The organism is Streptomyces sp. NPDC001852, from assembly GCF_042891825.1.
Lineage (GTDB): Bacteria > Actinomycetota > Actinomycetes > Streptomycetales > Streptomycetaceae > Streptomyces.
In genome coordinates this window covers 1-193,013 of the sequence record NZ_JBIATN010000017.1, presented here as the reverse complement: position 1 = coordinate 193,013, position 193,013 = coordinate 1, and the positions used below count along the sequence as shown (strand labels likewise).

The following is a 193,013-nucleotide window of genomic DNA, read 5'->3' as shown; positions in this document are numbered from 1 at the left end:
CCCTGAAGCGATCTCCGCCTCAACACGAACGACTCGGTGACCGGCCTTCGCCGCCCACGCCGACAGCCGAGCGACCTGGCGTTCCAGATCGGTCTCTTGATCGTGCGAGGACACGCGGGCATACAGACCCAGACCTCCGATCGCCTGGGGCGTGGTATTCGCGTCGATGTTCACCAGGATCGTGCGTGGCCCGACCCACTGAGCCGGTACCGGCAACGTCCCCTCACGGAACCAGCGATACGCGGTCTGCGGATGCACGCCCTGCGTCTTCGCCCATTCCGTCAGATTCACGCTCTGACAACGACACTCACTCATACACGGATACGCACACTTGTCCAACTTCGAGGACCAGCAGGTGGAGACCCCTGGTCCAGGTCTCCGGCATCAGGCGGACCCAGTCGTCGGTGACCACCTTGGTGGTGGTGTTGGCGGGTTCGGCGAAGGTGCGGGTCGGGCCCTTGAGGGTGGCGGTGCGGGCGCCGTCCGTGAAGGTGGCGATGACCGCGCCCTTGCCGTCGCGCAGCACCGAGCGCGCCGGGTCGTTCAGCCGTTCCCAGGTCTGCTTGCCGGTCGCCCCGCCCGAGTTGTGCAGGTTCTCGGTGATGGTCTGGGCGGGCGGGAGCTTCGCCTGCTCGTCCTTGCGCAGTGCGTAGGTGAAGTAGGCGCTGCCCGCGAGCAGCGCCAGGACCGTCACCGTGTGGACGACGGGGCGGTTGCGCTTCGGCATGGTGGGGGCTCCAGGAATGCGTCGAATGCGGGCGGGTTCAGGCGGACGGCCAGCCACGGCTTGTCCTTCGGGAGTGTGTGCGGCTCGTTGAAGCCGTAGGCGAAGGAGATCTGCGCGACCTTGACGCCCTTGACGTCCATGACCAGCGGGGTGTTCGCCTCCTTCGCGGTGCGGGCGGAACCGGTGTGCTTCAGGCCCGCGGCGTCCAGGGCGTCGAGGGTGCGCTTCACGCCGTCGTAGCCGTGGTCGAGGCTGTGGTTGGAGGCGGTGGAACCGGTGTCGTAACCGAGGTCCTTGATGGTCCCCGCCTCCTGCGGCGGCACCTGGAAGTCCGGGAAGCCCTCGAACGGCCCCCGCGCCGGGCCCATCACCGGCTCGAAGTGACAGATCGCCAGGTCGGCCTTGCTGATCAGCGGCTTGATGCCGGCCGTCATCGGCCCGAAGTCCATGCCGTCCACGCCCTTGCCCGTGCGCTCGGCATCCTTGCGCGCCTGGTCGACCAGTTCGGGGTGCATGAGGATGTCCCCGGCGGCCGCGACGGTGAAGGAGCGCCCGCCGCCCTGGGCTCCGGCGTCGTCCGAGAGGAGTCCGCAGCCGGAGACGGTGGCGAGGAGGGAGAGCGGGGTCAGCACGGACAGCAGGGACAGCAGGGTCCGGCTGCGGCGTCTGTTCACCGGGATATCTTGATACGACCATGAGAGCCCATCGCTCACGCTTCATCACGATTGCGACGCTGCTGCTGGTCGTCGCCGGTCTCGCGGCCGGTCTCACCGTCCTGCTGCGCACCCCGGGCGGCGCCGCGCACGACGGCCGCGGGCCCGCGCCGGAGGGGGCCGAGCAGATCGACCTGGCCCGCGAGGTGGCGGACTACACGAGCCGGTTCGCTCCTGGCCGGGGCTATCTGCCGCCCGGCCGGGCCGACCGCGAGGACATCGCCGCGGCCATCGGTCTGCTGCTCGACGGCCACCGCGCTCAAGCCGAACAGCGGCTGTCCCAGCGGGACTTCACCGTGCGCACGGTCGTCGACCGGCCCTCCGGCCACCGCTATACCGAGGTCGCCGACCGCACCGACTCCGCCGCGACCCCGCGCGGCTGGGGCCGGGTCTACCTCGATCTGGACCACCGTCCGAGCTGGTCGGTGCAGGTCCCGCATCCCGGCTTCGACCTCGGCACCGAGCAGCTGGGCGTGCGGGTGCTGCGCGGCTCACCCGGCGGGATCCTCGTGATCGCGGGAGCACACCGCAAAGCCGGGGTCGGCAACGCGGCGGACGTGGCACACCGCGAGGACACCGTTTTCCACGCCATCTGCGCCGAGCTGGCCCGCCGCGGGATGCCCGGGATCCAGGTGCACGGCTTCGCCGCCTCCGCCGTGCCCGGCTACGACGTGGTCGCCTCCACCGGGGCGGGGTCGGCCGGCCGGAGCGACGGCCGGGAGCTGGCCGACGCCCTGCGCGGTCACGGCTTCCGGGTGTGCCGGGCCTGGGTGCGGTCCTGTCCGCTGGAGGGTCTGACGAACGTGCAGGGCCAGGTGGCCGACGCCGACCATGTGCCGTTCCTGCACGTCGAGTTCTCCCCCGGGGTGCGTGCGGGCGGGCCTCCCGCAGAGCGCGCGGCCGCCGCGATCGCCGCGATCACGGGCCGCTGGGCCGCGACACACCCGACACCCGTGACACACTGACTCTGCTACGCAGGCGACACCACAGGGCTGTTCCGGAACATGACGAACACCAAGGGCGGGACGGACGTGACGGACGGGCCCCTCCCCCTGATCGTCGTCGACGGCGCGAACGTCGTCGGGTCGGTGCCCGACGGCTGGTGGCGCGACCGCCGCGGCGCCGCCGAGCGCCTGCGCGACCGGCTGGCGCCCTTGGCCCGGTCCGGTGTGGCCGGCCTGCCCGGTCCGCTGGAGCTGGTCCTGGTGGTGGAGGGCGCGGCCCGGGGCGTGGAGTCGGTGCCCGGGGTGCGGGTCGAGGACGCGCCCGGCAGCGGCGACGACCGCATCGTGGACCTCGCGGCGGCGGCCGGCGAGCGCCCGTGCCTGGTCGTCACGGCCGACCGCGAACTGCGGCGCCGGGTCCGGGAACACGGCGCACAGGTCACCGGCCCCCGCACGGTACTGGGCTGATCCCGGGGTCCACACGGTACCGGGCCCGGAACCCGGCGCCCGCACGGGAACGGGCCGAGAACACGGCGCGCCCCGCCCATACAGCCCGCGCAGGCTGCCCCACCGGCGCCGGCTCTCCGAGGGGCCGCCCGGTGAGGACCGCTACGGAGTGTTCCCGGCGGGCGGCCGCCTGGGCTCTCCGGTGGCGGTCTGCCGGCCCGGGGCCAGCCGGCTGTGGGTGCGGCCGTAGAGGAAGTAGACGGCGAAACCGATCACCATCCAGATCACGAACCGCAGCCAGGTCTCGGCCGGCAGGTTGAGCATCAGCCACAGCGAGGCGCACACCGACAGCACCGGGATGACCGGGACCCACGGGGTGCGGAAGGCGCGCGGCAGGTCCGGGCGGGTCCGGCGCAGGATGACCACGCTGATCGCGACGACGACGAACGCGAAGAGCGTGCCGATGTTCACCAGTTCGGCCAGCTCGCTCAGGCTGGTGAAACCGGCGACGATCGCGATGATCACGCCGAGCAGGATGGTCGGCCGGTGCGGGGTCCGGAAACGCGGGTGGACACGGGAGAAGAAGCGCGGCAGCAGTCCGTCGCGGCTCATCGCGAAGAACACCCGGGTCTGGCCGAGCAGCAGGATCATGCACACGGTGGTCAGGCCGACGGCGGCGCCGAAGCTGATCACACCCGCGTACCAGGGGTGCCCGATGGCCTTGAAGGCGTCGGCGAGCGGGGCCTCCACGGACAGCCTGGAGTACTTCTCCATGCCGGTGACGACGATGGAGACGGCCACGTACAGCAGGGTGCAGATGAACAGGGAGCCGAGGATGCCGCGCGGCATGTCCCGCTGCGGGTTGCGGGTCTCCTCGGCGGCCGTCGCGACGATGTCGAAGCCGATGAAGGCGAAGAACACGACCGAGGCGGCCGTGAAGATGCCCATCACACCGAAGTTCGCGGGCGCCCAGCCGAAGATCAGCTGGATCAGCGGGGCTTTCAGGTTGCCGCCGGCCGGCACAGGCTGAGGGTGCGGAATGAACGGCGAGTAGTTGCCGGCCCTGACGAAGAAGGCACCGGCGACGATCACGATGAGGACGACGACCACCTTGATGGCGACGACGAGCGAGGTGATCCGGGCCGACAGTTTCATGCCGAGGACGAGGATGGCGGTGAGCACCAGCACCAGGGCGGCGGCGAGGATGTCGAAGCCGAACCCGGTCGCGGTGTCCCGGCCGGCCAGGTAGTCCGGCAGATGCCAGCCGGCGTTGTCCAGCAGCGAGCGGATGTACCCGGACCAGCCGACGGCCACCACCGCCGTGCCGAGCGCGAACTCCAGGACCAGGTCCCAGCCGATGATCCAGGCGGGCAGCTCGCCCAGGGAGGAGTAGCTGAACGTGTACGCCGAGCCCGCCACCGGGACCGTGGACGCGAACTCGGCGTAGCAGAGGGCGGCGAGCGCGCAGACCACGCCGGCCACCACGAAGGCCAGCGACACCGCCGGGCCGGCGTTGTTCTTGGCGACCTGCCCGGTGAGGACGAAGATGCCCGTGCCGATGATGACACCGACGCCGAAGACGGTCAGGTCGAGCGCGGAGAGGGACTTCTTGAGCGAATGCTCCGGCTCCTCGGTGTCCTGGATGGACTGCTCGACGTTCTTCGTCCTGAACAGCGCGCTGCTCACGTCCTGCCTCCCACGCTTGGGGACCTCGCCGATGGCCCGTCATGATCGAGAGGGTCGGGATGCGTATGCCCCGGCACAGGCAGGTTCACGCAAGCGGGCCGGTTCCGCCACCGCAAGGAGTGGCGTCACCGGCCCGTCGCGGGGCGCTCGCCGTCAGTCGCGCGCGGGCTCCACCGAGTCGACCTCGGCGGCCGTACGGTCGAACCGGCCGTCCAGCTTGGCGACCAGCCCGGTGACCTGGCGGGCGATGTCCGGGGCGGTCAGGCCGATCTCGGCGAGGACCTCGCCGCGGGAGGCGTGGTCGAGGAAGCGCGGCGGGATGCCGAAGTCGCGCAGCGGCACGTCCACGCCGGCGTCGCGCAGGGCCTGGGCGACCGCGGAGCCGACACCGCCGACCCGGCTGTTGTCCTCCACGGTGACGACGACCCGGTGCCGCTCGGCGAGCGGGGCCATGGCCTCGTCGACGGGCTTGACCCAGCGCGGGTCGACCACCGTGGTGGAGATGCCCTGCTTGTCGAGCAGGCCGGCGATCTCCAGGCACATCGGGGCGAGGGCGCCCACGGAGACGAGCAGCACGTCCGGCCGGTCGGTGCCGGGCTCGCGGAGCACGTCCATGCCGCCGATGCGGCCCACGGCGGGTACGGCGGGGCCGACGGCGCCCTTGGAGAAGCGGACGACGGTCGGCGCGTCGTCCACCGCGACGGCCTCCCGCAGCTGGGCCCGCACCTGCTCGGCGTCCCGCGGGGCCGCCAGCCTGAGGCCCGGCACGACCTGCAGGATCGACATGTCCCACATGCCGTTGTGCGAGGCGCCGTCCGTTCCGGTGACACCGGCCCGGTCGAGCACGAACGTCACCCCGCACCGGTGCAGGGCCACGTCCATGAGGACCTGGTCGAAGGCGCGGTTGAGGAAGGTGGCGTAGACGGCGAAGACGGGGTGCAGCCCGGCATGTGCCAGGCCGGCCGCCGAGACGGCGCCGTGCTGCTCGGCGATGCCGACGTCGTAGATCCGGTCGGGGAAGGTGTCCGCGAACTTCTTCAGGCCGACCGGCTGGAGCATGGCCGCCGTGATCGCCACGATGTCGTCGCGCTCCTTGCCGAGCTCGACCATCTCGTCACCGAAGACGGAGGTCCAGTCGGCACCGGAGGCCTTGATCGGCAGGCCGGTGTCGGGGTGGATGGGGCCGATGCCGTGGAAGCGGTCCGCCTCGTCCTGCAGGGCGGGCTGGTAGCCGCGGCCCTTCTCGGTGAGGCAGTGCACGATGACCGGGCCGCCGAACCGCTTGGCCCGGGCCAGGGCGGACTCCAGGGCCTCGATGTCGTGGCCGTCGATCGGGCCGACGTACTTCAGGCCCAGGTCCTCGAACATGCCCTGCGGTGCGATGAAGTCCTTGAACCCCTTCTTCGCCCCGTGCAGGGTCTCGTACAGCGGCCTGCCGACGACCGGGGTGCGCTCCAGGAGTTCCTTCGTCCGGGCGAGGAAGCGCTCGTACCCGTCCGTCGTGCGCAGGGTCGCCAGGTGGTTGGCGAGGCCGCCGATGGTCGGGGCGTACGACCGCTCGTTGTCGTTGACGACGATGACCAGCGGGCGGTCCTTGGCGTCGGCGATGTTGTTCAGCGCCTCCCAGGCCATTCCGCCGGTGAGCGCCCCGTCGCCGATGACCGCCACGACATGGCTGTCGCGTTTCTTCAGCTCGTTGGCCTTGGCGATGCCGTCGGCCCAGCCGAGGACCGTGGAGGCGTGGCTGTTCTCGATGACGTCGTGCTCGGACTCGGCCTGCGAGGGGTAGCCCGACAGGCCGCCCTTCATCTTCAGCTTGGAGAAGTCCTGCCGGCCGGTGAGCAGCTTGTGCACGTAGGACTGGTGGCCGGTGTCCCACAGCACCTTGTCCTTCGGCGAGTCGAAGACGCGGTGCAGGGCGATGGTCAGCTCCACCACGCCGAGGTTGGGGCCGAGGTGGCCGCCGGTCTTGGAGACGGCGTCGACGAGGAAGGTGCGGATCTCCTGTGCCAGCTGGTTCAGCTCCTCCAGGCTGAGCCGGTCCAGATCGCGCGGTCCCGTGATGCGGGTCAGCAGCGGCACCCGTGCCTCCTTGCAGTAGAGCTGATCGAGCTTTCGCCGGGCTCGCCCGAGTCTAATGTTCATGCTTTGCACGACACGACAGCGCCCGGCACGTTTCGGGTGCCGGGCGCTGTGCCGTGCCGGGGGATCAGGCGTTACGCCCGACCGGCGGTCTTCTGGGTCTTGCGCGTCACCGCGTCGATGACGACGGTCGCCAGCAGGACACCACCGGTGATCATGTACTGGACCGGAGAGGCGATGCCCTGCAGGGCGAGGCCGTACTGGATCGAGACGATGACCAGCACGCCGAGCAGCGCGTTCCAGGTGCGGCCCCGGCCGCCGAAGAGGGACGTACCGCCGATCACGGCCGCCGCGATCGCGTTCATCAGCAGGTCACCGCCGCCGGCGCCCTGGTTGGCGGACGCGATCTTGGAGGCGATGAACAGACCGCCGATCGCCGCGAAGGTACCGGAGATGGCGAACACCGAGATCCGGACCATGTCCACGTTGATACCGGCACGACGGGAGGCCTCGACGCTGCCGCCGAGCGCGAAGACCTTGCGGCCGTAGCCGGTGCGGCGCAGCACGAAGTCCGTGATGAACAGCACGGCGATGAAGACCACCACGGCCAGCGGCAGGCCCTTGTACTGGTTGAAGACGACCGCGGCGGCGAAGGCGACGACGCCCAGCAGCACGGTGCGCAGGATGGTCTCGCTCAGCGGGCGGGACGGCACGCCGGCGGCCTCGCGGCGCTTGTTGCCGAAGTAGGAGCTGACGAAGAACAGCACCGTCACCGCGATGGCCAGGCCGTAGGCGGCGGCCACGTCGGAGAAGTAGTAGCTGGTCAGCTTGGCGACCAGACCGTTGTCGTTCAGGTTGATCGTGCCGTTGTCGCCCAGGATCTTGAGCATGAGGCCGTTCCAGAACAGCAGACCGGCCAGGGTGACCGCGAAGGCGGGTACGCCGATCTTCGCGAAGAAGAAGCCCTGCAGCGCGCCCGCGACCGTGCCGGTGAGGATCGACAGCACCAGGGCCAGGATCTCGTTCATGCCGTGGGTGACGTTGAGCACCGCGAAGGTGGCGCCCGCGACACCGGAGAGCGAACCGACCGACAGGTCGATCTCGCCGAGCAGCAGGACGAACACGATGCCGACGGCGATCATGCCCGTGCCGACCATGGCGACGGAGATGTCGGACAGGTTGCCGGCCGTGAGGAAGTTGGAGTTCAGGCTCTGGAAGATGATCCAGATGATCGCCAGACCGAGGACGACCGGGATGGAGCCGAGGTCACCGGCCTTCATCTTCCGCTTGAACTCGGTGACGTAGCCCGCGAGGCCCTGCTCGCGCACCAGCAGACGGGGGTCGACCGCGACGTCGGCGCCGCGTGCCGCCTCGGGGTTCTCCACCGCGTGGTCCTCGGGGGGCGTGGAGGTCTTGTCGATGCTCACTTCTTGATCTCCCCATTGGAGCGCGCCGCACGACGGGTCACGGCGTTGTCCGTGGCGCCGGTGATGGCGGAGATGATCTCTTCCTGCGAGGTCGACTTGACCTCGAAGACGCCGTTGTTACGGCCCAGGCGCAGGACGGCCACCTTGTCGGCGACGGCCTTCACATCGGCCATGTTGTGGCTGATGAGGATCACGGCGTGACCACGCTCCCGCAGCCGTTCCACCAGGTCGAGGACCTGCGCGGTCTGCTCGACGCCGAGGGCGGCGGTGGGCTCGTCGAGGATGACCAGCTTGGGCTCGCCGAGCATGGAGCGGGCGATGGCCACGGTCTGGCGCTGACCGCCGGAGAGCGACGCGATCGGGATGCGGACGCTCGGGATGCGGATCGACAGCGTGGTGAGCAGCTCGCGGGAGCGGCGCTCCATCTCGACCTCGTCCAGGACACCGCGGCGGCGGATCTCCCGGCCCAGGTAGAGGTTGCCGACCACGTCGATGTTGTCGCACAGCGCGAGGTCCTGGTAGACGGTCGCGATGCCCAGGTTCTGGGCGTCGTGCGGCTTGCTGATCTGGACGGCCTTGCCTTCCCATTCGATGACGCCCTCATCGATGGGGTGAACGCCGGCGATCGTCTTGACCAGCGTGGACTTTCCGGCACCGTTGTCGCCGACCAGGGCGACCACCTCACCGGCGTGGACCTCAAGCTCTACGTCGGTGAGCGCCTGAACGGCACCGAACCGCTTGGAGACCCCGCGCAACGCCAGCACGGGCGTAGCGGACACGTGAACCATCTCCTTCGCCGCCTGACCCGGCGGGAGGTTGTGCAGAAGTTTGGGGGGTGTTCCGTCCGGCGCCCCGCAAACGAGCTTGCGGGGCTGTCTGATGCGCGGGGCGCCGGCGGAGCTGTGGAGGCCTTTCCCGCTAAGGGAATTCAAGAGTGGATTCCCTTGGGTGGAAAGGCGCGTGGGACTGCTACTTCAGGCCGATCTTGTCGCAGGCCGCCTTGTACTGCGAGGTGCAGATGTCGGCGACCGTGTAGATGCCGTCCTTGATGACGGTGTCCTTGATGTTGTCCTTGGTCAGCGCGGTGACCGGCACCAGGACGGAGGGCACCTGCTTGGTGGTCGGGCTGTCGACCTTGTCCTTGGCGACGGAGTCGAGCGACTTGCCCTGGGCGAGGTCCACGGCCATCTCGGCGGCGGCGGCGGCCTCGGGAGCGTACGGCTTGTAGACGCTCATGTACTGCTCACCGGCGACGATGCGCTGGACACCCGCGAGCTCCGCGTCCTGGCCGGTGACCGGGATGTTGGAGATGCCGGCGGCCTTGAGGGCGGTGATGATACCGCCGGCCATGCCGTCGTTGGCGGAGTAGACGCCGATGATGTTCTGCTTGCCCAGAGCGGAGATGGCGCCCTCCATGTTGGAGTTGGCGTTCTCCGGCTTCCACTCCTTGGTGTCGTACTCCTTGCCGACGTTCACCTTGCCGTCGAGCACCTCGTGGGCGCCCTTCTTGAACTGCGCGGCGTTCGGGTCGGTGGAGGAGCCGTTCATCATGACGATCTTGCCGGACTTGGCCTTGGAGCCCAGGGCCTTCAGCAGGGCCTCGCCCTGGGTCTTGCCGACCGTCTCGTTGTCGAACGAGGTGTACGCGTCGATCGGGCCCTGCGCCAGGCGGTCGTAGGCGACGACCGGGATGCCGGCCTGCTTGGCCTTGTCCACGGAGTTCTTGATCGCCGCGGCGTCCACCGCGTCCACGATCAGCACGTCCACCTTGTTGGTGATCATGGTGTCGACCTGCTGGTTCTGCAGCGTCGCGTCCTGCTTGGCGTTGGCGTAGACGATCTGGCCCTTGCCGTTGGTGAGCTCCTTGACCTTCTTCTCGATCAAGGGGCGGTCGAACTTCTCGTAACGGGCGGTCTGGTTCTCCGGCAGGAGCAGACCGACCTTGATGGCGTCGCCCTTCTTGGGGCCGGAGGACTTGGCGGAGCCACCACCGGACTCCTTGGCGCTGCCACAGGCGGCGAGAGAGACGGCCATGGCACCAGCAGCAACGGCGAAGGCCGCACGACGCATACGCGTGTTCACTTCAGAAACCTCCCTGACGAGGCCGCGTCGTTGCGGCCGAGGTGGCTGGAAGTCAACTCGGCCACACGTGCGACGTCAAGAAGTAAATCCTTAACGAGATGGCAACGGTGCCATCCGTTCTCTAAGTGAAGGCAGGGGCCGCCATGGACAACGACCCTTCCAAAAGGGTCGAATCGCCCATCTCGCTGAGGGCGAGGGCGAGCGCTCCGAGCACCTCGGCACGGCCGCCAAGCGCCCCCGGGAGAACGGACAGTTGGCGCGCCGCGCTGGGGATGGCATAGCGGCCGACGGACTCCCTGATGGGCCCGAGCACCAGCTCACCGGCCTCGGCGAGATCACCGCCGAGGACCACCCGGCTCGGGTTCAGCAGATTGCAGAGATTGGCCACTCCACTGCCGATGTGGCGGCCGACGTCGGCGATCACCCGACGGCAGCCCGGGTCTCCGTCCCTGGCCAGCCGTACGACGCCTTCCATGGTCAGGTCGGGGCCGTGGCTGGGCTGGAGCAGCGGGAGCACATAGCGCGCGGCCGCGAACGTCTCCAGGCAACCGCGGTTCCCGCAACGGCAGACCGGGCCGGATTCGTCGAGTGTAATATGACCGATTTCTCCGGCGGTGCCACCAGGGCCGCGGTAGATCTTCCCGTCGATCACCAGACCGGCGCCGACACCGCTCGCGACCTTGATGTACGCCAGGTCCCGGACGCCCTTCCCGCTGCCCCAGACCAGTTCGCCGAGCGCACCGAGGTTGGCGTCGTTGTCCACGTGCACGGGCACGCCGAGCCGCTCGCGCAGCTCCTCGGCGGGCTTGGTGCCGCCCCAGCCCGGCAGGATCGCGGTGGACCCCAGGGTCCCCGACTCCACGTCGATCGGGCCCGGCACGCCGAGCCCGACGCCGGCCACCTTGGACCGGTTCACGCCCGTGGCCGCGATCAGGCGGCTGACCAGCTCCTCCGCCCGGTCGAAGCCCTGTGCGGCGGAGGCGTCGACGTCCAGCGGTTCGGCCTCCTCGGCCAGCACCTGGTGGGCGAGGTTCCCGATCGCGACGCGCAGATGGGTGTGCCCGAAGTCGACGCCGATCACGATCCCGGCGTCCCCGCTGAGAGAGACGCTGCGGGCCCGCCGCCCGCCCGCCGACGTGGGTGTGACCTCGACGGTTCCGCCGTCCTTCAGCTCCCGCACGATGTTGGAGACGGTCGCGGCGGACAGACCGGTCGTCCGCGCGATCTCCGCCTGTGTGAGGGATCCGGCAAGGCGCACGGCCCGTACGACCCGCTCCAGGTTGGCTCGGTGCAGCGACGACTGCGACCCTGGAGTCTCCACGACGACCTCCTGAGCGCGGGGCCGCTTCGGCGAGGCCCCGCGTATGTCCAACTAGTGAACTCTAAGCTGAGCCGTTCGGGGTGACTCCCGTCAAGAGGTTGAACCCTCGCATGCGCCTCACCGGCCCACAAGCGTGTGCCGGCCACCGAGCGCTGTCGGCCCGGGCGTCGGGCGGGCGGACGGGGCAGGTCGCGGGAACAGACGGACTCCGAAAAAGCCACCGCGTTCTTTCCTGACTACTTTCCGAGCCTGTTCCAATCATTTCCTTGACAGCGTCGACAATCTGCTTGGAGAATCTCCACACGAATCGTTGAGCGGCCGACCGAGGGAGCACAATGTATGCCATCCCCCTGACCGCCGAACAGGACAGCATGCTGTTCCTTGACGCAATTTTCGGGCCCGGAATCTTTCACAACATCAGCTTCGGTCTCCCGGTTCCGGACGGCGTGGACGACGACGCCGTCGCGGCGGCGGCAGGGCAGCTGGTGGCGCGGCACGATTCCCTGCGCAGCTCGCTGATCGGTACGTCAGCCCTGGTACGAGATCTGGGCTGCGAGGCACCCGTACTGCACCGGACACCGGCCGGGCCATCGGACACCGCGGCCGCCGTGATCAGCCGCAGAAACGCCCTCCGGGACGTGAAGACGGCCCCGGGCCCGGTGCACCTCGAACTCGTCGGGGAACCGGGCGGCCGTTCCCGCCACCTTCTCGGAATGGTCGACCATTTTGCGTCGGACGGTTATTCCACTCGTATTTTGCATGCCGACCTGAAGACTTTGCTGGGCGGCCGGGAACCAGCTCCCGCTGTCTCCTTCTGGGAACTACAGCGGCAGCGGCGCGCAAAATCCGGAAGGGCGGAGCGGGAAATCGCCCACTGGAAGGAGGCGCTGGGCGGCGTCACCGGACTGAACGGTTTCATGCCGCGCACGCCCGACCGCTCGGACTACGTCTGTTCCCAGATCGACCGGGACATCGCCGGTGACGGCCCCGATCGTGCGGTACGTCACCTGGTGGAGGTCGGCGGGGGCACTCCGTTCACCGTGATCGCCGTCCTGCTGGCCGTGGCACTGTGGCGCCGGACCGGGCGCACGGGCATCCTGCTCAACACCCCCGTGTCGACCCGGAAGGGTGCGGCCGACTGGGAGACCGTGGGCAATTTCGCCATCGACCGGCCGATCCCGTGCCGGATCGACCCCGACCAGCCTGTCGCCGCGCTGATCCACCGCGTCCAGCTCGACACCCTTCAGGCGATGCGGCACTGCCGGGTCAGCGTGCCCGAGCTGGCCGGCGAGGTGCCCGAGTACGCCGCATCCCTGCTCGCGCCCGGCGCGGACTACCTCCAGCTCCATGTCGACGTGGACGTGGACCCCGCTGTGTCCCCGAGTTCGGCTTGCTCCACCGAGCCCGTCCGGCTGTGTCCCTTCCGGCCCGCCCACGACCTGACGGTCACCACCCTTCGCTTCGAGATCAGCCGGGCCGGGCTCGCCACCCGTAGCTTCTTCGGCGGACCGCCGGACGGGCTGGAACGTGCGGCCGAACTGCTCACCGACGTACTCGCCCTGCTGGAGACGGTGGGCGACGGCAGGGGTACGGCCGGAGCCCTCGCCGACACCCTGGACGTCCCGGGCGACCGCGCCGGCCGCCCACCGGTGTCCCTGAGGACCGGTGGCCACTGAGCCGGCCGGGGTGACCGGGCGGTCGGAGCCCGGCCCCGGCCGCCCGCTCACCCGACGCACCGGACGGGACGGCTCACCGCGAGGTCCCACGGGACGCTCCGGCCTTCCGGGAGAACAGAGGCTTCAGGGCCCGGTCCCGGTCCCAGGCCGCCGCGAGACTGCCTGCGACCACGCAGTACATGACACCGCCGCTGCCGTCGAAGGCGTTGGTGAGGACCACGCCCGTGCGGGTGGCCGGGTCATAGGCGACGCCGGCGTCCGTGAGGGCGCGGTGCGCGGCGGTGAAGGACGGCGTCGTCCAGCCCTCGGGCCAGACCCGCTCGAGGATGACGCGATCCTTGCCGAAGCTCCCGCCCACGACCCGATGGCCGATGCGGCCGTAGATGTGGGTGGACCCGGTGACCCGCCCGTTGTACTCGGTGAACAGCACCTCACGGTCCGGGGTGACGATCGCGTCCGGGCTGAGGACGCCCCGGTAGCCGATCGCGCGCAGGGCGTGGGCGAGTCGGCGACCGCCGGCGACGATCTTCTCCATGACGTTCGGCTCCAGCCCCTGGCTCGGCATGATCTGCCCGACCGCGTACGGGGCCGACAGCAGCTCGCCGTCCCCCAGGAGTTCCACGCCGTCGTCCCCCAGCAGGAACTCCGCGAAGAACGCGGAGCTGTCGCGGGCGTACCGTTCGACGATGGGACGGCCCTTCCCGCCGGCCGTCAGCCACGCCCACCGCTCGCGCACGTACGACCGCACGTCCGCGCGGCCGGACACCCTGACCACGCGCCGGGCGCCGATGGCCCGGAAGGACTCCCCCGACGTCAGGACCTCGTTGCCGCGGCCGCCGGAGAGGAAGTCGTGCTTGACGACCACCGGGCCGCCCGGCAGGAGCTCGGTGATGGCCTGCTCGGCCACCTCCGGTCCTGTGCACACCGCCCCCTCGGGCACCGGCAGGCCGATGCCGCCGGCGATGGTCCGGAACGCCGACTTGCTGTTGACCATCACGCCACCGGCCTGGTCGACGAAGCCGTGGCCGGGCATGGCTGACTGCACGCCGAGGGCCCGGGCCAGCCGGGCGACGGCGACGTCCGGCCACAGCGCCGAGAAGTGGGTCACCTCCCGGCCGCCCACCGCCTCCTCGAGCGCCTCCACGAACTCCGGGTCGGCGAGCCGGGACGGCGACAGCGTGCCCTGGCTGCCGTCGTGGGCCGGCGGCACCACGACGCGCAGGCTCTCCCGGGGCACCCTCGTCAGCGAGGTCACGTACTCCAGGAAGGCCTCCTCGGGGTGCACCGGCAGGACGAGGATGTCGCCGGGGCGGGCGAACCAGGCGATGCGCTGCACCCACCAGCCGGTCCAGCCGCGGTCGTCCCGCACGTCCTCGCTGAAGTCGTTGCCGATCAGGACCCGTGTCGTATGCCCGGTGTCCTGCTCCGGCCACTCGCTGTCGGCGCCCGTGTACGGCAGGGTCAGCATCGCGTCTCCTGTTCGATCAGATCGGCCATGGTGGCGACGGTGGGTGCGGCGAGGAACTCCATGAGGGGTACGTCCACGTCGAACTCCTCCTCGATCGCGGCGACCATCTCCAGCAGGCGGATCGAATCTCCTCCGCCTGCCATGAAGTTGCCGTGCAGGGCAACCTCGGAGACGCCCAGAACCCTGCCCCAGATCCGGGCCACCGCCCGCTGCACCGGCGTGTGCGGGACGTCGTCCGTCGGGGCCGTCGTGGTCTCGGGCCGCGGGAGCCGGGCGCGGTCGAGCTTGCCGGTCGGTCCGAGCGGCAGCCGGTCGAGGGCGACGATCCGCTGCGGGACGGCGTGGTCGGGCAGGGTGCGCGTGAGGTAGCCGTGCAACTCCTCGGTGTCGGGCGGGAATCCGGTGGCCGGCGTGACGTAGCCGATCAGCCGCGGTGCCGGGGCCTCGCCGTCGAGGACGACGACGGCTTCCGCCACCGTGGGATGGCCGCGCAGCACCGCTTCGATCTCGCCGGGTTCGACGCGGTACCCCCGGATCTTGATCTGCCGGTCCTTGCGCCCGTGGAAGACCAGGGCTCCGTCCGCCCTGCGCCGCAGCAGATCGCCGGTGCGGTACGAGACGTAGGCGTCCGCGGTGCCGCCGAACGCGACGGTCGTCGTCTCCGGACTGTTCCAGTAACCGCGTGCCACACGGGGGCTGAGGACCTCCAACTCGCCCATGATCTCAGTCGGTCGGGCGTCTTCGTCGAGCAGGCGGATGCGCACGCCCTCGACGGGGTGTCCCACGGGCAGGGCCGTCCCGGCGAGGTCCGCGGGATCTGCCAGGTACTGGAGGACGACGGTGCACTCGGTCGGCCCCAGGCCGTTGACGAGCCGGCTGCCCGGCGGGAAGAGGGCGCGGAACCGCGCGAGGTCGCGGGGCACCGCTTCCTCGCCGCCGAGCACCACGACCCGGATCTTGGCCAGTGTCTGCTCGGGGCGCGTCGCGTCCTCGGGGAGATCGCCGACCAGGTGCCGGAACAGCGTCGGTGTGCAGTGCAGTACGGAGCACCCGGTCTCCGCCAGCCGCCGGCGCAGTTCGGGTGCGGGCAGCAGGGGGTCCACGACGTGCACGGCTGCGCCGGTCAGCAGCGCGCCGTAGACATCCATCACGTTCGCGTCGAAGGTGTAGCGGGCCAGCAAGGGTATCCGGTCGCCGGGGCCGAGGCGGACCCGCGCGGCGTAGACGAGCGCATGGGCCAGCACGTTGCCCTGGGTCTGCACCACTGCCTTGGGCGCTCCCGTGGAACCGGAGGTGTGCAGCAGGTAGGCGGGCGCCTCGGGATCGAGTCGCGGCGGCTCGGTGGCGGGCCCGGCGGAGTCCTCCGGCCGGCCGAGCGGGATCACGCGCGTCCCGTGCGCCAACGCCTGTGCCCTGCCGGTGAGTCGGGTGTCGCAGAGGATCGCGGTGACGTCGGCGTCGGCGAGCAGTCTGGTCAGGCGTCCGTCCGGCTGCCGCGGGTCCAACGGCACGTAGGCGGCGCCTGTCCGCAGCACGGACCAGACGGCGACGACCGCGCCGATGTCGTGCTCGCACAGCAGTGCGACCCGCTGGCCGGATCCGGCGAACCGGCCGAGCCGGGCCGCGACCGCGGCGGACGCCCGGTCCAGTCCGGCATAGGTGAGGGACCCGGAGGCGCCGATCACCGCCGGACGGTCCGGGTGCATCGCCGTGGTGCGGCGGAAGCGGTCCACGAGTGTCTCGCCCGGTCGTACCGGCTCCGGTGGCACGTGCCCCTCGGGCACCGGCAGCCCCCACGCCGCGACAGGCGGCTCGTCCTGCACCCGCACCTCCCGCAGGGGGCGCGCGGGTGCGGCGAGTACACCGGACAGCAGGGTCGCCACATGTCCGAGCAGCCATGCCGCCGTGCTCTCGGTGAACAGCCCGGTGTGGTGACGGAGGACCAGGTCGGTGGCGGTATCGCGCGCGTGCACGGCGAGTGCCGTCTCGGCGGCGGGTGCGGGGTCGTACGGGCCGGGATCGCGGACGTACCGCTGACCGAACACGGCTGCGAGGTCGGCTGTGTGGCCCGGCAATCCGGCGCCGCCGACGAGATGTGCGGCGCGGGTGACGGCGGTACGGACGTGGGTGAGCAGGTCGGTGAAAGGGGCCGCCGGGTCAACGGTCAGGCCGACCGGGGCGACGCCGGTGGGCAGGTCCGCCACGCCGACGACCTCGGCGAGCACGGCTGTGTCCACGCCCACCAACAGCCCACGCTGTCCGGTGTGCCGGTGCAGGACCGCGGCCCACGCGGCGAGGACGGACAGCGCCGCGGGAACACCGGCGGTCAGGCTCAGCTCGTGCAGCCTTGTGGTGTCCACGGCGGCGAGCCGCCGCTCCACCGTGCCGATACCGTGCCGGCCGGTCGCATGGCGAGGCCGGTCGGTGGTGAGTCGCACCGGGGCCACGTCCGCGAGGTACGCCGGCCAGGGGTCGGTTTCAGTCAACTTGGTGCTTTTCATCCTCTCCCCTTGCATCTATGCGTGGTGGTCGCCGTCGATCCCTCCCGCGCGGTGGCCGCCGGCCGCGGCGGCGGTGTCGGCGGCATCGCCGTGCCAGGCGTGCCACAGCCGGGCGTACGCACCCTGTCGTGCCACGAGTTCGTGATGGCTTCCCGCCTCCGTGATCCGCCCGTCCTCCAGGACGACGACACGGTCCGCGTCGTGCGCGGTGTGCAGCCGGTGGGCGATCGCCACGACCGTGCGCCCCTCCAGCACGGCGGCCAGGGCCCGTTCGAGGCGCCGTGCCGCGCGTGGGTCGAGCAGCGAGGTCGCCTCGTCCAGGACGACCGCCCGCGGGTCGGCCAGGACCAGCCGAGCGAGCGCGAGTTGCTGCGCCTGCGCCGGCGTGAGCGGCGCGGCACCCGATCCGATCTCCGTGTCCAGGCCGACCCCCTGGGCCCAGTCCCAGGCGTCGACGGTCTTGAGCGCGTGTTCCAGGTCCGGGTCCGGCGCGTCGGGGCGGGCGAGGCGCAGGTTGTCCCGCAGGGTGCCTCGGAAGACGTGATGTTCCTGGGTGACGAGGGTGATCTGGCGGCGCAGCCTCGCCGGGGACAGCTCGGCCACCGGGGTACCGCCGAGGGTGATCGAGCCGGCGCCGGGCGGGTGGATCCCGGCGAGGAGCCTGCCGAGCGTGCTCTTGCCGGAGCCCGACGGACCGACGACCGCGAGGCGTTCGCCAGGTCTGATCGTCAGATCGATGCCGTGCAGGACATCCTGTCCCGCCCGGTAGGCGTGACGTACACCCTTGAGAACGATGTCGCCGTCCCCCGGCTCCGCGTCTGTCTCGCCGACCGGCCGGCGGGCGTCGTCCGCCGCGTGGGACACGCCCAGGATCCGGGCGAAGGACGCGCCGCCGACCTGGAGCTCGTCCATCCAGAACAGCATCTGGTCGACGGGGGCGATGATCTGTTGCACGTACAGGGTCGCGGCGGTGACGGCCGCGAGCGACACCTGGCCGTGGAGGTACAGCAGGCCGCCGATCAGCAAGGTCGCGGCCACGGGCAGCACGTAACCGGTGTCCGCGATCGGAAGATAGACGCTGCGCAGGTGCAGGGTGCGCCGTTCGGCGGCGTAGGATTCGTCGATGTCCCGGCGCGCGCGCTCGTCACGGTGGCCGCCGAGCCGCAGAGCGTCGACCGTGCGGGCGCCCTCGACGGTCTCGCCGAGACCGCCGGTCAGCCGCGCCCACGCCGCGTTGGCCCGCAGATAGCCGGCTCGGGCGCGGCGCAGGTACCAGCGGGTGGACAGCCACAGAACCGGCACCGCGACCAGGCAGGGCAGCACCAGGAGCGGGTCGGTGAGCACGATGGCGCCGAGGGTCAGGGCGACGGTCGCAGCAGCGGTGAGGGTCTCGGGCACCGCACGCTGGACGGTCGTGGCGAGGACGTCGATGTCCCGGGTGGTCCGGGTGATCAGTTCCCCGGGTCCGGCCCGCTCCACAACGGCCGGCGGCAGCGCGAGAACCCGCTCCACGAACTCCTCGCGGAGCCGGGCCAGCACCTTCTCGCCCAGCCGGATGGAGGTGAACTGGGCGAAGCGGGTGAGGCAGGCCTGGGCGGCTACAGCGGCCAAGATGATCAGAGCGAAGGTGGCCGTACGGTCCACGCCGTGGTCCGCGTCCTGCACCAGCCTGCCGAGCAGTTGCGGTGCGACGAGCCCGGCGACCGTGGCGCCGGCGTGGAGGAGCAGCGAGGCGGCCAGTTCCCGGGGGTGGCCGAGGACGAGGCGCCTGGCGCGGGCGCGGACCTCGCGGCCGTCGGCGACGGGCAGCAGCGTGCGGGGGGCGGGCGGGGTGCTCATGCGGTCGCCACCTCCCGGGTGACGACGGCACGATAGCGGGCGTCCCGGAGCAGCGAGCGGTGGCTGCCCTCCGCGGCGGCGCGGCCGTTCTCCACGTAGACGACGTGGTCCGTGTGGTCCAGTACGAGTGGGCTGGTGGTGAAGACGACGGTGGTCCTGCCGGCGCGGTGTGCGGCCAGCCGACTCGCGACACGTCCCTCGGTATGCGCGTCCAGCGCACTGGTGGGTTCCACCAGGATCAGCGTCTCGGGGTCGGCGACCAGCGCGCGGACGAGGGCAAGCCGTTGCCGCTGTCCGCCGGAGAACTCCCGGTCGCCGGTGATCTCCTGGTCGGGACCGCCGGGCAGGGCGTCGACGATGTCACGGGCACAGGCGATGTCCAGGGCTTGGCTCAGCCGCTGTGCGTCACCGGGCAGGTCGAAGGGGGCGAGTTCGCGGACGAGCGTGCCGGAGAACAGCCGTGCCTGGTGGTCGACGAGGAGGATGCGGCGGCGTACCTCGTCCAGTGGCATCTCGGTCAGCGGAACATCCGCGTACCGCGCGCGCGAGGCGGTGTACCGGCCGAGGCGGTCGGCCAGGTGGTGTGCGTCGGCCGGATCGGCGCAGGCCACGCCGACCAGTCGGCCGGCCGGGACGGTCAGGCCCGCGTCCGGGTCGTGCAGGGTGCCACCGGAGTCGGCGGCGGCCGGCCGCTGCGTGCCGGTGGGCAGCTCACGGGTGAGGGAGAGGAACGAGACGACGTGTCCGGCGCCGACCAGCCCACGGGTCAGCTGGTCCACCATGGTGGTCGCCCTACGCAGTTGCTCGGCGAGGAACACCGCGTAGCCGTAGAAGGCGACCAGAGCGCCGGGGCGGAGCTGCCCGGTGCCGACGAGGTGGGCGCCGAGCCAGACGATGGCCGTGACGAGCAGGCCGGGCAGCAGGATGCGGGCGGCGGCGACGTTGGCCTCCGCGGCCCCCAGCCGGACGGCCTCCCGGCGCACCCGCTGCGAGCGTTCGCGGTAGCGCGCGGAGAACACCGCCTCCCCGCCGATGCCGCGCAGCACCCGCAGACCGTCGATGATGTCGACGGCCAGGTCGGCGAGGGCTCCCTGCTCCTCGCGCAGGCCGCGCTGGCGGGCGTGCAGGCGGCGCATGAGCCCGGCGACGGCCCAGGCGATGAGCGGGACGCCGGCGAGGGCGAGCAGTCCGAGCTGCCAGGAGGCTCCCAGCATGAGGGCCGCGACGACGGCGATGGAGACCACGGCACCGCCTCCGCGGGCGGTGCTCTCCAGCGCCGCGCCGATCCGGGTCACATCGGTGGCGCCGACGCTGACGACGGAGCCGGCGGAGACCCGGTGCGGAAGTTCCGCCCCGAGCCGTGCGGCCTGACGGGTGACCAGCTGAACGGTCCGGTACGCGGTGCCGAACCGGTTGGTGAGCGACCAGCGGTCGCGGAGCATGCCGCTGATCGCCTGGATGACACCGAGTCCGAGGACGGCGGCGCTCCAGCGCACCAGGGCCTGCTGGTCCCGGGCGAGGAGCCCGGCATCGATGCCCCGCCCGATCGCGGCCGGGATCAGAGCCTGCGCCAGAGTGCAGATCACGCCGTTGAGCACGGAGAGTACGACCGACGCACGGTAGGCGCCGGCGACCCAGAGCAGGTAGCCGCGTGCGGAGTCCAGACGGGGTGTTCCGGGATCGGGTTCGGGAAATCGGCTCATGGTGTCCCAGAGGCGGTCGGTCCGGCAGGCGATGCGACCGGATACGCGGTGGCGGGGGCGGAGGCCGGCTTTCCGGCGCAGGCGTCGGCGGCGGCCCGGCACATTCCGGCCGTAGACGGATTGTTTTCGGCCTGATTGGCTAGGACTTGACTCCGGTGGTGAGTCCGTGTTCATAGGGAAGACCGCGCACGGTGGTCACGTCCGCGAATCCGGTCTGGCGCAGCCATTTCTCGTAGTCGGCAGCCGGGTAAGCCATCCCCTGGCCACTCGCCAGGACATTGAAGTAAATGCCGAGACGGGCCGAGAAAAGTCCGCTGGTCTCATCATCGGAAACATTGTATCCGTAGACGAATACCCGTCCGCCGACTGGCAGCGCCTGGTGCGCCTTTTTCAGCATGGCCAGAATCTGATCCTCGGCGAAAATCTCGAGGACATGACTGAAAAGCACACCGTCGGCCCCTGCCGGGAAGGGGTCGGCGAAGATGTCGCCGGCGTGCAGCGTCACCCGGTCGGGGAACGTCCGCTGCCGGGCCAGCCGTGACACGCTCGGCATGTCGAAGACGGTCAGCTGCAGGTGCGGGTGGCGTGCCGCGAGCCGTGCGGAGGTCGTGCCGTCACCGCCGCCCACGTCGAGGAGGTGCCGCACATCGGCGAATTCCGGCCGGTCCGCCAGCGCGTCCACGGAACGGAGCGTGAAGGCGCTCATCGCCCGGTGGAACACCGACTCCAGCTCAGGATTATGAGAAAGCCGCTGGTAGAGGGTGGCTTCGTCACCGGGGTGGTCGGCGAGGGCGACGTTCGTGCCGGCCCGCACCGCCGCCGTCAGATGCCGGAAGGCCGGATAGTAGACCTCCTTCCAGCCCACCAGGATGTGGCTCCAGCTGTCCTCACCTTCCGCGGCGAGCAGGTCCGCGGCGACTCCGGAGTTCGCATAGCGGCCCGCTTCTCGCTCCAGCAGCCCGGTGGCGCAGACCGCCTGGAGCAGCACCCTGAGCTGGTGGGCCGGGACGCCGGTGGCCTCCCGGAGCTGCTCGAAGGACGCCGGTCCGGACGCGGCCAGGAACCGGAACACGCCTAATTCCACCGCGGTCGTCACCGCGTTGAACAAGGCGGGTGCGTTCACCAGAAAGAGGAAGCGTTCGTAAACCGGGTCACCTTCATGTTCGACACTCACGGGCATTCCCCCGTCATCGCAGGTGATGGCTGCCGCGGCAGTACAGCACAGCAGCAAAGGTGCGGTCAACATTTACGCAGGAATCTTTCACATGCCTGTATGCCCCATTTTCGACACTATGTCCGCAGGCGAAATACCGGGGCACTATTGAGATTGAAGCCTGCACAGCTATCATCCACAGGCGCCGCCCTCTCATCCTTGGTTCCGTTCCGATAGAAGCGACAGGGAGAGTCAGCGATGAATTTGAACAGCTTCGACGAATGGTCTCCGCTCAAAGAAGTCGTCGTGGGTTCGGCGGAAAATTACACGTCCCACGAACGCGAGCTGTCGTTCGACCTGTTCTTCCACGACAACATCACGCAGGACAACGTGGGCCGCTCGGAGTGGTACTACCCGCGCCTCACCAGCACCGCCGGGCGTTCCGGCGCCGACCGGCAGCCGATCAAACAGCGCTACGTCGACGAGCTCAACGAGGATCTGGAACTGCTGGCCAAGACGCTGGAGGGGCTCGGGGTGACGGTGCACCGGCCGATGCCCCTGGATGCCGCCACCGCACAGGTGCGCACCCCGGCCTGGGAGGCATCGGTGGTGCCGCCGCTGAACGTCCGCGACAACACGCTCATCCTGGGCGACGAGATCATCGAGACCCCGCCGATGATCAGGTCGCGTTACTTCGAGACACAGTTCCTCACCCCGGTCTTCGCCCGCTACTTCGAGGCCGGCGCGCGCTGGACGGTCATGCCGAGGCCGCTGATGACCGACGCGTCCTTCGACCTCTCCTATGCCCGGACCGCCACCGCCGGCGGGCCGACGGAGCCGATCGAGAACCCCCGGCCGTCGCCCTACGACGTGGGGCTGGAGATGATGTTCGACGGCGCCCAGTGCCTGCGGCTGGGCCGTGACCTCGTCGTCAACATCTCCACGGCCAACCACGCGCTGGCGTGCGACTGGCTGGAACGGCACCTGGCAGGCCGCTTCCGGATCCACCGGGTGCACCGGCTCAGCGACAGTCACATCGACAGCATGGTCCTCGCCCTGCGCCCGGGCACGCTGCTCGTGCGCTCCACGGCCGTGCTCGACAAGCTGCCCGAGGCGCTGCGCTCCTGGGACGCGATCGTCCCACCGGCTCCCCGGGCGAACAACTTCCCGCAGTACGACGACGACGACCTGATCCTCACCAGCCCGTTCATCGACCTCAACGTGCTGTCGGTGTCCCCGGACACCGTGCTCGTCAACGAGGCCTGTCCCGAACTGGCGCACGAGCTGGAACGGCACGGGTTCACCGCGGTTCCCGTAAGGCACCGCCACCGCCGGCTGTTCGGCGGCGGCTTCCACTGCTTCACCCTCGACACCGTGCGTGAGGGCGGCGCCGAGGACTACCTCGCATGACGGTCCTGGACCGAGCACCGGACCAGTCGGCTCCGCGCGCCGTGTTCCGGCCGGGCGCCCATCCGAGAATCCGGGGCGTCGGCACCGCCGTGCCCCCCACGTCCTACACACAGCAGGAACTGCTCGAGGAGTTCCGCATCACCGATCGGCGCATCCGGTCGGTCTTCCGCAACAGCGCCATCGAGCGAAGGAGCCTGACGCTGCCGCCGTGCGGTCCGGACGGCACCCGAGTCCCCGAGAGCCAGGGCGAGCTGCTCGCCAAGCACCTGTCCGGCGGAATGTCCCTGGCGCGCGATGCCGTCGAGGCCTGCCTGCGGGACTGCGGCGCCGACCCCGCGGACGTCGCCCACCTGTGCTGCGTCACCTCAACGGGGTTCCTCACGCCCGGCTTCTCGGCACTGCTCATCAAGAAGTTGGGCCTCAGCAGGCACTGCTCACGGCTGGACGTCGTGGGCATGGGCTGCAACGCGGGCCTGAACGCGCTCGCGTCCGTCGCAGGCTGGGCACACGCCCACCCCGGGCGACTGGCCCTGATGGTGTGCGTCGAGGTCTGCTCGGCGGCCTATGTCTTCGACGGGACGATGCGCACCTCGGTGGTCAACAGCCTGTTCGGGGACGGGGCCGCGGCGGTGGCCGTGACCGGCGGCGGCGGTGACGGCCGGTCCCCTGGGAGTGGTCCGGCACTGCTGCGGTTCTCGAGCTGTCTGATCCCGGAGGCGATCGACGCGATGCGCTACGACTGGGACGAGGACCACGGCAAGTTCAGTTTCGCTCTCGACCCGGAGGTGCCGTATGTGGTCGGGGCCCACGCGGAGACGGCCCTGGCCCGGCTGCTCGACGGGACGGGGCTGCGCACGTCGGACGTGGCGCACTGGGTGATCCACTCCGGTGGCAAGAAGGTCGTCGACTCGGTGCGTGCCAACCTCGGCCTGACCCGCCGGGACGTACGGCACACGACCGGCGTGCTGCGCGACCACGGCAACCTCTCGAGCGGCTCCTTCCTGTTCTCGTACCAACGGCTCGCCGCCGAGGCGTGCGCCCGGGTGGGCGATCGGGGCGTGTTCATGACCATGGGCCCGGGTTCGACGATCGAAATGGCGTTGGTGGGCTGGTGAGTGGAAGGACAGTGCGGTCGTGACGAACGCGATCAAGGACCTGGAAAGGCTGCCCGACGGGCTCGGTGTGTCGGCCGGCATCGACGGCAGGCGCCCGCTGCCCGAGCTGACCGCGGCACTCACCGCGGCATGCGACGGTGTGGAGGACCGCACTGACGAGCGGTCCGTCGTAGTCCTCCGTATCCACGCCACGCGGGACACGGACCGGGCCTGGCCCGGCCCGGTCTCGGTGCGGGACGTGGGCCGGTGGGAGCGTGCGGTACGGCGGCTGGAGCGGCTGCCGGCGATGACCATAGCGGTGGCCGAAGGCACCAGTCGTGGCCCGGCGCTCGACCTGCTGCTGGCGTCGGACTTCCGGATCGGCACGCCCGACCTGGTGCTCGTGCCACCGGTGAACGACGGGCACTTCTGGCCCGGCATGTCGGTCTTCCGCCTGGTGCAGCACCTCGGGGCGGCACGGGCCCGGCAGATCGTCCTGTGGGGCGACGACATCGAGGTCCGCCGGGCCTGCGCTCTCGGCCTCGTGGACCAGGTCAGCGACGACATCCCGGAGGCGATCCGCACCGCGGCCGTCCTCATGGGCCGGATCTCCGACCGGGAGCTGCAGGTGCGCCGCCAGCTCCTGCTGGAAGCGGGCGCCGTGGAGTACGAGGAGGCGCTGGGCATGCACCTGGCCGCCTGCGACCGGGAACTCAGGCGCCTGCGCGCCGCCTCCACCGGTACCCCGCCGGACGGCTCCGGTCCACCCCGACCGGACGGCACCGGCGCCCCGGGCTCCGACGCGCGCTGCGAAGGGGGGCACCGATGACCAAGGCCCCGCCGCGGCACCGCGCTCCCCTGCAAAGCCCTGGCTTCAGCGGCTTCCTGGCCGACGACGCGGCGGTGCTGGCGGAGTTCGCCGGCGCCCAGGAGCGGCTGCTCGCGTCCCTCGCCCCCAAACCGCAACGCGACCCGGCACAGACGTCGGTCGCCGAGGAGGTGTTCGCGCGGACCAGGGCGGCACGCCGGGAGTTCCTCGCGCTGCACACCGACGACGTGTACGACGTGTTGACCGAGCACCGCACGCGTCACCTCCGGCTGCCCGATCTCGTCCGCGCGGCGGCCCGGCGCTTCCCCGGGCTGGTCCCGGACGAGGAGATGATGGCCGCGGAATCCGCTGTGGTGCAGGCCCACAAGGAGGGCCGGGAGATCGACCAGGGCATCTTCTGCGCGGCGGTGCTCGGTTCGCCCGTCGCCGGCCCGCATCTCGTGGACGCGATGCTGCTGCCCGTGGCACGCTCCTTGGACCTGGCCGACAGGTTCCGCGCGATCGGACGCGTGGAGCTGGACTCGGTGCTGGTCGAGCTGCGGGGGGCGGCCGCGCATGTCACCTTCCGCAACGGGCACGCCCTGAACGCGGAGGACAACCGGCTGATCGCCGACCTGGAGACTGCGGTCGACCTGGTCCTGCTGGACGACCGGGTCCGGGTCGGTGTACTGCGCGGTGGCCCCGTCGACCACCCCCGCTACCGCGACCGCAGGGTCTTCAGCGCGGGAATCAATCTCAAGGAGTTGCGCAACGGCCACATATCCTTCGTGGACTTCCTCCTCGGCCGCGAACTGGGCTACCTCCACAAGATGCAGCGCGGGCTGCTCACCGCGCCGGAGCACCGGACCTGGAGCGACCGTACCGTGCAGAAGCCGTGGATCGGTGCGGTGGAGACATTCGCCATCGGCGGCGGCATGCAGCTGCTGCTGGTGCTCGACCGGGTGATCGCCGAGTCCGGTGCGTTCTTGAGCCTGCCGGCCGCCGAGGAGGGCATCGTGCCCGGACTCGGCAACCTGCGGCTGACCCGGGCGACCGGCGCCCGGCTGGCCCGGCGGATCATCCTCGACGGCCACCGGGTGACGGTTCCCTCCTCCGAGGCGGACACCCTGGTCGACGAGGTGGTGCCGTCCGGAGAGATGGACGCGGCGATCGACCGTGCCGTGGACCGGCTGAGCGCGCCCGCCGTGGCCGCCAACCGCCGCATGCTGACGCTCGCCGAGGAACCGCCGGACGCGTTCCGCACCTATCTGGCCGAGTTCGCCGTGACGCAGGTGGTGCGTGCCTACAGCCCGGACGTCCTCGAGAAGGTCGAACGGCGCTGGCAGCGTTCGCGTGAGGCCCATGCGGAGCAGCGGCGATGAGGCCGACCGTCACCCGCCTGGACCGCGCCTCGCTGCACGGATCGCTGCACGACCCCGTGCTGGGGTCCATCGGGTTCCTCAACGAGGTGATGCAACGCCATCCCGGCACCATCTCCTTCGCCCCCGGCGCCCCGCACCCGGACCTGCTCCCGGACACCGGTCTGCAGCGGTACGTCGACCGCTTCGTGGACCACCTGGTCGACGACAGGGGCCTCACCCCGGAGCGGGCCCGCCGGCTGCTGCGCGAGTACGGCCCGAGCCGCGGACTCATCAACGAGCTCGTCGCCGAAGCACTCGCCCGTGACTACGGCATCGCCGCCGGGCCGGGCGCTGTGGTCATCACGGTCGGCGCCCAGGAGGCCATGCTGCTGGTGCTGCGCACCCTGTTCGGCTCCCCGGATGACCTGCTCGCGGTGGCGAACCCCTGCTTCGTGGGCATCACGGGCGCCGCCCGGCTCCTCGACATCGACGTGGTCGGCGTCCGGGAGACCGCCGACGGCATCGATCCGGACTGCCTGGCCGGCCTGTGCGCCGCCGCGCGCGGCGCCGGCCGCCGCGTCCGCGCCTGTTATGTCGCTCCGGACTTCTCCAACCCGGGTGGCGGCCGCATGTCGCTCGCCTGCCGTCAGGAGCTGCTGCGGCTGGCCGAACGCGAGGACTTCCTGGTCCTCGAGGACAACGCCTACGGGTTCACCGCCCCGTCCGGCTGCGAACTGCCCATGCTGAAATCGCTGGACTCGACGGGACGCGTGGTGCACATCGGCACCTTCGCCAAGATCGCCTTTCCCGGCGCCCGGGTCGGCTATGTGGTCGCCGACCAGACCGTGACCGGGCCATGCGGCGGCACGCGGCTGCTCGCGGACGAACTGGCCGTCGTCAAGGGCATGGTGACAGTGAACACTTCACCGCTGTCGCAGGCGGTGGTCGCGGGCATGCTGCTGGATCACGGCGGCTCGCTGATCGCCCTGAGCCGGGACAAGTCCCGGCTCTACCGGCGCAACCTGGAGTGCCTCATCGCGGCACTGGACCGGCACCTGACCGGCGCGGCCCCGGGCGTGCGGTGGAACCGGCCGGACGGCGGTTTCTTCGTCCGCCTGCGGCTGCCCGTCCCCGTCACCACCGGCCTCCTCGAACGGTGCGCCACCGAGTACGGCGTCCTGTGGACGCCCATGGCTCCCTTCTACACGGACGCATCCGGCGACCACGAACTTCGCTTGTCATGCAGTTACCTGTCGCCGGACCAGATCGAGACGGGCGTACGGCGCCTGGCCCGATTCCTGCGGACGGAGGTGCGACCATGACAACCGGCGCAACGGAACGGCACGGTGAGGTCGTCGTGCTCTCCACCCGGCGGACCGGCCCCTTCGAGCCGCCGGGGGGACAGGCCGGACCGGGCGCGGCGGCCCCGGTGCGCAGGCTCCGCTATCCCGACGGGCACACCGGCTGGCTGGTGACCAGTCACGCGCTGGCCCGGCGACTGCTGGCGGATCCGCGGCTGAGCGCCCGGTCGGAGCTGAAGCGGGCACCGGTGGCCCGGCCCGGAGCGGACCCCTTCTACGGGGCTCCGGCGCTGCCCGGCTGGCTCGTCGACATGGATCCCCCGGACCACACACGGATCCGCCGCTGCCTCGCAGGCTGGTTCACCGCCCGAAGGACGAAGGTGCTGCGGCCGCAGATCGAGCAGCTGGTGGCCGGGCACCTCGACGCGATGGAGCGCGCGGGCGCGCCGGCCGATCTCGTCGAGGCCCTCGCCCTGCCCGTGCCCTCCCTCACCATCTGCGAGCTGCTCGGCGTGCCCTACGGGCTCCGCGACGCCTTCCAGCGCGACAGCGCGACCCTCTTCCGGCTGGATGCCACCGCCGAGGAGGCCACCGAGGCCATGGAGCGCCTGGACGGACTCCTGCGCGACCTCGCCGGCCACAAACGGCGCCGGCCCGCCGACGATCTGCTCAGCGCGCTGGTCACCGACGGCAGGCTGAGCATGGCCGAGATCGTGGGCGCCGGGGTGCTGCTGCTCACCGCCGGCCACGAGACAACGGCGGGCTCGCTGAGCCTGGGCGTTTTCGCCCTGCTCTGCCACCCGGATCAGCTCGCCGTGCTGCGAGCCGACTGGAGCCTGGTCGACAACGCGGTGGAGGAACTGCTGCGCTACCTGACGATCTTCCACTTCGGGGTGCCGAGGACGCCGCTGGCCGACATCGAGGTCGACGGGGTGGTGCTGCGGGCCGGCGAGTCGGTGACCGTGTCGCTCCCGGCAGCGAACCGGGACCCGGAGCGGTTCGCCGAACCGGACCGGCTGGACGTCCGACGGCGTGCCACCGGGCACCTGGCCTTCGGCCACGGGATCCACCAGTGCCTCGGCCAGAACCTGGCCCGGGCCGAGATGCGGGCCGTCTTCCCGGCCCTGTTCCAGCGGTTCCCCGGCCTCCGGCTCGCGGTCCCCCGCGAGAAGGTGCCGCTCGCGGCCGACAGGGGCTTCTACGGCGTCCACCACCTGCCCGTGGGCTGGTGACGTGCGCAGCTCCACGCCCCGCTCGACCGACCTGTCCTGACGAAAAGGAGAAATCGCGTGCACCTGTACTCGGTGACGCCCGAATCGGTGAGCGAGCACACGACGTTCGACCGGGACTTCCGTACCCGGGTGACGCAGGCGGCGCGAGCCTGCGAGGAGGCCGGCTGGTCCGGCATCCTCGTGCCACAGAACCTGCACGAGGTGGACCCCTGGGTCGTCGCCGCGCACCTCGGCTCCGTCACCGAGTCCCTCACACCGCTGATCGCCGTACAACCCGCGGCGGCGGCCCCCCACACCGTCGCGTCGATGGCGGCGGCGTACGCGATGCTCTACGGCCGGCCGGTGCATTTCAACCTGGTGGCCGGCGCGCGGGACGACGAGCTTCGGCGTACCGGTGATCCCCTCGACCACGACCAACGGTACGAGCGGATGCGGGAGTTCGGCCATGTCCTGCGGGCGCTGCTGCGCGGCGAGGAGGTCGACGTGACCGGCCGCCACTACACCTACCACGGTCACCGGCTGCAGCCCCGGCCCGCCGTACTCGAGCGATGCCTGGTATTCGTCGCCGGGTCCTCCCCCGCAGGGCTGGACGTGGCGCGGGACATCGCCGACGTCGTGGTCACCCACCCGGCGCCCTACCCCGACTGGCGGCGGAACTTCCTGGAGCCGCTGCGCGCCTCGGGCTACACCGGGCAGCTGGGCATCCGGATCGGTATCGTCGCCGGCGAGGAGCGGGCGGACGCCTGGCGCCGGGCGCGGGCCCGCTTCCCGCAGACCCGCCGGGGCCGGCACGAGACGGTACTGAAGACCAGGTCGCAGAACACCTGGTCACGGGAGTTGGCGGCGCGCGCGGTGGCCGAGGACGGGCAGTCGCCCGACCCGTACTGGCTCGGCGCCTTCCGCAGCGGCCACGCCAGCGCCCCGTTCCTCGTGGGTACCCATGAGGAGGTCGGGGCGAGGCTGGCGGAGTACACCCGGGCCGGGGTGAGCCATGTCCTGCTGAACGGCAGCTACGAGGACGACCACACGGACATCAACCGGGCGGTCCGGGCGGCCACTACTTCAGCGCCCCCGCCGTCAGCCCCTGCACCACCTGCCGCTGGAAGATGATGTACGCGGCCAGCACCGGCAGCATGGCCATCACCAGGCCGGCGAAGAGACCGGACCAGTCGCCCTTGTAGCCCTGGCTCACCGCCAGCTGGACCAGGCCCTGGGTGAGCACCTTCTTGTCGGGGTCCGTGTTGAGGACCGTGGGCAGCATGTACTGGTTCCACTGGCCCAGGAAGTTGAAGATGCCCACGCTGATCAGGCCCGGCTTGGCCATCGGAAGCATGATCTGGAAGAACGTACGCGTGTGCGAAGCGCCATCCACGAACGCCGCCTCCGCCACCGAGGTGGGCAGAGTGCGGAAGAAGGCCGTGAGGAAGAACACCGTGAACGGCAGCGAGTACGCGATGTAGACCAGGATCAGGCCGTGGATCGTGTTGAGCAGCCCCATGTTGTTGACGACGTAGAACAGCGGGACCAGCGCGAGCATGATCGGGAAGCTCATGCCGCCGACGAACAGGTAGTAGATGAAGCGGTTGCCCGGGAAGTCGAAACGGGCGAGGACGTAGGCCGCCATCGAGCCGAGCACCAGGGTGCCGATGAGCGAGCCGCCGACCACCAGGACGGTGTTGAGGAAGTAGTCGCTCATGTTGGCCTGGGTCCAGGCCCGCGACCAGTTGCCGAAATGGAGGCTGTCCGGCAGCGACCAGGGCGAGCCAAAGATCGAGCTGTCCGACTTGAAGGACGTCATCACCGCCCACAGCAGTGGCAGGACCACCATGATCGCCCAGATGATCAGCACGCCGTGGGAGAAGACGTTGAGGACACCGCCCTCCTTCCTCCGTCGTGCGGACTCCGGGGCGGGTACGTCGACCTTGGAGACGGTGGCGCCGGACTCGGCCGGCAGCGGTGCGGGGGTCTCGGTCGTCTTCATCGGTTCAGAACTCCAGCCGCTCGCGACGGCCCAGCCGCATCACGATCGCCGCGAAGGCGAGGGTGACGACGAGCAGGGCGACGCCGATGGTGGTGGCGTAGGCGGCCTGACCGTCCCGGAACGCCTTCTGGTACACGTACAGAACCATCACCGTGGTCGAGTAGTCCGGCCCGCCCGGTCCGGTCGTCATGATCTGTACGACCGCGAACGACTCGGCACCGAGTGCGAGGATGCCCATGTAGACCCAGCCGGACTGCACGGTGTCCCACAGCAGCGGCAGAGTGAGGCGGAAGAACGTGGTGAAGCGGCTGGCGCCGTCGAGCAGGGCCGCCTCGTACAGTTCGGCCGGGATCGAGGCCATGCCCGCCGAGAACAGGACCACGAAGAAGCCGACCGTGGACCACACCAGCACCGCCATCACGCACCACAGCGCGAGGCTCGGGTCGCCCAGCCACAGCGGCTGGACGCTGTCCAGGCCGATGCCGCGCAGCAGGGAGTTGATCGCGCCGCTGTCCGGGTTGTACGCGAAAGCGAACAGCAGCGAGACGATCGCGATGGACAGCACCTGCGGAAAGAAGTAAACGATCTTGTAGAAGGACGAGCCCCGGACCCCGGAGATCACGGGGCCGCCCTTCCTCCGCCGTCCGCCCACATTGATCATGAAGGCGAAGAACAGCGCCAGACTGATCGTCACCAGCGGGAGCACCAGGGCGAACAGCAGACTGTGCTCCAGCGACTTCCAGAAGATGTCGTCGTGGAACATCCTCTGGTAGTTGTCGAAGCCGACCATCTTGAATTCGGGGCTCAGGCCGGTCCAGTCCGTGAACGAGTAATAGATGGACTGGATGAACGGCCACACCACGAAGAGCGCGTACAGTCCGAGGGGCAGTGCCAGAAACCCCACAATGAACCGGTACTTGCCGTGCTGCATCGCCACTCCGGTGCTGATAGGGGTGCTGGTTACTGGTGCTTGTAGTGCTTGATGGACGTGTCCTTGGCCGCCTCGTCGGCGAATCCCTGGATCTTCTTGATGGCCTCGGCGGGGGTGAGCCGGCCGGCCATCATCTCCCCGAGACCGGCCACACCGATCTTCTCCTTCTGCAGCTGCACATACCAGTCCTGAAGGCGCGGATTCACCACGTTGGATCCGGCCAGTTTGAGCGCGGCCACGCCGGAGTTCAGCCCCGGCGTCAGGGTGATGCCGGAGGTGCCGCCGTTGTAGGCGGTCAGCGACTTCACCTTGGCGGTGAAGTTCTTCGAGGACGCCTCGGAGAGCATGATGCGCAGCTGCTCCATGCCACCCTCGGGGTTCGCGGCCTTGGCCGGGACGATGAAGGGCTCACCTCCGGAGGCCCAGATGGTGCCGAAGGGCATCTTGTCGGACGAGTCGATGCCGGACGGCGCGGAGACGGCGAGGTTGAAGTCCTTCGGGATGACGTTGGCAGACTCGTTCTCCACCCAGGAGCCGTTCGGGATGAACAGCGCCTCGCCCTTGGCCCAAGCGGTCTGGGACTGGATGTGGTCGAGGCCCGGGGTCCCCTTGAGGATGTAGCCCTTCTTGTACAGCTCGTAGTACGCCTCGAAACAGGCCTTGACCGCCGGGTGCTTCCAGGCGTTCGGCTCCAGGTTGTCGATGGCGTCGAGCACCTCGCGCCCGCCGACCTTGCCGATCATCGGATAGAGGGAGAAGGGGATGTAGTACGGGTACTTGCCCGCGTACGTCCAGCCCGCCATGCCCTTCTTCTTGGCCTTCTCACAGACCTTGAGCATCTCGTCCCACGTCTCCGGGTACTTCTCGCCGAGCGAATCCAGGGCCTTCTGCGAGTACCAGACCCCGTACACCGTGTAGGCGTAGTACATGATCCAGACCGGGTTGCCGTCGAACTGGCCCATCTCCACGATGCCGGGACGCAGGGTGTCGCGGACCTTCTTGTTCGGGTCGTCGTACGAAGGCGCGTCCAGCAGCGGGGTGAGGTCGGCGAGCTGGTTCTTGCCGACCAGGACGCCCATGTCCATCTGCTCGGCGCCGGAGTTGTCGATCAGGTCCGGTGGGGTGCCCTGGTTGAAGCGGGGCTGGAGAGTGGACTGGATCTTCTGGGTGGCGGAGAACTTCACCGTGGCCTTGGGGAAGTCCTTCTGGTAGATCTTCACCGCGTCCTGGGCGTACTCCTTGCCGAAGCCGCCGTCGAAGAGGACGAATTCCATCTTGGCGGTCTCGTTGACCCCGAGCGGGTTCTTGGCGGTCTTCTTCCCCGCCTTGTCCTTCTTCTGACCGCCCCCGCCACTGCTCGCACAGGCGGAGAGCAGGCTCATTCCGGGTGCCGCCACAAGGCTCAGTGCGGCCGAACGCTTGATCAGATCGCGGCGGCCGACGCCTTCGGAACCGGTGTTCTCGGCGGAAGTGAATTCCATCAGATTCCTTTCAAGGGGACGACCGGCCGCAGCCGGTAGGGGTACCGCATCGTCAGCCGCGCCATGGACTGATGCAGTGCGAGGCAGACGACAGTTACGCAACGTATGCGAGCGGACACGCATCGCCCATACAGTGCCGGTGTGGTGGTCGGCAGGAAGCGCCGCTGACCCACTGCCGGCACGGCCGACCTCGGGCGACACGCCGTGTGCTGCTCGAACCGTCGCGCCGTCCTCGACGGCCGGCTCGAAGGCCGACCACGTGAGCTCATCGAACGGCAGGCCGAAGAACGGGGGTGGCAGTTCATGACGGTCCCAGGACCCGCTGTCCCCGACCTTGCGGAGGCGATACCGTGATCCGCGCGTACAAGTTTCGGCTTCGCCCCACCACCCGGCAGGCCCAGGCATTGACGGAAATGCTGAGGGACCATTGCGCGCTGTACAACGGCGCTTTGCAGGAGCGGCGGGATGCCTATCAGCGCCGAATCAAGAACGGCAAGAAGCCCGGATACCCGCGGTTCAAGGGTCTCGGGCATTTCGACACCGTGGTGTTCCCGAAGGACGGAGATGGATGCCGCTGGGACTCCACCCCGCATGACCGCCAGACCCGTGTGCGCTTCCAAGGCGTGGGACATGTGCGTGTGCACCAGCACTGTCCTGTGAAGGGGCGAGTGAAGACAGTCTCGTTCCTCCGAGCCGCTGCCCAGGCCTTGGCGGAAGCCCAGCGTCACTTGGACACCTTTCCCAAGCGAACCCGCGAGCGGTCCAAGAAACACCGGGCAGCCGCCCGGAAAGTCGCCAGGCTGCACGCCAAGATCCGGCGTCAGCGGCTCGACCACCACCACAAGGCCGCGAACGCGCTGATCCGCGACAACGACGCGATCGCGCACGAGCGCCTGAACATCGCGGGCATGACCCGCACCCCGAAGCCCAAGCCCGACCAGGTCAACGAGAGTGCGTTCCGTCCGAACGGGGCCACCGCCAAGGCCGGCCTCAACCGCAACATCCTGGACGCGGGTTGGGGGCAGTTCCTGAGGATCCTTGCGAACAAGGCTGAGAGTGCCGGTCGTCTCGTGATCCCTGTGGACGCCCGCAACACCTCCCGCACATGCCCCATATGCGGGTGCATCGCGAAGGAGAACCCCGTCACCCAATCGAGATTCGAGTGCGTGTCCTGTGGCTTGACAGCGAACGCGGCCCACGTCGGCGCACTCAACATCCGCAACAGGGCCGGGCCGGCCCTCTGCGACGCTGATCCGTCGGCGGCGTAGGAAGCCCGCGCGTTGACGCGTGGGTGGAGTCACGCTCAAGTCCTCGCCTTCCAGGACTCAGGCGGTGAACCGGATCCTCCCCGGCACCGCTGTCGGGTCTGGCTGGGTGGTGCAGGAAGTACTCGTTCGCGTCGTGCCCCCGATGCGCATCGCACCGTGGCGCCGACAGGTATAGTCCACTTCCCGCCAGCGGAGCAAGATCGAATGCAAGGTTCGCGATGGGTCTTTTCCGAGTTGAGACCTCGCGGAAATAAGAGACCCCTGTGAAGGGCCTGGCGGAAAAACTCGCGACATAAGTGCCTGAATGCCACACCCAACACCCTTGACATCACCGGTCACTTGACGCACTACTGGTTCCTGCGCACCGAAGTTGACAACGTTGTCCAGAGCGGTCGCAGGAGGGGAATCCGTAGATGCAGCGGAGAACTCGGCACAGATGGGGCCCGGCGGTCGTCCTCACGGCCGCCTTTGTCATGGCTGTCGGCGCACAGGGCGCGGCGGTCGCCCTGCCGGCCAAGGCTCCGGGCGCCGACCGGGAGTTCGCGTCCTCGTTCGAGCCGGGTGATCCGGCTCCGGACTGGCTCAATACCGTCGACACCGCGCCGGACGGCACCAAGCGCGCCTCGGGGGTCGACGGCGGCTACAGCACCGGCATACCGGGCAATGTGAACGACCATGTCACCGATGTCCGGGCGAGCGGCGAGAACACGGGCGCGGGCGAGGTGAAGGAGAACCTGGTCGACGGCGAGCCCGGCACCAAGTGGCTGACCTTCCAGCCCACCGGCTGGGCCGAGTTCGACCTCGACAAACCCGTCAAGCTGGTGACGTACGCGCTGACCTCGGCCAACGACTACGCCGAGCGCGACCCGAGGGACTGGACGCTGCTCGGCTCCGCCGACGGCAAGGACTGGAAGACGGTCGACAGCCGGTCGGACGAGACCTTCTCCGAGCGCTTCCAGACGAAGTCCTACGACCTGGCCGAGCCCGCCGAGTACCAGCACTTCCGGCTGGAGGTCACGAAGAACAACGGTGCCTCGGGCATCCTCCAGCTCGCCGATGTGCAGTTCTCCACCGGCGGCGGGGGCGGCCCGGTGCCGCAGGACATGCTGACGCTGGTCGACAAGGGCCCGACCGCCTCTCCGACGGCCAAGGCCCGGGTCGGGTTCACCGGAAAGAGGGCGCTGCGCTACGCCGGACGGCACACGGCGGCCGGCCGGGCGTACTCGTACAACAAGGTCTTCGACGTGAACGTGAAGGTCGGCGGGGACACCCAGCTGTCGTACCGGATCTTTCCGCAGATGGCCGACGGCGACCGGGACTACGACGCCACGAACGTCTCCCTCGACCTGGCCTTCACCGACGGCACCTATCTGAGCGGCCTGGGTGCGCTGGACCAGCACGGGTTCCCGCTGTCGCCGCGCGGGCAGGGCGAGTCGAAGTCGCTGTACGTCAACCAGTGGAACAACGTGGTCGCGCGGATCGGTGCGGTGGCGGCCGGCAAGACGGTCGACCGGATCCTGGTGGGGTACGACTCCCCCGCCGGGCCGGCGAAGTTCCGGGGCTGGATCGACGACGTGGCGCTGGGACCCGTACCGCCGGAGAAGCCGAAGGCCCATCTGTCGGACTACGCGCTGACCACGCGCGGCACCAACTCCAGCGGCAGCTTCTCGCGCGGCAACGACTTCCCGGCGACGGCCCTGCCGCACGGTTTCAACTTCTGGACGCCGGTGACCAACGCATCGTCGCTGAGCTGGCTGTACGAGTACGCACGTGCGAACAACGACGACAACCTGCCCACGATCCAGGCGTTCAGCGCGAGCCATGAGCCGAGCCCGTGGATGGGCGACCGGCAGACCTTCCAGGTGATGCCGTCCGCCGCGGCGGGCACCCCGGACACCGGGCGTGCGGCGCGCGCGCTGCCGTTCCGGCACGAGAACGAGACCGCGCGGCCGTATTACTACGGGGTCCGTTTCGAGAACGGTCTCACCGCCGAGATGACCCCGACCGACCACGCGGCGATGCTGCGCTTCACCTACCCCGGCGACGACGCGAGCGTGCTGTTCGACAACGTCACCGAGCAGGCGGGGCTGACCCTCGACAGGGAGCACGGGATCGTCACCGGGTTCTCGGACGTGAAGTCGGGCCTGTCGACGGGCGCCACCCGGCTGTTCGTGTACGGCGAGTTCGACCGGCCGGTGACCGACAGCGCATCGAGCGGGGTGAAGGGGTACCTGCGCTTCGACGCGGGCGCGGACCGCACCGTCACGCTGCGCCTGGCGACCTCGCTGATCAGCATCGACCAGGCGAAGGACAACCTGCGCCAGGAGATCCCGGACGGCACCTCCTTCGACACGGTGAAGGCACGGGCGCAGCGCACCTGGGACGACCTGCTCGGCAGGGTCGAGGTGGAGGGCGCGACCCCGGACCAGCTGACCACGCTGTACTCCAGCATGTACCGGCTGTACCTCTACCCGAACTCGGGCTTCGAGAAGGTCGGGGACACGTACCAGTACGCCTCCCCCTTCTCCCCGATGCCGAGCCAGGACACCCCGACCCACACCGGCGCGAAGATCGTGGACGGCAAGGTGTACGTCAACAACGGCTTCTGGGACACCTACCGGACCACGTGGCCGGCGTACTCGTTCCTGACGCCTTCTCAGGCGGGCGAAATGGTCGACGGGTTCGTGCAGCAGTACAAGGACGGCGGCTGGACCTCTCGCTGGTCCTCGCCGGGGTACGCCGACCTGATGACCGGCACCTCCTCGGACGTGGCGTTCGCCGACGCGTACGTCAAGGGCGTGAAGTTCGACGCGAAGGCGGCCTACGACGCGGCCCTGAAGAACGCGACCGTCGTTCCGCCGATGTCGGGCGTGGGCCGCAAGGGCATGAGCACCTCGCCGTTCCTCGGCTACACCAGCACCGCCACCGACGAGGGCCTGTCCTGGGCGATGGAGGGGTACGTCAACGACTACGGCATCGCGAAGATGGGCGAGGCCCTGTACAGGAGGACGGGCGAGAGGCACTACCAGGAGGAGTCCGCCTACTTCCTCAACCGCGCCCGGGGCTATGTGAACCTGTTCGACTCCAAGGCGGGCTTCTTCCAGGGCCGCGACGGAAACGGGAACTGGCGGCTGGACTCCTCGAAGTACGACCCGCGTGTCTGGGGGTACGACTACACGGAGACGAACGGCTGGGGCATGGCCTTCACCGTCCCGCAGGACAGCCGGGGCCTGGCCAACCTGTACGGCGGCCGGCAGGCCCTCGCCGAGAAGCTGGACGAGTTCTTCTCCACCCCGGAGACCGCGTCCCCGGACTTCGTCGGCTCCTACGGCGGTGTCATCCACGAGATGACCGAGGCCCGGGACGTGCGGATGGGCATGCTCGGTCAGTCCAACCAGCCCGCGCACCACATCCCGTACATGTACGACGCGGCCGGCCAGCCCTGGAAGACGCAGGCGGCGGTCCGCGAGATCCTCTCCCGGCTCTACGCCGGCAGCGAGATCGGGCAGGGCTACCACGGCGACGAGGACAACGGCGAACAGTCGGGCTGGTACCTGTTCTCCGCGCTCGGCTTCTATCCGCTGGTGATGGGCAGCGGCGAGTACACCATCGGCTCCCCGCTGTTCAAGAAGGTCACCGTGCACCTGGAGAACGGCCACGACCTGGTGGTCAGGGCGCCCGGCAACAGCGCCAGGAACGTCTACGTCCAGGGCGTGACGTTCAACGGCCGCCCCTGGACCTCGACTTCGCTCCCCCACTCGCTGCTGTCCCAGGGCGGGGTGCTGCAGTTCTCCATGGGCGCCGAGCCGTCGACATGGGGCACGGGCAAGAACGCGGCCCCGGTCTCCATCACCCGGGACGACAAGGTGCCGGCGCCCCGCTCGGACGTCCTGAAGGGGGACGGCCCGCTCTTCGACAACACCTCGGCGACGGACGCCACGGTCACCTCGGTGGACCTGCCGGTGGACGGGGCGGTGAAGCCCGTCCAGTACACGCTGACCTCGTCGACGGACCACACCAGGGCGCCGACCGGCTGGACCCTCCAGGGTTCCACGGACGGCACCACCTGGCAGACCCTGGACCACCGCTCCGGCGAATCGTTCACCTGGGACCGCCAGACCCGGGCGTTCACCATCGCCACGCCGGGCACGTACACGAAGTACCGGCTGGTCCTGGACGGTGAGTCCACCCTGGCGGAGGTGGAACTGCTGGCCTGATCCGGGCAGGGCGGGGTCGCGCACCATCAGTCGCAGGAGCCGCAGGGACCCAATGGGTCCCAGCCCTGACACAGAAGGTCGCCCCCGCCCTCGCAGCCCGCGCCGGGATCACCCGGTCGGGCCATCCGAAGTGGGTTGACATCGTTGTCGGTTGACCCGGTAGAGTCATGTACGGTCCGAGACAACGTTGTCGTACATATGTGGCCTACATCACACTCCACATCACCCGGACGGGTTCCGACACCCCCTCACCCGCCCGGCTCGCGGACCCGGTGCACAGGAACACCGGGTCCGCCCAGAGCGGTTCGGGGCGCCTGCGGCGACGGATTTCCGCACCGATCTCCGCACCCGTCCACACGCTTGCGACCAGGGGCGATTCACCCCAGCCGGAGCAAAGCACGCGTCCGGCTCGTGGACGGGCCATAGCCACCCCGGCAAAGCCAGTGCTACAAATGCGGCATGTCGGACATGGCAGACCGACTCAGGCGTCTCCGCTGGCGATCTGTGATCGGCAAGAGCCCCAGGAGCGTCGCCGGGCAGGTCTTCGTCCTGCAGGCGGCGCTGGTCGTGGCGCTCGTACTGTGCGGGGTCATCGGTCTGGTCCTGCAGTCGCAACGGGACACCAGCACCGAGGCCAGGCGACGGTCCATCGCCGTCGCCCAGACCTTCGCGCACGCCCCCGGCATCCTGCAGGCGCTGCGCACGCCCCACCCGTCCAAGATCCTCCAGCCGCTCACCGAGGCGGCGCGCAGGTCCGCCGGCGTGGACTTCATCGTCGTCATGGACACCCACGGCATCCGCTACACCCACCCGATCCCCAGCAAGATCGGCAAACGCTTCGTGGGCCGGATCGGGCCGTCGCTGGCCGGCAAGGTGTACACGGAGAGCGTGCACGGCCCGCTCGGCCACGAGGAGCAGGCGACCGTGCCGATCGACGACAACCACGGCAAGGTGGTCGCCCTCGTCTCCGCCGGGCTGAAGGTCAAGAACGTCACCAACGAGGTGAACCGGCAGCTGCCGATCATCCTGGCCACCGGTGCCGCGGCGCTCGTGGTGTCGACCGGGGGCACGGCTCTGGTGGGCAGGCGGCTGCGGAGGCAGACCCACAGCCTGGCCCCGGACGAGATGAGCCGCATGTACGAGCACCACGACACGGTGCTGCACTCGGTGCGGGAAGGTGTGCTGATCGTCGGCGCCGACGGGCGGCTGCTGCTGGTCAACGACGAGGCCAGGCGGCTGCTCGACCTGCCCGCCGAGGCCGAGGGACGGCACGTCTCCGGGCTCCCGGGCCTCGACCCGGACATCGTGGAGCTGCTCGTGTCCGGGCGGGAGGCCACCGATGAGGTGCTGTTCGCCGGGGAACGGCTGCTGGCGGTCAACCAGCGGCCCGCGGACCGGGCCGGATGCCCCGGAGCGACGGTGGTGACCCTCCGGGACTCCACCGAGCTCCAGGCGCTGTCCGGACGGGCGCAGGTCGCCAGGGAGCGGCTCAAGCTGCTCTACGACGCCGGTCTGGGCATCGGCAGCAGCCTTGACGTGGCCCGCACGGCGGAGGAGATGGCGCGGGTCGCCGTGCCCCGCTTCGCCGACTTCGTCACCGTGGACCTGGCCGACGCCGTGCTGCACGGCGGGGAGCCGGCCGCCACCGCGACGGACATGCGGCGCATCGCCGTGCACGGCGTGCGGGACGACCATCCGTTCTACGAGAAGGACCGGCTGATCGACTTCCTGCCGTCCACCCCCCAGGCGCGGGGCTACGACACCGGCCGCTCGGAGCTGGTGACCGACCTGCTCGCCGTTCAGGACTGGCAGACACAGGATCCGCGGCGCGCCAGGGAGATCCTCGACTACGGCATCCAGTCGCTCATCGTCGCCCCGATCCGGGCCCGGGGTGCCGTGCTGGGCACGGCGACCTTCTGGCGCGCGAAAAGGGACGCCTTCGACGAGGAGGACCTGTCGCTGGCGGAGGAGCTGGTGGCCCGCGCCGCGGTCAGCATCGACAACGCCCGCCGGTACGCACGCGAGCACGCGCTGGCGGTCACCCTGCAGCGCAGTCTGCTGCCGCGGGCGCTGCCCGAGCAGAGCGCCCTCGACGTCGGTTACCGCTATCTTCCCGCGCAGTCGGGGGTGAGCGGGGACTGGTTCGACGTGATCCCGCTGCCGGGGGGCCGTGTGGCGCTGGTCGTCGGTGACGTGGTGGGCCACGGCCTGCACGCGGCCGCCACCATGGGACGGCTGCGCACCGCGGTGCACAACTTCTCCACCCTCGACCTGCCGCCCGACGAACTGCTCAGTCACCTGGACGACCTGGTCGGCCGCATCGACCAGGACGAGGCCTGCGCGGAGGCGGCCGGGGAGATCGCCGGTGCGACCTGTCTGTACGCGATCTACGACCCGGCGACGCGCCGCTGCACCATGGCGCGGGCGGGGCACCTGGCACCGGCGCTGGTCCACCCCGACGGCAGCGTGACCTTCGCCGACCTGCCGGCCGGCCCTCCGCTCGGCATCGGGGGCCTGCCCTTCCAGACGGCGGAGCTGCAGCTGGCCGAGGGCACCGAGCTCGTGCTGTACACCGACGGTCTCATCGAGGACCGCTCCCGCGACCTGGACGTGGGCATGGAGCTGTTGCGGCAGGCCCTGGCGGACCATCCCGGCCGGGCGCCGGACGACAGCTGCCAGGCGGTGCTGGACGAGCTGCTGCCCGGACGGCCCACGGACGACGTCGCGCTGCTCGTCGCGCGCACCCGGGCGCTGACGCCCGACCAGGTCGCCGAGTGGGACGTGCCCCCGGATCCGGCGGCCGTGGCGGACATGCGCCTGGCCGTGTCCGGGACCCTGGACGAGTGGGGCCTCGCCGAGCTGGGCTTCGCCACGGAACTCGTGCTCAGCGAGTTGATCACCAACGCCATCCGCTACGGCGGCGAGCCGATCCGGGTGCGGCTGATCCGGGACCGCACGCTGATCTGCGAGGTGGCCGACGGCAGCAACACCTCGCCGCATCTGCGGTACGCCGCGACCACCGACGAGGGCGGCCGGGGACTGTTCCTGGTGTCGCAGATGACGGAGCGCTGGGGCGTTCGGTACAGCCCTCAGGGCAAGGTGATCTGGGCGGAGCAGGCACTGCCGTAGGGCAGGGCCACCGCCGGAGGAAGGAGAGGGCGGCGGGTCGTTCGGCACGCCGCGCGGCCCCGGTCGGCAGCAGACGGACGCGAAGGGGGCGCGGACTACGGCGAAGGGCCGCACCCCCGGCACCGGGGATGCGGCCCTGAACCGCCGGACCTGCCGCTTACTTGCGGATCAGGTTGCGCAGCACGTACTGCATGATGCCGCCGTTGCGGTAGTAGTCGGCCTCACCGGGGGTGTCGATGCGGACGACCGCGTCGAACTCGACACCGGTGTCGGTGGTGACCTTGACCGTGCGCGGCGTGGTGCCCTCGTTCAGCTCGGTCACGCCGGAGATGGAGAAGGTCTCCTCACCGGTCAGGCCGAGGGACTGGGCCGAGGCGCCCTCCGGGAACTGGAGCGGCAGCACGCCCATGCCGATGAGGTTCGAGCGGTGGATGCGCTCGTACGACTCGGCGATGACGGCCTTGACGCCGAGGAGGGCCGTGCCCTTGGCCGCCCAGTCGCGGGACGAACCGGAGCCGTACTCCTTGCCGGCCAGGACGACCAGCGGGATGCCCTGCTCGATGTAGTTGCGCGAGGCGTCGTAGATGAAGGAGACCGGGCCGCCGTCCTGCGTGAAGTCACGCGTGTAGCCGCCCTCGGTGCCCGGCGCGATCTGGTTGCGCAGGCGGATGTTGGCGAACGTACCGCGGATCATGACCTCGTGGTTGCCGCGGCGGGAGCCGTAGCTGTTGAAGTCGCGGCGCTCGACGCCGTGCTCCGTGAGGTACTGGCCGGCCGGGGTGTCGGCCTTGATCGCACCGGCCGGGGAGATGTGGTCGGTGGTGACCGAGTCGCCGAGCTTGGCGAGCACGCGGGCGCCGGCGATGTCCTCGACCGGGGCCGGCTCCATGCCCATGCCCTCGAAGTACGGGGGCTTGCGGACGTAGGTGGACTCGGCGTCCCACTCGAAGGTGTTGCCGGTCGGGACCGGGAGGGACTGCCACTGGGCGTCGCCCGCGAAGACGTCCTGGTAGGACTTGGAGAACATGTCCTCGCCGATGGCGCTCGCGACGACGTCGTTGACCTCGGCCTCGCTCGGCCAGATGTCCTTCAGGTAGACCGGGTTGCCGTCCTGGTCGGTGCCCAGGGCGTCACGGGTGATGTCCACCTTCATGGAGCCCGCGATGGCGTACGCGACGACCAGCGGCGGGGAGGCCAGGTAGTTCATCTTGACGTCGGGGTTGATACGGCCCTCGAAGTTCCGGTTGCCGGAGAGGACCGAGGTGACCGCGAGGTCGTGGTCGTTGACGGCCTTGGAGACCTCCTCCGGCAGCGGGCCGGAGTTGCCGATGCAGGTGGTGCAGCCGTAACCGACGAGGTTGAAGCCCAGCTTGTCCAGGTACGGGGTGAGACCGGCCTTCTCGAAGTAGTCGGTGACGACCTTCGAGCCCGGGGCGAGCGTGGACTTGACCCACGGCTTGCGGGTCAGGCCCTTCTCGACCGCCTTCTTGGCGACCAGGGCGGCGCCGATCATGACGTACGGGTTGGAGGTGTTGGTGCAGGAGGTGATGGCCGCGACCGTCACCGCACCGTGGTCCAGCTCGTAGGTCGTGCCGTCGGGGGCGGTGACCGGAACCGGGTTGGTCGGGAAGCCGTTGGGGTGGACGGCCGGGGCGTCGGAGGCCGGGAAGGACTCCTTGCCCGCCTCGTCGGCGTCGTCGACGTAGTTGCGGACGTCCAGCTTGAACTGCTCGGCGGCGTTGGCGAGGACGATGCGGTCCTGCGGGCGCTTGGGGCCGGCGATGGACGGGACGACCGTGGACAGGTCCAGCTCGAGCTTCTCGGAGAAGTCCGGCTCGGCCTTCGGGTCCAGCCACAGGCCCTGCTGCTTGGCGTAGGCCTCGACCAGGGCGACCTGCTGCTCGCTGCGGCCGGTCAGGCGCAGGTAGTTCAGGGTCTCGTCGTCGATCGGGAAGATCGCGGCGGTGGAGCCGAACTCCGGGGACATGTTGCCGATGGTGGCGCGGTTGGCGAGGCTCGTGGCCGCCACACCCTCGCCGTAGAACTCGACGAACTTGCCGACCACACCGTGCTTGCGGAGCATCTCGGTGATGGTGAGCACGAGGTCGGTGGCGGTGGTGCCGGGCTGCAGCTCACCGGTGAGCTTGAAGCCGACGACGCGCGGGATGAGCATGGAGACCGGCTGGCCGAGCATGGCGGCCTCGGCCTCGATGCCGCCGACGCCCCAGCCGAGGACGCCGAGGCCGTTGACCATCGTGGTGTGCGAGTCGGTGCCGACCAGGGTGTCCGGGTAGGCCTTGCCGTCGCGGACCATCACGACACGGGCCAGGTGCTCGATGTTGACCTGGTGGACGATGCCGGTGCCCGGGGGGACGACCTTGAACTCGTCGAAGGCGGTCTGGCCCCAGCGCAGGAACTGGTAGCGCTCCTTGTTGCGGCCGTACTCCAGCTCGACGTTCTGCTTGAAGGCGTCGTTGGTGCCGAACTTGTCGGCGATGACGGAGTGGTCGATGACCAGCTCGGCCGGGGCCAGCGGGTTGATCTTGGCAGGGTCGCCGCCGAGCTCCTTCACGGCCTCACGCATGGTCGCGAGGTCCACGACACAGGGCACTCCGGTGAAGTCCTGCATGATCACGCGGGCCGGCGTGAACTGGATCTCCTGGCTGGGCTGGGCCTGGGAGTCCCAGCTGCCGAGGGCGCGGATGTGGTCGGCGGTGATGTTCGCGCCGTCCTCCGTGCGGAGCAGGTTCTCCAGCAGGACCTTGAGGCTGTACGGCAGGCGGGCCGAGCCCTCCACCTTGTCCAGCCGGAAGATCTCGTACGACTCGTCGCCCACCTGCAGCGTGCTGCGGGCGTCGAAGCTGTTCGCCGACACGACAGTCTCCTTCATTGATGTGCGCGTACCACCGTCAATCGTGCCGCCACGCCGACTTGGCCGAACCAGTAAGGTATGGCTAAGTTAGGTATGCCTTACTGGTGTGGCGGCTACGGTGCGCCTCGGCAGATATCTCGATGTCGAGATAACACTAGTACATGGGCGCGGCCCGGTCATGCCCAACCCGGTCCGGCACGCGCTCCGTGCCGCGCCGGGCGGCGGCTACCAGCTCCGCTCGGTGTTCATCTTGGCGGGCGCCAGGACCTCCACGTGCCCCCGGTCGCCGTACACGGACTGCCGCCAGCGTGCGAAGACCGCGGCGGCGCGCTCCAGCTTGTCGTCGTCCCAGACGCCGTAGTCGACCCACACATCGGCCTCCGTGCGACCGTCGCTCCCGGGCATGCGGACACAGACCCGGTCGACATGGGCCGCGATGGCCGCGTCCGCACTGGAGGCGCTCGCCGTCAGATAGGCGCGGAATTCGCGGGCCATCGGGAACCAGCGGTGCGGGCCGGCCTGCGGCACGCCCGAGCCGTCCTCGCTGGTGTCATCCACGGCGGGCCCCTGGTCGTCACTGGTGGTGCCCGGGAGCCCCTGGTCGTCGCTGGTGGTGTCCGGGAGCCCCTGGTCGTCGGACGTCGCGTCCGGAAGCTCCTGGTCGTCGGACGTCGTGTCCGGAAGCCCTTGGTCGTCGTCCGTGGTGTCCGGAGCCCCCTCCTCGATGTCGCACGTCCTGTCGGCCGCGGACGACCGCGGTGCCGGCGAGTCGCCCTGCGCGACGCCCGCGCGCTGCGTACCGCAGGAGACGAGCGCGCAACAGCCGACGAGCAGCGCGGCGACGAGGCGCCGGCGCGTCTTGGTCCTCATGTGCATCCCCCTTCGAAGACAGAGAGGGACACGCATGGACGGGGGTTGCCCGGGTAACCGAGTGTCATACGACATCGGTGGATTTGCCCGGATCCTTCCGGGCGTCGTCACGCCGTTGCGCCAGGGCGCACTGACGGACCGTCACGGACGTCACCCGAACGGACCCCCCGAACGGGCGCCATCTCATATCTGAGATAACCTCAACCTCATGGCAGACGACTACCTCGTACGCATCGGCAAGCTCATCCGTGACGCCCGGCAACACCGAGGCTGGACACAGACGCAGCTCGCGGAGGCGCTCGGCACCAGTCAGAGCGCGGTCAACCGCATCGAGCGCGGGAACCAGAACATCAGCCTTGAGATGATCGCCCGCATCGGTGAGGCCCTGGACAGCGAGATCGTGTCGCTGGGCTACGCGGGCCCGATGCATCTGCGCGTGGTCGGCGGTCGCCGTCTGTCCGGCGCCATCGACGTGAAGACGAGCAAGAACGCCTGTGTCGCCCTGCTGTGCGCCTCGCTGCTCAACAAGGGGCGCACGGTGCTGCGCCGGGTCGCGCGGATCGAGGAGGTGTACCGCCTGCTGGAGGTGCTCAACTCCATCGGCGTGCGCACCCGCTGGATCAACGACGGCGTCGACCTCGAACTGGTGCCGCCGGCCGAGCTGGAGATGGCGGCGATCGACGCGGAGGCCGCCGTACGCACCCGCTCGATCATCATGTTCTTCGGCCCGCTGCTGCACCGTATGGACCACTTCAAGTTGCCGTACGCCGGCGGCTGTGACCTCGGCACGCGGACCATCGAGCCGCACATGATCGCGCTGCGCCGGTTCGGCCTGGACATCGCGGCCACCGAGGGCCAGTACCACGCGCAGGTCGACCGCACGGTCCGCCCCGACCGGCCGATCGTGCTGACCGAGCGCGGCGACACCGTGACCGAGAACGCGCTGCTGGCCGCCGCCCGGCACGACGGCGTGACGGTCATCCGCAACGCCTCCTCCAACTACATGGTCCAGGACCTGTGCTTCTTCCTGGAGGCCCTCGGCGTCCGGGTCGAGGGCATCGGCACCACCACGCTGACCGTGCACGGCGTGCCGAACATCGACGTCGACGTGGACTACTCCCCCTCCGAGGACCCGGTCGAGGCGATGAGCCTGCTGGCCGCCGCGGTGGTGACGGAGTCCGAACTGACCGTGCGCCGCGTCCCCATCGAGTTCCTGGAGATCGAGCTGGCGGTCCTGGAGGAGATGGGCCTCGACCACGACCGGTCGCCCGAGTACTTCGCGGACAACGGCCGCACCCGCCTGGTCGACCTGACCGTCCGCCCCTCCAAGCTCGAAGCACCGATCGACAAGATCCACCCCATGCCCTTCCCGGGCCTGAACATCGACAACGTCCCGTTCTTCGCGGCGATCGCGGCCGTCGCGCAGGGCAAGACGCTCATCCACGACTGGGTCTACGACAACCGGGCGATCTACCTCACGGACCTCAACCGCCTCGGCGGCCGCCTCCAGCTCCTCGACCCGCACCGGGTCCTGGTCGAGGGCCCGACCCGCTGGCGCGCCGCCGAGATGATGTGCCCGCCGGCCCTGCGCCCCGCCGTGGTCGTCCTGCTCGCGATGATGGCGGCCGAGGGCACGTCCGTGCTGCGGAACGTGTACGTCATCAACCGCGGTTACGAGGATCTCGCCGAGCGCCTGAACTCCATCGGGGCACAGATCGAGATCTTCCGGGACATCTGACCGGCGATGCTGCGAGGTACGCGAGTTCGGCGAGGGCTTCGTCGGCGCCTCGGTCGTCGCCCCTTCGGCAACGTCCTCGGCATCATGGAGAACCGGCACTGTCCGGAGGTCCTCGCGGCCCGCTGAACCCGCTCGGGTGGGGCGCGTCCCACGACAGGGTCTCCGGTGCCGGGTGGTTGTGCTTCCATGGAGACCAGCGTGAGCCGGGGCGGTTGTGAAGGGCGGGGATGCGCTGGATGCAGGACGACGCCTTGCTCTTGCTGGCCGAGGAGGCCGCAGCCGCCCTGGTCGGGGCCGCGGGTGGCGAGACGTGGCCGGCAGTGCGCGCCTGGACGGCGCGCCTGCTCGGCGACGGCGACCCGCAGTGCGCGGAGGCCCAACTGGAGCGGCTGGACCGCACCCTGGCCGCGCTCCGCGGGGCGCCGGACGACGAACGGCTGCGCACCAGGGCGGAGGTGGCCTGGCAGACACGCTTCGAGGACCTGCTGGAGGACGCCGAGCGGTGCGGCCGGCAGGGGCAACTGGCGGAGCGGTTACGTCGGTTGGTGTCGCTCGCCGCGCGCACCTCCGTCCTGGCGCAGCCGCCCGGTGCGCCACCGGCGCGGCTCACGGAACCGGGGCTGTCCGTCGCGCCGCCCCCGGCCGGCCTGGCGCCGCCCGCCGTGCCCCTGCCCCCGCCCGGCCCGCCGTCCGCCGCCCCGCCCGCGCCGCCCGTCCCGCCGCTCATCCTCGTCGGCAGCGCCCCGTCCGTGACGCACCCCTTCCAGTCACGGCCCGAGACCGACGCCCTCGGTGCCCTGTTCGACGCACCGCCCGCCCCCTGGGCGCTCGTCGGTGGCACGGGCGTCGGCAAGACGCAGCTGGCCGCGCACCTCGTACGGCGCGTCCAGCAGGAGAGGTCCGCCGACCTGCTGGTGTGGGTGACCGCCGCCTCCCGCAACGCGGTCGTCTGCGACTTCGCGGCGGCCGGCGTGGCGGTCGCCGGAGCCGACCCCGGACAGCCGGAGCACGCCGCGCAGACGTTCCTGGCCTGGCTGCGCGCGACCGAACGGCGCTGGCTGGTGGTGCTCGACGGGCTGGCCGACCCGTCCGATCTGCACGGTCTGTGGCCACCGGAGCGGCCGGGCGGCCGGACGCTGGTCACCGCCAGGCCCGGGGTCCCGCTCCCGCTCGGCAGCATCCGCATCCCCGTCGGGCCGTTCACACGCGATGCGGCGATGCTGTGGCTGGCCCATGACCTCGCTCTGCGGGACCGATACGTCCAGCTCACGGAGGTCGACGCCGTCGCCACCGGCCTGGGGTACCTGCCGCTCGCCCTGTCCCGGGCGGCCGCCTGGATGGTGGAGTCCGGGCTGGGCTGCGCCGACTACCGCGAACGGCTCGCGGAGCGGGCCGGAAGCGGTGGCGATCCCCTCACCGCCTGCTGGTGGCTGTCCATCGAGGAGGCCGACCGCCGCTGCGGCGGACTGGCCCGGCCGATGCTCGAACTCGCCGCCCTGCTCGACCCCTACGGCGTCCCGGTCGCCGCGCTCACCAGCCGGCCGGCCCTCGCCCAGCTGGCCCGGCGGCGCACCCCGGGAGCCGCCTCGGGGGCGGAGCCGGCCGGTGTCCCGGACGCCGTGGACACCCTGGACGCGCTGCGCCGGCTGCGCCTGGTGGAGTGCGAGGGCGAGGCGCCGTACACGACCGTGCGGGTGAGCGGTGCGCTGCAGGACGTCGTGCGTGCGGCCGTACCGCCCGAGGAGTACGGCACTCTGGTCGCCGCGGCGGCCGACGCGCTGGGGGCCGCGTGGCGGACGACGTCGGCGGCCCAGCCGGGCTCCGCGCTGTGCCGGGCACTGCGGGCGGGCACCGCTGCCCTCGCCGAGCTCGGCGGGGAGGCACTGTGGCGCGACCAGTGCCACCCCGTGTTCTTCCAGGCGGGCCGGAATCTGCTCGCCGCCGGGTTCGTGCATGCCGCCAAGGCGTTCTGGGAACGGCTGCACGCCACGCTGAACAGCCGGTTCGGCGCGGGGCACCCCGACACCCTGGCCGCCCGGGGCCGGCTCGCCGCGGCGTACGGCGCCTCGGGGGACGCGGCCGGGGCGGTGACCGTCTACCGGGAGCTGCTGTCGGACCTGGTACGGGAGTTCGGCGCCGACCATCTCTCCGTGCTCACCGTCCGTGACAACCTGGCCCGCTGGCAGGGCGAGGCGGGCGACCGGGCCGGGGCGGCGGCCTCGTACGCGGCCCTGCTGGAGGACAGGCTGCGGGTGCTCGGACCCGGCCACCACGACACCCTGCTCACCCGGCACAACGTCGCCCTGTGGCGGGGACTGGCCGGGGACGCGGCCGGTGCCGCCGACGCCTACGGGGACCTTCTCGACGACATGGTGCGGGTGTGGGGCCCCGACAGCCCGGCGGTGCTCGGCACCCGGGACCAACTGGCCCAGTGGCGCAGCCGCGCGGCCGAGGCGACGGTCGCCGGGGGCAGCTGGCCGCTGCCCCCGGAAGCCGTACCGCCGGCTCCGGCCGCCGCTCCGGCGGACCGGGGGGAGGGCACCGGCGCCCCGCACCGCATCGCCCCGGCCGACGACGCGGGTCTCAGCTCGGCGCGGCTCGTCCGTGAACTGCCGTGGCTCAGACGTCTGTTGCGCCGGGCCGTCGGCAAGGGGCGGCCCGCCACGGCGCGGGCGCGGGCCGCGGACGACCTGCTGCGCGCCCCGGTCACCGGCTGCCACCGGATCGCGGTGATCAGCCTGAAGGGCGGCACCGGCAAGACCACCACGGCGGCCGTGCTCGGCGCCACGCTGGCCGGGGTGCGCGGGGGCGGGGTCGTCGCGCTCGGCGCGGCCCCGGACGGCGGCACGCTCGGCACGCGGGTACGACGGGAGCCCGGGGCGGAGCAGGACCGCGGTCCGACGGTCCGCGACCTGCTCGCCGCCCTGCCGTCGCTCCGACACCCCGGGGACGTGCGCCGGTTCACCTCGCCCGGCCCGAACGGACTGGACATCCTCGCGGGCGCCGCCGGACCGGTGCTCACCACGCCCTTCGGGCCGGAGCGGTACCGGCAGGTCGTGGCGGCGCTGTGCCGGACGTACCCGATCGTGGTCACCGATGCGGGCACCGGGCTGCTGCACGACGTCATGCGGGGGGTGCTGGACCTCGCCGACCAACTGGTCGTCGTCACCACGCCGACCGTCGAGGGTGCCGACGTCGCCGACCGGACCCTGGAGTGGCTCGCCGACCACGGGCATGCGAAGGCCGCGCGGCGGGCCGTCGTCGTGCTGTCCGGGGTGCAGGACGCCTCACGGGTCCGGCGCGACCGCATCGTCAGCCACTTCGCGCACCGCTGCCGGGGCGTGGTCCAGGTTCCCTTCGACGAGCATCTGGCCACCGGTGCCGAACTCGACCTGGCGAGCCTGCACCCGCAGACCCGGCGGGCGTACGACGACCTGGCACTCCTGGTGGCGGCGGGCTTCGCCCGCGAGCCCCGCCCCGCGGCCCCCGCCGGGCCGCGCCCGGCGCTGCGGCCCCGTGTCACCGTGCCGGACGACGTGCCGCGGGTGGGGACGCCCACCGCCGTCGAGTTCCGGCTGGAGCCCGTCGGGCCGGCCGCGGCCGCCGTGGCCCTGGACGTCCGGGTGGTCGCGGCGCCCCGTTCGGCGGCGGTCCTCGAACCGCCGGTCCTCGACCACACGGCCGGGTCCGCGCCCGCCGTGTTCTCGTTCACCGCGCACCGGCCCGGCGAACACCGGCTGCGCTTCACGGTGTACGACGCCTTCCACGGCAAGGTGCTGCAGACCCTGGAAGCCGGTCTGACGGTGCCGGCGCCCGAGCCCGCCGGGAGGCGGTGAGCCATGCCCCGGGACGCCGACATCGAGATCACGCACAACCCCTCCCACGACTACACGGAGCTCCCCGGCGACCACGGCGGTGAGCCGCTGGACCTGACGGTCACCCTGTGGGTGGTGAACGACAAGGTGATCGTCTTCGCGGCCCCGGCCGGGCGACGCACCCCGCACACGCGCACCCACCACGCCGTGCTCAGCGCTTCGCCGGACGAGATCGGCGAGTTGGCCGCCTGGCTTCGCGGCGAATGGCAGTCACGGATCGTCGGCCGCTGGGACCCGGGCAGCTGCAGCTACCCGCTCGCCGACGCCACGGACCTGCGGATGCACGCGACCACGGTGGACCACGAGATCGCCCAGCTCGCCCGGTCCGGCCGCCACGCCCTGGACACCGTCTTCGCCGGGAACGACCCCGACCTGGTGAGCTTCCGCGAGTTCCTGTTCGGCGAGCTGGCCCGGGACGGGCTGCGCGTCAGTTTCGACTCCCAGCTCTTCCTGCCCTGGCCGCTGTTCGCGGTACGCACCGACGGCTCCCCCTGGACCTCCTTCCTGGGCCACCGGCACCAGATCGAGCAGACCGGGGCGTCCTACCCCAGTCCCCAGCAGCGGCGCCCCGCCCGGCCGCGGCCGGTCACCAGCCTCAACCACGACAAGGCCCTCGACGGCGTCGGCCGCGCCGCGGACGTCCACCAGCTGCTGGCGGCCGAGTCCGAGCTCGTGGTGCGCAGCAGCTCCGAGGAACTGCTCGCGGCGCTCGACCGGCCGGACTTCGGCGAGGACCTCATGTACTTCTGGTGCCACGGCGCGTTCGAGGGCCATGACCCGTCCCGGCCGAGCCTGGTGATCCGACTGTCCGACTCGCTGCCCATCAGCGCGCACACGGTCCACCTCGCCCGCGGCGAACACCGGGGCCGCGACCGGCTGGAGTTCCGCCCCTTCGTCCTGCTCAACGCCTGCCACTCGGGGCAGGCCGCGGACTCCCCGGGCCGGGAGTACCTGGGCAGGGCCCTCATCGAGCACGGCGCGCACGGGGTGCTCGGCCCGCAGATCGCTATCCCGCAGCTGTTCGCCGCCGAGTACGCGCACGCGTTCCTCGGCCGGTACCTGCGGGGCCGGGAGACCGCCGGGGAGATCGCCCGGTCCCTCGTCCACCACTTCCACGACACCCTGCACAATCCGCTCGCCCTGACGTACTCGCTGCACTGCGGCATCGACAGCCGTCTGGAGACACCACCGTGCACCTCACCACCGTTGACCTCGACGAGCAGGGAAGGCTCCGGGCGCCCGGCAGCGGTCATACCGTCCCAGGCGACCGGATCGCGGAGCACCTCGCACGACACCTCCGCGTCCCGGCCGAGGTGACGGACCTCTACGTGTACGTGCACGGCTGGCAGACCGCGCCGCCCGCCGCCGTGCGCCGCGCCTCGGCCCTGCTGGGCCTGGCCCGCGAACTGCACGCCGCGCGGCCCGGGTCGTACCCCGGGCTGGAGAAGGGCTACCGGCCGTGGGCGGTGGTGGTGCGCTGGCCGTCCTCCAGCCTGCCCTCGCTGGGCGGCTACCGCCGCATCCGCGACCGGGCCCATGCGATGAGCGCGCCGGGCCGGGGGCACGCACCCCATGTGCTCGCCCATCTGCTGGGCTATCTCGACGCGGCCCGCCCGGATCCCGCCTCACCGGCCGTGCTCGCCAACCGCAACGGGCAGTACCTGCACCTCGTCGGGCACTCCTTCGGGGGCCGATTCCTGTGCGAGGCGGTGCAGTGGGCGGCGTCTCCCAGCGGGCCGCGGGTCCTCGGCTGGAGCTCGCCGCGGGTGCCCGGCCGGCCCTTCACCGCCGACAGCATGCTGGTCTTCCAGATGGCAGCGCCGCGCGACGCCTTCGACCGCCTGTTCCCCTCGCTGTTCCCCTCCGCCGACCGGGCGGGCGCCCCGCTGCGCGGTCCCCTGGTGCTCACCCACTCCCGCTGGGACCGGGCGACGGGGTTCTGGCACTTGCGCGCCGAGGGAACGGCGGGCATCGGCCACTCCGGGGTGGGTGTGGCCCCGGTCCCCCAGTTCCACGCCCGGCTGCTCGACGTGGACCAGCGGTACCCGGCGGTCGCCCTGGACCACCGTCTGGTCAACGTGGACGCCAGCCGCCTGTTCCGCGGCGGTGCCCGCACCCGGATGGCCCCGGCCGGCGCCCACTCCGACTTCGCCCGCCCGGAGTCCGCGCACCTCATGCTGAGTCTGGCCGCGATGTCCAGGTGACTGCCTGGGCATTCTCACGGTCCGGAAGCGGAGCCCCGGCCGCGGGTGCCGGTGTGCGGTCGGTCCAGGGGATGCGGAACGCGGTCAGCGTCACGGTGAGGGCCGACGCGGCGACGGTCGCCATGCCGAGGGTGAGGCTCGTGGTGCTCGCGACGAAGCCGATCAGGGCCGGTCCGGCCAGCAGGCCCGTGGTGCCCATCGCGGCGACCAGGGCCAGCGCGTCGGAGCCGTGGCCGGCGGCCGCGACGTAGACGCACGGGGTGACGGCGGCCGCGCCGAGGCCGACGCAGGCGAAGCCGAGGAGAGCCGGGAGCAGCCCGCCGGTGAGCAGGGCGAGGGCCAGGCCGGCGGCGGCCACCGCGCTGCCGGCCCGCACCACCCGGCCGTCGCCCCAGCGACTGCGCCAGCGGTCCGCGCAGAGACGGGCCAGCAGCATCATCACGGAGACGACCGCGATGCCCAGCGGCGCCACGGACGCCGAGGCGTCGACGACGTCCTTCAGGTAGAGCGTCGACCAGTCGTTCATCGCGCCCTCGGTGATCGTGCCGAAGGCCATGGCGCAGCCCAGCAGCAGGGTCGTCCAGGAGGGCCGGGTCCAGCGGCGGTTCGGCTTCGGCTCGCCCGGCGCCTCCGGATCCGTGCGGGTCAGCAGCCCGGAGCGGGCGCCGGCGAGCAGGAGCAGCAACAGGGCTCCGGCCACGGCGAAGTGCGCCGGCACCGACGCGGTCAGCGTGGTCACGCCCGAGGTCAGCAGGGCGGCGGCAAGCAGACCTGCGCTGAAGGTGGCGTGCAACCGGGACATGGCGGTGCGGTCGTACGCCTTCTCCAGCGCGGCCCCCTGGGCGTTCATGGCGACGTTGAGGCAGCCGACCGCGACCCCGTCGGCGCAGACGGCCAGCAGGGCGAGCGGATAGTTCGGTACGGCGGACAGCGCGGCCAGTACGGCCACCAGGCACAGGGCGGAGGCCAGGGACAGCCGCCGGGAGCCGAGGCGGCGCATCAGGACGGCGACCAGCGGGAAGGAGGCCGCCGCGCCCGCCCCGCAGACCATCAGCAGCAGGCCCACCTCCCCCGCGCCCAGGTCCAGCCGGGCCTTGAGCGCGGGAAGTCGGGAGACCCAGGTGCCGTACTGGAAGCCCAGGAAGCAGAACAGCGCCGCGATCGACCACTTGGCGCGCGGGAAGGACGGTGCGGGCATCAGCTCGCCTTCCGTACGGCGACGAGCCGCGCCGACATGTACACCGCGCGGGGGCCGTAGGCGGCGGGGAGGCGCGCCTCGGGGTGGGCGCGGTAGCCGTTGGCCCGCCAGAAGGGTTCCCTGCCGGCGACCGCGATCAGGGACATGGTCCGGAAGCCGCGGGTGCGGGCCGTGTCCGTCAGGTGGCGGGCCATACGGCTGCCGAGCCCTCTGCGCCGCAGGGGCGCGGTGACGACCAGGTCGTGCAGGTGGAGGTTGGCGGAGCAGTGGGGGGTCGTCTCGGGCCGCGTCAGGTCGGGGTAGCGGAACCTCGGGTAGGGCAGGGCCAGTGCATAGCCCGCGATCCGGCCGTCGAGGTCCAGGACGAGGCAGGTGCCCGCCGAGGCACGGGAGCGCAGCGCGGCCTCCCCCTCCACGAGCGCGGTGTCCGCGTACGCCTCCGCCTCCAGGGCCACGACCTCCGGCCAGTCGGCCTCGGTGACGGCGCGTATCAGATGTGTCATGTCAGTGGTGTCCTTCCTGGCCCCGGACGCACACGCAGGGCAGTGGGCGGATGCCGTTGAACCCCTGGGTCATGTAACTGGCGGCGTAGGCGCCGGCGGAGAGGATCCAGACCGGGTCGCCGGAGGTGACGGACGCCGGCACGCGCACCGGGTACCGCCCCTCCCCGTAGGCGTCGTCGCTGTCGCAGGTGGGCCCGGCGACGATCGCCGGGACGTACTCCTGTGCCCCGAGGTGGTCCGGGAACACCATCCGGTGCGTCAACTGGTCCATTTCATAGAGGCCGTTGAACTTTCCGCAGCTCAGGTAGAGCCAGTGGGCGTCGGTTCCGTCCGGCTGCCGGCGGCGGGTCAGCCGGGAGACGTGGGCGCGCACGGCACCGTGGTCGGCGACCAGGTGGCGGCCCGGTTCCAGGACGAAGGAGAGCGGGGAGGAGGTGAGCTCGCGCAGCCGGTCCATGCCCTCGCGGAGCACGGTGAAGATCTTGTCCAGGGGCGGGTCGAGGGGATTGCCGTGGCGGTCCTGGTAGCCGAGCGCGGGCAGGCCGCCGCCGAGGTTGACGTGGTCGGGTACGATCCCCCGCCCGGCCAGTGCCGTCAGGGTCCCGGCGAGGGTGTCGAGGGCCTGCTGCCAGGCCTCGCCGGTCATCTGCTGCGAGCCGACGTGCACGGAGAGGCCGGCCGGGGTGAGTCCCGCCTCCCGAGCCGTGGCCAGCACGCGGACGGCGTCGTCTGGGGCGCAGCCGAACTTGCGGTTCAGGCCCCACAGGGCGCCGGTACCTGCGGTGGCCAGGCGGCAGAACACCCGTGCCTCCGGGGCGTGTTCGGCGATGGCGGTGACGTCCTCGATGCTGTCGGTGGCGAACGTGCGGACACCCAGGCGGTGGGCTTCGGCGATGTCCCGGTCGGACTTGATGGTGTTGCCGTAGTGGATGCGGTGTGTCTGCGCGCCGGCGTTGAGGGCTTGGGTGATTTCGGCGGGGCCGGCGGTGTCGAATCCGGCACCGCGGGCGGCCAGGCAGCGGAGGACTTCGTCGATTGGGCAGGCCTTGAGTGCGAAGCGGATGTCGATTCCGGGCAACTCGCCCAGCAGCGCGGCGTATTGGTGCTCGATGCCGGTGAGGTCGTAGATGACGCAGTCGGATTCGGCTGCGGCGAGTTGGGGGGCGAGAGGATCGTCGAGTGGTCTGGTGCGGGTCCATCGTGGTTGATCGCGCAGTTCCCCGCGCCCCTTCGGGGCGCTCATGCTCGGGCCGTCTCGATCAGTGCGGGCCAGACTTCGACCAGGTACGCGTAGTCCTCGATGTCCGATGCCGCCTCGTCCAGTAACCGGTCCCGCTCCGCGGCGAGTCGGTCGGCGAACGTCGCGTACCGGCCACCCAGCTTGCGGTACGCCGTGTCCACCCGGTCCAGGCGCCAGACGTTCTCCGTGCGGTCCAGGGCGGTGCTCTCGCGCAGGAACTCCACGATCCGGTCGGCCCGCGCCTGATGCCGAGCGTCCAGCAACCCGGCGCCTTCGGCGGCCATCCGGTCGTAGACGTGGTGGAAGTGGAGCATCGACAGCAGGAACTTCACGAACCGTCGCTGGTAGGCGGGGAAGCCTGTGTCGGTGCGGCGTTCTGGGGTGTGGAAGTTCTCGATGTGGCGGTTGTGCAGGATGCCGGGCAGGGCGGCGTCGTGGATCAGGTGGAGGAGGAAGTAGTCGCTGCCGATGGTGTCGGTGGCGGGTGGGAGGGGGATCCGTTCGTAGACCGCGCGGTCGAGGGCGACGTTGCACATGTCGACGCGCATGGGATCGACCACGGTGAGGGTCGCCCGGTCGCCGGTGAAGCGTGCCGTGCCCGCGCCGGTGAAGGACTCCTCGACCAGGTGCCGTTTGCGTTCCTCGGACCAGTCGCCGGGCGCCCAGAGGCTGACGACGTCGTGGTACACGCCTTCGTCCAGGCGCCGTACCTCTGCGATGTCGACGGAGAGTTCGCCGATGAAGGAGGCGCCCGCCAGGGACACCGGGCGGGCCGACAGCGCCGTGTCGAGGTCGGTGTGCAGGCCGTCGGCCATGGCTTCGGCGGCGGGGCGGCCCAGCCAGGGCAGCTCGTGGTGGACGGGGAACACCGGCTGTCCGGCGTGGAGTTGGTAGGCGCTGTCGGAGTCCCGGCGGTGCAGCGAGCGGCAGCCGAGGGCGGCGGCCAGCAGGAAGGCGCGGTTGGTGCAGGCGCCGTAGGAGACGGCGGGCGGGAGCATGAGGCGGAGCAGGCGGTCGGGGGCGGACAGACCGGCCCGGCCGATGGTCCGGCGCAGGAAGGCGCGCTGGGCCGCCTCGTCGAGGTGGTGGACGGTCACGCCGGGTACCGGGTGGAGTCCGGCGGCGACCCGGGCGTGTTCGGCGCGGGTGCGGGCGTCGGAGGAGTCGAGGATCAGGAGCTGGACGTCGGCGCCGAAGTGGCCCGCGGCGTAGGCGGCCTCGGCGTGGAGGGCGGTGAGGGTGGCGGAGCAGGGACGGTTGGTGGGCAGGCAGAGGCAGATGCGCTGGTTCACTCGGCCTCTTCCGCGGGGGTGGTCCAGGAGTCCAGTCCGAGCAGTTTTCTGCCGAGCGGGTTGAGGGTGGCGGGGCCGTAGCGGTGGGCCTCGGGCTCGCGGGCGTCGCCGAGGAGGGTGGCGTTCCAGTCGGGGGTCGCGAGCGTGCGCCAGGAGTGGACGCGGGAGTCGCGCAGGGCGGTCGCCTCCTCCAGGGCGGGCATCATCGACAGGTACTGGACGGCTCGGACAGCGTTGTCGCAGAGGTTCGGTGCCACGCCGTGCGCCAGCAGCCCGTTGAAGATCAGCAGGTCACCCGCCTGCAGGTCGGGGCGGATCACCGGGAACTCGGCGCGGTCGGTGCCGGGCCGGACCGGGTCGCGGCCGGGCGGCTGCGCCACGCGCCACTCCTCGAAGCGGCGGAAGAGCTCGGGGGCGCACTGGAAGCCGCCGAGTTCGGGACGGGTGTCGGTGAGGGCGACGATGCCCTGGACGCGCTGCGGGAGGACGGCGAGGGTGGTGTCGACGTCCCAGTGCAGCTCGATGTCGAAGCCCTCGTCGGAGGGTTCGATCAGGGAGCGGGAACGGGTGCGGGTGTTGGGCGGGTTGAGGTTCAGCCGGTCCAGGGTGACCCACAGCTGAGAGCAGTCCCAGACGTCAGCGAACGCGTCGTACACGCGCTGCGTCTGGCGGCTGTCCCAGAGGAGCTGGTGGTGGTAGGCCTCGACGAAGCCGTAGATGAACAGGTGCCGGTCGAGTTCGGAACGGAACTCCGGTTCCGTGTACCAGGTGTCGGGGCGGTCGGGGTCGAGCCCCTGGAACTGCCAGGCGAAGTCGAGGAGTTGCTTGGCCTCGCCGGGGGTGACGGCCTCGCGGACGACGACGTATCCGTAGGTCTGCCAGAAGGCGAAGTCCGCTTCGGACAGCACTCTGAGGGGCTGGGACTTCTCGAGGTGGTGCAGCGGGGTCGGGGTCAGGTAGGTCTCGCCGTCCGCGCTGAAGTAGGGGCGCGTGGAGGCGGCTCGATGGAGGTGGGGGTGGGGCGTCTGCATGCGATTCCTCTGGAACACAAGGTGCGGTTGGGATCCGGGAAGACAGCAAGATCGAGTGGGCCGCCCGCTTCTGCGGGCGGCCGGTGAAAAGGGGTGGGTCAGTCCGCCAGGACGGCCTCCGCCGCCGCCACACCGCAGACCCGGGCGGCGCCGTAGGTGGCGATGTGCAGGGCGCCGCGCGGGGTGGCCTGCGGCAGGCCCATCTCCACGACGACGGTGTCGGGGCGGGCGGCGAGCACGGTGTCGAGGGCGGAGCCCATCCAGTCGTGCCGGTGTTCGTCGCGGACCACCGCGACGATCCGCCGGCCGCCGGCCGCGGCGAGGGCCGCCGCACCGGCGCCCTCACCGGTGAAGGAGCCGGAGGCGGTGCCGGGCAGCAGTCGCCCCAGATCGGCGGCGACGCCCCACGGGGTCTGGTCGCCGACGGCGATGTTGCGGGCGGGCTCGAACTGGGCGACGTAGACGGGGGTGTTGACCGGTGCGGCGTTGCCGGTGCGGGTAACGCGCAGCGCGCGCCGGGCCGCGACCAGGCCGATCTCCGGCTGGGGCTCGGTCTCCGGCCCGCCGCGTGCCCGGGCGGTCCAGGCGGCCAGGTCCCGCACCCGGGCGGCCGCGTCCGCGAGCCGTTCCTCGGCCAGTTCCCCGGAGCGTACGGCGGCCACGAGCGCGTCCCTGAGCTTCAGCACGGTGCCCTCGTCGCACAGCCCGCCGCCCACGCAGATGGCGTCGGCGCCGGCCGCGATGGCCAGGACCACGCCGTGCTCCAGGCCGTAGGTGCCGGAGATCGCGCGCATCTCCATGCCGTCGGTGACGATCAGGCCCTGGTAGCCGAGTTCGCCGCGCAGCAGTTCGGTGAGGATGCGGCGGGAGAGGGTGCCGGGGCGGTCCGGATCGAGGGCGGGCACGAGGATGTGCGCGCTCATGACGGCCCGGGTGCCGGCGGCGATGGCCGCGCGGAACGGGGGCAGTTCGCGCTCGTAGAGGGTGTCGGCGTCGACGTCGATGCGGGGTACGGCGTGGTGGGAGTCGACGTTGGTGTCACCGTGGCCGGGGAAGTGCTTGGTGCAGGCGGCGACGCCGGTGGACTGCAGGCCCTCGACCCAGGCGGCGGTGTGCCGGGCGACCAGGTCGGTGCTCGCGCCGAAGGAGCGCACCCCGATGACGGGATTGTCGGCGTTGGCGTTGACGTCGGCGGAGGGCGCCCAGTCGAAGGTGACGCCGCAGGCGGCCAGGCGCCGGCCCAGTTCGCGGGAGACGGCCCGGGTGAGGTCGGGGTCGTCGACGGCGCCGAGGGCGTGGTTGCCCGGGAAGGAGGAGCCGGTGCGCACGTCCAGGCGGGTGACGTCGCCGCTCTCCTCGTCGATGGCGACGAGCAGGTCGTCCCGTTCGGCCCGCAACTGGGCGGTGAGTGCGGTGACCTGCTCCTCGGTGACGACGTTGCGGCCGAACAGGGCGACGGAGGCGAGGCCCTCGCCGAGGCGGCGGCGGACCCAGTCGGGCGCGGTGGTGCCGTCGAACCCCGGCTGCAGCACCGCGAGGGCGTCCCGGGTGAGGGTGTCACCCGCGGCGGAGCCGCTGTCAGACCCTGTGGTGGCGAGTGTGGTCATCGGCGGGGTCATCCCTTCACGGCGCCGTCGGTCAGGCCGCTGACGGCCTTGCGTTGCAGGAAGATGAAGAGGATCAGGATGGGCAGCGCGAACAGGGTCGAGGCGGCCATCGTGGCGCCCCAGTCGTCGCCGAAGGCGGTCTGGAACTGCGACAGCCACAGCGGCAGGGTCTGCTTCTCGATGTCCTTGTTGAGGATCAGGACCAGCGGGAACTCGTTCCAGGCGGTGATGAACCCGAACAGCGAGGTGGCCATGAGGCCGGGTGCGAGGAGCGGGAAGATCACCTTGCGGAAGGCCTGCATCCGGGTGCAGCCGTCGACCATCGCCGACTCCTCCAGCTCCTTCGGCACGGCGGCGATGTAGCCGCGCAGCGTCAGAACGGTGAGGGGCAGCACCATCATCGTGTAGAAGACGGTGAGGGGGACGAGGCTGTCCAGCATGTCGTTGTCCCGGACGATCATGTAGATGGCGATGATCATGACCTCCCAGGGGGCCATCTGCGCCAGCATGAACGTGACGACGAGACCGCGCCGCCCCTTGAACCGCATCCGTGCCAGGGCGAACGCGGCGAACAGGGCGATGACGAGCGAGAGCAGCACGGAACAGACCGTGACGGTGACGGAGTTGCCGACCAGGGTCCAGAAGTGGTCGGCGTCGACCGCCTTCTTGAAGTGGCCGAGGGTGATGTGGGTCGGGAACCACACCGGGGTGTCGGCGATGATGTCGCCGGTGGGCTTGAAGGCCGTGGCGAACATCCAGTAGACGGGGAACACGAAGCCGACGAAGAGGACGACGGCGGTCGCGTTGGGCCAGATACGGCCGAAGAGCGAGCGCTTCACAGCTCGTCCTCCTCTTGCTTGAGCACCATGCGCAGGTAGTACGAGGTCATGACGAGCAGCACCAGGATGGTCAGGAAGGAGATCGCCGCGCCGACCCCGAAGTGCTGGTTGCCGACGCCCTCGACGTAGGCGTAGACCGGCAGGGTCTCGGTGAGGCGGTCGGGGCCGCCCGCGTTCATGGCGAAGACCTGCGCGAACGCCTTGAAGACCCAGATGACCTCGAGGAAGGTCGTGGAGTACAGGAACGGCCGCAGGAACGGCAGGGTCACGGAGGTGAAGCTCTGCCAGGCGCCGGCGCCGTCCAGGGACGCGGCCTCGTACAGCTCCTTGGGGATGGTGGTGGTGGCGGCGTAGAGGTTGATCGCCACGAAGGGGATCGACATCCAGACGATGAGCAGGGTGATCACGGCGAACGTGGAGAACTGGGTGGCCAGCCAGTTGTGGTCGGCCATGGAGTGCCAGCCGAGCTTGTCCAGGACCCAGTTGACGACGCCGTAACGCTGGGCGAACAGCCACTGGTAGACGGTGGTGGCCGCGATGACGGGCATGGCCCAGGCGAGGACGAGGCCGATCAGGAGCGTCAGCCGCATCTTCTTGCCCAGGCGGGCCAGCAGCAGCCCGATCAGGGTGCCGAACACCATGATCAGGACGACGTTGGCCGCGGTGAACAGCAGCGAGCGCTCGACGACCTTCCAGAAGTCCGAACCGGCCAGGACCTCCTTGTAGTTGTCGACGCCGTTCCATTCGGTGAGGTGCTGGATGAGCTGCCGGGGGTTGAGGTTCTGGAACGACAGCATGCCGTTCTTGACCAGGGGCCAGCCGAGCAGGATCAGTGTGGCCAGCAGCGCCGGCAGCAGGAGCAGGTAGGGGGCGGCGACGGCGCGGCGGCCGGCCGGTGACCCGGAGGTGCGGTCCTCACCTCGCGGCGGCGCCGGAACCCGGGCCTTGCGGACAGCGGGCTCCCCGGCCGTGTCCGTGCCTTCGGTCTGCACTGACATGAGTCGTCATCTCTTCCATGGCCGAACCGGCCGTACGAACGACTGAGCCGGGGGCGCTCGTGGGCGCCCCCGGCGCGGGTCATCAGTTCTTCTGGGCCAGGCGCTTGTCGATCTCGCCCTCGACGTCCTTGGCGGCCGCCGCGGGAGCCTTTCCGTTCAGCACCGCGGTCATGTAGGACTTGATCGGGTTCGGGGTGTTCTCCACCGCGGCCCACTCCGGGATCAGCGGCGTGGTGCCGCCGGCCGCGGCGGCGGGTGCGGCGGCCTCGGCGGCGCCGTTGCCCTTGAGGTTGGACTGCAGGGACGTCTTGTTCGGGATGACGCCGTTGAGCTTGGCCAGTTCGCCCTCGTACTGGTCGGACAGGGCGATCTTCAGGAACTCCTTGGCGAGGGACTGCTTCTTGCTGTTCTGGGCGACGGCGAGGTTGGAGCCGCCGAGGAAGACGCCCTCGGGCTTGTCGGCGGTGGCGCCCGGGATGGTGAAGTAGCCGAGGTCCTTCTCGATGGCCTTGTTGGCCTGGATCGCGGTGCCGGCCTCCCAGCCCATGCCGATGAACGCGCCGGTCTTGCCCTTGGCGAAGATCGTGGCCTGCTGCGGGGTGGCCTCGTCCTTGTCCTTGGGGGCCTTGGAGTAGGAGGCGTACTTCTTGTAGAGCTCCATGGCCGCGGCGACCTTCGGGTCGGCGAGGTTGGAGACGTAGGTGCCGCCCTGCTTCTTCACGAGGTCGGCGCCCTGGCCGATGGTCAGGCCGTCGAAGAAGTACCAGTTCTGGCCGGGCAGGTAGAGCGGCTCGGCGTCGGTCTTCTTGCCGATGGTGTCCAGGTCCTTGAAGAACTCGTCGCGGGTCTTCGGGGTGGACTTGATGCCGGCCTTCGCCCAGATCGCCTTGTTGTAGATGACGACGCGGTTGGCGAAGTACCAGGGGGCGGCGTACTGCTTGCCGTCGTAGACGGAGGACTGGGAGACGGAGGGGGTCCAGTCGGCGCCGACGGCCTGCTTGACGTCGCTCAGGTCGGCCAGGCCGCCGGTGGCCGCGTAGGCCGGGGTCTGGGTGTTGCCGACCTCCAGGACGTCCGGCGGGTTGTCCTCGGAGAGGGCGGTGGTGATCTTCTGCTGGATCCCGTCCCACTTCTGGATCTCGAACTTCAGCTTCGCGCCGGTCTTCTTCTCGAACGCGGCCTGGACGTCCTTGCTCCACTGCGGCGGCGCGGAGCCGTCCATGGTCCAGACGGTCAGCGTCTGGCCCTTCCAACTGCTCGGTCCCGCGTCCTTGGAGCTGTCCTTGCCGTTTCCGCCACACGCCGCAACGGAGACCATCATGCCCGCGATCACGATCGCGGCAGCGAGCTTGCGCTTCACGCCACCCTCCTCAGGGATGCCTCTAACCCCCCACGCCCTCGGCGGTGACCTGCGTACGACGCTGTTGCACGTAGGGCTCGGGACCTGGCCACTAATGGTGTAGACCAGTACGGTGGAGCTTGGCCTAGACCTTTCGGGGTGTCAAGGGTGGTCCACGAAGCCGATTCCGGCCGTTACGAGAACGTCACCGGAGCGCGTCCGTCCGGATCCGCCCCTTTCGCCCGGCGCCTGGCCTGGACCATGGCGGCGGCGCGAGTTGGACTAGACCATAGGGCAGTTGGTCGCTATAACGGGAGACCGTCGGCACGGCCGGGAAGGCAGGCATGACCATCGACGTCAGCGGCGCGCGCGTGCCGAAGTACTACCGGATCAAGCAACAGCTCCTCGCCATGACCGAGGCGCTGCAGCCCGGTTCGGCCATGCCGGCCGAGCGGCTGCTCGCCGTCCGGTTCGACACCTCACGGACGACGGTCCGGCAGGCGCTCCAGGAGCTGGTCGGCGAGGGCCGGCTCGACCGGATCCAGGGCAAGGGGACCTTCGTCTCCCAGCCCAAGCTGTACCGCACGCTCCAGCTGACGTCGCACACCGAGGACATGCGAGCCCAGGGCCTGACGCCCTCCTCTCAGATGCTGGACATCGGGGAGGTCCCGGCCGACCAGCGGCTGTCGGAGCTGCTCGGCATCGGCATCGGCGAGCGCGTGCTGCGCATCGAGCGGCTGCGGCTGGCCGGCGGCGACCCGATGGCGATCGAGACGACCCACCTGTCCGCACACCGCTTCCCCGGCCTGCGCGCCTCGCTGACGACCCACCCCTCGCTGTACACGGCGCTCGCCGAGGTGTACGGCGTCCATCTCGCCGAGGCCGACGAGACCATCGAGACCTCGCTGTCCACGCCGCGCGAGGCCCACCTGCTCGCCACCGACGTGGGACTGCCGATGCTGCTGCTGTCCCGGCACTCGCGGGACGCGGAGGGCCGGCCCGTGGAGTGGGTGCGCTCGGTGTACCGGGGCTCCCGGTACAAGTTCGTGGCCGCGCTGCGCCGTCCGGCGGGGGGAGCGGCGGTACGGCGGCCACGCGGCGGAGCGGCATGCTGACAGCGCCACGCGCCCCCAGGACCTGGGACGACGGCCGTTCGGTCAGTCCAGGAACGCCGTCTCGATCCAGCGGCGTACCGCTCGTGGGCGCATCCGGTGCAGCCGGTCCACCGTGTCGGCGACCTCCTGTGCCCCGCCCAGCGACAGGAACTTCTCCCGCACCAGTTCGGCATGGCCCGCCCGGGTCTCCGGCCCGGCCGCCCCGACCGGGATCAGCCGGGTGCGCGAGACCGTACGGCCGTCCGTCAGTCGTACGGTGACCCGGGCGCCGGTGGCCTTGGTGGACCGGGAGAAGTCCCGGTCGTCGGCCGCGAGCACCCCGACCAGGTCCACCAGTTCGTCACCGCCGAAGCCGCGCAGCCACGGCACCGCCCGCTCCCCCGCCTCGCGCACCGCCTCGCCGAACGGCGCGTCGGACAGGAAGAGTTCACGGGTCATCTCGGTGTCGTGCTCCAGCCGTATCCGCTTGGCCAGCGCCCACCGGTCGGGGTCGTCCAGATGCGGCGGGGAGAAGTCGTCCACGCCGAAGTGACCGGTGAGCAGCGTGGTCGCCACCGGGTAGGGCACGTCCAGGACCAGCGCGCCCAGCGGGGAGCCGGGGCCGGTGACATAGCGGGCGGCCCGCTCCCCCGCGAACAGCGTGTACAGGGAGGCCTCGACGACGACCTCGGCCACGTCCCGGGGCCTGACCGCGCCGATCTCCTTGTGGATCTCGGCCGCGCAGTCCACCGCCGCGTCGATGCCGGGGCCGCCGGGGTGCATCTTGAACGACAGGGTGTCCGTGTGCCACCGCCGTCCCAGCCCCTTGGCCACCGCCTGCGGCAGCGGCACGGTGGCGAAGCGGGCCAGGAAGCCGTCACTGTGCTCCATGATGTCCGGCGCCCCGCGCAGCCCGGCGTAGGCGGCGTCACAGGCGTCCATCGCGGTGCGCACCGGCGTGAAGGTGTTGAACAGGCGGGCGTCGCTGGCGAGGAAGGCCCGCATCAAGGGCCAGTTGGGCATCGCGAAGGCCAGTCCGAAGGCGTTCTCGAACAGGCTCGCCGGGGCCCGGTCGCAGTGCAGCCGGCCGGCCACCGCGCCGGCCAGATGGGTGTGTACGGCGCTCTGGCCGCGCAGGGGCCCGAGCGTCGCGGAGGCGGTGATCCGGGCCGCGCACTCGTTGGCCGCGACCACCGCGGTGAGCAGCGAGAGCCCGTCCAGCTGCCGGGCGTAGGCGAAGGCGAGCGGGACGGCGACCGTGGAGTTCGACAGGTGTCCGGCGTACGCGGTGTCGTCCAGGTTCAGCCAGGAGCCGAGCGCGGCGAAGACGCCGGCCGCCTGGCGCGGATCGCGCTGCATGGGATGCCCGAAAGCGGCCACCAGCTTTCTGCCGAGGGGATGCTGCAGACCCGCGCGGATCGAGGCGATCTGCGACAGCACCTGGCTCGCGGCGAGCTTCAGCACCCGGCAGGGGACCTGCTGGGGGCGCAACGTCGCGGCCCAGTGGGAGAGTTCGCGCAGCGGGGTGTCGGCGGGGGTGCGGCCGCGGGCGGGCCGCGGCAGGGTGCGGGCCTGCTCGGCCCAGTCGGCGCACAGCGCCCGGGCGACGCTCTCCGCGAGGACGGCGGTCATGCGGGTACACCTTCCGTGCGTGCGTCAACGTGCGTGCGCTGGGACGTCCGGGGGGAACACGGCTGCGGGAGCACCGTCGCCCGGTGCTCCCGCAGTGCATCGGTGGTGTTACGCGGCCGGGACCTTGTCCAGGAAGCCGTAGACGGCCTTGATCCGGCCCGCCTCGTCGGTGACGAGCACGTCGAAGCCGATGGCGATCGGCTCGGCGCCCGGCTCGGTCACCAGGCCCCACTGGAAGCGGGCCTGGTTGTGGTGGGCGTCGACGGTGCCGTGCAGTTCGAAGGTGAGGCCCTTGAACTGGTCGCGGGCACCGGCCACCACGGCCCCGAAGCCCTCGGGTCCCTCGACCGCGGCGAGCGGGTCGATGTACGGGGCGTCGGCGGTGAACAGCTCGGCGATGGCCGCGGCGCGCTTCTCGGCGTCCGCCTCGTTCCAGATGTCGAGGTAGCGGGTGACGGTGGTGGTCAGGTCGCTCATGCGGGCGATCTCCTTACGTGGCGTGCTTCTCTGGTTCTTCGGACAGGTGGTTCAGGGGGTGGCCGGCGCCCAGACCGGGAGGGCTCCGGGGAGCACCTCGAAGGTGGCCGTGGCGCCGATGCCGTGCTGGTACTCGCCGTCGTGTTCCAGCGGGAGCCGGCGGCCGTCGGTGCGCTCGACGGTGATCGTGCGCCCGCGGGCATACACGGTCGCCGGATGGTCCATGTGCCGTGCGTCGCGGGTCAGTTCGGGCACCTCGTCCGCGGGGACATCGCCGCCGATCACACAGACGTCGAGCAGTCCGTCGTCGAGCAGCGAGCCGGGCAGGACCAGGAACCGGCCGCCGCGGTAGCGGCCGCCGCCCACGTTGGCGAGGACCGTGGGGCCCTCGTGCACGACCCGGCCGTCCACGGTGACCCGGCCGGGGTAGGGCCGGTAGCCGGCGGCCGTGTCGGCGAAGGCGCGGGCGTAGCGCTCCCGCCCGGTCAGCGGCAGTTCCCGGGCGGTGATCAGCGCGTCGGCGATCACCCCCGAACAGGCACCCAGATACACATGGTTGCGGGTCTCGGCCAGGCGGGCCAGGTCGAGCCGGCGCAGCCGGGCGCTGCCGCCGATGCCGTGGTCGGTCAGGATCGCCTTCAGGGACTCGCTCCAGGGGCGGTCGCCCCACAGCATCTTGTAGCCGGAGTTGCCGGTGCCGCCGGGCACCACCGCGAGGGCGGCGTTCCCGGTCGCGGGCACGAGTCCCTGGACGGCCTCGCGGACGGTGCCGTCCCCGCCGATGACGACGATCAGGTCGGGCGCCCCCGGCGATGCCGTGGCGGACCGCTGCAGGGCGCGGCGCACCGCGAGCGTGGCGTCACCGGGGCCGGTGGTGAGGTGCAGCTCGATGTGCTCCAGGCAGGAGGCGCACAACTGCCGTACCTCTTCGACCAGTTCGGGCGAGTGGCTGCCGGAGGCGGGGTTGCCCAGGACGAGGGCCCGGGTGGGAGCCGGGGCTGCGGTGTCTGCCATGGCGGGCGTACTCCTTCTCGTCGGACGGCAGCGGGCCGGCCAGGCCGCGTGGTGCCGCCCCGGTGCCGCTGCGTTCCCACTGTGCCGGGGGGCGCTGACACGGGGCTGACGCCGGTTGCGGGGCAGCGCGGGCATCACCAGGTGACCGGCAGTTCCTCCAGTCCGTACACGATCGTGTTCCGGCGGAAGCGGACCTGCTCCGGCGGCACGGCCAGGCGCAGCGTGGGGAAGCGGGCGAAGAGGGCGCTCAGGCACACCTCCAGCTCCATGCGGGCCAGCGAGGCACCCGGGCACAGGTGGGCGCCGTAGCCGAAGGCGAGATGGCCGGCGGCGTTGCGGTGGAGGTCGAGGCGGCCGGGGTCGGGGTAGACCGACTCGTCGTGGTTGGCGGCGGGAATCGCGACGATCACTCCCTCCCCCTTGCGAATCCGCGCCCCGCTCAGCTCGACGTCGGCCACGGCGGCGCGCACCTGGTTGTCCTGCGAGATGGACCAGTAGCGCAGGAGCTCCTCGACCGCCGGCCGGTACAGGGACGGATCGGCGCGGAGCTCGGCCTGCTGGGCCGGGTCGCGCAGCAGACTCAGGACGCTCAGGCTGATCTGGTGGGCGGTGGTCTCGTGCCCGGCGACGAGGAAGAAGCGGGCCATGGCGACGAGTTCCTCGTGGGTCAGCTCGCCGGCGGCGACATAGCGGGTGGCCAGCCGGCTGATCAGGTCGTCCCGGGGTTCGGCGGTGCGCTGCGCGGCGAGCCGGTCCAGGAACCTCGACATCTCGACGAAGGCCGCGTACGTCTCCTCGGGGCCGGCCTCCTGGGAGAGGATGACCTGGCTCTGCTCGGTGAAGTCCGCCTCGTCCTCCTCCGGGACGCCGAGCATCCGGGCGATCACCAGCGACGGCAGCGGGACCGCGAAGTTCCGCACCAGGTCGACGGGGTGGGGGCCCGCCGCCAGCCGGTCCAGCAGCTGCTCGACGAGGAGTTCGACCTCCGGGCGCAGGGCGCGGGTGCGGCGGGCGGTGAACTCGGTCATGGCCATGCGGCGCAGCCGGCCGTGCTCCGGGTCGTCCATGCGGTTGAACGACATCACGCCGGGCTCGGGCGGCAGCTGGATCCGGATCGGGAAGCCGGGCTGCTGGTCGTCGGCGCTGAAGCGGTCGTCGTTGAGCACCTGGCGTACGTCCGCGTGGCGGGTGACGAGCCAGGCCTCACCGCCGCGGATCCGCACCTTCAGCGGGGGTTCCCGGCGCAGCTCGGCGTAGGCGTCCGGGGGCGCGTAGGGGCAGGAGCGGGGCATGGGCCAGGCGGGGAGCGGGTCAGGGGTGTCGGACACGGAGGTCCTCCGTCGGGTCGGCCGAATTCCGGTGGGTTGTTTCGGCCAGCGTGGAGGAGGCGGCTGACGGAGTTCTGACGCAGCACTGACGGGCGCACGGAGTGAAGTCCCGTGCGCCCGTCGGGCGTCGGCCGCGAGGTCCGTGGCGTCAGGACGCCTGCGCCCTCCGCGGCAGCAACTGCACCAGCAGCGCCACGGCCACGCAGATGGCCGCCTGGACCAGCAAGCCCGCGCCGAAGGCGTGGGCGTAGGAGTGGGCGGTGACCTTGTGGCCGGCGACGCCGAAGAAGACGACGCCGATGACCGCGATGCCGACGGCGTTGCCCATCTCCTGGGCTGTGGAGAAGACACCGGAGGCCGCGGCCGCGTGGTGCGGGGCGACGCCCTCCAGGACCAGGGAGGCGAGCGGGGCGACGACGAAGCCCATGCCGAAACCGGCGAGCACCATGGCCGGGATGCACCAGCCGACGGAGCCGCTGCCGCCCAGCTCCCAGGCGGTGGCGGCGAGCGCGAGGTTGCCGACCGCCTGGAGCACCGCGCCGATGGTCAGGACCTGCTTGCCGAGTTTGGCCGCGGCCTTCGGCGACTGTGCGGAGCCGATGAAGAAGCCGAGGCCGAGCGGGATGAACAGCAGACCCGACCGGAGCGCGGACAGGCCGCGGCCCTCCTGCAGGTACAGCGCGAGGACCAGGAAGAAGGAGGCCATCGCGGCGAAGAACACCAGCAGCGAGACGACGCCCACGCCGAACGCCCGGTCCTCGAACAGGCTCGGGTGGACCAGCGGCGACCCGTCGCGGGCGGCCTTGCGGCGCTGGGTCCACCAGAACGCGGCCAGCAGCGGCACGGCCGCCACCAGGCACTCCCACGTCCAGGTCGGCCAGCCCTGGTCACGGCCCTGGACCAGGGGCAGCACGATGGCCGTGAGGCCGGCGGTCACCAGGATCACACCGGTCCAGTCGAGGCCGGTGCGGCCCTCGGCCCGGGACTCGGGCACCACCTTCGGCGTGAGCAGCAGGACCACGGCGCCGATCGGGGCGTTGATCAGGAAGATGGTCCGCCAGTCCCAGCCGAAGACGTCGGCCTTGATCAGCAGTCCGCCGATCAGCTGGCCGAACACGGCCGAGGCGCCCAGCGTGATGCCGTAGGCGTTGAACGCGGCGACCCGGGCCTTGCCCGCGTAGGCCGTGGTCAGGATGCCGAGGACCTGCGGGATGACGAGGGCGGCCGCGGCGCCCTGCACCGCGCGCGCCACGATCAGCTCGGCCATGTTCGGGGCGATGCCGCAGGCCACCGAGGCGAGCGTGAACAGGGCCAGGCCGATGGAGAAGACCTTCCGGCGGCCGTAGAGGTCGCCGAGCCGGCCGCCGGTGATCAGCATGGCGGACAGGCCGATGTTGAAGGTCGCGGCGACCAGCTGGATCTCGGCGCTGGTCGCGTGCATGTTCCGCTGGAGTGAGGGGATGGCGACGTTGACGATGAAGAAGTCGACGTTGGTGATGAACAGGCCGGCCAGCACGACCCAGAGCGCACCCCAGGCGGGCTTGCCCGCGGCCTCCTCGATGTCCGGTGGCGGGGCGGCCGAGGCCGCGCTGCCGGTCAGTTCCGCTTCGGTGGTCATGGACGACCCTCCTAGGTCGTTTCGTGCTGGTGGGGGGCGTGCCGAAGGTGTCCGGGGCGCACGTGAGGGGCACGGGACGGTCCTCGGTACGACAGTCCTCCGAGCACTGTCCCGCGCCCCGCTGACACGGCGCTGACACGGACCCTCGGCGGTCAGCGCGCCGAGGCCGCGGCCAGCCGCTGGAGCCGGTGCGCGAAGTGCGCGGTGACGGCCTGGGCGTGGGTGTCGATGTAGAAGTGGCCGCCCTCGTACTCGTTGTGGCCGAGGTAGGAGGGGGTGCGGCCGGCCCAGTGGGTCATGGCGTCCGGGGCCTCCTGGAGCGGGTCGCTGCGGCCGCCGTAGGAGGCGAGCGGGCAGGTGACGCCCCTGCCGTCGTCCTCGTACTGGGCGGCGACACGCAGATCGGCGCGGAGCGCGGGCACGACCAGGGCGAGCATCTCGGGGTTGTCGTAGATCTCCGCCGGGAAGGACCCCAACTTCTTGATCCACTCGACGAGTTCGGGCTCCGGCATCCGGCTCTGCTCCTCCGTGGGCTGGAAGAAGCCCTCGGGTGACCAGCCGGACATGCCGACCATGACCGGCGCCGGTCCGCCCTCCTCCTGCATCCGGATGGCCAGCCGGAACGCCAGCTGGGCGCCGAGGCAGTGCCCGAAGAGGGCGAACGGCCGCTCGTCCAGGTCGTTCAGCACGGCCTCGTGCAGGGCGTCGAGCAGCGGCCAGAACTCCTCGTACGTCGGCTCCTCCCGGCGGTTGTGACGGCCGGGCAGGGTGACGGCCTGGGGGGCGATGTCCGGGGGCAGCAGGCGTTCCCAGTCGCGGTAGATGATGGCGCCGCTGCCCGCGTGGGGCAGCAGGAACAGCCGGATCGAGGCGTCGGGCGAGGGCTCCACGGGGTGGAACCAGTGCCCCTCGCTGGACATCTGGCTGCCTATGGTGCCGATGGCGGTGGTCACGACGGCGTACTCCCAACGGTGGTGGACGGGCCGAGGGCGCGTACCGCGGGCAGCAGCACCTCGGCGATCTCCTTCAACTGCGGCTCGGGGTCCAGGGACCCGATCCGTACGACCAGGTGCCGGGCGCCGGCCCGGACGTACCCGCCGAGCCACTCGGCGCACTTCTCGGCGCTGCCCCAGGCATAGGCCTGGATGCTGCTCATCTGCTCCAGGGAGCGGCCGTAGTAGTGGCTGATGTAGTGCTCGAGTTCGGCCCTGGCGGCGGACTCGCTGCTGTTCACGGTGACCGTGGCGTACAGCGCCGGGGTGACCGTGCGGCCGGCCTCGTCGGCGAGTTCGGCGATACGGCGGCGGGCGCGGGCGTAGGCGTCGACGTCCGGGAGGAAGGGCAGCCAGCCGTCGTAGCGGGTCGCGGCGCGGGCGAGGACCTTGGGGGTGTCACTGCCGGCGAGCCAGAGGGGCGGGCCGCCGGGGACGGCGGGCGAGGGCAGCCGGTCCAGGTGGTCCGCCTGCCAGAACCGGCCGTCGAACTCCGTGGGTTCGCCGTCCTCTCCGGAGCGCCAGGCGGTGCGCCACAGCGCGGTGATCTCGTCCAGGCGGCCGACCCGGCCCTGGAAGGAGGCGCCGACGGAGGCGAACTCCTCCTCGGTCTCGGGCATCGGGAAGCCCGAACCGAGCCCGAGGACCAGTCGGCCGGCGGCGACATGGCTGAGGCTCGCGACCATGTTGGCGCCGACGAGGGGGTGGCGCAGGGCGGGGGTGAGGGCGGCGGTGCCGACGGTGATGCGCGTGGTGGCCGCCGCCGCGGCCGACAGCACGACGAGGGGATCGAGGCGGGGGCGGGCGGTCAGTGAGTCCCCGGCCCACAGGGAGTCGAACCCGAGCGCTTCCGCCTGGCGGGCGAAGTCGAGCAAGGGGGCGGCGGCGTAGGTGCCGTTGATGGCCTGCTCGCGGGTGGGCAGGAGGATGCCGATCCGTGGTGAAGTCACACTGTGCTCCCGAGTACGTCCCTGGCCGGTGCTGTCAGCTGCTCCCGCACCGCGCGGCGCAGGATCTTCCCCGAGGGGTTGCGCGGGAGGGAGTCCACGAAGTGGTACCTGCCCGGGATCTTGTAGTCGGCGATGCGGCCCCGCAGGGACAGCAGGAGTTCCCGGGGTGTCGCGGTCGCGCCGGGCCTGAGTACGACCACCGCGTGCACGCTCTCGCCCCAGCGGTCGTCCGGCAGGCCGACCACCGCCGCGTCGGCCACCGCGGGGTGCGCGGCGAGGGCCTTCTCGACCTCCGCCGGGTAGATGTTCTGCCCGGCGACGATGATCGTGTCGTTGATGCGGTCGCACAGGTGGAGGTAGCCGTCCTCGTCGAGGTAACCGGCGTCGCCCATGTGCAGCCACTCCCCCACCAGGGTGCGGGCCGTGGCCTCGGGCAGGTTCCAGTAGCCGAGCATCCGGGAGGGGGTGCGGACGCAGATCTGGCCGACGGCGCCGGGCGGCAGGGTCTCGCCGTCGGGGCCGATGACCTTGATCCCGGTGCCGGGGCAGGGCCGGCCCACCGAGGTCAGCCTGGTGCTGCCGGGGTGGTGGGCGTCCGGCGGGAGGCACACCGCCACGCTGCCGGTCTCGGTGCTGGCGTAGATCTGGGCGAACTCGCAGCGGTAGGTCTCCAGGCAATGCTTGAGCAGGGTCTCGGACATGGGGGCGGCGCCGTACGCGATCTTGCGGAGTGAGCCGAACGCCTCGGGCCCGGCCTCGCGTTCGGCGGCCATCGCCTGGAGCATCGCCGGTGCGGCGAAGGTGGTGGTCACGCGGTGGGTGCGGATGAGGCGTACGGCCTCCTGCGGGTCGAACTGCGGCATGATCACGTTGGTGCCACCCGCGTTGAAGGTGTGCAGGAACCAGCCGATGCCGGCCACGCCGAAGCCCGGCAGCGAGATCAGCGCCACGTCCTCGGGCCGCCAGTCGATCCAGTCGACGCCCTCGGCGCGGCTCGCGTGCGGCAGCGTGAAGAAGCTGCGGTGGGCGAGGACGGCCCCCTTGGGCAGGCCGGTGGTGCCGCTGGTGTAGATCTGGATCACCGGGTCGTCCGGGCCGGTACCGGGCGTGGGATCGGTCTCGGGCTGGTCGGCCGCCCAGGCGAGCACGCCGGCGCCGCGCGCGGGTTCGCCGTCGGCGTCGGTGCCGTCGACGCGGATCACCCGGCGCAGTCCGCGCAGTTGGTGGCGGACGGTGGCGACGGTGTCCCAGAACTCGTCGTCCACGAAGATCAGTGCGGCGCCGGAGTCGCGCAGGATGTGGTCGACCTCGTTGGGGGTGAGCCGCCAGTTGACCGGGACGAGGACCGCGCCGGCCTTGGCGCAGGCGATCATCACGAGGTAGTAGTTCGCGGACTCGCGGCCCAGGTAGGCGACCCGGTCGCCGCGCCGCACGCCGCTCGTGTGCAGGGCGTGCGCGGCCCGGTTGCTGTCCCGGTGGAGCTTGTCGTAGGTGGTGACGCGGCCCTCGCAGACGATCGCCGGGTGGTCCGGGCGGCTGCCGGCGTGGGCACGGGCGGAGTGGTGGAGCGTCCAGCGCTCCCTGGGTATGTCGGTCATCTCGTCTTCCCGTCCCTTGCTTTCACGCTGCCTCAGGCGAGCTGCCCGTCGACGAACCGGGCCAGCGCGCGGACCGTGGGGTGGTCGTGGGTGAGAGAGGCCGGCAGGGGCAGCCGGAACGCCTGCTCCAGCGCGGCCTTGACCTGCTGGGCCATCAGGGAGTCCAGGCCCAGGGAGACGAACTCGGCGGTCGCGTCGAGTTCGTCGCCCTCCTCCAGGTGCAGGACGGCGGCGACCTTCTCGCGGACCACGGAGGTGACGGCGGCGAGCCGTTCGGCCTCCGGCAGCGCGGTGAGTGCGCGGAGGTCGAGGCCGGTGCCCTCCTCGTCCGTGGTCCGCCGGGCGAGCCGGTCGTAGAACAGGTCGCCGGTGACGCTGCCGGAGACATAGCGGTCCCAGTCGAACTCGCCGACGATCCGCTGGGTGCGGGGGCGGCCCCAGAGCCGGGCGAGGGTGTCCAGGGCGCGGGTCGGGGAGAAGAAGCGGACACCGCTGCGTTCGATCTCCTGGCTGAGGTGCTCCTCCAGCCGGGCGGACATGCCGACCCGGGCCCAGGCGCCCCAGTTCACCGACAGGCCCGGCACCCCGCGCCGGCCGCGCCACTCGGCGAGGGCGTCGAGGGCGGCGCTGGCGGCGGCGTAGTGGCCCTGGGTGGCGCCGCCGAGGACGGAGGCGATGGAGGAGTAGGTGACGAAGAACTCCAGCTCCGGGAAGGACTCCTCGGCGGCCTCGTGCAGCAGCCAGCCGCCGTAGGCCTTGGCGGCGAGCTGGGCGTCGATGGACTCCCAGGTCAGCTCGGAGATGAGTTTCTTGTCGTAGAAGCCGGCCGCGTGCACGATCCCGCCGACGGGGTACGGGCCGGCCGCGAGCTGCCGGACCAGCCGTCGCACGTCCTGCGGGCGGGAGATGTCGGCGCGTACGACGTCGATCTCGGCGTCGGCGGCGAGGTCGGCGAGCAGCGCCGAGGCCTCGTCGGTGGCCCGGCCGCTGCGGCTGACCAGGGTCAGGTGCCGGGCGCCGAGGGCGGCCAGCTTGCGGGCGGTGACCAGGCCGAGTCCGCCGAGACCGCCGGTGACCAGATAGGTCCGGTCGGCGCGAAGCCCGGCGGGGCCCTCCTCGACCGCGCACCGCCGCGGCTCGGCCCGACCCTCCGGCGGGATCACCGCGTCCGGCTGCGAACCGGTCCGTCCCTCCGGCAGGAGCCCCCCGTCCGGTTGCTGCTCGGCCGGGTCCTCCGGCAGGGTCACCCAGGCCCGGCCGGCCGGGTCGGCGAGGGCGGTGCGCAGGGCCTCGCCGGTCTCGTCGAGCCGGAAGCGGGGGGCGGTGTCGTCGGAGCCGGTGGCGTGGACCACGGCCGGGACCGGCACGGTGAGCGTGGAACGGAAGGTGCCGCCGTGCCGTACGAGCACCTCGTCGCCCGGCGCGAATCCGGTGCCGTCAGCGGCCGCAAGGACGCTGCCGCGCGCCAACTGGCCGAGTACCGGCGGCGGTTCCTCCTCCGAGGCCTCCTCGGCGCGCTCGGCCCGGCCGGTGTCCAGGGCGGTGCGGGCATCCTCGGCGGTGAGGCCGACGGTGTGCACGCGGACCTGGACCTCGCCGGCTCCCGGCGACCGGTCGGCGGCCGGGGCGAGGGCCAGGTCGGAGAGGTCGCCGGAGTCGGGGGCGCGCAGTTCGAAGCCTCCGCTCCAGGTGAGCGTCGTGTCACCGGCGAGCAGCCGGCGGACGTAGCGGCGGCCGGGCCGGTGGGCGACCTGGTACTCGCCGGGCGGCTCGGCCCGCCACTCCTCGGCGAGCGGGGCGAGGCCGCTGCCGGGGGCGAGGTCGACCAGGGTGGCCCGGTACTGCGGGTACTCGGTGAGCAGCACCCGGCCGAAGCCCCACAGGGTGGCGGCGCCGAGGTGGCCGCCGTCGCCGGCCGGGTCGCCGGGCAGCCACTGGGCGCCCTCGGTGACCAGCCACAGCCGGGGCGGCCGGGCGGCGTTCTCCAACGCACCGACGAGCGAGAGGAGTTCGCGGTAGTTGTCCTCGCACTCGGCGCGCAGCCGCTCGGCGGACATCGGCTCGGGGCGCTGCCGCCACAGCCGGCAGACGTCGGTGACGGTGGGGTCCTCCAGGGCGGCCTTGAGGTCGGTGAGGTCGGTCAGCCAGGTGACCTTCAGACCGGGCTCGGCGGCGAGGTCGGCGGCGCGCGCGGCGGACGGGTCGAGCAGGACCACATGCCGGGCCGTGGTGCGCTCCTCGGCCGGCAGGGCGCGGCGCACCCAGTCGGGCCGGTGCAGGAACTGGCGGCGCCCGGCGCGGCCCTCGGGCCGGGCCATGCGCACGCCGAGCAGTTCGGCGACCGGTTCGCCGTTCTCCAGCAGCAGCACATCGGCCAGCCGCCGGTCCTGTTCGCCGCGCACCCGGGCGAGGACCCGCAGGTTCTCCCCGCGCGGCTTGCGGAAGTGCCGTACGGCGGCGATCTCGCGCGGCACGAACACCGGGCCCTCGGGGTCGAGGACGACCAGCGCGTGGACGGCGGCCTCCAGCAGCTCGGCCGGGACGTGCTCGACGGCGGTGGCGTCGCGGCCGGTGAGCTCGCCGGTGACCAGCCCGTCGCCGTGCCGGGCGGCGCGCAGCAGCAGGCGCATGCGGGAGCCCTGGGGGCGGCCGACGGAGGCGAGGTCGGTGTAGATGTCCTCGTCGTCGATGTGCTGGGCGGCCGGGGCGAGGGTCGCGTCCAGTTCCGCCAGCTCCGAGGACGGCACGAGGGGTTCGGGTTCGGCGGCGACGACGGCGGTGGCGTGCAGGTTCTCCTCGCCGCCGACGACCGTGAACACCTCCACCTCGGCGCCTCCGCCGTGCCGGGGCCGCCAGCGCGTGGTCAGCGCGGTCACGGTCTCGGCGGGCAGCTCCAGCGGGGCGAGCAGCCTCAGGTCGCGGACGGCGGAGCGGGCATGGCCCTGCACCGCGTCCTGCACGGCGAGCAGCAGGTCGACGTAGGCGCCGGCGGGCAGCACGGTACGGCCGCCGTCGGCGAGGTCGGCGAGCGCGCCCAGTTCCTCGGCGGTGAACTCCGCGGTGAACTCCCGCACCCCGCTGGCGAAGCGCTCCTCGACGCCGAGCAGCGGATGCCGTGCGCTGACGTTCGTGGCGGAGCGGCGCAGGGTGACGGTGGGCAGCCAGTAGCGCTTGCGCTGGAAGGCGTACGTGGGCAGGTCCACGCGGGCGGGCGCGGGGTGCCCGGCGTGGTAGCCGGTCCAGGAGACGGTGAGCCCGGCCGTGTAGTAGTCGGCGAGCGCGGTGAGGGTGGTCGCGGTCGTGGTGTCACGGCGGCGCAGGCTCGCGAGCCACAGGTGGTCCTCGACCGTGACGCTCCGCCGGGCCAGCGCGGTCAGGCCGGCCTGCGGGCCGATCTCGACCATCGCGTGCCGGCCGCGCTTGGCGACGGCCCGGATGCCGTCGAGGAAGCGGACGGGTTCGCCGATGTGGCGCACCCAGTAGTCGGCGTTGCCGATCTCGCGGAGGCGGGCGAGGCGGCCGGTGACGTTGGAGACGATGCTGATCTTCGGCTCGTGGAAGGTGATGCCGTCGAGGGCGGCGCGGAAGTCGTCGTAGACCTCGGCCATCAGCGGGGAGTGGAAGGCGTGGGAGACCTTGAGGCGCTCGACGCGCACGCCCTGCCCGGTGAGGATGCCGGTGACCTCGTCGAGGGCTGCCGTGGCGCCGGAGATCACCGTCTGATCGGGGGCGTTGATCCCCGCCAGCGCCAGGTCCGCGCGGCCTTCCAGCAGGGGCGCCACCTCCTCGGCCGCGGCGGTGACGGCGGCCATCCCGCCCTCGGTGCGGACGGCCTGCATCAGCCGGGCTCGGGCGGCGACCAGCCGGACCGCGTCGGGCAGCTCGAACAGCCCGGCGACGGCGGCGGCGACGACCTCGCCGATGCTGTGCCCGATGAGCACGTTCGGCCGGGCGCCCCAGGCCATCCACTGCTGGGCGAGGGCGTACTCCAGGGTGAACAGGGCGGGCTGGGTGTACTCGGTGCGGTCGACCGCCTCGGGGTCCGCGGCCGTGCCGAGCAGCAACTCGCGTACGGAACGCCCGAGATGGGCGGCGAAGAGCTCGTCGCACTCGTCCACGTGGGCGCGGAAGACCGGGAAGGCCCCGTAGAGGGCGGCGCCCATGCCGGCGTACTGGGAACCCTGGCCGGTGAACAGGAACGCGGTCTTGCGGATGCCGGCCGGGCCCTCGTGCTCGGACCCGGCGGTGCGGTCCAGGAGCCCGGCGAGCGCGGCGCGGTCGGCGACCGGGGCGGCGACCCGGTACGGGTGGTGGGCGCGTGTGGTGTTGGCGCTGTGGCAGAGCGCGGGGACGGAGATCTCGGGCCTGTCCTCCAGTAACTTCCTGTACTCGGCGGCCAGTTCGCGCAGGGCGGCGGAGTTCTTCGCCGACAGGGTGAACAGCGGTGCGCCTCCCCCGGCCTCCTCGCCGGCCGTCCGCGGCTCGGGCGCCTGCTCCAGCACCACCGCGCCGATGGTGCCGGCGAACCCGAAGCTGTTGACGACCGCCCGCCGGACCCCGGCGTCCCACGGCTCGCAGGCGGTGGGCACCCGCAGCGGGTAGAGGTCCCAGGGGATGCGTCCGGAGGGCGTCTCCAGGTTGAGGTGCGGGTAGATCGTGCCGGAGCGCAGCTGGAGCACGGTCTTGATGACGCCGACGATGCCGGAGGCCGGTTCCATGTGGCCGAGGTTGGTCTTCACCGAACCGACCAGCACCGGGCGGTCCTTGGTGTGGGAGTCCACGAAGACGTCCCCGATGGCGCCGAACTCGATGGGGTCGCCGAGCGGGGTGCCGGTGCCGTGCGCCTCGACGTACTGGATGTCCTCGGGGCCCAGGCGGGCGGCGGTGAGCGCGCTGCGGATGACCTTCTCCTGGGCGGGCCCGTTGGGCACGGTGAGCCCGGCGCTGTCGCCGTCCTGGCCGACCGCCGTGCCGCGCACCAGCGCGAGGATCCGGTCGCCGTCGCGCTCGGCGTCGGAGAGCAGCTTGAGGACGACGATGCCGCAGCCCTCGGCGCGCGCGTAGCCGTCGGCGGACTCGTCGAAGGTCTTGCACCGCCCGTCCGGGGCGAGCATCTGGGCGTTGGAGAACATCACCGGGATGCGCGGGTGGTGCAGGGCGTTGACGCCGCCGCACAGCGCGATGTCGGTCTCGCCCGCGCGCAGCGCCTGCACGGCGAGGTGCAGGGCGACCAGGGAGGAGGAGCAGGCGGTGTCGACGCTCATGCTCGGGCCGCGCCAGCCCAGGAAGTACGACAGCCGGCCCGACAGCGGGAACATGGTGATGCCGGAGGCCAGATGGCCGTCCAGCTCCTCGTACGGCAGTGAGTCCAGCTCCAGGGCATAGTCGATGGAGCTGGCGCCGATGTAGACGCCTCCGTTGCCGCGGCGCAGCGGGGCCGGGTCGATGCCCGCGTGCTCCAGGGCCTGCCAGGCGGTCTCCAGCAGCAGCCGCTGCTGGGGGTCCATGTACCGGGCTTCCTTCGGGGAGATGTTGAAGAAGCCCGCGTCGAACAGGTCGATGCGGTCCAGGAACCCGCCGGCCGAGGCGATGATCTTGCCCTTGTCGTCGGGGCCCTCGGGGGTGAACGCCTCGACGTCCCAGCGGTCCCGGGGGATCGGGCCGATCCCGCTCCTGCCCTCCCGCAGGAAGGCGTCGAACTCGCCGGGCGAGCCGCTGCCGCCGGGGAACCGCAGACCGATTCCGACGATCGCGACCGGCTCGGGCGCCTGCTCTGTCTCCGTACGCGGCATGGGAGCGACTCCTCAAGCTTCCTTGATGGCCTGGGTCAGGTGGTCCACGAGATGGGCGATCGTCGGCTCGTTGAAGAGCACGCTGACGTTGATCGACAGGTCCAGGAGCTGTTCCAGGCTCTGCCGTATCTCGGTCAGCCGCAGCGAGGTGAGGCCGAGATCGAAATAGCTGACGTCGAGCGGGAGGTCCTCGGAATCGTCCATGAGCAGAACGGCTTTGAATTTCCCGAGGACGATTGACTCGATTTCTTCAGCGAGTTCGCTGCGCGGCAGCTCGCGCAGGCGCCGGCTCGTGCTGTCGACAGGTGGCATGCAGCTCATGCAAGCAGCGCCGCCTGACACCCCACTGACGGCTTCCCACGCGGCAGTTGGCCGGATCGGGCCGGTCAGTCGGGCGTCAGCGCGGGGTCAGATTCCGCTGCCAGGCTCGCCTTGCTTCAAGAAATCCACACGCCATATCCGAAAGGCTGAAGATGCTTCGCGAAGCCGCGCAGGAGGAGAGTGCTGAGGCACCTTCCGGATTGAAGAGCTACGACCTCTACATCGCGGGCAAGGACGTGGCCGGCGACGGCTGGGTCTACACCGTCAGCGGGCGCTCCCTGCTGGAAGACGTGTTCACCAGCGTGAGCCTGAAGCGCTCCCTCGAACAGGACCCGGAGTCCGAGGCGGCGCGGCACCCCTATGTCGTCGGCCGCTGCGCGATCGCCGACGACTCCGCCATCGACCTGGCCACCCAGGCCGCCGCCGCTGCCGCGCCCGACTGGGCGGCCGTACCGCTGGAGCGGCGGATGCGGCTGGGCACCCGCTTCCGCGAGGAACTGATCAAGCACCAGGACGAGTTCCTGCGCATGCTGGTCGCCGAGTCCCACCCGGTGAAGCTCGCCCGCTGGGAGCTGAGCTGCCTGCTGCAGATCTACGCTCCCGGCTCCCTGCGCTGGTACCTGAAGCAGATGCGGGTGGAGAAGGAGTACAACGGCCGCAAGCTGATCCTGCACCGCCAGCCGGACGGCGTCGTCGCCTTCAACCCGCCGCAGAACGCCCCGCTGCCGAGCGCCGCCCTGTGCGTGCTGGCGCTGATGGCCGGCAACGCGGTAGTGGTGCGGGCGCCGCGCAGCATCGCGCTGTCCACGATGTGGCTGCTGCGGGACGTCGTCGCCCCGCTGCTGGAGGAGGCCGACGCGCCGGCCGGGGTGCTCAACGCGGTCTGCTCCAATCCGAAGCAGACCATGGACCGCTGGATCGCCGACCCGCTGATCAACGACATCTTCTACATCGGCGGCAGCCAGGAGGGCCTGCGCTTCGAGCAGAGCTGCGTGGCGCACGGCAAGAAGCCCATCCTCGAGCTCGCCGGCAATGACGGCATCGTGGTGTGGAAGGACGCCGACGTGAAGTGGGCGGCCGAGGCGATCACGGAGGCCTTCTACGGCTCCGGGCAGATCTGCATGGTGCCCAACTACGTCCTCGTCCACCCCGATGTCGCCGAGGCGCTGATCGCCGAGGTGAAGGAGCAGGTCAAGGGCATCCGGCCGGGCCTGCCCGAGGAGGAGGACGTACTGCTGTCGCCGGTCCGGCGCAGCGAGCGGTTCTTCCGGCTGCTGCGGCAGGCCCTGGACAACGGCGCCGAGCTGGTGACCGGCGGGCACCGCACCGAGCTGGACGGCACGGTCTCGGAGACGGGCGTGTTCCTGCAGCCGACGGTGGTGCGGGTGGAGGGACTGGACCGGGCGCGGACGTACGACGTGGTCCGCGAGGAGACCTTCTTCCCGCTGATCCCGATCGTGGTCGCCGAACGCGACAACGACGACGCCCTTCTGGAAGCGTTCCTGCAGTTCGTCAACAGCAACGACTACGGGCTGCGCAACTCCCTGTGGTCCCGCTCGGACCACGTCGTGGAGACCTTCGTGCGGCGCACGGTCAACGGCGGCCTGCTGAAGGTCAACGACTCCCACATCGGCTTCCTGCCGTACCTGCCGAGCCACGGCGGCACCGGCCGCACCGGCGGCGCCTTCGGCGAGGCCAACTACCCGATGCTCAAGACCTCCCACGTGCAGGGAGTCAGCATCGCCCGCGACGTGAGCCCGTACGACGCGGTCTTCGGCGCCTGACCACACCCCGACCTGCGGAGGTTTCCCGTGCGTTCCCTCGATGCCGCCCGGACCGTCTGCGAGCGGTTCCACCCCGGACTGCTCAAGGAGCTGGAGCAGATCCCGTACGACGAGCGGGAGCGGCCCGGCAGCCCCGTGATCGACCTCTTCCGCATCCACGGCGGGGTCGGCCTGCTCATACCCGAGGCCTACGGCGGCCACGGCGCGGCCCCGCTGGAGGCGCTGCGGGTGCAGCTGGCCCTGGGCGCGCTGTCGCCGTCCCTGGTCGCGGCGGTGTCCATGCACCACTTCACCGCGGCCATGCTGTACTCGCTCGCGGTGAAGTCGGGCCGGCTCACCGCCGCGCAGACCGAGCTGCTGCACCGGATCGTGCCGGAGCAGCAGGTGATGGCGTCCGGCTGGGCCGAGGGCCGTACCGCGCAGAACATCCTCAAGCCGGCCGTCACCGCGCGCCCGGTGGAGGGCGGGTTCCTGCTGTCCGGCGCGAAGAAGCCGTGCAGCCTGTCCCGTTCGATGAGCCTGCTGACCGCGTCCATCGCGATCCACGGCGAGGACGGCGGCGAGCCGGAACTGGCACTGGCGGTCGTGCCCGCCGACGCGCCCGGCCTGTCCGTGCACCCGTTCTGGGGCAACGACCTGCTGGCGGGCGCGGAGAGCGACGAGGTGCGGCTGGAGGACGTGTTCGTCCCGGCCGAGATGGTCGTACGGGCCGGCGACGACGACCCGACCCGCCTGGACGACCTGCAGTCGGCCGGGTTCGTCTGGTTCGAGATGCTGATCTCCGGCGGGTACGCCGGCGCCGCCGCCGCGCTGGTGGAGCAGGTGCTGGAGCGCAAGCGGGGCGGCGCCGAGGAGCGGGCGGCTCTCGCCGTCGACATGGAGGCCGGGCTGGCTCTGCTGGAGGGCGTGGCCCGCGGCACCGGGCCCGAGCCCGGCGACGAGGAGTCGGTGGCGCGGGTGCTGGTCGCCCGCTACGCGGTGCAGAACGCTCTGCCGGACATCGTGGGGCGGGCGCTGGAGCTGCTGGGCGGGCTGGAGTTCATCAGCAACTCGGCCGGCGCACAGGCCGCTGCGGCTACGCGTGCGCTGGCCTTTCATCCGCCGTCCCGTATCGGTGCGTCCGAGCCGCTTCTCGCCTATTTCGGCGGGGGGCCGCTGGTTCTGGCGTAGAGCTCGGCTGGAAGACCGCTTCCCCACCACCCTGTTTCTGGAGTGAGTGACACGTGACCGTTGTACAGGAATCACCATCCGCCCCGGCCGTCGACGACGAGGCCGAGATCCTCAACCTCTACCGCGCCCACCTCAGCAAGGGCCGGGCCACGCTCGCCGAGTTGTTCGGCAGTCATATGGAGGTGGCGTCCGAGGGCGCCTGGCTCACCACCAGTGACGGTGAGCGCTTCCTGAACGCGGGCGGCTACGGCGTGTTCATCATGGGCGCCCGGCACCCGATCGTCATGGAGGAGGTGGAGCGCCAGCTGCGCACCCACCCCACCGCGACCCGCATCCTGCTGGAGCCGACGGTGGCCCGCGCCGCCGAGGCGCTGGTGTCGGTGCTGCCGCCCGGTCTCGACCGCGTGCACTTCGCGCTGTCCGGCGCCGAGGCGGTCGAGACGGGGCTGAAGCTGGCCCGCGCGGGCGGCCGCAAGCGGACCGTCTCGATGCGCGGCGGCTACCACGGCAAGACGCTGGGCGCGCTGTCGGCGACCGCCAAGGACGTCTACCAGGCGCCGTTCCGCCCGCTCGTCCCCGACTTCCAGCACCTGCCGTACGGCGACGCCGACGCCCTGGAGGCCGAGCTGAGGGCCCACCCGGGCGAGGTGTGCGTGATCCTGGAGCCGGTGCAGGGCGAGGGCGGGGTGATCGTCCCGCCGAAGGGTTACCTGAAGCGGGTCGAGGAACTGGTCCGCGAGTACGACGGCTTCCTGATCCTCGACGAGGTGCAGTCCGGGTTCGGGCGGCTCGGCGAGTGGTGGGGCGCCGACATCGAGGGCGTCGTCCCGGACGTCCTGCTCACCGGCAAGGCGCTCGGCGGCGGGGTGATGCCGGTGTCGGCGGCCGTCGCCACCCGCAAGGCGTTCCGCCCCTTCGACAAGGACCCCTACGTCCACACCGCCACCTTCTCCGGGCAGCCGGTGCTGATGGCCGCCGTGCAGGGCGCGATCCGGGCCGTGAAGGAGGAGCGCCTGGTCACCCGGGCCATGGACCTCGGCGCCCGGCTGCTGCCGCGGATCGCGGAGGTCGCCCGGCGCAACATCCCCGAGCTGTTGGTGGACGTGCGCGGCCGGGGCCTGCTCATCGGCGTCGAGCTGGTCGAGGCGGGCCTCGCCGGCGAGCTGCTGATCGAGCTGTTCAACCACGGCGTGGTCGCCAACCACTCCATGAACGGCAGCTCGGTGGTGCGGTTCACCCCGCCCGCCGTGCTGGACGACACCGACGTGGACTTCCTCGTCAACTCCTTCGACCTGGCCACCCGCGACCTGATCAAGGGCGCGGCCAAGATGCCGGAAGGCGGTAACTGATCGTGCGGCACGTCGAACTCGATGCCCTGATACCCGCGGAGCAGGCCGACACGGTCCTGCACGCCGTACGGCGCTGGGAGAAGTACCCCGACCTGGCGCCCCACGTCAACGCGACGACCGTGCACGCCTCCTACCCCGACCCGAAGGCCTCCTCCAGCTGGGAGCTGCACTTCCGCAGCGGCCTGCTGCGCTGGACCGAGGACGACGTGGTCGTGCCGGAGGAGGGCGCGATCCGCTTCGAGCAGTCCGACGGGGACTTCGACTCCTTCTCCGGGACCTGGTCCGTCCGGCAGTCCGGCGCGGACGTCACGGTCCGCTTCGACGCCGACTTCGACTTCGGCATCCCGAGCCTGGAGGGCATCCTCGACCCGATCGCCGAGCGGGTCATCAAGGAGACCGTCGCCTGGGCGCTGACCGGCCTGTTCCCGGCCGTGCGCATCCAGGGCGGCATCGAACTCACCACGCCCGCCGCGGTCGGCGCCTAGGACCCGCGCGAGGAGCTGACCATGGACCAGGCGAACCCCTTCGAGACCCCGCGCACCTACTCGCTGCACCGCGCCGAGTACCTGGTGGGCCTCGCCGTCACCACCGGCCTGATCGTCTACCACTTCGGCGACATCCGCTGGCTGCCGGCGCTCGGACTGTTCCTCTACATCGACCTGATCGGCTACATCCCCGGCGCGATCGCGTTCCGCAGGAGCGGCGGCCGGCCGATCCCCAAGGCCTACTACGTCCTCTACAACGTCATGCACAGCCTCATCACCCAGGGCGCGGTCGCCGCGCTGTGGTGCTGGCTGGTCAGGCCGGAGTGGGCGCTGCTGGTGCTGCCCTTCCATCTGTTCGGCGACCGCGGCCTGTTCGGCAACTTCATGAAGTCCTTCGCGCTGCCCTTCGAACCGGTCCGCCAGGAGGGCTATCTGCGCCTCCTCGACGACCTGGGCCTGCCCCACCCGAAGCCGGTCGGGCACGCCATGGACCCGGTGCCGGTCGGACACGTGCCCGCACGTGTCGTACGCGAGACGGAGGCCGTGCGATGACCACCGCCACGGAGGTACGACGCCCGGTCCGGCAGGACCCCGCGGAGCGCCGGCGCGCCCTGTACCACCTCGCCTCCCCGGTGTCCCTGCTGACCACCGGCCCCGAGGACCAGATGCACGGCACGACCGCCAGCACGGTCACCCTCGTCTCGCGCGAGCCCCTGCTCGTCGGGGTCGTGCTGCGGGCGGGCTCGTCCTTCGCCCGGCTGGCGGCCGCGGAGGGCCGGTTCGCGATCAATGTGCTCGGCGCCGAACAGGCCGATGTGGCACGGCGGTTCGCGGACAGCTCCCGGCCCGACGGCGACGCGGCCTTCGCGGGCCTCGCCTGGACGGCGGACCGGTACGCGCACGCCCCGCTGGTCGCGGGCGCGCTCGCCCACTACGTCTGCCGCTTCCACTCCGCGCACCCGGCGGGCGACAGCGAACTGCTGCTCGGCCACGTCGTGCGGGCCACCGCGGACGACGGGATCCCGCTGTTGTCCTACGCCGGCGGGCTGTACGCCGGCTCCCTGCGCTCGGCGAAGGAGGCCGCCGCGTCATGACCGCACCTGTGGCACCGGAGGCGGACTGGGAGAAGGCGCCCGGTCTGCTGGACGGCGCGAAGGAACTCACCCTCGGCCCCGAGGAGTGCGACCTCGCCTACTGGATCACCTCGGTCGCCCAGGGCACCCTGCGCGACCGCGGGGCGACCGGCCACCACGAGAACGCGCTCACCCCGGACTTCCTGAAGGCGCCCGGCCCGCTGCGCCAGGCGCTGGTGCTGGAGTTCGGCTTCCGGGCGCTGGCGGAGGAGCTGGCCACCCGGCTGCTCGGCCACTACGTCTCGATCGCGCCCGGCATCCCCCAGATGGAGTTCTACGCCACCCAGCTGCTCGACGAGGCCCGGCACGCCCGGGTCTTCCGCCAGCACCTGGTGGAGCTGGGCATCCCGCAGCGGACCCTGCTGAAGGACATCGAGGAGATGGCCCGGGACTACCGCAAGCGGGTCCTGGACCCGGTGGTGGACTTCACCCTGGACATCGTCCGCGACCAGGCCGACTTCCCCGGCGGGGTCGCCGTGTTCGCCATCATCATCGAGGGCGTGCTCGCCCCGGCCGCCGAGCTGAGCGAGCGCAAGTGGACCCCGCTGTCCCCGGCGACCGGCGAGATCTCGCGCGGCACGGCCATCGACGAGATCAGGCACCTGACCGTGGCCAGCACCATCCTGCGCGACCACGTCGCCGAGCATCCCGAGTACAAACCCAGGCTGCTTCAGATCCTGCGCGCGGGCGTCGAGCTGTGGGACGAGATCCCGGACCGGGAGTTCGTCCTCCACCGCGAGGAACTGTTCCAGGAGGGCATGGGCCGGCACGCGGACCTCATCGGCGACTACGAGATCTGGCCGGGCGTACGGCTGCTCGACACCACCGCCGAGCAGCGCTACGACATGGCCGAGCGGTGGACCGACGAGATGGCCGAGGTCCGCATCGCCTACATGGGCCTGCCCGTCGAGGTCCTCTCGTCGGAGGCCGGCGCATGAGCAGCGGGCGGGCCGCGGTCGTCGCCGGGATCGGGTCGTACGTCCCGCCCAACCGGGTGACCAACGACGACCTTTCGGCCCGGCTGGAGACCTCCGACGCCTGGATCCGGTCCCGCACCGGGATCGCCGAACGGTACGTCGTCTCGCCGGGCACCTCCACCGGCGACCTGGCGGTCGAGGCGGGCCTGCGGGCCCTGAAGTCCGCCGGGGACGAGCGCGTCGGGGCGGTGGTGCTCGCCACCACCACCCCGGACCAGCCCTGCCCGGCCACCGCACCGCAGGTGGCCGCGCGGCTGGGGCTCGGACCCGTGCCGGCCTTCGACGTGGCGGCCGTCTGCTCCGGGTTCCTCTACGGCCTCGCGTCCGCCGCGGGGCTGATCGCGGCCGGCGTCGCGGACAGCGTGCTGCTGATCGCCGCCGACGCCTTCACGACGATCATCGACCCGGCCGACCGCACCACCGCGGTGATCTTCGCGGACGGCGCGGGCGCGGTCGTGCTGCGGGCCGGCTCGCCCGCCGAACCGGGGGCGATCGGGCCACTGGTGCTCGGCAGCGACGGCGAGCTGAGCCATCTGATCGAGGTGCCCGCGGGCGGCTCCCGGCAGCGGTCCACCGGCCGTGAGGCCGCCGCGCGGGACCACTTCTTCCAGATGCTCGGCCGGGACACCTACCGGCACGCGGTGGAGCACATGACCGCCGCGTCCACCGAGGCCGCCGTGCGGGCCGGCTGGCACCTGGGCAGCGTCGACCGTTTCGTGGCCCACCAGGCCAACGCCCGGATCCTGGAGGCGGTTTCGAACCGGCTCGGCATCCCCGCCGAAGGCCGGCTGAGCAACATCGAGCGGGTCGGCAACACCGGCGCCGCCTCGATTCCGCTGCTGCTCGCCGAGGCCACCGCCGAGGGGCGGCTCGCCGCGGGCCACCGAGTGCTGCTCACCGCGTTCGGCGGCGGCCTGTCGTGGGGTGCGGCCACTGTCATCTGGCCGGAGCTGCAGACCATCTGATCGACCGTCAGCACATACCTGTGAAAGGAACCGACATGCTGGAGCAGCTCAAGGAAATCCTGTCCAACAAGCTCAAGGTGTCACCCGAGGCCATCACCCCGCAGGCCACCCGGGAGGACATCGAGCTGGACTCGCTGGCCGTGGTGGAGCTGTCGCTGCTGCTGAAGTCCGAGCTGGACCTGGACATCAGCGACGACGACCTCCTGGAGGCCGAGACCGTGGCCGACATGGTCCGGCTCATGGAGGAGCGGAGCGCGACGGTCTGATGGCCGGCATGGACATCGCCGTCACCGGGCTCGGCCTGATCACCCCGGGCGGGATCGGGGTCGGGCCGAGCTGGGCGGCGGTCTGCGACGGCAGGCCGGCCGCCGCCCTCGATCCGGTGCTGGCGGACAACCCCGTACAGATCTCCTGCCGGGTGCCCGGCTTCGACCCCGAGACCCTGCTGAGCGCGCGGCGCGCCCACCGGCTGGACCGCTTCGTGCAGTTCGCGCTGGTCGCCGCGCACGAGGCGGTGGCCGACGCGGGCCTGGACCCGCAGACCTGGGACGGCGCGCGGGTGGGTGTGGTGCTGGGCTGCGCCGACGGCGGTCCGGGCACGGTCGAGGACCAGCACCATGTGCTGCGCGAGCAGGGCGCCGACCGGGTGTCGCCGCTGCTGCTGCCCATGCAGCTGCCGAACATGCTGGCCGGCCAGACGGCCATCGAGTTCGGGGCGACCGGGCCCAACCTGGTGGTGGCGACGGCCTGTGCCTCGGGCGCGACCGCCATCGGCACCGCGCGGGACCTGCTGGCGCTCGGCCGGTGCGACATCGTGCTGGCCGGGGGCAGCGAGGCCATGATCACCCCACTGGTCATGGCCGGGTTCGCGCAGATGGGCGCCCTGTCGAAGCGGCACGACGATCCGGCGTCCGCGTCCCGGCCGTTCGACGCCGACCGGGACGGGTTCGTCGCGGGCGAGGGTGCCGGGATCCTCGTGATGGAGCGGGTGGCCGACGCGCGGGCGCGGGGCGCCCACATCCACGGCCGGATCATCGGCTACGGAGCGACGGCCGACGCCCACCACATGACGTCCCCGCACCCGGACGGCACGGGCATCGAGGCCGCGGTGCGAGCCGCTCTCGCGGACGCGGGTGCGGACCCGGACGACGTGCAGCACGTGAACGCCCACGGCACGTCGACACCGCTGAACGACCTGTCCGAGGCCCGCATGATCCAGCGGACCCTGCGCGGGGATCCGCTCGTCACCTCCACGAAGGGAGTCACCGGTCATCTGCTCGGCGCGGCGGGGGCCGTGGAAGCGGTGTTCGCCGTGCTGAGCGTGGAACGTGAGCTGATTCCGCCCGTCGCCAACCTGGTCATGCCCGATCCCCGGATCGAGATCAAGCTGGCCCAGACCCTGACCGAGATGCCCATCGACCTGGCCCTGAGCAACTCCCTCGGCTTCGGCGGGCAGAACACGGCGCTGGCGATCGCCCCCGCCTGAGCGCACATGCGCAAGCAGCCGTCCGCCGAGAGAGCTCCGCGGGCGGCTGTTCCCCTTTTCAGGTCCTCCCTGCTCTGGAGTCCCCATGTCCACCAGTGGTTCCACCCCTCGTTCCCCCTCCCCACCCGGCCGGCTCGGTACCGGGCACATCCTGTTTCTCATCGTCGCCGCGGCCGCACCGCTGTCCGCGATGGTCGGTACGGTCCCGCTCGCGTTCGCCTTCGGTGACGGCGCCGGCGTGCCCGCGGCCTTCCTCTTCGCCGGAGTGACCCTGCTGTGCTTCTCGGTCGGGTATGCCGTCAGTGCCCGCCGTACCGGAGGCTCCGGCGGCTTCTACGCCTCCGTCGCCGACGGACTCGGCAGGCCGCCCGCCGTCGCGGCCGGGTATGTCGCGCTGCTCTCCTACAACTGCGCCACCATCGGGCTCGCGGGCGCGCTCGGCTACTTCACCCAACTCGTCCTCGCCGCCCATGGATTGACGGTGTCCTGGGAGTGGTGTGCGGCCGTCGGGCTGGTGCTGACCGCCGTGCTCGGGTACCGGGAGATCGCGCTCAGCGCCCGGGTGCTCGCCCTGCTGATGCTGGGCGAGATCGGTGTGCTGGCGGCGCTCGACGTGGCCATCCTCGCACGGCACGGACTGCATGCCCTGCCCACCGCCTCCTTCTCCCCCCACACGGCCACCGGCCCCGGCGCCGGCGTCTCGCTGATGTTCGCGTTCGTCTCCTTCATCGGCTTCGAGTCGGCCGCGCTGTACGGCAAGGAGGCGAGGGATCCCCGGCGCAGCGTGCCCCGGGCCACGTACGCGGCCGTCGTGCTGATCGCCGGCTTCTACGCGCTGACCAGCTGGCTCGCGGTGGGTGCGGTCGGCAGTGGCCGGGTGCGGGAGGTCGCGGCCAAGGAGATGGGCGACCTGTTCTTCGTACTCGGCGACGACTTCCTCGGCAAGGCGGGCAGCACGGGGCTCCAAGTGCTGCTGTGCACCAGCCTGTTCGCGGCGACGCTGGCTCTGCACAGCGCCGCCAACCGGTATGCGCAGGTCCTCGCCGAGGACGGTCTGCTGCCGGGCGCCCTGGCCGCCGAGCACGCACGGCACGGCTCCCCGCACCGGGCGAGCCTCGCGCAGAGCGCGCTGACCGCGGTGGTCGTGGCCGCCTTCGCCGTGGCGGGCCTCGACCCGTACGCCGACCTGACCACCAGCATGCTCGGCCTCGGCACCCTCGGCATCGTCGCGCTGCAGGCACTGGCCGCGCTGTCCGTGCTCGGGCTGCGGCTGCGCGGGGGCGGCGGGCACTGGTGGCGGGAGACCCTCGCCCCGCTGCTCGGCTTCGCCGGGCTGGCCGCCTCCGTCTGGCTGGTCGTCGGCAACTTCGACATGCTCACCGGGTCCCCCTCGAAGGTGATCGCCGCCCTGCCCTGGCTGCTGCCGCTGGTCGCGCTGGGCGGTCTGGCGTACGCCGCCCGCATGCGCTCGGCCCACCCGCTGCGCTACCGCCGGCTCGGTACCCGGCACCTCGCCTCCCCCGCACCGGCACCCTCCCCCGCCCTGACTGGAGACCGCCATGCATGACGCCCACGAGCTGATCGAGGCGGGCCCGGACGCCGTACGGCGCCTGGCCCGCCGCCGCCACGACCTCGACCTGGAGGCGCTGAGCGCCGCCCTGCGCCACCGCTCCGCCGCGCAGGCCGAGGTCACCCGGCTGCGCACCGAGCTGAACCGTACGGCCAGGGCGCGCCGCTCCGGCCCGCCGACCGAGGCGGAGAAGGAGGCCGCGCGTGCGCTGCGGGCCGAGGTGCAGCAGGCGGAGAGCGCCGCCCGGAAGGCCGCAGGCGAGCTGTGCGAGCTGATGCTCTCGATCCCCAACCTGCCGCTGGACGCCGTCCCGGACGGTGACTCGGAGAAGGAGGCCGTGGAGATACGGCGGGACGGGCCCGCGCCGCGTCCGGCGGACGGGGCCCGCCACCACGCCGAGATCGGTGAGGCGCTCGGCATCCTGGACTCCCCCGCGGCGGCCCGGCTGTCCGGCGCCCGGTTCAGCGTGGCCCGGGGTGCCGGTGCCCGGCTGGAGCGGGCCCTCGGCGACTTCTTCCTCGACCTGCACACCCGCGAGCACGGCTACACCGAGCAGTCCGTGCCGTTCCTGGTCAGCCGGGACACCATGACCGGCACGGGTCAACTGCCCAAGTTCGAGGAGGACCTGTTCCGCACCCAGGTCGGCGACCGGGAACTGTTCCTGATCCCGACCGCCGAGGTGCCGCTGACCAACCTGGTGGCCGGGCAGCTGCTGGACGCGCGGAGCCTGCCGTACGCCTTCACCGCCCGCACCCCCTGCTTCCGCGCGGAGGCGGGGGCGTACGGCAGGGACACCCGCGGTGTGCTCAGGCTGCACCAGTTCGAGAAGGTGGAGCTGGTGCGGATCTGCGCGCCGGAGCAGGCGCAGGAGCAGCTTCAGCTGATGGTCGGGCACGCCGAGGAGTGCCTGCGCCGGCTGGAACTGTCCTTCCGTACCGTGCTGTTGCCCGCGGGCGACATGGGCTTCTCGGCGCGGATGACGTACGACATCGAGGTCTGGCTGCCGGGCGGCGGCTCCTTCCGGGAGATCTCCTCGGTCTCCGACTGCGGCACCTTCCAGGCCCGCCGCGCGGACATCCGGGTCAGGCGTGCCGACGGCCGGAAGACCCCGGCGGCCACCCTGAACGGGTCGGCCCTGCCCATCGGGCGGACCGTGGCGGCGCTGCTGGAGCAGGGCGTCCGGGACGACGGGTCCGTGGTGCTGCCCGAGGCGCTGGTGCCGTACACCGGCTTCCGGCGGATCCTGCCCGGGGGCGCGACCGAGTGAGGGCACGGCGAAGGGGCGGGAGTCGGACTCCCGCCCCTTCGCCGTGCGCGTCTCACGCGCCCGTCATGTGCACCCCGCCGTCCACGTGCACGATCTCGCCCGTGGTGCGCGGGAAGAAGTCCGAGAGCAGGGCTACGACGCCGCGGGCGGCCGGATCGGGGTCGGTGAGGTCCCAGCCGGCCGGGGCGCGGCCGGTGGCCCAGACGTCGGCCAGCTCGGAGAAGCCGGGGATGGACCTGGCGGCCATGGAGCGCAGGGGGCCGGCCGCGACGAGGTTGCAGCGGATGCCGTGGCCGCCGAGGTCGCGGGCGAGGTAGCGGCTGGTGGACTCCAGGGCGGCCTTGGCGACGCCCATCCAGTCGTAGTGCGGCCAGGCCACGCTCGCGTCGAAGGTGAGTCCGACGACCGAGCCGCCGCGCCGCTCCATCAGCGGCAGGCAGGCCGTGGTGAGGGCCTTCAGGGAGTACGCCGAGACGTGCACGGCCGTCGCCACGTCGGCCCAGGTGCCGTCGAGGAAGGAGAAGGCGCCCTCGGGCCCGTAGGCGATGGAGTGCACCACACCGTCGAGGGAGTCGGTGTGGGCGCCGATCCGGTCGGCGAGGCGGTCCAGGTGGTCCTGGTCGGTGACGTCCAGCTCGATCACCGGGGCGGCCTTGGGGAGTTTGCCCGCGAACCGCTCGATCAGGGAGAGCCGGCCGAAGCCGGTGAGCAGCACCTCGGCGCCCTCCTCCTGGGCGATCCGGGCCACGTGGAAGGCGATGGAGGCGTCCGTGACCATTCCGGTGACCAGCACCCGCTTCCCGGCGAGGATGCCGCTCATGCCACCGACACCCCCTTGGGCAGCGCGCTCACCAGTGCCGAGTCGTGGTCCTGGGGGCCGAGGGCGGTGCCGCCGCCGGGCGAGCCGAGGTCCGCGAAGAACTCGGCGTTGGAGGCCGCGTGGTCGCCGCCCCACTCCTCGGGCAGGTCGTCCTGGAAGTAGATGGCGTCGACCGGGCAGACCGGTTCGCAGGCCCCGCAGTCCACGCATTCGTCCGGGTGGATGTACAGGGCGCGGCGGCCTTCGTAGATGCAGTCGACGGGGCATTCGTCGATGCAGGAGCGGTCCTTGACGTCGACGCAGGGCAGTCCGATGACGTAGGCCATCTTCAACTCCTTCTGGTACTGGGAGGGTTCAGTCGACCGGGGTCCCGGTGGTGCGCTCGCCCAGGGTCAGCACGGTGAGCGCCAGGACGGCCATGGCTGCGGCGATCACGGCGAACAGGGCGCCGGCGCCGTGTGCGTCGAGGACCGGCAGCAGGACGAAGGGCAGTGCGGCGGCGCCGAGTTTGGACAGCGAGTAGGCGGCGCCGGCGGCGGTGGCCCGGATCGCGGTGGGGTACTGCTCGGACAGGTACACGTGGGAGACGCTGGAGAAGACGTTGCTGCAGAGCGTGTAGGCGAAGCCGCACACCACGACCAGTTCCGCCGAGGCCGCGTACGCGAAGCCGAGTCCGGCCACGACCATCGCCGCCGCAGAGAGGGCGATCAGGGTACGGCGCTCGACGCGGTCCACGATCGGCAGGGCGAGCGCGGAACCCACGGGGTAGCCGAGGAAGGACAGCGCGGTGAAGCCGAGTCCGGCGACGACGCCGTAGCCCTTGGCGGCGACGATCTGCGGGGCGAGGGTGCCGAAGCCGTAGTAGCCGACGACCGAGAGCGCGCAGAAGAGCCAGAGCACGAGGGTGCGGCGGCGCAGGCCGGGGCCAAGCACGTCCCGCAGCCGGGCGCCGTCCGCCACGGCCTCGGTACGGGGTGCGGGCCCCTCCGGCAGGAGACCCCGACCGGCCGCCTCGGCCTCCATCCGGCCCACCAGCCTCTCGGCCTCCGCGGTGCGGCCCTTCGCCGCGAGCCAGCGTGGGGACTCGATCAGGCCCCGGCGCAGCAGCCACACGACGGCCGAGCCGAGCGCGCCGAGCACGAAGAGCCAGCGCCAGCCGGCCACGCCGAGCGGGGTCCGGGGCACCAGCCACAGCGCGGCGAAGCCGACCGCGGGGACCCCGCAGAAGGCGAGGGTGTAGGCCCGGGCGATGAAGCGGCCGCGCTTCGAGGCGGGCAGTACGTCCGCCAGGTAGCAGTCCGACAGGGCCTGTTCGGCGCCGATGCCGAGACCGGCGAGGAAACGGGTCACGATCAGCCAGGCGGCGTCCGGCGAGAGGGCGCCGAGCAGGGAACAGACCGAGTAGACGGCCAGGTTGACCTGGAAGGCCCGGCGCCGGCCGAACCGGTCGGCGATCCGGCCGAGCGTCAGCGAGCCGATGAACTGGCCGAGGAACGCGGAGGCGAGGACGAGCTTGAGCGAGGTCGCGCCGAAGCCGAAGTCGCTCTGCAGCACCTTGCCGATGGTGCCGGACAGGTTGTTCTCGAAGGTGTCGAAGAACAGGCCGACACCGACGACCGCGGTGAGTCTGCGGTGCAGCGCGGTGATCGGCAGCCGGTCCAGGCGGGCGCCGATCGGGGCGGCAGCGGTGACACCGCCCGCCGCCGCGGTGGTCTGGGACATGGGCTGGCTCCTTACTGACTCCTGCGTGGGGTTCAGGTCCGCCCCCGGCCAAGGAACCGCCCGGGCCACCGGCGGGCCCGGGCGTGCGGCCCGGGGGCCGGGGTGTGGGGTGTGGGGTGTGGGGTGAAGTGGGCGCTGTCGTAAGGGAGTGGGTGATCAGACCGATTCCATGGCGCGGCGCCGGATCTGTTCCTCCACGTCACCGCGGCGGACGGGCGCGCTGACCTCGTGGAGGTAGGAGGCGACCTCGCGGTAGGAGGCCCAGAACCCGACCTCGTGGTACGGCACGCCGCGTTCGGCGCAGTACTGCATGGTCAGCTCCCGGGCACGCGGCAGGTTCTTCTGCGGCATGGCCGGGAACAGGTGGTGTTCCACCTGGTAGTTGAGACCGCCGTAGAGGAAGTCGATGAGCAGGCTGGGCCGGATGTTGCGGGAGGTGAGGACCTGGCGTTCCAGCCAGTCCAGGGTCTCCTCCTCGCCGTCGCGGATCTGCATGCCCTTGTGGTTCGGGGCGAAGATCATGCCGAAGTAGACGCCGAGGGAGGCGTGCTGGACGACGATGAACGCGACCGCGAGCGCCGGGGACAGGACGGTGAAGACGCAGGTGAGATACACGGCGGCGCGCAGCAGGATCAGGAACGTCTCCAGCGCGGGCCGCTTGGTCCTGCCCTGGACGATCGACAGGACGGCCGTCTTCAGCATCTTGAAGCCCTCCAGCACGAGCAGCACGAAGAACAGCACGCTCTGGTAGCGCACGACGAACTTCTGGGTGCCCTTGCGGGTGGGGTACTGCTTGATGTCGAAGATGGCGGTGCGCCGGCCGATGTCCGGGTCCATGTCCAGGTGGTTGGGGTTGCTGTGGTGCCGGTTGTGGTGGTTGACCCACCAGCCGTAGCTGACGCCGTTGACCAGGTTGGCGTGGATGTAGCCGACCGCGGAGGCGGCCTTCTTGCTGCGGAACATCGCCTTGTGGCCGGCGTCGTGCCACATGAACGCCGACTGGCCGCCGCACAGGCCCATCCACAGGGCCGTGACGAGCTGCCACCAGGTGTCGCCGAGCTCGAAGAAGGCGGCGAAGCCGATGAGCAGCAGGGTGGTGTTGAGGGCGAGCTTGCCCACGTAGTAGCGGGGGTCGAGGTCGAGCAGGCCCTCGGCCTTGACCCGTTTGAGCAGTTCGGCGAAGGTCGCCGAGGCGCCGGGGCGCGGGGCGGCCTCGAAAGCCGGTACCCCGGCCGTCTGGGTGTGCGGACGCTGCATGCGTTGCTCTCCTTGGGAGAAGTGCCCGGTGCGGGCGGCGGCGCCGCTGCCCCGCGGAGCTGCGGGCGCCGCGAGTCGACTTCGGCTCCCGCGTGCGGTCACCGTCGCGGGACAGGTCCTGTCGGGGTCCGCCCGGCGGATCCGGGCGACGGGAGCACAGTGCGGTGCTCCCGGGTCCGGACCGCCGGGCGGACGTGTGTCCAGCGTTCCGTGCCGTACTGATGTGGCACTGATACCGGTCTGATCCAGCCGGGCGCGCTCAGGCGGCGGCCTCGGCGCGCAGCCGCTCGTCGAGGGCGCGGACGACCGTGTCGGCGGTCTCGGCGACCTGCTGGTCGTCGGGGGCGCCGATGACGGCCATGAGCTGCTCGACCATGGCGTGCTGGAGTTCCTCGGTGGACTGGCTCATGATGGGTCTCCCGTCTGGGTGATGTGACGTCAGAAGGCGTTGCAGGCACGGAAGATGTGCGCGAACCCGGGCAGTGAGGCCTGCGGGCCGTCGAAGGCGACGTACTCGGGGATGAGCAGGTCCGGCGCCCACTTCTGCTTGTACGACAGCTGGGTCTGCGCCGGGTACAGCGCCGCGCCCTCGGCCCACAGGGCGTGCATCAGCCACTGGAACGCCGGGCTGTGGCCGTCGAGTTCATGGCTCGCGTCCAGGCCGGTGAACGGCGTGAACCCGAAGTGCAGCCACTCGACGCCCTCGGCCCGGAACACCTCGACGGCGTGCGCGTTGATGGCCTCCATCAGGCCGGGGGAGCCCTCGGGGATGCGGCGGCTGAGGTCGTGCATCCAGCCGGCGCGGCTGCCGTACACCGGCGAGTAGGAGATGTAGGCGACCGGGGCGCCGTCGATGGTGCCGGTGAACAGCCGGCGGTGCGCCTGGGCCTCGCCGCCGATCTGGCCGACGAGGAACTCCAGTTGCTGGGCGCCGCCCTTGGAGCCGAGCCAGGCCGCGTCGATGGTGGCGATGGCCTCGGTCACGTCGGCCGCGTCGACCTCCTGGATCGTCAGGCCGTTGCGGTGGGCGCGGGAGATCTTGTTGCGCAGCTGCATGAACTTGGTGCCGCGCAGGGTGAACCCGTCGAGGCTCACCGCCCAGGAGGCGCCGACCTGGTTGACGGTGAAGCCGCGCCGGGCGTAGCGCTCGGCGTCCGTGCGCTGGAGCTGGACGCCGACGAGGTTCAGGCCCTCGGCGCGGACGTGGCTCCGGAAGGCTTCCAGGAGGGTGTCGTAGTCCTCCTCGGCGGCGAAGGGGCCGCCGAACTGCACGGCCCAGCGGCCGGTGCGGCGGTGGACGACGACGCCGTCCGTGCCCGGGACGGTGAAGATGCTGTTTCCGCTGTTGAGTGCCAGGAACGAACTCGGGTTCTCGCTCGCGGTGTGCCTGCCTATCGCCTCGAGCACCCGGTTTCCGGTGGCGGTTTCGGTGGTGGTCGCGGTCATTCCCGTACCCCTTTCGGGAGCGTTTTCACGGCAAGGGAGTGTCGAAGCGAGTACAGCACCGCCGGGACGCCCAGGAAAAGGGCAGTTGGAAATTCATTGCCGTGTGTCAGAAGCGCGTCAGCATTCCGTCAGCGCGCACTGCGAGGGTGTGGGACATGAACGGCAGTCGTACCAAGATTTCCGTACACGGGTGAAATCGAATTAACCGGTCCGTCGCGCGGAAACAGATTCACCCTCCCAGGTCCGCCGGCCGCCCCCCGTCCCGGCGGAGCAACCGCCCCGGCGGGCCGCTCGAGAAAAGGCCCGCCGGGGCGTGGCGCGTTCGGCCTCCCGCATTCCACCGCACCGCACCGGAAACACCGTCGCCGAGGAATTGTCGTCAAAGGTCATCAAGGGGGAATGACATGCTGAGGTTCTCCGTTCTCGGGCCACTGCAGATACGCACCGACGCCGGTCCGGCGGACGTGCCGGGCGATCTGCAGCGCATCCTGGTGCAGACGCTGCTGGTCTGCGAGGGCCGGCCGGTCTCCGGGGAGAGCCTGGCCGAGGAGATGTGGGGCGAGGCCTTGCCCGACAACCAGGCCAACGCCCTGCAGGCGCACATCAGCCGGCTGCGCCGCAGGCTCCGCGCGCTGGAGCCGGACCGGCCGGTGTCGCGGGTGACGATGCATCCGGCCGGCTACCGGCTGGGGCTGGGCGAGGGGGAGCTGGACGCGGCCGAGTTCGTCCGGGCGGTGCGGCTGGCCGAGTCCGCCGGGCCTCGGGACGCCGAGCGCACCGCCCGGCTGCTCGGGGACGCGCTGGCGCTGTGGCGCGGGCCGGTCTTCGGCGGCTTTCCCGGCGGGACCCTGTGCCAGCTGGCGGGCGCCCGCTACGAGGAGCACCGGATGCGGGCGATGGAGCTGCGCTTCGACGCCGAGCTGCGGCTGGGCCGGCCCGCCGCCGTGCTCGCGGAACTGACCGACGCCCATGCCAACCACCCGTTGCGGGAACGGTTCTGCGAGCAGCTGATGATCGCCCTGTACTGCTCGGGACGGCAGGCCGACGCCCTCGACGTCTTCCACCGGATGCGGCGCCGGCTGGACGAGGAACTCGGCATCCAGCCCTCCCCCGCGCTGCGCCGGGTCGAGAACGCGATCCTCTCCCACGACCCGGCCCTCACCGGCGACCGGCTCCTCCAACCAGCATGAGTCACCGGGTCGTTGACGCACAGACGGCCCGTCAGCCGACGGTCAGCCCCGGTTGTCACGATCGGCGGGGTGACGCCACCGAAGAGAACCCCTCACGCAGAGGCAGGCAGACATGAAGTCCCAGGTCGCGGAACTGGCCGAACTGCGCGCACGCGTACTCGCCGGCCCCGGCGAGAAGGCGACGGCCGCCCAGCGGGCCAAGGGCAAGCTGACCGTGCGCGAGCGGATCGGCCTGCTCCTCGACGAGGGCTCGTTCCACGAGGTCGAGCCGCTGCGCCGGCACCGGGCGACCGGGTTCGGCCTGGAGGCGAAGCGGCCGTACACCGACGGCGTGGTCACCGGCTGGGGTGCCGTCGAGGGCCGTACCGTCTTCGTCTACGCCCATGACTTCCGCATCTTCGGCGGGGCGCTGGGCGAGGCCCACGCCGCCAAGATCCACAAGATCATGGACATGGCCATCGCGGCCGGCGCGCCCCTGGTCTCCCTGAACGACGGTGCGGGCGCCCGCATCCAGGAGGGCGTGACCGCGCTCGCCGGGTACGGCGGCATCTTCCGCCGCAACACCGCCGCCTCCGGGGTGATCCCGCAGATCAGCGTGATGCTCGGGCCCTGCGCCGGCGGCGCCGCCTACTCGCCCGCCCTGACCGACTTCGTCTTCATGGTCCGCGGGACCTCGCAGATGTTCATCACGGGCCCGGACGTGGTCAAGGCGGTGACCGGCGAGGAGATCACCCAGAACGGCCTCGGCGGCGCCGACGTCCACGCCGAGACCTCCGGCGTCTGCCACTTCGCCTACGACGACGAGGAGACCTGTCTGGAGGAGGTCCGGTACCTGCTCTCCCTCCTGCCCCGCAACAACCGGGAGAACCCGCCCGCGGTGCCCTGCGACGACCCGGCCGGCCGGCGCTGCCCCGCGCTCGCGGACCTGGTGCCGGCCGACGGCAACCGGCCGTACGACATGACCCGGGTGATCGAGGAGATCGTCGACCACGGCGAGTACCTGGAGGTGCACCAGCGCTGGGCCCGCAACATCATCTGCGCCCTGGCCCGGCTGGACGGCCACGTCGTCGGGATCGTCGCCAACCAGCCGCAGACCCTGGCCGGTGTGCTGGACATCGAGGCGTCCGAGAAGGCGGCCCGGTTCGTGCAGCTGTGCGACGCGTTCAGCATCCCGATCGTCACCCTGCTCGACGTGCCCGGCTTCCTGCCGGGCGTCGGCCAGGAGCACGGCGGCATCATCCGGCACGGCGCCAAGCTGCTCTACGCCTACTGCGACGCCACCGTGCCCCGCATCTCGCTGATCCTGCGCAAGGCCTACGGCGGCGCGTACATCGTCATGGACTCCCGGTCGATCGGCGCCGACCTGACCTACGCCTGGCCGACCAACGAGATCGCCGTGATGGGCGCCGAGGGCGCCGCGAACGTCATCTTCCGCCGGCGGATCGCCGAGGCCGACGATCCCGAGGCCATGCGGGCGGAGCTGGTCAAGGAGTACAGGGCCGAGCTGATGCACCCGTACTACGCGGCCGAACGCGGCCTGGTCGACGACGTGATCGACCCGGCCGACACCCGTGCCGTCCTCATCGGCGCGCTCGCGATGCTCCGCGCCAAACACGCCGAGCGCCCCGCACGCAAGCACGGCAATCCCCCTCAGTGACGGAGGTCCCCATGTCCCTGTCCCCCACGCCCGCCCCCGTTCCCCCGATCCGCGTCGAGAAGGGCGAGGCCACCGACGAGGAGCTGGCCGCCCTCACGGTGCTGCTGCTCAGCCGGGGCGCCCTCGCCGGCGCCGGTGCGGAGCCCTCCTCCCCCGGCACCACCTCCTGGCGCCCGCACGCCTTCCACGCGCCGCACAGCTGGCAGCGCTCCTGACGCCGGGCGCCGCACGTGCGCCGGGTGGCCCGGCACGGGAGGGTGTGCCGGGCCACCCGGCGCGGGGGGACGTCCGTCACTTCTGGGTGAGCGTGACGTCCTGCTCCTGGACGGCGTGGAAGTCCGGCAGCAACAGCAGCAGGCCGCCGCCGGAGCGCAGGTCCGTGACCGTCGCCTGCACATGGGCCTTGCCGGCCTTCAGGGACTTCGGCGAGATCGTGCCGGTGTTCTCCCAGCGGTGCTCGGCGCCGTCACACCGGGCGGGGGTGCCGCCGATGCCGTACACGGACGTGCGGTCACCCTGGCTGACCGTGGAGCTCACGAAGGCGACACCGGAGGCATCGGTGCAGCGGTAGGTGCCGGTGAGCGTGATCGTGCCGTCCTTGGCGATGTGGCCGGTCGGATCGACCGTCACGGTCTCGGAAGAGTCGGCGGCGGCTGCCGGGGCGACGGCGGTGCACAGCAGAGCGGCTGCGCCCAGGGCCGCGGCGAGGGCGGGGCGTAGGGGCACGGGTACCTCCGGATCCACGGAATTGGGGGTTCCACTGGTACCGGTCTGCCGGGCCGTCGGGCGTGACCGTCACCCCATCGGTGGCGCGTCATGGAACCGTCGGCCTCCCCCGGAAGGTGACGACAGGACCTACGGCAGCACCGCGAACCCGTCCAGCTCCACCATGGCCTGCTCGTCCCACAGACGTACGACCTGTACGACGGCCATCGCCGGGTAGTCCCGGCCCGCCAGGTCCCGCCAGATGCGGCCGAGCCGGCCGGCGTGGGCGCGGTACGCGGCGACGTCCGTGGCGTAGACGGTGACCCGGGCGAGGTCGGCGGGGGTGCCGCCGGCCGCGCGCAGGGCGGCGAGGAGGTTCCCGAGGGCCCGCTCGAACTGCTCGGGGAGCGTGGCCCCGGTGACCTTGCCGTCGGCGTCGAGGGCGGTCTGGCCCGCGAGGAACACCACGCGCGAACCGCAGGCGACGACGGCGTGCGAGAAGCCCGTGGGCGGGGACAGCTCGGGCGGGTTGACGCGCTCGGTCGTCACCGGGGTCCCTCCTGCGTCGTCGCGTACAACTCCTTGGCGATGATGGCCCGCTGGACCTCGCTTGCGCCCTCGTAGATGCGCGGGGCGCGCACCTCGCGGTAGAGGTGTTCGAGGAGGTGGCCGCGGCGCAGGGCGCGGGCGCCGTGCAGCTGGACGGCGGTGTCGACGACGTACTGCGCGGTCTCGGTGGCGAGCAGCTTGGCCATCGCGGCGCGCTTCGGGACGTCGGCGGCACCCTCGTCGTACGCCGTGGCCGCCGCATAGACCATCAGCCGGGCCGCCTCCGTGCGCAGGGCCATCTCGGCGACCTGGTGGGAGACGGTCTGCAGGTCCATCAGCCGGCCGCCGAAGGCCTCGCGGCGGCGGGTGTGTTCGAGGGTGGCGTCGAGCGCGGCCCGGGCCATGCCGACCGCGAAGGCGCCGACGCTGGGACGGAAGAGGTTGAGGGTGCCCATGGCGACGGCGAAGCCCCGGTCGGGCTCGCCGAGCACGTCGTCCGCGGTGACCGGCACGGCGTCGAAGTCCAGGGCGCCGATGGGGTGCGGCGAGAGCATGTCCAGCGGGGTGCCGGTGAGCCCGGGCCGGTCGGCGGGGACGAGGAAGGCGGTCACACCGCGGGCTCCGGCGCCGGGCGTGGTGCGGGCGAAGACGGTGTAGAAGTCGGCCTCGGGGGCGTTGGAGATCCAGCGCTTGGCACCGGTGAGCCGCCAGCGGCCGGCGCCCTCGGGCTCGGCCGCCAGGGACAGCGCGGCCGCGTCCGAGCCGGCCCCCGGCTCGCTCAGCGCGAAGGCGGCGACCGCGCTGCCGTCGGAGACCCGGGGCAGCCAGCGCTCGCGCTGGGCGGGGCTGCCGTGGGCGTGCACCGGGTGGGCGCCCAGGCCCTGCAGGGCGAGCGCGGTCTCGGCCTCGGTGCAGGACTGGGCGAGGGACTCCCGCATCAGGCACAGGTCGAGGGCGCCGGAGCCGAACAGCCGGGCCAGGAGACCCAGTTGGCCGAGCTCGGCGAGGAGCGGCCGGTTGACGTGTCCGGGCTCGCCCTTGTCGGCGAGCGGCCGCAGCCGCTGCGCGGCCGTCGTGCGCAGCTCGGCACACCAGGCGGTCTGCTCCGGTTCGAGCGAGAATGCGGGCACTGCCGGTCCTCCCTCCGAGTCGGGCCGTGGTGGCCACCGGACCGAGGTTATCGCGCACAGTTGACTGCCGTCACCAACACGATACGCTCCAACTGCAAGCGCACCAGGAAGCCCGTCCGGACGTCTGTCACGGCAAGGGGGCGAACCGCCATGCATCGCTCGGCCCACGTCGACACCTTCGCGCGCGACCATCTGCCGCCGCCGGACGAGTGGCCCGAGCTGCGGTTCGACCTGCCGGAGCTGCAGTACCCCGACCGGCTGAACTGCGCCGCCGAACTCCTCGACCACGCCGGGGCGGACCACCCGGTCTTCCACACCCAGGACGGCCCCACCTGGACGTACGGCGAACTGCGCACGCACGTGGACCGGATCGCGCACGTGCTCACCGGCGACCTCGGCGTGGTCCCCGGCAACCGGGTGCTGCTGCGCGGCCCCACCACGCCCTGGCTCGCCGCCTGCTGGCTGGCCGTGCTGAAGGCGGGCGCGGTGGCCGTCACCGTGCTGGACCGGCAGCGCCCGCACGAGCTGGCCACGATGTGCGAGATCGCCCTGGTCCGGCACGCGCTGTGCGACATCCGGTCGGTGGCTGACCTGGCGAAGGCCGACATACCCGGGCTGCGGATCACGACGTACGGCGGTGACGGTCCCGACGACCTCCTGCACCGCCCCGGGCCCGGCACGCCGTACCCGGCGGTCGACACCGCGGCCGACGACGTGGCCCTGATCGCGTTCACCTCGGGCACCACGGGCCGTCCGAAAGGGTGCATGCACTTCCACCGGGACGTGCTGGCGATCGCGGACACCTTCTCGAAGCATGTGCTGCGCCCCCGCGCGGACGACGTCTTCACCGGCAGCCCCCCGCTCGGCTTCACCTTCGGCCTGGGCGGGCTGGTCGTCTTCCCGATGCGGGCCGGCGCCAGCTCCCTGCTCCTGGAACAGGCGGGCCCCCGCCAGTTGCTCCCCGCGATCGCCGGGCACCGCGTCTCCGTCCTGTTCACCGCCCCGACCGCCTACCGCGCCATGCTGGAGCGGCTCGACGGGTACGACGTCACCTCGCTGCGGCGCTGTGTGTCGGCCGGCGAGAACCTGCCCGCGGCCACCTGGCGGGCCTGGCACGAGCGCACCGGCCTGCGCCTCATCAACGGCATCGGCGCGACCGAGTTGCTGCACATCTTCGTCTCCGCGGCCGACGAGCGGATCAGGCCGGGCACCACGGGTGTGCCGGTGCCGGGCTGGCAGGCGCGGGTGCAGGACGCGCACGGCACGCCGGTGCCGGACGGCGAGCCCGGTCTGCTCGCCGTGCGCGGCCCGGTCGGCTGCCGCTACCTCGCCGACCCCCGCCAGCGCGCCTATGTGCGCGACGGCTGGAACATCACCGGTGACACCTATGTCCGGGAGCCCGACGGCTGGTTCCGCTATGTGGCCCGCGCCGACGACATGATCATCTCCGCCGGGTACAACATCGCCGGGCCGGAGGTGGAGGACGCGCTGCTGCGGCACCCGGACGTGGTGGAGACGGCCGTCGTGGGCCGGCCGGACGAGGCCCGCGGACAGGTGGTGGTCGCCTACACCGTGCTGCGCGAGGGCGCCCGGCGCGACCCGGAGGCCCTGCGCGCGTTCGTCAGGTCCGAACTGGCACCGTACAAGTGCCCGCGGGAGTTCGTCTTCCTCGACGCGCTCCCGCGCACCGCCACCGGCAAGCTGCAGCGCTTCCGGCTGCGCACCGAAGGTGACCGGCAGTGATGCGGACGACCTAAAATGATCAACGTGTCCGAGCAGCACGCCCCCAGGTCCCTCATCGTCACGCTCTACGGCGCGTACGGCCGCTTCATGCCCGGCCCGGTGCCCGTCGCCGAGCTGATCCGGCTCCTGGCCGCGGTCGGCGTGGACGCGCCCTCCGTCCGCTCCTCGGTGTCCCGGCTCAAACGGCGCGGTCTGCTGCTGCCGGCCCGCACGGAGTCCGGCGCGGCCGGGTACGAACTCTCGTCGGAGGCACGGCAGTTGCTGGAGGACGGCGACCGCCGGATCTACGCCGGCGCACCACCGCGGGACGAGGGCTGGGTGCTCGCGGTGTTCTCGGTGCCCGAGTCGGAGCGGCAGAAGCGGCATGTGCTGCGCTCCCGGCTGGCGGGCCTGGGCTTCGGCACCGCCGCACCCGGCGTGTGGATCGCCCCGGCCCGGCTCCACGAGGAGACGCGGCACACCCTGTGCCGACTGCACCTGGACCCGTACGTGGACCTGTTCCGCGGCGAGCACCTGGGCTTCGCGCCGACGGCCGAGGCGGTCGCCCGCTGGTGGGACCTGGCCGCGATCGCCAAGGAGCACGAGCGCTTCCTGGACGCGCACGGCCCGGTGCTGCGCGCCTGGGAACGCCGTCCGGCCACCCCGCCCGAGGAGGCCTACCGCGACTACCTCCTCGCCCTCGACTCCTGGCGCCACCTGCCGTACACCGATCCCGGCCTGCCCGCGCATCTGCTCCCCACGGGCTGGCCGGGCGTGCGCTCGGCGGAGGTCTTCCGCACGCTGCACGAGCGGCTGCGGGACGCGGGGGCGGAGTTCGCGGGGGCGTGAGGCGGCGTCGGCTCACAGCGAGGTCAGGCAGTACAGGTGTGCTCCTTCCGTCCGGGCGCGGTGGGCCAGGCCGACGAACCTGCGGATGCTGTCCTCGGCGTGCAGGTAGTCGGCGAAGTGTGCGTCGTCCATGTCGCACGCCTGGAGCGCGAGCATCGGCACCGCGTCCTCGACCACGTCGGCGAGCGCGTCCCGCCAGGCGTCGGGCAGTTCCTCGAGGAACGCCCCGCCGTCGGAATGCGGCACCTCGTCCGGGTCGGGCCAGACCGGCTCCGGCTTGGTCCCGCGGGCGGGCGGTGTGCCCGTCGCGAAGGCGATCAGCCGATCCAGCGCCAGGTGGGGGTCGATGCCCCCCACATCGAGCCCGTCCACGCCCAGCCGCTCACCGTCCGGTCCGATGACCTGATCCACCGCCGTGCCCCGGCCACCGGCGAGGAAGTACTCGTGCGACACGCCCATGACGTCTCCGTTCGTCCCACTGCCCCCACGAGTCGAGTACAGCAGACGGCACCGACCGTCATCCGCCGAGGGTCAACCGCGGCTTCGGGGCGTCCGTGCGGCCGGTCTGCGGACGGCGGCCGCCCGCCCGGTAGGGCGCCGGCCAGGCGGCACCGGGGCCTTCGTACCCCTGCTCGGACGCCGCGTGCAGGGTCCAGTGCGGGTCGTACAGGTGCGGACGCCCCAGTGCGCACAGGTCCGTACGCCCGGCCAGGATCAGGGAGTTGACGTCGTCCCAGGAGGAGATCGCGCCGACCGCGATCACCGGGACGCCCACCTCGTGCCGGATGCGGTCGGCGAACGGCGTCTGGTACGACCGCCCGAACTCCGGCCGCTCCTCGGCGACGACCTGCCCGGTGGAGACGTCGATCGCGTCGGCCCCGTGCGCGGCGAAGGCGCGGGCGATCTCCACCGCGTCCTCGGCGGTGGTACCGCCCTCGGCCCAGTCCGTGGCCGAGATGCGGACCGTCATGGGCCGCTCCGCCGGCCACACCGCGCGTACGGCGTCGAAGACCTCCAGCGGGAACCTCAGCCGTCGCTCCGGCGAGCCGCCGTAGGCGTCGGTGCGCCGGTTGGTGAGCGGGGAGAGGAAGCCGGAGAGGAGGTAGCCGTGGGCGCAGTGCAGTTCGAGCAGGTCGAAGCCGGCCCGCGCGGCCCGCCAGGCGGCCGCGGTGAACTGCTCGCGGATGTCGGTGAGTTGGGCGCGGGTGAGCTGCCGAGGCGTCTGGCTGCCCGCCTTGTACGGCAGCGGGGAGGCGGCGACGAGTGGCCAGTTGCCCCGCGGCAGCGGCTCGTCCATGCCCTCCCACATCAGCTTCGTGGACCCCTTGCGGCCGGAGTGCCCGAGCTGCACGCCGATCGCGGCGCCGGGCGCCTGCGTGTGCACGAAGTCGGTGACGCGCCGCCATGCCTCGGCCTGCCGGCCGCTGTAGAGGCCGGTGCAGCCCGGTGTGATGCGGCCCTCCTCGCTCACGCACACCATCTCGGTCATGACCAGACCGGCCCCGCCGAGGGCGCGGGCGCCGAGATGGACCAGGTGGAAGTCGCCGGGCACGCCGTCGGTGGCGGAGTACATGTCCATCGGCGACACCACGACCCGGTTGCGCAGGGTCAGGCCGCGCAGCCGGAAGGGGGTGAACATCGGGGGTGTGCCGGGCGGGCAGCCGAACTCGCGCTCGACCGCCTCGGTGAAGCGGGCGTCGCGCAGCCGGAGGTTGTCGTGGGTGACGCGACGGCTGCGGGTGAGCAGGTTGAAGGCGAACCGGCGGGGCGGCTGGTCGAGGTACAGCCCCAGGTTCTCGAACCACTCCAGGCTCGCCCGGGCGGCCCGCTGGGTGGAGGCGACGACGGGTTTGCGCTCCTCCTCGTAGGCCGCCAACGCGCGGGGCACGTCCGGCTGTTCCCGCAGGCAGGCGGCCAGGGCCAGCGCGTCCTCGACGGCGAGCTTGGTGCCGGAGCCGATGGAGAAGTGGGCGGTGTGGGCGGCGTCGCCGAGGAGGACGACGTTCCCGTGGGACCAGCGGTCGTTGACCACCGTGCGGAAGGTGGTCCACGCCGAGTTGTTGGAGCGCAGGGGGCGGCCGCGCAGCGCTTCCCCGAAGATCTTGGCGCAGCGCTCGATGGATTCGTGGGTGTCGAGTTCGTCGAATCCCGCCGCCCGCCACACCTCCTCGCGCATCTCGACGATCACGGTGGAGGCGCCGGATTGATTCCGTGGCCCGGAGGGCCTCGTTGAGGGGTGGTGGTCGGGAGACGGGTGGGCGTACGGGTAGCCGTGCAGCTGCATCACGCCGTGTTCGGTCTCGGCGATCTCGAAGCGGAAGGCGTCGAAGGCGAAGTCCGCGGCGAGCCAGATGTAGCGGCAGCGGTGTGTCGTCACCCGCGGGCCGAACACATCGGCGAAGGCGGCGCGGGTGGCGCTGTTGACCCCGTCGGCGGCGATGACGAGGTCGTACTCGGCGGAGAGCGTGTCCGGGTGGGGGGCCTCGGCGGAGAACCTCAGGTCCACGCCCAGGGACCGGCAGCGGTCGTGCAGGATCGCCAGGAGCCGCCGCCTGCCCAGTGCGGCGAACCCGTGCCCTCCGGAGCGGTGTTGTACGCCTCGGCGCACGATGTCGATGTCGTCCCAGCGGACGAAGTCGCGTTGCAGGGCCTCGTAGACCACGGGATCGGCGTGTTCGATGCCGCCTAGGGTCTCGTCGGAGAGGACGACTCCGAAGCCGAAGGTCTCCTCCGGGGCGTTGCGTTCCCAGACGGTGACGTCACGGCTGGGACCGAGCCGCTTGAGGAGTGCCGCCGCGTACAGGCCACCGGGGCCGCCGCCGATGATCGCCACCCGCATGGCGGCTCACCTCCCCCGCCACTTCGGCGGGCGCTTCTCCGTGAAGGCCGCGTGGAACTCGGCGTAGTCCTCGCCGTTCATCAGCAACGCCTGGGTCGAGGCGTCCAGCTCGACCGCGGCCGCGAGGGGCATGTCCAGCTCGGCCGTCAGCAGCGCCTTCGTCTGGGCGTACGCCAGTGCCGGGCCGTCGGCCAGGCGGCGGGCCAGCGCATGCGCCGCCTCGTCGGCCCGGCCCTCGTCCGTCAGCTCGCTGATCAGGCCGATGCGCTCGGCCTCGGGTGCCCGGACCGGTTCGCCCAGCATGAGCAGCCGGGTGGCGTGGCCGAGTCCGACGACGCGGGGCAGCAGGTAGGCCGCGCCCATGTCGCCGCCGGACAGGCCGACGCGGGTGAAGAGGAAGGCGAAGCGTGCGGTCGGGTCCGCGACGCGGAAGTCGGCCGCGAGGGCGAGGACCGCTCCCGCGCCGGCCGCCACTCCGTGCACCGCGGCGATCACGGGGAAGGGGCACTCCCTGATCGCCCGTACCACCTGGCCGGTCATCCGGTTGAAGTCGAGCAGCCGGGCGGTGTCCATGCCGAGGGTGGCGCCGATGATCTCGTCGACGTCGCCGCCGGAGCAGAAGCCACGCCCCTCGCCGGCCAGCACCAGGGCGCGTACGGCGCGCTCCCGGGACAGCTCGGCCAGCAGGTCGCGCAGGTCGGCGTAGGCGCCGAAGGTGAGCGCGTTGAGCTTTGCGGGACGGTCGAGGGTCACGGTGGCGACGCCGTCGGCGAGCTGGAGGCGCAGATGCTCCCAGTCGCAGGTGCGGGCGGCGGAGCCGGTGAAGGGACTCATGACGTGCGGCCTCCTAGGGCGGCGGTGCCGTACGTTGCGCTGTCCCATGAAGTTATCACTTCTTTGTGACTGTCGTCACGAGTGCGCGACAGGGTCCTGCCGTTCGGCCGATTCCGGTCACGTGCGTCACCGGTCCTCGACAGAGCCGTAACAGTGGGCACCGGCGGGCGAGGCGGGCCGTTCGCCGGGGTAAGCCGCCCGGTACCGGGGCCGAAGGTCCCGGGCGAAGCCCGCCGACGGTCCCCGTGGCCGGGCCCGTACCATTCCTACAGTCGAAAGCAGGACAGCCTGCTCCATGAACGGACTCGCCTTGCACGAACGCCCCACCGGACCGGCCTCCTGGCGCATCGCGCTGCCGCACACCGCCGCGGCGGTGCCCGTGGCCCGTGCCCTGGTGCGCACGGCCCTGGCGGAGGTGGAGCACCAGGCCGACAGCGACACCGCGGAACTGCTCACGGCGGAGCTGGTGGCCAACGCGGTGGAGCACACCGCCGGGCGCGGCCCGATCGAGCTGGTGGTGGAGCTGTTGCCGAGCGGCTGCCAGGTCGAGGTCCACGACCCGGACCCGGCGCCGCCCGGCCATCTGACCCGGCCGGTGATCGAGGAGCCCGACGTCTGGCAGGAGGGCGGGCGCGGGCTGCTGCTGATCCGCGCCCTCAGCTCGTCCTGCGGTCACCGCCCCACCCCGTCGGGCAAGGCGGTGTGGTTCAGACTGCCTGTGGTTCCCGCTCAGCGGCGGCGCTCGGCGTGACCTCGGGGACGGCCGTCCGCGCCAGCGTGGAGTGCCGGCGGCCGTAGGCGAGATAGAGGACCAGGCCCACCGCGAGGAACACGGCGAACTGGACCCACGTCTGCCAGCCGGTCTCGTACATCAGGTACAGGCAGAAGGCGACGCCGAGCAGCGGGCCCACCGGGTAGAGCGGCACCCGGAAGCTGCGGGTGAGGCCCGGCTCGCGGCGGCGCAGGGCGATCACCGCGATGTTGACGACGGCCATGATGGCGAGCGTGCCGATGGTGCACAGGTTCATCACGGCGTCGAGGGAGGCGAAGGCCGCCGGGAGCGCGAAGACGACCGCGACGATCAGCGTGCCCGCGACCGGCGTGGAGGTCTTCGGGTTGACCTTCTCGAAGACGCGCGGGATCAGGCCGTCCCGGGACATCGACATCAGGATGCGGGTCTGGCCGTACATCACCGCGAGGACGACCGAGGCGATGGCGACGACCGCGCCGAAGGCGATCACGCCGCCGCCGACGGTCGAGCCGGTGACCTCGTTGACGACGTAGGAGAGGGCCGCGGGGCGGCCGGCGACCTGCCTGCCGCCGATGGCGCCGATCGCGGCGAGCGCGACCGCGCAGTACAGCAGGGTCACGATGCCCATGCAGACCATGATCGCGACCGGGATGTCCCGGCGGGGGTTCTTCGCCTCCTCGCCGGCGGTGGTGATCGCGTCGAAGCCGATGTAGGAGAAGAAGGCGGCGGTGGTGCCCGCGCCGATGCCGCCGAGGCCGGCCGGGGAGAACGGGGTGAGGTTGCCGTGCTTGAAGGCGCTGTAGCCGATCACGCAGAAGGCCAGCAGGATGACGAGCTTGACCGCGGCCATGGCGGCCGTCGCCCGGGCGCTCTCGCGCACGCCGCGCACCAGCAGCAGTGAGGCCATGGCGATGACGATCACGGCGGGGAGGTTGACGATCCTGCCGTCGCCGGGCCCGGCGGACAGGGCGGCCGGGAGCTGGATGCCGGTGAGGCTGTGCAGCAGTTCGTTGACGTACTGGCTCCAGCCGACGGCGACGGCCGAGATGGAGATGCCGTACTCCAGCAGCAGGCACCAGCCGACCAGGAAGGCGGTGGACTCGCCGAAGCCGGCGTAGGCGAAGGAGTACGAGGAGCCGGAGACCGGGATCGCGCCGCCCAGCTCCGCGAAGGAGAAGGCGGTGAAGACGCAGGTGATCGCGGCGAGGACGAACGAGACGACGACGGCCGGACCGGCCTGGGCGACGGAGTCGGAGAGGCCGACGAAGATGCCGGTGCCGACGATGGCGCCGACGCCGAAGCAGATGAGCTGGAAGAGGCCCATCGTGCGCTTGAGGCCGTGGCCCTCGCGGTCGGCGCCGGATTCGGCGACGAGCAGGTGCGGGGACTTGATGCGGGGAGCGGGCATTGCGGGTGGTGCTCGTTTCTGGGTGGTGCGGGCGACCGGGGGTGTTCGGTCGCGGCGACGGCGCCGGAAGGGGTAGTTCCGGGCCGCCGGTCAGGATAAGGCCTGGTCGGGACGGTGGACCAGGATCAGCGGGCGAGTGTGGCGACCAGCACCGCCTTGATGGTGTGCATCCGGTTCTCCGCCTCGTCGAAGACGATCGAGTGCGCCGACTCGAAGACCTCGTCGGTGACCTCGAGCGAGTCCAGGCCGTAGGTCTCGTGGACCTCACGGCCGACCGCGGTGCCGAGGTCGTGGAAGGCGGGCAGGCAGTGCAGGAACTTCACGTCCGGGTTTCCGCTGGCGCGCAGCACGTCCATGGTCACGGCGTACGGCGCAAGCGCCTTGATCCGCTCGGCCCAGACCTCCTTGGGCTCGCCCATGGAGACCCAGACGTCGGTGGCGACGAAGCCGGCGCCCGAGACGCCCTCGGCGATGTCCTCGGTGAGGGTGATCCGGGCGCCGCTGGAGGCGGCCAGCTCCTGGGCGCGGTCGACGATCTCCTGGGCGGGCCAGTAGGCCTTGGGCGCGACGATCCGCACGTCCATGCCGAGCAGGGCGCCGGTGACCAGGTAGGAGTTGCCCATGTTGAAGCGGGCGTCCCCGAGGTAGGCGAAGCTGATCTCGTTCAGCGGCCCGGCGCTGTGCTCGGTCATGGTGAGCACGTCGGCGAGCATCTGGGTGGGGTGCCAGCCGTCGGTGAGGCCGTTGTAGACGGGCACGCCTGCGTACGCCGCCAGCTCCTCGACCTTGGCCTGGCTGTCCCCGCGGTACTCGATGCCGTCGTACATCCGGCCCAGCACCCGCGCGGTGTCCCTCACGGACTCCTTGTGGCCGATCTGCGAGCCGGACGGATCCAGGTAGGTCGTGTGCGCGCCCTGGTCGGCGGCGGCGACCTCGAACGCGCAACGGGTGCGCGTCGAGGTCTTCTCGAAGATCAGCGCGATGTTCCGGCCGCGCAGGTACTGCGTCTCGCTCCCCGCCTTCTTGGCCGCCTTCAGCTCGGCCGCCAGCTCGACCAGGCCGCGGAACTCCGCCTCGGTGAAGTCCAGCTCCTTGAGGAAGTGGCGCCCGGCGAGGGCGGACGGGACGGTCGCCATGGGGGCGCTCCAGACGTACGACTACGGATGACACTGGAAGTCTATACGACCATCCACATTTCTATACAGCGTCACGCTCCACGGGACAGCTCATGCAGCGCGGCCCGCCCCGGCCCCGGCCCAGCTCGCTGCCCGGGATCTCGATCACCTCGATGCCCTGTTTGCGCAGATGGGTGTTGGTGGTCGAGTTGCGCTCGTAGGCGACCACCACCCCCGGCTCGACGGCGAGCACGTTGCAGCCGTCGTCCCACTGCTCCCGCTCGGCGGCGTGCACGTCCTGGGTGGCGGTCAGCACCCGGATCTCGCCGAGGCCGAGGGCGGCGGCGATCGCGCGGTGCATGTGCTCCGGCGGATGGTCGGTGACCTTCAGCTCCTTCTCGCCGACCCCCGGCTCGATGGTGTACGAGCGCAGCATGCCGAGCCCCGCGTACTGGGTGAAGGTGTCGCCGTCGACCATGGTCATCACGGTGTCGAGGTGCATGAACGCCCGCCGCTTGGGCATGTCCAGCGCGACGATGGTGCGCGCCGAGCCCGCCGCGAACAGCTTGTACGCCAGCATCTCCACGGCCTGTGGGGTGGTGCGCTCGCTCATGCCGACGAGGACGGCACCGTTGCCGATCACCAGGACGTCGCCGCCCTCGATGGTGGAGGGGTGGTCGGCCTGCCCCTGGGACCAGATGTTGAACGTCCCGTCGCGGAACAGCGGGTGGTGGCGGTAGATCGCCTCGAAGTGGACGGTCTCGCGCTGCCGTGCGGGCAGTCGCATGGCGTTGATCGCGACCCCGTCGTAGACCCAGGCGGAGGTGTCGCGGGTGAAGAGGTGGTTGGGCAGGGGGGCGAGGAGGAAGTCGTCGAGGTCCATCACATGGAAGCGGACGGAGGTCGGCTCCGCGTGCGCCTGGAGGAACTCCCGCTTGGTCATGCCGCCCACCAGCGCCTCGGCCAGCTCGCATGCGGGCAGGGAGTCGAAGGCGGCGCGCAGGTGGTCGGTGGCGAGGGGGCCGTACTCCTTCTCGTGGAAGACCCGGTCGAGGACGAGGGCGCGCGCCTCGGGGAACTCCAGGGTCTCGGCGAGCAGGTCACCGAAGAGGTGGACGGCGACCCCGCGGTCGCGCAGGACGTCGGCGAACCCGTCGTGCTCGGCGCGCGCCCGGCGCACCCACAGCACGTCGTCGAAGAGCAGGGCGTCCTTGTTGCTGGGGGTGAGCCTCTTGAGCTCGAGGTCGGGCCGGTGCAGGATCACGCGGCGCAGCCGCCCGGCCTCGGAGTCGACGTGGTATGCCATGCCTCCATCCTGGCCGCACCCGCCCGTCTTCACGCCCTTGTCGACCGTTTCCGACCCCTCCTGTTTTCGTCCCTACGACGAGAAGTGCTCCTCCGGTGACGGTCGGGACGGTCGGATCGCGGTGCAGGACACCGGCCGGCGCCGCATGCGTGGGGGCAGGGCCACCGCCCGGCGTGCCCCATCGGCCCCGTCGCAGTTGCTGCTGCCGAAGACCACCGTCAACTCCGGCTGTCTGTACATGAGTTCACGGGTGAGCGCGAGAGAGGAGACGTTCTGCATAAAAGCGGTGGTGAATCCGACGACGTCCGGCCGTGGCCGCCGGCACCTCCTCGGCGCAGGCGGCGAGGGGGCCGTGCTCAGCCACCGGGTCGCGGGTGTGACAGTTCCGGGCGGGCCAGCTCGCGGCGGGTGGCACGGCCGGGGGCCAGGGCGGCGCGGGCGACGATCCATCCGGCCAGGGCGTGGGGTTCGGCCGGGTCGTCGGCGAGGGCGTCGGCGTAGCGGTCGAGCGCGATGGCCGGATCGCCGGCGGCGAGGTGTTCGTCGGCGGTGCGCGGGGTCGTGGGGCGGGTGGCGAAGGCGTGGGTGCGCAGGTCCGGCCAGAAGCCGCGGTCGGAGCGGAACCGGAGGCCGGCCGGTGCCGACGGATCGGACGGGGCGACGTTGCGCAGCCGCCACTCCGTGCGGTGCAGTGCGGCGGCGGTGCGGGCACGGGTGAGGGCGGCCGGCGGCACGGACTCGCGCAGCCAGCCGTCCAGGGTGCCCGCGAGCCCCGACACGAGGGCGCGCCCCTCGGCGGTGAGCCGGCCGGTGGCCAGCAGGGTGCGCACCACGAGCCGGCTCTGCAGCCGGCGCAGGGCGAAGTGGTAGCCGGCCTCCTCGGCCGCCCGGTCCTCCCGGGCCCCGGCCAGCCGGTCCCGCCAGAAGCCGGCGACACCCGTGAACGCGTAGGCGCCGTGCAGCAGTCCGGTGAGGTGCCGGGGGTCGGACCGCCACGGGGCGTAATAGCGCTCCTCGCGGTCGTCGTCGAGCAGGGGGAAGAGGTGGAGGAGGGCGGCGAGCTTGCTGTGCTGGAACTCGTGCACGAGGGTCTCGGCGAGGGGCAGCGCGGTGGCAGGACGTGCGATCACCATGGCGCCGTATGCGTCGCCGCTGGAGGCGGAGACCCGGACGGCCGGCGGAGCGGGGGGCACGGCGGCGGTGCGGCCCCAGGGCACGACAGCGCGGACGGCGGCCGGGTCGAGCCGCCCGGGTCCGGCACCGCCCGGTGCGGCGAGCAGCGCGCAGGCCTCCTGGAACAGCCGCTGCCACTCCCCGGCCTCCGCGTCGTCCAGCCGGGCCGGTGGCAGCGGGTCGTCGAGGTCGCGGTAGGGGTCGAGGTCGTCGAGGGGGATGGCGACCGGCCCGGTGGGAGAGTGGAGGGTCAGGGTGCGCAGGGGGAGCCAGCAGACGCCCCGGCCACCCGCGCCGGGTTCCGGCAGGATCACCGGCTCTCCCACGGGTGTCGTCGCCGGACGGATCGTCAGGGACGCCCTGGTGCCGTCCCGTCCGGGTCCGCTGAGGTTCAGGACGCCCCGGCGGGTACGCGCCCGGCCGACCGTCAGCCCGGCTGCGGCGTCCGGGAGCCGGGCCAGTCCCAGGCCGGGGAGGGAAAGACCGCCGTCGGTCAGGGGGACGGCCAGATCCGTGACCGTGCCTGCCCCCAGGGACGCCGAGACGGCCAGGGCGCACAGGTGGCCCGCCTCCGCCCACAGCGGCGGCCCCGACGCTGTGCCGTGCAGGCGGCGCAGTACATGGGCCATCCAGCCGCCGGTCGCCGGGGCGAGCAGCAGCCGGTCGACCGCTTCAGGCGCCCGCTGTGCCGCCTGCTTGAGGGCGCGCCAGGCCGCATCCGGCGGCGTCAGTGGCGTGGGCAGCTGCTCGATGCGGTCCAGCAGCGTTCTCAGGAGCAGCAGTCGGCGTGCCCGCTCCCCCCGTTCCAGGAAGGCGACGGCCTGCGCCGAGCCGCCGCCGGCGGCCAGCTCCGCGAAGAGCCGCTCAGGCATGCAGAGGGGAGCCATGGGCTGCTCGCCGGTCATGGACGGGACCTCCGGACACGGGGGCGGGCGTTGGGGGAATGCGGGCGCGCGACCCTCGTCGCAGCCCCCGCACCGGTACGGTCGCGGCGGCTACTCGGCCCGTGCGGCGCCGCCGCCCTCGCCCCCGCCCCTCATACCGCCGCGTGCCCTCAGAACCTCCTTGAGCAGGCGGGCGTCGGGCGGAAGCGGGGCGAGACCCTCCACGAACGTCAGGGGCAGCGCCGCGACGTCCGCGAGGTCCGACTCCCACACACCGGCGCCCGCGGCGGGGGCCGGCTCGTGGGGGTCGGCGTTGAACTGGGCGGTCGGCTGCTCCAAGGTGTCTCCCCCTTTGTTGTCATGCCGGCGCACGAGGCACTGGGGGCCTGTCCGACGTCAGGCGACGGCCAGATCATCGCACATGGCGAGCGGCGTTCTCGCCCGTCCCGCGCGAGTGCGCCAGTTCCCGCAGTGCCGCCCCCAGTTCCGCACGCCGCCCGGGGTGGCCGTCGACCGACAGTACGGCCTCGTACAGCTCCCACAGCGCATCGGGATGCTGGCGGGCCAGCGCGGTGAGGATGCCGACGGCATCGGTGCGGGCCCTGCTGTGCCGCGGCAGTGTTCCGGCCAGCTCCGGTCCCAACGCCGTGACGACGGCCTGCCGTTCGAGGGGGTCGCTCATCGACGGGTAGGCGAGCAACGCCTCCACGGCACGGCGCAGCGCGGACGCCGGACGCTCCTCGGGCACACGTTCCTCGTCCGCGGCCAGCACCTCCGTGCGCCCGGGAGCGCGCAGCTGCATCTCGGGCTGCTGGAGGGTGCGTCCGGCCTCACGCAGTTCAGCGATCCGGTCCCGGACGGAGGTGAACAGTTCCTCGGGGTCGAGGAGGGCGGACAGGACCGAGGAGTGTCCGGTGAGGAGGCCGAGGAGCACGTCCGAGAAGAGGCCGGTCGCCCGTACGGGGTCGTTGACCGCCTGCCGGCCCCGGCCCGCCGCACGCAGCAGTGTCTGCCGGTGGGCGAGAGTGCGCCGCCCGGCGGGCAGTGCCTCGGACGGCAGCGGATCCCGGAAGCCGAGAGCCTCCTCGAACGTCTCGCAGGCGTCCACGATCCACAGTTGTTCGGTGAACCCGGGGACGGCGTCACCGGCGTAACGGGCGAGTGCGGACTCCAGGTCGATGGAGACCTTGTCGTGCGTCGTGGCATCGGCGCAGAACAGCCGGGTGTGCCCGGCGGCCCGGTCCAGGACGCCGTGTCCTCCCCACCACACGCACAGGAAGTCACCCGCGGCCTGTGGCAGGTCGCGTACCAGGACGCGGCGCAGTGTGGCGTGATCGGCGGGGCGGTGCCCGACGTCCGGCACATAGGGGGGCAACGGCGCGAGATGGAGGCGCAGTTGCGGCTCGGGCACTCCGGCGGCACGCAGCAGCCGGTGGAAGGCCACGGCGTCCCGCGCGGGCCCTGGCAGGTCCCAGCCGACGCCTGCCTCGTAGGCCTCGATGCCGACGATCAGGGCATGCACCCGGGCAGGATCGACGCGGGGAGCCGAGGAGTCCGCCGGCCCGCTCATGGCAGGCGCTCCGCGATGAGCCGGTACACCTCGGGGTTGGTCCAGTAGGCGCTGTGCGCGGCGGGGAACGGCTGCCGGTTGTCGACGGCGACGTCGGTGACCCGGCCGGGAAAGAGCCCGGCCCCCAGGTAGCCGAGAAGGTCGCGCCGGTCGTACAGGTTGAGCCAGTCCGGTACGTGGGCTGGCAGCGGTTCGGGGTGGACGAGGGAGGGCAGGGAACCGGACTCGTAGAGGAACGGTCCCTGGGAGCCCACCGTGACCAGCAGCCGGACCTGGGGCAGTTCGCTGCCGACGAGGGTGTCGAGGGCGATGATTCCGCCGAGGCTGTGGCCGATCAGGGTCACCGGGGGTTCGAGCCCCGAGACGAGGGCATGCAGGTCGGCGCGGAACGCGGCGCCGCGGCTGAGGTAGCGCAGCACGTCCCCGGCGGCGGGGTGGGCGGCCTCGGTGAGGGCGCGCCGGCGGCGCACGACGGCCCGGGAGGCGGCGGAGCCCGCGGCCCGCAGCAGCCGCGAGCGCAGTCCGCGTCCGGTGCCGCGCGGCGGAGCGCCGAGGGCCTCGGCGAGCCGGTCGGCGACCGCGTCCCGGGTGTCGCCGACCGGGATGAACGGTGCATCGCCGTCGAGGGCGTCGGCGATGACACGGGCGACCAGGCTGCGGGCGGCGAGGGCCGCGAGGCCGTCCGCGTCGAGGGCCTCGGCGGCGGATGCCAGCAGCGGATGGGCGGCCAGGTCGGTGGCGGCGTGGGCCAGCCCGGGGCCCAGCTCGGTGGCGGGTGCGTCGCCCCGGGCGGCAAGCGCGGCCAGGCGTGCCTGGAGGTGCTGCTCCGGCGGTACGAAGCCGGGCGGGCGCTCGGTGCCGGGCGCCGCTCGGGCGGCGGCCAGGGCGAGTTCGGCGTAGGGGTCGGCATACAGGGCGGCCCAGGCAGCGGTCGTGCCGTCGTCGGCGTCCGCTGCGGCCGGGGCCTCGGTGAGTGCGCGGGCCGCGCCCGGTGCCGGCAGGCTCGCCCCGCCGGCGGCCAGCGTGGCCCCGTGCGTGCCTCCCCAGTAGTAGGGCACGATCCGCAGTCCGTCGCGCAGTGCGGTGAGCCCGGCGCCGACGCGTCCGGTCAGCGCCGAGAAGCCCGGCCGGCGCACGCCGGTTCCGTGGATGAGGACAACCGTGGACATGCAGCCTCTCCTTCGTGGGCGAGGTGGGTGATGTGCCGGGAGCGGTCCGTGGTCTAGAGCGGTGTGGGGGCCAGGTCGCACTCGATGCGCCGTCGCCGGCGCGCCGCCAGGAGCCAGGGGTGGTCGGCACGGACCACACGGGCCAGGTGCGTCACTGCGGTGCGCTGCAGTTCGTCCGCCTCCGCCCCGCGGCCCAGACCCCGCAGGTCGAGGGAGAGATTCGCGGTGCAGCACAGGGTCAACGGGTGCTGCTCGCCCGCCGCCTCGGCGAGCAGTGGCAGACTCGCCCCGTCGATCTCGTGCGCGCGCTCGAAGTCCAGGCGCGCGTACGCCGTGTTCGCCTGGCCGACGGCGACGGTCAGCATGGTGACGTTGCCGGGGCCCAGTGTCTCGCGGAGCGTGCGGGCCGCGTCGTCCTCCAACTCCCGGGCGGCGTCGAAGGAACCGAGCGCACGCAGGGTGGCGGCCAGATTGGCCTTGGTCAGCAGGGTGTGGGCGTGACCGCCGCCCAGCCGCTGCTCGTACCGTCGCAAGGTGGTCTCGGCCAGTTGGCGGGAGCCCTCGAGATCCCCGGACAGGCGTCGGTCGACGGACACGTTGACCGACGTCGACAGCGAGTCGAAGTGCTCCGCCCCGAACCGGGCGACGGTGCGCCGCAGTGTCGCCTCCGAGAGCCTGGCGGCCTCGGCGATGGCTCCGGCGCGGCGCCGGCAGACGGCGAGGGTGCGGTCGATGCGCAGGGTGAGCGGGTTCTCCGCGCCGAGCGCGGCGCGCGCCCTGCGGTGGACGTCCTCCTGGAACTCGTGCGCGCCCGGGTAGTCGCCGGCTTCCAGCATGTCGATGGCGAGGGCGTTGAGGCTGTTGAGGGTGAGGAAGTTGGCGGGGCCCAGCAGGAGCTCGCGCATCCGTGCGGTCTCCTGGTCCAGGGGCAGCGCCTCCCTGAACAGTCCGCACTGCCGCAGATCCACACCCCAGCTGTGCGTTGCGCGCAGAGTGATGGGGTCGTCGGGGCCGAACAGGGACCGGGCCAGCTCGGTGGCCTCCTCGCTCAGCTCCCGCGCCTCCTGGAACCGGCCCTGGTAGCGGCGGGCGTCCGCCAGCTCGCACAAGGAGTCGATCATGTCCTCCGGCTCGGCGTCGATCCGGCGCGACGCCTCGAGCGCCTCCTCGCTGAGGGGGATCGACTCGGCGACCTGTCCGATCTGGCGCAGCACGAACGACAGGCTCCTCGACACCCGGATGACGTGGATGTCCTCCTCCCCGGAGGCCGCGAGCCAGGCCCGGTGGGCCTGTCGCGCGAGGCTCGCGGCGCCCGCCTGGTCGCCCCAGTAGTACAGGAACCACACCGTGTCCTGGACGAGATCACGCACCCAGTTGTCGGTGCTGGTCACCGCCTGCGACGCCAGTACGTGCGGCAGCAGGGCCTGGTAGTCGCGCCACTCCGTGGCGGAGGCGAACGGCCCCGGCTTGGCCGCCGACAACAGCTGGTGCGCGGCGTCCCGCCTCCGCTCACGCTCCTCGCGCCCCAGCTTGGCCAGGAGCACGGTCTGCAGCAGGCGGTGCATCTGCAGGGTGTCGGACCGCGGATCGACCTTGACCAGGGAGAACTGACTGAGGTCGCGGACCGCGCGGTTCAGCCTGATCGGATCGCGCAGCAGGGGGTCGATCTCGGGTGTGATGCTGACCCCGCGGCTCCCGCGCAGCACCGTCCTGGGGATGGGCTCGGGGGCCAGGGAGGCGCAGATGTCGAGGAGCTGGCGGGCGCCGGGGTTGCTCTCCCGCAGTCGCTCCAGGGAGATGTCCCAGGCGGCGGCGACGGAGACCGGATAGTCGGGGGCCGGATCCAGGTCGAGGATGTCCGGGCTGCGCTGGGCGAGCAGGCCGAGGTACTCGTCGACCGGCATGCCCGTGACGGCGTGCCACGTACCGGCCTGCTCCACACCGAGGGGAAGGTCGCCGAGGGCCTCCGCGAGCCGGTCCGCGTCCTCTGCCGACAGGTCGGGTGAGCGCCTCTGGAGCAGTTCCACGGACTCCTCCCGCTCGAAGACGTTCACCGGCAGCGGGGTGGCCACCCGCTCCCAGTCACGGTTGCGGGAGGTGACGATGATCTTCCCCGGCCCGTTGGCCGGGAAGTACTTGCGCACCGCCGCGACGTCCTCGGCGTTGTCGAAGACCAGCAGCCAGTCGGCGTACGGCTCACCGATGCGCAGTGCCTCCAGCACGGCCGGGACGGCCGTGTCCGCGGCGGGTGCCCCTTCGTCGCGCTCCGACGGAACGAGGCCCAGGTGCGCCGCCAGGCTCGCCAGTGCGGCCAGGACGAGGCTCTCGCGCTCCGCGGGGATCCAGCAGATCACCGTGTAGTCGTGCTGGTGCCGGTAGACGTACTCCAGGACGAGCTGGGACTTGCCGACACCGCCCAGTCCGTGCAGCGCGTGCGGCAGTACGGCGGCCGTGTCCTGAGCGGCCAGCTGTTCGTCCACGACCCTGAGCAGCTCCTGACGGCCCACGAAAGAGCTGTTCCGCAAGGGAACGTTCACCAGGAGGGCAGGCGTTCCCGCCGACGTGCTTTTCATGCCCGGCCTTGCCCCCATCGCTCGCTCGGTCAGGTCGGAACGCGTTGCCGCGTCGACCGCTGATGCCTCGGGAACCCTCGCCGCGACCGGCGTCGGGTTCAGCGCGCCCGGCCGGTCGGCGGAGACATCCCCTCCGCGGTCCGTCTCGATGCGGCCGGCGCGTTCGGAATAGGGTCCGGAGAGGGCGCGCAGCACCGCCAGCTCGCTGCTCACCCAGCCCCGCTCGGCCGGGTCGGGCAGGGTGGCCCCCGCCGGGTTGCGCAGGGCGGCACGCAGCGCGACGCCCCGCTCGCCCGCGGCGGGCAGCTCTCCCACGATGCCGACCGTGCGGGCGAGTTGGGTGCGGGTTGTGGTGGCGAGCAGTGCCTCGCGGACTCCGTCGGCGAAGTCGGGCGGTCCGTCGTCGCCGCGCCAGTCGATGAGCCCGCCCATCAGGATCTCGGCGAGGTGCTCGGCACCGGTCTCCGGCATGACCCGCTGCTGGAGCTGGGTCACGAGGTCGAACTCCAGGGGAATGACGGCCAGTTGCGTGGCGAGTCGGCGCGCGGCCGGAGTGGCGAGGGTCAGGAAGCGGTGTACGGCGGTGACCGCGGCCCGTCTCGAGCCGGGGGCGCGCAGGCCGGGTGCGGGCTCGCCCTTGGTGAGGGTGCCCGCCAGGACGACCGGCAGGACACGGCGTACTCCGCGTTCGCCGGTCACGAGGTCGGCCCAGGCGGCGAGGGAGCCGGGTTTGAGGGACAGCACGGGCACGGGCAGGCTGCCGCCGCCCGCGTCGGGCAGGGGCCGCAGCGGGTCGGGCCCGCCGGGCGGCGCCCGGTGCACGAGTCCGGTGTCGGCGGCGCCGAAGCCGCCGGCCTCCAGGACGGCCGGGTAGGGGTGGAGCGAGGACCGGTGGCGCAGATGGGGCGGCAGCAGATGCACGAGGGCCGTGGGACCGGCCCGGCCCAGACGGCCGAGAAGGCGGTCGGCGGCGGATCCGGTCCAGCCGTGGCCCAAGCCGTCCGTGACGAGGAGGAAGACCCGGTCTCCCCTGCCGTTGAGGATCTCCCCGGGGGACACGGTGGCCCGGGCGTCGCCCCATCGCAGCCGCGCCTCCCCCGTGAGCGGTACGGCCACCCTGGCGGTGCGCACGGCGCGGAAGGCGCCGCTGTGTTCTGCGGCGGCACGGAGGCCGGCCGTCTCATCGGCCCAGACGGCCATGGTGGGACCGTCGTCGACGAGGACGACCAGATCGAACGCGGTGGCGTCGGAGGGCCGGAACCACGGCATCCACAGCTCGTCGAAGACCCCCCGTTCGGCCGTGCGCTCCTCGTCCAGCTGTACGGCGTCACGTGACGGCACACGGCGTACCAGCCGGTGCAGGGCGCGGGCCAGTCCCGCAGAGCGTCCGTCCGGCCCTCGCCCTCCGGGTCCCGGTCGGTGCATTCTGGGCAGCCCCAGATGCACCCGGGCCGTGCCGTCCGGGTCGGGCGAGAACAGCGGGTCCGGGGCGGGGCCGCCCCCGCCCGGCTGCTCCGGCTGCTCCTCGGGCGGCCGGTCGGGAACGGTGCGTGGCGCGGGGCCGTCCGTCCCGTCCTCGACGGCCGGCTGCGCGCCGTCCGTCGTGGTGGGGCGACCTGCGCGGATCCAGTGGGCGCCCAGCCAGACGGCGTCGGCCAGCTCCTGCCAGTGCGGAACGGACTGCGGCCGGTCGCCGGCGGGCGGTCCCTTCTCCTTCATTCAGCGACCCTTCGCGAGGTCACGCAGGAGCATGTCCAGGAGCTTGCGTCCGCTCGCGTCGGCGGGGAAGGCGCCCGCGGTGGTCATCTGGACGGCGTTGAGGAGCTGGTCCAGCGAGTGTGTCCCGCCCTCCTCGACCTGCCTGGTGAACAGGTCGACCAGGGCTTCCGCGTCGGGCGGTCGCACCCTGAGGTGGCTGTCGACGATGGCGAGCAGCTGCTCCCGGGTGGGTGTGCGCATTTCGAGGGGGAGACAGCGCCTGCGGAAGGCCGCGGGGAACTCCCGTTCCCCGTTGCTGGTGATGACCACGACCGGGAACTCCCGGCATTCCACCCGGCCTTGCCGCAGCTGGGCGGAACATCCCGGGTCGCTGGTGCGGACGCGTGCGCCGTCCGCCGCGTCCCGCACCAGCTCGGGGATCTCGTAACTGCCGTTCTCCAGGACGTGCAGCAGGTCGTTGGGCAGGTCGATGTCGCTCTTGTCGAGTTCGTCGACGAGCAGGACGCGGGGGCGGTCATAGGGAAGCAGAGCGGTGCCCAGGGGGCCCAGGGTGATGAAGTCACCGAGGGCGGGCGGCAGCGGCTCCTCCTCGTCCCGGTCGTCGGCGCCGGTCGTTCCGTGCGGACGCAGGCCGGCCCGCCACGCGGCGATGGCCTGGGCGCGGCCCAGCGCGTCATGGGCGTACAACCCGTCGCGCAGGGTGGTGCGGCTGACGATGTTCCACTCCAGGACACGCCCCAGCCCGAGTTCACGGGACACGAGGTGGGCGAGTGTCGACTTTCCCACGCCCGGCGCTCCGGTGACGAGCAGGGGGCGGCGCAGCAGCAGAGCGGCGTTGACGACGTCGATGCTGTCCCCGTCGAGCTGCGGCACCGCGTCGACCTCGCCGAGTCGGCGCAGCGCGGCCTGCTCGTCGTGGGGTGGCGCGGGTTGCGCGGGGCCACCGCGGAAGCGGCGCCACGGTGGGGCCGGCAGCAGTTGGGGAGGCGGTCCGCTCGGGGCCGCGCCGGTGGCACGAAAGACCCGCCAGTCGCGTCCGTCCGCGGTTTCCGGCCCGCTCATACCGGTGTCTCCTCGCTGTCGATGGTGCCCCGGCCGACCGGGGGCCCGACGTGGTGGGCGGGTCCGTAGTCGGCGGCGGTCTGGATGTCGACCAGCCGGTTCGGGTCGTCCCAGAAGAAGGCGATGTGCCTGCCGAGCAGCAGGGGGCCGGCCGCATGCAGTTCCGCCGTCCGTCTCAGCTGGTGGATCACGGCCGGAAGGCGCGCCGGCTGCTGGACGGCGGCGAACACGGCCGTCACCACTTCCCGGCGTTCGTCCAGGAACTCACCTCTGCGGTCCCAGACGGCGAGCCCGATCCCCTCGGCGATGGCCGCCTTGAGCGCCTCCGTGGCCGGACCTCCGTCGGGGGCGTCGAGGACGGCGGCCGTGCGGCCGGGCTCCGCGGCCAGGGCGGCCTGCCACTCGTCCAGCCCGTCGGCGTCGGACGCCCGCCAGCCGTGGACCGCGATGCCCCGGTTCTGCAGGGCGCTCCACCGTTCCTGCCACTGGGCCCTCACCAGGACGTCGTTGCTGCGCATCCGTTCCAGGCTGCGCAGGTGCACGCCGTACCTGAGGCCCAGTGGCAGCGGCTTTCCGTCCCCCGACTGCACGGTCAGACCGGCGACGTTGTGGTTGAGCAACTCGTACGGGAGCACGAACTCCACATAGGGCGCCAGGGGTTGCGACGCGCCGGACACGCTGTCGCGCTGGGGCGAGGCGAGCCGGAGGACCTGCCGCAGCGCGCGTTCGACGGCGCTCCCGAGTCTGTCGAGGCTGGTCGTCTCGGGATCGGCGGGCTGGGGGTGCCAGTGACCGGGGACGGTGTTCAGCCAGGGGCGGACGACGATGTCTCCGGAGCCGTCATCCGCCGGTTCGACGGCCACGACCAGGCATCTGGGAATGGCCGGGTCGGGCTCGGTCTCCGCCCGGTCGGCGCGGCGTCGTTCGAGTGCGGTGCGCAGGCCGGTCCGCTCGGCCCAGGCCACGGCCCAGGAGGACAGGGCCCGTCGCCACTCCTCCGCACGGATCAGCTCGGCGGCGTGTTCCACCAGGAGCACGGCGGGCGGCATGCCGTCCGGCTGGACGTTGAGGTCGGCGACATAGGCGAAGAGCCGGGTGGGTGAGAGATGGGGAGGCAGGTCGACGTGCAGTTCGCCGGCCAGGCCGTCACGCAGTCCGGCCGCGGACAGCTTTCCCTCGACGGCGTCCAGGAGGGCCAGGGCGGAATCGACGTCCTGCCGGGTCAGGGGGCCTGGAAGGGGCGGCGGGAGATCGGCGGGTGCGCCCGCCCCGTCATGGATCAGCTGCTCGATTGCGGCGGCGGCCGATGCTCCTTCGAAGAGGCGCACGACATCGGCCAGCACCCATGCGCCGGACGGCACGTTCAACGCCGTACGCACCAGGGCGATGACGTCCTCGCGCTGCTTGGTTCCCCGCAGATCGACGTGCACGTCGAGGTGCTCCGAGAGGACGCCCGCGAAGAAGGCGCGCCCCGCCTGGTCCTCCAGGCAGCTCAGGGCGCACAGTGCCTCCGTCAGACGGAACAGCAGGTCCCTTCCCGGCACTCGCCCGAACTCGCCTAATCCCGCCGCTGTTTCCACCGACCTTCCCCCACGAGCCGGCACCCCTGACCGCCAGCGAACGTAGCACGTCGGCTCCCGCCTATCCAGGGAGACTCAGCAGCCGCTGCCAGGAGCGAGTGCCCTCCCCGGCCATGGCCGGGGAGGGACGGCAAGCGGCGGGTGGGCGGCACCGGCACCGCCCGCCCCCGGGCGGTCGTGGACCCGCGGGTTCACAGACGCGGATCCACCGGCTCCGACTCCAGGGCCAGCACCCCGAACACCGCCTCGTGCACCCGCCACAGCGGCTCCCCGTCCGCGAGCCGGTCCAGGGCCTCCAGGCCGAGGGCGTACTCGCGCAGGGCGAGGGACCGCTTGTGGTTCAGGAAGCGCCGGCGGAGCCTGGCCAGGTTGTCCGGGCGGGTGTACTCGGGGCCGTAGATGATCCGCAGGTACTCCCGGCCCCGGCACTTGATGCCGGGCTGCACCAGCCGGCCGTCCCGGCCCAGGACCAGCGCGCCGACCGGCTTGACGACCATGCCCTCGCCGCCGCGGCCGGTCATCTCCAGCCACCAGTCGACTCCCGCGCGCACCGACTCCGCCTCGCCGGTGTCGACGTACAGCCGCCGGGTGGTCTGCAGCAGTCCGGTGCCGTCGTGCTCCACCAGCCGGTCGATCAGGGCCAGTTGCTCGTCGTGCGGCAGCGCGGCGAGACTGCGGCCCTGGACGGCCAGCAGCTGGAAGGGAGCCAGGCGTACGCCGTCCAGGCCGTCCGTGGTCCAGCAGTAACGGCGGTAGGCGGCGGTGAACGCGGCCGCGTCGGCGGCGCGGTCCCGCTGCCGGTCCCGCAGGCCGGTGAGGTCGACCCCCCGCGCCGCGGCGGCCTCCAGGGCGGCCAGCGCACCGGGGAACACCGCGCCGGACGCGGCGCCGACGGCCGCGTACTGGCTGCGCAGCAGCCCGGAGGCCTTGAGTGACCAGGGCATCAGCTCGGCGTCCAGCAGCAGCCAGTCGGTGGCCAGTTCGTCCCAGAGGCCGGCGCTGTCGATCGCCGCGCGCAGCCGGCCGAGGATCTCCTCGGTCACCTGCCCGTCGTCGAAGAACGGCCGTCCGGTACGGGTGTAGAGGGCCCCGGTGGGACGGTCCACACCGAACCGCTTCCGCGCCGCCTCCGCGTCCCGGCACACCAGGGCGACCGCCCGCGAGCCCATGTGCTTCTCCTCGCACACGACCCGCTCGACGCCGTCCGCCGCGTACTGCGCGAAGGCCTCCGCCGGGTGCTCCAGGTAGCCATCGATCTGCGAGGTCGCCGTCGGTGCCATGGTCGGCGGCAGGTACGGCAGCAGGCGCGGGTCGGTCGCGAAGCGGCTCATGACCTCCAGGGCCGCCGCCGCGTTCTCCTCGCGGACCGCCACCCGGCCGGCGTGCCGGGTCTCCACGGCCCTGCGGCCGTACACGTCCGCCAGGTCCAGCGGCCGGCCGTCGTGTCCGCCGGGCGCTTCCGAGCGCAGCGGCTTCGTCGGCTCGTACCAGACCCGCTCGGCCGGCACGTCGACCAGCTCGCGCTCCGGCCAGCGCAGCGCGGTCAGCTTGCCGCCGAAGACGGCTCCGGTGTCCAGGCAGATGGTGTTGTTCAGCCAGGTCGCCTCGGGGACGGGTGTGTGGCCGTAGACCACCGCCGCGCGGCCCCGGTAGTCCTCCGCCCACGGGTAGCGCACCGGCAGACCGAACTCGTCGGTCTCGCCCGTGGTGTCGCCGTACAGGGCGTGCGAGCGGACCCGGCCGGAGGTGCGGCCGTGGTACTTCTCGGGCAGGCCGGCGTGGCAGACGACCAGCCTGCCGCCGTCGAGGACGTAGTGGCTGACCAGGCCCGCAAGGAACCGCCGTACCCGCTTCTCGAACTCCTCGCTCTCGCCCTCCATCTGCTCGATGGTCTCGGCCAGCCCATGGGTGTGCTGGACCTTGCGGCCTGCCAGGTAGCGGCCGTACTTGTTCTCGTGGTTGCCGGGCACGCACAGCGCGTTGCCCGTCTCGACCATCGTCATCACCCGGCGCAGCACGCCCGGGGTGTCCGGGCCGCGGTCGACCAGGTCGCCGACGAAGACGGCGGTACGGCCCTCGGGGTGGACGCCGTCGGTGTAGCCCAGCTTGGCGAGCAGCGCCTCCAGTTCGGCGGAGCAGCCGTGGATGTCGCCGATGATGTCGAAGGGGCCGGTGAGGTGGGTGAGGTCGTTGAAGCGCTTCTCCGTGACGACGGTGGCGTGCTCCGCCTCCTCGACGCCGCGCAGCACGTGCACCTTGCGGAAGCCCTCGCGCTCCAGGTGACGCAGGGACCGGCGCAGTTCGCGGATGTGGCGCTGGATGACCCGGCGGGGCATGTCGGCGCGGTCGGTGCGGGCGGCGTTGCGCTCGGCGCACACCTCTTCCGGCATGTCCAGCACGATGGCGATGGGCAGCACGTCGTACTGCCTGGCCAGGTCGAGGAGTTGGCGCCGGGCGTCCTGCTGCACGCTGGTGGCGTCCACGACGGTGCGGCGGCCGGCGGCCAGCCGCTTGCCGGCGATGTAGTGCAGGACGTCGAAGGCGTCCCGGGTGGCGCTCTGGTCGTTCTCGTCGTCGGAGACGAGACCGCGGCAGAAGTCCGAGGAGATCACCTCGGTCGGCTTGAAGTGCCGGCGCGCGAAGGTGGACTTGCCGGAGCCGGAGGCGCCGACGAGGACGACGAGGGAGAGGTCGGTGACGGGGAGGACCCGTCCCTTCTTCTCTGTTGCTTCGGTCATGCCGCCTTCGCCTCCTTCTCGGTCCTGATCACGAACAGTGCCATCTGGGTGGGCGGGCCCACCTCGGGGTCGTCCGGTCCGACGGGCGCGAACCGGACGTCGTAGCCGTGCCGTTCGGCCACCGTCCGCGCCCAGCTGCGGAACTCCTCCCGGGTCCACTCGAAGCGGTGGTCGCCGTGCCGGGCGTGTCCGGCGGGCAGGGTCTCCCAGCGGACGTTGTACTCGACGTTCGGGGTGGTCACGAGGACCGTGCGGGGGCGGGCGTGGCCGAACACGGCGTACTCCAGGGCGGGCAGCCGGGGCAGGTCTAGGTGCTCGATCACCTCGCTGAGCACGGCGGCGTCATAGCCCTTGAGCCGCTTGTCGGTGTAGGCGAGCGAGCCCTGCACCAGCTTGACACGGGACGCCTGCCGCTCCCCCATGCGGTCCAGCTTCAGCCGGCGGGCGGCGATGGTGAGCGCCCGCACGGACACGTCGAGCCCGACGATCTCGGTGAACCGCGCGTCCTTCAGCAGCTCCCGGACCAGCTCGCCCTGTCCGCACCCGAGGTCGAGGACCCGGGCGGCTTCGGAGGCGCGCAGCGCCTCGATGATCGCTTCCCGGCGCTGTACGGCGAGCGGCGTCGGCTTCTCCTCCGTCTCGGTCTCCTCCTCGACCGCGTTGTCGATCTCCTCGACCTCGCTGTCGTCGGCCTCGGCCAGGCGCACCAGCTCCAGCCGCTCCATCGCCTGCCGGGTCAGCGACCAGCGGCGGGAGAGGTACCGGCTGGTGATCAGCTTCTGCTCCGGGTGGGTGGGCAGCCAGCCCTCGCCGGCCCGCAGCAGCTTGTCGACCTCGTCGGAGGAGACCCAGTAGTGCTTGGCGTCGTCGAGGACCGGCAGCAGGACGTACAGATGGCGCAGCGCCTCGGCGAGGGTCAGCGTCTCCGCCTCCAGGACCAGGCGGACGTACCGCGAGTCGCCCCACTGCGGGAACTCGGTGTCGAGCGGGACCGGCTCGGCGGTCACGGTCCAGCCGAGCGGCTCGAACAGCCGTCGTACGAGGCCGGCGCCGCCGCGTGCGGGCAGCGCGGGTACCTCGATGCGCAGGGGCAGCGGGGTGGCGGCCCGCTCGGGGCGGGCGGTGCACACGCCGCGCAGGGCGCTGGAGAACACACCGCTCAGCGCGACCGCGAGCAGTGAGGAGGCGGCATAGGGGCGGTCGTTGACGTACTGCGCGAGTGCCGCGTCGGGGGCCCCGCCGCGGCCCTTGCCCTTGCCCCGGCGGACCAGCGCGAGCGTGTCGATCTCCAGCAGCAGCGCCGCCGTGCAGCGCCGGTCGTCCGCCTCGGGGTAGAAGACGTGCGCCGTGCCGTAGGACGTGGAGAACTTCTGCGCCTTGTCGGGGTGCTTGTGCAGCAGGTACCCGAGGTCGGTGGCCGGGTGGGCGGCGTCGCCGCGCGTGGAGATCGTCAGGAACACGTGTCCGAGTCTTCCGCTTGGAACGCCCGCTGACCACCGGTTTTCTCAGGTTGCCCGGGTCATCGGGGCGGGTGGGCGTTGATCGTCCGGGCCTTGCGCATCGCCCGCTCGTCGGCCGTCCGCAGCGCGTCGAGCCTCTGCTCGTGCCGGGCGATGGCGGCGTTCTGGGTGCGTGCTTCCAGGGAGTGGACGGCGGGGACGTAGCCGGTGTCGAGCTTGCAGCGGGCGTCGGCGCTCGCCGTCTTCCTCTCCTTCTCCGAGGGCTCCTTGTGCCCGAACCAGCGGGAGTCGAAGGAGGCCTTGTCCGGGTCGGCGTAGTGGAAGCCCTGCTTCTGCATGCAGGCCGACCACGCCCGGTCGGCCTTCTTCCAGGCCGGGTCCTTGCTCGCCCGCTCGCGGGAGTCGTGCCAGAGTTCGAGGGCGAGCGAGTAGTAGCCGGACAGCCGCACACCGCCGACCTTCATCGCCTGGGGCGGGGCACCGTAGATCTTCCGCATCGCCTGGCCCAGGCAGCCGCCCTCGGGAATGCGGTGCCCGTGGGTGGCGTGGCTGTCGCCGGGCTCGAAGGATCCGGTGAGGGCGGTGTACTGGTCGGCGGGCCACTCCTGGGACCGGCCGGAGGTCTCCGGCGTGCGGTTGTGGTATCCGTGCTCGGCGGCGAGGCCGGGGTCGACGACGCCGTACGGCGTGTCGTCGCCGGGCATGTCGTCGTCCTCCGTGATCGTGCCCTGACGCACCGGGTAGGCCGACTCGACGGACCTGGTGTCGAGCGCCGCGAAGCCGGCGAAGCCCAGGCGGATCATGCACTGCTTCCCGAGGATCCACTGAGCCCTGCCGACGGCCTTCGCACCGTCCGACGCGGGGTCCGGGAGGTAGGCGTGCAACGGGAGCGCGGCCATGGTGTTGAGGCTGCGGGCCTTGTCGGCGGGGTCGTCGTGTCCGGCGAACCGGCATGCCGACAGGGCGAGGAGGCCGGTGAGGACGAGGGATCCGGTGAGGGCGAGAGGGAGCACTTTGCGCACCTGGTCATCCGATCAGGCCGTGATCGGCTGCGCTGTGGTGGAGCCCACACTTCCGACACGGAACGTACACAGTTACGGCATAGTGATCCACCGTCAACTGACCACTGACTCAAGGGGGAACCATGTCCCACCGCCACAGCGTCCGCCCCGGCAGAAGAGCCGTCGTGGCGGCACTGGCGGGTGCGGTCCTCGGCACGGGGGTCCTCGCGGCCGCTCCCGCCCAGGCCGCCACGGCACCGCAGGTGTCGGCCCAGGGCGCGTTCGCGCTGAACCCGGCCACCGGCAAGGCGCTGTTCGGCAAGGCACCGGACGGACGGCTGCGGACCGGGTCCACGACGAAGATCATGACGGCGCTGGTGGTGCTGTCGCAGCCGCACCTGGACCTCGACCGGAAGGTGAAGATCAAGAAGGAGTACACCGACTACGTCATCGACCCCGCCACGGGGGGCCTTCGCTATTCGAGCGCCCACCTGATCCTCGGCGACTCGATGAAGGTGCGCGACCTGCTGTACGGGCTGCTGCTGCCCTCGGGCTGCGACGCGGCCTACGCACTCGCGGACACCTACGGCACCGGGTCGACGACGGCCCAGCGGACCAGCTCGTTCATCGCCAGGATGAACGCCAAGGCACGTGAACTGGGCCTGACCAACACCCACTTCGACTCCTTCGACGGGGTGTCCAACGGCAACAACTACGCCTCGCCGCGCGACCTGGCGAAGCTGGCCGGGGTGGCGCTGAAGGACACGACGTTCAAGACGGTCGTCGGCACCAAGCAGTACAAGGACATGCAGTCCTACCGTCCGGGTGGCGGCACGCACGCGATGGCGCCGTGGGACAACACCAACAAGCTGCTCGGCTCCTACCGGGGCGCGATCGGCGTGAAGACCGGCTCCGGGCCGGAGGCGCAGTTCTGCCTGGTGTTCGCGGCGACCCGGGGCGGCCGGACGGTCGTGGGCTCGATCCTCGCCGACACCTCGCCGGACCAGCGTTTCCAGGACGCGGCGAAGATCCTCGACTACGGCTTCGCTCAGAGCGGCTGAGTCGGGTGAGGGGCCGCCGCCGTGGGCCACGGCGGCGGCCCTCTCCCCGGGGGGCCTCGTGTGAAGCCGGCCTCGGCGAAGCGGCTCGCGCAGGCACGGCAGCGGAAGAGGCCATGCGGTCGACTGCCCGTCGGCGCGGGCGGCGTTACGGCAGCTGCGACTGGACCTGGGTGGAGATCAGCTCCAGGTGGTCCAGGTCGTCGAGGTCCAGGATCTGCAGATAGATCCGCCGGGAGCCGATCGCGGCGTACCGGCCGATCTTGTCGACGACCTCGGCGGGCGAGCCTGCCAGGCCGTTGGACTTGAGCTCGTCCACCTCGCGGCCGATCGCGGCGGCGCGGCGGGCGACCTCCTGGTCGTCGCGGCCGACGCAGACCACGAGCGCGTTGGAGTACGTCAGCGCGTCCGCGCCCCGGCCGGCCTGCTCGGCGGCGGCACGCACCCGGCCGAACTGCCGCTCGCTGTCCTCGATCGAGGCGAACGGGATGTTGAACTCGTCGGCATAGCGGGCGGCCAGCCGCGGCGTACGGGTCGCGCCGTGCCCGCCGACCAGGACCGGGACCTTGCGCTGGGCCGGCTTGGGCAGCGCGGGCGAGTCGGTCAGGTCGTAGTACCTGCCGTGGAAGTCGAAGGTCTTGCCGGCCTCGGTCGCCCACAGCCCGGTGACGATCGCGAGCTGCTCCTCCAGCCGCGCGAACCTCTCCTTCGGGAACGGGATGCCGTACGCCCTGTGCTCCTCCTCGAACCAGCCCGCGCCGAGGCCGAGTTCCACCCGGCCGCCGGACATCTGGTCGACCTGGGCGACCTGGATGGCGAGCACGCCGGGCAGGCGGAATGTGCCGGCCGTCATCAGCGTGCCGAGGCGGATGCGCCTGGTCTCGCGGGCCAGTCCGGCGAGCGTGATCCAGGCGTCCGTGGGACCGGGCAGGCCGTCGACGCTGCCCATCCGGAGGTAGTGGTCGCTGCGGAAGAAGGCGTCGAACCCGAGGTCCTCGGTGGCCTTCGCCACGGTGAGCAAGGTGTCGTAGGTGGCCCCCTGCTGGGGCTCGGTGAAGATTCGAAGGTCCATACATCCATCCTGCACGCCGCACACCACGGCAACCTCGCCGGTACCGCCCGGCACGGCCGTCCCCGGTCGGGTGAAATTCGCCCGCCGGGCGCGTCGGTGCCGCGCGGGCCGGTGACCGGCCCCGGTGGTGATCGTTGGGCGGTCGGAGCCGGACCGTCCGGCCCGGCGCCGAGGAGAGGCCGTCATGTCCGAAGAGAGTGGCTGCGCCGGTCAGCCGAAAGGGCTGCTGGAGCAGATGGAAGAGCTGATGGCGACGTTGAACGCGGACCTGTCGGAGTGGGCGGACCTGCAGGGCGGGCAGGTCCCCGCCGAGGAAGCCGACCTGAGCTGAGCCGCCGTCCTGGGGGCTCCGCGTCTACAAGGCGCCCGACGGGCTGTTCTCGCTGCCGTCCTCCTGTAACGCCTCCTCCCGCGCGGCCAGTTTGCGCAGCATCTCCACGACGCGGTCGCGGGACTCGTCGGCCGCGTCGATGGCCTCCATGCACTGCCAGTACGTCGTCTCGTCGTCGGCCGCGCTGGCCAGGCCGACCAGGGCCATGCCGACCTCGCCGAGCAGACCCCCGAGGCAGACCAGGGTCTCGCGGGCGTCGGCCAGCTCGGTGAGCTGGGCGGCGCGCAGGTCGCCCAGGTCGAGCTCGGGCGGGTCCAGAACCCCGCAGCCCCGGCCCGCCAGTTCGGTCAGGCCGAGCGCCTCGCCGCGCAGCTCGGGCGGGCCGGAGACCGCGAGCCTGCTGCCGATCGCCTGGGCCAGGGCCTGCGCCTGCCACACCTCCGCCATGATCTCGGCCGCGTCGGCACCGCACGCCAGCGCACGCCTGCTCGCGAGGATGAGCCGTATCGCATCCATGCGTCGCCCCCGTCCTTCCGCGTGCTTCCTCGCACGCCCGCTTGAACTCCCTTATCCACTACCCAGAGTGAAGGCGCTTGGGGCGAAAAGCCAGAGGTAGACGGAAATCTGTGGACAACAATTCGGATTCGACAGGCAGTTTAACTCCGGAGAGTTATAACGGAGTTCAGTCCTCCGGCAGTTGGGGGCGCTCGGACCCGCCCTGCGCCCCCGGCGCGGGGAAGCGCCGTTCGTTGCGGTCGATCTTGGCGGCCAGCGCGGCCAGCGGGTCGACGCCGAGGACGTCGCAGAACTGCAGCAGGTACGCGAGGACATCGGCGACCTCGTCGGTGACCCGGTGCGCGGTGTCCGGGTCGTCCATCACCCGGGCGGACTCCTCCGGGGTCAGCCACTGGAAGATCTCGACCAGCTCGGAAGCCTCCACGCTGAGCGCGGCGACGAGGTTCTTGGGGGTGTGGAAGGGCTGCCAGTTCCGCGCGGCCGCGAACTGGGCCAGCCTGCGCTGGAGTCGGGCCAGGTCGAGGGGTTCCGTCACGCGTCCAGGTGTACCACTGTGACGCCCTCGGTCCCGGCGGCCCACGAGGCGTCGCTCACCGCGCCCACGCACCGGATGTGCCCGCGCTCGCCCATCCGGGCGGCCGTCCGCAGCAGTTCCCGGCGCTGGGACGGGTCGAGGCCGCGGTCGAAGCCGTCGGCGAGGACGGTGAGGGTGCGCAGGGCGTCGGGCACCTCGCCCGGGGTGTCCACGTCCAGGACGCCGGGGCCGGTCAGCAGCACCAGCGTCAGCGCCAGATAGCGCAGTTCGCCGTCGCCGAGCCGGGCGAGTTCGGTGCGCGGGCCGTCGCCGCGGTCGAGCAGCGCCCGTACCGTCCCGTCCGGCAGCGGCTCCGCGACGAGATCGGTCACCGGCCCCGCACAGCCCGCGCGCAGGGCGTCGACCAGCAGTCCGTGCCGGCGGCCGCATTCCGCGCGGGTGCGCCACAGTACGTCGGCGAGGTTGTCGCAGCCCGACAGCAGCCGGCCGGAGCCGGTGGGCACGGGCGTGCGCATGTGCTCGGGGCGGGGGTCGCAGGGGAAGACGGAGCGCAGGGCGACCACCATCTGCTCGGCCGCGGCGAGCACACGGCGCTGTCCGTCGGTCTTGCCGGCCACGCGCAGCGGCAGCAGGGCGGTGCCGAGGCGGTCGTCAGGGAGCGGGGCGCGGGTCACCGGGGCGGAGCCCGCGGTGTGCCAGGCGGCCTGGACGGTGCGGCGTCCGGGATCGCGCAGCGCGGTCTCCAGCAGGACGACCCCGCCCGCGGTCAGCCGCTCCCCCACGATCCTGAGGTCCGGTTCGGCCTGTACGGCGACGTCGAGCCGGACCGGTCCCTCGGCGCCGTCGGCCGTGCAGCCGATCCGGAAGCCGCGCCGCCCTCCGGCGTCGGGGCGGGCCCGCTGCGGCACGCAGGCCACCGGATCCGGGAACACCTCGAAGAGCGAGGCGCCGCCACCGAGCCGGGCCAGCGCCTCGTACGCCGTGAGCGCGGTCGTCTTCCCCGTTCCGCTGGGCCCGGCGAGCAGGGTGACGGACCCCAGCGGGAAGCCGGCCCGCCGGTGCCCGGCGAAGGCCGACAGCCGCAGCTCGGTGATCCGGGCCCGCACATCGGGGCACCGCCGGAACTGTGCGGGGACGGTCCCGGCGGGTGCGTCGGCGGCGGGGGGATCGGCGGACACGGAAGGCACGGCCATGTCCGGACCGTAGAACCCGCCCTTCCCGCCGAACCGTTTCCTGCCCGGCAGCTTCCTACGAACGAGCGGTCGCGCAGGCCCAAACGGGACCGGGGACACTCGGTCGGGTGACAACGCCGCCACCCCGGCACACGGCGCGCACGGCACTCCGTGACCACGGGCCGCCTTCCATGGCGGTGGGCGGCCTTCCGTGGCCGTGAGCCGACCACCAGGCACACCCGCCCAGCCACCGAAGGCAACACCGCTCGGCCACCCGGCCAGAAGTCCCAGCCCACAGCGACCCGGACACCACGAACCGCGCCGCACCCAGGCACCCGCTCAGGCGCCGGAGGCAGGTGTTCAGCCGCCCGATGCCCCCACTCCCTCCATCAGGCCGCTGACCTCGGTGCCGGGAGGGGTGAGAAGAAACACGTTGCGGTCGACGCGGTGCATTCCGCTGCCCAGGCCGAAGACCACGCCCGTGCTGAAGTCGAGGACGCGCTTGGCGACCTCGGTCTCCGCGCCGGTCAGGTCGAGCAGGACCGGCGCGCCGGCCATGAGGGTCTCGGCGACTTCCCGGGCGTCGGCGAAGACGTTGACGCGCAGGACGACGAACCGGCGCCGCGTCTCGGTCTCGGCATCCGGCAGCGAGCGGTGGTTCACCGCGGACGGCCAGGCGTCCCGGCCCCGCAGCGGCACGACCTGGGCGAGCCCCTCCCACTGTTCATCGGTGACGTCGTAGCGGCTCACCGGCTCCCCCCGACCTGACTCGCACTCCATGCCTGCACCAGCCAATTCTTACGCCAAGTCACCCGTTCGGCCCAACAGCGACACACTGCGCGACCGATCCGATGGCGCGCGGCCGGGAGCGACCTGCGCCACACGTACGAATACACCCGCTTCTTACCTCCCTCTCACTGCCCTCTTGACCCCCGGCCACGTGTCGCTCATCAGCCCCCGATAGCGTCCCGTCCCGTGCACTTGGCAGAAACACAGCAGGTGACAGCCGGCCGGCGGACGCAGTCGGCGGTGTCCGCCGTACCGGTCGCCCGCGCGGAACTCCATGAGCCGCCCGCGCAGTGGCACCGCGTGCTGACGCTGCTCGCCGACGTCAGCCTGTTCATCGGCACCCGCTCGGTGTGGACCCAGGCGGCCACGCACAAGCTGGTCCTCGCGGGGATCATCTCCGTCTGCTACGCCTCGATCCTGGTGACCGGCGTGCTCACGCTGACGGTCCGCCGGGCGCGTTCGCTGGCCCGCCTCGACCTCGTGGTGCTGGTGACCGCGATCGCACTCACCCTGTGCACCTGGGCGCTGAACCACGCGGGCGGCGACGAGGCGGTCCTGACCACGCAGGCCGCGAAGCAGATCGTCGGCGGACACCAGGTGTACGACCAGCCGTGGCCCTGGCTCTTCCACATCAAGGGCGTCGCCCTCACGGCGACGACGACCGGCGGTTACGACTTCACGTACGGCTATCCCCCGCTGGCGCCGCTGCTCACCGCACCCTTCCTGTGGCTCGGCCACGCCGGGGCACCGGCGACGCTGGCGGTGACGGTCGTACTGATCGTGGGCACGGTGGTGCTGTGGCGGCTGCTGCCGACGCCGTGGCGGTCGGCGGCCACGATGGTCTGCCTGGGCTTCAGCTTCCTGCCGATGTACGCCCGGCAGGGCTATCCGGCGATCGTCGGCCTGGTCCTGCTGGTGCCGGTGGTGGTGCGCTGGCCGCGGTTCGGCGCCGGGGGCCGGCTGGGTCCCGCCGGGATCGCGCGGGCCGCGTGCATCGGAGCGGCGTGCGCGGCACAGCAGCTCCCCTGGTTCGTCACCCCGTTCCTGCTGGCCGGGATCTACGCCGTGCGCCGCGGCGAGCTCGGCGGGCGCGAGGCCGCGCGGGTGGTGCTGCGGATCGCCGGGATCGCGGTTCTCACCTGGCTGCTGATCAACGCTTACTTCATCGTGAGCGAACCGGGCCCGTGGCTGGAGGGCATCGCCCTGCCGCTGACCCAGGGCGCGGTGCTGCACGGCCAGGGCCTGGTCGACATCTCCCTGTACTTCACCCACGGCAGCGACCGGCTCGACTGGTACGGCCACGCGAGCATGCTGCTCGCCGCGGCCCTGCTGGCGCTGTTCGTGCTGTTCGTACGGCGGCTGGGCCCGGCCGCGACCGTGCTGCCCTGGTGCGCCTTCTACCTGGCGACGCGGTCCCAGGACGGCTACTACCTGATGTACACGCCGCTGTGGCTGGCGGCGGCGATCACCGTGCCCCTGTCGGAGTTCAGGAACGCCTGGCAGCCGCGGCCCCGGTGGCTGACCGGCCCGCGCCGCCGGCCGGCCCTGGTCGGCGCGGTCGTCCTGCTGATCACGCCCGCGCTGGTGAGCGCGACCCTGGCGGTGACGGGGAAGCCGCCGCTCAGCATGGACATCACGGCGGCCCGGCACGGCTCGAAGCGCACGGTGTCGACGCTGACCGTGAAGGTCACCAACACCGGGAGCAGCGCGCTGACCCCGCACTACATGCTGACGGACGGCCAGGGCATGAGCCGGTACTGGTCACTCGCGCACGGCCCGGCCACGATCCCCGCGCACGGCACGGCGACCGTCGAGCTGCGGGCACCCAAGGGCGGCTTCCCGTTGCCCACGAAGAAGAGCGCGCACATCCGGCTGCGCGCCTTCACGGCGACCCCGCAGACCCTCTCCACCAAGGACGTGAGCCGGGCCGAGCTGGGCCTCAAGGGCTGAACGGGCGGCTCACGCCCCGGCCCGCGTGAAGCGCAGCCGCGCCGTCACCGTGGTGAGCCCGCGCATCATGCCCAGCTGGTTCCAGCCCATGCCGAACTGCTCGCGGTCCACGGTGAACTCGCCGTCCAGGGTGAGCGCCCCGGCGTCCGCCTCGGCCAGGCGAGCGGTGAAGGTCAGGGGCCTGCTGACGCCCCGCACGGTCAGCTGACCGGTGACCCGTACGCCGTCGCCGTCGAGGCGGTCGGCGCCACGGGCGGCGAACGTGATCTCCGGGTGGTTGCCGGCATCGAAGAAGTCGGCCGAGCGCAGGTGCGTGTCCCGCTTGGTGTGCCCGGTGTCCAGGGAGGCCGCCTGCAGGGTCACGGTGCCGGTGGCCGAGCCGTCGGCGTGCACCTCGCCCCCGCCGGCGACGGTGGCGAACGTGCCCTTCACGGTGACGAGTCCCCACAGGGTCTTGTGCCGCAGTCCCACGGTGGACGCGGCCGGGTCGAGCTGCCAGGTGCCGGTCTGCACGGCGACGGTCATGGTCGTACTCCGAAGTCGAATGGTTCAAATTTGGATGACTGACCTGCACGCTAGCGCGTCATCCAAAATTGAACAAGCTGCTGGTCCAAAATTGGACGACAGGTAGACTCGACCCATGTCCGCCTCCGACACGCACCCCGCCGACCAGCTCGAATGTCCCGCCTCAGCGGGCGGCCTGCTGCCCGCCGAGCTGCGCGCCTGGATGATCCTGCTGGCCGCCACGGGCGCCGTGGAGCAGCGGCTGCGGTCGGTCGTGAAGGAGACCCTCGACGTCTCCCACGACGAGTTCCTCATCCTGTGCCTGCTGGCGGAGCAGCCCCGCACGGGACTGCGCATGACCCAGGTCGCCGACCTCCTCGGGCGCCCCAAGACCCGGCTGACCTACCAGGTCGCCTGCCTGCAGCGGGCCGGTCTGGTCGCCCGCACGTCCGTGTGCGGCGACAGGCGCGGGGTGCAGGTAGCCCTCACCGCCAAGGCCCGCGACCTGCTGAGCGAGACCTCCGCCCTGCTCGCCGGGACCGTCCGGCAGGCCCTCGCCGACTCCATGGGACCCGAGCAGCAGGCGGCCATGTGCGCGCTCGTACCGGGCCTTCCGGACCGGGCCGGCGAGCCCTCCGACGGCTGAGCGGCGCAGGTCACAACCGCGGGGAGGGCAACGTCACAGCCCGCCTTTTACTGTCACTTGAGCGCACTGCCCTAGCATCCGAGCCATGACGGTCCTGCCTGACGACGGGCTCTCACTGGCCGCCGAGTTCCCTGACGCGACGCACGAGCAGTGGCAACGCCTGGTCGAAGGCGTGCTGCGCAAGTCGGGCAAGGAAGTCTCGGGCGCGGCAGCTGAGGACGCCCTGTCCACGACGCTGGAGGACGGGCTGCGCACCCGGCCTCTGTACACCGCGCGCGACGCCGCGCCCGACCCCGGCCTGCCCGGCTTCGCGCCCTACGTGCGCGGCAGCCGCCCCGAGGGCAGCACCGCGGGCGGCTGGGACGTACGGCAGCGGCACACCGCCCTCGCGGACGGCGCCGTCCTGGCCGACCTGGAGAACGGCGGCACCTCGCTGTGGCTCGTGCTGGGCGAGGGCGGCCTTCCGGTCGACGGGCTGGGCCGGGCGCTGGAGGGTGTGTACCTCGACCTGGCGCCGGTGGTCCTGGACGCCGGCCGGGACACCGAGCGGGCCGCCGAGGCGCTGCTGCGGCTGTACGCGGACAAGGGCGTGGCCGCCGAGGCCGTACGCGGCAACCTGGGCGGCGACCCGCTCGGCCACGAGGCCCGCACCGGCACCCCGCTGGACTTCGCGCCGTACGCCGCCCTGGCCGCCCGCTGCGCCGAGCGGTACCCCGGCCTGCGCGCCCTCACCGTGGACGCGCTGCCGTACCACGAGGCGGGCGGCTCGGCCGCACAGGAGCTGGGTGCCTCGCTCGCCACCGGCGTGGCGTACCTGCGGGAGCTCACCGAGGCGGGGCTGAGCGTCGAACAGGCCGCCGGACAGCTGGAGTTCCGCTACGCCGCCACCGCCGACCAGTTCCTCACCGTCGCCAAGCTGCGCGCCGCGCGCCGGCTGTGGGCCCGGGTCGCCGAGGTCTGCGGAGCGCAGGGCGCGCAGGTGCAGCACGTGGTGACCTCCCCGGTGATGATGACCCGGCGCGACCCGTGGGTGAACATGCTCCGCACGACGATCGCGACGCTCGCCGCCGGGGTCGGCGGCGCCGACTCCGTGACCGTCCTGCCCTTCGACCACGCCCTCGGCCTGCCCGACGCGTTCTCCCGCCGGATCGCCCGCAACACCTCCACGATCCTCATCGAGGAGTCCCACCTGGCCCGGGTCATCGACCCGGCGGGCGGCTCCTGGTACGTCGAGCAGCTCACCGACCAACTCGCCCGGGCCGCCTGGGAGTTCTTCCGGACGATCGAGCGCGACGGCGGCCAGGCGGCCGTGCTGCGCTCCGGCCGGCTGCGCACCGACCTCGCGACGACCTGGGCGGAGCGCTCCAAGAAGCTCGCCAAGCGGCGCGAACCCATCACCGGCGTCAGCGAGTTCCCGCTGCTCACCGAGAAGCCGGTGGAGCGCGAGCGTGCGCCCGAGCCGCCGTCCGGCGGACTGCCGCGGGTGCGCCGCGACGAGGCGTACGAGGAGCTGCGCGCCCGCTCCGACGCCCACCTCGCAGCGACCGGCGCCCGCCCCCGGATCTTCCTCGCCACGCTCGGCCCGGCCGCCGCGTACACCGCGCGCGCCACCTTCGCGGCGAACCTCTTCCAGGCCGGCGGCATCGAGCCGGTCACCGAGGGCACCTTCGAGGACAGCGGCGCCACCGAGGCCGTGCTGTGCTCCAGCGACGCCCTGTACGCCGAACAGGCCGAGCAGGCCGCCGCGTCGCTGCGCGCGGCGGGCGCCCGGCAGGTGTTCCTGGCGGGCCGGGGCGAGTACGCCGGCATCGACCGTTACGTCTTCGCGGGCTGCGACGCCATCGACGTCCTGTCCGCGACCCTCGACCGCATGGGAGTGTCCTGATGGGAATCCCCGACTTCTCCGGCCTCGAGCTGGGGACACCGGTCGCTGACGGCAGTGCCGACGAGTGGCGGGCGGCCGTCGCGCGGGCGACCGGTACCGACGAACCGCTGTGGGAGACCCCGGAGGGCATCGGGGTCAAGCCGCTGTACACCGGCCGTGACCTGGAGGGCCTGGACTTCCTCGGCACCTACCCGGGCATCGCGCCGTATCTGCGCGGCCCCTACCCGACGATGTACGTCAACCAGCCCTGGACGATCCGCCAGTACGCGGGCTTCTCCACCGCCGAGGAGTCCAACGCGTTCTACCGGCGCAACCTGGCGGCCGGTCAGAAGGGCCTGTCGGTCGCCTTCGACCTGCCCACCCACCGGGGCTACGACAGCGACCACCCGCGCGTGACCGGTGACGTCGGCATGGCGGGCGTGGCCATCGACTCCATCTACGACATGCGGCAGCTGTTCGACGGCATCCCGCTGGACAAGATGACCGTGTCGATGACGATGAACGGCGCCGTGCTGCCCGTGCTCGCGCTGTACATCGTGGCGGCGGAGGAACAGGGCGTACCGCCCGAGAAGCTGGCCGGAACCATTCAGAACGACATTCTGAAGGAGTTCATGGTCCGCAACACGTACATCTACCCGCCGAAGCCGTCGATGCGGATCATCTCCGACATCTTCGCGTACACCTCGCAGCGGATGCCCCGCTACAACTCCATCTCCATCTCCGGCTACCACATCCAGGAGGCCGGGGCGACGGCCGACCTGGAGCTGGCGTACACGCTCGCGGACGGCGTGGAGTACATCCGCGCGGGCCGGGAGGCGGGCCTGGACGTGGACGCGTTCGCGCCCCGGCTGTCGTTCTTCTGGGCGATCGGCATGAACTTCTTCATGGAGGTCGCGAAGCTCAGGGCGGCCCGGCTGCTGTGGGCCAAGCTGGTCTCCCAGTTCGAGCCGCAGAACACCAAGTCCCTGTCCCTGCGCACGCATTCGCAGACCTCGGGCTGGTCGCTGACCGCGCAGGACGTGTTCAACAACGTCACGCGTACGGCCGTGGAGGCGATGGCGGCGACCCAGGGCCACACCCAGTCGCTGCACACCAACGCGCTCGACGAGGCCCTGGCCCTGCCGACCGACTTCTCGGCGCGCATCGCCCGCAACACCCAGCTGCTCATCCAGCAGGAGTCGGGCACCACCCGCGTCATCGACCCGTGGGGCGGCAGCGCGTACGTGGAGAGGCTGACGTACGACCTCGCGCGCAAGGCCTGGGCACACATCCAGGAGGTCGAGCAGGCGGGCGGCATGGCGCAGGCCATCGACGCCGGCATCCCGAAGCTGCGCGTGGAGGAGGCCGCGGCCCGCACCCAGGCCCGTATCGACTCCGGCCGGCAGCCGGTGATCGGCGTCAACAAGTACCGCGTGGACAGCGACGAGCAGATCGAGGTCCTGAAGGTCGACAACTCCGCCGTACGCGCCCAGCAGATCGAGAAGCTGCGGCGGCTGCGCGCGGAGCGGGACGAGCAGGCCTGCCAGGACGCCCTGGACGCGCTCACCCGGGCCGCCGACGGCAAGGAGAACCTGCTGGAGCTGGCCGTGCACGCGGCCCGCGCCAAGGCGACCGTCGGTGAGATCTCGGACGCCCTGGAGAAGGTGTACGGCCGGCACGCGAGCCAGATCCGTACGATCTCCGGCGTGTACCGCAACGAGACAGGCCAGTCCCCGTCCGTGGACCGCACCCGTGCCCTGGTGGACGCCTTCGAGGAGGCCGAGGGGCGCCGCCCGCGCATCCTGGTCGCCAAGATGGGCCAGGACGGCCACGACCGCGGCCAGAAGGTGATCGCCACCGGCTTCGCCGACCTCGGCTTCGACGTCGACGTCGGCCCGCTGTTCCAGACGCCGGAGGAGGTCGCCCGGCAGGCGGTCGAGGCGGACGTGCACGTGGTCGGCGTGTCCTCGCTGGCCGCGGGCCACCTGACCCTCGTCCCGGCGCTGCGCGAGAAGCTCGCCGAGGAGGGCCGCGAGGACATCATGATCGTGGTGGGCGGGGTGATCCCTCCGCAGGACGTGCCGACGCTGCTGGAGATGGGCGCCGCGGACGTGTTCGGGCCCGGGACGGTGATTCCGGACGCGGCGTACGACCTGGTCAAGCGGCTGTCGGCCGACCTCGGCCACGAGCTGTAGCGGGGGCCCCGGGGTGGCACCGATCGATCTCGACACGTATGTGAAGGGCGTGCTCGACGGAAAGCGGGCGATCGTGGCCCGCGCGATCACGCTCGTCGAGTCCACCCGCCCCCAGCACCGGTCGCAGGCACAGGAGTTGCTGACGCAGCTCCTTCCGCACAGCGGCCGGGCACGGCGGATCGGCATCAGCGGGGTGCCGGGCGTGGGCAAGTCGACGTTCATCGACGCGTTCGGCACGCTGCTGACCTCGCTGGGCCACCGGGTCGCGGTCCTCGCCGTGGACCCCTCCTCCACCCGCACCGGCGGCTCCATCCTGGGCGACAAGACGAGGATGGAGCGCCTGGCCGTCGACCCGAACGCCTTCGTCCGGCCCTCCCCCAGCGCGGGCACGCTGGGCGGGGTCGCGAAGGCCACCCGGGAGTCGATGGTGGTCATGGAGGCGGCGGGCTACGACGTGATCCTGGTGGAGACCGTCGGCGTGGGCCAGTCGGAGACCACGGTCGCGGAGCTGGTCGACTCCTTCCTCCTGCTGACCCTGGCCCGCACCGGCGACCAGCTGCAGGGCATCAAGAAGGGCGTCCTGGAACTGGCCGACGTGATCGCCGTCAACAAGGCGGACGGACCGCACGAGCGCGACGCGAGGGCCGCCGCCCGTGAACTGGCGGGCGCGCTGCGCCTGATGCACGGCAAGGAGGCGTTCTGGACGCCGCCGGTGCTGCACTGCAGCGCGCGGGAGTCGACGGGCCTGGACACGGTGTGGGACCGCCTGGAACAGCACCGCACACTGCTGGACTCCACCGGCCGGCTCACCGCCAAGCGGCGCGATCAACAGGTCCGCTGGACCTGGGCAATGGTCCGCGACGAACTCCTCGGCCGACTGCACGCCGACCCTGCGGTACGCCAGGCCGCGCCGGACCTGGAGCGGCAGGTCAGAGAGGGCCGCTTGACGGCGACCCTGGCGGCGGACCGCATCCTGGAGGTCTTCGGGGGGCGCGCGGCTCCGCCGACGGGCGGCTGAGTCGTCGTACGGGAGGCATCCCGGGGGCGTGCCGCGCCCCCGGCCGGCGGGTGAGGCGCCGTACGGATATGTCCCGGGGACGTGCCGCTCTCCCGGCGGGCGGGTGAGGCGTCGTGCGGATGCGTTCGGGCGGCACGGCGTGGGGGCGGTGGGTCCGCATAGGCTGGTCGGGTGCGACGTGGAGGAGCCGGCCGTGGAGAAGAAGGCGGGGAAGAAGGCGGACGGGGCCGACGGAGCGGTGGACGCTCCGGCCGTGGGACCGGGCGGGCTCCAGGCCCTGCTCACCGCCCCTGCACTGCGGCGCCGCCGCCGTCGCGCGCTGCGCTTCCTCGCCCTGTGTGTGATCGTCCTGGTCCCGTGGACCGTCTATCTCGCGCTCTCCCTGCCCGACCGGTTCCAGGCCCGGTACTGGCCGGCGGCCTGGGTCGGCTTCGACGTGCTCCTGTTGCTGTCCCTCCTCGGCGCGGGGCTCGCGGTGTGGCTGCACCGGCAGATCCTCATACCCTGCGCCGTCGTCGCGGCCACGCTGCTGGTGTGCGACGCCTGGTTCGACGTCTCGCTCGCCTGGGGCACTCCTGACATCTGGGAGTCCGTCGCCTCGGCCGTCCTGATCGAACTGCCCCTCGCCGGTCTCCTGCTCGTCCGCGCCCACCGCCTGCTGCGCGCCACGGTCCGCCTGGCCTGGCAACGCCTGGGCCTGCCGGGCGAGCCGCCCCCGGTGCACCGTCTGCCCCTCTTCGGCACCCCCGCCTCCGGCGGCACCGAGGAGAACGCCCCTGGTCCGCCCGGCTGAGACCCTGTCGCGCCGTTGCCTTCCACCGGCCCTCGGTATCGTCGGGCGCGGCCGGTGGGCGTGCGCGAGCCCGCCCGGCGGCACCCGACGCACCACCCGCGGTGCACCGGACGGCGAACGGCGAGGAGGCACGCGTATGACGACGGCGGTCGTGGTCGGCAGCGGGCCCAACGGGCTCGCCGCCGCCCTCACCCTCGCCGCGGCGGGCGTGCGGGTCCGTGTCATCGAGGCCGCGGACGTCCTCGGCGGCGGCACCCGGTCCGGCGAGCTGACCCTGCCCGGCCTGATCCACGACGAGTGCTCCGGCATGCACGCCATGGTGCCCGGCTCGGCCTTCGCCCAGCGGTTCGACCTGGCCGGGGCCGGTCTGACCTGGCGCTGGGCCCCGGTCGAGTTCGCGCACCCGCTCGACGGCGGGCGCGGCGCGGTCGCGGTCCGGTCGGTGGCGGGGACCGCCGCCGGGCTCGGGGCGGGCGGCCGCGGATGGCTGCGCACGTTCGGGCCACTCACCGAGCGCTTCGGGACGATCAGCCAGGAGTTCCTGCAGCCGGTGCTGCACGTTCCGCGGCACCCGCTCCACCTGGCCCTCTTCGGCGCCTACGCCGGCCTGCCGGCCACGGTGCTGGCGCGCCGCTTCCGTACCCCGGAGGCGCGGGCGCTCTTCACCGGCGTCGCCGTGCACGCCTTCCGGCCCCTGGACACGTTCGCCTCCTCGGCGATCGGGGTGGCGCTGACCACGGCCGCGCACGCCGTCGGCTGGCCGGTCGCCGAGAGCGGTTCGGCGGCGATCCGGGACGCGGTCCTGGTCCGCGCGGCCGAGTACGGCGTGCAGTTCGAGACCGGCCGCCGGGTGACCTCGCTCGACGAGCTGGGCGGCCCGGACCTGGTCATGCTGGACACCTCGCCGGCGGCGGCCGCGCGGATCGCGGGCGACCGGATGCCCCGTCACATACGCCGCGCGTATCTGAACTACCGCCACGGGCCGGGCGTGTTCAAGGTGGACTTCGCCGTCGAGGGCGGTGTGCCGTGGGCGCACGAGGGTGCGCGCTCGGCCGGCACGGTGCACCTCGGCGGCGGCGTGGCGGAGATGGCGGCGGCCGAGAGGGACGTGACCGCCGGCCGGATGCCCGAGCGGCCGTTCGTGCTCGTCGGCCAGCAGTACCTCGCCGACCGGTCCCGCTCGGCAGGCGACGTGCACCCGCTCTACGCCTACGCCCATGTGCCGGCCGGCTTCAGCGGCGACGCCACCGAGGCGATCACCGCGCGGATCGAGCAGTTCGCCCCCGGCTTCCGTGAGCGGATCCGGGCGATGTACGTGCGCTCCACGACGGAGCTGAGCCGGCACAACGAGAACTACGTCGCCGGTGACGTCGTGACGGGCGCCAACGACCCCTGGCAGCTTCTCTTCCGGCCGCGCGCCGCGCTCGACCCGTACGCCACCGGCGTGCCCGGGGTCCACCTCTGCTCCGCCGCGACCCCGCCCGGCGCCGGCGCCCACGGAATGTGCGGCTACAACGCCGCACGGCGCGCCCTCGCCCGGCTCCGGGGCCCGGCTCGGCGACCGGAAGCAGACCCCACCCGCCTCGCCTGACGACCCCTTGTTTCCCTCAAGTTTCCCTCCGCCCCCTGGACACTTGTCTACCCGTCAGTAAGGTTGCCCCGGCGGACGCGTCCGGCCCTCGGGCGTGACACTCGACTGCCGCCGTGGACAGGGGGATTCATGAGCGGGATGAGCCGTCGCCGGTTCGTGTCGGGAGCATCCGCGGCAGCCGCGGGAGCAGCCTTGTGGCCGCTGCTGACACCGAGCACCGCACACGCCCGGGACCGGGCCCTGGCCGCCACGGCCGCGCGTGCGGTACGGATCGGCGGCACCACGCTGGAACAGGTGGCCACGCCGTCCGGCGACGGGGCGTACAAGCGGCTGACGGCGGGGCCCGGCTGGCCGCTCGTGGTGCGTGCCGAGCTGGCCGGTGCCGGGTCCGGGCGGGACGACCGGCGGACCGGGCTCGCCTCCTTCGTGCAGTTCACCGACCTGCATCTGACGGACACCGAGTCGCCGGTGCGGTTCGAGTACCTGGCGCGTCTCAACGACAGCGCGCACCGGCCGCAGGAGACGCTGACCGTGCGCGGTGCCTCATCCCTCGTCGAACGGGTCAACGCGGTGCGCCAAGGGCCGTACACCGGGCTGCCGTTCAGTCTGGTCATGGCCACCGGCGACAACACCGACAACCACGAGCGGATCGAGCTCGACTGGTACCTGACGGTCATGAGCGGCGGCCGGATCACGCCGAACAGCGGCGACCTCGCCCGCTACGAAGGCGTGCAGAACTCCGGCAGCGCCCAGTACTGGAACCCCGAGTCGTCCCTCCAGGACACCTACAAGGCCAAGGGCCTGCCGCAGATCCCGGGCTTCCTGAGCGGCGCCGTGCGCCCCTTCGACGCGCCCGGCCTGAGCGTCCCGTGGTACACGACGGTCGGCAACCACGACGACAGCATCGAGGGCAGCCTGCCCGACCTCGGTCTGCTGAACGACCTCTACACCGGCTCCCGCAAGCTGGAGGGCTGCGACGACGCCACCGCGGCCCGGCTGGCGGACGCCGTGCAGCACGACCCGGCGGAGGCCGTGCTGCTGCTGGGCAAGCTGCTGACCAGTGGCGGCTCGATCCGCACGGTGACCCCCGACGAGCGGCGCCACCCGTTCACGCCGGCCGAGTTCGCCCAGGCGCACCTGAACCCCGCGTACACCGGAAGCGGCCCCGTCGGCCACGGCTTCACCGGCGACTCCGTCAGCAGCGGACACCTCTACTACACCTTCGACCTCGCCGACGGCGTCCTCGGTATCAGCCTCGACACCACCAACCGGGCGGGATTCGCGGACGGTTCGCTCGGCACCGCGCAGCTGAACTGGCTGGAGTCGGTCCTCGAGGCGCACAGCGGGCACTGGTACGACAGCGACGGCCACGTGGTGCGCGGCGGATCCGGCAGCCGGCTCGTCGTCGTCTTCAGCCACCACACCAGCGGCACCATGGGCAACCTGCTGCCCGACCCGTACCACCCCTTCGAAGCCCGCCACAGCGGCGCCGAACTGGTCACCCTCCTCCAGCGCTTCCCGAACGTGGTGGCCTGGGTCAACGGGCACACCCACACCAACCAGATCATCCCGCACGGCCACACCGTGCCCGAGCGCGCCTTCTGGGAGATCAACACCGCCTCCCACGTCGACTACCCGCACCACGCCCGGATCATCGAGGTGGCCGACAACCAGGACGGCACGCTGTCGCTGTTCACCACGCTCATCGAGTCGGCCGCCCCCTACCGGACCGACTTCACCGACACCTCCGATCCCGGCCTTGCCGCCCTGTACCGGGAACTCGCCTACAACGACCCCTACGCCACCCCCGCCACCCGCATCGGCACCGCCGCGGACCACAACACCGAGCTGCTCCTGACCAAGCCCGCGACGTAGCCGCAGACGTCCGGCGTAGGCCGGCACCCAGGGGCGGACACCGGTGGCGACCGCTGCCGGCCGGATGACCGCTGACGCTGCGAGCGCCCATGCCCGGTTCGGCCAGGGGTGATTGCAGGAGAAGCCGTGCCGGATTCCCGTCGCCCGGTGTCGAGGTGGTGCCGCGCGCCCGGTTCCTCGGCGAGCTTCCGCTCGTCCTCGCCCGGCCGACCGCCACCGTCTCGAACGCCGAAGGGCCGCGGCGCGCCGCGCTGCTCGTCACCGCGGCCCTGCACCTGCCGCTCGCCGCCATGGTGCTGTCCCCGCTCACCATGGTCAGCGGCGTGGCCACCGGCACCCCGCCGTCCGCCTCGCCGCCCTGGCGCACCACGCCGAGATCGCGGGGACCGCGTCGTCACTCCTCGGCATGGCACGCTTCGCGTTCGGCGGGCCCGCCGTCCCGCTGGAGCTGGTCACGGTGGTCTCCGCCGTACTCGCGGCGATCGTCCACGCCTGTGCGATTTACCCCCACACCCGCCTCCCGGGCCAGACCGTCGCCTTCGGCACACCGCTCGACCGTGCGGGAGCGAACTCCTGAGCAGCGACGGCATCGACCCCATGGGGCGAGCTCACGATCATCGGGCCGGCGGCGGGCTTCAGAGCGACACCGACCACGACGTCGTGCACTGGCTGACCCCCGTCACCCCCGAGGAGTACGCCGCCGCTCCGACCGTCGACTGACCCAGAGCCCCGGGCACTCCAGCGCCGCAGCCGTGCCCACCGACCGGCGGCCGACGGCCGGTCGGGGGCGGCGTGCGCGGATCAGGCGGTGATCTGGCCTTCCTCCCGCGCCTGCTGAGGGGGGCGCTGCGGCTGCGGCGCGGCCTTGGGCGTCCGGAGACGGAGGAGGACCGCGACGGTGGCGAGCGCGGTGGCGACCCCTGCCACCAGCAGGCTGGTGTGCAGCCCGTCGACGAAGCCGGAGCCGAAGTACCGCTGTGCGGCACGGAGGTTCAGGCCGAGGTGGGAGGGGGCTGCTCCGTGCTGGGTCACGATGAGGTGGGCCGCACTGCCGCGCTCGCCCGGGTCGAGGGCGCTGCCGGAGCGGGCGAGGTCCCGGGCGACCGAGATCTCGGCGCGTGCGTTGAGCAGGGAGCCGAGGACGGCGATGCCGAGGGCCGTGCCGACCTGGCGGGTGGCGTTGACCGTGGAGGCGGCCGCGCCCGACCGCTCCCGGGGAACGGCGGCCATGGCGGCGGCGTTGGTGGGTGCGATGCCGAGGCCCATGCCCAGGCCGAGCACCGCGAAGAGCACGCCCACCTGCCCGTACCCGGTGCTGGGGGTGAGGGTGAGCAGGCCCAGCAGGCCGACGCTGACCAGTCCGTAGCCGGCGACCATGACGCCTCGGGGGCCGAAGCGGGCGGTCAGCTTGCCGGCCTGGGTCGAGCCGATGGCGATCGCCGCCGAGTACGGGAGGAACTTCACGCCGGTCATCGCCGCGCTGGTGCCCTGGACCTGCTGCAGGTAGAGCGAGAGCAGGTAGAAAGTGCCGTAGGCGCCGAAGCCGAGCATGAACGACGCGATGTTGGTGATGACGAACCGCTGGTTGCCGAAGAGCGACACCGGCAGCATGGCGCGCGGGACGCGGCGCTCGACGGCGACGAAGGCGACGAAGGCGGCGGCCGCCACGGCGAAGAGCACCAGGTTCTGGGTCGCGGTCCAGCCGTCGCGTCCGGCCTCGTTCACCGCGTAGGTGAGCGCGGCGAGCCAGACAATGCCGAGGACCTGGCCGACGGGGTCGGTGGCCGCGTGCTCCGGGTCGGCGGACTCGGTGATGCCCTTGAGGGCCGCCGTGAGGGCGATGATGCCGAGGGGCACGTTGATCAGGAAGATGGCGGGCCAGCCGACGGAGTCCGTGAGCGCTCCGCCGAGCAGGGGCCCGAGCACCACGGCCAGGGCGCTGCACGCGCCCCACAGGCCGATCATCCGCGCCCGCTTGGCCTGGTCCGGGAATCCCTGTGCCAGCAGCGACAGTGCTCCGGGGGTGACCGTGGAGGCTCCGGTGCCCTGCAGCAGCCGCCCGATCACCAAGGTGGCGGTGTTGGGCGCCACCGCGCACAGCACCGAGCTGAGGGTGAACAGGGCGAGCCCGGTCAGGAAGACCTTCTTGCGTCCGAAGCGGTCGCCCAGCGCGCCGCCGGTGAGCATGAAGGCGGACAGGCACAGGGTGTAGCCGTCCACCACCCACTGGATGTCCGTGATCCGGGCGTGCAGGTGGGTCTGCATGTCCGGGAGCGCCACGTTGACGACGCTCATGTCGAGCAGGGCCATGAAGGTTCCGAGGAAGACGGCCGTGATCAGCCCGACCGGTCGGCGCGGTGTGGACACACGTACTCCTGCTTCGACGAGGATGAGGGTGACTGTGCGAAGGCCGCCCGGACCCACGGGGGAATTGAGCCCGAGCGGCGGTTCCACCGTTCCACCTCAAGTCGGCTTGAAGTCAACCAGGGCTTTGTGCCGGCGTGGGCTGCTTGACCGGTTCGCCGTGTTTCCAGACGTGGGTGATCCGCTGCGGGTCGGCGAGAACGGTGATGTCCTGAACGGGGCAGGCGGACAGCGCCAGGACATCGGCCTGATGGCCGGCGGCGAGTCGGCCGGCCTTGGGGGCCTGGGGGCCGAGGGTCAGGGGCCCGTTCGCGGTGCAGGCCTCGATCGCCTCGAGTGGCGTGAGCCCCGCGGCTACGAGGTGGGACGCCTCTGCGCCGTTGCGGCCCCAGGAGAGAGCGGTGCCGGGCCTGCTGGTTCCGAGGTCCGTTCCCGCGGCGATGCGTACGCCTGCCTCGTGGGCGGTGGCGATGGCCTTCAGGTGGCGGTCGGCCATGGCCACGGCCTTGGCGTAGGACTGCTCGCCCAGCATGTGCCGGGCTGCCAGGATGCCCTCGAAAATGGTTCTCGTCGGGACGAGGACGGCGTCGTGCTCCTTCATCATGGCCGCCGCCTCCTCGTCCAGACAGCTGCCGTGTTCGATGGTCCGGCATCCTGCGGTCAGGGCCGCCATGATGCCGCCTTTGCCGTGGCAGTGGGCGGCCACGATCCGGTCGGCGCGTTCGGCTTCCTCCACGACGGCCCGGAGTTCGGCGGGCGAGAACTGACGGTGCTCCGGGTGGTCCAGGTCGCTGATCACACCGCCCGAAGCGCAGACTTTGATCACACGGGCGCCGCGCCGCAGCTGCAGCCGGACGGCTCGGAGGCATTCGTCCACCCCGTCGGCGGTCTGGAGGACCCCTCCGTGCTCGGAGCAGTCACGCACCCACGGGTGGGGAACCCGGTGGGCGTCGCCGTGCCCGCCGGTGGGGCTGATCGCGGCGCCGGCCGCGTGGACGTCCGGACCTGTGACGCTGCCTTCGGCGACCGCCTGTGCCAGTTCGGCCCCGTAGCCGCCCAGTTCGCGCACACTCGTGATGCCGGCGTCGAGCGCGGCGGTGAGATCCCCGACCGCCCTGGCCGCGGCCACGGCCGGCGGGGTGAGCAGCACGGCGTCGAGACCGAGTCCGGCTCGGCTGCCGACGAGGTGGGTGTGGCAGTCCCACATCCCCGGCATCAGCACGGGAACATGGAGGACGTCCTCGCCGGAACCGGGGGGCGGTGCGCTCGCCCGGGGACCGGCGTAGGTGATGGTGCCGTCGGACATGACGAGCACGGCGTCGGTGACCGGTTCGCCCCGGCCGGGGATGAGCCGTTCTGCACGGAGGTACGTCATGCCTGTTCGGCCACCGCCTCGATGACCGCCTCGGCGTCGAGGTCGGTCACGGGCGTGCGGACCTCCTCGACGCGGAATCCCGCGGCGCCGAGCAGCGTGCGGTGCTCGCTCTCGGTCCGGTCCCGGCCGCGGACGAGAACGAGCATCAGCAGATCGTCGATCTTCGCCGGGTGGAAGACGGGCTCGTCGGGGATGACCTTCTCGAACACCAGAAGCCTGTCCCCCGCGCCGCAGGTCCGACGGATGCGCCTGAGCAGGGCCAGAGCGCGCTCGTCGTCCCAGTTCCGCAGAATCCGTGCGAGCACGTATACGTCCGCGGTGGGGACGGCTTCGAAGAAGTCGCCCTCGACGACCTCGCTGCGGTCCGCGACGCCCGCCTCGGCCAGTACGTGCCTGGCGTGCCGCGCCGCTTCGGGCAGCTCCAGCAGGGTTCCCGTCAGGCGGGGATGGTCCGTCAGGATGCGGGCCAGCAGGGCTCCGTTCCCTCCTCCTATGTCGGCGACGGTGCGCGCGTCGGCGAGCCCGCAGGACGCCAGCATCGCCGGGACCCTGCGGGATGCGGCGAGACTTGAGGTCATCGAACGGTTCCGATCGGGGTTCGCGCCGAGGTAGTCGTAGAACGGCTTGCCGTAGATCTTCTCGAAGGCCGGCTCACCGGTGCGGACGGCGTGGGTGAGCTCACCGAACAGTCCCAGCACCTCGTCGCGGACCACGGAGACGACGGGCACCAGGGACCCCTGCGTGTCCGAGCGCAGCAGGGACCCGGCCGGTGTGAGAGCGAAGCACCGCCCCGGGAACTCGATGACGATGTCCACCGTGGTGAGGGCGCGCAGCACGCGGTAGAGGGCCTCGGTGTCGGCTCCGGCTTCGGCGGCGATCTCGGTCACCGGCCGGGTGTTCTCTCCGAGGATGTCCGGAACGCTCAGTTCCGTGATCGTGCAGCAGGCGTGGGCGAGCCAGGCCCCTTTCAGGAGTCCCATGACGAGGATGCGTTCGGAGGCACCGGGGGCGGCGGCGCGGGCGGGCGGGGTCATCGGTGCTTCCCTCCAGGGCATGCGGTGGCGATCGAACGGGACGGGGCTTCGGAGCGGGACGGGCGGAGTTCCTCCCGAACGGCTTGGAGGAGGTGCGTCCGGGCGGTCTGGACGAAGAAGTGATCACCGTCGAGCATCCGCACCCGGCAGCGGTCACGGGTGTGGCGCCGCCAGGCGCCGAGCTCCTCCACCGAGACGTCCGGGTCGTGGGTGCCGCCGAGGGCGGTGATGGGGCAGTCCAACGGGTCACCGGCGGGGTGCCCGTAGTTCTCGGACAGGGCGAAGTCGGCACGGAGCACGGGCATGAGAAGCCGCATCAGGTCCGGGCTGTCGAACACCTCTGCCGGGGTGCCGCCGAGGCCTCGCAGATGGGCGGCGAAGGCCTCGTCCGGCAGATGGGTGATCCGGCGCTCCCGCAGGGGCAGATGAGGTGCTCGGTGGGCGGAGACGAACAGCCGGACCGGCTGGACGCCGTGGCGGTCCCGCAGCCGGCGGGCGAGTTCGTAGGCGATCGCCGCGCCGAGGCTGTGGCCGAACAGGGCGAAGGGCTCGTCCGCGGTCCGGGCGATGCGCGGGAGCAGGTCGTCGAGGAGCGGCCCCATGCGGTCGCAGGGAAGTTCGCGGATCCGCTCGCCCCTGCCGGGGAGCTCGAGCGGAGCTACCTCGGCGACGTCGGCGAGCTGCCGTGACCAAGGCAGGTAGGACCGGGCGGAGCCGCCGGCGTACGGCAGACAGAAGAGGCGGACGGGCCGGTCGGAACCGGTCATGAGCCCTCACCGGTCAGTGTCGCGGCGATGGTGCGCAGCAGCATGTTGCTCGTCCCCTCGTAGATCTTGCCGGCCTTGGCGTCCCGGTAGATCCGCTCGACCGGATAGTCGCGGGTGTAACCGTTCCCGCCGAGGATCTCGACGGCCGATGACGCGGTGCGCTCGGCGGCCTCGGCCGCGAGGTACTTGGCCATGGCGGCTTGCCTGGCCTGTTCGAGACGGTCCGCGCCGTCTTCGAAGATCCGCGTGGCGTTGTAGAGCACAACGCGGGCCGCCTCGATGTCGACGCGCATCCGGGCCAGGGTGAACTGCACGCCCTGATAGCCGGCGATCCGCTGCCCGAACTGCTCGCGGGACCTCGCGTACTCCGTGGCCTGTTCGAGGGCGCCCTGGGCCAGTCCCACCAGTTGCGCGGCGATGCCCAGGCGTCCGACGTCGAGGGCTTCCGCGGCGAGTGTCCGGCCGCCTCCCACACCTCCCAAGCACTGTCCCACGCGTACGCGTACGTCCTGGAGGACGAGGTCGGCGGTGGAGGCGGCACGCACACCGAGCTGTTCGGTGCGGTGTACGACGGACAGCCCCGGGGTGTCCCGGTCGACGAGGAAGGCGGAGATGCCCCTGCCCTCGGGATCGGTGGCGAAGACCAGGAACACGTCGGCCTGGGCGGCGTTGCTGGTCCACCTCTTGCGTCCGTTGAGGACGAACGCTCCGGGTTCGCTGTGGGCGGTGGTCCGCAGGGCGAAGGCGTCGCTGCCCGCCTGTTCCTCGGAGATGGCGAAGGCACCGAGTTTCGCGGAGGCCAGCAGCGGAAGGTAACGCCTGCGCTGGTCGCCGCCCGCGGTCCTGAGGATCGTCGCGACGACGAGGGCGTTGTGCACGTCGACCGCGACCGCCACCCCGGCGTCCACGCGGGCGGTCTCCTCGATGGCGAGGACCACCTGGAACAGGCCTCCGCCCAGGCCGCCGTACTCGAGCGGTATCGCGACGGACGTCAGCCCGGAGGCGAACAGCTGCTGCCGCAGCCCTGGATCGAGGGTGCCGGTGCGGTCCATCTCGGCGGACAGCGGCCGGATCTCCTTCTCCGCGAACGCGCGCACGTGGTCGCGCCAGCGTCGGTCGGCGGCACCGAGACGGGTGAGCGGGGGCGGCGGCGGACCGGGTACGAGGGGATCAGGCTGCATCGCGGCTCTCCGGGCTTCCGTCGTCGAACGTGAGCAGGGTCTGCCAGGTGCGCTCCGTGGCCTCCGGCGGCAGTGCCCGCATGGTGGAGTTGCGCAGGGCTATCAGCAGCGGGAGTTCCCAGCCCTGGTACCGGCTGAGCTGGAAGGTGCGCTGCCGGATCCAGCCGACGCGCTCCCGGCGCCGGCGTGCGTAGTCCTCGATCCCCTGCTCGGGGGTAGCGGCGGCGGCGAGGGCGTCGGCGAACACCACGGCGTCCTCGATGGCCTGGCAGGCACCCTGACCGTAGACGGTCGGCATGGCGTGACTCGCGTCCCCGAGCAGCGCGACGCGGCCGGTGCCCCAGACGGCTTCCGGGCGTCCGAACAGATCCGTCCGCAGCATCCGCTCGGCCGGAGTGGTCCGGATGACGGCGGTGACCGGCTCGGGGAATCCGGCGGTCATGGCCAGCAGCGCCCTTTTGATCTCGTGCGGATCCCTGCTCTCTCCGTGACCGGGTGGGCCGTTGCGGCTCACGGACCAGCAGACGGCGTCGGGACCGACCGGCCAGGCCACCGAGCGGGCCCCGTCCTTGCCGTACACCATGTAGGAGGTGTGCTCGGGGAAACCCGCATGGCTGTCGCTGATGCCGCGCCAGATCATGTGTCCCTCGGGCTCCGGAGGGCCGTCGTCGTACAGCACCGCGCGGGTGCGCGACCTCAGGCCGTCGGCGGCCACGAGGAGGGCGCCGGCGAGCTCTTCTCCGTCGTCCAGCCGCACCCGCACGCCCTCGGTGTGCTGCTGGATGCCCACCAGTCGGGACCGGTAGCGCACCTCCGCGTCGGCGCAGCCCTCGAGCAGCACGCGGAGCAGGTCCTGCCGGCGGATGCCGACGCCCTGGCGGCCGATGGCGGCGCCGATCCGGCCGACGGGCACCTCGTGGATCGGCTCGCCGTCGGCGGTATGGAGACGCTGTCGGTCGAGGGGCATCCCCGCGCGGACCGCCGCGTCGGCCAGTCCGATCCGGTCGAGGGCCGACAGCGCGTTGGTCCAGATCGTCAGTCCGGAACCGGCCAGTCCGCGGGCCTCGTCGGCGCGCTCGATCACGATCACGCGGTAGCCGTGCTGCCGCAGGGCTCGCGCGGCGGTGAGGCCGCCGATACCCGCTCCGGCGACGATGACGGGACCTGTCAGCTCAGCCACGCCGGCCTCCCTGCTGCGCGCTGGGGCCGGCGTCGACCGCTCGGGCCAGGGCCTCGATGGTCGGTGCCTCCAGTACCGACCGGATCGGGAGCTCGGCCCCGGCCTCGTGGCGAAGCTGCGCCGTCAGCCTCATGGCGGCCAGGGAGTGCAGGCCGAGGTCGGCCAACCGGTCGTAGACGCCGATCCGCTCCGTCTCCAGGATGTCGGTCAGCAGTCCGGTGAGGTGGCGTTCGGTCGGTGTGCGCGGCTCGACGAACTCCGCAGCGCCGGTCCGCTCCAGCCGGGGCAGTGCGGCGAGGTCCACCTTGCCGCTGAGGTTCGTGGGGATGCGGTCGACCCAGCCGACGGCGCTCGGCACCATGTGAGCGGGCAGTCGCTCCGCGGCGTACTCGCGGACGGCGGTCTCGGGTACGGAGCCGGACACGGGCACCAGGTAGGCCTCGAGGTGCTGGTCGCGCCGCACTACCAGGGCGGTACGCACAGCCGGGTGGTCGCGCAGGACGGCCTCGACCTCGCCCGGTTCGATCCGGAAGCCGCGTACCTTCACCTGGGAGTCGGCGCGCCCGAGGAACTCGATCGCGCCGTCGGAGCGGTGCCGGGCGAGATCCCCGGTCCGGTAGCCGGGGCCGCCCAGCGGGGCCGGCTCGACGGCGAAGCGCTCGGCGGTGAGTTCGGGCCGGAAGAGGTAGCCCTGTGCCACCGCCGGTCCTACCAGGCGCAGTTCGCCGCGCGCGCCCACGGGGACCGGTCGCCCGCGGGAGTCGCACACCAGGACGTGCTGGTTGGGCAGCGAGTGGCCGATCGGTACGGGCGTGCCCGCCGCGAGGGTTTCCTCGGTCACCCGGTGGCTCGTGGAGACCACGGTGGCCTCGGTGACTCCGTACAGGTTGTGAAGGGCCGGACGGTCGAGCCCGAAGCGTGCGGCCCACGGCCGGAGCACAGCGGGCTGCAGCCGGTCGCCACCGAGGAATACGTGCCGCAGTGCTCCGGTGTCCGTCTCCCCGTCGTCGAGGGCCGCCTCGGCGAAGTGTTCGAAGACGGCCGGGGTCAGGCTCAGTACGGTGACCGCTTCGCGGCGGACCAGCCGGAGGAGGTCCTGAGGGGAGCGGGCCGTCCAGTGCGGGACGATGACGAGGCGAGCGCCGTTGGCGAGCGCGCCCCAGATCTCCCAGACCGAGTAGTCGAAGGTGTGGGAGTGCGTGAAGGTCCAGGTGTCGTCCGCGCCGAGGCCGAACTCCGCGCGTCCGGCCGCCAGGAGGCTCTGTACGTTGGCGTGGGTGACGACCACTCCCTTGGGGCGGCCCGTGGAACCCGAGGTGTACAGCACGTAGGCGGCGGCGTCCGGGTCGGTCGCGCAGGTGAGGCCGGCCGCGCCGGTGCCGGGCGGTTGTCCGGTGTCGAGGACCAGGGTCGTCCCGGGGAACGGAGGCAGGCGGTCGGCCAGGGCCTCGGACGTGGCGACGATGTGCACGTCGGCGTCGCCGAGGATCTCGCGGAGGCGCTCGGCCGGATACTCCGGGTCCAGGGGGACGTAGGCCGCGCCGGTCTTGAAGGTGGCCACCATCGCGGCGACCAGTTCGGGGGAGCGCTCCAGGCAGAGGCCGATCCGACGGCCCGGGCCCGCTCCCGCTGCCCTGAGCCGTTGCGCGATGCTGTCGGCCAGCTGATCCAGCCGGTGGTAGGTCAGCTCGCTGTCACCGCATCGAAGGGCGACCGCGTCCGGGCGGCTGCGTACCTGCCGGGCGAAGGACTCGGCGAGTGTCTCGTCGGGGCCGGTGAGCAACTCCCCGTGCGGCTGCGCGAGGTGGCTGTCGTCCAGACGCACCTCCCCCAGGGTGAGCTCCGGACGCCGTACCACCTGCCGGAGGACGGACACGAGCTGATCGGCTATCCGCCGCGCCGGTTCGGGGGCGAAGCGGCGCAGGTCGTGGACGATCCGCAGGGGCATCCGGTCCCCCGGCATGATGACCATGGTGATCGGGAAGTGCGGGCGGCCGTCGTAGAAGATGTCACGCACCGAGAGGCCGACGTCGTCCAGCGCCAGGTCCGGCATCGGAACGTTCTCGAACGAGACGCTGGTCTCCAGCAGGGGCGTGTCGGGCGACCGGCCGGCCAGCCGCTGGATCTCCACGAGAGGCAGCCGGCTGTGCTCCCGGACGGCGGCCATGTGGGTCTGGAAGTCCGAGAGCCACGGCAGCAGGGCACGGTGGGGATCGAGCCGTTCGCGGACCGGGAGGGTGACGATCATCGGGCCGAGGATCGACTGCCCGGCCGCCAGGTCCGCGGGACGGTGCGCGATGGTCGCACCACAGGCCACGTCCTCCGTGCCGTGGTACCGGCTCAGGACGAGCAGCCAGGCACCCTGGACCAGGGTGTTGAGGGTGAGCTGGCGTTCCCGGGCGAGGGTGCGCAGGCCGGGTGCGAGGTCGTCCAGTTCCAGTTCCAGGAAGGCGTGCGTGGCGGTGTTCTCCGGCACGGGCTCGCCGTCGAGGTGGAGGGGCTCGGGCGGAACGTGACCGCCCAGTTCCCCTTGCCAGAACTCGGCGTCCTTGGCGGGGTCCTGAGCCTGCCACCAGGCGAGGTAGTTGCGGTAGGGCGGGGCCGGCGGGAGGGCCGGCTGCTCGCCCCGACGGAGGGCGCGGTAGCAGTGGGCGAACTCCTGCATGGCGAGCCCGAAGGACCACCCGTCCATGAGCAGGTGGGAGAACCGCCAGGCGAACGTCCAGCCGGTCTCCGAGCGGCGGATCACGGCGTTGCGCATCAGCGGGGCTCGCTCCAGCGGGAATCCCTCGATGCGTTCGCGGGCCAGCCAGGTGCCCAGCCGCCGGTCCTGCTCCTCGGTGGCGAGGTTGCGCCAGTCCAGCACCTCCAGCGGCAGCCGTGCCGATCGGTGGACGACCTGAAGTGCTCGGTCGCCCTGCCAGTGGAAGGTGGTACGCAGGACCGGATGGCGGTCGACGACCGTCTGCCACGCGCGCTCGAAGGCGAGAGGATCCAGCTCTCCTTCGAGGGTGATGAGCAGCTGTTCGATGTAGATGCCCGTGCCGCCGCGATAGAGCTGCTCGAACATCAGGCCCTGCTGGATGGGCGACAGGGGGTAGATGTCTTCGATGTCCCTGGCGCCCGTGTCATTCGTGGTCACGTCTTCTCCCGACAAGCGCTACTGGTCGCCCAGGCCGGCGATGAACTGTCGTAGGTCCTCGTCGTCCATGTCGACGAGGGGGAAGTCGGAGGCGTCGACGGAGCTGTCCGACGTCGCCTCGAAGTGCGCGGTCAGCTCTGCGAGCCGCCGCGGTAGCTCCGCCGCCACCGCGCGTACGACGGCTTCGGCCTCGGGCGCGTACCACCAGCGCAGCCGCAGCGTCCCGTCGACCATGGCCGGGGTGATCTCGGCGAGGGTGTCCACGGACCGGCTCCGGTGGCCGTCGGGCCAGGGAGCACCGGAAACGGGGTCGTCGCCCGTCCAGTGGAGCCCTTCCCGCACCAGGACACGCGGCCCGGAAGGCAGTTCCCCGGCCGGGGCCCGGTAGCCGCTCTTCACCGCCGACGCCGTGTCGCGGCAGTCGCCCGCTCCGGTGCCGGCGGGGAGGGAGACCAGCTCGGTGAACCGGCCGACGGCGGAGGCGAGCAGGTGGCCGGTGGCATCGGACGGCCGCCGGGTGCGCTCCGCCACGATGGTCGCCGGTGCCTCCGTGTCACCGGCCCGGTCCCAGGCGCGGGCGAGTGCCGCGAGGAGCACTTCGCGCGCGTCGAGGCGGTGTGCGCGGTGTGCGTGCTGTGTGGCCCGGTCGACGTTCTCCGCGGTGAGTTCGCTGAGCAGCTCACCGTCCAGGGTGTGCATCGGCCTCGGGGTGTCGTCGAGCTGCCCGTCCACGGTTCGGCTCCGGGCTGCTGCCTCGTCGGCCCAGTCCAGGAAGTCGCCGGCCGGCCGGTCCCACTCCACCGCTCCGGTGGCGGTGAGCTGGGAGCAGGCCCGGTGGAAGTCGCGGACCAGCCGCGGCCAGGAGCCGTCGTCGATCACCGCGCCGGCACCCACCCAGGCCAGCAGGCTGGATGCGTCGTCGGTCTTGATCAGGGCGAGCTTGACAACGGGGCCGTCGGCCAGGTCCAGTTCGCCGGCCATGTCGGTCAGCATGGACCGGATGGTGTTCTGGCGGACGGCCTCCGGGAGGGAGCGCAGGTCGATGTCCGGCACATAGCAGTCCGGGCCGTCACCGGGCCACTGGACCGGCCCCTCCGGTCCGTGGCCGATGCGCAGGCGAAGTGCCGGGTGCCGGCGCATCAGAGCGCCGAGGGCCGTCTCGGCGATCGCGGGGTCGACGTCGCCTTCGACCCCGTACAGCAGCCGGCCCGGCACCGGGTCGGCCTCGGTACCGCCGGCTTGGAAGGCGAGGGCCCGTTGGTGGGGCGTGAGCATCGACCGGCGTTCACCGGTCTCGACGGCGGTGGCCCGATGGCATGCGGCGGCGAGGGCCGCGATGCTGTCGGCTTCGAAGACGTCCTGTGGGGTGAGGGCGAGGCCCTGGGCGTTGGCCTTCGCCACGAGCTGGATACCGAGGATGGAGTCGCCGCCGAGCTCGAAGAAGTTGTCGCCCGCTCCCACCCGTTCGAGGCCGAGCAGTTCGGCGGCGACGGCGGCCAGGCGGGCGGCCGTCTCCTGCACCGCGGCGTCCGTCTCCTCCGGGACGTCCCGGCGCCCACCGTGCCGCTCGGGCTCCGGCAGTGCCGCCCGGTCCACCTTGCCGTTGGAGCTGAGCGGCAGGGTGTCGAGGAGTACGAAGTCGGAGGGGCACATGTAGGACGGCAGAGCCTCGGTCAGCCGCCGGCGGGCAAGCTCGACGAGGTCGCCGACAGCTTCGGGTTCCGGGACCAGGTAGGCCACGAGCCGCTGCTGGTGGCGGGGGCCGATGGCCGCGACCGTGTTCCACCGCAGCCCCGGCACCTCGTCGAGCGCGTGCTCGATCTCCCCGAGCTCGATCCGGAACCCGCCGACCTTGACCTGGAAGTCCTCGCGTCCCAGGAACTCGATCGTGCCGTCGGGCAGGTAGCGGCCGAGGTCGCCGGTGCGGTAGAGCCGCTCGCCCGTCGTGGGGTGGGGGAAGAACGACTCGGCGGTGCGTTCCGGATCGTTCCAGTAGCCCTCGGCGAGCCCGGCACCGGCGATGTGGAGCTGGCCGGGGACCCAGACGGGGGTCGGTTCCATGCGTTCGTTCAGAACGTGGAAGCGCTGGTTGCGCAGGGGCCGGCCGTACGGAATGGACGACCAGTCGGCCCCGACCTCGTCGACGGGGTGGGCGATCGACCAGATGGCCGCCTCGGTGGCCCCGCCGAGACTGATCACCTCGGCTGCCGCCACACCACGGATCCGGTCCGGCAGAGTAACCGGGATCCAGTCGCCGCTCAGCAGGGCCACGCGCAGCGGCAGGCCCGTGGCGCCGACCGCCTCGGCGTGTTCCACGAGCATCTGCATCAGCGCGGGCACGGTGTTCCAGAGGGTGACCCGGCGGGTGCGGACGAGCTCCAGCCAGCGCGCGGGGTCGCGTCGCGCCTCCGGCTCGGGCAGTACCAGCGTGCCTCCTGCGGCGATCACCCCGAACACGTCGTGGACGGACAGGTCGAAGCTGAGCGAGGACAGGCCGAGGACCGCGTCGCCCGGGCCCACGCGGAACCGCTCGTTGATGTCGCTGATCGTGTTGAGGGCCGCGAGGTGGGTGACGGCGACGCCCTTGGGCGTGCCGGTGGAACCGGAGGTGTAGATGACATAGGCGACGTCCTCGGGCTGCGCCGGGCACCGCCAGTTCGCCGCTTCCTGCGCGGGGACCACCGCGTCCCGGACCGGGACGGCCTCGACGTCGAGGTCGAGCGGGTCGTCGTCACCGGTGAGCAGGCAGTCGACGCCGGCGTGTGTGACGAGCCAGCGCTGGCGTGCCTCGGGCAGGTCCGGGTCGATGGGCACGTAGAGGGCCCCGGCCAGCGACGCGGCGACGGCCGCGACGATCTGCCGCCATCCCTTCGGCAGACGTACGCCGATGACGGCTGCCCGCCCGTGACCGCGGGAGTGCAGCTCCTGGGCGAGCGCGCAGGCACGGGTGACCAGTTCGGAGTGGGTCAGCGTGCGGTCGGGAGCGATGACCGCCGGGGACTCGGCCAGGGCAGGGTCCGCGAGGGTGCGCAGGAGGCTGTCGGTCAGCAGTCCGCGTGGGGCGGGGCCGTCCGTCCGGTTGGCCCGTGCGCGCGCTTCCCTCTGGTGGGAGGGAAGGCCGGGACACGGCGCGGCGGCCCACCCCTCGGAGTCGGCGAGGCCTGCCACGAGGGCGTGATAGGCGCCGAACATGTCGTCGAGCATGCCCTCCGGGAAGTGCTCCTCCAGGGCGTGCCAGGCGAGTTCGAGGGTGCCGTTCACCTCCATGATGAAGTGGTCGAGGGTGACCTGTGGGGTCTGCGAGATGAAGTACGACTGCTCCCCGAGCCAGCCGAAGGTGTCGTCCGCGCGGTCCTCGCTCTCGGTGAGGGAACTGGTGACGACGACGGGCATGGTGGCGTTGTTTCCGCGTTCGCGGGCCAGTTCGCGCAGGACACGGACGCCGCTGACGTGGCGGTGCTCGAAGTCCTTCCAACTGCGCCGCTGGATCTGGCGCGCGAGGTCCGCGAAGTCGGTGACGCCACGCAGATCCACCTCCAGCAGTTCGAAGGAGGCGAACTCGCCGACGATGTCGCGGATCTGCGGGTGGACGGGCAGCCTGTCGACGGCGGTCAGGTTCAAGGTGAAGTGCTGGCTCTTGCTCCAGGCGCCGATCACGGCCGCGTACGCCGCGATCAGTGCGGTGGAAGCGGTGATGCCGTGCGCGGTGGCCTGGGCACGGATGCGCTGCCAGACCTCGGGCGGCACCGAGGCGTGCCGGCGGGTGAACCGGGACTCGTCCGCTGTCCGGCCGGCGCTGCGGACGGGGAGCTCCGGCGCGGGCGGCAGCTCGGCCACCCGGCGCCGCCAGTACTCCAGGGCACGCTCGTAGTCGGGTGTCCGCCGCATCTGCTGTTCGGCCAGGACGTAGTCGCGGAAGGTGAGTTCCAGCGGATCAGGCTGCCGGCCGGGATCGTCGTAGCAGGCGCCCCACTCGGGCAGCAGCTGGAAGAAGAACCCGGCCACGTCGGCGACGATCAGATCGAAGCTGATGTGGAGGCGGATCCGGTCGTCCGGCAGCCGGGTGGCCCGGATCTCCCACAGGGGCCAGGTGTCCGCCGGGCGTACCTCGGCTTCCATGGCGCTCCGGACGACCGCGAGCTCGTCCTCGATCGCGGCGGCGTCGGCGTCGCGCAGGTCGAGGGTCGGGAAGCGGTACGGCGTCACCGTCTCCACGATGCGCTGGCGGCCGTCGGGCAGGACCACGACGCGGAGCATGTCGTGGCGGTCGACCACGTTCTGCCAGGCCCGCTCGGCCCGGGCCAGGTCCAGTCCGCGGCTGTCGAACTCCAGGTAGACGTGCGCGGCGACGCCGCCCAGGTCGAAGCTGCCCAGTCGGCCGATCCACTGCGCCTGCTGCATCTCGGTGAGCGGGAACGGATCGAAGCGGTGCCCGGGGTCCGGCACCACCTGAAGGGTCGCGGCCCCGGCGTCCGCCTTCCGGGCGGCGGTCACCATGCCGGCGACGGTCGGGGCGGCCAGCAGCTCGGACAGGGTCAGGGTGCGGCCGGTCAGTTCCCGGTACCGGACGAGCATGCGGGTGGCGAGCAGCGAGTGACCGCCGAGTTCGAAGAAGTTGTCGTGGATGCCGAGGCCGGTGAAGCCGAAACACTCCTCCCACAGGGCCAGGGCCGCGCGTTCGTCCTCGTTGCGGGCCGGGGCGTGGGCGGTGAGGACCTCGGGCCGGGTGGCCGTGTCCGCCTCCGTGCCGGCCGGCTCGGCCGGGGCGATGACGTCCAGGTCGGCTGCCGTCCCCGTGTCACGCGGCTCGACCCAGTAGCGCTGACGCTGGAAGGGATAGGTGGGCAGCGGCACCCGGCGCCGTGCCCCGGCGTGCAGGGTCTCCCAGTCGAGGTCGAGGCCGCATTGCCACAGACCGCCGAGTCCCTCGAGCAGTGCGTCGGTGTCCGAACGGCTCTCGTCGGGGCGTGGCAGCGTGGTGACGACGACAGCGCGTGCTTCGGGCCGTACGGCCTGCCGGGTGAGCGAGGCGAGGGTGTTGCCGGGCCCCACTTCGACGAAGGCGGCGCGGGCGGTGGACGCGGTGGCGACCGCGTCGGCGAAGCGGACCGGCTTCCGGGCATGTGATCCCCAGTACGAGGGGTCCGTCGCCTGCTCCCCGCTGATCCAGGTGCCGGTGACGTCCGAGACGAACGGCCGGCGTGGCGGGGACAGCCGGGTCCGCCGGACCTCTTCCGTGAAGGGAGCGACGATCGGGTCCATCATCGCGGAGTGGAAGGCGTGGGAGGTGTGGAGCCTGCGGTGCCCGATGTCCTCTCCGGCGAGGTCGCTCTCCAGGCGTGCGATCGCCTCTTCCGGGCCGGAGGCCACGCACAGGGCCGGGGCGTTGACCGCGGCGATGTCCGCGCCGGGCGGCAGCAGGGCGCGGACCCGCTCCTCGGGTGCGGCGACCGAGAGCATCGCTCCGGCCGGCTGCTCCTGCATCATGCGGCCGCGCAGTGCCACGAGGCGGAGCGCGTCGGGGAGTTCGAGGACATCTGCCAGGCAGGCGGCGACCAGTTCGCCGACGCTGTGACCGACCATGGCGGACGGCTGGACGCCGAAGTCCCCCAGCAGGCCGGCGAGGGCGTACTCGACGGAGAAGAGCGCGGGCTGCGCGAAGCCGGTGGCGGTGATCCGCGCGGCCGCTGCCTGGCCGGAGTCGTCGGAGTAGAGCACCTCTCGCAGGTCCGCTCCGAGGTGCGGGCGGAGCAGTTCCGCACATGCGTCGAGCCGGGTGCGGAAGCCGGGCTCACTGTCGTACAGACCCCGGCTCATGCCGGCGTACTGGGCTCCCTGCCCCGGGAACAGGAAGACGATCTCGGAGGGCGCGTTCCCCGCGTCGGCGGTGGTGACCAGCTCGGGATGCTCGCCGGAGAGAAGGCCGGCCGCTTCGGCACCGCTTGCGGCGACGACGGTCCTGCGGAACCGGAAGGGGTGCCGGCCGGCCTGCAGCGTGTAGGCGGCGTCGGCGAACCGTCCGGGGCCGGACGGCGCGGCGTCCAGCCCCGCGAAGTGCGCTGCGAGACGCCCCGCGGCATCGTCCAGGGCCTGGGGCGTCCGTGCGGAGACGGTGATCAGCTGCCGCTCGCGGCCCGGCGGGACGCTCCGGGAGGGTTCCGGCGCTTCCTCGAGAACGAGGTGCGCGTTGGTGCCACCGATGCCGAACGAGCTGACGCCGATGCGCAACGGGTCCGTGGCCGTCCAGTCGGTCAGCTTCCCGGTGATCCGGAACGGGGTCTTCTCGATGCCGAGCTGCGGGTTCGGGGTGCGGAAGTTGGCCGTGGGTGCCAGTTGGCGGTGCCGGAGCTGGAGGACGGCCTTGATGAGACTGGCCATGCCGGCGGCCGCCTCCAGGTGTCCCACGTTCCCCTTGACCGAGCTGAGCGCGCAGTAGCCCGTGTCTTCCGTGTGGGCGCGGAACGCGCGGGTGAGGGCGGTCACTTCGATGGGGTCCCCGAGGGGGGTGCCCGTCCCGTGTGCTTCGAGCGCCGTGACCGTCCTGGCGTCGATCTCGGCGAGTTCCAGCGCGGTGGTGACGACCTCCGCCTGTCCGTCGACGCCGGGCGCGGTGAAGCCGACCTTGGCCGAGCCGTCGTTGTTGGTCGCGGTGGCCTTGATGACGGCGAGCACGGTGTCGCCGTCGGCGACGGCGTCCGCCAGCCGGCGCAGCGCGACCACGCCGACCCCGCTGCCGAACACCGTGCCGGCGGCATCGGCGTCGAACGGCCGGCAGAAACCGTCCGGCGAGAACATCAGGCCGGCCTCGTAGAGGTAGCCCACGCGATGGGGCACCCGGACGCAGGCGGCACCGGCCAGCGCGAGTTCGCACTCGTAGCCCTGCAGTGCCTGGCACGCCTGGTGGACGGCGACCAGCGAACTCGAGCACGCGGTCTGCACGGTCACCGCCGGGCCGGTCAGCCCGAGTTTGTAGGCGGTCCGGGTCGAGAGGTAGTCCTTGTCGTTGTGGATCTGCAGCTCGAAGCCGGAGGCGCTCATGAGCAGCCGGCCGCCGCCCAGCAGGTTGGACATCAGGTAGGCGGACATCCCGGCGCCGGCGTAGACGCCGGCACGGCCCGCCCGCGCCGGGTCGAAACCCGCGCCCTCCAGGGCCTGCCACGCGCACTCCAGGAAGAGCCGCTGCTGGGGGTCCAGGAGCGCGGCCTCGCGGCCGGTGAAACCGAAGAACGGCGCGTCGAACAGGTCGATGTCGTCGAGCACCGGTGCCGCCCTGACGTATTCGGGCCGCTCGAGCAGTTCCCGCGGCACGCCTTCGGCCAGCACCTCCGCCTCGTCGAGCCGCTCGATGGACACCACGCCGTCACGCAGGTTCCGCCAGAACGCCTCCGGGTCCGAGGCGCCCGGGAAGCGGCAGGCCATGCCCACGACGGCGATGTCGGAGGAGTCCGGTACGGCGTCTGTGAAGCTGGGGTCCGATATCGGAGCGCTCATGGTCTACTCCTCCCTTCCGGTGGTCCGTCGAGTGGTCCGCTGCCGTGCGGCGCGCTGCCACTGGGCACGAGCCCTGCCCTTCGCGACGGCGGCCGTGTCGTCGGCCTCGCCGCGAAGCCATGCGGCCAGGGCACGGGGGCTGGGGTGTTCGAAGAGGGCGAGGAGGCCGAATTCCTGGGACAGGCGGTCTCGCAGGAGGCCGTACATCCGGGTGAGGTGTACCGAACCGGCCCCTGTCTCCATGAAGTTGTCGGTGGCGCCGGCACTCTCCAGCCCCAGCACCTGGCACAGCACTTCGGTGATCAGCCGTTCCAGGTCGTCGCGGGGTGTCTGGCGGACAAGGGGGGCGGCATCGGCGAGTTCGGCGCGTCGGACGAGTTCCCGCCGGTCGACCTTGCCGCGCTGGTTGAGCGGGAGGCGGTCCAGCACGACCAGTCGGCTGGGCACGAGGTAGGACGGGAGCCGCTCGGCCAGCCTGCCGCGCAGGTCGTCGCCCAAGGCCTGCTCGGTCACCGGCGCGGACGCGGTGTCGTCGGCGGGCAGACCGCCGACGAGGGTGTGCAGCAGTTCGTGTCCCTCGTCGAGGGCGAAGGCCGTGCGCAGCGCGGGGCCGTCGGAGGTCGCGCCGAGCTGGCAGGTGCCGAGCCCGTTGCGTGCCGCCGTCGTCTCCAGCAGCTGGGCGATGAGTCCGCTCTCCAGGAGGCAGAAGTCGCGGGCGGCCTTGCCGTAGAGCGGGTCGACGGCGCGGTGCTGGGCCACGAGGAAGACGACGAAGGCGGCCTTGTCCACGAGTTCCCGGTTGGCCGTGGCGAACAGTCCGGCGGGCAGGGATGCCTCGGAGGAACACAGGGTGAGGGCATGGCGGCGGGGGTCGTAGTAGTAACTGCCGCCGTCCAGGCCCTCCACGCGACCGGGGTGGATCTGCAGGTGGACCTGGACCGGGTAGAGCGCGCCGGGGGAGCCGTACGCGTACCGGGGAAGGAAGTGGCCGTCCTCCTCGGTCGAACGCAGTGCGGCGAGCAGTTCGGCGAGTGCCTGCTGCGGCACCGGGTCGGCGCGGAAGGTCCGGCGGCTCCGACGCTGTGGGGCGGGTGAGGAGCTGTCTGGGAGTGAGACCGAGGTCCCGTCGATGTTCCGCAGTCCGGGTCGGGCGAGTTTGAACCGGAGCCGGGCCACCGGGTCGCGCTCGATGTCTCCGAAGTCGTCTTCGACGGGATCGGCGTGGTCCGCGGCCGCAGCCGCCGGCACCACGAAGCCGACGAGCCGGCGCTGGTCACCGGATGCCGCCGCGACGACGACCGCCTGGTCCACTTCGGGCTGTTCGTCCAGCGCGTGCTCGATCTCACCGAGTTCGATCCGGAAGCCGCCGATCTTGACCTGGAAGTCCTCCCGTCCGAGGATCTCCAGGCATCCATCGGGGCGGTAGCGGGCCAGGTCCCCCGTGCGGTAGAGCCGTTCGCCGGTGGCCGGGTGGGTGATGAACGACTGCTCGGTGCGCTCGGGGTCGCGGTGGTATCCCGCGGCCAGACCGGCACCGCCGACGTAGAGGGGACCCGGCACCCAGGCGGGGGCGGGTGCCAGCCGGTCGTTGAGCACGTGCAGTCGGTGGTTGCGCAGCGGGAACCCGTAGGGGATCGACGCCCACTCGCCGTCGACCTGCTCGACGACGTAGGCGTTCGACCAGACCGAGGTCTCCGTCGGGCCGCCGGCCGCGACGACCTGGACGCCGTCACAGAGGGACCGGATCCGGTCGGGCAGCCGCACCGGGATCCAGTCTCCGCTGAGGATCACCGTGCGCAGGGGGAGCGTCTCCGTGGCGCGGTCCGCCGCACAGTAGGTGACGAGCATGTCCATCAACGCGGGCACGCTGTTCCAGAGCGTGACGCGGTGGCTCCGTATCAGCTCGAGCCAGCGGGCCGGGTCGCGTGCGGCTTCGGGCTCCGGCAGCACCAGCGCGCCACCGGCTGCGGGTACGCCGAAGGTGTCGTACAGGGACAGGTCGAAGCTGAGCGACGACAGACCGAGGACGCGGTCCTGCGGCCCGACCCCGAAACGCCGGTTCACCTCCATCAGGGTGTTGAGGACGGCCTGGTGGCTGACCGCGACGCCCTTGGGGGTGCCCGTGGAGCCGGAGGTGTAGAGGACGTAGGCGACGTCCTCGGGCTGGGCCGGGCACTGCCAGCGGGTCAGCTCTTCGGCGGTCGCCGGCGGTACGTCGTCCACCGCGATCCGCGGCAGTGTCGTCGGCCACTCGACGTCCTGGAGCTGATCGGTGATCAGCAGCTCGACACGCGCGTGCTCGATCATCCAGGCACGGCGGGCCGGCGGCAGCGCCGGGTCGATCGGCACGTAGGTGCATCCGGCTGCCGTGACGCCGAGCACCGCGGCGATCTGCCGCCATCCCTTGGCGGCCCCGACGCCCACCAGCGCCCCTCGGGCCAGCCCCCGTGCGTGCAGCGCGCCGGCGATGCCGACGGCCTGACGTCCGAGTTCCCCGAAGGTGAGGACCCGCTCCGCGGTGATGACGGCAGCGGTCCCTGCCGAGTCCGCGGACGTGGAGCGCTCGAGGATCCGTGTGGCCAGCACTCCTGAAGGGAGCGGTCCGGCGGTCTCGTTGACCCGCGCACGCACCTCGCGCTGCCAGGCGGGCAGCTCGATCTGCGGTGGACCGGCCCACGTCTGCGGTTCGGCGAGGGAGAGCACAAGGCGCTGATAGGCCTGGAACATGTCCTCCAGGACACTGTCGGAGAGCACGCCGTCGCGCGTGTCCCAGACCAGTACGGCCTCGCCGTGCTCCTCGAAGACCTGGTGGTCGAGGTAGAGCTGCGGCGTCTGGGTGATGGCGTGGACCGGTGCCCCGAAGCCGCCGAAGAGCGAGGAGAACCCGTCGTCGTCGTTGCCCAGCGCGCTGGTGAAGACCACGGGGGCCAGTGCCGCCGTTCCCGTGCCGCGCCTGGCGGCCAGCTCGCGGAGCGACCGCACGCCTCCGGCGGCGGCATGCTGCAGGTCCGTCCACAGACGGCGCTGGACAGTGTCGGCGAGGTCCTGGAACGTGTCCGCGTCAACCAGATCGACTGCGAGCAGATCCACGTTGGTGAAGTCGCCGACCAGGCTGTCGATCTGTGGGTGGAGGGGCGGCCGGTTGAAGAGAGTGACATCGACGGTGAACCGCTGGCTCGAACTCCAGGCTCCCAGCACGACCGAGTAGGCCGCGAGCAGCACCCCCGACGGGGTGACTCCGCGGGCTCCTGCGAAGTCCTTCACGGTGGACCACACCGGAGCCGGAATGCGGGCCGTGCGGCGGGTGAAGTGGGGTCGCGCCGCGGCGGTGTCGGCCGGCAGCCGCGGAGCGGGCGGGAGATCGTCGAGTCGCTCGTCCCAGTACTGCCTGGCCTGCTCGAAGGCCTCGGATTCGTGAGCGGCCCGTTCGGCCAGCACCACGTCCCGGAAGGTGAGTTCGAGGGCGGGCAGGTCCGCCTCGGGGTTCTCGTAGAGCCGCCACCAGTCGCCCAGCAGGACCCGCAGCGCCCACAGGTCGGCGACGAAGAGGTCGATGCTGAAGTGCACGTGGGTGGCCCCACCCGGCATCTCGGTGACGGCGATGTGGAAGAGCGGCCACTGCTGCAGCACGAAGACCTCGTGCGACATCCTGACCCGGACTTCCTCGAGGCGCGCGAGGGCCTTGTCCCCGGGTTCCGCACGCAGGTCGAGGACGTCGAACCGGTAGGGCGGCACCTGTTCGCGCACCTGCTGGCTCCCGTCGGGCAGGACCGTCATGCGCAGGGCACTGTGTCGCTGGACGACGCGTTGCCAGGCTTCCTCCAGTCGCCGGACGTCCGCGTCGGCGGGCGTGAGCTCGAAGTACGCGTGGCCGCCGAGCGATCCCAGCTCGAAGGCGTCGCTGCGGCCCATCAGATACGCGTGCTGGAGGTCGGTCAGCGGGAAGGGTTCGAACTGTTCGCCGGGGTCGGGGGTGATGTGGGTCCCCGCCGGCTCGCCGGCTCCCTCCTGTCCGCCGCTGAGGGCGTCGGTGACCCAGTCGGCCAGTGAGTCCAGCGAGGCGACGCGCAGCGGCGGCGTGACGCCGAGCTCCCGGCTCAGCTGGGCGCGCAGACGCACCAGCCGCAAGGAGCTGATCCCTGCGGCGGTCAGCGGTGCCGCAGCGTCGATGTCCTCCGGAGCTGCCTTGCCGAGGCTGCTGATCCGGCCCCGCAGCCAGTCCTCCACCGCGGCTCGCCGGTCGGATGAATCGAGGCCGCGCAGGTGCTCCGCGCTGGTCTGCTCGGTGTGGCGGCCTGCCGGGACAGTCATCGGTGGGTTCCCCTTTCCCCAGACTCCGCGAACCGGCTCTGTGTCTGTGCAGGACGCTAGGTCGGCGGGGTCGGGGACTCATTACGGTCACACCGATGCATCTACCGATGGTCCGTACAGGCAGCGGCTCCTACGGTCGCCGCGAGGGGGAAGCCGGGACGAGCGAAGGCCCGGCAACGCGGATGCGTTGCCGGGCCGTCCGGTCGGTCTGCTCGGGCGCACCACGTGCGCGTCGCTCGGCTATGCCGTTTCGGGCACCGAGTCGATGTCCACGACCGCGCTGGTCCAGTTGAACCCGATCCCCACGCCGACCAGCAGAACATGGTCTCCTGGCCGGACCTGGCCGCCGCCGACCAGGTGATCGAGGCCGGCGAACTGGTCCCCCGGCCCCAGATGCGAGACCTGGCGTCCCCACTCCCACGTCGTCCGCTCCAGCGGGATGTCCAGTGGCTCGAGGAATTCCCACTCCAGCAGGGCCCGCCCCAGGTTGGGCAGAACGACCCGTTTCATGTCGTCCAGCGTCAACTCCGCGTCGGCAAGGGTCTGCCGCACGTTCGCGGCCGTACCCGCGGCGAGTCGCTCGAGGAGTTCGTCGTAGCCGTGGTTCTTGACGTACCGCTTCTTCCGGGAGCGCAGGTCGAGGGGCTCGCCGTTCTCGTGCGGCACAGCGGAGAAGCCGGTCGTGTCACGGCACAGCTCCTCGAGTTCGGGGTCGGACGTGGACACCATGGCCCGGAGGCGGGCGAAACCGGAACGGCGGGAGAGCAGCAACGCGGCGGCCCCGTCGGAGTAGATCTGCCCGGTGTCGCTGTTCCACCGGTCGAAACCGGGAGGGCAGTACCTGTCCGCCGTGGTGATCAGTGCCGCGGTCCCGGTCCGGCCCGCCCAGAGGTGGGCGGCTGCCATCTCGAGTGCTGCCATCCCGCCGTTGGAGCCCTGTTGGATCTGCACCGCCAGACCGCTGCCACCGACGGTGTGGCGCTGGACGTACGAGGCGGGAGTCCAGAAGTCCTGACCCTGGTGATAGATGTTCGCGTGGAGGTTGAGGATCACCTCGGACGGCGCGTGGCCGGAACGCGCGAGGGCTTGTCGTCCGGCTGCCACGGCCATGTCGGGGGCGCATTCGTGCTCCGCCACCAGTACCGCGGTCAGCTCGTTCTCGTCGGCTTCCTCAGGGTCGTACCAGCCGCGTTCGACTGCTTCCGCCGTCGGTACCGGCGGCGGAAGGAAGGCTCCCAGTCCGGCGATGTGGAGATTCTGCCAACGCATGTTTCACCTCGTGCCTTCACATCGTCCACCCCGCCCCGGGAAGTGCGACCGCCGGTCGGGTCGTGGTGCCGAGGGCCCGTGCGCCGGCAGAGGACCTGCGCAGCAGATCGGCGAGCTCTCTACGGCCGGTCACGCCGAGCTTCCGGTAGGTGTGGGTGAGATGAGCTTCGATGTTGCGCAAGCTGACCTTGAGCCGCTGGGCGATGGCCTGATTGGTCATGCCGGATGCGGCCATTTCCGCGACCTGCAGCTCACTGCCCGTCAACAGGTCGACCCTGTGCTCGGCGCTCTGGGTGATCCGTCCGCCTGCGCGCACCAGTTCTTCCTGGATGCGACGGGCCGAAGCCCGGGCACCGCATGACACGGCCAGTTCGTAGGCTTCGCGGAGGGTACGGCGCGCCTCGCCGGAGCGTTTCTCCCGGGTGACGGTGCCGAGGGCTTCGAGAGTCCGGGCGAGTTCCAGTCGGGCCCCGCATGACTTCAGGAGTGCGGCGCTGTGCTGGAGGAGTTCGGTGCGCCGGGGCCCGGTGAGCGACAGGCCCATCGTACGCAGCGCCTGCCCCAGGAGCCGTGGGCTGCCCCATCGCCGGGCGGCGGCAAGTCCTTCGGCGGCGGCCTTCTGTGCCGCGGGCCGGGCCAGCAGCGCCCGGTGGCATTCCGCGGCCGTCACCTGCCAGGGAACGATCGCGGCGTTCCGCATCCGCCAGTGCCGGCAGGCCTCCTGGACGACAAGCGTGTCGGCCAGTCCTCCCGCGTGATCCGCGGCGGCGAGACGGAGGCGAGCGCGACTGTGCAGGAGTGAGACGTGGTGCCAGTGTGCCGGCGAGACGTCCTGCGGTCCCCTCTCCGCCAGCAGGGTGGCTGCGGCCTCCCACTCGTCCGACTCGGCGAGGACCATGACATGCGAGGCGAGTACGGCGGCGGCCATCGCCTGGTCGGCGATGCCCAGCCGGTCGAGCAGGTCGAGCGCCTCGACACCGCACTGGCGGGCCGCTTCCAGGCGGTCGAGCCCCTGAAGGGCCTGCATGCGCAGCAGGAGTGCCCGAACCCGGCGCAGCGACGCGGCGCTCCGGGTGGCGCGCAGTTCCTCCTCCGCATGCCAGGAGGCCAGCTCGAATTCCTCACACCAGACGAGACTGGTGGCGGCCGTGTACCAGAACGTCGTTCCCCGCCGGTCCCGCCCGCAGGACAGCACGTCCTGGACGGGGCGCAGCACCTGCTCCGCCGAGCGGCCGAGCCAGGCTCGGACGAGGGGTTCGAGGCCGTCGGGACATCGCCCGGTGCTCCCCCGCTCACGCTCGTACGACCTGAGCCTCGCGAGGACGGCATCGAGAGTGGAACGGCATTCCGCACCCACGACCACGAACTGCTCGGCCATGCGCTCCGCGAGTTCGTCACCGGGCAGGTCCTCCTTGGCCATCACCTCGTCCAGGAGCTGGACGGCCTCCTGGTGGCGGCCGGTCACGGCCAGTCCGCAGGACAGGCCGAGCGCGATCTCGGCGCGTTCCTCCGGCTCGCAGGCCATGTCCATCGCCACTTCCAGGCGTCTGACGGCCGCGGGCACATGGGCGTTGAGCTGCGCCATGCCCAGGCGGGCCAGGACCTTCACCCGTTCCTGGGCGTCGATCGGCTCCTGAAGGACCCGCTCGTAGACCCGAACGGCACTCTCCGGGCAGATCGAGGCCATGGATTCCCCGGCCCGCAGGAGCACCTGCTCGGCCCACGGCTCGTCGAACGAGCCGGCCTCGACCACGTGTACCGCGACACTCACGGGTGCGGCGCCCCGCTCGTAGAGCGCTCTGGCGGCCCTGGCGTGCAGTTGGGCGCGTTCCGCCGATGGAACGGCGCTCGCCAGCAGTGCGCCGATCAGCGGGTACCGGATGGCCGCCCCATGGACACGCAGGATGCCCAGTGCCGCCAACTGAGCCCGGACGGCGTCAAGTTGTGTGGGCGAGAGATCCGCGAGCGCCGCGATCAGGCCGTCGTCCGCCGCGTCGCCCAGCAGGGCGGAGACGCCGGCGACGTTCAGCGCCCGGGGAGCGGCACGGCGCAGCTGGGCGAGCAGGCGGTCACGCAGGGGGGTCAGTCCTGCCAGCAGATCCGCGGACACAGGATCCACCGGTGGGATGTCCCCTGCCAGGCGTATGGCTCCCGCCACGCGCAGGCATTCCCTCAGCAGCAGCGGGTTGCCGCCTGTCACGCGGTGGTACCCCTCCACCACTGCCCGGGGGACAGGTCCTCCGGCAAAGGCCTCCAGCAGGCCGGCGGTCTCCTGCATCCCCAGGTCCGGCAGCCGCCGCCGTTCCCGGCACAGCCTGCTGAGCAGCAGCCCGGAGAGGACTCGCGGTTCCTTGGGCGTTTCTCCGGGATTGAGGGTGGCGATGACGGCCACCGGCACGTTCTGTGTCCGCCGGACCACATGGTCGATCCAGCGCAGCGAGGGCTCATCGGTGAATTCCAGATTGTCCACGGTGACGAGCACCGGCGATTTCCTCGACAGGGCGACCAGTCTCCGGTGGAGACCATGCAGGGTTCCGAACGACACCTCGCCGCGGATATCGGCGTCGGTGAACTCTTCTCCCCGCGATTCGAAGAGCTGCTGGACCACCCCGAAGTCGAATGACTGTTCCTCGATGTCAGCGGATGCGGAGAGCACACAGAATCCACGTCGTCCGGCGCGTTCGCCGGCCTCGCGCAGCAACTCCGTCTTTCCGCTTCCGAAGGCGCCCTCGATGACGACAAGGCCGCCGTTGGACTGTCCGTCGTCCAGAAGGCTGCCGATGGCAGCCAGTTCCGGGCGCCGACCGAATATCACGCCGCCTCCTCTGCGGAGCTCGTGAGGCAGCTCCGCGATCCCCCATCAGGCTGGTGTTGTAACGGGCCCATGAGCCATGGGCCGCTCCTTGGTCAGGAGAGCTTGCGAACGAGTGTGATCCCGTCGTGGATCGGCAGCATGACGACCTCGACCCGGTCGTCCGCGGCGAGCCTCTCGTTGAAGGCGTCGACCAGGCGAGCGCTCTCGTGCTCGGTGTCCGGGTTGACGACCTCACCCTGGAAGAGGGTGTTGTCGACGATGATCAGCCCGTTCGGGCGGACACGGAGCAGCAGTTCCTCGAAGTACGCCCAGTAGTTGACCTTGTCGGCGTCGAGGAAGGCGAGGTCGACATCGGATTCCTGCGGCAGACTCCTCAGCGTGTCGAGGGCGGGACCGATCACCAGCTCGACCCGGTCGGTGACGCCGGCCTTCTCCCAGGCGTCACGGGCCACTCGTGTCCATTCCTCGCTGACGTCACAGCAAAGAAGTTGTCCATCCTTCGGAAGGGCACGGGCAATGCAGACCGAGGAGTATCCGGTGAATGTTCCGATCTCGATTGCCTTACGGGCGCCGATGAGTTTGGTGAGCATGTGCAGTAGCGCGCCCTGTTCCGGGACGGTCTGCATGATCTGGTAACGGCCGAATTCCTTGGTCCGCTCCTCGATTTCCGTGAGAACCGGGTCCGGAGGCGTTCCATGGGCGATCAGGTAGTCGTAGAGCTCCGGCGTGAGAACGACGTGCTTGAGTTCCAAGACTCCTCCAAGCCAGATGAATGCTTCGCATGCAAGGCCGTCGCACGCAATAGCCGCACAAGCTTGCGAGTTAAACCTGGGTTGAAGTCAACCCGGAGGCGCCAGATCACGCCACGCGCACGCCCGCGGCACCCACCCCCACCGCCTTCAGGCGTGGGGAGGTGCCGGCGCACGTGGTCTCTTCGAGCACGGCCACGAGCATGTGGGCCAGTTCTTCCCCGTCCCATGAACTCACTGCCCCCTGGGCCCGCCACGCCACATGTCCGTCCGGCCGCACGAGTACGGCGCCCCCCGGGCCGACGCCGTAGATCACGGTCCACCGCCCGCACGGATCCTCCAGGGGGCCGCCTCCTCCGACGGTGAAGGCGTTCAGCGGGACTCCGCAGTGCGCCGCTGCCCGCCGCGCGGCTCTCACCCACACCTGCCCTTCCGGGCCGGCGAGCAGCGTGAAGCCGCCCTCGAACAGATCGAGCGAGGACACCGGCAGTCCCTCCCTCAGGAGCCACACGTGCGGCGCACGGGCGCCCGGGCGGGTGTCCGGAACATAGGGGTCACCCGGCCATGACCGATCCTCGGCCTCCTCACGCACGACGTCCCCGGCACTCTGGTAGGCGTACCCGAACGACACAGCGTCCGCGGAGTAGTTCCGTCCCGTCCTCGCGACGATGCCGGCCAGCGCATGACGGAACGCCCGCCCTTGCCGCCCTCCGGACTCCACGCGTCCCGGCTGCCGCCGGATCCGCTCCATCACGGCGAGCATGGACCTGAAGTGGCGCACCGCGAAGCCGGAGGCCGCCTGCGCATACGGCCGGCGCTCGCGCTCGTAGCTGTCCAGGAGTTCCTCGCTCGCCCACCCGGTCAGCACGGCGTCGAGCTTCCACGTGAGGTTGTGGGCCTCGGCCAGCGCGGTGTTCAGCCCGAGACCTCCCGTGGGCGGGAACCGGTGAGCCGCGTCACCGACGAGGAACGTCCGTTCGCGGCGGTAGGTGTCAGCCAGGTCCTGAGTGACCTGCCACCGCTCCGCCGCCTCGATGCCGACCTCGAGATCGGGAACTCCGCATGCTCTGCGGACAAGGGCGACCAGGCGCTCCGGCCCCGGCATCGGCTGGTGGACGTCGGCCGGTGACGGGTCGTCGAGAACGTTGAGGACGGCGAAGTCCTGCGAGACCAGAGTCACCATACCGACGAGGTCGGCGTTCGCCACCCAGTGAAAGGCGCTCCTGAGATCCCGGAAGGCCGCGGGATCCGTGTGGAAGGCGATGCTCAGCGCCGATCCGAGGGCACCCGCTCCGTGGGCGCCGACTCCGAGTCGACGACGCGTCGAAGCCCGTGATCCGTCGGCCGCGACGACGTACCGCGCGCGCACCCGCTGCTCGCCGTGCGTCCGGCCGTCCGCCGTGGCCCGGTTCAGCCGCACGAACGCGCCGTCGGGACCCTGTTCCTCGGCGGTCGCCTCCGCGCTCTCACAGAACCGCACGTTGGACAGTCGCCCGACCGCGTCCCGCAGCACGTTCTCGACGACGTACTGCGGCACGTTGATCCATGTCTGGGGACTCACGGCCAGCGACGAGAGGACGTCTCGCGCGTCCCCCACCTGGGGCAGAGAGACGATGTGGCGCCCGTTCACCAGCGAGGTCCGCCACTCGATGCTCTCGCTGCGCCACGGGGGCAACCCTTGTTCCCGAACGGGACGGTCGCATCCCCACTGGCGCAGGAGCTCCATCGACCGGGCGCTGACAGCCATGGCTTTCGGCAGCCTGGAGACCCCACTGCGCCGCTCGACGAGCAGCACGTCCGCTCCGGTGCGTCCCAGGCCGAGCGCCGTCGCCAGCCCGGCCGGTCCCGCCCCGATGACCACAGCGTCACACGCGATCACTTCGGCTCCCTCCGCCAACTCGTCGTCAGCGTGTCGGCTCAAGTCGGCTTGAAGTCAATGGAGACGAAACGGTACGAGTCACGAGCTCGCCGCAGGACGGCCTCGGCCGGGTCAGACAGCGCCGATGTGGGCATCCACCTCCTTGCTCACCATCGGGCAGTCGTCCGCAGGATGGTCACGCGGACAGCTGAGGTAGTGGGCGAGGTAGGCCTTCGCCTGGGTCAGGCGGTCGATCTGCTCGTCTATGGCAGCCATGCGGCCCCGTACGGTGTCCCGCCAGTGACCGGTCTCGGTCCGGCCGGCCAGCACCGTCGCGATCTCGTCCAGGCTCATCATCCCGCTCTCCTGCCAGATCTGGATGAGCGCGATCCGGCGGAGCTCCTCGGGGCCGTAGAGCCGCCGCCCCGACTGGCGTGCCGCCGGCTGCAGGACCCCGCGTTCCTCCCAGTAGCGCAGGGTGGAGGTGGTCAGCCCCAACCGCGCCGCGACCTCGCCGATGGGCAGGAGATTCTCGTGAGTGTCCATGGTCGACATCATCCATCCGGCTTGCTCACACGCGGTATCGGACAAGCTCCACCCTGGCCTGATCTGCCCGCCCCAAGGAGCCCGGTTCGGCAGCACCCCGACGGGTCCCCGAGTGCGCATGCTCCGGCATGGCGGTGGGCGACGTCATCTTCGACCGCCTCCTTTCGCCGTGCGGACCATCTCCGCCGGGCGGAACTTATCGCACATTATTTGCAGTAACTCTTTACCCGCATCAAGATACTGGCACTGCCGGCCGTCGCGGTGTGAACTTCCCGAACCCTCTCGGATTCCCTACGACACGAGGAGTGTTCATGGCGGGTCAGTTCCAGGCGATCGGCACCATCGACTACCACACCGGCGGTGAGCCGTTCCGCATCGTCCCCGAACCGCCGGTCGCCATCGAAGGGGCCACTGTCGCCGAGCGCCGCATGTTCGCCATCAGCGACCCCGAGGTGGACACCCTGCGCAGGCTGCTGTGCTTCGAGCCCCGCGGACACGCCGACATGTACGGCGGTTTCATCACCCCGCCCGACGACGCGGGCGCCGACTTCGGCGTGCTGTTCTGGCACAAGGACGGCTTCTCGACCGCCTGCGGCCACGGCTCCATCGCACTCGCCGTCTGGGCCGTGCAGACCGGCCGCGTCGCCCGCGACCCCTCCGGCGTCACCACCGTCGTCATCGACGTCCCCTCCGGCCGGGTCACCCTGCGCGCGCACACGGCCGGCGAACGGATCACCGGGGTCGACTTCGTCAACGTCCCCAGCTACCGGCTCGCCGAGCACGTCACCGTCACCACCACGCGCGGGGACGTCTCCGTCGACATCGGCTACGGCGGCGCCATCTACGCCCACCTGAACGCAGCCGGTACCGGACTGGCCGTCACTCCTGAGCACTACTCCGACCTCATCGCGATCGGGCGCGAGGTGAAATGGGCACTGAACGGCACCGAGTACGCCCGCCACCCCACCGACGACCGCCTCAGCGGCATCTACGGCACCATCCTGTACGACGATCTCGGCACCGACGAGAACGCCAACCCGCACCAGCGCAACGTCACCGTCTTCGCCGACGGCCAGGTCGACCGCTCCCCGTGCGGCTCCGGTACCTGCTCACGTGTTGCCGTGCTCGCCGCGAGCGGTCACCTCAAGCCGGGCCAGACCCTCGTCCACGACTCCATCGTCGGCACCCGCTTCCACGCCCGGATCGTCGGGGAACGAGCGGTCGACGGCTTTCCTGCTGTCGTTCCCGAGGTCACCGGGACGGCGTACCGGACAGGTGAGCACCGCTTCGAACTCGACCCCGCGGACGACCTCGGCACCGGGTTCGTCCTGCGCTGACTGTCCCGACCACCCATCGACCGGCCGACCGAGCGCGCGCGTCGGGCGGCGCTTTCGCCCGCGTGCGCCGCCCGACTCAGGAGTCGTTCTCGGCCCGTCCCGCCCAGATACCGCGGCTGTGGGCGAGGTGCCTGCGCATGAGTTCGGCGGCCGGCTCGGCGGCACCGGACTCGATGGCGTCCACGATCTCGATGTGTTCCTCGCCGGAACGGGTCAGCTCTCCCTGGTTCGCGAGCTTCTGAAGACCTTGCATCCGGGCCTGGTCGCGCAGTTGGCCGACCATCGCGACCAGACGGCGGTTGCCCAGCAGTTCCAGCAGGCCGAGGTGGAACTGCCGGTCGAGATCGAGGAAGGAGGTCAGGTCCCCGTCCCGGGCGGCCTCGGTGATCCGCTCGGCCAGCTGCCGGAACTGCGGAACGGACTGGCCGTCGAGCAGCTCGGTGACTTCGGACATGGCCGGGGCTTCGAGCATGGTGCGCAGCCGGAAGATCTCGTCCAGGTCGTGGTCGGTGAGGACCGGCACCCTGAAGCCACGGTTGCGGATGATCTCGACGATGCCGAGGTTGGCGAGGTCCATGACCGCTTCCCGGACCGGCGTCACGGAGACGCCCAGCTCGGCTGCCACGTTGATGACGCTCTCCACCTGCCCCGGCTCGATCTCCCCGAGCACGATCCGGGTCCGCAGCGCCTCCCGCGCCTGTTCACGGAGGCTGACCGACTTGAGCTGAGGAAGGGCGGCTGCCGGACGCGATGGGGTCACGCCCTATGCATAACACGTCAGGCCGGAGAACGCCGCCAATCGACCCCAACGTAAGGTGTAATACCTCACCCAGATGTGTCCTGCTCGACACGGGCCGGGAAACACCGACGGACGGAGCCCCATGAAGACCATCAGCCTCAGTGAGCACGAGGTCCGTGAGGCCGTGTCGATGCGCGAGGCGATCGACGCCGTGCGCCGCGGGTTCGCCGGACTGGCGGGCGGGGAGTTCGAGATGCCCACACGCACCGCGCTGCGGGACGGGCGGTTCCTGGTGATGTCCGCCCATCACCGGCCGACCCAGTCCGCCATGGTCAAGACTCTCAGCGTGAACTTCGACCGCGTGCCCGCCATCACCGGCACGGTCGTATGGAGCACCCTGGACCGGCTCGACCACCTGATCGCCGACGCCGGTGCCGTCACCACGCTGCGCACCGGCGCGGCCGTCGGAGTCGCCACCGACCTCCTCGCCGCACCCGACGCCGACCGGCTCACCCTGATCGGCGCCGGCGGCCAGGCCCCCGACCAGGTCCGCGCCGTCCACACGGTCCGCCCGCTGCGGCACCTGACCATCGTCGGCACCAGCACCGAACGCGCCCAGGCCCTGGCCACCACCCTGCACGCCGAACTGGACAGCACCGAGATCCGCGTCTCCACCGACCCGGCGCGCGCCGTCGGCGACGCCCACATCGTGTGCTGCGCCACCCCCGCGACCAGCCCCCTCTTCCCCGAATCCGCCCTGCCCGCCCAGGTCCACGTGAACGCCATCGGCGCCTTCCGCCCCACCATGCGTGAACTGCCGGACGAACTGCTGGTCACCAGCACTGTGGTCGTCGACGAACTCGACGCCGTCCTCGAGGAGTCCGGCGAGATCATCCACGCTCTGCGGGCCGGCACCATCGCCCGGGACGACCTCACCGAACTGGGCACCGCCCTGACCTCCGCGCCCGCCCACCACCGCAAGCGCACCGTGTTCAAGACCGTCGGCGTCGCCCTGCAGGACTGGGCCATCGCACGACTCCTGGCCGACAGGTTCCTCCCCTGACCAGCCACCAGATCCGAGGGAAGGGGTCAGAGTCCCTTTGCGGCAGGCTCAAGAACCACCACGCACTCCACATGATGCGTCATCGAAAAGATGTCGCAGCGAGCGGGAGCTGGAGAAGTCGCAGGTCAGAGGAGGTTTCTTGGCTCGGGAGACGGGCTGCCAGGGGCCCAGAGCGTCAAACGAGCGTCACGCACGAAGCGCGCTGACTCACTTCAACGACCGACCTCAGCGCGTCCGGACGGGGCCGTGGAAGCCATACGTGGGATGGGTTGTGGTTCTCGCTGCTCGCCCCGGCCTATCGTGGCCCTCCGCCCACAGCTCGTCGACTGGAGGCCGGGAACCGTGAAGTATGCACTGACGGAGAAGCAGGCCGACATGCTCCGGGAAGTCGCGGGTGCTTCTGATGCCGTGGCTCTCCCGCCCGAGAGCATCCATACGGCTTGGCCCTTGAGAAGCGCGGGCTGATCAAGAGGACCTGGCGCGGCAGCAGCCACGTGGTCGTCGTCACAGCGGATGGCCGCTACTACCTCAAGCACGGAATGCACCCTCGTGAGGTGTAAGCAGAGAAGGACCGCCTGGAAGGAGATGCTGATCAGGCTGTAAAGGCCCCCACTGACGGAGCAGACTTGATCTCCCGGCTACGAACCGCCTCGGGAAAAATCACCGTACCGAACCCTGGACCGCAGACCCGCGGGCGGTGGCGGGCGGCCTACTAAAGTGCGCTGCACCACGGCCACGTACTGGAGGGACACAAGCTGCGCTGGGCCGGTCGGCAGTGGGGCGACTGCGTCTTCACGCTGGTCGACGAGAAGGCGGAGAAGGCGGCCCAGCCTCCCCCAGTGCCGACCATCGATGTACCCGAAAGCGTGGACCGCCTTCACCGTCTGGTCCGCGCGACGTGCAAGGCTCTCGGCAGGTCCCGGACTGTGGTCGACACCCGAGGAAGGCCCGAGGTCATTCCCCTCTACCTGTCACGTCTACTCGTCGACCGAGACCTGCGGATCATGCACGCGCTCCTGACGGCGGCCGAGAACCGCGGCTACGCGCTGGAGACTCAGACCGACCTCCACCGTGGTGAAGTCGTGCACTCGCTGGTTATCGCCTTTCCGCTCGCGCTCACGGAGCGGACGACCAAGGTGCGCCACGAGTCGACTCCCCAGGAGGTTCGCCAGCAGCAACGCAGTCCCTGGACGCGTCTCCCCAAGTACGACGAGGAGTTCAACGGACGCCTGGCGATCGGCGCACCGGCTGGAAGCCGGTACCAGCATTCGTACTCGTACAGCGACGGAGCCCGATGGTCACTGGAGTCCCGACTGGGGCACCTTCTGCGCGATCTCGAACACCTCGCGTCGGAGGCCGAGCGCCAGCAGCGTGAAAGGAAGCTCCGCGAGGCCGAGCAGCAGCGTCAGTGGTACGCGGCGATCGCTCAGGCGCGGGAGCAGCAAGTTGAAAGGCATCGAGCGAGGGTCCTGATCGAGCAGGTGAAGGCGTGGCATCAGGCTGTCGAGATTCGCGCCTTCTGCCACGCAGCACGCGCACAAGCCGACAGCGCATCGACTCTGGCGGTCGAGCCGGAATGGCTGCAGTGGGCCGAAGAGTACGCAGCGAAGATCGACCCGCTTGGCTCGCCACTGCGGACTCCGCCGGACAGCCGTGAGGCTCTGCGAGAGCTGCTGCGCGGCGACCTCTATGCTCACCCCTGGCCGTCGACGCCCAGGGCCGCTGATCGCTTCCCACGGAGGACCACCCCGACCATCCGTGATCACGGTCCCGCCCACTGGAGGTGCCTGGTCCTCACATGACGCCTCCGCCCTGTCCGTGGAGGACAGGGCGGAGAAACGTTTATGCGGCGATTGTCAGCGGAACGTCCAGGCGTTCCCAGGCTCCGAGGACGGCCTTGTGCGCGTCCGGTTGCAGGTGAGCGTAGCGCTGGGTGGTCTGGAAGCTCTCGTGTCCGAGGAGGTGCTGGACCTCGTAGAGGGAGACTCCTTTCTGGACGAGCCAGGAGGCGCAGGCGTGGCGCATGGAGTGCGGTGGGTAGTGCGGGACGAGGTGTTGCTCGCCGTCGGTGTCGAAGTAGTAGGCGCTTTCGACGGCCGGCCACCAGGTTTGCCGTCGCCAGTTGCCGTCGTCGAGGCGGCGTCCGGAGCGGCCCTTGGTGATGGTGGTGAAGACCAGCGCGTCATGGTCGAGCCGGTGGATGTGACGGTCGAGCGGCTCCAGGACGTGCGGTGGGAGCGGGACTTCCCGGCGGCTCTTGGAGCTCTTGGGGTACTCCTTGATACCGCTCTTGGTGTTGACCTCCACCGCGAACAGGCGCGAGCGGCGCCGGTCGATGCGGTGGCGGTGCAGGCCGGAGAGTTCACCCCAGCGCAGTCCGGTGTAGAAGCCAAGCAGACACATCGTCCGCCACTCGGCGGGGAGTTCGTCCAGGATGCTCTGCGCTTGGTCGACGGTGAACCACTGCGGGGGTTGCGGCTGCGGCTATGACGGCGGTTCGGGCTGTGACTGTGGGTGCCAGCAGGGCAACCGCTGCCGTCAGCCCCGGGCCCCCGTTGCCGGTGACAGCGGTGCTTCCTGGTGGGAGCCGTAGCGTTCCATGCGCTGCCAGCGCAGTCGGCTGCCGGACAGGGCCGTGGCGACCGACTGGACCACCACGAGGTACATCAGCTGTCGGTACACGAACTGCTGGAACGGCAGGCTCCACAACGGTCCGAGCCGTTCGCCGTCGAGGCGGAACGCATAGGCCCCGGTGACTACCTGGATGAGCAGGAACGAGCACCACAGCAGCAGTACGTGGACAGGGTCGAGGAAAATCACCCCGTACACGCTCAGCACGTCGACCAAGGGTGCGAACAACGGCAGCAGCACCTGGAAAAGCAGCAGGAAGAGCAGCCCGCGTCGGCCGAACCTGCCGGCCGCGCCGCTCTGGCGGACGGCCCGGCGGTGCTTCCACATCGCCTGCAGGGTCCCGTAGCACCAGCGGTAACGCTGCCGCCACAGGGCGCCGAGGGAAGCGGGAGCCTCGGTCCAGGCAATCGCCTTCTCCTCGTAGACCACGCGCCAGCCATCCCGCCAGATCGCCATGGTGAGGTCGGTGTCCTCGGCGAGTGTCGCCTCGGAGACACCGCCGACGCGCACCAGTGCGGCACGGCGCCAGGCGCCGATCGCGCCCGGCACGGTGGGCATGCACCGGGCCAGATCGAAGAGCCGCCGGTCCAGGTTGAAGCCGACGACGTACTCGATGTGCTGCCAACGGCCCAGCAAGCCGCGCCGGTTGACGACCTTGGCGTTGCCGGAGACCGCTCCGATCCGTGGGTCGGAGAACGGCTGCACCAGATGGCGGACCGCGTCCGGCTCGAAGACCGTGTCGCCGTCCATCATGACCACGATCTCGTGCGAGGCGGCGGCGATCCCCGTGTTGAGGGCGGCGGGCTTGCCCGCGTTCTGCTGGCGGATCACCCGTACGCCCGACAGTCCGAGTGCCTCGACGATGTCGGCGGTGCCGTCGGTGGAGCCGTCGTCCACGACGATGATCTCGACCGGGTGGTCCGATGCGACCAGGGACCGGACGGTCGCCTCGATACCGGCCGACTCGTTGTAGGCGGGGACGATCACCGACACCGGTTCGGTGACGGGCGGTCCCCACGCCGTCTTGGCGTGCCGCCGGTGCCTGGCAGCGGCGATCATGGAGATCACGGCGCGCAGGATGCCCAGCACTCCGGCTACGAGCAGGAGCAGGTCGAGTCCGTCGAGACCCCAGAGCGCCCCCTTGAGCAGCCACAGCAGCCCGACGCCGAGCAGGTGCTGGCTCGTGGAGGCCGGGCGGTTGGCGCCGGTGAGGTGGAAGGCTTGGCTGACCGTCTGGAAGCGGTAGCCGCGCGCCTTGAGTCGTGGGATCAGTCTGTCGAGCGCGGCGATGGTCTGTGCGCGGTCACCGCCAGCGTCGTGGAAGAGAATCACTTGGCCGGTGGACTTGGGCGGGGTGGCGTTGTGGACGATCCGCTGCACGCCGGGCTTCTGCCAGTCCTCGCTGTCCTGGGTGACGAGCACAGTCAGGTAGCCCTGCCGGCCGAGCTGTCGCATCACGGACCAGTCGGCGTTGCCCACCGCGTCGGCGCTGGAGGAGTAGGGGGGCCGGAAAAGGCTGCTGATGACTCCCGAGGCGCCGGCCACCGCGAGCTGGTCCTCCCGCATCTCCAGCGTGCGCTGCCAGTTGGGCAGGGCGGGCAGGTAGGGATGGGTGAAGCTGTGCAGGCCGAGTTCGTCGTGATCCTTCGCCATCCGGGCGACCAGTCCGGGGTGTGTGGCCACGCCGGTGCCCACGAGGAAGAAGGTCGCGGGCACATGGTGCCGTTCCAACGTCGCCAGGACCTTGGGGGTCCAGGTCGGGTCCGGGCCGTCGTCGAAGGTGAGTACCACGGTGTGCGCCGGTGGGGTGAGCGAGACCGGTGTGGATCCGGTGGACGAGATCACCGGGCCGCCGTTCTCGACCGAGGGCGGCACCTTGTCGGCGGGTCCCTGCGGGGGGTTCCCGCCATCGTCCTGGAAGCCGAACATGTGCTGCGTGTAACCCTCGACGAGCAGCGTGAGGGTGAGGGTCAGCACCATGGTCGCCAGCAGCACCCAGTGGGTGCGCACCGGCGTTTCGCGGGCGGTACGGCCACGCCGTGGGGAAGAGCTCACATCGGTGATTTCTGGGATGAGTGACGAGTTCTGGAATGGAACTGCGGGCGTGGAGCAGAGGACGGAGGACCTGGTAGGCCGTCAGAGCCCGAGTGTGCCGTGGGTGGGTGAGGCAGAGGGCGGCCCGGTCGGGGTCTGCTTCGGGTGCGGGGGCGGCTTGGGGCCCTTGGACCGCGTCGGACTCGGGGACCGCGTCGGACTCGGGGACCCCGTCGGACTCGGGGACGGCGTCGCGGTCGGGGACGGTTTCGGCGTCGGGGACGATTTCACCGTCGAGGGTGACTTCGCCTTGGCGGACGTGCCGCCGATGGCCTTCGACACGGTCGTCGCCAGGCCCGCGCTCCGGTGCCGCTGAGCGGTGCCGGCCGCCGCGGCCGTCGGGGATGTCCCGGCCCGGTGCATCTCGTGCGCGTGCTCTGCGACGGCGCCCGGTTGGGGCCGAAGGGGGTGCGGCAGGAGCGCCGGCAGGGTCGGGCCGCCCAGGAAGGTGCTGACGAGCAGGGCGACGTAGGCCGCTGCCGGAGTCACCAACGCCGCCACCAGGATGCGCAGCCGCCTGCGGCGGCCTCCTGACATGTCGACGAAGATGGGTTTGGGGGTGAGGCGTCGTATCGGCAGGCCACTTAGGTTCCGTGTGTCGCCGGTGGGCTCGGCCGGGGAACCGGCCACGGCAGGCCCGTGGGGCGGCTCCTGAATGGGGATGTCGGGAGACGGCGACGCCTCTCGCGTCACGCTGTCCCCGGCGGGCGCCGAGCCCTCCGGAATGGTCTGCACGAGATCCAGACACTAGTGGCTTAAAACTGCTTGTCGTACAGAAACTGTTGAAGCACGCGAAAAAAGTCCGCAAAGCAGATGAGCGGGTCGGCGCCGTGAAGGACGCGTCAGTCCCGCGGCCTGCCGATGGTCAGTCTGAAGTCGGCGCCCACGGTCAGCGGAGCCTTCAGATCCCACTCGCCGTGGTCCGCGAGCTCCTGCAGAGCCTGCGACCGGTCGACCGCCTGCGGCCAGTCGTTCTCGCGGCCGGCGGTGCAGGGGTGCTCCATGTGCTTGCGGCGGGCAGTGTTGAACCGGGCCAGCCATGTCACCTCGTTCACCCCGGAGGCCGGGCTGCCCCCGAGCAGCTTGTCGGTCTCGTGGGCGATCTTCAGCATGCCGTCGCAGTCGTCGGAAGTCTGGCCCATCATCAGGGCGGTGTCGTAGAGGTTCTCCAGACCCAGCTCACTCTTCACCCCCTCCTGCGCGGCCAGCTTCATGGCAGGGGCGAGGTACGTGTCGTGTCCCACCTGGATCTGCAACCTCCGGAAGGCCGGGTCCAGGGCGGCCTTCTTCCAGTCGCGCACGAACGCCGCGCCCAGCGCGCCGGTGTCGTCACTTCCCGAGTCGGCCAGTCGCTGAAGGACGGAGGAGTACTTCGCGAGCACGTTGTGGGCTGCGACTGCGTTGTACCTCTTGACCAACGCGAGCATGTCGCCGCTCTGGCTGCAGAACCCGATCCACCCCGCCGTGTATCCACAGCCGTCGTGCAGATCGGTAATGTAGGCGTATTGCGGAGCGGTGGCACCGTTCTCGAACACCGCGGTGATGTCATCCATCATCTCGATCGCCGCTGGACCCGCCGCGGACGTTGCCGGAGCACCGGCTGTACTGCTGGCCTCGTGGGCCGTACCGGACGTGCAGCCACCCACGGTGAGCACCGCACCGAGGACGACGAGCATGGTGCAACGCATTCTGGTCAACTCCACGAAACACTCCGGTCTGTTCCTGGTTGACTGCGCCAGTTCACTGAGGTCTTCACGACAACGCGACGGTTGCTGTGCCCGATGACAGGCCGGTCGGCGGGATGTCGACCTGGCGTCAGGCAGGGATGAAGCCCCTGGTAGGAACACGTCTGCGAAGATCACGTTCCGTACAATCAGAGGCTCCACGTGCCCTCCAGTATCACCTACACCGCTGTCCTGGATGTCCGCAGGGGGACCGCGGAGCATCTCACGAAGCTGCTGCGCGGGCATCGTGAACTGCTCGGCACTCGCAGGGGCACTCGCGCGCTGGGCGTCTTCCGGCAGGCGGTGCTCGTGCTGCGCTGGTTCGTCGACGACACCCGGCTGGCCCAGCTCGCCCGGGACGACGGAATCTCGCTGCCGACCGCCTACCGCTACCTGCACGAGGGGCTGACGATGCTCGCTGACCACGCGCCCGACTTGTCCACCGCACTGGAGCGGGCGGCAGCGGCCGGGTACACCCACGCCCGACGCGACGAGAAAACCGGATTGCTCTGCCAGGCGGCGGCCGGACAGAGCAGTCGGTCAGGGTCTCATTCCTGTGTGGTCAGTTGTGTCAGGGCACGTCCTTGTAGGTGCCGGTGGACCACAGGGCGCCGCCGGTGCTGGGACCGCCGCCGCTCTTGTAGACGACAAAGTTGCCGTCGTTCTGAAGGGTGGCGTAGGCGCCGGAGTGGCCCCAGGTGCCGGTGGACCAGAGGGCGCCGCCGGCGCTGGGGCCGCCGCCGCTCTTGTAGACCACGAGGTTGCCGTCGCTCTGCATGTAGGCGTAAGCGCCGGAGTGGCCTGACGTGAGGCTGGACCAGATGGCCGTGCCGTCGCTGTTGCGGTAGATGACCAGGTTGCCGTCGAGCTGCATGACCAGCCGGGTGTACTGGGCCTGAGCCCACCAGCCGGCCCAGAGTTTCTGGCCGGAGGCGATGGTCTGCCCGCGCTTGTAGGTGTGGGTCGACCACAGTGCACCGCCGGTGGTCGGGCCGCCGCCGCTGGCATAGACGACGAAGTTGCCGTCGTTTTGCAGGGTGGCGTAGGCGCCGGAGTGGCCCCAGGTGCCGGTGGACCAGAGGGCGCCGCCGGTGCTCGGTCCTCCGCCGCTCTTGTAGATGACCAGGTTGCCGTCGTTCTGCATGATCGCGTAGGCGCCGGTGTGGCCGCCTGTGCCGCTGGCCCATACGGCCGGGCCGTTCCCGGTGCTGCCGGTCTTGAGGTAGGCGACGAGGTTGCCGTCGGTCTGCATGGTCAGCGTCATGCCGGCGCTGGACAGGCTGTGGCCGGGGATGAGGAACTGGCCCGGCTGCATCGTGACACCGGTGGCCGACGGGGCGACCGGGGTGATGGTTTTGACGTCGGCGGTGGCTGCGTAGGCGAGGCGGCCGTTGTACTGGATCGGGTAGTAGGTGGTCGCCCCGGTGACGAGGGTGCGGTCGTCGGTGGCGCTGCCGTCGATGTTCACCGAGTTGTAGAAGTCGCCCTTCACGGCGGGCTGGGCGAGGTAGAGCTGGCCGGCCGCGACGGTGTACTTCGACAGGGGAGTGACCGGTTGTGCGGTGACGCCGGTGGGGTAGGCGCCGGCCTCGGGGTAGGCGCGGCCGTAGACGGGGATCGAGGCGGCGCCGTCCTTGGCGGTGATCAGGGTCTGGCTGGTGTCGCCGGACGGAATGGTCCATTGGCCGCCGGGGTTGTCGAACCAGGCTTCCTGCCCGCTGTACCAGATGGCGGTCCAGTCGCCCTGCTGGGCGGCGACGACGAACCGCTGCCCGGCCACTGCCTTGTCGCCCCAGTCGTAGGCGGTGGTCGTGCCGGGGCCGGAGGTGTGCAGGTAGGGGTCGGCGATCAGCGGGTCGCTGGTGGAGGGGCCGGTGCGCAGGTAGACGAAGTTGGCCGGCTGCGCGGAGGCGTTGTCGACCGGGGGCTCGTTGGCCGTGGTGAACGGCGGTGCGATGGTGACCAGTTCACCGGCCTGCAGCGGATCGCCGACCGGGTTGGAGCCGATGGGCGCGCCCAGGAGCTGCATGTAGTGGGTCCAGTCCCAGAAGGGGCCAGGGTCCCAGTGCATGCCCGCGACGTAGGCGTCCAGCGGGCCGGGGACATTGTCGTGCCCGAAGATGTGTTCGCGGTCGAGGGGGACGCCGTACTTGGCGGCCAGGTACTTCACCAACGCCGCGGAGGACTCGTACTCCGACTCGGTGTACCAGGACGCGCCACTGACCGCGTAGCCCTCGTGCTCGATCCCGATGGAGTGCATGTTGACGAACTTGTTGCCCGAGTGCCAGGCGATGTCCTCATCGGGCACCATCTGAGTGACCAGCCCGTCGGAGGAACGGATCACGTAGTTGGCGCTCGCGTATGCGGTCGGGTCCTGGAACTGGTTGACCGTCGTCGCGTAGTCGGACTCCGTGTCGTGGATGACGATGTCCCGGATCGTGTTGCCGTCCGCCGGACGGTTCGCGATGTCGTAATTGCCGTAGTTGCTCTTGTCGTTGGGGTCGTTCTGCGTGTACGCGGCCGGGACGAAGTTGCAGACGAGACCGGACGGACACTCGGGAGTCGGCGTCGTGGTCCCGTCTGCCGGGACGGCGAACCCGGCAGGGGCGTATCCCGTGGTGGTTCCGCCCACGGTCGAGTAGTCGGTCGGCCGGTAGCCCGCACTCGTGATGTGCGGCCGCAGTGCCGGCTGGGCGGACATGGTGACCTGTTGTCCGTCGGTCGTGGTGCGGCTCAGCCCGGTACGGATGTGGGCGTAGACCCGCCGCGCGAACTGCACCGCGCCCGCGGAGTCCGGAGACTGGCTGAACCGCTCCACCGCCGGGTACCACTGCGCCGGGTCCGCCGGAAGAGTGCCGGTGGCCGCCTTCTCGTAGCGCGCGAGCAACGCGGCCCCACCACGTACGCTCTTGCCCATGTCTCCGCGCAGCGTGCTGTCCGGCTGGCCGATCAGCTTCGCGGCCTGGTCGAGGGTCTGCAGCGCCGGAGCGGACGCCCGCACCGCGCCCACGTCCGCGAGAACCCGCGCGTCCGGGCGGAACTTGCCCCGGTGGTCGTCACCGCGCATGTCGAGTTCGGCCATCCGGTCCTTGTCCGAAGGCCGTTTCAGCGCCTGCGGGCTGACCTGGGTCAGTCCCATCACGTTGTAGTTGCCCGTGGTGCTCGGCATGCCGTTGTGGCTGTCCCACCGGCTCTCCTGATACGCCACCGCCATCAGCACGCTCTGCGGCACGTGGAACTCCTGGGCCGCTGCGGCGAATTCGTGCTGCAATGCGTACGGCTGCGGTCCAGCGGGCTGCTTGGCCTGAGCCAGCGCCGTGATCCCGGCCCCCACCGCGACCGCCAGCACGCCCGCGATCCCCAGCGACACCCGCACACGCGATCTGCGGTGTCTGCTCCGTCTTTGACTCAACGCTCGCATTCCCTCTGCCGAAGTCATCCGTGATCACCCGGTGGGGGACGGGCACCGGGGAATCGTAGGAGTCGGATCGGAAGAGCAGGGTGAGAAGAAGGTGAGTGACCGCGCTATGACCTGCGCAGGGCTGATCTCAGACGCCATCCGCTTTCCGAACGTGATCATTTGGTTCGGGCTGGGTGGGCATGAACTCCGCCTGGCGGCGGGAGAGATGGGCGTGTTTCGTCCGTTCGTCCCGCTTGTGGAGGTGGCTGGTGCCGTCGGTGCTCGGTCTGCTGGAGGCCCGGGAGAAGAAGGTCCGGGAAGAGGTAGCGCGGTTGCAGGAGGAGGCCGAGCGGGTGCGGGCGGCGCTCGTCGAGGCGGAGAGCAAGCTGACGCGGCTGGCGGATGCCAGGGTGACGGTGGCCGAGGTGCTGGCTGAGCCGCCTGCGGTGGTCGCGGAGCCGGTGGCAAGCGCGGTGACGGGGTCGGTGGTGCCGCACAGGGACGAGGGCATGGAGGCGTCGGTCCTGCCTCCGGATTACCAGCGGATCATGTCCGTGCTGGAGTCGGAAGCGGGCCGGGAAGGCATGCGCTGTCAGCAGCTTGCCGCGGCCCTGGGTCTTCAGGCGGTCCCGGCGAAGGTCGAGGGGCTGCGGTCGAAGGCGAAACGCCTGGTGGAGCGGGGGTGGGTGCTCGAGGTGCGGCCTGGGGTGTTCACCCCGTCCGGGACGCCGGCCGACTGCAGGCCTCCGTTCGACGCCGGGCCAGGCGGCCGCTCATGAGCATGGTCATCGACCACAGCACCATGGCCTCGTGCATGGCGGGCAGCGTCTCGTAGTCACGCACCAGACGGCGCGAGCGCATCAGCCAGCTCAGCGTTCTCTCCACCACCCACCTGCGCGGCAGCACCACGAACCCGGCGGTGGCGTCAGAGCGTTTGACGATCTCGAGGGTGAGGCAGAGTTTCTCGCGGGCCCAGTCGACCAGGCTGCCGGCATAGCCGCCGTCCGCCCACACCAGGCGGATGGAGAAGTACATCGCGCGCAGCCTTTCGAGCAGGGGGACAGCGGCGTCGCGGTCCTGCACGTTCGCCGCGGTCACCGCGACGGCCAGGACCAGACCAAGGCAGTCCACCACCAGGTGCCTCTTGCGTCCGCCCACCTTCTTCCCGCCGTCCCACCCGGACGTCGAACGCGGGATGTTCGCTGCCGCCCGCAG

Annotated in this window: 141 protein-coding genes and 2 pseudogenes; 54 read left to right on the top strand and 89 right to left on the bottom strand. The window is 71.5% G+C overall.

Going from position 1 to position 193,013, the window contains the following annotated elements:
- The 3 genes from ACFYZB_RS28355 to ACFYZB_RS28345 form a co-directional block, all read right to left on the bottom strand.
- Positions 1-291: recombinase family protein (locus ACFYZB_RS28355; protein ID WP_388763512.1), on the bottom strand; the 291-nt coding region annotated here is incomplete at its 3' end.
- A 16-nt stretch (positions 292-307) separates the two neighbouring features.
- Entirely contained in the window at positions 308-727 is a 420-nt protein-coding gene (locus ACFYZB_RS28350) for a hypothetical protein (protein WP_388763510.1), read from the bottom strand.
- Positions 691-1,401, bottom strand: a complete 711-nt coding sequence (locus tag ACFYZB_RS28345) for a CapA family protein (protein WP_388763509.1) — start codon at positions 1,399-1,401, stop codon at positions 691-693. Before ACFYZB_RS28345 ends, ACFYZB_RS28350 begins: the two co-directional genes overlap by 37 nt.
- A gap of 20 nt (positions 1,402-1,421) precedes the next feature.
- Here ACFYZB_RS28345 and ACFYZB_RS28340 point away from each other — a divergent pair, with 20 nt between their 5' ends.
- Positions 1,422-2,405 (top strand): hypothetical protein, encoded by a 984-nt coding sequence (locus tag ACFYZB_RS28340; RefSeq protein WP_388763507.1) that lies wholly within the window; start codon positions 1,422-1,424, stop codon positions 2,403-2,405.
- A 39-nt stretch (positions 2,406-2,444) separates the two neighbouring features.
- A complete protein-coding gene (locus tag ACFYZB_RS28335) occupies positions 2,445-2,852 on the top strand; it encodes an NTP pyrophosphohydrolase (RefSeq protein WP_388763506.1) in 408 nt (135 codons plus the stop codon).
- 141 nt (positions 2,853-2,993) lie between these two features.
- On the opposite strand, the gene ACFYZB_RS28330 is transcribed toward ACFYZB_RS28335, so the two are convergent.
- The 6 genes from ACFYZB_RS28330 to ACFYZB_RS28305 all read right to left on the bottom strand — a co-directional run bounded on the left by ACFYZB_RS28330 (position 2,994) and on the right by ACFYZB_RS28305 (position 11,429).
- Positions 2,994-4,517, bottom strand: a complete 1,524-nt coding sequence (locus ACFYZB_RS28330; protein WP_388763504.1) for an amino acid permease — start codon at positions 4,515-4,517, stop codon at positions 2,994-2,996.
- Positions 4,518-4,670: 153 nt separating this feature from the next.
- Positions 4,671-6,599: a 1-deoxy-D-xylulose-5-phosphate synthase gene (dxs, locus tag ACFYZB_RS28325; protein WP_351211197.1), complete on the bottom strand. Its 1,929-nt coding sequence runs from the start codon at positions 6,597-6,599 to the stop codon at positions 4,671-4,673.
- Between the two features lie 134 nt (positions 6,600-6,733).
- The gene (locus ACFYZB_RS28320) at positions 6,734-8,026 is read right to left on the bottom strand and encodes a sugar ABC transporter permease (RefSeq protein WP_388763503.1); all 1,293 of its coding nucleotides are present in this window, start codon (positions 8,024-8,026) and stop codon (positions 6,734-6,736) included.
- On the bottom strand, positions 8,023-8,814 hold the full coding sequence (locus ACFYZB_RS28315) for an ATP-binding cassette domain-containing protein (RefSeq protein WP_351211087.1): 792 nt from the start codon (positions 8,812-8,814) through the stop codon (positions 8,023-8,025). Before ACFYZB_RS28315 ends, ACFYZB_RS28320 begins: the two co-directional genes overlap by 4 nt.
- A gap of 181 nt (positions 8,815-8,995) precedes the next feature.
- Positions 8,996-10,096 carry a substrate-binding domain-containing protein gene (locus ACFYZB_RS28310; protein WP_351211195.1) on the bottom strand — a complete coding sequence of 367 codons (1,101 nt, stop codon included), beginning with the start codon at positions 10,094-10,096 and terminating at the stop codon, positions 8,996-8,998.
- 133 nt (positions 10,097-10,229) lie between these two features.
- Entirely contained in the window at positions 10,230-11,429 is a 1,200-nt protein-coding gene (locus tag ACFYZB_RS28305) for an ROK family transcriptional regulator (protein ID WP_351211085.1), read from the bottom strand.
- Between the two features lie 335 nt (positions 11,430-11,764).
- On the opposite strand from ACFYZB_RS28305, the gene ACFYZB_RS28300 reads away from it, so the two are divergent.
- Complete coding sequence (locus tag ACFYZB_RS28300) at positions 11,765-13,105, top strand: condensation domain-containing protein (protein WP_388763501.1); 1,341 nt, start codon at positions 11,765-11,767, stop codon at positions 13,103-13,105.
- Positions 13,106-13,178: 73 nt separating this feature from the next.
- Here the strand turns inward: ACFYZB_RS28300 and ACFYZB_RS28295 are convergent, their stop codons facing one another.
- From ACFYZB_RS28295 to ACFYZB_RS28275, 5 genes are all read right to left on the bottom strand, one after another.
- Complete coding sequence (locus ACFYZB_RS28295; protein WP_388763499.1) at positions 13,179-14,573, bottom strand: peptide ligase PGM1-related protein; 1,395 nt, start codon at positions 14,571-14,573, stop codon at positions 13,179-13,181.
- Positions 14,567-17,074, bottom strand: a complete 2,508-nt coding sequence (locus ACFYZB_RS28290) for an amino acid adenylation domain-containing protein (protein ID WP_388763498.1) — start codon at positions 17,072-17,074, stop codon at positions 14,567-14,569. The genes ACFYZB_RS28295 and ACFYZB_RS28290 overlap by 7 nt, the downstream gene beginning before the upstream one ends.
- Positions 17,075-17,089: 15 nt before the next feature.
- On the bottom strand, positions 17,090-18,913 hold the full coding sequence (locus tag ACFYZB_RS28285) for an ABC transporter ATP-binding protein (RefSeq protein ID WP_388763496.1): 1,824 nt from the start codon (positions 18,911-18,913) through the stop codon (positions 17,090-17,092).
- Positions 18,910-20,616: an ABC transporter transmembrane domain-containing protein gene (locus ACFYZB_RS28280; RefSeq protein WP_388763494.1), complete on the bottom strand. Its 1,707-nt coding sequence runs from the start codon at positions 20,614-20,616 to the stop codon at positions 18,910-18,912. The genes ACFYZB_RS28285 and ACFYZB_RS28280 overlap by 4 nt, the downstream gene beginning before the upstream one ends.
- A gap of 139 nt (positions 20,617-20,755) precedes the next feature.
- A complete protein-coding gene (locus ACFYZB_RS28275; protein ID WP_388763519.1) occupies positions 20,756-21,796 on the bottom strand; it encodes a methyltransferase in 1,041 nt (346 codons plus the stop codon).
- A gap of 231 nt (positions 21,797-22,027) precedes the next feature.
- Here ACFYZB_RS28275 and ACFYZB_RS28270 point away from each other — a divergent pair, with 231 nt between their 5' ends.
- From ACFYZB_RS28270 to ACFYZB_RS28240, 7 genes are read left to right on the top strand one after another with little or no spacing between them, the layout of a single operon-like run.
- On the top strand, positions 22,028-23,179 hold the full coding sequence (locus ACFYZB_RS28270; protein WP_388763492.1) for a glycine amidinotransferase: 1,152 nt from the start codon (positions 22,028-22,030) through the stop codon (positions 23,177-23,179).
- Complete coding sequence (gene dpgA / locus ACFYZB_RS28265) at positions 23,176-24,294, top strand: 3,5-dihydroxyphenylacetyl-CoA synthase DpgA (RefSeq protein ID WP_388763491.1); 1,119 nt, start codon at positions 23,176-23,178, stop codon at positions 24,292-24,294. The genes ACFYZB_RS28270 and dpgA overlap by 4 nt, the downstream gene beginning before the upstream one ends.
- Before the next feature lie 19 nt (positions 24,295-24,313).
- Positions 24,314-25,102 carry an enoyl-CoA-hydratase DpgB gene (dpgB, locus tag ACFYZB_RS28260; protein WP_388763489.1) on the top strand — a complete coding sequence of 263 codons (789 nt, stop codon included), beginning with the start codon at positions 24,314-24,316 and terminating at the stop codon, positions 25,100-25,102.
- On the top strand, positions 25,099-26,463 hold the full coding sequence (gene dpgC / locus ACFYZB_RS28255) for a (3,5-dihydroxyphenyl)acetyl-CoA 1,2-dioxygenase DpgC (RefSeq protein ID WP_388763487.1): 1,365 nt from the start codon (positions 25,099-25,101) through the stop codon (positions 26,461-26,463). The genes dpgB and dpgC overlap by 4 nt, the downstream gene beginning before the upstream one ends.
- A complete protein-coding gene (locus tag ACFYZB_RS28250; protein WP_388763486.1) occupies positions 26,460-27,764 on the top strand; it encodes a PLP-dependent aminotransferase family protein in 1,305 nt (434 codons plus the stop codon). Before dpgC ends, ACFYZB_RS28250 begins: the two co-directional genes overlap by 4 nt.
- Complete coding sequence (locus tag ACFYZB_RS28245; protein WP_388763485.1) at positions 27,761-28,975, top strand: cytochrome P450; 1,215 nt, start codon at positions 27,761-27,763, stop codon at positions 28,973-28,975. Before ACFYZB_RS28250 ends, ACFYZB_RS28245 begins: the two co-directional genes overlap by 4 nt.
- 57 nt (positions 28,976-29,032) lie before the next feature.
- Positions 29,033-30,085 (top strand): LLM class flavin-dependent oxidoreductase, encoded by a 1,053-nt coding sequence (locus tag ACFYZB_RS28240; protein WP_388763483.1) that lies wholly within the window; start codon positions 29,033-29,035, stop codon positions 30,083-30,085.
- Here the strand turns inward: ACFYZB_RS28240 and ACFYZB_RS28235 are convergent.
- Genes ACFYZB_RS28235 through ngcE form a run of 3 tightly spaced genes read right to left on the bottom strand, consistent with a single transcriptional unit; the run spans position 30,033 to position 33,368 of the window.
- A complete protein-coding gene (locus tag ACFYZB_RS28235; RefSeq protein ID WP_388763481.1) occupies positions 30,033-30,956 on the bottom strand; it encodes a carbohydrate ABC transporter permease in 924 nt (307 codons plus the stop codon). The genes ACFYZB_RS28240 and ACFYZB_RS28235 overlap by 53 nt on opposite strands.
- A gap of 4 nt (positions 30,957-30,960) precedes the next feature.
- Positions 30,961-31,887, bottom strand: a complete 927-nt coding sequence (locus ACFYZB_RS28230; protein WP_388763480.1) for a carbohydrate ABC transporter permease — start codon at positions 31,885-31,887, stop codon at positions 30,961-30,963.
- Between the two features lie 29 nt (positions 31,888-31,916).
- Positions 31,917-33,368 carry an N-acetylglucosamine/diacetylchitobiose ABC transporter substrate-binding protein gene (gene ngcE / locus ACFYZB_RS28225; protein ID WP_388763478.1) on the bottom strand — a complete coding sequence of 484 codons (1,452 nt, stop codon included), beginning with the start codon at positions 33,366-33,368 and terminating at the stop codon, positions 31,917-31,919.
- Between the two features lie 350 nt (positions 33,369-33,718).
- Here ngcE and ACFYZB_RS28220 point away from each other — a divergent pair, with 350 nt between their 5' ends.
- The 3 genes from ACFYZB_RS28220 (at position 33,719) to ACFYZB_RS28210 (ending at position 41,982) form a co-directional block, all read left to right on the top strand.
- Positions 33,719-34,636, top strand: coding sequence for an RNA-guided endonuclease InsQ/TnpB family protein (locus tag ACFYZB_RS28220; RefSeq protein ID WP_388763476.1), 918 nt, complete (start codon positions 33,719-33,721; stop codon positions 34,634-34,636).
- 413 nt (positions 34,637-35,049) lie between these two features.
- Entirely contained in the window at positions 35,050-38,853 is a 3,804-nt protein-coding gene (locus ACFYZB_RS28215; protein ID WP_388763475.1) for a GH92 family glycosyl hydrolase, read from the top strand.
- 459 nt (positions 38,854-39,312) lie between these two features.
- Positions 39,313-41,982, top strand: a complete 2,670-nt coding sequence (locus ACFYZB_RS28210) for a SpoIIE family protein phosphatase (protein WP_388763473.1) — start codon at positions 39,313-39,315, stop codon at positions 41,980-41,982.
- A 157-nt stretch (positions 41,983-42,139) separates the two neighbouring features.
- Here ACFYZB_RS28210 and acnA read toward each other — a convergent pair whose 3' ends face one another.
- Both acnA and ACFYZB_RS28200 read right to left on the bottom strand, forming a co-directional pair.
- On the bottom strand, positions 42,140-44,857 hold the full coding sequence (gene acnA, locus ACFYZB_RS28205; RefSeq protein ID WP_388763471.1) for an aconitate hydratase AcnA: 2,718 nt from the start codon (positions 44,855-44,857) through the stop codon (positions 42,140-42,142).
- A gap of 222 nt (positions 44,858-45,079) precedes the next feature.
- A complete protein-coding gene (locus tag ACFYZB_RS28200) occupies positions 45,080-45,724 on the bottom strand; it encodes a hypothetical protein (protein WP_388763470.1) in 645 nt (214 codons plus the stop codon).
- Between the two features lie 208 nt (positions 45,725-45,932).
- Between ACFYZB_RS28200 and ACFYZB_RS28195 the strand changes: the two genes are divergently transcribed.
- The 4 genes from ACFYZB_RS28195 to ACFYZB_RS28180 all read left to right on the top strand — a co-directional run bounded on the left by ACFYZB_RS28195 (position 45,933) and on the right by ACFYZB_RS28180 (position 53,541).
- Positions 45,933-47,462 (top strand): UDP-N-acetylglucosamine 1-carboxyvinyltransferase, encoded by a 1,530-nt coding sequence (locus tag ACFYZB_RS28195; protein ID WP_351211069.1) that lies wholly within the window; start codon positions 45,933-45,935, stop codon positions 47,460-47,462.
- A 236-nt stretch (positions 47,463-47,698) separates the two neighbouring features.
- Entirely contained in the window at positions 47,699-51,298 is a 3,600-nt protein-coding gene (locus tag ACFYZB_RS28190; protein WP_388763468.1) for a tetratricopeptide repeat protein, read from the top strand.
- A gap of 3 nt (positions 51,299-51,301) precedes the next feature.
- Positions 51,302-52,654 carry a CHAT domain-containing protein gene (locus ACFYZB_RS28185; RefSeq protein WP_351211065.1) on the top strand — a complete coding sequence of 451 codons (1,353 nt, stop codon included), beginning with the start codon at positions 51,302-51,304 and terminating at the stop codon, positions 52,652-52,654.
- The gene (locus ACFYZB_RS28180) at positions 52,651-53,541 is read left to right on the top strand and encodes a hypothetical protein (protein ID WP_388763467.1); all 891 of its coding nucleotides are present in this window, start codon (positions 52,651-52,653) and stop codon (positions 53,539-53,541) included. The genes ACFYZB_RS28185 and ACFYZB_RS28180 overlap by 4 nt, the downstream gene beginning before the upstream one ends.
- On the opposite strand, the gene ACFYZB_RS28175 is transcribed toward ACFYZB_RS28180, so the two are convergent.
- From ACFYZB_RS28175 to ACFYZB_RS28135, 9 genes are all read right to left on the bottom strand, one after another.
- Entirely contained in the window at positions 53,510-54,739 is a 1,230-nt protein-coding gene (locus ACFYZB_RS28175; RefSeq protein ID WP_388763466.1) for an MFS transporter, read from the bottom strand. The two genes, ACFYZB_RS28180 and ACFYZB_RS28175, sit on opposite strands and share 32 nt — an antisense overlap.
- Positions 54,739-55,242 (bottom strand): GNAT family N-acetyltransferase, encoded by a 504-nt coding sequence (locus ACFYZB_RS28170; protein WP_388763464.1) that lies wholly within the window; start codon positions 55,240-55,242, stop codon positions 54,739-54,741. The genes ACFYZB_RS28175 and ACFYZB_RS28170 overlap by 1 nt, the downstream gene beginning before the upstream one ends.
- A gap of 1 nt (position 55,243) precedes the next feature.
- A complete protein-coding gene (locus ACFYZB_RS28165; protein WP_388763462.1) occupies positions 55,244-56,485 on the bottom strand; it encodes a type III PLP-dependent enzyme in 1,242 nt (413 codons plus the stop codon).
- Positions 56,482-57,774: a DUF6271 family protein gene (locus ACFYZB_RS28160; RefSeq protein ID WP_388763460.1), complete on the bottom strand. Its 1,293-nt coding sequence runs from the start codon at positions 57,772-57,774 to the stop codon at positions 56,482-56,484. Before ACFYZB_RS28160 ends, ACFYZB_RS28165 begins: the two co-directional genes overlap by 4 nt.
- A complete protein-coding gene (locus ACFYZB_RS28155) occupies positions 57,771-58,805 on the bottom strand; it encodes a phytanoyl-CoA dioxygenase family protein (protein WP_388763458.1) in 1,035 nt (344 codons plus the stop codon). Before ACFYZB_RS28155 ends, ACFYZB_RS28160 begins: the two co-directional genes overlap by 4 nt.
- Before the next feature lie 98 nt (positions 58,806-58,903).
- A complete protein-coding gene (locus ACFYZB_RS28150; RefSeq protein WP_388763456.1) occupies positions 58,904-60,412 on the bottom strand; it encodes a glycoside hydrolase family 3 protein in 1,509 nt (502 codons plus the stop codon).
- 8 nt (positions 60,413-60,420) lie between these two features.
- Positions 60,421-61,251 (bottom strand): carbohydrate ABC transporter permease, encoded by an 831-nt coding sequence (locus ACFYZB_RS28145; protein WP_388763454.1) that lies wholly within the window; start codon positions 61,249-61,251, stop codon positions 60,421-60,423.
- The gene (locus ACFYZB_RS28140) at positions 61,248-62,249 is read right to left on the bottom strand and encodes a carbohydrate ABC transporter permease (protein WP_388763452.1); all 1,002 of its coding nucleotides are present in this window, start codon (positions 62,247-62,249) and stop codon (positions 61,248-61,250) included. The genes ACFYZB_RS28145 and ACFYZB_RS28140 overlap by 4 nt, the downstream gene beginning before the upstream one ends.
- 82 nt (positions 62,250-62,331) lie before the next feature.
- Positions 62,332-63,609, bottom strand: a complete 1,278-nt coding sequence (locus ACFYZB_RS28135; protein WP_388763450.1) for an extracellular solute-binding protein — start codon at positions 63,607-63,609, stop codon at positions 62,332-62,334.
- A 323-nt stretch (positions 63,610-63,932) separates the two neighbouring features.
- Between ACFYZB_RS28135 and ACFYZB_RS28130 the strand changes: the two genes are divergently transcribed.
- Complete coding sequence (locus tag ACFYZB_RS28130) at positions 63,933-64,703, top strand: GntR family transcriptional regulator (RefSeq protein ID WP_351211043.1); 771 nt, start codon at positions 63,933-63,935, stop codon at positions 64,701-64,703.
- 42 nt (positions 64,704-64,745) lie between these two features.
- Here the strand turns inward: ACFYZB_RS28130 and ACFYZB_RS28125 are convergent, their stop codons facing one another.
- The 10 genes from ACFYZB_RS28125 to ACFYZB_RS28080 form a co-directional block, all read right to left on the bottom strand.
- Positions 64,746-66,314, bottom strand: a complete 1,569-nt coding sequence (locus ACFYZB_RS28125) for an MmgE/PrpD family protein (RefSeq protein ID WP_388763447.1) — start codon at positions 66,312-66,314, stop codon at positions 64,746-64,748.
- Between the two features lie 108 nt (positions 66,315-66,422).
- Complete coding sequence (locus ACFYZB_RS28120) at positions 66,423-66,791, bottom strand: nuclear transport factor 2 family protein (protein ID WP_388763445.1); 369 nt, start codon at positions 66,789-66,791, stop codon at positions 66,423-66,425.
- 51 nt (positions 66,792-66,842) lie between these two features.
- Complete coding sequence (locus ACFYZB_RS28115) at positions 66,843-67,805, bottom strand: diacylglycerol/lipid kinase family protein (protein ID WP_388763443.1); 963 nt, start codon at positions 67,803-67,805, stop codon at positions 66,843-66,845.
- Between the two features lie 134 nt (positions 67,806-67,939).
- The gene (locus tag ACFYZB_RS28110; protein WP_388763442.1) at positions 67,940-69,133 is read right to left on the bottom strand and encodes a cytochrome P450; all 1,194 of its coding nucleotides are present in this window, start codon (positions 69,131-69,133) and stop codon (positions 67,940-67,942) included.
- A gap of 148 nt (positions 69,134-69,281) precedes the next feature.
- A complete protein-coding gene (locus ACFYZB_RS28105; protein WP_388763440.1) occupies positions 69,282-70,751 on the bottom strand; it encodes an MFS transporter in 1,470 nt (489 codons plus the stop codon).
- 152 nt (positions 70,752-70,903) lie between these two features.
- Complete coding sequence (locus ACFYZB_RS28100; protein WP_388763517.1) at positions 70,904-71,671, bottom strand: thioesterase II family protein; 768 nt, start codon at positions 71,669-71,671, stop codon at positions 70,904-70,906.
- A gap of 29 nt (positions 71,672-71,700) precedes the next feature.
- Positions 71,701-72,693, bottom strand: a complete 993-nt coding sequence (locus tag ACFYZB_RS28095) for an LLM class flavin-dependent oxidoreductase (RefSeq protein ID WP_351211032.1) — start codon at positions 72,691-72,693, stop codon at positions 71,701-71,703.
- Positions 72,690-74,291 carry a fatty acid--CoA ligase gene (locus ACFYZB_RS28090; RefSeq protein WP_388763439.1) on the bottom strand — a complete coding sequence of 534 codons (1,602 nt, stop codon included), beginning with the start codon at positions 74,289-74,291 and terminating at the stop codon, positions 72,690-72,692. Before ACFYZB_RS28090 ends, ACFYZB_RS28095 begins: the two co-directional genes overlap by 4 nt.
- Positions 74,292-74,323: 32 nt before the next feature.
- Positions 74,324-80,083: an SDR family oxidoreductase gene (locus ACFYZB_RS28085; RefSeq protein WP_388763438.1), complete on the bottom strand. Its 5,760-nt coding sequence runs from the start codon at positions 80,081-80,083 to the stop codon at positions 74,324-74,326.
- A 12-nt stretch (positions 80,084-80,095) separates the two neighbouring features.
- On the bottom strand, positions 80,096-80,395 hold the full coding sequence (locus ACFYZB_RS28080; RefSeq protein WP_351211026.1) for an acyl carrier protein: 300 nt from the start codon (positions 80,393-80,395) through the stop codon (positions 80,096-80,098).
- A gap of 161 nt (positions 80,396-80,556) precedes the next feature.
- On the opposite strand from ACFYZB_RS28080, the gene ACFYZB_RS28075 reads away from it, so the two are divergent.
- The 12 genes from ACFYZB_RS28075 (at position 80,557) to serS (ending at position 92,590) form a co-directional block, all read left to right on the top strand.
- Positions 80,557-82,188, top strand: coding sequence for an aldehyde dehydrogenase family protein (locus tag ACFYZB_RS28075; RefSeq protein WP_388763436.1), 1,632 nt, complete (start codon positions 80,557-80,559; stop codon positions 82,186-82,188).
- A gap of 27 nt (positions 82,189-82,215) precedes the next feature.
- Positions 82,216-83,358 (top strand): acyl-CoA dehydrogenase, encoded by a 1,143-nt coding sequence (locus ACFYZB_RS28070; RefSeq protein WP_388763434.1) that lies wholly within the window; start codon positions 82,216-82,218, stop codon positions 83,356-83,358.
- Between the two features lie 53 nt (positions 83,359-83,411).
- Entirely contained in the window at positions 83,412-84,707 is a 1,296-nt protein-coding gene (locus ACFYZB_RS28065) for an aspartate aminotransferase family protein (RefSeq protein WP_388763432.1), read from the top strand.
- A gap of 2 nt (positions 84,708-84,709) precedes the next feature.
- Positions 84,710-85,192, top strand: coding sequence for a type II toxin-antitoxin system RatA family toxin (locus ACFYZB_RS28060; RefSeq protein ID WP_388763430.1), 483 nt, complete (start codon positions 84,710-84,712; stop codon positions 85,190-85,192).
- A 21-nt stretch (positions 85,193-85,213) separates the two neighbouring features.
- The gene (locus ACFYZB_RS28055; protein ID WP_351211016.1) at positions 85,214-85,744 is read left to right on the top strand and encodes a hypothetical protein; all 531 of its coding nucleotides are present in this window, start codon (positions 85,214-85,216) and stop codon (positions 85,742-85,744) included.
- Positions 85,741-86,286: a flavin reductase family protein gene (locus ACFYZB_RS28050; protein ID WP_388763428.1), complete on the top strand. Its 546-nt coding sequence runs from the start codon at positions 85,741-85,743 to the stop codon at positions 86,284-86,286. The genes ACFYZB_RS28055 and ACFYZB_RS28050 overlap by 4 nt, the downstream gene beginning before the upstream one ends.
- Positions 86,283-87,263, top strand: a complete 981-nt coding sequence (locus ACFYZB_RS28045) for a VlmB-like protein (RefSeq protein WP_388763426.1) — start codon at positions 86,283-86,285, stop codon at positions 87,261-87,263. The genes ACFYZB_RS28050 and ACFYZB_RS28045 overlap by 4 nt, the downstream gene beginning before the upstream one ends.
- Positions 87,260-88,267, top strand: coding sequence for a beta-ketoacyl-ACP synthase III (locus ACFYZB_RS28040; RefSeq protein ID WP_388763424.1), 1,008 nt, complete (start codon positions 87,260-87,262; stop codon positions 88,265-88,267). Before ACFYZB_RS28045 ends, ACFYZB_RS28040 begins: the two co-directional genes overlap by 4 nt.
- Positions 88,268-88,302: 35 nt before the next feature.
- Positions 88,303-88,533: a phosphopantetheine-binding protein gene (locus ACFYZB_RS28035; RefSeq protein ID WP_351211008.1), complete on the top strand. Its 231-nt coding sequence runs from the start codon at positions 88,303-88,305 to the stop codon at positions 88,531-88,533.
- Positions 88,533-89,753, top strand: coding sequence for a beta-ketoacyl-[acyl-carrier-protein] synthase family protein (locus ACFYZB_RS28030; RefSeq protein WP_351211006.1), 1,221 nt, complete (start codon positions 88,533-88,535; stop codon positions 89,751-89,753). Before ACFYZB_RS28035 ends, ACFYZB_RS28030 begins: the two co-directional genes overlap by 1 nt.
- Positions 89,754-89,838: 85 nt before the next feature.
- Positions 89,839-91,320 (top strand): APC family permease, encoded by a 1,482-nt coding sequence (locus ACFYZB_RS28025; RefSeq protein ID WP_388763423.1) that lies wholly within the window; start codon positions 89,839-89,841, stop codon positions 91,318-91,320.
- A complete protein-coding gene (gene serS, locus ACFYZB_RS28020) occupies positions 91,313-92,590 on the top strand; it encodes a serine--tRNA ligase (RefSeq protein WP_388763421.1) in 1,278 nt (425 codons plus the stop codon). Before ACFYZB_RS28025 ends, serS begins: the two co-directional genes overlap by 8 nt.
- A gap of 52 nt (positions 92,591-92,642) precedes the next feature.
- Here the strand turns inward: serS and fabI are convergent, their stop codons facing one another.
- The 6 genes from fabI to ACFYZB_RS27990 form a co-directional block, all read right to left on the bottom strand.
- A complete protein-coding gene (fabI, locus tag ACFYZB_RS28015; RefSeq protein WP_388763420.1) occupies positions 92,643-93,410 on the bottom strand; it encodes an enoyl-ACP reductase FabI in 768 nt (255 codons plus the stop codon).
- Entirely contained in the window at positions 93,407-93,736 is a 330-nt protein-coding gene (gene fdxA, locus ACFYZB_RS28010) for a ferredoxin (protein WP_388763419.1), read from the bottom strand. The genes fabI and fdxA overlap by 4 nt, the downstream gene beginning before the upstream one ends.
- A 28-nt stretch (positions 93,737-93,764) precedes the next feature.
- Positions 93,765-95,132, bottom strand: coding sequence for an MFS transporter (locus ACFYZB_RS28005; protein ID WP_388763417.1), 1,368 nt, complete (start codon positions 95,130-95,132; stop codon positions 93,765-93,767).
- Positions 95,133-95,288: 156 nt separating this feature from the next.
- Positions 95,289-96,389: an acyl-CoA desaturase gene (locus ACFYZB_RS28000; RefSeq protein WP_351210995.1), complete on the bottom strand. Its 1,101-nt coding sequence runs from the start codon at positions 96,387-96,389 to the stop codon at positions 95,289-95,291.
- A 259-nt stretch (positions 96,390-96,648) separates the two neighbouring features.
- A complete protein-coding gene (locus ACFYZB_RS27995; protein WP_388763415.1) occupies positions 96,649-96,798 on the bottom strand; it encodes a hypothetical protein in 150 nt (49 codons plus the stop codon).
- Between the two features lie 29 nt (positions 96,799-96,827).
- Entirely contained in the window at positions 96,828-97,835 is a 1,008-nt protein-coding gene (locus ACFYZB_RS27990; protein WP_388763414.1) for a DUF2156 domain-containing protein, read from the bottom strand.
- A gap of 404 nt (positions 97,836-98,239) precedes the next feature.
- On the opposite strand from ACFYZB_RS27990, the gene ACFYZB_RS27985 reads away from it, so the two are divergent.
- The 3 genes from ACFYZB_RS27985 to ACFYZB_RS27975 all read left to right on the top strand — a co-directional run bounded on the left by ACFYZB_RS27985 (position 98,240) and on the right by ACFYZB_RS27975 (position 100,897).
- Entirely contained in the window at positions 98,240-99,025 is a 786-nt protein-coding gene (locus tag ACFYZB_RS27985; protein WP_388763412.1) for a BTAD domain-containing putative transcriptional regulator, read from the top strand.
- Between the two features lie 112 nt (positions 99,026-99,137).
- Positions 99,138-100,682, top strand: a complete 1,545-nt coding sequence (locus ACFYZB_RS27980) for an acyl-CoA carboxylase subunit beta (RefSeq protein WP_351210987.1) — start codon at positions 99,138-99,140, stop codon at positions 100,680-100,682.
- Between the two features lie 11 nt (positions 100,683-100,693).
- The gene (locus tag ACFYZB_RS27975) at positions 100,694-100,897 is read left to right on the top strand and encodes an acyl-CoA carboxylase subunit epsilon (RefSeq protein WP_388763410.1); all 204 of its coding nucleotides are present in this window, start codon (positions 100,694-100,696) and stop codon (positions 100,895-100,897) included.
- 76 nt (positions 100,898-100,973) lie between these two features.
- On the opposite strand, the gene ACFYZB_RS27970 is transcribed toward ACFYZB_RS27975, so the two are convergent.
- The 3 genes from ACFYZB_RS27970 to ACFYZB_RS27960 form a co-directional block, all read right to left on the bottom strand.
- Positions 100,974-101,408 carry a DUF6299 family protein gene (locus ACFYZB_RS27970; protein ID WP_351210983.1) on the bottom strand — a complete coding sequence of 145 codons (435 nt, stop codon included), beginning with the start codon at positions 101,406-101,408 and terminating at the stop codon, positions 100,974-100,976.
- A 129-nt stretch (positions 101,409-101,537) separates the two neighbouring features.
- Positions 101,538-101,936: a RidA family protein gene (locus tag ACFYZB_RS27965; protein ID WP_351210981.1), complete on the bottom strand. Its 399-nt coding sequence runs from the start codon at positions 101,934-101,936 to the stop codon at positions 101,538-101,540.
- On the bottom strand, positions 101,933-103,066 hold the full coding sequence (locus tag ACFYZB_RS27960; RefSeq protein ID WP_388763408.1) for an acyl-CoA dehydrogenase family protein: 1,134 nt from the start codon (positions 103,064-103,066) through the stop codon (positions 101,933-101,935). Before ACFYZB_RS27960 ends, ACFYZB_RS27965 begins: the two co-directional genes overlap by 4 nt.
- Positions 103,067-103,216: 150 nt before the next feature.
- Here ACFYZB_RS27960 and ACFYZB_RS27955 point away from each other — a divergent pair, with 150 nt between their 5' ends.
- Together ACFYZB_RS27955 and ACFYZB_RS27950 are read left to right on the top strand one after the other, a co-directional pair.
- Complete coding sequence (locus ACFYZB_RS27955; protein WP_388763406.1) at positions 103,217-104,809, top strand: AMP-binding protein; 1,593 nt, start codon at positions 103,217-103,219, stop codon at positions 104,807-104,809.
- Between the two features lie 15 nt (positions 104,810-104,824).
- Positions 104,825-105,637, top strand: a complete 813-nt coding sequence (locus tag ACFYZB_RS27950) for a PaaX family transcriptional regulator C-terminal domain-containing protein (protein WP_388763404.1) — start codon at positions 104,825-104,827, stop codon at positions 105,635-105,637.
- Between the two features lie 12 nt (positions 105,638-105,649).
- Here the strand turns inward: ACFYZB_RS27950 and ACFYZB_RS27945 are convergent, their stop codons facing one another.
- From ACFYZB_RS27945 to ACFYZB_RS27935, 3 genes are read right to left on the bottom strand one after another with little or no spacing between them, the layout of a single operon-like run.
- Positions 105,650-106,096 carry a hypothetical protein gene (locus ACFYZB_RS27945; RefSeq protein WP_388763403.1) on the bottom strand — a complete coding sequence of 149 codons (447 nt, stop codon included), beginning with the start codon at positions 106,094-106,096 and terminating at the stop codon, positions 105,650-105,652.
- Positions 106,097-106,154: 58 nt separating this feature from the next.
- Positions 106,155-108,476, bottom strand: a complete 2,322-nt coding sequence (locus ACFYZB_RS27940; protein ID WP_388763402.1) for a bifunctional salicylyl-CoA 5-hydroxylase/oxidoreductase — start codon at positions 108,474-108,476, stop codon at positions 106,155-106,157.
- Positions 108,477-108,482: 6 nt separating this feature from the next.
- Positions 108,483-109,310 carry an enoyl-CoA hydratase family protein gene (locus ACFYZB_RS27935; protein ID WP_388763401.1) on the bottom strand — a complete coding sequence of 276 codons (828 nt, stop codon included), beginning with the start codon at positions 109,308-109,310 and terminating at the stop codon, positions 108,483-108,485.
- Between the two features lie 295 nt (positions 109,311-109,605).
- On the opposite strand from ACFYZB_RS27935, the gene ACFYZB_RS27930 reads away from it, so the two are divergent.
- Positions 109,606-110,061, top strand: coding sequence for an ATP-binding protein (locus ACFYZB_RS27930; protein ID WP_351210966.1), 456 nt, complete (start codon positions 109,606-109,608; stop codon positions 110,059-110,061).
- Here the strand turns inward: ACFYZB_RS27930 and ACFYZB_RS27925 are convergent.
- The 13 genes from ACFYZB_RS27925 to ACFYZB_RS27865 all read right to left on the bottom strand — a co-directional run bounded on the left by ACFYZB_RS27925 (position 110,018) and on the right by ACFYZB_RS27865 (position 130,831).
- Positions 110,018-111,469, bottom strand: coding sequence for an amino acid permease (locus tag ACFYZB_RS27925; protein WP_388763399.1), 1,452 nt, complete (start codon positions 111,467-111,469; stop codon positions 110,018-110,020). The genes ACFYZB_RS27930 and ACFYZB_RS27925 overlap by 44 nt on opposite strands.
- 125 nt (positions 111,470-111,594) lie before the next feature.
- Complete coding sequence (argF, locus tag ACFYZB_RS27920; RefSeq protein ID WP_388763398.1) at positions 111,595-112,605, bottom strand: ornithine carbamoyltransferase; 1,011 nt, start codon at positions 112,603-112,605, stop codon at positions 111,595-111,597.
- Positions 112,606-112,666: 61 nt separating this feature from the next.
- A complete protein-coding gene (locus tag ACFYZB_RS27915) occupies positions 112,667-113,890 on the bottom strand; it encodes an arginine deiminase (RefSeq protein ID WP_388763397.1) in 1,224 nt (407 codons plus the stop codon).
- A 356-nt stretch (positions 113,891-114,246) separates the two neighbouring features.
- Positions 114,247-115,968: an HEXXH motif domain-containing protein gene (locus tag ACFYZB_RS27910; protein ID WP_388763396.1), complete on the bottom strand. Its 1,722-nt coding sequence runs from the start codon at positions 115,966-115,968 to the stop codon at positions 114,247-114,249.
- Positions 115,969-116,058: 90 nt separating this feature from the next.
- The gene (locus ACFYZB_RS27905) at positions 116,059-116,286 is read right to left on the bottom strand and encodes a hypothetical protein (protein ID WP_388763394.1); all 228 of its coding nucleotides are present in this window, start codon (positions 116,284-116,286) and stop codon (positions 116,059-116,061) included.
- A gap of 73 nt (positions 116,287-116,359) precedes the next feature.
- A complete protein-coding gene (locus tag ACFYZB_RS27900) occupies positions 116,360-117,517 on the bottom strand; it encodes a caspase family protein (RefSeq protein WP_388763393.1) in 1,158 nt (385 codons plus the stop codon).
- Positions 117,514-118,686 carry a hypothetical protein gene (locus tag ACFYZB_RS27895; RefSeq protein WP_388763391.1) on the bottom strand — a complete coding sequence of 391 codons (1,173 nt, stop codon included), beginning with the start codon at positions 118,684-118,686 and terminating at the stop codon, positions 117,514-117,516. Before ACFYZB_RS27895 ends, ACFYZB_RS27900 begins: the two co-directional genes overlap by 4 nt.
- Positions 118,687-118,739: 53 nt before the next feature.
- Positions 118,740-122,978 carry an FxSxx-COOH system tetratricopeptide repeat protein gene (gene fxsT, locus ACFYZB_RS27890; protein WP_388763390.1) on the bottom strand — a complete coding sequence of 1,413 codons (4,239 nt, stop codon included), beginning with the start codon at positions 122,976-122,978 and terminating at the stop codon, positions 118,740-118,742.
- Positions 122,979-124,040, bottom strand: a complete 1,062-nt coding sequence (locus ACFYZB_RS27885; RefSeq protein WP_388763388.1) for an AAA family ATPase — start codon at positions 124,038-124,040, stop codon at positions 122,979-122,981. It abuts the gene before it with no gap.
- Positions 124,037-125,584 (bottom strand): hypothetical protein, encoded by a 1,548-nt coding sequence (locus tag ACFYZB_RS27880; RefSeq protein ID WP_388763387.1) that lies wholly within the window; start codon positions 125,582-125,584, stop codon positions 124,037-124,039. The genes ACFYZB_RS27885 and ACFYZB_RS27880 overlap by 4 nt, the downstream gene beginning before the upstream one ends.
- Positions 125,585-125,811: 227 nt before the next feature.
- Positions 125,812-128,358 carry a polynucleotide kinase-phosphatase gene (locus ACFYZB_RS27875; protein ID WP_388763385.1) on the bottom strand — a complete coding sequence of 849 codons (2,547 nt, stop codon included), beginning with the start codon at positions 128,356-128,358 and terminating at the stop codon, positions 125,812-125,814.
- A complete protein-coding gene (locus ACFYZB_RS27870; protein ID WP_388763383.1) occupies positions 128,355-129,818 on the bottom strand; it encodes a 3' terminal RNA ribose 2'-O-methyltransferase Hen1 in 1,464 nt (487 codons plus the stop codon). Before ACFYZB_RS27870 ends, ACFYZB_RS27875 begins: the two co-directional genes overlap by 4 nt.
- Positions 129,819-129,877: 59 nt before the next feature.
- Complete coding sequence (locus ACFYZB_RS27865) at positions 129,878-130,831, bottom strand: hypothetical protein (RefSeq protein ID WP_388763381.1); 954 nt, start codon at positions 130,829-130,831, stop codon at positions 129,878-129,880.
- 131 nt (positions 130,832-130,962) lie between these two features.
- Here ACFYZB_RS27865 and ACFYZB_RS27860 point away from each other — a divergent pair, with 131 nt between their 5' ends.
- On the top strand, positions 130,963-131,880 hold the full coding sequence (locus tag ACFYZB_RS27860; RefSeq protein ID WP_388763380.1) for a D-alanyl-D-alanine carboxypeptidase family protein: 918 nt from the start codon (positions 130,963-130,965) through the stop codon (positions 131,878-131,880).
- A gap of 145 nt (positions 131,881-132,025) precedes the next feature.
- On the opposite strand, the gene ACFYZB_RS27855 is transcribed toward ACFYZB_RS27860, so the two are convergent.
- Entirely contained in the window at positions 132,026-132,949 is a 924-nt protein-coding gene (locus ACFYZB_RS27855) for an LLM class F420-dependent oxidoreductase (RefSeq protein WP_388763378.1), read from the bottom strand.
- 184 nt (positions 132,950-133,133) lie between these two features.
- On the opposite strand from ACFYZB_RS27855, the gene ACFYZB_RS27850 reads away from it, so the two are divergent.
- A complete protein-coding gene (locus ACFYZB_RS27850; protein WP_388763377.1) occupies positions 133,134-133,280 on the top strand; it encodes a hypothetical protein in 147 nt (48 codons plus the stop codon).
- Positions 133,281-133,304: 24 nt separating this feature from the next.
- Here the strand turns inward: ACFYZB_RS27850 and ACFYZB_RS27845 are convergent, their stop codons facing one another.
- The 4 genes from ACFYZB_RS27845 to ACFYZB_RS27830 form a co-directional block, all read right to left on the bottom strand.
- Positions 133,305-133,796, bottom strand: coding sequence for a DUF6099 family protein (locus ACFYZB_RS27845; protein ID WP_351210945.1), 492 nt, complete (start codon positions 133,794-133,796; stop codon positions 133,305-133,307).
- Between the two features lie 166 nt (positions 133,797-133,962).
- Positions 133,963-134,331 carry a nucleotide pyrophosphohydrolase gene (locus tag ACFYZB_RS27840; protein WP_388763375.1) on the bottom strand — a complete coding sequence of 123 codons (369 nt, stop codon included), beginning with the start codon at positions 134,329-134,331 and terminating at the stop codon, positions 133,963-133,965.
- Positions 134,328-135,524, bottom strand: coding sequence for an ATP-binding protein (locus tag ACFYZB_RS27835; protein WP_388763373.1), 1,197 nt, complete (start codon positions 135,522-135,524; stop codon positions 134,328-134,330). The genes ACFYZB_RS27840 and ACFYZB_RS27835 overlap by 4 nt, the downstream gene beginning before the upstream one ends.
- A 339-nt stretch (positions 135,525-135,863) precedes the next feature.
- The gene (locus ACFYZB_RS27830; RefSeq protein WP_351208919.1) at positions 135,864-136,283 is read right to left on the bottom strand and encodes a cell division protein SepF; all 420 of its coding nucleotides are present in this window, start codon (positions 136,281-136,283) and stop codon (positions 135,864-135,866) included.
- 249 nt (positions 136,284-136,532) lie between these two features.
- On the opposite strand from ACFYZB_RS27830, the gene ACFYZB_RS27825 reads away from it, so the two are divergent.
- Complete coding sequence (locus ACFYZB_RS27825) at positions 136,533-138,242, top strand: hypothetical protein (RefSeq protein WP_388763515.1); 1,710 nt, start codon at positions 136,533-136,535, stop codon at positions 138,240-138,242.
- 9 nt (positions 138,243-138,251) lie between these two features.
- Here ACFYZB_RS27825 and ACFYZB_RS27820 read toward each other — a convergent pair whose 3' ends face one another.
- Positions 138,252-138,767, bottom strand: a complete 516-nt coding sequence (locus ACFYZB_RS27820; RefSeq protein ID WP_351208920.1) for a YceI family protein — start codon at positions 138,765-138,767, stop codon at positions 138,252-138,254.
- 115 nt (positions 138,768-138,882) lie between these two features.
- Here ACFYZB_RS27820 and ACFYZB_RS27815 point away from each other — a divergent pair, with 115 nt between their 5' ends.
- The 9 genes from ACFYZB_RS27815 to ACFYZB_RS27775 all read left to right on the top strand — a co-directional run bounded on the left by ACFYZB_RS27815 (position 138,883) and on the right by ACFYZB_RS27775 (position 149,448).
- A complete protein-coding gene (locus ACFYZB_RS27815) occupies positions 138,883-139,392 on the top strand; it encodes a MarR family winged helix-turn-helix transcriptional regulator (RefSeq protein ID WP_388763371.1) in 510 nt (169 codons plus the stop codon).
- A gap of 85 nt (positions 139,393-139,477) precedes the next feature.
- The gene (locus ACFYZB_RS27810; RefSeq protein ID WP_388763369.1) at positions 139,478-141,277 is read left to right on the top strand and encodes a methylmalonyl-CoA mutase family protein; all 1,800 of its coding nucleotides are present in this window, start codon (positions 139,478-139,480) and stop codon (positions 141,275-141,277) included.
- Complete coding sequence (gene scpA / locus ACFYZB_RS27805) at positions 141,277-143,451, top strand: methylmalonyl-CoA mutase (RefSeq protein ID WP_388763368.1); 2,175 nt, start codon at positions 141,277-141,279, stop codon at positions 143,449-143,451. The genes ACFYZB_RS27810 and scpA overlap by 1 nt, the downstream gene beginning before the upstream one ends.
- Positions 143,452-143,464: 13 nt before the next feature.
- A complete protein-coding gene (gene meaB, locus ACFYZB_RS27800; RefSeq protein ID WP_388763367.1) occupies positions 143,465-144,469 on the top strand; it encodes a methylmalonyl Co-A mutase-associated GTPase MeaB in 1,005 nt (334 codons plus the stop codon).
- Positions 144,470-144,662: 193 nt separating this feature from the next.
- A complete protein-coding gene (locus ACFYZB_RS27795; protein WP_388763365.1) occupies positions 144,663-145,262 on the top strand; it encodes a hypothetical protein in 600 nt (199 codons plus the stop codon).
- 136 nt (positions 145,263-145,398) lie between these two features.
- Positions 145,399-146,853 (top strand): phytoene desaturase family protein, encoded by a 1,455-nt coding sequence (locus ACFYZB_RS27790; protein ID WP_388763364.1) that lies wholly within the window; start codon positions 145,399-145,401, stop codon positions 146,851-146,853.
- Between the two features lie 129 nt (positions 146,854-146,982).
- Positions 146,983-148,728, top strand: coding sequence for a TIGR03767 family metallophosphoesterase (locus tag ACFYZB_RS27785; protein ID WP_388763362.1), 1,746 nt, complete (start codon positions 146,983-146,985; stop codon positions 148,726-148,728).
- Positions 148,729-149,134: 406 nt separating this feature from the next.
- Complete coding sequence (locus tag ACFYZB_RS27780) at positions 149,135-149,305, top strand: hypothetical protein (RefSeq protein ID WP_388763361.1); 171 nt, start codon at positions 149,135-149,137, stop codon at positions 149,303-149,305.
- A gap of 20 nt (positions 149,306-149,325) precedes the next feature.
- Positions 149,326-149,448: a hypothetical protein gene (locus ACFYZB_RS27775; protein ID WP_388763359.1), complete on the top strand. Its 123-nt coding sequence runs from the start codon at positions 149,326-149,328 to the stop codon at positions 149,446-149,448.
- Positions 149,449-149,529: 81 nt separating this feature from the next.
- On the opposite strand, the gene ACFYZB_RS27770 is transcribed toward ACFYZB_RS27775, so the two are convergent.
- From ACFYZB_RS27770 to ACFYZB_RS27705, 14 genes are all read right to left on the bottom strand, one after another.
- Positions 149,530-151,095, bottom strand: coding sequence for an MFS transporter (locus tag ACFYZB_RS27770; protein WP_388763357.1), 1,566 nt, complete (start codon positions 151,093-151,095; stop codon positions 149,530-149,532).
- 112 nt (positions 151,096-151,207) lie between these two features.
- On the bottom strand, positions 151,208-152,467 hold the full coding sequence (locus ACFYZB_RS27765; protein WP_388763356.1) for an amidohydrolase family protein: 1,260 nt from the start codon (positions 152,465-152,467) through the stop codon (positions 151,208-151,210).
- Positions 152,464-153,501: a methyltransferase gene (locus tag ACFYZB_RS27760; protein WP_388763354.1), complete on the bottom strand. Its 1,038-nt coding sequence runs from the start codon at positions 153,499-153,501 to the stop codon at positions 152,464-152,466. The genes ACFYZB_RS27765 and ACFYZB_RS27760 overlap by 4 nt, the downstream gene beginning before the upstream one ends.
- The gene (locus ACFYZB_RS27755; RefSeq protein WP_388763353.1) at positions 153,498-154,268 is read right to left on the bottom strand and encodes a thioesterase II family protein; all 771 of its coding nucleotides are present in this window, start codon (positions 154,266-154,268) and stop codon (positions 153,498-153,500) included. Before ACFYZB_RS27755 ends, ACFYZB_RS27760 begins: the two co-directional genes overlap by 4 nt.
- The gene (locus ACFYZB_RS27750) at positions 154,265-155,449 is read right to left on the bottom strand and encodes an acyl-CoA dehydrogenase family protein (RefSeq protein ID WP_388763351.1); all 1,185 of its coding nucleotides are present in this window, start codon (positions 155,447-155,449) and stop codon (positions 154,265-154,267) included. Before ACFYZB_RS27750 ends, ACFYZB_RS27755 begins: the two co-directional genes overlap by 4 nt.
- Positions 155,439-156,629, bottom strand: coding sequence for an FAD-dependent monooxygenase (locus tag ACFYZB_RS27745; RefSeq protein ID WP_388763349.1), 1,191 nt, complete (start codon positions 156,627-156,629; stop codon positions 155,439-155,441). The genes ACFYZB_RS27750 and ACFYZB_RS27745 overlap by 11 nt, the downstream gene beginning before the upstream one ends.
- Complete coding sequence (locus ACFYZB_RS27740; protein ID WP_388763347.1) at positions 156,622-159,771, bottom strand: amino acid adenylation domain-containing protein; 3,150 nt, start codon at positions 159,769-159,771, stop codon at positions 156,622-156,624. The genes ACFYZB_RS27745 and ACFYZB_RS27740 overlap by 8 nt, the downstream gene beginning before the upstream one ends.
- A gap of 18 nt (positions 159,772-159,789) precedes the next feature.
- Complete coding sequence (locus tag ACFYZB_RS27735; protein ID WP_388763346.1) at positions 159,790-167,262, bottom strand: amino acid adenylation domain-containing protein; 7,473 nt, start codon at positions 167,260-167,262, stop codon at positions 159,790-159,792.
- A gap of 3 nt (positions 167,263-167,265) precedes the next feature.
- Positions 167,266-171,573: an amino acid adenylation domain-containing protein gene (locus tag ACFYZB_RS27730; RefSeq protein WP_388763344.1), complete on the bottom strand. Its 4,308-nt coding sequence runs from the start codon at positions 171,571-171,573 to the stop codon at positions 167,266-167,268.
- A gap of 240 nt (positions 171,574-171,813) precedes the next feature.
- Positions 171,814-172,842, bottom strand: coding sequence for a ketoacyl-ACP synthase III family protein (locus tag ACFYZB_RS27725; protein WP_388763342.1), 1,029 nt, complete (start codon positions 172,840-172,842; stop codon positions 171,814-171,816).
- Between the two features lie 16 nt (positions 172,843-172,858).
- Positions 172,859-175,657 (bottom strand): LuxR C-terminal-related transcriptional regulator, encoded by a 2,799-nt coding sequence (locus ACFYZB_RS27720; RefSeq protein WP_388763340.1) that lies wholly within the window; start codon positions 175,655-175,657, stop codon positions 172,859-172,861.
- Positions 175,658-175,749: 92 nt separating this feature from the next.
- Positions 175,750-176,409: an O-methyltransferase gene (locus ACFYZB_RS27715; RefSeq protein ID WP_388763339.1), complete on the bottom strand. Its 660-nt coding sequence runs from the start codon at positions 176,407-176,409 to the stop codon at positions 175,750-175,752.
- A gap of 106 nt (positions 176,410-176,515) precedes the next feature.
- Positions 176,516-178,285, bottom strand: coding sequence for an FAD-dependent oxidoreductase (locus ACFYZB_RS27710; protein ID WP_388763337.1), 1,770 nt, complete (start codon positions 178,283-178,285; stop codon positions 176,516-176,518).
- Positions 178,286-178,396: 111 nt separating this feature from the next.
- Positions 178,397-178,810 carry a MerR family transcriptional regulator gene (locus tag ACFYZB_RS27705; protein WP_388763335.1) on the bottom strand — a complete coding sequence of 138 codons (414 nt, stop codon included), beginning with the start codon at positions 178,808-178,810 and terminating at the stop codon, positions 178,397-178,399.
- 311 nt (positions 178,811-179,121) lie between these two features.
- On the opposite strand from ACFYZB_RS27705, the gene ACFYZB_RS27700 reads away from it, so the two are divergent.
- The gene (locus ACFYZB_RS27700) at positions 179,122-180,147 is read left to right on the top strand and encodes a proline racemase family protein (protein ID WP_388763333.1); all 1,026 of its coding nucleotides are present in this window, start codon (positions 179,122-179,124) and stop codon (positions 180,145-180,147) included.
- Between the two features lie 76 nt (positions 180,148-180,223).
- Here ACFYZB_RS27700 and ACFYZB_RS27695 read toward each other — a convergent pair whose 3' ends face one another.
- Positions 180,224-180,907 (bottom strand): GntR family transcriptional regulator, encoded by a 684-nt coding sequence (locus tag ACFYZB_RS27695; RefSeq protein ID WP_388763331.1) that lies wholly within the window; start codon positions 180,905-180,907, stop codon positions 180,224-180,226.
- A gap of 121 nt (positions 180,908-181,028) precedes the next feature.
- On the opposite strand from ACFYZB_RS27695, the gene ACFYZB_RS27690 reads away from it, so the two are divergent.
- Together ACFYZB_RS27690 and ACFYZB_RS27685 are read left to right on the top strand one after the other, a co-directional pair.
- Entirely contained in the window at positions 181,029-181,949 is a 921-nt protein-coding gene (locus ACFYZB_RS27690) for an ornithine cyclodeaminase family protein (RefSeq protein ID WP_388763329.1), read from the top strand.
- A gap of 839 nt (positions 181,950-182,788) precedes the next feature.
- On the top strand, positions 182,789-183,751 hold the full coding sequence (locus ACFYZB_RS27685) for a hypothetical protein (protein WP_388763328.1): 963 nt from the start codon (positions 182,789-182,791) through the stop codon (positions 183,749-183,751).
- A gap of 40 nt (positions 183,752-183,791) precedes the next feature.
- Here the strand turns inward: ACFYZB_RS27685 and ACFYZB_RS27680 are convergent.
- Positions 183,792-184,400: pseudogene (locus ACFYZB_RS27680) on the bottom strand (tyrosine-type recombinase/integrase); the annotation flags it as partial.
- A gap of 87 nt (positions 184,401-184,487) precedes the next feature.
- Entirely contained in the window at positions 184,488-186,560 is a 2,073-nt protein-coding gene (locus ACFYZB_RS27675) for a bifunctional polysaccharide deacetylase/glycosyltransferase family 2 protein (protein WP_388763514.1), read from the bottom strand.
- Between the two features lie 91 nt (positions 186,561-186,651).
- Here ACFYZB_RS27675 and ACFYZB_RS27670 point away from each other — a divergent pair, with 91 nt between their 5' ends.
- Complete coding sequence (locus ACFYZB_RS27670) at positions 186,652-186,990, top strand: hypothetical protein (protein WP_351607661.1); 339 nt, start codon at positions 186,652-186,654, stop codon at positions 186,988-186,990.
- 526 nt (positions 186,991-187,516) lie between these two features.
- Here the strand turns inward: ACFYZB_RS27670 and ACFYZB_RS27665 are convergent.
- Complete coding sequence (locus tag ACFYZB_RS27665; protein ID WP_388763327.1) at positions 187,517-188,362, bottom strand: chitosanase; 846 nt, start codon at positions 188,360-188,362, stop codon at positions 187,517-187,519.
- 198 nt (positions 188,363-188,560) lie between these two features.
- Here ACFYZB_RS27665 and ACFYZB_RS27660 point away from each other — a divergent pair.
- Positions 188,561-188,890, top strand: a pseudogene (locus tag ACFYZB_RS27660) (IS5/IS1182 family transposase); the annotation flags it as partial.
- Between the two features lie 79 nt (positions 188,891-188,969).
- On the opposite strand, the gene ACFYZB_RS27655 reads toward ACFYZB_RS27660, so the two are convergent.
- Entirely contained in the window at positions 188,970-191,768 is a 2,799-nt protein-coding gene (locus ACFYZB_RS27655) for an N-acetylmuramoyl-L-alanine amidase (RefSeq protein WP_388763325.1), read from the bottom strand.
- A gap of 299 nt (positions 191,769-192,067) precedes the next feature.
- Here ACFYZB_RS27655 and ACFYZB_RS27650 point away from each other — a divergent pair, with 299 nt between their 5' ends.
- Positions 192,068-192,577, top strand: a complete 510-nt coding sequence (locus ACFYZB_RS27650; RefSeq protein ID WP_388763323.1) for a hypothetical protein — start codon at positions 192,068-192,070, stop codon at positions 192,575-192,577.
- Here ACFYZB_RS27650 and ACFYZB_RS27645 read toward each other — a convergent pair.
- A partial coding sequence (locus tag ACFYZB_RS27645) for a transposase (RefSeq protein ID WP_388763321.1) occupies positions 192,510-193,013 on the bottom strand: 504 nt, incomplete at its 5' end. The two genes, ACFYZB_RS27650 and ACFYZB_RS27645, sit on opposite strands and share 68 nt — an antisense overlap.

Bases quoted from the DNA above. Each gene is read 5' to 3' on its own strand.
- ACFYZB_RS28350 (WP_388763510.1), bottom strand. From the start codon at position 727: ATGCCGAAGCGCAACCGCCCCGTCGTCCACACGGTGACGGTCCTGGCG.
- ACFYZB_RS28340 (WP_388763507.1), top strand. From the start codon at position 1,422: ATGAGAGCCCATCGCTCACGCTTCATCACGATTGCGACGCTGCTGCTG.
- ACFYZB_RS28335 (WP_388763506.1), top strand. From the start codon at position 2,445: ATGACGAACACCAAGGGCGGGACGGACGTGACGGACGGGCCCCTCCCC.
- ACFYZB_RS28315 (WP_351211087.1), bottom strand. From the start codon at position 8,814: ATGGTTCACGTGTCCGCTACGCCCGTGCTGGCGTTGCGCGGGGTCTCC.
- ACFYZB_RS28310 (WP_351211195.1), bottom strand. From the start codon at position 10,096: ATGCGTCGTGCGGCCTTCGCCGTTGCTGCTGGTGCCATGGCCGTCTCT.
- ACFYZB_RS28300 (WP_388763501.1), top strand. From the start codon at position 11,765: ATGTATGCCATCCCCCTGACCGCCGAACAGGACAGCATGCTGTTCCTT.
- ACFYZB_RS28295 (WP_388763499.1), bottom strand. From the start codon at position 14,573: ATGCTGACCCTGCCGTACACGGGCGCCGACAGCGAGTGGCCGGAGCAG.
- ACFYZB_RS28290 (WP_388763498.1), bottom strand. From the start codon at position 17,074: ATGAAAAGCACCAAGTTGACTGAAACCGACCCCTGGCCGGCGTACCTC.
- ACFYZB_RS28285 (WP_388763496.1), bottom strand. From the start codon at position 18,913: ATGAGCACCCCGCCCGCCCCCCGCACGCTGCTGCCCGTCGCCGACGGC.
- ACFYZB_RS28280 (WP_388763494.1), bottom strand. From the start codon at position 20,616: ATGAGCCGATTTCCCGAACCCGATCCCGGAACACCCCGTCTGGACTCC.
- ACFYZB_RS28275 (WP_388763519.1), bottom strand. From the start codon at position 21,796: ATGCCCGTGAGTGTCGAACATGAAGGTGACCCGGTTTACGAACGCTTC.
- ACFYZB_RS28270 (WP_388763492.1), top strand. From the start codon at position 22,028: ATGAATTTGAACAGCTTCGACGAATGGTCTCCGCTCAAAGAAGTCGTC.
- dpgA (WP_388763491.1), top strand. From the start codon at position 23,176: ATGACGGTCCTGGACCGAGCACCGGACCAGTCGGCTCCGCGCGCCGTG.
- dpgC (WP_388763487.1), top strand. From the start codon at position 25,099: ATGACCAAGGCCCCGCCGCGGCACCGCGCTCCCCTGCAAAGCCCTGGC.
- ACFYZB_RS28250 (WP_388763486.1), top strand. From the start codon at position 26,460: ATGAGGCCGACCGTCACCCGCCTGGACCGCGCCTCGCTGCACGGATCG.
- ACFYZB_RS28245 (WP_388763485.1), top strand. From the start codon at position 27,761: ATGACAACCGGCGCAACGGAACGGCACGGTGAGGTCGTCGTGCTCTCC.
- ACFYZB_RS28235 (WP_388763481.1), bottom strand. From the start codon at position 30,956: ATGAAGACGACCGAGACCCCCGCACCGCTGCCGGCCGAGTCCGGCGCC.
- ACFYZB_RS28230 (WP_388763480.1), bottom strand. From the start codon at position 31,887: ATGCAGCACGGCAAGTACCGGTTCATTGTGGGGTTTCTGGCACTGCCC.
- ngcE (WP_388763478.1), bottom strand. From the start codon at position 33,368: ATGGAATTCACTTCCGCCGAGAACACCGGTTCCGAAGGCGTCGGCCGC.
- ACFYZB_RS28215 (WP_388763475.1), top strand. From the start codon at position 35,050: ATGCAGCGGAGAACTCGGCACAGATGGGGCCCGGCGGTCGTCCTCACG.
- ACFYZB_RS28210 (WP_388763473.1), top strand. From the start codon at position 39,313: ATGTCGGACATGGCAGACCGACTCAGGCGTCTCCGCTGGCGATCTGTG.
- ACFYZB_RS28200 (WP_388763470.1), bottom strand. From the start codon at position 45,724: ATGAGGACCAAGACGCGCCGGCGCCTCGTCGCCGCGCTGCTCGTCGGC.
- ACFYZB_RS28195 (WP_351211069.1), top strand. From the start codon at position 45,933: ATGGCAGACGACTACCTCGTACGCATCGGCAAGCTCATCCGTGACGCC.
- ACFYZB_RS28190 (WP_388763468.1), top strand. From the start codon at position 47,699: ATGCAGGACGACGCCTTGCTCTTGCTGGCCGAGGAGGCCGCAGCCGCC.
- ACFYZB_RS28185 (WP_351211065.1), top strand. From the start codon at position 51,302: ATGCCCCGGGACGCCGACATCGAGATCACGCACAACCCCTCCCACGAC.
- ACFYZB_RS28175 (WP_388763466.1), bottom strand. From the start codon at position 54,739: ATGCCCGCACCGTCCTTCCCGCGCGCCAAGTGGTCGATCGCGGCGCTG.
- ACFYZB_RS28170 (WP_388763464.1), bottom strand. From the start codon at position 55,242: ATGACACATCTGATACGCGCCGTCACCGAGGCCGACTGGCCGGAGGTC.
- ACFYZB_RS28165 (WP_388763462.1), bottom strand. From the start codon at position 56,485: ATGAGCGCCCCGAAGGGGCGCGGGGAACTGCGCGATCAACCACGATGG.
- ACFYZB_RS28155 (WP_388763458.1), bottom strand. From the start codon at position 58,805: ATGCAGACGCCCCACCCCCACCTCCATCGAGCCGCCTCCACGCGCCCC.
- ACFYZB_RS28150 (WP_388763456.1), bottom strand. From the start codon at position 60,412: ATGACCACACTCGCCACCACAGGGTCTGACAGCGGCTCCGCCGCGGGT.
- ACFYZB_RS28140 (WP_388763452.1), bottom strand. From the start codon at position 62,249: ATGTCAGTGCAGACCGAAGGCACGGACACGGCCGGGGAGCCCGCTGTC.
- ACFYZB_RS28130 (WP_351211043.1), top strand. From the start codon at position 63,933: ATGACCATCGACGTCAGCGGCGCGCGCGTGCCGAAGTACTACCGGATC.
- ACFYZB_RS28125 (WP_388763447.1), bottom strand. From the start codon at position 66,314: ATGACCGCCGTCCTCGCGGAGAGCGTCGCCCGGGCGCTGTGCGCCGAC.
- ACFYZB_RS28120 (WP_388763445.1), bottom strand. From the start codon at position 66,791: ATGAGCGACCTGACCACCACCGTCACCCGCTACCTCGACATCTGGAAC.
- ACFYZB_RS28115 (WP_388763443.1), bottom strand. From the start codon at position 67,805: ATGGCAGACACCGCAGCCCCGGCTCCCACCCGGGCCCTCGTCCTGGGC.
- ACFYZB_RS28105 (WP_388763440.1), bottom strand. From the start codon at position 70,751: ATGACCACCGAAGCGGAACTGACCGGCAGCGCGGCCTCGGCCGCCCCG.
- ACFYZB_RS28100 (WP_388763517.1), bottom strand. From the start codon at position 71,671: ATGTCCAGCGAGGGGCACTGGTTCCACCCCGTGGAGCCCTCGCCCGAC.
- ACFYZB_RS28090 (WP_388763439.1), bottom strand. From the start codon at position 74,291: ATGACCGACATACCCAGGGAGCGCTGGACGCTCCACCACTCCGCCCGT.
- ACFYZB_RS28085 (WP_388763438.1), bottom strand. From the start codon at position 80,083: ATGCCGCGTACGGAGACAGAGCAGGCGCCCGAGCCGGTCGCGATCGTC.
- ACFYZB_RS28080 (WP_351211026.1), bottom strand. From the start codon at position 80,395: ATGCCACCTGTCGACAGCACGAGCCGGCGCCTGCGCGAGCTGCCGCGC.
- ACFYZB_RS28075 (WP_388763436.1), top strand. From the start codon at position 80,557: ATGCTTCGCGAAGCCGCGCAGGAGGAGAGTGCTGAGGCACCTTCCGGA.
- ACFYZB_RS28055 (WP_351211016.1), top strand. From the start codon at position 85,214: ATGGACCAGGCGAACCCCTTCGAGACCCCGCGCACCTACTCGCTGCAC.
- ACFYZB_RS28050 (WP_388763428.1), top strand. From the start codon at position 85,741: ATGACCACCGCCACGGAGGTACGACGCCCGGTCCGGCAGGACCCCGCG.
- ACFYZB_RS28045 (WP_388763426.1), top strand. From the start codon at position 86,283: ATGACCGCACCTGTGGCACCGGAGGCGGACTGGGAGAAGGCGCCCGGT.
- ACFYZB_RS28040 (WP_388763424.1), top strand. From the start codon at position 87,260: ATGAGCAGCGGGCGGGCCGCGGTCGTCGCCGGGATCGGGTCGTACGTC.
- ACFYZB_RS28035 (WP_351211008.1), top strand. From the start codon at position 88,303: ATGCTGGAGCAGCTCAAGGAAATCCTGTCCAACAAGCTCAAGGTGTCA.
- ACFYZB_RS28030 (WP_351211006.1), top strand. From the start codon at position 88,533: ATGGCCGGCATGGACATCGCCGTCACCGGGCTCGGCCTGATCACCCCG.
- ACFYZB_RS28025 (WP_388763423.1), top strand. From the start codon at position 89,839: ATGTCCACCAGTGGTTCCACCCCTCGTTCCCCCTCCCCACCCGGCCGG.
- serS (WP_388763421.1), top strand. From the start codon at position 91,313: ATGCATGACGCCCACGAGCTGATCGAGGCGGGCCCGGACGCCGTACGG.
- fabI (WP_388763420.1), bottom strand. From the start codon at position 93,410: ATGAGCGGCATCCTCGCCGGGAAGCGGGTGCTGGTCACCGGAATGGTC.
- fdxA (WP_388763419.1), bottom strand. From the start codon at position 93,736: ATGGCCTACGTCATCGGACTGCCCTGCGTCGACGTCAAGGACCGCTCC.
- ACFYZB_RS28005 (WP_388763417.1), bottom strand. From the start codon at position 95,132: ATGTCCCAGACCACCGCGGCGGCGGGCGGTGTCACCGCTGCCGCCCCG.
- ACFYZB_RS28000 (WP_351210995.1), bottom strand. From the start codon at position 96,389: ATGCAGCGTCCGCACACCCAGACGGCCGGGGTACCGGCTTTCGAGGCC.
- ACFYZB_RS27995 (WP_388763415.1), bottom strand. From the start codon at position 96,798: ATGAGCCAGTCCACCGAGGAACTCCAGCACGCCATGGTCGAGCAGCTC.
- ACFYZB_RS27990 (WP_388763414.1), bottom strand. From the start codon at position 97,835: ATGACCGCGACCACCACCGAAACCGCCACCGGAAACCGGGTGCTCGAG.
- ACFYZB_RS27985 (WP_388763412.1), top strand. From the start codon at position 98,240: ATGCTGAGGTTCTCCGTTCTCGGGCCACTGCAGATACGCACCGACGCC.
- ACFYZB_RS27980 (WP_351210987.1), top strand. From the start codon at position 99,138: ATGAAGTCCCAGGTCGCGGAACTGGCCGAACTGCGCGCACGCGTACTC.
- ACFYZB_RS27975 (WP_388763410.1), top strand. From the start codon at position 100,694: ATGTCCCTGTCCCCCACGCCCGCCCCCGTTCCCCCGATCCGCGTCGAG.
- ACFYZB_RS27955 (WP_388763406.1), top strand. From the start codon at position 103,217: ATGCATCGCTCGGCCCACGTCGACACCTTCGCGCGCGACCATCTGCCG.
- ACFYZB_RS27950 (WP_388763404.1), top strand. From the start codon at position 104,825: ATGATCAACGTGTCCGAGCAGCACGCCCCCAGGTCCCTCATCGTCACG.
- ACFYZB_RS27945 (WP_388763403.1), bottom strand. From the start codon at position 106,096: ATGGGCGTGTCGCACGAGTACTTCCTCGCCGGTGGCCGGGGCACGGCG.
- ACFYZB_RS27940 (WP_388763402.1), bottom strand. From the start codon at position 108,476: ATGCGGGTGGCGATCATCGGCGGCGGCCCCGGTGGCCTGTACGCGGCG.
- ACFYZB_RS27935 (WP_388763401.1), bottom strand. From the start codon at position 109,310: ATGAGTCCCTTCACCGGCTCCGCCGCCCGCACCTGCGACTGGGAGCAT.
- ACFYZB_RS27930 (WP_351210966.1), top strand. From the start codon at position 109,606: ATGAACGGACTCGCCTTGCACGAACGCCCCACCGGACCGGCCTCCTGG.
- ACFYZB_RS27925 (WP_388763399.1), bottom strand. From the start codon at position 111,469: ATGCCCGCTCCCCGCATCAAGTCCCCGCACCTGCTCGTCGCCGAATCC.
- argF (WP_388763398.1), bottom strand. From the start codon at position 112,605: ATGGCGACCGTCCCGTCCGCCCTCGCCGGGCGCCACTTCCTCAAGGAG.
- ACFYZB_RS27915 (WP_388763397.1), bottom strand. From the start codon at position 113,890: ATGGCATACCACGTCGACTCCGAGGCCGGGCGGCTGCGCCGCGTGATC.
- ACFYZB_RS27910 (WP_388763396.1), bottom strand. From the start codon at position 115,968: ATGACCGGCGAGCAGCCCATGGCTCCCCTCTGCATGCCTGAGCGGCTC.
- ACFYZB_RS27900 (WP_388763393.1), bottom strand. From the start codon at position 117,517: ATGAGCGGGCCGGCGGACTCCTCGGCTCCCCGCGTCGATCCTGCCCGG.
- ACFYZB_RS27895 (WP_388763391.1), bottom strand. From the start codon at position 118,686: ATGTCCACGGTTGTCCTCATCCACGGAACCGGCGTGCGCCGGCCGGGC.
- fxsT (WP_388763390.1), bottom strand. From the start codon at position 122,978: ATGAAGGAGAAGGGACCGCCCGCCGGCGACCGGCCGCAGTCCGTTCCG.
- ACFYZB_RS27885 (WP_388763388.1), bottom strand. From the start codon at position 124,040: ATGAGCGGGCCGGAAACCGCGGACGGACGCGACTGGCGGGTCTTTCGT.
- ACFYZB_RS27875 (WP_388763385.1), bottom strand. From the start codon at position 128,358: ATGACCGAAGCAACAGAGAAGAAGGGACGGGTCCTCCCCGTCACCGAC.
- ACFYZB_RS27860 (WP_388763380.1), top strand. From the start codon at position 130,963: ATGTCCCACCGCCACAGCGTCCGCCCCGGCAGAAGAGCCGTCGTGGCG.
- ACFYZB_RS27855 (WP_388763378.1), bottom strand. From the start codon at position 132,949: ATGGACCTTCGAATCTTCACCGAGCCCCAGCAGGGGGCCACCTACGAC.
- ACFYZB_RS27850 (WP_388763377.1), top strand. From the start codon at position 133,134: ATGTCCGAAGAGAGTGGCTGCGCCGGTCAGCCGAAAGGGCTGCTGGAG.
- ACFYZB_RS27845 (WP_351210945.1), bottom strand. From the start codon at position 133,796: ATGGATGCGATACGGCTCATCCTCGCGAGCAGGCGTGCGCTGGCGTGC.
- ACFYZB_RS27835 (WP_388763373.1), bottom strand. From the start codon at position 135,524: ATGGCCGTGCCTTCCGTGTCCGCCGATCCCCCCGCCGCCGACGCACCC.
- ACFYZB_RS27830 (WP_351208919.1), bottom strand. From the start codon at position 136,283: ATGGAGTGCGAGTCAGGTCGGGGGGAGCCGGTGAGCCGCTACGACGTC.
- ACFYZB_RS27820 (WP_351208920.1), bottom strand. From the start codon at position 138,767: ATGACCGTCGCCGTGCAGACCGGCACCTGGCAGCTCGACCCGGCCGCG.
- ACFYZB_RS27815 (WP_388763371.1), top strand. From the start codon at position 138,883: ATGTCCGCCTCCGACACGCACCCCGCCGACCAGCTCGAATGTCCCGCC.
- ACFYZB_RS27810 (WP_388763369.1), top strand. From the start codon at position 139,478: ATGACGGTCCTGCCTGACGACGGGCTCTCACTGGCCGCCGAGTTCCCT.
- scpA (WP_388763368.1), top strand. From the start codon at position 141,277: ATGGGAATCCCCGACTTCTCCGGCCTCGAGCTGGGGACACCGGTCGCT.
- ACFYZB_RS27790 (WP_388763364.1), top strand. From the start codon at position 145,399: ATGACGACGGCGGTCGTGGTCGGCAGCGGGCCCAACGGGCTCGCCGCC.
- ACFYZB_RS27785 (WP_388763362.1), top strand. From the start codon at position 146,983: ATGAGCGGGATGAGCCGTCGCCGGTTCGTGTCGGGAGCATCCGCGGCA.
- ACFYZB_RS27780 (WP_388763361.1), top strand. From the start codon at position 149,135: ATGGCACGCTTCGCGTTCGGCGGGCCCGCCGTCCCGCTGGAGCTGGTC.
- ACFYZB_RS27775 (WP_388763359.1), top strand. From the start codon at position 149,326: ATGGGGCGAGCTCACGATCATCGGGCCGGCGGCGGGCTTCAGAGCGAC.
- ACFYZB_RS27765 (WP_388763356.1), bottom strand. From the start codon at position 152,467: ATGACGTACCTCCGTGCAGAACGGCTCATCCCCGGCCGGGGCGAACCG.
- ACFYZB_RS27760 (WP_388763354.1), bottom strand. From the start codon at position 153,501: ATGACCCCGCCCGCCCGCGCCGCCGCCCCCGGTGCCTCCGAACGCATC.
- ACFYZB_RS27755 (WP_388763353.1), bottom strand. From the start codon at position 154,268: ATGACCGGTTCCGACCGGCCCGTCCGCCTCTTCTGTCTGCCGTACGCC.
- ACFYZB_RS27750 (WP_388763351.1), bottom strand. From the start codon at position 155,449: ATGCAGCCTGATCCCCTCGTACCCGGTCCGCCGCCGCCCCCGCTCACC.
- ACFYZB_RS27735 (WP_388763346.1), bottom strand. From the start codon at position 167,262: ATGAGCGCTCCGATATCGGACCCCAGCTTCACAGACGCCGTACCGGAC.
- ACFYZB_RS27730 (WP_388763344.1), bottom strand. From the start codon at position 171,573: ATGACTGTCCCGGCAGGCCGCCACACCGAGCAGACCAGCGCGGAGCAC.
- ACFYZB_RS27725 (WP_388763342.1), bottom strand. From the start codon at position 172,842: ATGCGTTGGCAGAATCTCCACATCGCCGGACTGGGAGCCTTCCTTCCG.
- ACFYZB_RS27705 (WP_388763335.1), bottom strand. From the start codon at position 178,810: ATGGACACTCACGAGAATCTCCTGCCCATCGGCGAGGTCGCGGCGCGG.
- ACFYZB_RS27700 (WP_388763333.1), top strand. From the start codon at position 179,122: ATGGCGGGTCAGTTCCAGGCGATCGGCACCATCGACTACCACACCGGC.
- ACFYZB_RS27690 (WP_388763329.1), top strand. From the start codon at position 181,029: ATGAAGACCATCAGCCTCAGTGAGCACGAGGTCCGTGAGGCCGTGTCG.
- ACFYZB_RS27675 (WP_388763514.1), bottom strand. From the start codon at position 186,560: ATGGTGCTGACCCTCACCCTCACGCTGCTCGTCGAGGGTTACACGCAG.
- ACFYZB_RS27670 (WP_351607661.1), top strand. From the start codon at position 186,652: ATGAGTGACGAGTTCTGGAATGGAACTGCGGGCGTGGAGCAGAGGACG.
- ACFYZB_RS27665 (WP_388763327.1), bottom strand. From the start codon at position 188,362: ATGCGTTGCACCATGCTCGTCGTCCTCGGTGCGGTGCTCACCGTGGGT.